Genomic DNA, 230,686 nt, shown 5'->3' with positions numbered 1-230,686 from the left:
TTGGATGCTTTCAGGTCGTAAAGATACATGTCAGCATGTTCCTCTTGACCCGGTGTGGTCTCCTTCGGCATGATAATAAAAACGGCTGATTTCTTGCAGCAAGGACAGCTGCATTCCGTGATCATACCATTTTTGCTGTTTTGGAAATTAGCAGTAATCGTAAATTCTGTTATTTCTTGGCATTCCGGGCATTCGCATTGGACACTCTTTGGTATTTTCAAATGGCCATACCTCATATAAGCATTAACGAAGCCTGGATGTATCTTTCTCATGACGTAATAGCCTCCCAATTTATCCCGTTTTTGAACATTTCCAATGGTAAATCCATTCAAAAAGATATGGAAACCTGAAACAGAGTGGTTCGTTATCTCGTCCGCAATTGTATTGAAACAAGGGGACGGTTCTCCTGTTTCAACTACTTGATTGAGTTCTATTATAGATATTTTACGATTTAATGGACAACCGTATCATTAATGAACTTTGTGTATTTAGCACATGGTGTAATTAACGTGAATATTTTAAAAAGTAATTTGGGTGTCTTGTGGTAAAATGAATGTAAAATGCCGTTTGAGGGGATTAGGATGAAGAAAAAAAGAGCCATTGTAACCGGGGCTTCTAGTGGGTTTGGTCTGTTGACAGTGATTGAATTAGCGAAAAATGGATTCCATGTGATTGCCACCATGAGGGATCTACATAAATCTGAGCTTTTAATTGAAAAAAGTAAACAAGAAAAGGTATGGGATTCCATTACTATACATGCTCTTGATGTCACATCCAAGGAATCCATTGACATTTTCAAGGAGTATTGTCATCAATTTCCATCGATTGATGTATTAGTCAATAATGCAGGAATCGCGATTGGTGGATTTCATGAGGAGATTACTGTTGAGGATTACCGCTCTCAATTTGAAACGAATTTTTTTGGCGTGATTGCCGTAACACAGGCTATTCTTCCAATGATGCGAGCCCAAAAAAGGGGAAGAATTATTAATATGAGCAGCATTAGTGGCAAAATGGGCTTTCCAGGGCTCTCCCCTTATGTTGCCTCCAAACATGCACTCGAAGGGTACAGCGAAAGTTTGTCTTTAGAGGTTCAACCCTTCGGAATTGATGTGATCTTAATCGAACCTGGCTCTTATCAGACCAATATTTGGAGTTCTGTGGATGAGATCGAAGTGAAGGAGGATTCGGTGTATCACAACTATATGACTTCTCTTTTAACCGTGATGGATGCTGGTAAAAGTAAATATGGAGATCCTATGGATGTCGCAAATTTAATTACTAAAATTGCCTCCCAAAAGAAAAAACCTCATTTTCGGTACCCGATAGGAACTGGAGTGAAGCGAAATCTGTTCTTAAAAAATATACTACCATGGAGAATAATTGAAAAAGTGATGTTACGGGTGATTTTAAAGCATGAATGAAACAGGGGGACGGTTAGTGTGCACCTCTTCTAAGACAAGTGCTACAAACATAATAAGTCTTTGAACAAAATCGGTTAAACTACCCGCTAATAATCCTGCAAATAGCGTATAAGCGACAACTACCCCACCTGTAATTAATACCCCTAATTTATAATCTAAACCAAAGGCCGATTCAAAAAGGACTCCACCCAAAACCATCCCTGCTGATGTGTAAAGGTGACGGAAATAAATATTAATTTGACTTGTACAGAATCATGATAGAATCGGTCACCGCTTATGGCTATCTAACCTACCAAAATATTAAAAAAGATTCACGGGCGTTTAAGGAACATCAATTTGAGAGGACAAGCTTAGAACCCTTTTGTATCAAGGGTTTATTAATTTGGACAAGCAAATATAGACGGTCACCAACTACTATTTGGTTAAAATAATCCTCCCCCTTTTTTAGGCAAAAACTGATAAACCCGATGTAACTTCGTATATTCCATCATTATTCACTTCTACAGATTTATTTTTTCAAGTGGAATGGTCGCTGTTCATGTGGATCCCTGACTGGAGTTCTTTGATGTTAGATCAACCATTTGTACTTGTCCGATTGATTTATGATATCCAATAACTATTCCTTTTAAAGAAAAGTTTCGTTATCTATATCTTTCAAAATGTCCTATTTAATCCGTTATCAGAGCTAACAGCCAATGATAAAAATAAGATGAAGATCCTTTTGTCCAATGTGGGGCTTCCACATTCTTTCTTTTATATATTTAATTGGTTAGAAACAGGTAATCAGATTGCTGCTTTTTGGGCAAATTATCCATGTCATTGTCATTATTTAAGTCCGAAGGGAGTAGGTCAAATGGACTTTTTTCACGGTCAAGAAACACTAACGGCTATCCAATGGGTATTAAGAGCGATAGTAGGCTATTTTTTTATGGTGATGATCGCAAAATTAATGGGACAGCGATCGATTTCACAGCTGAATTTGCTCGATTTTTCGATTGCTGTCGTCATAGGCAATATTATCGCCCACCCTCTGTCCGACGAAGCATTAGGGTTAAAAGGTTCTATGATCACGATGGGTGCACTCGTCCTATTATATGTATCCAGTATTTTCATCCTATTAAAATCAACATTTTTTAGAAAATTCGTTTTGCCTAACCCTTTCCCATTAATAAAAAACGGTCAATTTATTTATAAAAACTTAACGAAGGCTAGAATTTCAGTGGACTACGTATTATCAGAAGCCAGAAAAGAAAAGATTGAGGATCTTAAAAAAATTTCGTTAGCCTTATGGGAGCCTGATGGAACCATTTCATTTTTCATCAGTCCTAATTATCAGGCAGTTACTCGGAATGACTTAAATATTGTAACAGAGCCATTTGATTTTCCCCAAATTGTTGTAAGAGAAGGAAATATTGAAAAATCCGTCCTGCAGCAAGCCGGAAAAGAGGAAAGTTGGCTGCGATCAGCCTTAAAAACAAATCATCATATTGCCCTGGAGGATGTGTTATTAGCAACGATTGATAAGACCGAGCAATTAAAAATCTTCTTATATAAATAACAAGATTTTAGGTTAACAGCCAAAGGTCCCATTAAGGAAAAGAAGCCTATGTTACTCGTATAAGAAAATTGGCATATGGGATCGTTTACGATTGGTTATCAAAATTGGGCGGATTAAGTCTAATCGAATACCGAACTCAATCTAGCCAATAAGCTGTATAATAAAACTCTAAATTTTGGGGTAACCAACTGGGCAACTAATACTTGATGTGCCTTTTTCACGCAAAAATTCGGATCGCTCCTAAAAAAACTCACCATTTTTCAAACCTTTTTTAAAAATAAGAAAACTTTTTGATCTTTTCACAGGTATTCATAGTGAATAACAAAATTTAAACCTATGGGGGTCTATCGTCATGAAAAGTTTACACAAAAAAGGGCTGATTGCATTAGCTTTTACAGTTGGAATTAGTTTTTTGGGAGCAGGAAATGGATTAGCAGCAGGTGATTATGTGATTAAAAAGGGAGATACCCTTTATAGCATCGCAAAGAATCATCATATGAGTGTAGAAGAATTAAAACAGTTAAATAGTTTAAATGGAACTATCATTAAGCCAGGGCAAACCTTAATGGTAAACAAAACGATTACGGTCAAAAAAGGCGATACTCTTTATAGTCTAGCGAAAAAGCATCACACGACGGTTAAAAAGATTAAAGAATTAAATGGATTAACATCAAATTTGATTTATGTGGATCAAAAATTAGTGGTGATTGGAACAAAATCAGATAAAACCGTTACAACCCCAAGTAAACCTAATCAAGAATTTACGATTAAATTGGAGAAAAAATTTAAACTTGAAAAAGAAGAACCCGGAAAAAGCATCCTTCTGTATACACAAGATAAAGATTATTTCGCTCGAATTGAAAACCTTGGTACAACTGTTAGCATGAATGATGTTAAAAATAATGCCAAATTATATTTACAAGCCACTGGTAAAGTGGAAGAAATGAAATCAATCAATAACCCTACTTTCTACAAGGGCGCCAGTTTCCATCTTCATGCCTTTAATAACAAGATTCAACAAAAAATCGTCGTAAAAAAAGTAAATGGAAACTATGTGAAATTTACAATCCATTATCCAAACAAAGAAGAAGCAGAAGCAATTGTTTCGAAAATCTTGAATATGCTTAACACCCTAACATTTTAACAAGGGAGAAAGTAGCGAACCGACACAGGAGGACGGTTCGCTACTACCATCTAGAAATACGTTGTTTCAATGTCAAAAACCCAATAACTTTACAAAGTAAAGCCTATCTTTTTTAGTTTTAAGATATTAATCCAGATTATTTAATGCTTCAACTACCTTGGAAGGATCTTCCCTTTTTGTATAGTCTGGATCTACACTTGCAAGACGAATGCTTCCTGATTCGTCAATAATATAGGTTCCCGGAACCGGAAGCTCCCAAGAATCATTATTATTATAGTTTGGTAGATCAAAGCCAAATTGTTTATAGATTTTAATCAGATAATCCGGCAATTTAAATAGTAAGTTGTAGGATTGGGCAACGTTTCCGTTTGGATCACTTAACACATGAAAATCTAATTCGTTCTTTTCTTTCATTGTGAGTGAAGCGTCTGGTGTTTGTGGACTAACCGCTATTAATTGTGCGCCTGCAGCTTGAATTTCAGGAAGAGCTCGTTGATACGCTCTTAATTCTAGGTTGCAATAGGGACACCATTCACCTCGATAAAAGATTAAGATGACAGGTCCTTTTTTTAATTCTTCAAATAAGGTAATGTCAGCGCCAGTTGCATCTTTCAAAGTAAAGTCTGGTGCTTGTTCATTAACGGTTAACCCTTTCGCTAGTCCAGATTCCGCTAACTCCTTTGTTGCTTGGTCCATTTGTTTTAGAGCCTCAGCAGGCATTTCTTTTAATGCACTTTCTTGGAACTTATTAATCTCTTCTAGTAATGTTGACATACGTGTTGAACCTCCATCGTTTGTGTAATGTGCTAACCAAAAAAACTTGATCAATTCTTATCCATCGAATTGTACCTACCATTTGGTACAATTTATACAGGGGGTTTCCTTAAATCCTATAGGGATCAGACAAATTCGGGTTGTACCTACCATTCGGTACAACCCGAATTTAACATATTATAGGATGATTAACAAGAGAAAAGCTTTATTCTTTGATCTTCACTCCAATACCTCTTATAGTAAGTGATATTGTTTGCGAACGGCCTCGATAACATTTGTTAAAATACTGACATTTTGTTGACTCTTCATTAGTAAAATACCCCCTTCTATCATGGCTACAATTGCTTGAGCATTTTTTAATGAATCCACAGTTGAATCGAGTTGATTTTGTTTAACTATCTCTTCTAAACATTTTTCTACTTCTTGAATCCAACGATTAAAAAAATCCTGAATTTTTAATTGAAAGGTTTCATCATGTTCACTCATTTCAATAGCTAAATTACCTATAGGACACCCGGGTATATCTTCCCTGCCACCATGGTATGTGATGATCCAATCTAGCATTTTATTTAATTTTATTTTAGGACTTTCTGATAATTGAAGAATATTTAAAATGAGTTGATGATCCCATTCCTGAATGATATTCTCAATAACGGCCAGTCCAAGATCGTATTTGGAAGAAAAATAATGATAAAATTGTCCTTTTCCAATTGAAGCAGCCTGGAGGATATCACTGATCGATGTTGCTTGATACCCTTTAGAATGGATAATACCTGTTGCGATCGAGATAATTTCTTGCTTTTTAGACATTTATACACACCTTTAGATTTTTATTTTTACCTATATTATAGAGTATAATAGTAACCATTTAAATTAAATACACTTATTTTTTTAATGAAACAGGGGGACGGTTCTCACGTTGCAAATGGATGATAGGCAATGAAACAGCGAGAACCGTCCCCCTGTTTCAATTGATTCATAAGCCTTTTTAATTAATCTTATACACTTGTCCATACACCTTTTTTATTTTTTTAATAAGATAACATGAACAAAAAGAAAGGAGGAATTTATAATGAGTAGAGTTTGGAGAAATCAAGACATTTTTGGACGTAGTGGTAAAAATCGTTCAAACAATGAAAATGAGGTAGACGTCGATAATGAGTTAGAAGCTGAAGCTAGAGCAGATGCTGATGCAGAAAATGATACAGATGTAGATGTAAAAGATAAAAACGTAAATAGTGCACGCGCTCGTATTTCCAATAGCGGAAACTCTAAAGTCGATATAGACATTAAAGTTGACAGTGATTCACGTGCAAGAGTACGCGCTAGATCCGATGCTGATGCTGATCAGGATCAGGACCAAGATCAGGATCAAAGACAGAGACAAAGACAAGATTTCGATTTATAAGCTTTGGCTACAGGAAAATGATTTCAGGGATACTATTCTTATAGTATCCCATTTAAGTAAAGGAGGTAAAATATGGATCCTCGAGGAAGAAATAAACTGGAAACCATTATCGGACATAGCGGAAACTCGGATGTAGACCTAGTCGTTAATGTTGATATCGATACAAAGGCCATTGCCTATGGAATGTTATGTAGTTTATATGCAAAAGGTGAATTAACGGAGCAAGAATTGGAACGGGCAGTTCGAAAGCTTGATAAGTTAATAGAAAGAGATAACCATAAAAAGAGAACAGAGCCTGGAGATACAAAAGAGAGTAGAGTAAAGCTATTCCAATTTCCTAATCGATTGCGTTAATTTTCTCCCCCCTCTATTGTCATAAATACTTAGGTAGATGAAACAGGGGGACGGTTCTCACCGTTCCCTACTATTTTCCATCTATTAAACACAGGGAGCATTTCCTGTTGCTTTCCTATTTCCAATTGCTTCATTGCAAATAATTAGGAAACAGTAAGAACCGTCCCCGTGTTCCTACTTACGATCAGCTGGAAAAACGATCCCACTTTGTTGCCGTGCTTCTTCCATAATTTCTGCTGCTATTAAGGAATTCTGATGTGTATTAATGGTGGGCTCTAGCTGTCCTTTCTTGATGAGCTCGATAAATTCTTTTACTTCGTAATACATGGTTTCTTTCTTTTGTGGGAGAGTGATGTTTTCGGTTATCCCATTTCGATATCGAATGTCTACTCTCCCAGGTTGACTGATTTGATCAATGATGATATTCCCGTTTTCTCCTTGAATTTCTGAAGGCATCGTGGAATTGGTGATTTTTGAATACATGACCACCGCTTCCATATCTCCATAATTCATGACAATGCTTCCTTCCCCATCTACCCCTGTTTCCAATAAAACAGAGTTTGCCTTGATTTGAGATGGCTTACCAAATAAAACAACCAATGGATAAATACAATAAATGCCTAGATCCATTAAAGCCCCATTTGAAAACTTGGGATTAAAGGCATTTAGTACCTTTCCGTTCAAGTAAGCATCGTACCGAGATGAATATTGACAATAATTCGCTACATACCGACGAATCCTGCCTATTTTAGCCATATGTTCACTAATTGCTTGAAAGTTTGGCAGAAGGGTCGTTTTTAACGCCTCCATTAAAAGAACACGATTCTGTTTCGCCGCTTCCACCATTTTTCGGATTTCCTGAGAAGTGGAAGCCATCGGTTTTTCACATAAAACATGTTTACCATGGTTCATGCAAAGAATTGCTTGCTCTGCGTGAAACGAGTTGGGACTTGCAATATACACCGCATCCACATGATCACTTTTTGCCATACTTTCTAAATCTGTATATCGATAAGGAATTTGGAACTCTTCTGCAAATTCATTTGCCCGTTCCTCCGTTCGAGAATACACCGCCACTAAAGAAAAATCATCGATCTCTTTCGCAGATTTAATAAATTTCTCTGTAATCCAATTTGTACCAATTACTCCAAAACGTATCATCTCTACACTCCTTTCCGTACTAAAAAATAGTATAATACTTTTCTGATGAAACAGGGGGACGGTTCTCACTGTTTCAAAAGGATTGGGTACAATGAAACAGTGAGAACCGTCCCCCTGTTTCACGAACAAAATCATGACTTCCACATATTTTATAAATATCGTGGTTGGTTTTATTACGATAAAACCAGCCTTCCTTTTTATAATCAAGCTATGTAAAAAATTGGAGGTATTGATTTTGTTCAACAGCTTTTATCATCTGAATTATACGGTAGCACCCTACTGGCTCAATTCAGAAACAGCATTTCATCACTCATATAACACACTAGGCTATGGTAACATGAATCCTCATCGAGTTCACCATTCAAACTTGTCTAGGAACAATCAAATTCCCATCATTCCAGATTGGTTATTTCATACTATTCGCAGTAAATTTCGATACCCTGAGAAAGTGAAACGCGAGGACATCAACATGTTTAAATTGAACATGAAGCAGACTCCAAGTGAACAAATTGGGGCCTTTTATAACATGGATAACAACAACGGCATCCTCGTCCTTTTTGAAAAACAAGGCAATCACTATCAAAAAGTATATGAGAAGGATATGGTGGTGGAGGGAATTAAGATTATAGGAATTTTAGAATACAATCAAATATTGGTTGTAACTGGTGGAGGAGGAGGCACGGGAATTTGGGAAACGTATCATTATGTTGTCCGTTATACTCCAAAGGGATATATAGAGGTTTGGGAAGGAATTCACACCAAACGATTCCAAAACCCACTAACTAAAGAACGAATTGAACAGCACGGGATGTTGGACTTCGATAGTGGCGGCAAGGATCTGTATTATGCCTTGCTGCCAAGTGATCCGACTCTGGTCAGCACGTTTCAACATTTTAAATATAACGAACAAAAAATGAAGTATGAGTTGCACAAAACGTATTGATTCTGTGAAACATAAGGACCATTTTAATTAATGAAAACGAGTAGTATTTCCATGTTTTAACGTAAATACTACCCTTTTTCCATTGCTTTTTGTGGGACGTTTCCTGTTTCCTGTTAACCTATTAAATACAAGAGTGCTCATTAAACTTAAACTGACACCGTTCACGATCATAAAATATTAGAACCCCCTCGATATGGTTACTCTTGCCGACGACAATCCCTACGTGAAATTTTTTCTAATATGGTGCTAGTCATAGCGGCGATAAAGGCGCTGCCGATAATATCAGATGGATAATGATGCCCTACCCAAATACGGGAGAAACCCGTCAAAACCGATAATGCCGACATAATCAAACCGAGGACACGATCATATAGAAAAATAGTAGTTGAAATAGCAAATACGAGCATTGTATGTTTACTTGGAAAGGTTGAATCCGTTTTTGAAGGAATAAGGATGCCCACCCTTTTGTTTACAAATGGACGTGGTTTAAAATAGCACAACTTTATTAAAGTATAGATGAACCATGTTATTCCCATCGATTTTACCGCATGACAAGACACTTTTTTGTAAGAAGCGTTTTTAAACCACATGAAAATCAACACAAAAAGGAACACATAACGAACCTTATTTGTGATCCATATCATCAGAAAATCAATTGGAGAACAACGTCCAGAAAACCGATTTATTACCTTAAATAGTTTATTGTCCATAAAGAATCTCCTAACTCTATCGATAAAAAATAAAATTCTCTACATTGAAAAAAGTATGTTTTAAATCTCAAAGAGATTTTCATCTCCTTTTCTCCCCCTAAATGCCAAAATAAATTCGGATATCAAACTATTTAATTCTGTAGCAGACTTTGTAGGAATTTGATGCTTTTCATCAATAAACTTCAATTGATTATAGGGTAATTTTTCATGTAAGATCTTGGCGTATTTATGAAACGTTTTATCTTTTTTACCATAAATAAGTAATATAGGGTGATGAATCCTATCTAACTGATGGGTACACCTATAGCGCAGACTATAAGAATAATACTGCTTAATATTTCTTGAATCTCCTTTTAGTGACTCTCTATACATATGTCGAAAATTTTCTTTTGTATTTGAATTTCCCCATGAAATGGCTAATCCCAACAAACCGATCATTCTTGGTTTCGAGAGCAAACTGGCCATCGAAATTCTTTTCTCTAGATACCAATCACTAACCTCAGACATCCCGCTAATGACGATGCCTCCCAATGCCCGATCAGCATATGATTGTAAAAATTCAAATACAATGGAACCCCCGGTTGAATAACCGCAAAGAAAAGCTTTATCGATCTCTAGAGAATCCAACAGATTTTTGATATCTTCAACAATGATCGAATACGTAATAGGTTCAGTTGAATACGGGCTTCTTCCGTGACCTCGAATATCAAAGGTGATTACTCTAAAATGTCTAGATAATTCATCTACTTGATAGTCGAAATTGGCACTTGTGAGTAATGGAGGATGAATAAAAACAACCGTAGGTCCCTCTCCATTATCCTTATAAAAAAGCCTGATACTATCCAAATCCAAAAAAGGCATATGCTAACACCTCAATAGTCAAAATCGTTCTGAATACACGTTATCATTGATTTAATTATATCTTTAAAATTGGTGCTACTTTTTCAATCATTTCTTGTAACTTAAGACTATTTTTACTATACATTTGTTTCGCTTCATCTAAATCAGTACCAAGAGCAAACAATTCTAAGTCAGCTTGACATTTTTTCATTGTTGAAAGAATTAACGGTCTTTCCTTGGAAGATGCAACTTGCAACTGATCATCAAAGAGATCAACGGTTAACTCGCCATATGAATTAATTTGTCCAAGAAATACATTTTCAACCGTAACTCCTAATTTATCTAACTCCGTATGCAACCAACCACGACTAAATCCAATAGTGGAAAGTGGTTCATCCATGATTAATCCATCCATGATCACGGTCTGAGGCTCTTTAATGGAAGGTGACTTTATACGTAAATCCTTTGCTGTTAAAGGTTGATTTTCTTTTTTTAACATGACAGATAAATCTCCTGTTGCCTCTAATACAGCAAATTCTACATCTGATACTTGAAAAACATTCTTCTTTCGTAGTAATTCCAATAACTCGTCTGTCGTGTATCTTTCCTTTTTTAAATTATCCTCCATAATTTTTCCATCTTTTATAAATACGGTTGCTTTCCCTTCTATAAAATTACGAAAACCCTTGCTTTTTAAGGAAAACAAACCCGCTAAAAACGGGATCGTAGCAAAAATAATAATGGCAATGATTCCATGAAAAATGTTTCGTTCAAGTCCAATAGCTACTTCAGCACCAATGTTTCCAATGGATATACCGGTAACATATTCGAAGAAAGAAAGCTCAGAAATTTGCTTTTTCCCTAACCATTTGGTTATAAAAAATAAAACAACAACAAAGAGCACTGACCGTACAGCAATATCTACCCATCCGAGCACTTGTTGACACCCCCGATACATTTCATTGATCTAGAAACCTTTATACTGAGGTTCCTCTCTTTCGAGTTTTCCAACTCTTTCTTTTAAATCTTTTGTTATTTCGTGTACCACCATCATCGCCTCGTGCAAGGTACGCTTTGATTCATCATCAAGAGTCATTAACGCTAAATTTGATAGACTTGCTTCTACTCCTTTTAGACTTGCATAACATTGTTTGACTTCTGAACCAATCGTCATCCGATCATCTCCTTATCCTTTTGGTCTAAATATCAATGCACCTATCATTCCAAAAATAATCGCTGCTGAAATACCTGAACTAGTAACTTCAAACATCCCTGTGAGTACGCCAACTAATCCATGTTGTTCTGCTTCTTGCATCGCTCCATGTACGAGTGAATTTCCAAAGCTTGTAATTGGTACCGTTGCTCCAGCCCCAGCAAAGTCAATCAAGGGTTCATATAAACCAAATCCATCTAAAATAGCACCCATTACTACAAGAGCACTAAGTGTATGCGCTGGTGTAAGTTTAAACACATCAAACATGACTTGGCCAATGACACAAATCAAACCACCTACTGTAAAAGCCCAAAAATAAGTCATGATCTCTCACCCCCATATTCAATCGACACGGCATGTGCGATGCATGGGATGGTTTCATTTTGTTGAAAAGACAGCGGAGATAGTAAAGCCCCTGTAGCGACGACCAACATTCTGTTAAATTCTCCTTTTTTCATGCGGTTTAATAAATGACCATACACGACAGTTGCTGAACATCCTGCACCACTTGCCCCAGCAAGAACTGGTTGACCTTCCCGATAAATCATAAGACCACAATCTTGATACTGTCTTTCCCCTATAGAAGTACCGTGTTTTTGAAAAAGGTCCAAGGAAACTTCACGACCGATTTTTCCAAGATCTCCAGTTACGATTAGGTCGTAATACGAAGGGTCCACATTACGTTCTCTTAGGTGAGCTTCAATTGTATCTACAGCAGCTGGCGCCATAGCCCCTCCCATATTAAATGGATCGGTCAGACCCATATCAATCACACGACCTATTGTGGCAGAAGTGACACGAGGTCCATCCCCAACGTCACTTAGTAAGGCTGCACCTGCACCGGTGACAGTCCACTGTGCCGTAGGAGGTTTTTGTCCACCATATTCAGTTGGATAACGAAATTGCTTTTCAACAGCTGTATCATGACTGGAAGCTCCTGTTAGCAAATACTTAGCCCCCTTTGTGTTTACAATATAGGCACCTAGAGCCAACCCTTCCATAGAAGTTGAACAGGCACCAAATAAACCAAAATAAGGCGCTCCAATGGTTCGGCTCGCAAAACTTGTTGGTGTTATTTGGTTGATTAGATCCCCTGCAAGAATAAACTGAACTTGGTCTTTTTGAATTCCCCCTTTTTCCATCGCTTTTTGACAAGCTTCTTCAAAAAGAACTTTATGTGCTTTTTCATAAGACTCCTGTCCAAGCCATAAATCGGCATGAAGATGATCAAAATCTTCTGAGATAGCCCCATTCGCTTCGAATGGTCCTCCAATGGTTCCAGTGGAGATAATGACAGGATTTTGTTCAAAAATCCAAGTGCGATGCCCAGCAAGCATTATAAACCACCCCACTGGATTAAGATGGTTTTAATAAGAGCTATAACGAAAGCGGAAAATACACCAAATAAAATGACCGCCCCTGCCAATTTAAACATATTGCCGCCAACGCCTAGCACAAATCCTTCTGTACGGTGTTCCATGGCAGGAGATATAACCGCATTACCAAAGCCCGTTACGGGTACAGCAGTCCCAGCTCCTCCAAATTGGGCCATTCGGTCATATACGCCAAAGCCGGTAAGAAGTAACGTAATAAAGATCAAAGTACCCACCGTCGGATTTCCGGCTGTTTGCTCCGTAAAATCAAAATAATAAATATAAAAGTCTGAAATTAATTGACCAATTAGACAAATAAATCCTCCCGTTAGAAAGGCTTTTATACAATTTTGGAAAACGGGTCTCTTGATTTCTCGTTGATTTTGTAATTCTTGGTATTCCTGTTGAACAGGGGTTAGTTGTTTCTTTTGTTTGTTGGACATAGATTGATCCTTCCTTTTTAGGTTTGTTCCTTCATAAGATTTTTCAGTTTATCCAAATCCTTTTTTACGTTTTTCTTTTTCGGATTGTCTTTTTGTAACCTTTGTTCTATTTTTTCAAGTTCCCAGAACATTTTTTTATCAGCCGAAACAAAAACATGATGATCTGGATACTTTTTTTCTAAGTCAGATTTCACTGACTTCTCGATATTTTTTAATCGGAAACGGTTGAAGTTTTCTACTTTTATTGCTACTACAAGTTCCTTATCTACATTCACAGCCTTTACATTTGAAATTTCTTCCTTTGTGATGATTTTTTCTTTTGCGTGATTGGCAACGGATTGATCACTTGCCTTATTTGTATGTACTTTAGAAATGTTTGAATTTTGATTCTCCCCTATTTGTTTCTGGTTATCGGTACAACCAGTTCCTAAACTCATGATGATCAAAAACAAAAGAAAAGTTGGCCATTTGAGTATTTTGTTGTTCATGAAATCACCCCCATGTTTTACCACCTTATGAAGGCTTAAAAAAGGTTGGCCTCTTAACCAACCTTTTCACCAGCCCATTATTGTTGTTTGTACTGAGGTTCTTCTTCTTCAATTTGTTGAACACGTGGTTGAATACTGTCAATAACAGATTGAGTTTGTTTGGCAGCATCTTGATATAGTTGCTTAGCTTGTTGATTATCTGTACTAAGAGCAAATGTTTCAAAACTTGCTTGAGCACTTTTCAAACCTGCCAGAGTAGTTTTAACATCATTTATTACAGTCATGAATAACGCCTCCTTTTTTTTTTACCTCTATAGAATGCTAAATATACACCCTTTTATTCATGTTTTAGAAAATAAATATTTAAAAATTTAAATATGAAATATTTTAAAGTATTTGGTAAAAATATATTTTGAAGAAAAATGCTGTGAGAGAAAGAGTGGTGAAAATCTACTAGTTTTTTTACCGATAAGTAGGTTACTGGGAGTTTTGAGGGGCTAAAGGTTGTTATTCTATATATAGGGATTTATTCTCGTTTAGAAATATGTACTGATATGCTTTATATTTTGGAAATAGAAAATTGAGATGTTTATATTAAAAGGAGAAATTCGGATGTATAAAGATTATATCGAAATTGTTTTAGGGTCAAAACCACGAGCTAGACGAAAGAATATTTATGAGAGTTTAGAGAGGAGTTTTAAAAACCCTATAATACATAAGGAAATTCATGGTGATAAAATCTATGTCCCCTTAGATTTAAACAGAATCTGGAACAGAATAAGATAAAAATAAAAATTGAATACATTATTGTATCAATCTACATGCACAGCTTAAAGAGATACAACCAATTGAGCAGCTATTGCATGAGAAGTGGAAAATTTAACTATAATGACGAGAAATTAGATGCCATAAGATTTGAAAATAAATCAGGCAAAAATAGAGATGTCAATTAAATGGTCAGGAGGATACGATGAGTACATGTGAACTTTGTGAGCGCGAGGATGTTGATACGACGGTCCATCACCTATTGCCAAAGGAAATGGGTGGTACATTTGGTGCTACGGCTAACTTATGTATCCCCTGCCATAAACAAATCCATGCGCTTTACACAAATGAGGAAATTGCAGTGCGATTATCCGCTATCCCTAAATTAAAGGACGATCCCCAACTATCACGCTTTTTAAAATGGATACGAAAACAACCTGCTACTAAAATAATGAAAATAAAGAAGTCGAATGAGCGGAAACGACGGAGATAAATCTAGACTGTGTGAAACACGGGAAAACATGGGAACGGTTCTCTTGTAATCAAACGTGAGAACCGTCCCCCTGTTTCACTCTTTAGTATGAAGTAATACCAAAATTTTACCTTCCTGAACGTCATCTGCATAACGTTCAGCTTCATCCTCTGGCACCCCCATTTCCATTAGAGCAGGCTTCAAACCGCCAGCACCAGAACTGGCCCCTACGACTGCTCCTCCAATCGTTGTAATAATCGGACCAGCAGCCAACACAGCACCAAATCCAGGAATCAATAAAGTGGATAACCCAGCTATCACGCCCGCAATACCAATAGCTGCTCCAGTCGCAGCTCCAGCAACGGCTCCATCCATAGTGGAAGGCTCTACTTCCTCTGTGATAATTTCAGATCGTTCTTTAGTATTTTTAGCTATAACAGAAATTTCCTCCGTTGTATAGCCCTTCCCTTTCAAATCTTCAACCACTATAGCCGCTTGTTGTTCATTTTCGTAAACGCCAATCACCTGATTCATCATAAAACATTACCTCCTGTTTACTTCAACTATTTATTATGTACCCGTTTTTTAGTTTTCACTCCCTTTGAAACAGGGGGACGGTTCTCCGTGTTTCAAAAAATTTTGTGCATATGAAACAAAGAGAACCGTCCCCTGTTTCAAAAATAATTTTTCGACCCCCATAAACGTTTCACCCGATCCGTATTCGTATAATGAATGAGCAAGCGGCCGCTTTGAAAAACTTGATGAGGTGAATATTTGTGAAAAAATTATCTAGTAAACTAGCAAAAAAAAGTTTTGCAGCAGCATTAGCAGGAACGTTTATGTTCTCGGCTTCCGCTGTATATGCAAACGAAAGTGAAGCAGTAGAAGAACAACCTAATGTTGATTTAGCAAACTTCCCTTCTACAGAAGTTGAAGACACCATTACGGTTCCTGAAACAACGGACGATGTGACTACAACTACAGATAATGATGTACAAGCAACTGACGATCTTTCAGAAGAAATCGATGAATCAGCTAACCCAACAGAAGAAAATACTGAAACTGAGGAAACTACTGAAAACGAAGACGAGCAAGGCGAAGATCAAGAAGTTGAAGCTCCATCTTTATTGCCAGGAGATATATTTTATTTTCTAAAGACGGCATTTGAAAAAATACAATTAGCTTTTACTTTTGATGATGTGAAAGAGGCTGAACTACTAGCTACCTTTACGGCAGAACGTTTAGCAGAAGCTGAAGCTCTTTTTGCAGAAGGCAATGAATCAGAAGCCTTAAAAGCATTAGAAAAAGCCCTTCAACAGTTACAAGACTCTGAGGAGATCATTGGTGAAGATACAACTACGAACGAAGAAGAAACCACGAATGAAGAAACTGTAACAGAAGAAAATGGTGAAGAAGTAACTGAAGGTGATGCCGAAGGAACAAATGAAGAAGTAGAAAAAGTGAAAGAAATCAATGCACAGAATATCATTTCGCTTCAAAAAAATTATGATAAAATAACAAATAAAAAAGCAAAAGCAGCTCTACTCAAAAATATCGAAAAAAGTAAGCTAAAACTTGCTGAGAAGTTAGCAAAAAAAGAAGCGAAACAAGCAAATAAAGCAAACCCTGTTGAAGAAGAACCAACGAACGATGTAGAGACTGATGAAGAAGAAAATACAGATGTAACCACTCCGGTAGAAACTGAGGAAACTAACACAACTGTAGTACCTGCAGCAAACGTACAAAATACTGAAACACCGGAAGTCCAACAAGAAAAAGTAGTAAAAGAGCAAAAGGTCCAAGAAAAAGCAGAGGTAAAACAAGAACGCCAAGCTGTTAAGCGAGAGGTACAACAAGAACGTCAAGCACAAAAAGAAGAAGCAAAAGCACAGAAACAAGCAGAAAATCAAGCTGCTAAAGAACAAAGAAATGCTGAAAAAGGAAATGGTCAAGAAAAAGGAAAACCAAATAAAGGAAATGAGTAAGGACCATGTACTCGGAAATAGAAAAAGGCTCCAAAATGGGCCTTTTTCCCTTTAAAAAAATAGCCAAACTACCTAAATTATTATGCTATAATGTTTCCTGACTAGAGGTGAGGCTATGCTGGGATTAAAATTCAAATTAAACAGAAAGAAAAAGTTCTCTCTTGAAGAAAACGTCTATTTAATCCAACAAGGAAATGTAAAGCTTCAAAACGAACTGATTCATTCATACAAGCCTTTTATAGCAAAAACGGTTTCTTCGGTTTGCAAAAGATACATACATGAAACAGATGACGAATTTAGCATTGGTCTTATTGCATTTAATGAAGCGATTCAAAAATATAATGTTGAAAACGGAAGCTCTCTCCTTCGTTTTGCTGAAACATTAATCAAACGAAAAGTGATTGATTATATTCGAACGCAATCCAAAACAAAAAATGTCAGTTTTGATATCGAACACTCTTTTGAGGATGGAGAATTTGCCAGCACTTCGATTGATGACAAACTGTCGATTGAAGCATATAAGAAAAAAACAGACGACGAATTAAGGAAAGAAGAAATCCATAAATATACTGAAGAACTTAATCAATACGGTATTTCCTTTTCAGATTTACTTCAACAATCACCGAAGCATGCAGATGCTAGGAAAAACGCGATGACCGTGGCTGAAATAATCGCGAAACATGACGACCTGAAAGAGATATTTTTAACAAAGAGAAAATTACCGATTAAACAACTTGAAACCAAAGTAGACATCAGTCGAAAAACAATAGAAAGAAATCGAAAATATATTATGGCTATGACGATCATTTTTATCGGAGATTTTATATTTTTAAAGGATTATATAAAGGGGGTTTTAGATTCATGAGAAATGGGATTATCATGGAAATTAATAGAGATTTCTTAACCATTCTTACCCCAGAGGGCGAATTTCTAAAAGCTCAAAAGCGAAACCAATCCTACCAAATTGGTCAGGAAGTATCCTTTTGGCCTGTAGAAGAAAAGAAGAAGAAACGAATGATTTTCTCCTTACCCGGAAAGATCGCACTCTCGGCTTGCGCTTTTGCGTTAATTCTCTTATCTCTTCTTCCTATCTATCAATCGCATCAAGTGTATGCGTACATGTCGATCGATGTGAACCCTAGTATTGAACTTAGTTTAAACAAAGAATTAGAAGTAATTGAACTCACCCCCTACAATGATGACGGAGAAAAAATCATTCATGCGCTCTCTGATTGGAAGCGGAAAGACGTTGACGAAGTTACCCTTTCCATCTTGAATGAAATGAAAAAACAAGGATATACTGAAAATCATCATGAGGTTGTACTTTCGACTGTTATTATCAAAGAACAATCAAAAGAGCAAGATCAAAGTCTACAAAATGAAATGGCATTTATTGAAAAAAAGATAGCTAACGATGATTTGGATCTGATCGTGGTTGAGGCATCCGAACAAGACAGAAATGATGCGTTGCAAAAAGGAGTAACAACCGGTTCATTTAAAGCGAAATCTTCCAAAGAGGACAAGAAAAAAATAGAAAGAGTAAATCATTCCAACGTTGAATCACCAAAACCGGCCGAAAAAACTCAGATTGAGTATGAACAAAAAGAGGAATTGAAACCGAATAAGAAAAATGATTCAACCGCCCTCCCTGAACAAGCTAAACAAAAAGATAAGAATAGCCCGCAAGAAAAGCCAAAGCAAACTGAGAAAAGCACCCCTCCTTCCCCTTCTTTTAATGAGGAGCAAAAAGAAAGTAAACAGGAAGAAAAGGAGCAAAAACAAAAGGAAAAACAAGTACATCAAGAACAGAAACCAACTAACAATAGGAACAATCAAAAAAATATAGACAATCCCAATAGAGAAAAGAACAATAAAGACAACAAGGAAAATCCAAAAACAAACTAGCTCAAAGAACCGTTTATTCTGTTGAATAAGCGGTTCTTCTATATAATGTGGTTAGAACGGTCGAAAACGAAGGAGATAATTCTACTCTATTCTAATATGTTGTTCTTTTGCCCTTGAATTTAAGAGATCGTTTTTATCGATTTCCTACATTGACTTGAACAAACAGGAGTACTGCCCCCTATTTCAGTTGTTCTAGTTGTTTTCGATTTCACATTGAAGCTAAGCTGCTTGATTGTGAGTGATTCTGAATTTACCATAATTTAAAGGGGCAAACGTCTCATTAAATTTCGTTGTGAAATTAGCATATAGAGCAATTAGGTAAAATATAGGGACAGTTCTAGTACTTTTAAATGGATTGTGAGCAATGCAACGCTGAGAACCGTCCCCCTGTTTCAAGAAATTCCTTCATTTTTATCAAGGTATTCTTCACGAACATTTCGGGAAAATATCGATTTTAGTTTTAATAGTTTAGAATCTACGGCGAGTAAATGGCTTCCGTTTAACATGAGATGGATCGCAACGATCATTAAAACGACGTCCAATTCATATCCACCTATAAAGCCATTACTTAATTTAACAAAGAAAATCGCTCCAAGCATAATAACAGCCATTAAAGTAGAAAAAATTCTTGTTCCAAGACCTAAAATTAATGCGATCCCACCTACTAATTCAATGATTCCAACGACATATCCCAATAAGCTTGGTAATCCCATGGAAGGAAAACTAGCAGCAAAATTTTCAAGACCACCTTGGAATTTATCTAGCCCGTGCATAAAGAACGTAAAACCCAAGACGGCTCTTAATAACAGTGATCCAATTTCTAGTTTATTTTTCAATGTTATTTCCCTCCTATTATTTAAATATTTAGAAAGAGATTTCACCCTGCCCTCGCAAAATCTCATACTAACAGACCAGGCTCCTACTTTTATCATAAGATTGGAGCTCTCCCTCTTCCCCTTTTATTCAAAAAAGCAAAGACCATCTAACTAAATTAATGGTCTTGGCTTAAACTTTTCTATTAATTGTTATAAGTTAAGGTGATGTCAGCCATCACTGGGAAATGGTCACTTGGAAATTGACCATTCTTCTGATAGTCAATGATCTCAATTTCATTCGTTGTAAGGTTTCCTTTGCCGAGAACCCAGTCTATACGTCTGTCAGGTCCTCCACCAGTAGGATTATTGAAACCATTAAATGTGCCTAAGTCTTCATTGATTCTTGTTTGGGCAGTTTCCCATAAATCATCGAATGCTCCATCACTTGTTAAAATTTGATGTGGAAGACTATTTGGTCCAGCATTGAAATCGCCTGTTAAAATAATCGGTAACTCTGGATCAAATTTCTTTGTGACTTCAAGAATTAATTCTGCACTTTTTTCTCTTGCGTTAGCGGATTGATGATCAAAGTGTGTATTGACGAAATAGAATGGTTGATTGCTTTTTTTATCAAGAAACTTAGCCCAAGTCACCATTCTTGGAATATTGTTTCCCCATGTTTTTGAACCAATAACTTCTGGTGTATCCGATAACCAAAAATGATCATACTCAAGTACACGATAATCACTTTCTTTATAAAAAATAGCAGAATACTCTCCACGATTTCCGCCTTCACGACCTAATCCTACCCAGTTATATTGAGGTAAAACATTTTCTAAATCTTGTAGTTGGGTAAATAACACTTCTTGTGTCCCAATGATATCGGGTTTCTCCATGTTAATCAGTCTTCTAATGCTAGGAACTCTTTCGTCCCAAGTGTGTGGTGATGGATCATTGTTATTTTTGTATCGTAGATTAAAAGTCATTGCTTTTACATCCACCACCTGGTCCTTGCTTTCTGCCGCGAACCCAGTTGTCGCTCCCGGGAACAAACCACTTAGCAAAACTAGAAAACTTGCTACCACGAAAAATAAGGGTTTCAACACTTTGCTCAATTTCATTCCTCCTCTTTATTTCATTATAGATTACAGTTACAGAATACCTGTCCAATGTTAATAAAATGCCATTGATAGATTTAATATTGTAAAAATTAGTAGAATTCAGTGAAACCTAATGATATCAATAGATTGAGAGAATAAAGTAGGAAAAAAAGAAGAGGTAGTGTAAATAGATTCGAGCTATTTTTCCTATAAAAAATTAAAAAAATTATAGCATCTTTACAATTAGGATAAATACATGAAATAGTTTGAGTCTTCTTTAACAGGCTACTCTGTTCTATTTTTTAAACTAGAAATAAACGATGGAAAAATTCCGCTAACAACTGGGAAACTGTAACCTGTCCCTTTTTCCCTCTTTGTGTTATATTATATTTTGAATTTTCCTGCTTTTAATGTTTACCGTAACATAAATTTAATAGTTTCCTAATTGTGGAATAAAAGGAGGACAAGGGTTGGGTGATTTTAAGGATTATTGGTATGAAGGAAATAGTTATAAACTATTTGTTCCAAAAGGGGCGACGAAAGGAAGTAGTCTTCCTGTTATCGTGATGCTGCACGGATGTAAACAGGATCCGAATCAATTTGCAGAAGAAACGAAAATGAATTTGCTCGCGGAAAAAGAAAACGTTATTCTCCTCTATCCAGCCATGGATCGCTGGTATAATTATCCTTTCGATGATCCACATGAAGTCAATATCGATGGATGCTGGAACTGGTTTTTAGATTATAATCAACATAGAGGTAATGGGCTTCCGAAAATGATCGTGGATATGATGGATGATGCGGAAAAGGTTTTAAATAAGGATTATGGTGTTTATATCAATAGAGAAAAAGTCTATGCCGCTGGTTTGTCTGCTGGTGGAGCGATGGCTTGTATTCTTGGAGTTACTTATCCAGATAGATTTAGTGGAATTGCCATATGTTCAGGTTTACCTTACGATGCGGTTAATACTCATTTATGGACGGAACCATGGACCAGAAATGCTGACTATGTTTTGATAAATGGGGTAATCGATCCCTATGAATGCGGAGACATTGCCTTTAGTGAAATGGAAAAGTCAGGCATGTCTAAAAAAATGCCGGTCATTGTTTTCCACGGAATTAGTGATACAAGAGTACATCCCATTAATGGGGAACAGCTAATCATTCAATGGGCACAAACCCATTTCCGTATAGAAGGTGGACAAGGCAAGGTCAAGCTATCCCCCTCTTCTTTACATGTAGACGTCGTTAAAGGTGGAAGAAGCTATACGAGACATGTCTATAATGGAAAAGACAATACTCCCTTACTGGAATTATGGCAGGTACATGGAATGAAACATGCCTGGTCCGGAGGTAGTGAAAACGGAGAACATACAGACCCTCTAGGTCCGGACGCCGCATCGATTATTTGGGACTTTTTTAACAAAGATCAGTAATAAATGGGACAAGGGTTTTAATGCACCTCAAAATTAGGGCGTAAAATCTGCTATTGCGATGCACTAAAGTTAGCTGTCCCCTTGTCTCATTACAAAGGTTTACAGTATTTTTATTAAAAGATGGCAGAATATTAATAATCATACGATAATATCCTCGATAGGTTGGACAGTCTCCTACTGTTTAATCAAATAAAAGCAGATCGAGGAGGAGAAAGGTATGCAAAAAACGCTAAAGAATAGGGTGTTGTTTTCTCTCATACTTATTGTTTTTCTTTTACTTCAACCCTTACAAGCTTCTTTAACAAATGCAGCAACTGGGGATGGATCATGGTCATCACCCTATTCTGTTTCTCAAGCCATTAGCAATCAAACTTATTCGTTTAAAACCGTTCAAGGTTATGTGGTTGGACAACCCATCTCAACAAGTACAGTGATTAAAACCAATTTTCCCAATGATTATGCACTAGCATTAGCTGATAATCCAACAGAGACGAATACAGTGAATATGATTTATGTTCAAATCCCTTCTACCTTTCGCTCATCTTATGGGTTACATTCGAATCCTTCTTTAATGGGTGAAAAGCTAAAAGTGACTGGAACGCTAACGGCTTATTTTTCTCATGCTGGGTTAAAAAATAGTTCAGCATTTGAAATACTAAAAGAAGAAACAACAAATCCTGATCCAGAGCCACAGCCGGACCCTGCTCCATCAACGGATGGGTATTATGATGCAGCATATGGAAAAACAGGAGAAGCCTTAAAAACAGCTCTGCATACTATTATTGATGATCATACAGAACTATCTTATTCCAACGTATGGGATGCACTTCGGGTTACCGATGAAGATCCTAGTAATTCAAATAATGTCATCCTCCTTTATACGGGGCGGTCACAAGGAAAATATACGAATGGTTCTGGTGCAGATGATTGGAATCGCGAACATGTTTGGGCCAAATCACATGGAGATTTTGGGACAAGCATGGGTGCCGGAACAGACTTACAACACTTGCGTCCAACAGATGCTAGTGTCAATAGTTCAAGGAGCAATCTTGATTTTGATAACGGGGGTCGGGAACATACAGAAGCAGACGGAAACTATTATGACTCAGACTCTTGGGAGCCACGGGATAGCGTAAAAGGTGATGTAGCCCGTATGTTATTCTACATGGCGGTTCGTTATGAAGGCGACAGTGGAGAACCTGATTTAGAATTAAATAATCTTGTTAATAATGGTTCTAACCCATATCATGGAAAATTATCTGTATTACTTCAGTGGCATAAAGAAGACCCGGTTGATCATTTTGAAAGAGAAAGAAACGAAATCATATACAATCAATATCAACATAATCGTAATCCATTTATCGATCACCCAGAATGGGCTTCAGCCATTTGGGAGTAAAGTAGAAACACGGGTGCAACACGGGGACGGTTCTCATTGTTTCAAAAGATTTTATGAAACAGCGAGAACCGTCCCTTTGTTTCATTTTAACTCGATCAAGTAAAGGGGATTGCCTTCAGGATCACTGAAGTATGCAATTCGGGTTGCCTCTTCTTCCATAATCGCTTGGAAGTCAACACCACGTGATTGTAACAACTCGATGGCAGACTCTAAATCTTGTACTTCTAATCCAATATGTACACTCCCTGATTGCCCCGGAAAGGAATTTTGTCCTTCACGAGGATGCACCAAACCAATGGATAATCCGCGTGCCTCTACTTGTATCAAATGTCCTTCTACTTGAAATTGAACCTCAAATCCAAGCGTTTCTACATAAAATTGCTCTGCCTTTTTTAAATCATCTACGACAATCGTCACGCTAGCATTTTTGAACATTGTATTCCCTCCTTTCTTAATCTTCTATTATTATACCTAAAATATGAGACGAAGGATAAACACGGACCAGTTCTCGTATTTCATTTCAAACTACAATGAAACAGGGAGAACCGTCCCCCTGTTTCACTTTAATCTAACCAAAAAGGAAAATGCAGCGATTAATAAACCTACTAAGGTCATACCGAATGAGCCTAGTTTGTTTTTGTCTTTTAGTAAATAATAGGCGTACCAAAAACTATAACCGGATCCAACCAATACGACAGTCCAGAATATAATGGTCATCGTTAATCAAGCACCTTATCTATATTAGCCTCTTTTAATTGCTTACCGAAGCCTGTAAACTCTATATCCATCGTTACATGAATATCAGCTAAAGGATAATTTTTGTTCCAGTCCCATTCCTCATATTCTTTGACAGTTTGAAATAAAGGTCGTGCGTATAGCGACCAATAGAAAGGCTCCGTTTTAAATTCTTTTTGCGTTTTTTTAATCAAGTTTTCCGCATTCTCTTTCATTTTGCTTTCCAATGCTGTTTTTAACTTTTTTTGATTTTCCAAATCTGTTCCATAGTTAATCATACTAGAAACGGATATGACTTTAATCTCAACTGGATAGATCACGTCTATATTAGGAGGTCCATTTTTCATCTTGATGTTTACTTTCGTTTTTTCTGTTTTTTGAATCCTCACACCGATTTTATACCGTTTGTCCAATGGATCTGGAAAACTTGAGAACATATCTCTATTGTTTGTTGTATTATCAAGTAATCTCATAATTCTCGTTTCTTCACCTGTCAATGTCCCAATCATTTTCCCTTCCTTAAATACGGCTGAACCGATCAGCTGTACAGGATTCCCACCCTTTTTTGGTACTTGTCCCGCTACATATTTGTCTTCATCCTGAAAACCCTTCCTATTATTATTTTCATTTGAGGATCCGTACATTGCTAGAAATAGGTCCGCATCCCCGTCTGTAATCGCAAGAAAGCGATTTAGTGTCGACTCGGGGACTAAGCCGGTTTCAGTCGCACGGTCAATCAAAAATTGATAGTATCGATGAGGTCTTACCATCATTTCAGGCTTATTTTTTGAAATAAATTCTGAAGCTTTTCCTTCTGTCACAATCAGGTTCGTTTCTCTTCGTACTTCCCTGTCTTTAACAGCGGTACTAAGGAGTCGAAAAAAGATGTCTGTTTTTGCTAATTCCTCAGATATAATCAATACTTTGTTATGACTAAATGAAATTTCCCTTGTTACAAATGAATTAGCCATGTTTCTAGCTGTTACAAAGTCGGGTGCCGTTAACGTGATCACATCCTCTGTTTCTGACTCCGGAGAGGGGGATGCTCCTTTAATGTTTAGTTTAGGATTGGAAAATTGAAAGGTGACATCAACGGCTTGTTCTTTTTCGATATCCACCCCTTCTGGAAGATCCAAGCCGATCGCTACTACATAAGACCGTTCCTCTACCTCTTTTTTATCCCAACACCCTGTAAGGACAAAAATCAGTGAGAAAGTGAGAAAGGAAAACCATATCTTTTTCATCTTGCCCGCCCCTCCTTTATTTTCGTTACGATCCAAAGTATCGGAGGTAAAAATAATAAGATATATTTAAATTGGGTTAATGTGTACCTTCTAACAACAAACATATTGACCTCATTGTTTTCTGGTATCATCGCGATGACGAGTATAAGCACAGTAATAGGTAAAATAGTATGTTCAAACTCTTTAATTTGAAAAAGAAACCCAACTATTTTACATACAACATAAATGTAAATCGTAAACTTGACGAAAACGGCTACGAGCCAAAACGTAATAAAAAAAGTCTCTATATTGGTAATCGTTTTTCCTATAGCGACGAATCGAATCGCTTCATTAAAGGGATAGGTAATCTTTTCTATGCTTCTATAGTCAAATATCCACACGTACGAGAGATACAATACCACCATAATGGCAAGCGTAAATAACAAAGAAGCATATAAACCTCTTGTATAGGTTTGATGATTTTTCACAAATGGATACATCATAGCAAATATGAACGCATCACTAAATAAAGAGGTGTAATTAAAACTGGCTTTAACAATTTCCCACTTTCCAGTACCAAATAAGGGGAACATTCGATAAAAAACGGCATCCTTTAGCATTAAAAATAATAAGACACTTAATGCTAATAGTAGATAAGGAAGGACTGACCATGCAATCGCCCCCACCGATTCCCATCCCTTCTTCGCTCCCCACATACAAAGAATTAAAAAGCATAGGTACAAAATGAACAAGGGGGTATTCGGAAAGTTGATGGTGATCAATTGAGTCATATAACTTCTAGAGTCAGTTGCAGTATTGAGTAAAGTGAAACACAGTAGGACCAAAGCAACAACAAAAGCCAATGGTTTCCCGAGTGCTAGTCTAGTAACCTCCAGTAAATTTTTACATTGATATTTTTTTAAGACGTTATTTAATAAGAGAAGAGATGGTATGATCAGTAAAAAAGAGCCAAGCACTATCATCCATGCTGCGTTTAGGCCATCTTTAAAAAGTAGGACCGTACTCATATCCGTAGCCTTTGTACCGATTGTGATTACAAATATGGAAAAAAATTCTTTAAACCCCACTTGGTCTTTTTCGTGTGTACCCAATCATCATCACCCCTTTTCACTTCGTTCGAATGGTATCTTTCGATAAATCCTTTGTTTTTGTGAATTCAGGTCTTAATCGCTCATTTGTCAATATTTTTCGGAATATCGTATCCCCTGAAGACTTGTAATTTGGTGTAAGTGGGGCGAGATAAGGGACACCGAAACTTTTTAAGGTGGTCAGATAAATTAAACAAACCATAAAACACCCTATCATTCCGAATATACCAAATAAGCCTGCTGCTAAGAGAAAGCCAAACCGTACTGTTCTTACCATGTAATTAAAATGCACATCACTTATGGCAAAAGAAGATAGCCCAGTTAATGCAACAATAATGACGACAATGGGACTAACCACATTCGCTTCAACGGCCGCTTGACCTAAAATCAACGCTCCAACAATTCCAATTGTCGGACCAATAGGTGTTGGGACTCGTAAGCCAGCTTCTCGTATGAGTTCAAAGGCGAGTTCTAGCAATAATAGTTCTAAGATCGCCGGAAACGGGACCATTTCCCTCGCTCCTGCAATAGCCAATAATAGATCGGTTGGGAGCATCTCCATATGGTAATTGGTAATGGCAATGTAGATGGAAGGAGTGAATAAGGTGATAAACATGGCAATAATACGTAAAAATCGAGTAACGTTCCCATAGATAAATCGTAAATAATGATCATCCGCCGTATGATAAAACGACCAAAAAGTGGCGGGTGTAACCAAAGCAAACGGAGAGTTATTCATGATTACGATGACATGCCCATCCTCGATAAAAGATGCTGCACGGTCTGGTCGCTCCGTTTGTAGAATCGTTGGGACTAAACTAATTTTTCGATCCTCTATGTGTTGAATTAATAGGCTTAAATTTTGCACAGCATCTTTTTTTATCGACCTTATTCTTCCCTTTACTTCACCTAAGACTTTCTCACTTGCTAATTCTTTGTTGTAAATAATAAATACTTCATTGTTTGAGCGTCCCCCTATGGTCATCTTTTCTACAATAAAGTCTTCATTGCGAATTCTCTTTCGGATAAGCGAAATGTTGACCTCTGCTTTTTCATTAAAAGATTCCTTAGGTCCCAATAAAGTCGTTTCATTTTGAGGTTTTTCTACGCTTCTACCCGCTACCTTTGCGGTTTTTATGATATAAGCATGTGTTTGACCCTCAACCATTAACAGGGTATCCCCCGTGTTCAAATCCTTTATCGCTTTTTCTACTTCTTTCTCTTCTCTGACAGCCGTTACACTTATAGATGAAGGCACATCCAAAATGTCTTTATCTTTTGTGATTAATGGTTTGATAATTCCTCCATCAATCAGTTGTTCATCCGTCAATGATGGAATATAGAACAGAGCGGCCTTTTTCCCTATCGTTTGGATTGTAAATTCCCGTAAAACGAAATCAATATTTTCTGGGTATGAATACAGTTGGTTGATATGGGGTATATCGTTCTGTAAATCTCCCGAAAAAAAAGTCCCCTTTTCAGGATTTGCCCCTTCGTCGGGCATCTCGTTATTTATTTGTCGTTTATACGCTTTTCTTTTTTTGAAAAACGAAATTTCCATATTAGTTGAACTCCTAAAATGAAGATATATCTTTTATGTAGAGTATGAATATAAAATTTTACCCTAAGGATAAGGTTCCATCGTTTATCTTTTGTCAAAGTTCATTTTTTATGACCGAATTTGGTAAATAGATTTCCTATTAGAAAAATGTTGAAATAAGAGGACTGTTGGGGTCTACTTAATAAAGGTTCATGTTAAGTAATAAAATAGGCTTATTCAGAGAAGGTTCCTATCGATGGTCCAGTGTACGGTATTACATAAACCATGATAAAAAGTGTCCCAGGGGGACACTTTTAATTATATTGGATTCATTATTTTAGCTTTAAAATAAAAGTTTGCCATTTTTGCTGGTTTTGCTAAACAATTGCGCCCCAATATTGAATAAAGATAGGCTGTTGTAGCAGATCGATGTACGATGATGTCTTTAGAACCCAACCTTTATTGTAACTTTAGAAGCCTTGATACATTTCAAACATGGAGTGTCTTTTTTTATTCTTCCTGTTTCTTTTTCTCTTCTTTTTCTTTCTTCTCCTCCTCTTTTTGCTTTTTCTTCTCTTCTTTTTGTTTCTTTTTCTTCTCTTTTTCTCTTTCTTTCTCTTCTTTTTCTCGTTTTTTCTGCTCTTCTTTTTGCCCCTTCTTCTCCTCTTCTTTTTGTTTTGCCTTCTCCTCTTCCTCTTGTTTCCTCTGTTTTTCCTCTTCCATTCGCTGGTCCTTAAGCTGTTTTTCTATTAAAGATAAATCAAATTCTTTTTGGGAAAATTCCGTAATAGACTCTGAGAGAACCGCTTTAATAATTCTTGTAACCGTAGAGCCACCGGTTCCCAATAAATAATGATTTTCATCGGTTTGGTCATATCCCATCCAAACAGCCCCAACTAGTTGTGGAGTATATCCGACAAACCAATGATCCTTTGACCCTCCTACCCTCTCAAAAGGAAGCTCTGATGTACCCGTTTTCCCTGCTACTTCTAAGCCCTCCACTTGAGCTTTCATCGCTGTACCTTCTTCAACAACGCCTTTAAGCATATAGGTTATTTTCTGTGCCACTTGGGGAGTCGTAACTCTTGTAGCATTGCTATGCCACTTTGCAATAACCTCCCCCTCTACATCTTCAATTCTTTGAATCGAGTGTGCTTCTACCATTACGCCATCATTAGGGAATGTAGAAAACGCTTGAGCCATCAATAAAGGCGATACTCCTTCATTCATACCACCAAGTGCTAAACCTAGCGTATGATCCTCTTCCATTAACGGAATCCCAAAACGCTCCACTGCATTGATTCCGTATTTCAATCCCATTTTCTGCAATAACCATACTGGAGGGACATTATAGGAGTTTGTCACAGCTTCATACATGCTAACTTCTCCACGGAATTGCTTGTCAAAATTCATTGGTTGATATCCTTCAAAATTGATCGGTGAATCTTGTAACCGATCATATATGTCATACCCTTGTTCGAGAGCAGGTGTATATGCAGCCAGCGGTTTCATCGTAGACGCAGGTTGTCGTTTTAATTGAGTAGCACGATTAAATCCACGAAAAGTATGTTCCCCTCTTCCTCCAATCAGTGCGCTGATTCCGCCCGTTGAAGGGTTGATAAAGATTGCCCCACTTTGAATGGGTTGGTCCGGTTGCCCTTCAGGAAACATTTTGTCGTCCTTATACACCTGTTCAACGACATTTTGGATAGTAGGATTTAATTCTGTATAAATATGAAGTCCACCTGATAGAACCTCGTTTTCTGTAAGATCATATTTTTTTATCGCTTCCTCAATAATATGGTCTACATAATGAGGGAACTTCCCTTTATACTCATCAATCTTTTTACCTTCTAAGACAATAAGTTGTCCTTTTGCTTTTTCTACTTCATTTTGACTAATGTAGCCTTCCTTTTCCATTAAGGATAAAACAAGATTTCTCCGCTCAATGGATCGATCCATATTTTTAAAAGGTGACAGAACGGAAGGGGCTTTAATCAATCCAGCGAGCATAGCCGACTCACCTAACGTTAATTCACTAACATCCTTGCCGAAGTAAGTTTGAGCGGCACGCTGGATGCCCCAAGCTCCTTCACCAAAATAAATCTGATTTAAGTATCGTTCCATGATTTCATCTTTAGAATAGGTTTGTTCAATTTTTTTCGTCAGAAGAAGCTCTTTAAATTTCCGTGTATACGTACGTTCATGTGTTAAAAAGGCATTTTTTGCCAACTGCTGTGTAATTGTGCTTCCTCCTGCCACTATGTCACCGCTTAGTAGATTTTGAGTCAACGCCCGAACAATTCCGATCACATTAATTCCCTTGTGTTTATAAAACTGCTGGTCTTCTGTTGCAATAACAGCCTGAATTACATGCTCTGGAATCTGATTCATACGAACACCTTCAATATTTGAAACGGCAACCTTACTAGCTACTTCTCCATTTTGATCATAAATAATCGTTGGCTGTGGAGTCGGATCTTCTAGTTTACTAACATCCCTTGTCCAAATGAAAATATTGAGGATAAGAAAACCGCATAGGACGAGTCCTAAACCCACTGCTAAAATCTTCACTTTTCTATTTTTATCGTTGAAATGATTCCAAATCCTCTTGGTCCATTTACGATGTTGTCTTCGTTCCATTCTTCCCACGTTTTATACCCCTCTATCTTATTTCCGATGTTTTTAATAGGTTGTTGCATAAAGGTTATTGTTAAATAGGAACGGTAAGTAGTCAATAGGGAATAAGAATCAACCAATCTAGATTTGTTTATGCTAATGAACAAACATTTTACTTCAAAAAAATTTAATGGGCTCTTTTCACTTATCCATATCGAAACTCAAAAATAATGGGATGTTAACCGGCAGTCACTGTGGCGGAGATTTATATCTTGTATACATTAAGAAAGAAGGCTATTATTCTAATTGGATTACATCATAGAAAGGTGCAAAATATGGATAAACGTGTATATTTGTTAACGATTGTCTCGTTTGTTGTGGGGATGGTCGAATTAATTATTGGGGGTATTTTAGATTTAGTCGCGACGGATTTAGGCGTTAGTCTTGGACAAGCCGGGTTATTAATTACAATTTTCTCTATAACATTTGCCATTTCGGCACCAATTTTATCCGTTTTAACGGCGAAGATCGAACGGAAACGTTTAACGTTAGTCACTTTATTTGTATTTTTAATTGGAAACCTAATAGCTGTTTTTAGTCCTACCTATTCCGTTTTATTTATTTCGAGGATGATTTCGGCAGCAAGTAGTTCGTTGCTGATCGTTTTATGTGTCGTCATGGCAGCGAATATTGTAAATCCACAATATCGTGCCCGCGCGATTGGAATTGTGAACATGGGTGTTAGCGGCTCTCTTGTATTGGGAATCCCCTTTGGATTAATACTCGGGAATACATTTGGCTGGAGAGCGCCGTTTATTTTCATCTCTATCCTAAGCATTCTGTCAATAGCTGGCATCTTTTTTTTCATGGGAAGTGTAGCTCCGACCTCGCAGGTATCTCTCGGAAAGCAACTGGCATCTCTTAAAAATTATAGGCTGTTATTCGCTCAACTGACTTCCGTAATTCTCTTAGCAGGACATAGTACGTTATATGCCTATTTAACACCTTTTGTAAAGACAACTTTAGGATTAGGTGGAACCTGGATCAGTATCATCTATCTCATTTTCGGAATTTCTGCATTAAGTGGTGGAGCCTTAGGGGGGATATTAGCAGACCGATATGGTGAAAAGCCTACGATCCTAAGCATTATTGTCATTTTTGGTGTCGCGATTTTCACAATTCCATACAGTACCTTTGCCTTACCCGTGTTTTTAATCCTTCTGGTGATTTGGGGGATGATGAGCTGGGCGATTACACCTCCGATGCAAAGCTACCTCATGGGCGTTTCACCCGAAACATCCAATATTCAAATTAGTCTAAATAACTCAGCTGTTCATCTTGGAATTGCATTCGGTTCTTTATTAGGCGGTATTGTCATTGATCTGTCATCCGTTGAACAGACTGCTACTGTAGGTGGATTATTCACGATTGTCGCACTTTGTACATGTTTGATTTCAATGGGAAAATGGAGGAAACGAGCGTTGATTTAGACGTGTTTGTCCAACTATAGAATTGCAAAAAGGCTTCAAATAAAAGATCAAAGGATTCAGAGCTTATCAGCGCTGAATCCTTTCATATTCTAATTTATACTGTTTATCTTTAGGATCGCAATACACAGTAGCGAACTTAAAAACTCCAATAAATATAGTAATTACTTTCCTTTGAACATGTGATCACTACCACTAAAAGATTTCTTGTTTATTACCCTCTCTCGTGAAACCATTCTGTGAAACACGATTTTTCAGGGTGTCCCTGTGACGGCAAAATAACGGGGTACAAGTTTCTGATGTGAGAATAAAAGATGGTCACTATTAAAAGCAGAAAGATTAGGAACATCTTTACAACATTATAATCCACTCATTGATGAAGAACTAATACTCCTATTCCTAAAGCAATGGAGTTCTAATTTACTTTTACGTTTTTCCAATACTCTCCTTTGAAAAAAAGTATGAGCTTTTCGCATTACAACATAAAGGAAATATATATTTTCAATTAGACTTCTACAGCCAAAGAAACCAATCTTTCTATTAACGATTGTACCGGCTCGCATCTAAACCGAAATGAACATAAACCTATACACCCCTACTAAGGGTTGTTTTTTGTAGCCTTTGAATCTCTAAATCATGTAGCACTTTAAAAAGAGCTCAAAACTTTTCTTTTGACTTACCTCAACAACACTTGGGGCTAATCCTGTTAGAATAAATTGGTCCTCAGAACAAACTGCCACAGTGGATGTCCCAATATCAATCTCCCCACTCTTTTTCCATTATAATGGTTGTGTTTGATTTCTTCAGAATTGCATTTTTAAAATCTTGTGTGGCATGGGTTTCACATATTCATGAAGTGAATATTGGTTTACGCCAAATTCCTTATCTAACTTTGAGAACAACTTATTCTTTTCTTTGCCTTTTTCCATTTTGCAATTCACTTTGTATCGAGAAGATTGTTTTAAGGCATCGTATCTTTTACACACACCCAAACAAACATTATAAATTTTCCTAGCTATCTCAAATCTCTTATCTAGAAATGTGTTCTTGATATATCAGTTTTTAATCCAAGTATCAAGACATAACTGGGGGTTTTAGTTTTAGACAAATGAATCACCTATTTTCCTATATCCATAAGATAAAAATCGAACGTATAACTCTTACGGAATAGTCGAACAAGGCATATCTGAAAATATGCCTTGTTCGACCACACTCTCACCCCACACCTGAAGGAAAATGGGCTTTCTAGTTCGGGAGATTCTGTAAATAGTTTGATTTAACTATATGCATACTATCTGTATACGGAAAATTTTAAAATTGGGTGTACAACAAGGAGTTATCTATATGAATAAGACGAATTTAAAAATTGCTGTGTCTGGTGATGTTAGCACAAATGTATTAACATGGAGAACGTTCGAAAAAACGACGAAAGGATACAAATGGGAAAATTCCCCATATGTCCACAGCCTAACAAAAGAGGGTGGGGCCTTACTCTTATCTGAATTAGTAAGTTCAGCCTGTGAAGATACAGTGATTTCCCCAAAAATAGCTGACCCAACTTGCGAATTACCAAAAGATCTTCTGCAATCTACCTCTGAGCTAGGATTATTTTCTTTAACGGGAAAAGAAAGTGATCCAAAGGTGTATCGGATCAAAAATTTCCTTGGCTATTCAGTGCCAACTTCCGGTAAACCGATATTACTTCCCATTGTTCATGACGATGAACAAGCAGATATGGTCATTATCCATGATGAGGACAATGGTTTTCATTCAGATGAGGCATACTGGCCTTTAGCATTGGAATCTTCAAATGGTGCTCCTATTGTGATCTATAAAGTGAATCATCCTACTCGTGAAAGCAAACTATGGAACCATATCGAGAAACATCATATTGATAATACCATCGTCGTCATTGATGCAGATGATTTTCGAGCACAAGGGGTTAATATCAGTAAAAGTCTCTCATGGGAAAGAACGGCGATTGATTTTGCCTGGCAGATTAACAATAATCCAAATATCGCCTTCCTTGCTCATTGTCAACATTTGATCATTCATTTCGGACTTGAAGGTGCGATCTATTATCAGAAAAACGCTCAAGTTAAATCTAAATTATTCTTTCTTCCTTATGCATTTGAAGGTGATTTCATCAAAGAAAACCAGGGAAACATGTTTGGTCTATCCTCTTGTTTTGTGGCAGGACTTGCCGGTAGTATTGCATCCGGTCTTAAAAATCAGGAAGAATTAAGCAAGTCCATTAGCAAAGGGATTCGAAGTGGGATTGTTGCAGCACAAAAATATTTTATCAATGGTTTTGGTGAAAAGATTAAGGACCATTATTTTTGTAATGCTGAATTGTTTAGAGAAAGAGACAATGATTTTATTTATAAAGAACATGTTCAGGATGTGAATATACGTTCAACTACTCCAAATTGTCGCAGTTGCTGGTATATCATAAAAGACAAAGCATCGATTAATTTGGCAGAGATTTCTTACAATATTGTAAAGTACGGAGAAAAAAGTGCCTTGAAATATATTCCGATTGCCCAATTTGGCAAACTAAAGACGGTTGATCGGACGGAGATTGAAGCCTACAGAAGCATTAAAAACCTTATCACTGAGTATGTTTCGGCAAAAAGTGTTCCGAGACCCCTTTCTATAGCTGTTTTTGGTACTCCTGGATCTGGGAAGTCATTTGGGGTTACAGAAGTAGCATCAAGTATTGCACCGAACCTCATTGAAAAATTGGATTTTAATTTATCCCAGTTTCAAGACTTGTCTGATTTAACAAATGCCCTACATCGAGTCAGAGATGTTTCCTTAATGGGTAAAATCCCTCTTGTCTTTTTTGATGAATTTGATTCCGCTTTTAACGGGAAACTGGGCTGGTTAAAATATTTTCTAGCTCCGATGCAGGATGGAGTATTTAGAGTAGGAGGTTCCCTTCATCCGATTGGAAAAGCAATTTTTGTATTTGCTGGAGGTACAAGCAGTACATATCAGCAATTTGGTGGAGAGGAAATGGAAGACGCGACTGAATACAAACGATTTATTACTGAATTTAAAGACGCAAAGGGCCCCGATTTTATCAGTCGTTTGAGAGGATATGTTAATATCCTAGGACCTAATCAGACCGATGAAAAGTGGGATCTCTTATTTATTGTTCGTAGAGCCATGTTATTACGTTCTCTTCTTGAAAGGAAAACACCCGATTTGATCGATAGCACAGGTGAAGCGCAAATCGATAATGGCGTATTAAGAGCCTTATTAAAACTCCCTAGATATAAGCATGAAACAAGGTCAATGGAAGCCATACTCGAGATGAGCCGATTATCCAATGCGCCCAAATGGGAACAATCTCTTCTACCTTCTAAGGAACAGCTAAAGCTTCATGTAGATGAAGAACAATTTTATCGCCATTTAATGTATGATTCCTTTTTTAGTGAGAAAGTAGATCATATTGCAGCTGCTCTGTATCAAAAACGAGAATTATTATGTGAAAACGACCCTAACGCTAGTCGAGATAATGGAGAAACATGGGATAAGATCAAAGAGGAAGTAAAACAATATATTCGTAGTCAGATAAGACATCTTCCTGGGGCTCTTACGATAATTAATTATGAATTAATATCGGTTGATGAACGACCAGAAAATGTTAAATTTTTAGACCAAGAAGTAGAGCTGTTAGCTGAATATGAACATAAAAAGTTTACGCTGGAGAAGAAAGAAGCAGGATGGAGATATGGAAAAGAATATGATGTAGATAAAAAGACAGATCCTATGATTGTTTCCTGGGACTGTTTACATGAAATTTATCAGAATCATATCATCGATAGTATAAAAGCATGGCCGGAAATACTGGCAAAAGCCAATTTCAAAATCGAAAAACTACAATTCATGTGCTACTGTGACGCTCAGATGAGGAATAGAGTGGGAGGAAACCATACTGTCCCTCCCACCAAAAACACCGAGAAAGTTCGTGACCATTGAAAATTCAGCTTTATTGGAACATGAAGACGGTTCTTTTGAGGACACTTATACGAGAAACATCACGTCAAACAGCCTTAAGATAGCTACTTTTGCCGTTTCGTGTTTCTCGGTATTTTACCTAACATAAAAACGTTTCACACCTGTGAAACGTTTTTATGAAACCTGATTTTTCGAGGTATTTCAGCGCGTCACTGTGATTGGCTCCCCCACCTTATAAAAAGCTTTCCATCTTCTTTTGAAGATACGTCAAATTTGTCTACCCCATTTACCGTTAGGGAAATCTCTCCCCCTATTGGTTGTTCTGGTTGAGGATCTGGTTCGTCTGCTATCGGATCTGGGGATGGTACGGCAAGTAAATCTAACACGCCATTTCCTTGGAACCGTCGATCAAAATTTAGCGTTTTGGTATGTTTAATCAATTGCGCATACAGTTCAGGTTCTGTTAGCTCACGACCAAATTCTTTCTCTGCTTTATTCAAAATGAGGGCTGCTGCACCTGATACATGTGGGGCTGCCATTGACGTTCCTGACAATACCGCATAACGAGATTGAACATAGGTAGAAAGAATATCCACTCCGGGTGCCACAAGATCGACTTCTGGATTGGTATTAGAAAAATAAGCAGGTTGAAAATCATAGTCCACAGCTCCAACTGAAATCACTTCCGGATAGGAGGCAGGATAACTGAATTCATTACTACGATGGTCGCCATCCCCCTCATTCCCTGCTGCACAAATCACAAGGATATGATTGGCCACCGCTTTTTGAATCGCTTTATGTTCTTCCTCATTATGTGGACCACCTAAAGACATTGAAATCACACGGACTCTTTCATTATTAGGTCCTCTCCAGGAGATGGCATATTCAATGGCATTGATAATCCAGGATAAGTCCCCTGCTCCATTTTGATCTAAAGCTTTTAAGATTAATAAGTTAGCTTTTGGAGCTACACCCACCACACCTTGTTCGTTTTGTTGAGCTGCAATAACCCCAGCAACATGCGTACCATGACCATTATCGTCTCCATAGTTTGCTGTGTCCTTTGTCGTGAAGTTATACCCACCAATGACTGATTTTTGTAAGTCTACATGATTTCGATCAATCCCAGTATCAATCACGGCAATGACTACATTTTCTCCTTCATTGTTTTCCCAAACTTGTGGAGCATTAATTAACGAAACTCCTGGAGGTATTTCTGTTGCCTTTTGCATTACCGACTTTACTTTAAACGGGATTAATCCTACCTGTTTTTCAGAAATGGACATGCTCAGAACCTCCCCTATTTTTTTGCCCATAGAAAATGATGTTCCTCAAATCTATAACTATGCAAAACGTTGTTATTTTATATTAGAATATTTTTGTTGTTTTCTTAGGAGATTACTAATATGAACTATCATTTTAATAACAAAATGACAATGGGCGACCGTACTACGTTTGAGATGGCGGCAGCTGTTTCACAAATCGTTCCATGAAAGAAAATTTTTGGTGGTCACTGTGTCCTAAACGGTTATAATAAAGTTACTTAATGGATAAAGGAGGTTACGTGGATGAATGAATTGACCAATCAAATCATGGACTTTTTTGAAATAGATTGGGTTGAAGTGAAAGATTTTGTCCTATCCATTCTTTTTACGATCATTATTACCTACGCCATCATTTACCTGATCCGATATTTGATCTCGCAATTTTTTAGAAAAACAAATCTCATCAGTGAAAAGAAAGAGCAAACCATTGAATCAGTTGTAAAAAACACATCCCATTATTTGGCCTTTTTTATTATTTTATTAGCGGCATTGAAACCATTTGTCGACATTAAAGATATCTTGGTGGCTGGTGGAGTCATTGGGGTTGTCGTTGGGTTAGGTGCCCAGAAAATCATGACGGATATTTTAGCGGGATTTTTTATGATTTTTGAGAAACAGTTTGAAAGAGGAGATTTTGTCCATATTAATGGTGAACTCGATGGTGGAACGATCGAGGATTTAGGCTTCCGTGTCGTAAAAATCAGATTAATGAACGGAAAGCTCATGATCGTACCAAATGGAGAGATTCGAAAAGTAGAGAATGGAAATGTAGAAAAGCGTAGAATTTTTGAAAGTGTCTTGGTCAGTTTTAATGAAAATCCTTCAAGAATTGAACAGTTATTACAAGAAGTATGTGATGAATTAAATGAAACTGCGAAAGAATATTTGAAGGTTGATCCTCACACTGGGGAATATGTGGAAATATACCAAGTTCATGGTCTATCCTCATTGGATGTTAGTCCATTAGGGTATAAGTTTTCGGTCAAAGCAACTGTGAATGATGACCATTATTTAGAAGCTTCGCAAATGACCAAAAAACGGTTAGCCCAGAAAATTTACGAACAAAAGATTCTTATGCCAACCCAACAAATCGTGTTACAACAAAGAGAAAAGGAATTCGAACATTAATGAGACAACAGACAAAGCACAACTATTGATTTGATGCTTGGTCTGTTTTTTTATTTTATATATTAAGAACGGTTTTGGATATATTCCGCGTCATAAGAATTCTCTCCAGCATGGACGGATAAAAGGGTGTCTGCATATCCGACTAGTCGGTTGACGAGTTCATCGGCAATCCCATAGACAAGAGTATGTTTGTCCCGATGAAATAAAGCTGGATCATCAAAAATAATCGTAGTATTTATAAAGACATCTCTATTCCCATATAAGTCATAATGGATGATTGCTTTTCCAGCAGCTCCTTTCGTACGAATATCCTGGTAACCCGGCAAGAAAATATACCATTCTTCAGCACTAGCGGATCTGAAGTTTTTCGTAAAGGTCAACCCATTAATCACTTGTTCAATCTCATCTTTCATTTGGGGTTGAATGATATCACTCATGTTATCGTCCACCTTAGATACCTCCAATACAAGGCTTCTTTTTGCAAACAAAGGTTAATTATCAAACCTCTTTTGGACTACTTTAGATATTGAATCCAGCATAACAAAATCATCTGCATACCTCACAATATTAAGCTTTCCCTTTATTTTCATTTACATTTACTAGCGTTTTCGTATAGAAGCAACTATGAATGAAAACTTTGCATAAAATTTCAATCCGGGACTTGGTGCCTTCCTCTTTGAACCTTGTTAAATTCGGGTGAAACTGTAACCCGAATGTTTTTTTAAAAAAAGTATTGAATAAAAATACAATATGTTTTATAGTTATGCCTATCACATTTTAGCAGGAGGACATCTAGATGGAACACATAGGATGGTTGTCATTGGTTCCGCCAGTATTAGCGATTGTGGCGGCACTTGTGACAAAAAACGTTATTATCTCATTATTTTTAGGAACATTTTCAGGAGTGCTCATTTTAGCAGGGGGATTGCCTCTGACAGCAACCAAAACTATGATTGGTGATTATTTGTTTGTACAATTAACAGATAGCTATAATGCAGGAGTGCTCGTACTGCTTGTTTTTATCGGCGGGTTTGTGGCTCTTATGGAGAAATCTGGCGGGGCAGCTGCATTTGCAGACAAGGTAATCCATTTTCTAAATACAAAAGCGAAAACACAACTTGCTGCCTGGTTTGGCGGCATCATCATCTTTTTCTCGGATCTTGGTACCCCTCTTTTAGTAGGACCGATTTTCGAAAAAGTATTTGATAAAGCCAAAATATCAAGAGAAAAGCTAGCTTGGATTATTGATTCAACTTCTTCCCCTGTAGCCGTTCTCATCCCATTTATCGGTTGGGGTGTTTATATTATGGGACTTATTCAAAAGGAGTTTGACGGTTTAAAAATTACGGAGTCAGACTGGGATGCTTTCATGCAAGCCATTCCTTTTCAATTTTACCCAATCTTAGCAGTACTAATGGTACCTCTAGTTGCATTAACAAAGCTGGAATTTGGTGCAATGGCAAAAGCTGAAAAACGCGTACAGGAAACTGGCGAACTCTTTTGGCCAAACGCTAAGCCGATGAGAAAGCCTGACAAAATGGTGGAGCTACAGAATACAAAGAGTAAGGCTAGCTTAATCTTAGTTCCCCTCTTCGTATTGCTTGTAACCTTATTCGGGATGCTGATTCCACTTGGATTTCCATTCGAGAAAATCGATGGCAGTGCATTTCGTGTTGCATTAACGACTTCTTACTTATTTGCAGCGATCGTGCTGATTGCTATGATGGTTTTCCATAAAGTGAAAAAGTTTGGAGAAGTCTTCGATATCTATTTGTCAGGAATGCAGAGAATGATGACCGTCGCTGCGATTCTAGTATTAGCATGGTCACTTGGCACCGTGATGAAAAATTTAGGAACAGCTAACTATGTAGTAGAGATTATGGATGGAAACATTCCTCCCTACCTGATACCCCTTATTCTATTCATAGGTGGGGCATGTATGTCATTTGCAACTGGATCATCATGGGGTACATTTGCCATTATGATGCCACTTGCGATTCCGATGGCTTTCCATTTAGATGCTTCCCTATACGTTTGTATAGGAGCCGTGTTATCTGGAGGAGTATTTGGAGACCATTGTTCGCCAATCTCGGATACATCAATTCTAGCTTCGACTGGCGCCGGCACAGACCATTTAGATCACGTAAAAACACAGCTGCCCTATGCGCTATTAAACGGATCCGCTGCATCAGCCGCTTTCTTAATCGCTGGATTAACATCAAGCGTTTTATCCCTTGCAGCAGCGATTATCATCATGGTGGCAGCCGTAATCATCATTTCGAAAAGACAAAAAAACAGGAATATAGGAATTCAATAGAAATAGCGATAGAAACAGGGGGACGGTTCTCATTGTTGCAAAGGGTAAGGATGAAACAGGAGAACCGTCCCCCTGTTTCGCTATTCTCCCTTGATTTCTTTTAACTCATCGATAAGCTGCTTTGTCCGTTTTGCATTTCCCTGCGCAAAATTTTCGAGGCATTCTTTTAGCTCATCGTCATCTTGGACTCTTTCAGCACTAATCAAATAGGTGCGCATTAATTCCTCTTCTGTTTCAATGGAATCCTCAAGTACTTCTTCAAGCTTATCCTTTTCATCATTCATATCGATCCCTCCCTCGTGTCAGTCTTCTATATCGTTTGCAAATTTATTTCCGGATATCCCTTTAAAACAGGGGGGACGGTTCTCCGCGTTTCAAAAGGTAAGAATGAAACACAAGAACCGCCCCCCTGTTTCGGCTATTGATGAACGAGTGTCTTATTAGATTGCTGTTGAATAAAATGATGGCAGCTTTCTACTATTTTTTCTTTGTCATAGTCCATAGAGGCTACATGATATGAGTTTGGTAAAACGACCTTTTCCTTTTTGTCTGATCCGATATGGTCAATAATATAATCCGTATATCTGGGCGGGACAACATGATCCATGGCTGAATTAATCCCTAAAACTGGGCATTGAATACTCGACAATAAAGCTGGGGTGGTTTCCATTACCTTTTGGAGTTCTTGAATGGATTTTATGGGTGCATATTCATACGTAATTTCATCCACATTCTTCATATGAATATCTGGCTTACCTTCCATGACAAACCTTGGTTGAGTTGCATCCTTAAAGTTTTCATACATCGGAACATCTAAAGCTGGATTTATTAATGCGATCCCTTTGATTTCGGGGTACTTATGTGCAAGTTTAAGCGTTAAGGTTCCACCCATGGATTGACCGATCACAAAAATACGTTTGCATTGTTTTTTCAATTCATGGTACCCATTTTCAAGTGATTCAAACCATTCTTCATGGGTGCATGTTTCTAAATCCTGGTAGTGGGTTCCATGCCCCTTCAACCTTACTCCTAAAACCGTATAACCATATCGAGCAAGTTCTTCTCCTATGAATCGCATACTTTGTGGAGTGCCCATAAATCCATGCGAAATGAGAACACCCACTTCACTCCCTTTAAAATAGAACGGCTCTGCTCCCTCTAACACTTGATAACTCTTATTCATGATTAGGTCCCCCCTTGTTATGATCCTATAAGTTCGAAACTATTAAATTTAATGTTTGGTATTGCACCAATACAAAAGAATATTAGAATATGTACTCATTTTTTTATTAAAAAACCATTCCTGCGCTTTCCAGACTTCTGGTTAACTGAATGATTTGAATTTATTGACACGAAATTAAATGCGATTATAATCTAACTAGTTCATTAGCCTTGAATACTAAAAATGAACAAATAATATATTTATTACATTAAACATATTATTCCTACCTGTCAACTATAAATTAGATTTCCTTTCCTGAAAAAGTGAACCACGAGAAGGTACCGACCCCCTGTTCCATCCCAAAAAGCACACAATCATTATATAAAATGGATGTGTGCTCTTGTGTTTTTATGTGGTTTTATTTTTTAGAGATTAATAGTAAAACCTGTGTAACGATAGTCAAAACCGGCAATTCCAACAATGGTCCTATAACCAATGTTAAAGCGATTAAGGGTTGATCTGGAAATGCAGTCATCGCAATCGCCAAGGCAATGGGAGAATTTCTTGCTAAAGTGGTTAAGCTTAAACTGATTCTGTCAGAATTCGGGAACTTCATAAGCTGTCCAGCTTTTTGACCTACGAAGAAATTAATAGTGAAATACAAAAGAATAGGTATAGTGATTTGCCACAATAAATCTAAGTGATCAAGCAGTAATCTCCCTTGTGAAGCAAACATCGCAACGATAGCTAGACTTAGAAAAACCATCGGTAACACACTAAATTTGGATATAAGATTTTTTCTTAACTGTTGCTTGTTTCTCACGATCATTTTTGTGAACAAAGCTAAAACGAATGGGATGAATAATGCAATTAAGATGCTTTCCATTAGAAATGAAAACTCAATAACCCCTGTTTTTCCGCCAAAAATAAGAAGATAAATAGGCAGTAAAATGACTTGTAGGATTAAATTGAGAGGTAAGATTGCTGTTGATAACGCCACATTCCCTTTTGCTATTCCTGTAAAAATTAAATACCAATCCGTGCATGGGGTAACCATGAGCATAATAAATCCAATAAACAACCCTGGATGATCACCTAAAAATACCATAGCTAGCATCCATGCCAGGATAGGTGTCCAGACAAAGTTTATAAGGACAGAAGTGTATGTAAACTTGATATTTTTAAAAGCTTTCATAATCTCTTCAATCGGAATTTGCAAGAAAGTAATGTATAACATGGCTACTAATAAAGGCACAATAAAGCTTTCCGCATTTTCTCTTATTCGTTCTACTTGGCCTATGCCGATCCCAATAATGACTGCTAAGAAAATAATAAGGGGATATAGTTTTTCAAATAATTTCATGATGGCCACAACCTACTAAAATAATATATGCAAACAATAATTTTACCATAGCTCTGTCTATTTTGCTTTAGAAACGCGGGGATGGTTCTCCTGTTTCAAATGGATTTCTTCTATGGACCACGAGAATGGTTAAACCCCCCCCCTTTTAGTAGAGGTTGAAAATTTGTGATAAAAACAGTTTACGAAGCTATCCGAAAAGAAAAGGATGTGCAAGGTCTCATTCTCCATAGCGATTAGGGACGACAAAACACATCCAAACTTTTTCAAGACACAATTGAATCGTATGATTTTTATGACTAATATGTTATGTCATTTCTTCTTCAACTAACGGCCCCATGAGTTTAACTGCTCTTCTTCACTTAGTTCCCGAATCGCGAAATATATGTGTTTTAACTTTCCAAACATAATAAATAAGCTATACATTTAATTACTAAATTAAGGGGATATATAAAACAGTCTGAAAAGTAAAATCCATCTTGAAAGGAGTTAGAGTTTTGATTATAGATTTAGCTTTAAGGCTTGTTATTGCATTCTTTACCCTATTATTTTTAACCAGGATTATGGGCAGAAAAGAACTTTCACAAATGACTTTTTTTAACTTTGTTTCAGGTATTACAATTGGAGCAATTACAGGAGTTGTAGTAATAGACTCAAGTGTAAGTATTCAAAAAGGTGTTTTAGCGATAACGGGTTGGGCTGCTATTACAATCGTAATAGGGTTTATTGACATAAAATCAAAAAAAGCTCGTACTATTATTGAAAGCCAACCAAGAATACTTATAAAAAACGGTAAAATTATGGAACATGAGCTTCGAAAAGTACGTTTAGATATTGATGCTTTAACTGCTTTATTGAGACAAAAAGACGTATTTTCTGTATCTGAAGTTGAGTATGCAATTTTGGAAATAGATGGAAAGCTATCTGTTATGAAAAAGGAATCTAACCAACCTCTTTCAAAATCTGATTTAGGTATACAAAACCCTACACGTAATATATACCCAATTTCCACCGAAGTGATTAGTGATGGTAGAATTATTACTTCAAATTTAGAAAAATTAAATCTTGATACACGTTGGTTAGAGCAACAATTACAATTATTAGGAATCCATTCAATTTCTGATATTTTTTATGCTGAAGTTCAAAAAGACGGCACACTGTATATTGATAATAAAAATGATGTATTACATTAAATAACTTTTCTAGAGGGATCGCATCCCTCTTTTTTTCTATCCTACACATATGAGTCAAAAGCGGAATACTAAACTCCAATACCAATTACATTAAATTTCTTCTTTTTATTACGAAACACTTTACTTCTCCTTCCTTATCTTATTTATCTTTTGTTCAACTCTACTCCCTTGTTCAATAAGTTCAGCAAAAAGATCTATTAATCCTTTTTGGATCAACACTCGTTTAAGTACGTTTCATTACAATCTCTACATTTCCTTTAGGCTTAGCTTAATTAAGCCGGAGTATTTAGCATTTTCAGAAGGAATTTTTGTATGAAATCCTCTTCACAGTTTTTTGATTTTAATAAAAGCCATGTTTACCTTATAACATAATGGAAAAAATAAAACGAACCATAAAAGGAAAGAGGGAATCTTGAATGCCTTATATTTATAATTTATACAGCAGTGAAAATTTGGGTTTTTCTAATTCATACCATATTCAAACAGATTTGCCTCCACATAAGTTTCGAGCCATTATGATGGAATTTCGCCGAGGCGAGAAAGGGAGCACGGAAACCTTTATTAAATATATGAAGGAACAGTTTTCTGACAGCTTTCAACTGTTTGAGTATGACGATGTCGTACAGTGGGAGGCGGATCAGGAAAACTCTGCTATTCTTGCTCATTTATTAGATCAAAATGGCGCCAATTTAGATGACCTGACTTAGTTTTCTATTACCTGCTTTTTGTAGTATTAATTCGTCTTCAATACCGATTTGTTCAAACGAAATCTAACTACTAGCAGCCCAACCATTCATAAAAGAGAGCTTTTAGATAAATGAAGTTATTACATTTTCCATCGTTCACACAATAATAAACGTTGATGATTATTGTTAAAGCAGCACACACTAAGAGGTAAAGCGATTTGTCAAGCAGGAACGATATATACTTCAAGTATAAAAAAAAGGAGAGTATTTCTCTCCTTTTTACAGAGTTTCATGTCCGTTAATGGGCGAACCTGTTGAAGTATGTTCATTTACCCAATCAAGAGATACCTTCGAAACGGCTGACCAATTAGGAATCTGGTTGCTATGCTGCTCTACCCAACTCATACAATATTGTGGGTCTATGCTTTTTTCTAGGCATTGTGCTAAGAAAGATTGAATGTTTTCCTCCGTACAGTTTTCCCATGAACCACACGTTTCACCCCAAATTCGTTCCATTTCCTGTTTAATGTCGTTTACCATATTTGATTCCTCCTTGATTAAATCTGACAAGATAAGTTTGTCCAAGGAGAAAAAATATATTTACAGAAGATGTTCAACATAGACCAAAACAGTTCGATTATGAGACTAATTTCATAATTCGTTCATGAAACAGGGGGACGGTTCTCATCGTTTCAAAAGGTAAAGATGAAACACTAGAACCGTCCCCTTGTTTCAAACACCACGCCTTTGTTTCAATCTGAGATTGACGTTACGATACCATTTTCAAAGTATACGTACTTATAACCATTTTAGTCTTTGTAGACCCATTGTTCTGACGTCCCATATGCACTTACATTTGTGTTTATATCTGTTGGATTGCCTAAGAGTGATTGAACGTCTGTAGTCGTCATCCCGATTTGAATCGTTTTGGTGATATTATTTTTTCGATCTTGTCGTTCATGTGATTCTCGTACCATTTTAGCGTATTTGTATTTCTCTGTATCCCTATATTTTCCATAGAGTGCATCATATTTTTCCTGAAAAGGTTGAGGAAATTTCGAATAACCTTCAGGGATACTCACTAAATAGGTCGTCACCATACTTGGATCTTCCGTTTCGTGTTTGATCGCTTGTGCTAAATGGTAGATATTTTTTAATACCGTGCCCTCTTCATGATTCACCGTCTTAATCGTTATTTCTTCTAACTGATTATTCCTCAATAACCCAATCAATTCATACTCAAATAAAAATGCTTCTGCCCTTTTAACTGTTTCACCAGCTAGAAATTCATGATTCAAATAACCTGCCTCTGATAGACGATTAATCTCCTCGTAGTTTTCGGAAGATATATAGTCATCAATGATGGTGGAAAATCGTTCTTTAGCGTGTCGAGACAAGATCCCTTCAAGTCTGGGTTGTACTGATGCAAATTTGTCGATATATTTTTCCTTGTCTTCATGGAATAGTTTCTCTAAATCGATTGCTACAGGTAGACTTCTTTCAGTCCCTCTAAATCTTGATCCGAATATTTCTGCAGTTTTTCTAGATTATTTTCTTCCAGTAATTGGAGCGCATATGTATAATTCTGTTGTTCAATCGCATCTTCTATATTGGAACTAGTCTGTTCCATTTCTGTTATTTGTGCTTTAATCAGTAACGATATTCCACCCGCTATTGCAAATACAATGACTAATATGATGAAAAGAGTTGAATTTGACAACTTAGTCAACTTGTTTCCTCCTTTTAGAAGAAAATCTTTCCCCCTATTTTCATCATATTAAGATGATCCTATTCGAAAAATAGTGAAACATGAAGACCCTCATCTATTTAGTGAGGGAAATTGGAATTTAATTTAACCCATTTGTAAAATCGATTCATTATTCTTTAACGATGAACCTGGAGACAGTTCTGGCGTTTGATTAAATCGATTCATAACATCTATGAAACGCTGAGAACCGTCCCCCTGTTTCTTGAACCATCAAGGTTTTAAAGAAACCATTCTCCTTGAGCGATTTTTACTACTTTACCTCCTACGTAAACGTTGATTTTCCCATTATCATCATTTGCTTTTAAAAACAATCGAGAAGGTCTTTCAATTTCATATCCTTGTTCTACATGAATGTTAATTGTGCTTTTCTTAAAATATTGATACTTAACCAAGTAAGAAGCCAAACATCCATTAGCACTTCCAGTGGCTGCATCTTCAGGAATACCGTAATAATCTGCAAAGTCTCGAACATTTAAATCATTTTCCGAACGATATGTTTCGGGTGAAAAAACCATTATTGCTTTTGCATCCGTATGTTTAATTAATTCAAGGTATTTTTCTTTATTTATTCTTACATTTTTAACTGCTTCTAAAGAAGTTAAAGGGACAATTATTACTGGAAGTCCAGTTGAAACTTCTTGAATAGGAAATCGATTGTCTAGGTTTTCTTTATCAATGTTTAAAACATCTGAAACATGATTAGGATCTATTATTCCACCAAAAGTTGGTTCATTTTGTTTCATCCATAGAACTTCTTCTTGATGATTAAATGAAACTGGTATCTGTCCACCTTTAAAGTTTAAAATAAGGTTTTCTGATGGGCTTTTTAATATTTCGTTTTGAATAATATATGCCGTTCCTAAAGTTGGATGACCAGCAAAAGGAATCTCTTCATTCGGTGTAAAAATACGAACATCATAACCATCATCATTTGTTAAATCAGACAAGATAAAAGTAGTTTCGGAGTAATTAATTTCTTTGGCTATTTGTTGCATTTCACGATCGGAGATTTTTCCAGCGTTTTTAAAAACCGCGAGTGGATTTCCTGTATATTTTCCTTCTGAAAACACATCTACAATAGAATAATGAATTTTCCCCATAAGACGCTCCCTCAATTCCTTTTCTATTTTTACTAACCTACCAATTATTTCATTTTAAGTTAAAGAAATAAAGATTTCATAGACTAATTTGACAAAACTTCACAATCTCAGATTAATATATTTTAACAATCTGTTCCTTAAAATGAAAACAGACACATTTCTTAAAGAAACGCGCCCCTCTATTGAATAAAACAGGCTTTGCCACAATGAAACACGAAGAACCGTCCCCCTGTTTCACTATATTAACAATAATTTTGTTATGCAAACTATCTCTTCCCCTTTTTACTTTTAATAAATGTTTCTTCTAGACTACAATAATGATCTTGTAAGTCTAAATCATCTTGTAAGTTTAAATCGTGTACGATTTAATTAATTGTAGAGTCTAATACTAGGAGGAAAAATCATGACAACCGTTTATGATTTTAATATAAAGAAAACAAATGGTGAGGAGATATCTTTGAAGGACTTTGAAGGTAAGACACTCCTGATTGTGAATACGGCTAGTAAATGTGGGTTAACGGGGCAATTCAAGGAATTACAAGAATTGTACGATCAATATCAAGATCAAGGCTTGGAAATTTTAGGTTTTCCTTGCAGCCAGTTTCATAATCAAGAATTTGATAATATTGAAGAAACGACTGAATTTTGTCAACTGAATTATGGTGTCACGTTTCCCATGTTTGCCAAAATTGAAGTGAATGGAGAAAATGAAGATCCATTATACACCTTTCTGAAAGCTCAAAAACGTGGTCTCCTTTCAAAAAAGATCAAATGGAATTTTACAAAGTTCCTTGTTGATAAAAATGGAAAAGTGGTAGAACGGTATGCACCTACGACGACACCAAGGAAAATAGAAGATGATATTAAAAAGCAATTATCATTGTAAAGAAGGTAGAGCTTGTTGGAACAATCCTTTACACTCGAAAATCAAATTTTTCTGTGTTTCTCTACCCTCTATTTATTACAAGAGGATAACTTTTAAAAGGTAAGTCTTCATTTATATGTATATACTTATCTTCAACCAATCTTTTTAACTTATAGCAAATGAGTCAAGGAACCTGTCCCCTTGACTCATCCATTTTATCCATGATGGTTGAAAAGTAATTTCGAACTGTTCTGATTATTTTTCTTTGATGTTTAGTGGTTTTATGATGAATATGAGGATCGACCAACCGTTCTGTTCCCGATTCGTGAACCATTGAATCATCGTCCATTAAGTCGGCACAATAAATTTGCTCTCCATTCATAATTCTACGAATGCCGTCAACTAACTCTTTACTTGGGCTGTCTTTTAAGAAATAACCTCTTACTCCTGCTTGTTTCGCACGTTCAAAATATCCCGTCCTTGCAAAGGTTGTTACGATAATAACCTTGCATCCGGTTGACTTTAAAGACTGTGCGGCATCAAGTCCGTTCATTTCGGGCATTTCGATATCCATTAAACAAATATCAGGCTGAAATTCATGTACCAGTTTCAAGGCTTCTTCTCCATTTCTTGCTTGCCCTACTACTTTCATATCCTCTTCCAAATTAAGAAGAGAACCGATGACCCCTAAGAGCATCTCTTGATCTTCCGCAATGACAATGGTAATCACACACATTCTCTCCTTTTTGAAAGCTGTCTCCATATTGAAACTCCCCACATAACGGGGGAGTCTCACATAAATGGAATATTACACTTCGGGTTTTACCTTAACCGAAACTCTTTTTTTCGCTAATGCTTTAACTTCCCTAAAACTCACGAAATTCTTACTCTTCTCATCCCATAAACGGAAGCGAAGTGACTTTAAACTTGTCGCAAGCGTAATCGTTGGGACATTCTTTAAAGGTGGTGTCGTGTTGTGCGCTTCTTCTAATTTATAATTAGGAACTCTTGGACTTAAATGATGAACATGGTGAAATCCAATATTACCTGTAATAAATTGTAATACTTTTGGAAGCTTATAGAATGAACTTCCTTCTACAGCCGCTTTTACATACTCCCAATCTGGATCTTCTTCAAAATAAGAATCTTCAAACGTATGCTGAATATAAAATAACCAAATACCTGCTGAACCGGCAATCATGAAAATTGATCCGTGGATCAGAAGAAAGGTCTGCCAACCGACTGCAAGGCAAAGCAATCCGCCCAAAGCAACAATCAGAACATTGGTTAAATACGTATTCATACGTTCCTTCTTTTTAGCACCTTTACGGTTAAATCGATTGTTAAGTCCAAATTGATAAATCGGTCCTAACCCAAACATCACCAATGGATTACGGTAAAAACGGTAGGCTAAACGAAGCTTGAGTGGTGCTGCTTTATATTCATCAACTGTAAGCGTCCAAATATCACCTGTTCCACGCTTATCTAAATTCCCGCTGGTTGCGTGATGGATCGCATGCTCATTTCCCCAGCGATCAAAAGGAAACATTGTTAGTACACCCATAACGGTTCCAACAGCGCGATTGGCACGTCGACTTTTGAAAAAAGAATTGTGCGTACAATCATGAAAAATAATAAAAATTCGAACTAAGAATCCAGCAGCAATCACAATCGGTACTAACGCTAACCAATATGAAACCGAGAGGCTTATATAAGCCAAGAACCATAATGTTATAAAAGGCACAACGGTGTTGATGATCTGCCCTATGCTTTCTTTTGTCGTTGACTTCTCAAACGGAGCCACTTGTTTTTTCAAACTTTTTGTATTTTGTAAGGTCATATTTTAAATTCCCTTCCTGTTTTATCGTAATTCCAATACTATAGGAAAAGAATTTAACATGTTAGTAGCAAGCGTCATACTCGTGGTGTGACAAATGTCACATACAAGCTATTGAGGCTAAGAAGGACAAGGGTTTTCGACCCCTTGTCCCGTCGTATCTTTGTTAATAAGTATAATTTTTTTACGATTCATTTTTATTTGTAAGTAAGACCAATGTCTAAATTTCTTTGTCATTTGTTCAGCGGGCTCTGGTCTTCCATGAAATGGAGATGGGATGTTCTTGTACCATTTCACTTTCTAATTATCTACATTTTCTTGCACCACGAGTGTGTGGTATGTAATTACACTTGGATTGATGTCACATTGCCTTGGCGGTACCTCCGCAATAGTTGCCACATCTAAAAAGGCCATGATCCACATCCAGAAAACTGCACCAGAACCTCCTAATGTATTAAGTGAACCATGAGATCCATTTTAATGATGATACAAAATGATGGACAAGCGTATCATTATATTTAATTGTGTATTTAGCACATAGTGTTACTTAGGTCCAATTTCAAGGTTATGGCAATTTATAGCGGCCCATCTAGTGGGTGCCCTGCAAAAAATGTGGCATCTTCCCTCTGCTAGTCCAAAGGAGTAGACGTCCACCATAGTCCATGTTGAGAGATGGTTATTCCTACTGAGGCCGCCAGCCTCTTTTTTAAAAAAAGAAACCCATAATCGAAAAATATAGGTAGACCATCTAAAATTCCGAGACTCTTGGCACTTGATTTTTAATACAAAAATATGAAAATAATGATATGTGAGTGAGGGGGGACTCTGAAATTTGAGGAACCAATAAAAGGAGCTGTAAGGATTTAACATACGGAAAAAAGAAGAACCAAATTTAAGAAAGGTTCCGGCTTCATGCCTCTACGATATATTTTCTTGGTCCTTTTTCTTATAGGGCTTTATGTTTTAATAGAAGATGGATACGATCTTTTCGTTCACATGGGCTGGAATGTGGAAATGATTATTTTTTTGAGAAAAGGGAGTTATATTTTTCTCATCGTTTTCTTTTTATTCATCATTTACTTATTAATGAAAGTTTATTGGTGGGTTTTGAAAGATTGGCGCGATGGCTCTTCTTTTTCAAGCTTTCCCAAATTTATCGAGAAAGGGGTTATTAGCTTTATCTTAGTTGGACCTTGTATTTTTTCATTCGCTATGATTATCGGCGTTATCTACGTATTCGTTACAGCTGATGAATCCTTTTGGCATGGACCTTTTGAATTATTGGATAGAGGTTAAATGAAACAGGGGGATGTCCCATTAATTGTCCTCCCTTAAAAAGAGTCAGACACCTGCCGTTTTAAAACGTTTAAGAGGCCTCTTTATTAAAACTAAATAAAGAGGCCTCTTTTATTCAACTAACCTATCTATTATTTAAACCGGATAAACGGTTTGGTTATCCGCATGAATCGTCAACTGTTGATCATCCTTATTGAACACAATTTCACCATGTGATGAATGATACCATGTCTTTTGCTTTTCCTCTACGACAAATAAATTTAATTCCTGTTTAAAGTTCAGGATCTCTTTTACCTCTTCTTCTGAGATAGAAACCGAAATGATCCACTTTTCCTCTTTTGGCTCAATTGAATAATCATCTGTTTGATAAAAAAGACGACTTCCAATTGAATGACGAATCAATAACAAATTACACACCACCTTCTATTTAACATTTCTTCTTGCATTATCTTGACTTCAAGATAATTATAATATGAAAGTTAATAATCATCAATGAAATGAAACATGGGGATGGTTCTCCTGTTTCAAAAAGGAGAAATTAGATGAAACACGAGAACCGTCCCTCTGTTTCCTTGCTGTTTTTTGCTTTACCATTTTGCCACCTTTGCGAGCAACTTTGTTCATAATATAACTTGTACAGGAATGCTGTCATAATACATGATGTGAGACCAACCCCCTAGCGCCATAATCCAGTGAGAATCGACTCCACAATTTCAGTTGTATCGTAGAGTAAGAAACTGATTTCAAAGGGATAGCTTTTGCTATCTCTTTTACTTTCAGCTCCTCCTCATCAAACCGTACGTGAAGTTTTCCTTCATACGGCTTTCCGACGTTCTTCTTTCCCTGGCTTTACAGCGTCTAACTAGCTAATTTCACTAATATATGTTTCACTTCTTTTCTTACATCCTTTAAATTTCCATGTTTCTTACGATTATTTCTCTTTTTGTTATGAAATAAGGTAAGTCGTTCTAATACATACCAGTCGATTCTATTTAGCCATTTCTTTGCGTGAGCCGAGATAAGATAGTAATTCTTGAAACCTTGCAGTTTCCTATTTAGCCCTTTTACTAACTCTCTGATATCCAAGTATAATTTATTCCTTGGTTCTGTATAGGCTTTAATCTTAGAACGCATTTTCTTCATCGCATTCCTCTTAGGTATATGTGACATGACATATAACGTGTTTCCACCTTTTCGTCTGATTGGAAACTTCCGATTATGAAATCCTAGAAAATCGAAACCATCTATGTCATTCCACAGATTAACTAGTCTCGATTTATTTCTAGTAATAGTAAGGTCAAGTTTCCTCATTATTGATTGGATGACCTTTATACTTTCAAGTGCTTGTTGTTTGGTTTTACACATAATGACGAAGTCATCCGCATACCTTATGAGTTCACCCAAGTCTTTGAACTTCTTCTCCCAAAGCATATCCATTGTATTTAGGTAGATATTAGCTAAAAGAGGTGAAATTACACCACCTTGCGGTGTACCAGTAATTGGATTTCTTATTTTGCCTTCCTCCATTATGCCTGACTCTAGCCATTTTCGAACAAGCTTTAAAACCCGTCGATCACTAATCCTTTGTTCTAATATTTTCATCAACTTGTATTGATTAATATTATCGAAATATCCTTGGATATCGACGTCTACTACCCAAAAACATTTCTTACTGGCTTTTCTTATCTTTGCCATCGCTTGATGGGCATTTCGCTTTGGACGAAAACCAAACGAACAGTCATGAAAGTCAGCCTCGAATATTGGTTCAATAACCATTTTCGTTGCCATCTGTACGACCCGATCTTTAATAGTTGGAATTCCTAATGGACGTTTCTTTCCATCATCCTTTGGAATATAGGTTCTTAGGACTGGACTAGGGTGATAACGCTTCTCCTTTAGTTCCAAATAGAGCTCGTTCATAAATTTCTTTTCCCCGTACTCCAAGACGATTTGTTCAATCGTCTGTCCATCGACACCTCCACTTCCTTTCTTTCGCTTCACACGTTGCCATGCCTCCCATAGAATATCAGGACGATAGATTTTGTCATATAAAGCGTGAAATCTTCGAGTTGGACATTCCTTGGCACAAAGATATAACGTCTTCCAGAGTTCTTGAGCTTTTACTTTATTGGTGTAGTTAGTCATTTTCCTGACATTCACTGACTCTTACCTCCTTCTGACATATGAACGAAGTAGGGTAATGGCTTGCGCCGTCCTTCCCTAGACAATGTTGTGTTGTCATTGTCATTAATGGTACTATGACCCCCTCCGACTCCCTCTCATCCATCCACCACTTCGTTTGCACTTATAGGTTTCTGCTTTACTTTCGTTAGAAAGTGACAAGGAGGGTATCCCCAGTTCCGCTAACTACTTTACTAACATGTCGCTCCCCATACCCCGAGAGATTCATCGGTGCTGCTATTCCAAGATCTTCACACCTTCCATGGTCTTCGCCCATTATCCCAAGGCTCGACTTCTCTTTGGCTACCGTAGGTAGGTTCTTTTGACGAGACGGCAGGATTCACTTTATGTTACAACCTGTTAGTTTGCTCGCACTCCGCTAGGGAGTTACTTTGTCACATGGCTTCAACCTTAGAATTTCTTCACCAGTTGCCTGTCAGCTACTGAGCGTCTTGGTACTTACTCAGGTTGGACTTTCACCAACTAGCAATTAACGGCTTGCTGGGCACGCGGACAAAAAAATACCCTACAGGAAGACTTTTTCTACCTGTAGGGTCATGTTACTATTCCGATGGCTTTTAACTAAATTCTTCTCTTAATTAAGCTCATCCTTCAATGTTTCTTTCATTTCATCAAACTCTGTGTCAACCTCTGTTGAAGGTTTGGCAGTCAGTTTGCTTACAATGATGATGGCTGCGAATGACAAGATGAAGCCAGGAATCATTTCATACATAAATCCTTTGAGAGCTTCATTACTGATCCAAATAATAACCGTAACTGCACCCACAATGATTCCTGAAAGTGCACCCCAGACATTCATACGTTTCCAATACAAGCTTAATAGAATCGCTGGACCGAATGCTGAACCAAATCCTGCCCATGCATACCCAACTAAATTTAGTATGGTATTATTTGGCGTTAGGGATAAAAGAATCGCTACGATTGAAACAAGCAATACCGTTAAACGACTAATCGCAACAAGTTGTTTATCGGTGGCATCTCGCTTAAAGAATGTTTTATAAATATCCTCTGTTAATGCGCTAGATGTAACGAGAAGCTGAGAAGAAATCGTACTCATAATCGCTGCTAGAATCGCTGCTAGCAAAAAGCCAGTGATCAACGGGTGGAATAATACATTGGAGAACATGATAAAAACCGTTTCAGGATCCTCAAGCGTAACCCCTCTTTGATTGACATATGCAATTCCAGCAAGACCTACAAACATGGCACCGATGATCGAAATAATCATCCAGCTCATGCCAATTCGACGTGCAGGCTTTAACTCTTTTACTGATGTAATGGCCATAAAACGCACGATGATATGCGGCTGCCCAAAATATCCCAATCCCCATGCTAATAATGAGATAATCCCGATCACCGTTGTACCTTTAAAGAAATCGAGCAAAGTCGGATCAATGGCACGAATCACATCGAAGGTCGGCTTTACACCGCCTAAATCGGTAAAGGCTACAATGGGAACCAAGATAAGAGCTACAAACATAATAAGCCCTTGAACAAAATCCGTTAAACTCACTGCTAAAAATCCACCAAATAGTGTATACGCGACAACAACGCTGGCTGTAATCAATAATCCTAATGTAAAGTCTAACCCAAAGGCTGATTCAAAAAGTACACCACCTGAAACCATCCCTGCTGAAGTATAAAGGGTATAGAAGATGATAATCACAATGCCTGAAATTAATCGTAGGATTCTCGATTTATCTCTAAATCTATTTTCGAAGAAATCGGGGATTGTAATGGAATTGTTTGCTACTTCTGTATACGTTCTTAATCGAGGCGCAACAAAGATATAGTTTAAATACGCTCCTATACTTAAACCAATAGCAAGCCATAGACTGGACATACCTGATACATACATGGCTCCTGGTAAGCCCATCAGCATCCATCCACTCATATCTGATGCGCCTGCTGAAAGAGCGGTGACAGCAGGTCCTAAACCGCGTCCACCTAACATAAATCCTTCAATATTATCTGTTGATTTCTTATAGGCGTAATACCCAATCAACATCATTCCAATAAAATAGATTGCTAAAGAAATATAAGTTTCAAAACCCATCCTATCTCTCCTTTTAAATATTTTTTCGATCAGCGTTCAACTAGGATTCTTTAATCCTACACAGTAGAATTTCAAAATTGACTTCCGCAATGACGGGGTGACAGAAATGTGCACTGAAGTGACTTGTACAGGAACCATGACAGGAATCGTTCACCGCTTATGGTTATTTAACCTATCAAAATATCGAAAAGGATTCAAGGACATTTAAGAATAATAGAATCGTTGGAACAAGCTGAAAATCCCTTTATATCAGTGGTTAGAGCAATTTATAAAAAAAGTTAAATTAATAATATTCAGTATTTTCACACACAGGGGAATCCGAACGTTATGGTAAAAAATTAAGGACTTTTCCAGACACTAGTTTAGGCACCATCTGTTTTTACTATGCCCCACATAGAAAACAGCACGAGGTCCTTCTCATGGATTAGGTGAGCCATGAGATCCATTCGAATGATGAAACCATATGAAGGACAAGCGGATCATTAAATTATAATGTGTATTTAGCACATAGTGTAATAAGCTTTTATTATTCTAGGAGGGCTTAATATTAGAGTCTGTTAAAATAAATCTATAATTGATGGCTTAAGGGGCCAGAATAAAAAAACAACATTTGTACCAGGCTTCCGGCGTTTTTTACTTATTACGATATTTAAATTATTAAAGAGTGGATTCCATGCGAACGCCACCATGAGGGTATTTATTGAAAAAGATAACACACAAAAAAGCACCTCTAAAATAATTTAGCGGCACTTTACTTTCACTTTTTATGGTTCTTGAAATATCAGCAAAAATGATTCCGTAAATCAGACAGGTCTAATGTACACGAATCAAATAAGACCATCATTTTTCATTGACAAAAATAGTGGATTCTCATTTTCTAAGCCCTAATTTCCAAAAAAGAAATCAGTTAACATAATATTATTGTTGTCAATTAATATTTTTGTATATATAGTGTATTTACACATCACGTTTTTTAAAGCTCTTAATCGCAAAAAGTAAAACAAATACCACGTAACCACAAGCATACCAAATCAACAAATTACTAGGGCTAGAGATACTCGTGAACATCCCACCTTGTGCGAATGATAATGGATTGTCTGTCGAATCAAATAATAAAATGGTCATTTTCCGATAGATGGAGTCCACTGGAAAAATAAGACTCGTGATAATTCCAATATTCACCATGCTCGTCTTCTCTATGACCGTCCCAAATTGTTCAATAAAGCCACCAATAAAAGCAGCACCATACATGACAATGGCAACCACTCCAGCATTTAACGTGGTCATTTTTGTACTTAAGAATAATCCAAACGCAATCAATACAATGGGCATTAGAGCAAAAACGCTTACGGCTTTCATCAGTTGCATGCCTGTGAAGTCCAACGCCATCCATGCTGCACCAATCCCTTGATGAATTAGAATGATACTAAAAAATAATCCGATTACATAAGCAATCATGAGGAGCGCTAAACCTACAAACTTTCCCAAAACAAAATGAGTTCTAGAAATGGGTCGCATCAACCATGTATCAATTTGATGACTTGACACCTCACCTGAAATCGAGCTCACACTAGACAATATCGCAAGCAACGCTGTAATAAAAGACGAAAAATATAGTCCTACTCCTAAAAGTTGTGAAGATACAAACTGCTGTAATAAAATAGCTTGTGTTCCGATATTTCCCTCTTGTCCCGGCAAGTCCTTACCCGCAAAATAGATAGCCGTTCCATAAAGCGTTAAAAAAACAATCGTCATGATGATCGTTATTAAAAAGATCTTCTTTGATACGATTTCTTTAAAGGTTAATTTACTGATGGTCCACATACTTGCTCTCCTTTTTCTTATTCACCCAATGCATAAAAACATCCTCTAAATGAGGCGTGATTGGTTTAACCTCATAAATAGCAACTTGATTGGAAGTTAAATACTGGATGACCCTAGGAATATCGGATTCACTTTCAAGCTGGATCCCCCACCTTATACGTGACTCTTCTTCTCTCACTTTTTGGATGGAAGTCACAAATGAAGGGATCGGCACACTGATCGACTGTTCTGTTACCACTTCAACTTGTGCTTCCATGATCATTAATTCTCTCCAAGGTCCCTGTGCAATCATTTCTCCTTGATGAACAATCGACACATGATCACACACAGACTCTACCTCATATAACAAATGACTATTTAAAAAAACGGTTTTTCCCTGATCTCGAAGATAGAGCATGAGATCTCGTACATCTTTGCGTCCAATTGGATCTAGTGCAGATGTTGGCTCATCTAGAAAAACGACCTTCGGATCATTTAAAATCGCACATGCAAGACCAATTCGTTGGGACATCCCTTTTGAAAAACCACTGATCCGTCCTCTTTCTCTACCTGTCATTCCTACTAACTCGACAACTTCTTCAATTCGCTTTTTTCTTTGCCGAACAGGTATTTTACAAAGCTTAGCATGGCTTTCTAGTAATTCCTTTCCTGTTAACCAATCTGGGTACCTAAATAACTCTGGTAAATACCCTACTTGTTCCCGTGATTTTGTTGTACCAATCGGTTGTCCGAGAATATATCCTTCTCCACTTGTCGGTTGTAATAATCCAAGTAGGGTACGGACAAATGTACTTTTTCCAGAACCGTTAGGTCCTAAAAAACCATACACGATCCCCTCACCAATCGATAACGTTACATCTGAAATTCCACCTTTTCCTTCGTATGTCTTCGTTAAAGATTTCGTCTGAATAACGTTCATCCTCTTCCCCCTATTTATTAAAGGTTCAAAGCGGAAGTTGACCGCTTTGAACCATTCGTTTTACTGAACTTGTTTACTTAATTGAATCATTTCGTCAAGGTCCATGGCATCGTTCGAAACAATCGCATGAATACCGGCATTATCCTGCCAAACAATCATGGATTCTTGTTCACTCTCTACTACAAATCCTTGAGCATCTCCAACCATTACTTCACTCACCTTAGACCCTTCTGTTTCGACAACAGGAATCGGCAACGTGGTTTCAAAATCTTTAATACTAGCAAGCTGTGCCTTCACATTTTCAGGTAAAAATGGAAGTGAAAGCAACGTAGCTCGTAACTGCCCTACCGACACTCCTTCTGGAACATTGACTTCCGGAGATTTTGTGGAGATATAGGAAATCTGTTGATCTTCTAGTGTGTAGTCTGCTTTAATGGATTCAAATGTGGATACAGAAAATGGCTTTTCATCTAATGATGCCTCAAATTGATGGTTAGACCCTAATTGGGTCAATAATTGATTGGCTTTTTCTACATGTAAGGTAAACGTGATGGTTGATGCTGGAGTCACGCTTACTTCCTTCACATCAAATTCACCTATTTTAGGTACTGAGTAGCCCGCCTCTTCAGCCTTTTCTACATTTTCAAAGTACCGTGGCTCTCCTGTCGTCTCTGACTTTTCCAACTTCCCAATTCCCTTTAGGTCTAAAACGCCTTCTTGATTTTCATTCATCCAATTCTCCATTTCACTTATATCACTTTGTGTTAACTTCACCATTTCAAATTGATCCACGCGGAATAATGATAGAAATTGACTTGCTCCTACTTGAACTTGAGGGATTGCAAATGAGCTCAAAATCCCTGCTGCTGCAACTCCTGAAATAAGGTACCGTTTTGTTTTTGTTTTCAATGTACTCCATCCCTTTCCTATCACTCTATCTCTATTTTTTATTAATTTATAACCTCCAGCTTGTTGAAGGTTTTTTTCAAATTTCGCCCATGCCCGTTCAGTGTCAATGGCTACACCTTTAACATCTAAGGTTTTCTCACAAAAAGAATGAAGACGTTTCAGCTCATCGATGTGTTCACGACATGTTTGACAACTCTCTAAGTGCCTCATGATTTGTTTTTTCTCATCACGGCTGACTTCTCCATCTAAATAAGCCTGCAGTACACCCATATCATGACAAGTCACTCATCCTCTCCCCTTTCCTCCATGTAAAATTTCCGAAAGCGCTTCTTCGCTCGAACTAATAAAGCCCCAATGGATGTTTTACCCACACCTTTGCTTTTCGCAATTTCTTCGTAGCTGTATCCAGAAAATTTCATGATCAGCATATCACGATCTCGTTCAGATAATTTCATTAATGTATTCTGAACTTCATAAATATCTTCACTCTTCATGTACTTATCTTCAACGGATCCAATTGAATCATTTTCATAGTTTTCTAGTTTATTCTTTCGAGCATGATGGCGTTTTTCCGTTCGAATATGATTATAGGCAGTATTCACAGCAACCTTTGTTAACCAGCCTGGTAAATTGTCGATCGTATTTTGATCAGTATGATAGAGCTTCATAAATACTTCTTGAGCAATATCTTCTGCAACGGATTGTTCTTTTACAATGATCATCGCTGTTCGAACAACATGAGCATAATGTTGTTTAAATAGATTCTGAAACGTTTCTTCTTTTAACAGATGATTGATATTTTCCGACAACGTCCCCCACCCCTCCATTATCGGTACCTCCTTCCAAGAGCTCTCAATATAATGACACCGGAAAAATGACTTTTGTGACAGTATTATTTTTTTATTCGACACTTCGGATAATGATTAAATAGAATGAACATTTTCTATTAAACGGAGTAATAGAAGGGACATGGAATTCTCATAGTGTTTCGATCTATATAATCTTCTAATTTCCCTTCAAAAACGAATTGAAAATCTGCTAAGTCTATTATGTCACTTGGTTTAATTAAAGAGAGATCTTTTTGTTCAAATTGACTGATGTTACTCTCCTTTAAAACCGATGCTACAAATTGAGAACAAAAGAAAGCACTCTTTCTTTTTATTGGTTTTTTAAAAAGCACTCCGAATAATCCTATAAAATTGTAGTGATAATGGTCCTTTTTAGAGGCTATTTCCTGAATATATTGATGCATCTTCTTATATTCATCTATTGATATTGTTAAAGAATAAATGGCACAATCGGCCTGTAAAAATAGAGGAGAATCAATATTTTCTTTAACGAATCCCCCAATGAAAGAATTTTTCGGCTTTTTTCTCCCAAAACTATATACCTCCATTAATTCGGCATCGAAGGCAATGGAAGCATGATTATAGGGCTTTTTTGTATAAAATTTAATCATTCTTGTTAAAACCGTTCCGGTATCCGTTAAAAGAATATAAATCTTTCTTTTTCTACCCATGATGCTCACCTTTATTTGTAAATGATAAAAAACCTTCGGATCGACATAATCATCTCTCAACAATCTATGAACCCATTTTCACTTGTTTGTTTCATCAAAAGGACCTCAATTCCTTTTTTTTATTTTAAATATTAGCATGTAATTTATTGTTTTTCAATAAACTTTTATTCTTTTTTGTTATATTTTTATTGAATTGCTTCCTAATCACAAAAAGATGAGTCAAGGGGACAGGTTCCTTGACTCATTGTGTTAACGCAGCGGGGTCTGCCCCCTATTCAGAATTTGACATTTAGATTGATTCCTTCTTTGTATTTCTTTTTTTCGTTTTTCAAATCATTTATATTTGAAATGACTGAAACATATGATAGTTTGAGATTAGCAAAAGTTCAATGTTTACCGCTTCTTAATACAGTGTTTATAATGAATATGGAGGTGAATAAAATAATATCACGAAAAATTATTTCGGCATCTATATCTGGCTCTATGTTTGCTATTTTGTTAGGTCTATTCGTGCCAAATCCATTTGGTGAAACTATTTCATCCATACCCCATTATTTATTTGCTATGGTATTAAGCACACCTGTTTATTTGATGTATAGTTTCCCAGCGATATTAATTTATGGAGTGTTAACCTCTACCATTAGTGATAAAGTCAGTTCATTTATTGCAACAAAAATGAAAAATGAAAAATCTGAAATCATTTTATCTGGCATTTTACACGTAGTTTTTGGTCTTATCTTACTATTTTATAGTTTAGGTGCTTCTTTGTTGTTCTTTATTACCGATAGATTTCTACAAAAGAAAAATAAAGATTATAAACCGTTACAATCCATTAAGAGCTTGGCAATTCCATTAGCAGTCTGGCTAATTTTTATGGGAATTGTATATTTAGAGCATATATTAAATGGCGGTTAAAAGGCATTGGGAATCCTTTATAAAGGGTTTTCGAAATTTATATCCATTTTTCAACATTAAAGTTTAACAGAGCCTTAGCAAAAATAAAAAAACAAATAGTATTATAGAATTAGTTCTAATGACGTATTTTGTATAAAGTATTTGATAAACAATGTTTTTTCAAAAAATAGAATTCTATATTATAATGGTACTAGTAATTGAGATATACGATTGGGGGAGAAACAACTTTGAAACTACATAATATTGAAATAAATGATTTTAATATTGTTGATTTTTTAGAAACAGCTATTGAAAAAGGGCAAAACTTTCTTAATGTTCCTGTATTCCTTGTGGATGACTTAGATAGTATTGATTTTTATGAAACCTTTAATATCTATGGACATGCTGAGGTTCCAGAAATGCTTCACGATCTAGTCGAAGGAAAATACCTATTCGTTAACTTTAGTGATTGTGGGGTAAATCATCCTAATGTAGCCTGCATTGATGGAGCCGAATATCGTATGATTAAAAAAAGTGAAGAAGAGGAATATTTTGATGGAGAAGGAGCTCCTAAGGATTTTGTTTTTACAGAAAACCTTTTCTTAGGTGAATCCAGTTCCATTGGATATATCCTTACTTACGTTGACGATAAAATCTCCATTGAATCCGCTCAACTATACATTGACGGTATTGAACTGATAGAAGATGTCGAAGTGTTTGAAATGCCGATGAAGAATTATTTGAAATCATTTTTAAAATAACTAAAAAAAGAAACATTACTCTTACTCTGTAACATTAAATAAAGTAAAAGGCACAAAGCATTGATTTGCTTGTGCCTTTTTTAATGTCACACATTTTATATAAAGATTCTATTTTGTTGTTTTAGACCTCTACGAAGACCTCTTCCACAACAACCAAAAGGAACGTAACCACACGTTCCTTTGATGTCTGACATTAAACAGGTTTCATTATTTCGCAAGACTTCTAAGACTTTTTATGACTTTAAATAAAACAAGCGATGTTTCTTTTTTCATAAAGGAAGCGAAAATCGTTCGTTTATTAATGGCGATTTGTCAATTTCAAAAGTTCGGCAATCATATCAGAGCTACCTGGCATAAGTAAAACAATTGCTAAAATAATAAAAAGAATCCCGAAAACAAACAGAGAAATCACGATTTTAACTGATCTAGGTACACCTTTCCAAAATGCTCCCATAATAATAAAAATAACCCTATCAGAAGTAACAATAAATAATAAAATCCCATGTAATCACCTCATTATTTAAAATTTACACACCAGACCTAAACCAATATCCACAAAAGTACTTAGCTAAACTAGCTTAAAATTAAGTTTAATAAATTAATTATTGATTTACAATAAAAAAATATCATTTTACATCATTATATTATCGTTTTTATATAAAAAGAAGCATTCCTATTAAAGAGAATGCTTCTTATCATTAAATATATCTAATTCCCTTAATTGCTAAAAAAAGACTGCATAGTGACGACCTGATTGTTATGTTAAAGCACCGTTCGTAATTTATGATTTATTTCTCGGTCACAGCCATTCTATCATCTATTATTAGGATCTGATACTAAATTTGGTTTTAAAATGAACCTTTTGCGATTCATTAAGCGATATCTCTATTTAAATAATTATTTACTACTAAATGGTCTTTCCGTCCATGTAAGAATAGATAAAGAATAATGAGGACAAACATAAAAATACCTAACCCTACAAATAAATTTCCGTAACCAAGGAACGGGACTAAATACCCTAAGAAATAAGGTCCGAAACCAAGACCGATATCTAAACCAATAAAGTAGGTGGAAGTCGCTAGCCCCATTTTCTCTGGCGTCGTTACTTTTATCGCAAGAGCTTGAAACGCAGAAGAAATATTACCAAAACCAACACCAATGATCGCGCCTGAAAGTAATAAAAGGAAGGAATTATGTGAGATACTTAATAGAAGTAAGCCTCCTCCAAATAAAACGGCACATGGATAGATAATATAGTTAGCCCCTTTTCGATCCATCATACGACCTGTAAATGGACGTGTGAGAAGAACGGCTATTGCGTATGCTAAGAAGAAAAAGCTTGATGCACGAAGTAAACCACGCTCTTCTGCAAAGAAGTTAAGAAAAGCAATAAGGCTTGCATAGCCTAATGCAAATAATAACGTCAAAATCGAGATGGGAAGTGCTTTTCCATCAATAAATTGAGAAAGATGAAAGCCCTTTTCGTCTTGAACCGTACGGGCTTGGATTTTCGATATTCTGGTAAATAAGGCACTGACTAGCGCTAAAATGGCAAAAACCACACAAACCATGAAAATAACAGAATAAGTAGTATGTTGACTCAACAACAAACCGAAAAACGGTCCGATGGCTGTTCCAAGTGTTGCACTCATACTGAAGTAACCAATTCCTTCACCTTTACGCGAACTTGGTAAAGTTTGCGCTACGATTGTACTTATCGCTGTAGAAGCAATCCCAACGGCAAAACCATTTACAAGACGGCTTATGATCAATACGATAATCCCCGCTTGAATAAAATAGAAGGACATGGTTATCGGAAATAGAATGAGACCAATTAGTAATATTTTTTTCGTGCCAACATGGTTAATGATTCGACCTGTAACGATTCGACCTAATAAGGTTCCAACAATATAAATTCCGGCTACAAGACCCGCTTGTGAAATAGAAGCATGAAACTCCTCTACAGCGTATGAAGCCATTGTCACCATTAATAAATAAAAAATAATCATAATGACGAAGTTAATGATGGACATAATAATAAAGTCTTTAGTCCAAAGTTTTTCACTTGTATTACTCACTTAATATCCGCCTGCTCTCTTAATTAAATTCTAGTATTTTATTAAATCCATTTAAATCCATTGTAAATCATTTCACAGAAAAAAAACGGAACTTCCATATTGTAAAAGGGATCCATCATTTAATCCAATATATAATTCGATATAAATAGATTGGATACAATAAATGATTTTAAAGAGGAAGGTTAAAATGGAACTACTTCAATTAAAATACTTTCAAACGGTTGCATATATGGAGCATATGTCAAAAGCTGCTAAAAAACTCAATATTTCACAACCTTCATTAAGCTTAATGATTAAACGGCTCGAAGATGAAATGGGGACGCCTTTATTTGATCGAGTTGGTCGAAATATTCAATTAAACGAATCAGGGAAAATCCTCCTAAAACATGTTAATACCATATTTTCTGAAATTGAAAATGCGAAATTGAAGATCCAATACAGAGAAAAAGAAACACATAAAAAAATCACGATTTCGATTTCAAATCCGCGATTTCTATCAGGTGTACTAATTGAATATTTTAATAAAAATCCTGATGCTTCTATTCAACAATCGATTGGTTCTAAAGAATCGATTCGTGTACAACTCAATAAAGGAGAAATTGATTTAGGAATTGCAGGACCTCCCATAGAAGATGAGTCGATTGAAAGCTGCGTATTAATGGAAGAAGACATTGTTTTAGTTGTTCCTAAAAATCATCGTCTTGCCAATCGAACCATAATCGATCTAAAAGAAGTAGCTTCAGAATCGTTTATATCACTTGCTGGTTATGACGAATACAACAAAAAGGTCAATAACTTATGCCGATCCGTAGGTTTCACCCCAAAGGTGATTTTTGAAGTAGACTACGGCCTATTAAATGAAATGCTTCAACTCAATATATGTGTAGCATTAATTCCGATCGCGCTTTGTGAAAAACATCAACTGAATTATGTTAAAATTTCAGACCCTGAATCTAAATTTATTGTCGGTTTATCTTGGTTAAAAGACAGACACCTCTCCCCTTTTGCAGATGAATTCAGGAAATTTATCATTACTTACTACAATCATCATCATAATTATTAGATTCCACTAGACATCGCCGCATAAAGGAAAACTCATCAGTGGGGGTTTCTTGCCCCAATAATCATTAACTGAACGAATCGTGGTATTTGAAACGGTTTATCCCCCACTTCTTCTTTTTTATTATTCTTAATATGTTGAGGGGAGTATTACCACCTCTTAAACCGGGGTACATCTACCCCTATTCGTTATATAGAGTTCGTGCTCGTCCTATCTTCCGCAATAAGCCTTTTTGGCCCTTAAAAGTAAAAAAAAGAACCACCTTATTCCAGAAATGCGCCATTTTCTTAAAAGCATACTAAAAAAAATGAAGAAGACGATGAAAGTAGATTAAAAGTGGGACATTTTCTGATTTGAAATTGTATACCTATCTGTAAGAGAAAATTGACTATTATTTCATACATAATCATATTCCATATGGATATTTTAATAGAAAAGGGGGTGTTGTTAATGGCTAAAAATAAAGCATACCAACCAGAAGGTTATAAGCAATATGCCGGATTGGAAAAAGAAAACGATGTGAATGGTAAAGAAAATCCAGCAACTGCACAACGTGCAAATAAAGGAAAAAAATAGAAATGAATCTATCAATTTGACTTGGCACAAGAAGACGAAAATAAAATAGTAAATGGAAATGGCATTAGTAAGAAGAGTTTTCTCACTAATGCCTTATATTTGGATTACCATCCCATTGTCGAATGTATTATGTATGATTTTAACATATATTGACATAGATAATGGTTTACGAAAGGCAAAACTCGGTGCGCAAAAAAATAGATATTAGGAGGCTTCCCTAGGTGAAGACAAACGAAAAACAACAAAATAATGAAATAAACAGTAAGGAACAGGTTTTACAAAATAAAACGAAGAATTCGCAGGTAAAAGAGAGTGTTTCTGCCCAAAATGACGGATTTCGCTATGATTACAATGATGATTATTAATAAACTTAAAGTATTGGGTTTTGGAAAATAACATAAGATAATACATCCATCTTATAGTTTACGATTGATATTCATGTGAGTGATTTGTAGGCACTTATATTTATCTAAATGCTAGCTATATGCTTAAGTCAGCTTAAACCGCATAATAAATTGCGGTTTTTTTCATACTTTCTATAATCGATATGGATAAAGAAGAAACTTAATTAATCCCTCTTCCCCTATTATTAGCAAACAGTTTCAAATATGAATCTTCTCCTTTTTTACTATTTCTTATTACATAAACTTGCCTATTTAATAAAACCGATAAAAAATCAACAAACGGCAAGTAAATGTCCATTCGACTCAAGCCCTGCTCGGGGGTATCGATTAACCTCCTCCAAAAATGGTCCATACATTCTTAGTCAGACTTCTTAATATCGATCGTTTCTGAACGAATCATGAAAATAAGGTGTTGGAACGCGCCAAGCTATACTGTCATAAATTGAGAAGGGTAAAACAGTTACAGAACTTGGAGGAAACAAAATGGATCCTATGTATGCCTATCACGTAAATCCGCAAATAACACAAAACGGAACGATGCAAGTGATTGTCATAGAACCTTTCGTATATGAAGCACTACGCAGTCTAATTGGAAAAAGAGCAGTACTTGATACCACACGGGGTTCCGTTAGCGGTATGGTTGTTGACGCCAAGCTTGATCATGTTGTCATTCAAGAGCATGATTCTACATTCTTTGTTCGCCTATGCGAAATCGTTTGGATCATGCCTGAATCTTAAACCCACCCATGATTTCATTACCTATTGCAGCAGTATGCTAGGGGGTATGGAATCAGCGTAACGAAATGGTTGTAGATGGAGAGGCTTTAGTCATGAAGAAATCGATTAAGAAAAAAGCAGAAAGAAACGATAGAATAAACAAAGCGTCAAGCTCTTCTCGTTCAGCCTGACGCTTTGCTTGTGGGGTCTGACCCCGCTATTCGAAACTGGGTCAAAGAACCCTTTGACCCATGCTATTAAAATAAATCTTCAAAAAATGAAATAACTATTTCTTTTACAACATAGCTATTATTATCAATTTTATTATCGGGAGGCATTTATATTGAATCCTCAATATCCTTTCTTAAACCCATTTTTAACTACACGCAGTTTACATCCCGAAAATCAGGAAACACCCATTCAATTTATAGAAAATGACATTGTAAATAATCTATTTTATAGACGAAACCACTTTTCTTACCCTATATTTTCTTACTCTCATTACTGGCTCCCTTTAAGTGGTTCCCTCATAAAACCACAATTGATATCTATGCAAGAGATGCTTCGGTTACCTTCAAAGACAATCAAGGTGGTCCTTGAATGTTCAGGTAATAAACGTAGTTTATTTGAGCCTAGGGTATTTGGAGAACAATGGGAAAAAGGTGCTATAAGTCAAGGTTATTGGACAGGAGTGCCATTAAAAACTATCCTTAATATATCTGGAGTAAAGGAGGAAGAAATAAAAGAAGTGGTTGTTGAAGGATATGATTATGGAAAAAGAAGTGACCTTGATAAGGTTTATACATATGCCAGAAGTTTACCAATAGAAAAAGCCCTACATCCCGACACCATGATTGCTTACGCATATAATCATAAGCCTATCCCTTTTCAGCATGGTTTTCCTTTAAGGCTAATTGTTCCTCAGTGGTATGCCATGGCTTCTGTAAAATGGATTAAGCAAATTAAGGTAATTGATCATACTTTTAAAGGTCCCTTTCAAACGATTGATTACGTCTATTATCCAAACAAAGACGATAACAATCATTCTTTTCCTGTAACAACCATAAATGTTAACTCCACCATACAAAAGCCGTTAGATATGGAGGTTATTCAAACAGGTAAACATGTAATCAAAGGCATTGCGTGGACAGGAAAAGGCTATATAAAAAATGTAGAAATTAGCACTGATCAAGAAAAAACATGGTCACGTGCACGAATAGAAAACCCAAATCATAGTGGGTATGATTGGACTACTTGGTCATATGAGTGGACTGTACTGGAGAAAGGTGAATATAAGATTATGGCAAAAGCGACAGATTCTTATGATCGAACTCAACCAACCCTCCCTTTCTGGAACAGAAAAGGGTACGGATATAATGCAATTGATGAAATTAATGTTAAGGTTGAATAGTAAATTGAGTAAAGATTGGCTATTAGCTGTACGGTAACGATTCGAGGAATGAAGGACCACTAAGGAAAACAAAACCAAAAATCAAGATTTTGATGTTTAATGTCAATAGTGTTGTTCCAATAAATGGCCCTTTAATGAAAAATGTATACTTTATCCCTCTTCAAGGATAGCATCCGATTGCGGAATAGTAGTAAATGCAAAAATGACATTTAATTATTTTGTTAAATGAGGCTTTAGTTGAAAAAGCAAGTTTTAGTACATTTGCAAAAAAACTTTTATTTAGGTCTAACAACAAATGTAAGAAAATAAATTAATGCTTTACATTCTCCATTTTTCTTGTGATATGCTTCGTTCCCCACTCATGCATTGCTTCCAAAATAGGCTTCAATGTCATTCCATACTCAGTTATTGAATACTCAACTTTTGGTGGGATTTTGAGGATATACTTCCCGATAGAAATACGTCAGGCTTATCAGGATTATCGTGAGGGTAAATTCGAAACTTTAGAAGATTAAGGAGTTTACGGAAATAGTTATTCTGAATTTGATTAACTGATTGAGATTGTTGTAATTTGCTCGTATCATTATCCTTAAAGTCAGGAGTTATCTTTTTTTATTCTATTTTCTAAAACAAAAAGGTTGGAGCATAAAACAGAATTTCTTCTGCTATATGCTGCAACCTCTTTCTTTACCTTCAGCCAGAGAACACTTAATATTCTTTGCAAAAGAACTGATATGATCTCACACTTGATATTTCTTAATCAAATTAACAAACGTGTCGACGAATGATTGTAAGAATTGAATAGTTCCTTCATTCTTGACTTTCCCATTTTCATCCAATAAAGCTGCGGTATTACCAATATAGGCTTCTGGTTGCTGAACCACTGGCATATTTAAGCATGTAATAATCTGACGCAAATGGTGGTTTGCGCCAAATCCTCCCAAATTACCGGGAGATTGGCTGATAATGGCCGCTGGTTTGCCATTCCATACACTTGCTCCATAAGGACGGGAACCTATATCCAGTGCGTTACTTAATACAGCAGGTACAGAACGGTTATATTCAGGTGTTACAAATAAAACAGCGTCAATTTCCTTTATTCTGTTACGGAAAGTAGTATATTCTGCCCGAACATTGTTTTCATTATCATAATCTTGATTATAGAAAGGTAAATTTTCAATTTCGATAAATTCACTTTCATATCCTTCAGGGAATAAAGCCGCAACATTGGCAGCAATCTTTTTAGAAAAAGATTCTTTCCGCAGACTACCAACTAGAATACCAATTTTTGTCATTTTATATCAGCCTTTCTTACGTTCTGTTAACTATCGTTTTATTTTTAACTTACAATGTTATTATACTCATATATATCATTTTAAAAAGTACGCACTTTTAAGTGATATAGTATATAAAAGGATACTATGTATGGTGGTAGAAATGGAAAGTGTTCTTATTTTATGGTTATTCCTTTAATTGTTTTAAACCTCAATTTATGATGGTAGCAATAATCTGGCCCGATTGTGGAAGATTGAAAATGCGAAAAAGACGCAAAAATAACCTCTAAATAAGTTTTCTCTTGTGCAGATCTTTCATAGTTCTTGCTCTATTAGAAAATACTACTCAAGAGGTGATAATGTGGTGGATAAAAATAAATTAAAACTCACATCGTCTGAAATAGGCACACTCTGGGGTGAGTATGTAAACGGAACAGCCATTGACATTGTAAATAGGTATATGTTTACTATTATTGAGGACGAGTCCATAAAATCTATTTTTAAAGAGGCAATCGAGACGTTTGCAAAACAAAAGAACCAAATTGCAACTTTTATAGAGAGCGAAGGATTTCCAGTTCCAATTGGATTTACTGAATCTGATCTTAACAAAGGCAAAGAGAAACTGTTTAGCGATATATTTTGTCTAAATTATTTACATATCATGACTTTACATGGGATGCTAGCACATTCAACTTCATTAGGTACTTCTGTTAGAGAAGACTTAAGGCTTTTTTACGACTCGTGTGATAATGATGCGAAAAGGATGTACCATCGAACCATTGACTTATTACTTGAAAAAGGAAGCTTCCAGAGAGACCCTTTATTCTACCCTGCTGAAAATCCTGAGTTTATTTCTAGCCAAAACTTTATCGATGGATTTTTTGGAAAAAGTAGACCCTTATCTGCAATTGAGGTCATAAGTATTTCTTTCAACCTAAAAAAGAGTATTATGACAAAAACTCTCTCTATTGCATTTAGTCAAGTCGCTCAGACAAAGAAAGTAAGGGTATTTTTAGAGGATTCCGAGAAAGCTGCAAATGAACAAATACAGAACTTTTCAAACATCATGATGAAAGATAATTTACCAACTCCTAAGTCTTTGGAAACAGAAGTGACTACTTCAACAGACTCTCCTTTTTCAGATAAGTTAATGATGTATCATATCGGTTTCTTGTTTCAAACTGCACAGGCTTATCATGGGACAGGTCTAGCATCAGCCATGCGAACAGACCTTGTAGCCACTTACGAAAAAACAATTCTACAAAATCTTATGGTGATTAAAAAGTGGTTTAATCTTATGGTGGAATATAATTGGATAGAACAGCCACCTCTTGCTCCGAATAGAAAGGAAATTGCAAAAGAAAAATAAAAGAAGAAGGTATATAGAACGACTAACCCCCTAGTTTCATACCACAGGGGGCTTCTGTTCTTCCGTGGACTTCAACACGGCGAAGGGTTATTTTATTAAAATCAGATACTAGATATCAATTTTTTGTTGTTGTTAAAACGTCCATACATTAAGGAGAAAAACCCTTTATTCTTTGAAACACTACGAATTAGCGAGTGGTCATTAGTTTGTCTAATCGACTTTCCAACTTTTCCTTCCATTCGTTTGCCAAACCTTCAACAGCTAATACTTTCTTTATCCCTTCCATATCCTTTTGCCTATGAAAGTAAATCTGATTCCCATAAAGAATGGATACTTGTTTTGGATGTGGTTCCAAAAGTTTTATTTGGGAATCTTTATGTACCATTCCTTCTTCTAACACACGACATAGATAACCCGTAAAACCAGTTTGCACCATCCTTTTGATAAGAAAAGGATTGTTTGTTCTTTTTGTAATCGTACTACATGGAACTCTGCCTTGAGTAATTTGGATAACCGCTTTGTCAAGACTGAAAATATCTCCTATGTGTACATCTTTTTCAAGCATATTGGTTACCGTTATATTCTCACCAAAATTTGATGGTGGTAAAGGTTTCTCAAATTCCTTTTCCCATTGTGAATAGTGTTCAAAGGGATATACACACACTGCACGGTCATGCCCTCCGTGATACCGTCTGTCTGCAATTCCATCTCCTTGAAACCCATCTTTTGTTAAGAAGGCTTCATCAGTAGCTTGTTTACAAATTCCTGTAACCATTTCTTCATCTTTTCCATAATTCATGGATTTTGGTAAACCAATGGAAAAATGTATTAATTCGATGACTTTCTTACTATCCACTTGTCCTCACCTCTCCTCATGAATCATTTGTTAATTAGTAGATGATCACTTGTTGGCGATCTTTTACTAACTTGCTCCTTTAGGTAGTTAAAAAGATCTCCATATTGCCACTCCTACTGTTTGGCTCATGCACCCCTTACTTGAATAAGAGATGGCAACATTCTATTCAATAGGTTTAAAAGTATGACCTTCATTCTCTAAGACTAGCTTTGCTTTTTCTATAGAATGATTTTTAACCAGTAAGTAATCGGTATTATAGGTAGAGATTGCAAAAATACTGATTTTCTTTTCTGCTAAAGGATTCGCTAAAGATGCTAATATCCCTGTTAATCCAAAATCCAAAACACCCTCTACTTTTATACACTTCCAATCGTCTTCAACATCCTTTAATTCCTCATTAAGGGGTATACATTCTGAGGGACATACAATAGAGAGTTCCTCATTTGTACGAGAAATCGAAAATACATCACCCTTCGTTGCCCAATAAGGGATTGCTTCTGTTGGGGAAATTTTAACAACGCAAAAAGTTGAATCTAACATTTTTAATCTCATCTTTTAAGCACTCCTTTTAGAAGCTATTTTACCATATTTTATTCCCGCCCGTTTTGGCACGAAACTGCACAGCCTGCGGGAAAAATAAGATTGCTTTTTCATCAATGAGCTCAGCAACTAAGTTGAGAACCATTCATAATCTTTCACAATTAAAAGGAAAATCGTATCATTAAATTCAATTGTGTACTTAGCACATAGTGTAAAAATAAGAATATTTATGTGATTTACGTAAAATGTTTGGATAATAAATCTAAAAACAGAGTGTTTGAGGGAATTATATGAAGCAAAAAATAGCCATTGTTACCGAGGCTTCTAGTGCTTTTGCAAAAACTTTTTAGCTATCATTTTTTTATTGATTTAAGTAACTCTATTAAATTAAGATATTAAATAAAGAAGGTGTAATAATGTTTGGAATTCATAACTTTGAAGTGTTTTTAGTTCTAGCAATCTTGCTGAATTTAACTCCAGGTACAGATACTATGTACATCGTGAGCAGAAGTATATCTCAAGGTCGGACAGCTGGAATGTATTCAGCCCTTGGTATTTCTGCTGGAGTTGTGGCACATACATTTTTAGCTGCATTTGGACTATCTGTCATCTTAATGCAATCGGCTTTTTTATTTAATTTGATCAAAATTGCAGGGGCTATCTATCTAACTTACTTGGGGATAAAGATGATCATTACAAAAAGTGATGCACCCCAAGGGCAATCATTACCAATGCAAAGTAATAAAAAGATATTCCTACAAGGAATGATAACGAATGTTACCAATCCAAAGGTGGCTTTGTTTCTCTTAGCCTTTCTTCCGCAATTTATTCAAACTAGTTCAGCTATATCAACTCCGATCCCTTTTATCATTTTAGGTCTTACCTTTACTTTCACTGGTGGAGCATGGTGTTTAATGACTGCTTATTTCTCATCAATGGCAACCCAAAAATTAAGAGGGAATGCTAAAGTTTCAACTGGTTTAAATAAATTAACGGGAATCGTTTTTATAGCCATGAGTATTAAATTACTCCAAACGAAACCAACATCATAAAAAACGCAGAGCATTGGAATTCCAATGCTCTTTTTCATGATCTAATAACATTTATAAGCCCACTAGTATCTTCTGCAAGTTTAATGACTTCATATTAAAAGGCTGTTAATCCTTCATGGATCAACGTCTCGTTAGAAGCTGAAAAATCATAGCTGAAGCACTTCATAATCTGATTCAAGAACCACTTTAACAAAGTCATATTTAAAGCATTGAAATGTTTTTTTAATATACTTTTAGAGTACCAGAATCACCTATCTTAACTTGAAGATCACCGTTATAAATTATAAAAAACGATGTACCTATAAATTTTTTCTAGTCAATACGAAGTTTTAATAGTATAATTTTAAAGTCATGTTATGAATTCTAACAATAGAAATCATTCCATTCACTACATCTAAATGCAAATCTTGTACCTCGCCTTCAATCCTAGAGAGATGATTGGAGTATTGTATAGGGGTTCGCTTCCTATGCACCCTTCCGCCTCTTACCATTCGCTTGCACACTAGAATACTAGTTTAAGTTAACTTGAATGGTATATTCATTTGTTGTTTTATGCGTCGAGAATTTTCCATCGATGCAATTTTCAAAAAATATAAATAAAGGAGTTAGGTAAATGAAACGTACGAATAAATGGGTTGTTTCTATATTAGCTATCATTACAATTTTTTCAATACTTCTACCATTTACAAATGTGAATGCTGAAGAAAAAACATATGTGATTGCCACAGATGTTACCTTTGCTCCATTTGAATTCCAAGATGTAAGTGGAGAATTTGTTGGCATTGACATGGATCTAATTAAAGCCATTGCTGAAGATCAAGGCTTTAATTATGAAATAAGACCCCTTGGTTTTAATGCTGCGGTACAAGCACTAGAAGCAGAACAAGTTGATGCGGTTATTGCAGGGATGAGTATTACCGAGGAACGCAAACAAAAGTTTGATTTCTCAGATCCTTATTTTGATTCTGGAATTATCATGGCGATTGATGAAGATAATGATACGGTTACATCTTATGAAGATTTAAGAGGTGAACGTGTTGCCGTAAAAACAGGTACAGAAGGTGCAGCCTTTGCAAAAAGCATTCAAGATGAATATGGTTTTGAATTAGTTACCTTTGATGATTCTGCCAATTTATATGAAGATGTTAAAACTGGAAATTCCGTTGCTGTATTTGAAGATTATCCCGTATTAGCTTATGGTGTCAAACAAGGAAACGGATTAAAAATTGTTACTGAAAAAGAACCTGGAGCATCTTATGGGTTTGCCGTATCAAAAGGTGAAAATACTGAACTTCTCCATATGTTTAATACAGGCTTAGCAAATCTTCAGGCTTCTGGTGAATACCAAGATATTTTAGATCGATATTTAGATGCTGGTGCCGAAGTACGAGATAATAGCTTCTTTGGCTTATTAAAGGATAGTTTCCCAAGCTTAATGAATGGGTTAAAAATGACCTTAATTTTAACCGTTGTGTCTTTAATTATTGCCTTAATTCTTGGTGTGGTCTTTGGATTATTCCGAGTTTCTAAAAATAAAGTTTTACGTTGGATCGCAACAATATATGTAGATATCTTCCGTGGAACACCACTTTTAGTACAAGCATTCTTTATTTACTTTGGTATTCCAGCAGCGTTGGATATTCGAGTTACAGCTGTAGCTGCGGGTATTATTACGTTAAGCTTAAATGCTGGTGCGTACATGGCAGAAATTGTCCGCGGTGGTATTCAATCCGTTGATAAAGGACAAATGGAAGCAGCTCGCAGTTTAGGTCTACCATATGGGAAAGCCATGGCTAAAGTTGTCTTGCCTCAAGCCGTTCGGTTAATGATTCCATCGTTTATTAACCAATTTGTCATTACGTTAAAAGACACATCGATTCTTTCCATTATCGGAATTAATGAATTGACACAAAGCGGTAAAATCATAATCGCTAGAAACTTAGAATCCTTCCAAATGTGGTTAATTGTCGGTCTGATGTACTTTATTGTCATTATGATTTTAACAAAAGTTTCCAATGCGCTTGAAAGGAGGATAAAAAATGGCAAAAATTAATGTGAACAAGTTGAAAAAATCATTCGGTGATTTAGAAGTTTTAAAAGATATTAATCTAAGTATAGAAGAAGGCGAAGTCGTCACCATTATTGGTCCTTCTGGTTCTGGTAAAAGCACACTGCTTCGATGCTTAAATTTACTTGAAGAAGTAACGGCCGGTGCAGTCATTGTAAATGGAAAAAATTTAACAGATAAAAACGTCAATATTAATAAAGTGCGTGAAAATATCGGGATGGTGTTCCAGCATTTTAATTTATTTCCACACTTAACGATTATGGATAATATTACGTTAGCGCCTGTTCAATTAAATAAAATGACAAAAGAAGAAGCGGAAAAAACAGCTTTAGAATTGCTAGATCGCGTTGGTTTGAAAGATAAAGCCAAAGCAAAACCAGACCAATTATCAGGCGGACAAAAACAGCGTGTGGCGATTGCACGAGCACTTGCGATGAAGCCCGATGTGATGTTGTTTGACGAACCAACAAGTGCCCTGGACCCGGAAATGGTTGGAGAAGTGTTAACTGTTATGAAACAATTAGCTCAAGAAGGAATGACCATGGTCATTGTTACACACGAAATGGGCTTTGCACGAGAAGTGTCAGACCGAGTCATCTTCATGGATGGCGGGTATATTGTTGAACAAGGGAAACCAGAAGAAATTTTTGGAAATCCGCAAAATGAACGGACACAGGACTTTTTAAATAAAGTTTTATAAAAATGACACCCTAATGGTTAGCGTAAAGTTAATGATTAGGGTGTTTTTTATATTCGAGGAGAGTCTTTTTCATTCACCTGGTTGTTCAACATCGTAAACACTAATAAATTACCAAACTATTAGAATCCTTGACTTGTAAATTCATCAACCTTGAATCAATTTCCTTTGACGTAGTTGGCAAACTTGCTTGAACATTGACAACTAATTATTTCTTCAAAAATAAAATGATAATTATTTATTAATACCCAAAAAAGGCATCCTTTTTAATCTCCTTTTTTGAAACATTTTGGTTTTGCATATGAGTTGAAATAGAATCTACCATTGATTTCGATCCTGCGATAAAGTAGCGACCATTGTTCTTGTTTAAGTTGATAAAATGATCCATCTCCTGATAAAGATCATTCCTTGAATTAAGGTAAGATACACTTATTGAAGAATTGTTGGCAATCCTATCAAGTTCATCTTTAAATATAAACGACATTTTGCTATCCATATACAGGAGTTGTACTTGTTTTCCAACTTCGTTCCCTTCAGCTTCTATTTGTTTTAATATCGCTCGAAATGGTGTAATTCCAATTCCGCCTGCAACTAGAAGTGTAGGACTGTTATCTTTTAAATAAAAGTTCCCTACTGGTCCACTCATTCTAACCTTCATACCTTGTTTTAATTCCAACATCTCTTTTTTAAAATCACTTGGGTTATCCCCAATACGCATTGTTAGTCTAACCTCATTCTCTTTGGGAGTAGATGCAATAGTGAATGGTTTCGTAGAATTTTTTATTTTCTTATTAGTAATAGTAAACAAACCATATTGTCCAGCTTTCCAGGTTAAATCTTTCTCTTTTTGGAATAGAAAAGTATAAACTTCTTCTGATTCTTTATAGCTTTCCAAAAATAATAAATCTCTCTTTTTAAATATGGATATTCTATCTTGAAAAAAATTCATTTCCTATCTCCTTTATTAAAGCTTTTCTACTTACTTAAATTTTCCATTATTGACACTTATTTAACAAATAACGGAATTACCAACCAAGAACTTGTTAAATCATGCTCAAAGTATTTTCTCTACTATATCTATAAATGGTTATTTAAGATTTCAAGAGTACAAAACAGACCACTTATTGGCAATGGAGACCGTTCGTGATCTGTTTTTGATGTCTATTTTAAATTATATCTCTTTATTTTCTAACAACAGGGATCCACATTTCACCATATACTAATCCGTCTTTCTGCCCCATCAAAACCGCTGCATTTGGGCCTCCAACATAGGATACATCCGTAACTTCCATCAGGACTTCACCAAAAGCAATACCAGTTAACTTATTACTCAACTCTTCATCTGTATTTGCTTCTCCCCTCACAACGATGTATTCCCCTTTAGGGAATTGGATAAGTCTAGTTGCCTCTGGTAAGGTTTCCTGCGTCATCACACCTGCATAATGCATCATCTTGTTATTCACAGCTTCGTTTACAATAAAAATGTAGTCATTTGTAGCAACAGTTTTTAACTTATCAAGCCTTCCATCTTGATTGACCGCTTGCCAAAAGTCTGCCTTTTCCTTGTTAATACCAGCATAGTCTGTGTAATCACTCTTAAGCTCTGTTCCAAAACCTAAAACAGTAAAGCTATCCTTTTCTTCTAACATATAAATTGCCATTTCAAAATTCCTCCTTTTAATTTCAACAAAACATTTGTTTTATTACTCACAGGGTTTATAATAGCATTGAATCATGTCAAAAGATGACACTGTTTAGGAGGTCCCAATGAAAAAAGTTGAACGGATTAATACCATCATGCGGTATATCAACAACCGCTCCTACTTTACAATTACTGAAATTATGCGGGAATTTAACATCTCTCGTTCGACTGCTATTAGGGATATCAGAGAAATTGAAGCGATGGGGATGCCACTTGAAGCTGAAGTTGGAAGAGACGGGGGTTATTCTGTCATGAACAACTCTGTACTGCCATCTATTCACTTCACTAATAATGAAGTTAAAGCGCTTTTTATTGCCTTTATGGCTTCAAGAAATCAACAACTTCCCTATCTAAAAAGTCGACAATCTTTAGCGGAAAAATTACTTGGTCTAATCCCAGAAAACCAACAAGAGACCCTAGTTTTATTAAATGGAATCTTGCTTTTCGAAGGGACTAACCCCAATAATCCTGATTTACTTGACCTGTCAGACCTCCCTCACCCTATGTTAGAAAATCTCATCCAACTTCTTCTTTTGGATCGACATTTATTGATTACCATCAAAGAAGGGAAGGTAATAAAGTCTTTTCCTATTTATCTCTTGCACCTTTATCGAGAAAAAAACCTATGGCAAATTGATGGATTTGACTTAAAGGAAGAAAAGAGGAAAATTTTTCCTGTCGACAACCTCACTGATGTAAAACCATACCCCACGAAACAAAGAGTAACAAAGAAAAAGGTTTTAGAAAAACAAAGTAAGCAGGAAGAAGTATTCAACCTTGTCATTGAATTGGGACCAAAGGCAATTGCTCAGTTCAAAAAATACCATCCTTTAAAGTTTTCGATTTCCTATACGAATCCTTACCAAGCCACAGGCATTCTAAAGACTTTTATCAATATTAATATTCCCGAAGAATTGACCGATATAACAAATTGGCTCCTCTTCCTAGGTGAGGATATCAAGTTTAGGGAAGTACCAAAAGAAATCATAGAAAGTTTACAAGAGAGATTTTCCTTATACTGCCAATAAGCGGCGGTTAGTTAAATGCTCAGTCATTTTAAGTTTGTCAAGTTCCCCATTATCTTCGATTTTAGAGTACCTAAAGATAACTTTTTAATGCTGCCACTGCTCCTAAGTCCTCGATGTTACCAAAATACTTTTCAAATTGGTTATAAAAGTCAAATATATGGACATCATCATTCATCCGAGCAAGTGGCAGTAGTCTAATTCATTCCCCCTATACCATGTTGCAATAGTAAAGTTATTTTTTCTGAGTTCTTTCCTTTTTTATAAATATGTTTCATCATTGATCTCCTTCTAACACACAACCTTAATTCTTCTCGTTTTTACTCAAACCATGAAGGCAACATGAGATGCTGAACTAGTTCATTTATTGGCTCATCGACTATAAAAACCAGGTGGACAGTCGTAATTTCCAATAGAATTCCGCCTTCTTCAGGAAAATAAATCGCCTTAAAATAATGTCGATCCAGAATGTCTGTAGGCTGATAACCTTTATCTTGCAAAAGAGCTCTCCATCTTTGATGATCTTCCTCATCTTTTGCTATCCAAGCAATATGGTGGACGGTTCCAGCCCCCTTAAGCCCATGTACGGAAAAATCTTTGATTCAAGAGAATCTTACTAGTTTTTTCATATAGTCAATCCATTTGTTTTCTACTATTTTTTCATTTGATTCTAACAGTAAGAATGATTTCCCATTTAATGTTCAATATAAGATTATCATTGATTCTCATTTCATTAGGAGGAGTAAAATGCCTTACGTAACTGTATTAGGTAAAGGAACGTTTGAAGTAGAGACGGGTAAAAAACTTGTTTTAGCGTTAGAAGATAATGGAATTCATATTCTCCATCAATGTGGCGGCCACGCAAAGTGTACAACTTGCAGAGTAGAGATTTTAGGTGGAGATTATTGCGTGTTGACAGAAAAGGAACAAACAGCCTTTGACAATAAAGATATTGAATATGAATTGTTTGAAGATTATTTACGGCTATCATGCCAAATTTATGTAAAAGGTGATATAACGGTACGCCCAATCATGACCGTAGAAAATTCTGGACTTACTCCAGGACCAAGACCAGAAGACTAAGATCACAAATACTATTTATCGGAGGACAGGAAATGCTCAAAAAAATAACGTTCATATTATCAGTATTTTGCATCCTATCAATCATACCGATTAATGTAAAAGCTCAAGTGATCCACGAGGTAAAATCAAAAGATAATCTTTACAACATTTCCATTCAGTACAAAATGGATTTGGAGCATATCGCTCAATTAAATGATCTTACCCCACAATCAAAATTAGTTTTGGGACAATCCATTTTAGTTCCTGGTTCAACTTATATCGTCCAACCGGGTGATACCATATGGAAGATTGCCAGCCGTCACGCCATTCGCATGGAAACAATCATTGCGCAAAATCGTTTAAAAACGAATGTCATTTATCCAGGTCAAAAATTAACGATCCCCCATCCTCCTAAACAGAATATTTGGACAGGGACTTATTTTGTTCCAAGTAAGACAGAAACGAATACTTGGATGATCAATCATTATAAAAATACACTATCTGGTTTGTTCATTTTTGATTATCGTCCCGATGAACAAGGAAATATAAAAGAATTGAATGAAAATGAGTCAAATCTAATTGCCTGGAAAAATGATTTATTACCTTACGCTACATTGACTAATACTAGTGATAAGGGCTATGATCCTGATCTTGCCCATCATTTGCTTAGTCAAAAATCAGTTAGAAAAAATTTAATTCATAACATTTATACCTTATTAGACAGCCATGATTATAAAGGGATTGTTATCGACTTTGAACAGGTTCAACCAAAGGATCGAAATCATTTTAATCAATTTATGAAAGAATTGGCAGCTAGACTCCACCCTATTGGGATGGAAGTTTTGATTGCCGTACCTCCCAAAAAAGGAGATCATGCTCCTTCATACTATGACGGGTATGACTACCAAACTCTTGGTAAATATGTGGATAAAATGTTCTTAATGACTTATAACTGGCATTGGCCTGGTGGTCCATCTGGTCCCATTGCCCCTATTAATGAGGTTCGCAAAACTTTAGATTATGCGGTAACCGTTGTTCCAAAATCTAAACTATTACTTGGAATCCCTCAATACGCATATGACTGGAAAATTTCTGGCGAAAAAAAATCAGGAGTTGCATACTCTACCCAACATGCCATCGATTTATATATCAAAAATGAAAGCCAAGTTCATTATGATCCAGTAGCATCATCCCCTTGGTTCCGATATAAAGATCGAGATGGAATTTTACATGAAGTTTGGTTTGAGGACCCTCGAAGTCTGTTAGCTAAATTCAACCTTGTTAAAGAATATGGCTTAGTGGGAACAGGCTGTTGGCATTTAGGTCTAACAATGCCTCAAACAGAAGAAATGATATTGGAAGAATTTAATATTATTAGATAACACTTTAAAGAAAATTCTCGATAGGGGGATATCCCCCTGTTTTATAATTGATTTATAATAATAAAGTAGGTGTTTATACATGAATAATGCTAATTGTGATTTTTCACCAATGAAACAACAATTTTCAATAAAAATAAATGAAATTATAAACGGACTTCAACATAGTTTGGAGGTACTTGGCAATGAAAACTATTGTCTTTTAGGTAATCTAGAGTCGATAAAGGAAAAATTTATTAAAATGGAGTCAGTCGCTTCATCCTTTTATTTAAACTGTTATTTATCAGCTTATACAGATAAATTTGAAGATCTATCTACGTCAGTCCAATGGCTGTCTAAACGGCATTATGGTGCATTAATTGTAGTGGAACGATGTGACCCCCTTGATTCTTTAATACAAAAAGGAACACCTATTAAAGCAATTTTAACTCCATCCTTATTAGAGACCATCTTTTTTCTCGGAAATCCTCTTCACGATGGAGCTGTACTCATTCGTGGTAATCAAATCATTTCTGCTGCCAATGTCCTTCCTCTTACGACTAAAGTAATAAGTGAGCGGAAACTAGGCACTCGTCATCGTGCTGCATTAGGCTTAACAGAACAAAGTGATGCCCTGGTTCTTGTAGTGTCAGAGGAGACCGGTAAAATATCTTTCGCTATAAACGGAAAACTTTATCCGATTAACACTGCATAATACGAGATTAAAATTTTTTATCATCATTAAATGTCTTAAAAATAACAGTGAAAAGCTAAATATTTTAATTAGGCACAAAGATGCAGTTACGGCGAAAAATGTTCAATTGCATGATACAAAAGAAATGAAAAAAGAGGCTTTCCAAAAGTTCAAAGAACACATAGAAAGCCTCAGCTTTTGATTCTTTTTCATAACTATATTACTCTTATGTTACCGTTAAGTTAATTTTTAGAGTATACCATATCAGAAACCTATTTTTAAAGGTTTCAAGGAACATGAATTACATCATTCCGCCCATTTAACAAATTATAAACTAGAAGAAAATTACTTATAAACTACTGATATAATAGGTTTTTTCAACTTTAATTAAAATACTATAAAACAGTAAAAGAAAAAGACCATGAGCAAAATTATGACTTTAGGTAAGAGAAGCTCCTTATCCATCTTCAAACAAAATACAAATAAATCATATTTTTATATTTTATTTATATATTAATTATGAAGAAGCTAGGAATAAAATAATTTACGAATGCACCCGATTGTGGAAGAATAACATTAAGGGGGCACAGACTGGAAAAATGCGAATTTACAACGATATGAGTCATTATGAAGGCGTAATTTAACAGGGATTAAGTTATTTTACCAATAAGGTTTTACTCTATTACCAAATAAGCGTTTTAGACGTCTTATGAAGATGTGTCCAAATAGAAAATTTAATGATTGTTAAGAGATGATTGATTTATTATACCTTTCTTATGGTAAAAAACTTTGTCAAAAGCCAAGGTCCTGGCGTAAATCCTAGTGTTAACTGCCATGCGCCTATCCCATCTAAAGCATACTCTCGAATTAATATCATTTTTTCACTCATACTTCTGACGTCTTCGAACCAAACCTCACGTAATTGTCCTTCCTGATCTCTATACCGAAAGAATGGAGATTTATATTCTTCTGAATATTGTATAGGCGACTGGTACCTTATTGCTGTTTCAATAGCGCTCTGGTTTGATATAGCTGGTGCAGCTGTCCCTGGTCTATGTGGAATTATCCAATCATATCCGTATAAAGGCACACCAATAATAATTTTCCTACGAGGAACAAATCTTATGGCAAATTCAACTGTTCTTCGTACGTCTGTAATAGGAGCTACAGGTCCTGGTTCGCTCCCTGCATGGTGAAAGTCATAAGCCATGATAAACATAAAGTCCACTACTGATCCGATTCCTCCGTAATCATATCCCTTTAGCCAAGGAATTTCTTCGCTTGTTTTTGCGGGAACAGCAATGGTTAGCGTCCGTCCTAATGGTCGTAAACGATCGCTCAATTCGCGTAAAAAACCTGTAAACAGATCTCTATCCTCAGCCAAGACACGTTCAAAGTCTATATTAACCCCGCCATACCCCTTATTAGTTACTAAATAAGTGATATTATTAACCAGATTTGTCCTTGCTGTCGGATTATTTAATACTTGATGAACCAGTTCGGGACTAAATCCCTCAGGTGTCAAATTGGTAATCGTCGCAAGCGGTCTTACCCGAAAATTCCAAGTTGTTTGAATAGCAGTCAAGTCATTTAAGGTGTTAGCGATATCCCCATTACCAGCAATGTGGTATTCAAAAATCGATATAGATGTACTATAAGGGGCAAAATCTCTGATCAAACTCTGGTCCAATTCCGGAGTTCTAACAACGTAAAAACTCAGTGTAGATGCAAGGTAATTCGATATATTGGGAATCGTTAGTTTCATCCCTGCTTGTAATGAATCCGGGTTTATTAAGGGATTAGCTGCCCTTAATTGCTCTAAAGGAACAAACGCTTTACTTGCAATACTAATGAGCGTGTCGCCCGGCTGAACCGTATATATATAAAGTGGAATAAGAAGAGCCAGACCTGGAACCACATTCAACTCTGTTAAACCATTGGTACTACGTATCTGATCAATAGAAGAATCATACCTTCTACTTATTGAGAATAAAGATTCACCTGGCTGAACGATGTGAATAAACATTTTCAAGCCCCCCACTATTTCATTTATCAAATGCCCCGAAAAAACTCCAAATTTGTGATTACTAGGTAAATAATATTAATTTCCCTGCCAATATATGCTGTTATCATGTCGGTATTATAGATTGATAAAATGGATTGGGTGAGAAATTGAAGTTTATATTGGGGTTACGTGGCATTCTATTGGAATTCCTTCACTTTGGTATTTAAGCTCGGAATATCAAAAGGTGTTCCATTATTTGCGAATGTTGAACGATTTTTTCAAGTTGATGATGAATGGATTCAAGGTTGGACGGAAGCAATGTTTACAAGTGGTTATAAAAGTGGTATTGATAATGATCCAGTTGTGGGTGATTTTAATAAAGCGTTTTGTAATGCAGCAAAAGAAAATGAAAAGGTAAAAATACAAAATATACTATGGAGTGCTGAGCCAGAGTTAGAACCTAGTGGTCCTCGGAATCCCCCAAACTATAAACCGAAGACCCCTAATTGTGGTGGAAACGTTTGGGCTTGGCAATACAGTCGAAAGGTAACTCAGTGTCCAATCGATACAAATTTAGCAAACAATCGCTTAATAAATATTCTATTGTAATAATCTCAACTTTCGCAGAGTGAAATTGGCAAATAAGACTTGATCTATGTTAGATGGTAGCCCACCCAATGCTCAAGTTGACTTTGAATTAATTTTTTTATTGTCTTGTTTGAATCTTTTAATACATCTTAAAAAATCTCGATTAACTGATGTAGAGCGACAGCCAAAATACATTTAATTCGTCACATAATTCTAAAAACAGGTCACCTAGTGTACGTAGATATTCTGCCATGAGAGTGCGATAAAACGAGCAAACACAATAGTAGTATGGCGCAAATTAGTGCGTCATACGAACAGCTTTGAAACTCTTTTTCCTAGTTTTAAAAGAGATTCACAATTTCAGGATATTCCCTCAATAATTTGGTTCTTTAATGAAAACAGACGCATTTTTAAAGAAACGCGACCTTTAAAATTGAATAAAATGCTCTAATATATGCTTATTCACTAAAGCGCACGATTATTAAAGAACCTTATACCTAAAGCTAATGGTTCTATACTAAATCCCCTTTAACCTATTGAACACAACAATGTATTGAAAAAAATCAAGAAGTAAGATTAGAAGATAATTTTGCAAAAAAAGATTCCGTACAAGACTTTTAGTTACATGTCTTGTACGGAAAAAGTTTTTATTTCTATATATGTTCTCTGTTTTAAGATTAAATTTATCTTTTTATTATTAGATATTCCTAGTTATTAATGATTGTTATTCAAAAAATTAACAAACTGTGTTTTTTCGTTCTATTATCCCTATTACCTCTTTTATTCTTGTCCCAACGCCGTTTCTCTTCTCATTCGAATTTTTTGGGGTGTCACATCATTCCCTAGTGGGTCAACTACAGTAACATTTGAAATGGTTCTGAGGATTTGTCCACGAATTTCGTGCAAATAATCTTTACGTAACTCTTGCTGTTCAACCCGCTCACTTTTTGTTAGTCCTTCTTCACGCTGTTTTTTCGCTAATTGATTAATACGTTCTAAACTTTTAATCATCTTTTTCCCCCTCTTTTCTCTTTCAAACTAACTGTTGGAAAATACGATCTATCTCTTGAATTTCTTCATTCGTTAATTGGACATCTGATGAATACAGTTGCTCACGAAACAAATTGACTTAATATTTATGCATGTTAACTCGTTTGTGGAACGCTGTCCCTACATTCCAACATTAAAGTGAGTAAATTCCTGGACCTATTAAAGCTAATCCAATAGAAACAACAATAAGCATTAAATTGTATTCATAACCACCTGCTGTATTTGCAAAACCTTTCGCACCGTGTACTTTTACGATAGCTCCAAGCATAATCATCGTAATGAGCACTGCTCCAAGTGGTAATAAAATACCTAGAATGAATAGAATGCCAGCAACTAACTCAGCAATGCCACTAAAAGCTGCAACTAGATTCCCTGGTTTAATACCAATGGACTCAAACCAGCCACCAGTTCCTTTTATCCCATATCCTCCGAACCATCCGAATAATTTTTGTGTTCCATAAAAGATAAAAACAATTCCAATCATAATTCTTATAAGTAATATTCCTAAATCTACCATTGTTAAAAACCCCTTCTATTTTTTATTTTTTATATTAATTTTTCCTTTTATTCTTTAATAAATTCCCTTGGACTTCTCACTGTATCAATAGGGCGTACTAATTTTTCTATTTCTGCACGTTTGGGCTCTAGGAATGGAGGTAAAGATAATTTTTCCCCAAGTGTTTTGTATGGTCTGTGTTTTTCTCGATTGACTCAATTCCTTTCGTTACTATTACTTTATGAATCTAGTGAAAAAATCAATAAAATTATATTTATATTAATTTGCCATTACATCTTTATATTTCACACTGCTCTCTAGTACATTCTTAGCATAGGGGCATACAGGAATGATATATTTTTTCTCATTCCTTGCATATTCTGCAAGTCTATCTACTAATTTTTTTCCTAATCCCTTCCCATTGTGCCCCGGATAGACGACGGTATGATTCACAATAATTAAGTCTCTTCCAGAAACATCGGTACCACTAGGGATAAATTGTATTCTTGCAATTACTTCTCCCGATTCTTCAATATAAAATTCATTGTTCCCAAACTTAATTTCACTCATTTCCTTCTCTCCTTAGTTTTATTCTTATTTTCATAGGTAAGAGCTTTACTTGGACAGCGATTGATAACATCCATCATTTCTTGAGGCATTGCATTTTCTGGAGAAATCCAAGGTCTTTTGTTTACATCAAATACTTTTGGTAGCCCCTTCACACATTCTGCAGCATGTTCACAAACTTTAGGTTGCCAAAAAATTTTTATGGTGTCAGTTTCATAGATTTTAATGTTTTTATCCATAATTATTTCTCCTACTAAATCTAAATATCGGCTAAGTATCTTTCGCTTTAACCGAAAAATTTTTACTATAATTTTTAATCAATCAGTCATTGGTTAATTTTTTAATATGATAAAACCGTTCGGAGTTTACGAGGCAAAAAGCTGCGTATCTCCTCTTCGTTAAATCCAACGTTCATTCTTTTTTCATCTTTGATTATAGGTCTTCTTAACAAAGAAGGATTATCTTTAATAATCTTATAAAACTCCTCTAGTTGAAGTGATTCCAAGTCAACATTGAGTTTTTTAAATGCTTGAGACTTAAAAGAAATAATCTCATCTGTACCATCATCTGTCATACGAAGTATTTCTTTAACTTCTTCAACTGTAAGTGGTTGGGATAGCATCTCTCTTTCTACAAAATCGATTTGATTCTCCTTCAGCCACACCTTTGCTTTACGACAGGAAGTACAACTTGGAGTTGTATATAAAATAACCATGATTACATCACTCCTCTATTAAAAGAATAAGAATTACAAAATACCTCGATATAAGATATCTTTAATTAAGTATAAATTATATCCCATCTTAGTATTCGAGTCAATAAGGCTCCTAAAATATTGGGATCTTTCCGACTCGGCCTATTCCGTGCTATTAATATCCACTTCCGGTTCGATAATCGGAATAAGCCGCGCCGCTTCGATTTGGTTCACAATATCAAACTGTTGCTGAACAATTTTTTTGATACCAGTAGGATTGGCTTCCTTAATCAATAAGCGCATTTTCGCACCGAACGTGTTGCGTTCATTTGCCCGATTCAGAAGATCGTCCAAACGGTCAATAGACTTCATGATGAGATGAACTCCGTCCTCAAGTTCGGTAAGCCCCTTATCAACTTTCAGAAAAGGTACAATGCCTTTCTATTCCTATAGAAAATCAGCTGTGTATTGCCCATCAATAAGACGATCCTTATTACATCCATCGTTTTTTCCCTGCTAAGAAAAATTTAATTACAATATATTACATTACATAAAATGATTTTGCGAATTCTAATAATAGATATTAAGAGAAAAATATTCATTTCTATCTGATAAAAAATAAAAAAGGGCTGATGAGATCTCACCAAACCTTTTCAAATGTTTTTACCGTACTGCTATTATAGAATGATTTTCTAGCCTTTGGTATTAGTGCGATATAGCCTATATTTAAGTATTTCGCTTATTCTCCTCCAGTAACTCCAAAGTGCTTCGCCCGTGATCGCTGCTGCACCGTCCGAAGCTAAGAATAGAGCTGTAGCTGCAATTTCTGAAGGCTCAAGTAAACGTCCTAACCATTGGTTACCAATGATATGTGTTTTCAATGCTTCTTCTACTGAAGTTCCATGTAAATGTTCCTAAACCGATCTGAATAGGTATGACTACTAAGTTCCATGCAATATTTAATTGTTTAAATAATGGTTTAGTAAGAGAAATAAGGACAAATATCACTACAAATAAACTAACGCCTCCGTACGTTAAAATGGCTGTAATCATTAATAGTGCCACTAGGACTGGAAATGGTTTTTCCGTCCCCGTTTTTTCTAAGATTTTTTGAGCAATTGATTGGGCAGCTCCACTTTTATCTATATACTGCGCTAAAATTGCCCCTAACAGGAATACAGCCTAAGCGCTCAACCTGCTATAACGACTAATATATCGCTGAGCAAGATGCTAAAAAAAGACTAAGCTCCTGTAACAACACGGTTAGTTACACGGAGCTTAGCCAATGAACAAATGCATTCATAGGAAAGTGTATTTTTTAAAAAAATCCTAATGATTTGAAATCGTTAGGTCTGTGTCGATCTCGAGTTCATTCATTTCTTCAAGGATGCGCTGGGCCATTCGGTGGTAACCAGCTGTATTTGGATGAAACTGATCATCTGCTAGTAGTTCGGTATCGGAAGGAACAAAAAGGTCTGCTATTGGAATATAGCTGACATGTTCAAATTCTTCTGTAACTGCTTTTCCCGCTTCATTCCAATTGGTCGCAATCACACCTAAGTCCTCGATGTTACCAAAATACTGTTCAAACGGGTTATAAAACCCAATTAAATAAATATGGACATCCGGATTTAGTTCCTTCATTTTATGAAAAATAGCACTTAATCTCTCCTGATACCCGTCTATTTCACGATTAAATGGTTCCATGGTAAGATTCAAAAAGTTGTCTTTTACCACCTTCATGATATCGTTGGCGCCAATCGTTATTAAAACAATGTCCGCCTTCTTAATGGTGGAGGCAATTTCCTTTTGGTCCAGCCGTTTCAGTAACTGATCTGTACGATTTCCTTTTTTACCATAGTTTTCAATCCTTATATTTAATTGATTATCTTCAAACGTATGATTAAGGATACCAACATAACCGCCGCTTTCTGTTTCATCCCCTATCCCTTCTGTTAATGAATCACCGATAGAGACAATCCTGAGATCCTTTTTAAACAAGTTGATAGTTCCTTTAATAACGGCCCGAACCTTTTCTTTTATTCCTTCCGTAATCGTTTGTCCATTCTGTTCTTCTTCTTCTGCTGCTAGTTGTATCTCGTCTTCTGCTGTTGCAGGGACATTATCCTCTTCTTTTGATTGCTGTATCTCGGCTTCTGATTCAGGAATAGTTACTTCAGCTGTTGATTGCTTGACCTCTTCTTCAGTTGTAGGTTTTTTTTCCTCGGTCTGATCCTTAAGATCATGCTGATTTTCTGCCATCCCCGATACTTGCGCTTTCTCACTCACTTGCAACGTTTGCGTGAGATCTGAAAAATATAAAAAAGGCAGGAGGATCACAACCAGCAGACAAGTAAGGATCATGACCATTTTTCGTCGTTTCACGTTGATACCCCCTATCATTAAATGAAATTAGTATTCTATCAAACATTCATTAATAGTTCTTTCATTTTAGCACGGAACTCAATTACGGTATGTTACAAAAAAATAACAAGTGTACGTGAGAAAAAAACTTTTTTATTCATCGGAATACGTTTCTCTATTTAATAATAAAAATAATGCCAAAGTAGATTCACCTCTTTTTTGAATTTCCCCAAATAGAAAAGAGTTAAGCATGACGATCCTGACCGGTCTTGCCATATATAGCTTTGAAAATATGAATAATAGATTGAACACTAGGTTGTAGCTCTTTTTTACAAATATGGTTTGAACCTACATCATATTGAAATTTAATCTTGTATTTTTAGAAACGGCCATTGAAAAAGGACAAAACTTTCTTCATTTACCTGTATTCCTTGTTGATGACTTGGATATTAATAACTTTTATAACACCTTTACTATCTATGGACATGCTGAAATTCCTCTCTTTTTATAAATGGAAAAAGAGCCTAAATATACAAGAAATGGATAAAATCTTGCATATTTTAGGCTCTTTCATGGAGTCTTTGTTTTATAAAGCATCTGTTACGTAAGGCCAAGATCATATATTAGTTATAAATACTCGTTACTGCTTTTGCCGTAAATATCGTTTATCATTCATAAATAAACTCCAAAAGTAAATAAAGCCAGGAAAGAGAATGGCGAACCCGATTATATAAGTAATAAATACAGCTCTAAAGGAATTAGGATCTGTAAAAGCCGAATGAATGGTCACATCAGGGTAGATGATATAAGGCAGATGTGCTTTCCCATATACATAACTGGCAATTAAGTATTGGATCGTCACGGCAATAACCGAGAGTCTTGGCATCCCCTTCACCCCCTTCTGAAAAGGTGACGGGGCATATAATCCGATCCCTATAATCAAAAAGAAGCCAACAGAAAGAAGTAAAAGTGGAAGGTCGTCCATCATTCGATTGTATAACCACTGGGCCTCATTTGGTAATGTAAGCATAATAAGAAAGGCCATGAGTAATGTTATCGGTCCTAATATTTTCCCATCCCGAAGATATACTTGATAGGCCTTCATTTCATTAGATGCTTTTGAGTAATCCGCTAATAATAATGACGAGAGAAAAAGAGTACTACTGATGGCAAAGCCAATAAATGCATATACATTTGAGCTTGTAAAAAGCCGATATAAATTTAAATTTGCTGCACCATTCCCGTAATCAACAAATTCCCCATGTGTGATTGGCAATACACAAATTAAAAGACCAGGAATGAGGATTCCTGTAATTCCTGATATGTACGTCAATGGCTTTTTAAATTCAATTGCAATATTTGAAAATACTAAAAATGCACTTCGCAATGCAAGTAAAAGCAGGATGATACTACCTGGAATAATGAGTATCGTGCCTAGCGTATAGGCTGCCGTTGGGAAAAGACTATAGATCGCTACAACTAATGCCACAATGAATGTATTCGTTACTTCCCAAGTGGGGGATAAATAGCGATTCGCAATATTGGTTGCTTTCGTTTGTTCTCGATTCATGTAAATCATCGACCAAAAGCCAGCACCGAAATCCATTGTTGCCATGACAGCATAAATAAAGACAAACCCCCATAGTATGGTAATCGCAATAACAGCATCAGCCATTTACAAATCCTCCTATGAATTTGAACTGAATAAAGGGACATTCTTTTTTTCTGCACGCTCGATATCATCTAATTCTGTGTTTTTTCTAAAGTAGTATAACAATACAAACACAACAGCAAACGCCAAAATAATGTACACACAAATAAACAAGATGAATAATGTACCTAAGTTCGTCGCAGTTGTTGCGGACTCAGCGGTTGATAAGATCCTGTATATCACCCATGGCTGGCGACCGGTACAAGCGAAAATCCATCCAAATTCAATAGCAAGCACAGCCAAAGGACCTGTCGTAACGAGTGTCCAAAGCATGATTTTGGGGTAATGCATCTTTTTTAGTATTTTTCTCCAGGCATACACGAGGATCGGGATCAGGATAAGCAATGAACCAATGATAACCATTCCGTTAAAAAGTGTATGGATAAATAATGGAGGCCAAAGTTCCTCTGGAAAATCATTCAATCCCACAACAACTGTATCAAAGCTATTTCCAGCAAGAAAGCTGAGTGCCCATGGAATTTCAATGGCCCCTTTTATTTCTTGCGTTTCTCGATCTGTAACGCCACCGATAGCAAGGGGGGCATGTGATTGTGTTTCAAATAATCCCTCTGCAGCAGCTAGCTTCTCTGGTTGGTATTCATGTAAATATTGAGCAGAAGAATGTCCATTTAATGCTGTTAAAAATGCAAAAATACAACCTACTACTAAACTAAGCCTTAAAGCCTTTTGATGAAACAAATAAATTCTAGATCCAGATTCATGTTTCATCATTTTAAAAGCGGCAACCGAACACACCACAAAAGCCCCCACAACATAGGCAGACAACGCAACATGCCCAGCCGTTACAAAGAAACTGGGGTTAAAAAAAGCAGCCCAAGGATTAATGTCTACAAATTCCCCATTCTCATATCGGAAGCCTGCGGGGGTACCCTGAAAGGCATGGACATTGGTAATCAATACTGCTGAAGCCAATGCACCTATAGCGACTAGTACGAGGCTTGCGATTCTCATCCAAGGCGCAATTCTTTCTGCTGCATATACATAGATCGACATAAAAAGTGCCTCTACAAAAAAGGCATAGATTTCAATTTGAAAAGGAAGTGGCATGACCCGACCGATCACTTCCATAAAACCAGGCCAAAGCAACGATAATTGGGTTCCAGCAATCGTACCAGTCGGAATCCCCACTCCAAGTAAGACGGCAAATGCCTTTGTCCAACGCTTAGCCATTACAACATAATCTTGATCCTTCGTTTTTTGGTAAAGCAGCTCAGCGGTCAACATCATAAAGGGTAACCCTACTCCTATCGTTGCAAAAATAATATGAAATGCCATGGTCGTACCAAATAAAGAACGGGCTATTACTAAATCGTCCATAATGTATTCGTCCTCTCAAGGGGTATTTATCTTTAATAAACATTCCCAATTCATCCAATAATATGTAATTGAATGTGGAAGACGGTTTATACTTGAAGTTATTTTAGAATCTTCTTATGACATAACTCTACCGTTGGTACAATCTAGCATAATTTCGCATATAGTAACAAAAGTTTACGTTGAAGATAAGTTTTTAAGCTCTCTGCTTACAAATACGGGCTATTTTCAACAAAAATAGCTCATTTAAACATTAAACTCAAAAGCAACAAGGTCTAAGTAAAAAACCAAAGAAAAAAAGGTCGGCACTTCAAACGGTTTTAATAACCATTCGAAATGTCGACCTATAGTATGTAAAACGTACAACCTATGCTTATCAACAACTCAGCCTTATGATTTGGATTCCCCATCAACGACCTGGATGCTAAAAGTAAAATCATTTTTTCTCTATTTGCGAGTTTGTTCTAGCAGACGATCAATCTCAATTTGCTTATATACTAAATTATTATTTTCAAATGTTAGATCTGCAGTAGATTCTAGTAATTCATCGATATCAATTTTAACTAATTTCATTATCTAACCTCCAAATTAGTTTTCACTATACTATTCGATTTAAAAAGTATTTTTTTGGGGGTTGGAATAAAAAAAGAGTCGCTTTTATTTTTACTGGGTTGTACCAGACCTATATTTATTAGCAATTTTTGCAACAAAGCATCGCTCATTCAAAACGTTAATATCAGAACGTAACAAGGTTTTTAAAAATTACCCAAGCCAAAAAGGTCGGCATTTCGAATGGGTTTAATAAAAACCATTCGAAATGCCGACCTATTATATGTAAACCGTGCACCCTATTCTCGACAGGAACAACCAAGCGTTACGTACAAAAGAGAACTCGAACTAGGCTACCCCACGGCACATGGAAAAGTCTACTTATGGCTGCTTCCTTCCGGACCTGACCAATTTCATAGGTTCCCATTGCGCAGGACCCAATTGTCAACGTTCACTTCTATAAGGCAGACCTTACATGTTCAAGCCTCAAATAGGCACTCAACCCCGCTATAGCGGATTGCGGGTAACAGGGCACCGCTAACTCCCCATCTAGCACGGTATGTATATGAAATCCATACCTTATGTTATTATCAAATTCTACGAGAGAATTTGCGTCCGGATTTTCTCGAGCTCGCTCGAGAAATTACCCATAAAAAATCCGTGACATCCGCCGGAGGCTTAACTTCATTCAGTCAAGGTTTGAACCCTACTAAATTGATAAAAGCTGGCATTCATCTCATAACTTTTAAAATGGGAGACTTCTACTGAAGGAAGTTAAAAAATGTAGATGATTTGGCCCATGAAATGGCTGTAAGCCAGGTTCTGTTCCTGTGTGCTATAACGATGCCAATCTTGCACAAACAGGTGTAGTCATATAACTATCGATCGATTTGACCGATCCATCCTTTCGGTTCATTTCCCACGGGATGGTGCCCCTACCTAAGTTTGGGTTGCTCGCTTGAGGGGTTTACCTCGTTCCATTTCTTCCGTTTCCAGAAGAACTCCGTTACTGTGGCACTTTCAGGATACTCTCGGCCTATCCCTAAGGACTTAGCTAATTTCTCCGCCGTCAGAGATTCCTCTCTGCCCACCTTTACAGATGGCACGAACACTCCGGGCATCTCAGCACCGGGCGAGCCTGGACTTTCCTCAACTCATGTACACATGAGCCGCGACTACTCACCATTTCATGTTTGTTTCGTTCATCACTACATGAGTAACTATACCATACATTCACGTAAATGACACTAGTAGAAGGATTCCAGAGTTGGTAGGTTTTTACCGAACCGATAAAATTAATCGAGAAATATCATAAAGGAATGTTTTCTTAAAAATGGGATCCCTCTTTTCAAGAGTTAGAATATATGGATTAATGTCCTTTACCAAACGCTAGATCTATCCTCTTGCATTATAGAAATCACAGTGTCGTCAACAGACAAGTACTTCTCAAGAAATAACAAAAGAGGGACCATTAATAAATCAATCTCCCCGATAAATAAGTATTTAGTTGGTTACCTCATCTTTAAGCCTTTTCACATCATTCACAGAAAGCTCTGTCATCTCTACAATTAACTCGATGTCCATACCCTTTTTTAACATCTTTTTGGCTATTTCTTTTTTACCTTCTTTTTTACCTTCGCGTACTCCATCTCCATGAATGGAAGCTATATCTTTTAAGGCCTTCTCCCTTGCCTCATACTGAATTCTTGTTTGGGGATCTAAACTAGCCGTTTTCAAAATATCCACCGCCTTTTCAATGATTGGGTCCTGTTTCGCCATCTCCACCCACCTCGAATCATCTTCATTTGTTAAAAAGCGTAACCATTTAGCCATACGATCATTCATATCCACTGCATTATTCTTCTCTTGTAAAGAAAACTTAGGCATTTCGATAAAGTACAACTGGATTAAATCTGGAAACGCCTCATGTGTATATTCTTCCAATAACCGATAGCAGCTCAAATAAGAGTCAGAAGTAAAAAACAAAAAATTCAATAAATTAATCGTTACAACTCTTGTTAATTGATGATAATCATCACCCTTACCTAATTGTTCCTCATATAGCTTTGCCCCGTAATACAAAGACCGCTTATGAATATTTTTCTGGTTCGTTAATTGTATTTCGACATTCACAAAACCATATCCTACTGATTTTGCTTTAATATCTAAAATGGCATATTTATCGGTAACGTCGTGCTAATTAAAAATCGGATTTAATATTTCTATAGATACTAAACTCTGACCTTCGGGTACATTTAATACATCATTTAAAAAAGCTAATAATAGTTCTTTGGAGCGTTGATTATCACTGCCAAATATCAATTTGAAGATAAAATCATTTTTAGGCTTAAGCCAGCTTTCCGGAACTAGTTCTGCTATTAGCTTACATTCCTCTCGTTCTTTTCCGTACCTTAATTATACCATAAGAGCTGTTCCCGAATTGATAGACAATTAAAAAATTGCTTACAATCATGGATGGTTTTTCACGTTTCAAAAAATGAAAACACCTAAAAACTGAGTCAGTCCCACGCTACGTTAAATCTATATCAGTGTGTGGAACTGACCCCTAGCCACTCTAACCTTGAAACAAGTAGTCCATCCCTTCGTTGTCACTGAAACGATCTTTTTCAAACGGTATCTGTGAAGACACACTATATTTTTGATTTTCCTCCCCTCGTCTAGTAGAATTTCTTTATTGAACGGAAACCGGAGGAAAAATAGTGATAAACGTATACAGCGATGTCATTCAGTTTCGAGGAAATCATTATGATTTTGGCTATAAACAAGGTGAGCTGCTGAAGGATTCTCTTATTCTCGCAAATCGAGAAAAGCAATGGTCCAAGCCATCCATAAAATATAATTATTCGATAGATGAAAAAGAAGTTAAAAAAATGATTCTTTCCTTTTCTCCTGGAATTTGGGATGAGTTAATCGGTTTGTCAGATTCCTTAAAAATGAGGATGAACGACACTATCCTTCAATTTGGCGGCTATTATCATGAATATGGTAAAAGCGGTTGTTCGATTTTCACAGGTACCAATTTTCTCATGCGAAATTATGATAATGATCCCCTCTCTTATGAAGGTCGATATGTTCTCTATCAACCAGTTGACCAGGGTTATGCAACGATTGGCCCATCTATGCAAATCACAGGGCGTACAGATGGGATCAACGAAAAAGGATTAGCAATGGGATATAATTTGATCAATCGTGTGAGATCAGATACCGGATTTATATGTAATATGATCGGACGGATTGTGTTAGAAACATGTGCCAATGTTGAGGAAGCCATTTCACTTCTAAAAAAAATTCCCCATCGTCGTTCGTTCAGCTATGTGCTGCTTGATCAAACTGGGAAGTCCATCGTGGTCGAAGCCTCTCCGAGAGAAGTCATCATCCATCAATCTAATATTTGTACCAATCATTTTGAAATCTTAACTCATGAGAATCGTTACCGTATCGAGGATTCTCTTCAAAGATATCAAGCGATACAAAGGCAGGAAAATCATGTATTAAATGCCAACACGGCTTTTCAATTGATGAATGGTACGGGTAAAGGTGTATTCTCAAAAAAATACGGAGCATGGTCGGGAACCTTGCATACAGCTGGGTATTTCCCGAATAGTAGGAGTGCCTGGTTTGCCCTTGGAGGAGATAAACGACCCGTTATCTTTGATTTTGATAAATGGCTTAATGGAGAAAAGATCCATGTAAAACGAATCAGAGGGGAGCTAGATACCACTATTCCTTTTGTAAATATGTAAAAGTTGGAACGAGACCACCCAAAAATATCCACTAAAAAGCCTGAAATCGAATCATACGAATGTGGAATCGATTTATCCAAAAATAAAACGCATGAATTCGGTACCGCTCCCGAAAGTTAGATTTTTCACTCTAACTTTCGGGGGCGGTACCTTCACTGTCCATGCGCTTTTGTTTCCTATTTCCATTGCTTTTTTGCTATGATTTTAAATATTTTTTTACATTTTCTCCATATTATCAGAACTACTCTCTGTTAACGTGTACCAGATTTTTTATCCTTCTACCTCAATGGAGCTAATTCTATAGCTGTTCGACTTCCCTTTCCCTAAACAGACTTTTTCAGTGGTTTTGAATAGTCTCTTTGTTTTTCATAATCTTCTATTGTGATCATGTCAAGGTCGCTATTGGGTGTCATGCAGCATGCTAGTGCATATCGGTCCTGTAATTCATTGTCTGATAAGGCATCATGCGAACGGATTAATTCTTGTTCATATTCTCCATCGAGTACCTTGACTTTGCACATGCCACATCCTCCTTGTTGACACCCAGTTGGAATCGGAATAAATTGATCACGTGCTGCACGTAATGGCGTCACATTAGAGGCACAAGCATACTCAAACACCTGTCCTCTTGCCATCAATTTTACTTGATACATCATGATCCCCTCCTTATTTTTTGATCAAGTTAATGCTTTCATAAAGGATTCCGTTAACTCGCGGCGGTGATAGAAAATACCTTGACCTATTTTATCTTCTGTCCACGTAATCGTCGGCATATCTGGATAAGCCATATATCCACCGGCATATGCTTCATTCCGATTACCGGATGGATCAAAGAAATAAATCGTTTCCCCTCTTGTGATGCCATGGCGTGTTGGAGTAACATCAAACGGAACGTCATACATCGATAATAAATCTGCTGCTTTAAATACGTCATGGATCGAGTCTACATGGAAACCGGCATGGTGAAGTTTCGTATCAGGACCTTTCACAAAGGCGATATCATGGGAACTATTCGTTGTAAATAAAAAGCTCCCTAATAATTCTTCTCCATCGAGTGTAGTAATTTTTTCACTTTGTCTGAAATTCAGTACTTCCGTAAAGAATCTTGTTACCGTCTTTAAGTCGTCTCCTGTTAATAAACAGTGATCAAGACGATGTGGAGCAATCCCTTTTGTACCTAATGGCCATGGGTGCGGATTGAGTGTACCTACTTTTCTTCCCAGAACTTCAATCTCATGATATAACTCACAATGTTGGCCGGTTGGCAAAATGAAATGAACCGCTTCGCCTTCCGCCAATCTCGTTCCGTGAGAAATACGAGTTGTCGTACAGCCAAATTCTTCAATTTTTCTTTCATAGTACGCTAAGTCATCTAATGTTTCGACTTTAAAGGCAATATGAACCATGCCGGCAGAATCGGATTTTGTTAAAATCACACTGTGGTGGTCAAATTCATCCCATGCTTTTAAATAAACACTGTCTCCTACTCTGCCAGTTTCTTCTAAGCCGATCACATTTGTATAATAATCCACTGCTTTTTCTAAATCTAATACCTTTAACTCGATTCGCCCCATACGCATCACTCTTGCCATCTTGATTCCCCCCTACTTATTAATAGATTCATAGAATTCGCTTTAAAATTCATCGTAAGAAATGTTCGTTCCTTTCATTCCACCTTTATAAAGAGCATCACAAGCGGTTTCGATCATAATCGGTGGACCGCACAGGTAAGCGTCCATGTTCGACATATCTTCGAGCTTCCGTGAAATGACATCAGCAATAAAACCAGTTTCTCCGTCCCACTCATCTTCAGAATCTGGCTGGGATAAGGCTGGGATAAAGTGGAAGTTTGAATGTTTTCCATTAATTCCATCCATTCTTCTACCAAAAATAAATCCTTTTTTGCACGGGCACCATAGAAGAACCAAACATTATTTTCAAAATGTTCCGAAAATACTTCTTCTAATAAAGCTTTAATTGGAGCCATCCCTGAACCGCCGGCAATAAAAATGAGATCCTTGTTACGATCGCGGAGTTGCATGGTGCCATATGGACCTGACCCTGTCACAACATCCCCTACTTTTAAATCACACATATAATTCGAACCTTTTCCTTCTGGAACGCGTTTTATATGAAACTCTAGTAAACTACCTTCTTGAAATTTATTTGCTAACGAATAAGCACGGGTGTCTTCTAAACTAGGAATATCAAACTCGAAAAACTGTCCTGAGGCATACTCAATATGTGCAGGTTCGTTTAATTTCAACTGAATCCTATGGATATCATGAGTAAACGGTTTATTTTCCACGACCTCTGCTTCAAAATCGTGTACTGCATAGAATGGTAGATCGCTTTCTTCTTCCTCTACCTCTATCACGAGGTCACTTTCTACCAATGTACTACACATTAAGGTAACCCCTTCTTCTCGTTCAAAACTCATTAAGGAATATTCCGATACCCGATCCATAATCTCATAGTCCCCTTCAAGCACTTGACATTTACAAGCTGAGCAGCTCCCATGACGGCACCCGTAAGCGACTTGAATTCCATTGCGAATCACTGCATCCAACAATGTTTGTCCTTCCTTCACTTCAATGGTTTTACCACTTGGCTCAAGTGTTACTTCATAGGTTTCAAGAGTTTTTGTTTCGGTCACCTGCAATCATGCTCCTTTCTAATATAAGTTTTTCACCCAGCGACGATTTTTAGATAATCCCCATTACGCATCCCGGCTTCTTTAACCGTTACATTCAAAGGAATTTCCATATCCCCTGCTGCTCGCTTTATCATAAACCGATAGTTCTTGTTTTGATCTGCTTTATATAAGGCTAAGCATTCGTCTAACAGCTCACTTGCTAACATGTCATAACGAGCCCTCATCCCAATATGGCTTGTACATAATTCGTTTTCACTTTCTGGTGCTAAGACAGGCCAGACGATCAGATGGTTTTGATCTTTTAAGTAGTTCACCATTTCTACCCCCACATTCTGTTAGAAATATTTTTTATCTAAACCGAGCTCTCTTCGATGTTCTAACCAGCGAGCATGTTCATTTGAAGAATAATGCTCTCCTGCTTCATCCGGTAATAGACCGGAATATTGGAATAAACCGGCGACAGGATCTTCGCCAAACTCACCATTCAGGTATGCTTCAGCCGGATACCAGATTTGCATATATTTCATTGGTTCTTGTTCAAAAATATGTTTACATCCAGGTGAACAAGTTAAATAGGTTCGATTATTATATTCGCTGTATTGAGTCCATAGTTTCGTAGGATTATCTGGATCTGGAAACTCAGCAGGAACTTGACAAACTGAACAGATAGCTGGAATACCAGGACTTTGATGAGCAAAGATATTGTCATCATTTTTACGGAAGTATGGCGCATAATATTGATTAAATAATGGGTATTCGTTAGATAACCATTCATAGTCATCGGGCTGTAGCTGGAATCCTCTGAAAAAGTTGGCATGTTTATACTGATCCAATATGCGCATTACCGAATGAGAATAATGTTCTTTTTCTTTGATACTGTCTTCCGCAAACTTCGGCAGGCGAATTCCGTACTTTCGTAAATCCTTAAACAAGCCATTAAACACTTGTTCCTCTACATAGGTTTCAAATGCTCGCTTCCATGAAATCGGACGAATGCGAGGATAATAGTCTACAAGGGTCGCAATGACAGAAAACATCCGATAGGCGCGCCAATACCATTTATCAATCCAGCCTTGAATGAGTGGCACGTTTCGCTCATCTTCTTCTAACAGCATTTTTAATGCAGACATCCCAAGCGCCATATGGCGGGATTCATCCGACTGAACCGTTTTTCCAACAGCAGCGAAGTTTTCATCCCCTACCGCTCCAGCAGATGAAGCAAATGGTAAAAAGAGAATATTCGTAAACACATATTCAAATGAAAAAGAGATGGCGATTAAGGCTTCAAATGGACCTGCTGTCATCGCATCATCAAAGAAAGACTTCGGCACCGTGTTAAACCAGAGGTTTTGTGAAGTTTTTGAAAAACTATGCAATCCGTCAATTTGTTTACTCATATGAGCATAGTGCTTGATTTCAATTTGGGCATGACGCAGCTCATCAATCGCCTGATTGAATGTCGCAAAACGAATCGCTTCAATGGGGATATTGCGACCAACATAGGCCATTAATCGGTGTGCGGCATATTCAGCGGGTTGTACCGCCGTTGCAAAGACTTTTACCCCTTCATACCAGCGGGAATCCACGACCTTCGCATGACCATCATTGGCTTCAAACGCATTGCGGACCGCATGGTAAATGCCATCTTTTTCCGATTGAATTTTAACATATTGGTTATAAGCCATCCGAAAAGGGTCTTCCCATCGGCTTGGATCTTTTAGAATAATGCCTTCCTTTTCAATTAATGGATAGACCTTCTTCATATCAAAATCTTTTGGTTCCCACATTAAATCTCTTGTCATCGCATGGTATTTTTCTTTCAGACCCATTTTAGCCACTGCACATTCCTCCTTATTCTTCCCATTCGATCGTCAAATGCTCTTCATCCCAATCCGTAATAAAGCCGAAGCACGATGACATCACCATGTGGACTTGATCCATATCAAAATCTGCACCAAGATGTTCTTCAACGGTTTCACGATTTAAAATCATTTTCCCAGGGACTTTGACCTTTTTATACACCATGTAATCCTCTACAATGACCCCTTCATTATCTTCTTGAATCGCTTGGATCATCGCATGGACGAGACTTCCTCCGCTCGTATCTAAATCCATGCCAACATAGGCTTGTTTTTCTGTCATTTTCATTCATCCTTTCTATTAGTTATAGGCGATTTCATAGGGTTTAAAGGGAAGTTTATTCTTTTTATAAATCGGAATAATCGCTTCCTCTTCAATCTTTTTCAATGTTTCTGGTAGGTTCAGGTCAATTCCATGCTTGTCAAATAAAGGAGCTAAAGCAAGAACGGCTTCAAAGGCCCTCGGATACCATTTATCGACCCATTCCTGAATAATTTCTACATTTGAAAGAGTTACCTCCGGTGTTTCTCTTGGGTCACTTAACGTTCTGCCCCAACGGTAGTCCCCTTCCCACTCCTCATATCCTAAAGCTTTTAAATAATCCCAACGGCTTTCTGCTTGATCTTGCGCCAATAATTTGAAGAAAGAGAATGCCCAATCTCTGTGCCAATCTAATTGCTTTGTAATCACAAAATTTAACATCGATAGATGGGCGTCTCCTCGTTTGACTGCTTCCCCATTAAATTCACGATACATTAAATTTCCTAGTAAAAGATCAAGGGTTAAATTTTCAGCGACAAGTACTTCAGCCCAGTCCTCTGTTATGAGAATCTCTTCGACATAGCTTCGTAATAGCTGGAAGGCAGGTTCGTTTAATAAGACTTGTTTCCCGTGATCAAGAAAGTCACCGTGATGCTCCTGCATATTGATCGCCCATTGCGAGATCCATTGGGCTCTTCCTGTTTTGTCATACGCTTGATATGTCGCGCATTGCTCAATGGCCGAACCTAATGCATAACGGATCACATATTGCATTTGTACATTTTCGCCATATTCCAAATGACGCAGTGGGGTATAGAGATCCCTGATTGCATCAGCCCATTGTGGCGACAGGTTTTGAATGATGCCAAGCTGGTCCGCATAATTGAATCCGTTTTCAATTTCTTCAGCTAGTTTCTTTCGATTATTGACATAAGTCGTATACCAAAACTTCTTTGGATCTCGGAAAGCTTCCCAATCAGAGGATTTTAATCTTGTATAACGTGGATCATAAATATCAAAGTCTTTTCCATCATAAACATGCCGATATTGCATATGAACATATGGCTGTTGTCTGACTGTCACTTCTTCATACTCATTCTTCGTTTTCCAATCCCACGGCTGATCCCTTAAATTTTTCTTAAACGCAGGTTTGTTCTCCATTCATTTTCCTCCTTGTTTCTATAGAAGTTTTCCATCAGCAGGGAATGAGCCTTGAATTCCCTACTGATGGATCATCTTATTGTCCTTTCGATAACAATGTTTTGGCTATTTCTTGATCCAATTCCTCAAAATCGTAATAGGATATGGTCTCATACAATTCACTTCTTGTTTGCATATCGTCCAAGCCTTCTTTCTGGGATCCTTGTTCTTTAATGATCCGAAAAATTCGTTCATAGGCTTTGGCGGCAACTCGTAAGGATGTGACTGGGTAAATCACCATTTGATAGCCCATGTCTGCAAATTGAGTAGCCGAGTAATAAGGCGTTTTCCCAAACTCCGTCATATTTGCCAGTAATGGCACCGAAATTGACTTCGAAAACAAGCGGAACTCTTCTTCTGACTGAAGGGCCTCAGGGAAAATCGCATCCGCCCCTGCTTCTACATAGGCTTTGGCTCGTTGTATTGCTGATTCTAGACTTTCGACTGCCCGTGCATCGGTGCGTGCGACAATGACTAAGGATGGAGAGGCTTTTTTAATCGTTTTAATTTTTTGCACCATTTCTTCTGTTGTGACGAGTTTTTTCCCATTTAAATGACCGCATTTCTTCGGAAGCTGTTGGTCCTCGAGTTGAACAGCGGCAACATTCGCTTCCCACATTTCTCGAGCCGTACGGGCGACATTCAAAACGCCTCCAAACCCGGTATCAATATCCACTAACAGGGGTAAATTCGTCGCACGAATGATTTCTCTTGCTCTTTGTGCTACTTCCGCTGACGTCACAATTCCTAAATCCGGTAAGCCAGTGCTTGCCGTATATGCGGCACCTGATAGATAAAGCGTTGAAAACCCAGTTTGCTTGGCAACAAGGCCGGCCATTGCATCATGTGCACCTGGAATTTGCAAAATGTCAGGCGCAATCATCAATTCTCTAAATCTAGCAGCTAATTCTGCTTGTGTTGAAGGTTGATCAACAATCCATGCCATTTCCGTTCCCTCCCTTAGATGGTAAATAAATCCATAAATTCATTGACAGGCATATTCGGTAAACGATCTTTGTTGAGGCATACTTCTTCAATGTTCTTGATTTGTTTTTGTGAGAAATGAGTTTCCAGATTAGCTGAAAACTTTTTAATCACTTTTGGGATCGCTTCTTCGCGACGGAAACGATGTCCTAATGGATACTCACATTCCACCACTTCTGTTTGTGAACCATCTTTAAAATGAACTTGAACGGCATTAGCAATCGAGCGTTTCGTTGGATCTAAATAATCGATGCTATACTGTTTGTTTTCAACGACCACCATTTTATCTCTTAATTGATCGACACGAGGATCGGACGCGGTTTCATCTTCATAATGGTCGGCAACGATATCTCCAAATAACAGACCGATTGCAGTAATATATTGAATACAATGATCACGATCTGCTGGATTGTGTAACGGACCTTCTTTATCAATAATTCGAATAGCCGATTCATGCGTGGTAATCGTAATCCGATCGATTTCATCCAAACGGTTGATCACTTCCGGGTGAAGCTGGACCGCACATTCAGCTGCCGTTTGGGCATGGAATTCTGCTGGATACGATACTTTGAAGAGAACATTTTCCATCACATAGGAGTCAAGCGGACGTGCCAATTTCAATTCCTGTTTATTAAATAAGACATCTTGGAAGCCCCAGCCTGGTGCAGAAAGGGCTGTGGCATATCCCATTTCCCCTTTCAGGGTCGTTAACGCTAATTGAACGCCGCGGCTTGTAGCATCGCCTGCTGCCCATGATTTTCGCGACCCGGTATTGGGTGCATGACGATACGTACGCAGACTGCTATTATCAATCCATGCATGAGATAAGGCGTTGATAATTTCTTCTTTTGTTCCGCCTAATAACTTTGCAACAACCGCTGTTGTGGCAACTTTAACGAACAGAACATGATCAAGACCAACACGATTTAAGCTGTTTTCCAAGGCCAGAACCCCTTGAATTTCATGGGCTTTAACCATACTTTCTAAGACCGTCTTCATCGTTAATGGTTCTTTTCCCTCTGAAAGGCGGACGCGGCTTATGTAATCTGCCACAGCTAAAATCCCGCCCAGATTATCGGATGGGTGTCCCCATTCAGCTGCAAGCCATGTATCGTTAAAATCAAGCCAGCGAATCATCGTACCAATATTAAACGCTCCCCTTACCGGATCAAGGACATAGGAGGTGCCAGGTACTCTCGTGCCGTTTGGAACAACCGTCCCCGGTACAATTGGTCCTAATAGTTTTGTACATTCCGGATAATCAAGAGCCAAAATTCCACAGCCAATCGTATCAATTAGCACATGGTGTGCGGTATCATAGGCTTCTTGACTAGCAATCTCCTTGTTCATGACATACTCTGCGATCTCTTCTAGTAATTGGTCCGTTTTCTTCAGTTCATTTGTTTTAAGCATGATATCCTTCCCTTTCCTTATGAATTTGTTATGATAATAGTAACCTGAATATTGGTCAGAATATCCAGGTTACGGTGATCAGTCTTACTTGCTTACGGCATGGCGTTCACCCGTATAATGAACTCGTGGGCGGAACAGACGGTTATTGCCATGCTGTTCAATCACATGTGCACATAGCCCGACTGTTCTCGACCCGAAAAAGATTGGCGTATAAAGTGGAATCGGAATTCCCAGCATCCAGTAAACCGGTGCGGCATAATAATCTAAGTTGGGATATAGCCCCTTTTCCCTCTCCATTAACCTTTCACCCGCTTCACACATTCGCAGTAACAGATCGTCCCCTTTTATTTCACTTAACTTTTTTAATGCTTCTTTCATCATGAGTGCGCGTGGATCCATTTTTTTCATATAGACACGATGTCCAAAGCCCATTATTTTCTCTTTCTTTACTAGCTTCGTTGTTAAAAGGTTTTCAAACTCCTCCACTGTTTTTGCCTCTAGCAACATATGCATCACCGCTTCATTTGCACCGCCATGCAAATTCCCTTTTAACGAGGCAACAGCACCTGTTAGCGCTCCATACAGATCAGACTGCGTTGAAGCGATCACCCTTGATGTAAACGTAGAGTTTGGCATTTCATGTTCACTGTATAATACAAGTGATAGATCAAATATTTTCTCTTGAAGGGATGTTGGTTTTTGACCTGTAATCATATAGTAGAAATTAGCGCTGTAGGATAGGTCTTGATCTGGTTGAACAAGCACTTGATTGGTGAGAATACGGTAGCTATTGGCCACAATATTTGGGATCGTTCCTAACAACCGGTAGGCTCGTTCTTTATTCGTGTCTAACGCACGGTTGTCGAGATCGTCATCATATCCTGAAATAAAGGAGATTCCTGTTCGAAGGGCGTCCATCGGATGTGTTTGTTTCGGAAGAAGTTTAAAAACTTCATAGATTTCTTCTTGCACGTTATAGTAGCTTTTCAGTTTATTTTCTAATGTCTTTTTCTCCTCTTGATTCGGGAGTTTATCCTCTAGCAAAAGATGAACGATGTCGAGATAACGATATTGTTTCGACAATTGTATTAAGTCATATCCCTTCATCACGATTTGCCCTTGTACCGTATCAAGGAAAGAAATCTTTGTTTCTGCAGCAATCACACCATCTAATCCAGGGAAAAAGTTATCAACTTGAGTCATCTTGTTTCCTCCAATTCATATGAATTTATTAAAATTAATCAAATGCTTTTTCATAAGGTTATTGTTTGATTGATTGAGACCTTTTTTTCACGGATTCCCCTGCAATTCCCCAATGTTCTGGTGACATTTCTTGAATCATGACACGAACACTTTCAACCGGTGCCTCTAACACGTCTGCTACTAAATGGGACACTTCTGAAATCAATCTTTCCTTCTTCTCAGGCGAACGTCCTTCTAAAATATTGATTTGGATAAACGGCATGATCGAGACTCCTTTCCTTTTTACTAAAATTTAGAAAAAACGCTTTCATTTCTACATTGAAAGATGAGAAATATGGCTAAATGAGATCTATAACTCTTTGATTACATCATTTGAATTTATTTAATGTAGAAGATGAAACTCTTATATTTATGTTACAAATTTTTATAAATTCACACAATAACATGAATATTCTAAAAATTATTATTTTTTCGAAGGTATCTGCTAGTTTTTATTCAGAATTACAGCAGAATTAACAATTAAAAAACGGGAGCCGTCACTAAACTTCTATATTAAACTGGCACCCTTTTTATTAACGCAAAAAAGCCCTTGCGAAAGGGCTTTTTCAGAAGTCTATACATATGTTCAATTTTGATTCAAATCTAAATCACCGATTAAAATTAAGGACTGTAACGCTAAATAAACTTGGTAGTTATAGAACGGATCTCTAAGATTATGCCCTATAGAATCTTCTATTTTCGCAATTCGATACCGTAACCCGCTGAGTGATAAGGTATTTTCTTTTGCCGTTAGTTCCAGATTTCCTCCATTGGCAAGGAATAGATATAATGTTTTTAATAATTCTATTTTCTTTTGACTTAACGGATCAATGAGATCACCAAGTAGATTGGATGCTACCTGCCGAATTTCTTGTTTATTATTCTGATTAATTAAGGGACCAACCATTCCAAGTGAATCAAACTTCATGATAGGGTGATTCATTGTCGCCATTCGTAATGCAGTAAACGCTTCATTATAACTTTCATTTGCCCTGCCAATTTGGTTGGATTGCTTACTCACTCCGGCATAAAACACCACTTCTGGAAATTGGGTTGTGAGATACTTCAATACACCTTCAAGATACGGTTCAATCCCATCATGGGTCATGTAACTAGTAGGAATCAGCATGATCACACTCTTGGTTCGATGACCTACTAAGATGTTTTGCTTTTTACTTTTAAAATAATTCGTTATTTCTTTTAAAAGTTCTTCATGGAAAATAAACTCTTCTTTTAGATTCTGCTGTTGCAAACGATACTGTAGAACCACCATTCGAAAACTCCCCGAGAGGTCGATATGGATAAAGCTGGCACGTCTTAACACTTCTTCTTCATCCGGGTAATCTCCCCTTAGAATTTCATCAAAAAAGGTGCCCATCATCCGCTGCTCTGTCTCAAACTTCGTCACTTCATTGAGGAGGTAATGTGAGATGACTAAAGAGGTACGTTCTAAAATCATTTTATGGATTTTTGAATTTTCGAACTCATCATTCAAATAAATAAAGGAACAATACCCTTTTATTTTTCCTTGTAAATAGATCGGTGTGATCAAACGGATATGCTGTTCCATACGAATGCATGTTGTTTCATTTATATCTCTGAACTGTTCCCTTTTCGTTCTCATTAAATAGGATATAAATTCTTCATGAAGTCTACTTACTTGAAGACTAGACATGCCAATATAGGTGAGAGGATGATGTTTTTCATCTGTAATCATTCCAGGTGTATCTGTTTCTTTAAATACAACTTCTGCAATAGAAGTTAAATCATTCCCCTGCAACAATTCATCTGTCAGCTTCTTATGAATGATGGTACTTTTTTCTAAACATCTTTTTTCTTCAAGAAGTTTTTCGTATGTCATTTCTAATTCTTTCACAATGGGGGAATCTTGATATAACTTAAGCTCCTCATCCACTTCACCATTCCAATAATCCAATGATTTTCCAACCCATTTACACGCTTGCTCTCCTTCTGCTTGGCATGATAGCTCCTTAACGATCACCATTTGGTTGCATATTTTTGTTAAATAGCCGCTGGCGTAGCCGATGAGTGTATAACAGACGGACGAGTTAGCTTGTCCAAACCCCCTTATATATTCTTCAGCTTCATACGAATTTTTCCATATCCCTTCCATATGAATGGATATCTTATCATTCTCTTCCTTCATTTTTAGTCCTGTAACCTCGATATCGGCATTTCCTCTCAACCGATGGAGAATGGGACCATAATAAATGGCTTCTTTTATATCTTTCAAATTTTTCTTTAATACCTTTTTAGCATCTTCCTGTCCATTCTCCCAGCCATGACGGAATAAAAACCCTTTTATTCTTTCACTTCCAATGTTTTGAATTAAATTTTTTCGAAGGGTTTTAAAGGCGGAAACAGATATAAGAATAGAGCGATCGTCACCTAAGTAAAGAGAACCATTTTTTTCAACATGAAGATTTTCATTAAAATAAAGTTCCGTTAACATTTATCCACCACTTTCTTTTTGACATTTTCTTTTGTCTAAGAGGTAGAGTGATACTAGGTTGGAAGGTCTTTCAATTTACGTATAGGTCTGTTTGTTTTGAATCCATTTAGAAGTCGGTTGATTCATGTGGCAATGTATAAATGTTGGAGATGCGGCTAAGTCCGAGGCAAACGCAGTCGATTGAGTTTTTATATGTGAAACCGCTTTACTTTATGTCTATTTATTATTTTGCACCAATTAACTGAATTTTTCAATAACTTAATAGAAATAGTTAGAATATCCTCTGTTTATCATTGTATCTCCCCATCTCCAGTAGGTTTAAAGCAAAAAGGTCGGGACTTCGAATGGTTTCATTAATACCATTCGAAGTACCGACCTATACTATGTAAACCGTGCAGCCTATTCTCGACAGGAACAACCAAGCGTTACGTACAAAAGAGAACTCGAACTAGGCTACCCCACGGCACATGGAAAAGTCTACTTATGGCTGCTTCCTTCCGGACCTGACCAATTTCATAGGTTCCCATTGCGCAGGACCCAATTGTCAACGTTCACTTCTATAAGGCAGACCTTACATGTTCAAGCCTCAAATAGGCACTCAACCCCGCTATAGCGGATTGCGGGTAACAGGGCACCGCTAACTCCCCATCTAGCACGGTATGTATATGAAATCCATACCTTATGTTATTATCAAATTCTACGAGAGAATTTGCGTCCGGATTTTCTCGAGCTCGCTCGAGAAATTACCCATAAAAAATCCGTGACATCCGCCGGAGGCTTAACTTCATTCAGTCAAGGTTTGAACCCCACTAAATTGATAAAAGCTGGCATTCATCTCATAACTTTTAAAATGGGAGACTTCTACTGAAGGAAGTTAAAAAATGTAGATGATTTGGCCCATGAAATGGCTGTAAGCCAGGTTCTGTTCCTGTGTGCTATAACGATGCCAATCTTGCACAACAGGTGTAGTCATATAACTATCGATCAATTTGACCGATCCATCCTTTCGGTTCATTTCCCACAGGATGGTGCCCCTACCTAAGTTTGGGTTGCTCGCTCGAGGGGTTTACCTCGTTCCATTTCTTCCGTTTCCAGAAGAACTCCGTTACTATGGCACTTTCAGGATACTTTCAACCTATCCATCAGGACCTTAGCTAATTTCTCCGCCGTCAGAGATTCCTCTCTGCCCACCTTTGCAGATGGCACGAACACTCCGGGCATCTCAGCACCGGGCGAGCCTGGACTTTCCTCAACTCATGTACACATGAGCCGCGACTACTCACCATTTCATGTTTGTTTCGTTCATCACTACATGAGTAACTATAACATACATTCACGTAAAACAACACTAGTAGAAGGATTCCAGAGATGGAAGGTTTTTACCGAATCGTGTTACATTATTCTGAGGAATTGTTTCCTAACTGATTTTTATACAAAATGGTAAGGTTTTTTGGAACAAGTAATATACTATTTAAAAAAGGTATGAGGGTGGAAAATAATAATGGAATCAAGAGAAATACGTATTCTTTCACATGATGATTTACCCCATGCAGTTGAAGTAATGAGGAAAGCCTTTTTTTATGATCCACTTTGGGTATATTTATATAATAACGAGAAAAATAGGAGGAAGTATTTAGAAAAGTTTTTTCGAGGATTTCTTAGTGTTTTTATCAATAAAAAAAATGTATATGGTATTGGTTATCCCGTTAAAGCAGTTGCTGTATGGGGGATTCCTCATCATGTTAATTCTAAAACTAAATCTCCCTTTAGAGTTTTATTTCCTATGATTAAATTGTTCATTTCCCCGTTTGCTATTAAAATTTTTAAGGTTTCTTCTGTCTTTTCTTCTTTCGCGACATTGGAGAAAAAGTATGCTCCTAACATCCATTATAAATTAGAGTCAATTGGAGTTGACCCTGATTATCAAGGAAAAGGCTTATCTACAAAATTAATTACTCCCTTCATTTCAGAAGCACAAATGAAAAACATACCAGTCTACACCGAAACTACTACTCCATTAAATGTTGGATTTTATGAACATTTCGGCTTTAAAACGATGGAAGAACGTTTATTTTCCAACATGAAACTTACTGTGTATTCACTCTTAATGAAATAAGTTTTTACAATCGGGCACATTTCATAGTATGAATGGATCTGCCCTTTTTTCATATAAGGGACAAATTATTGAGAAAGAGTTGCCAATTTTCGAGAAGGTAAATTAGTTTAAGATTAATAGCGGTGTACCGTACCATAAGAATGAAGTTCTTGACTTAATTTTTTAATTGTAAAAATGTTACGAATATAAACCGTTATTTATTTTTAAAGGCAAAGGAAACGGTCATAAGCTATAATAAAGTAACTGGGTAAAACGATTGGAATGTTATGAAGTACATGCCAAAGAACTTTATCCTCATTACTCATGGAACAGGAAGATCAACTATGATTGATAAAGAATTAATACATCGTCGAAATTCAATATTATTCATATTAATAAGTGCTTTTTATTTAATACATGTAACGATAAATAGTTTCATTGAAGGACTAGCAAGTATTTTCCCTCCAGCTTTTCTATTTATCATATTTGGTATAATCCTGATACAACTGATTCACAAGAAAGTAAATCCAAAGATAACAATGTATGTAATGATCAGCTTCATATATATTTATTTTTATTTCCTACTTAACGATTCTCCATATTTAGTAAATTATCTATTTATGTGGATGGCTCTTCCTCTAAGTGCCATCTACGAAAATTCAAGGGTTATTGTGGTAGCAGGCGTTGCCTCAATCATTCTTACCTTTTATTCCTTTTTTTACCTTCACCATGAAATTTTCTCTAATGTTGGAAGGGAAGATTTTATTTATTTGGTTTTGTTTGGTGTATTTAATACATTTTATCTATTTGCATTTATTCACAAGGCAAGAGAGACAAACGCCAAGCTACAGGAATTAGCGTTTCATGATCCATTAACTGGGGCGGCGAATCGGTTATTACTAAAAGAAAAGTTTAATTTACTGAAACGTGCAAAGGTACATTCTATTGCAATATTATTCATTGACATGAACGGTTTTAAAAAAATAAATGATACATATGGACATGAAGTAGGAGATCAATTGTTGAAGGAAATGGTAGCAAGGGTAAGTGGCCTACTGAGAGATACAGATTTACTTTGCCGTTTAGGTGGAGATGAATTTGCCATTTTATCTTCCAATATCGATAATCCAATACTAGAAAAGATTTCGAGGCGAATTCAATTTGCCTTGGAAAAGCCAGTGGTTTTAAATCATCAAATAATAAATCTTTCTGCTAGTATTGGATGGTACTACACAACTGAAGTTTTAAATGTAGATTTAGAAGAGTTGATTAAAGAAGCTGATAGAGCTATGTACAGAGCAAAGCGGTGTGAATTGATAGCCGGTCACTCCTCGGATCTTCAAGGAAAGTATAATTAACAAATTTTTGACAAACAACGATCATTTAGTTACGGTGAACCGTACCATAAATAGAGGCAGTTTAATTAAGAATGTAATGTAATAAAAATAGGTAGATACAATTCAATTCAGACTGTACTGTATCTACCTATTTATAAAAAATACAATGCAATATTCGAGGGAAACTTTGCTTAGTGGTATGATGTTCTCCCTATGTGATGAAATCTGTTTTACAGCAATACCGAACCGTTATAACCAATTTCTCTTAAGATAGATAAGATGCTCCTTTAAACTCTCTAGCTGCCTTCGCAGATCCAGACTGTACTAGCTGCAGCCATCAAAAAGGATATGCCTGCATATAAGAAGTATGTTTTTTTCCGTTCTACACCAAACCAGTGATATTTTTCTACGTTATATCCGGGATTTGAAGCACAACCTGGACACCCATTCGCACCGCTAACTCCCCATCTAGCACGGTATGTATATGAAAACCATACCCTATGTTTTTGAAAACAGATTAAGATGATTTGCTCCATGATATGGCTGTAAGCCAGGTCTGTTCCTGTGTGCTATAACGATGCCACTCTTGCATAAACAGGTGTAGCCATATAACTATCGATCAAATTGACAGATCCATCCTTTCGGTTCATTTCCCACAAGATGGTGCCCCTACTAAGTTTGGATTGTTCACTCGAGGGGGTTCCTCTGTTCCATTTCTTTCGTTTCCAGAATAACTCCGTTACTGTGGCACTTTCAGGAAACTTTCAGCCTATCCATCAGGACTTAGCTAATTTTATGAACGGTCTTCAGTATTCGATCAGATCGCCATCGCCGTCTCCCTCATCCTTCTTGCACGAACCTATCCGTTCGTTTAAATAGAAGGAATAAACATTCTGCCGAAACACAAACACATTAATAGCCTGATACAGATACCTAGAAACATTGTAGCTCCATTTATAAGCCCGTGTTCCATTCCTATTTTACATAAAAAAAGTGCGTTCTTTTCCCTTTTTCAGGGGATGACTAAAAAGATAAGCCAACTAGAAAATGTTAGAGGTGTCATACATGAGTCAAAAAAAGAAGAAAAGTAACGTCATGTTAATCTTTTCTATTATGCTTGGATATGCTCTGACCTATATGGATAAAAATATGATTGCCACCGCCATTATTCCGATCGAAGCGGAATTGGGGTTAAATGCGAGCCAATCAGGATTATTAATGAGTATGTTCTTCATCGGGTATACCGTCATGCAATTTCCAAGTGGATGGCTGTCCGATAAAATTGGACCCAAAAAAGTATTATTACTTTCAATTGGTACAATTCTAATCGCAACGATTTTCTTTGGATTTGTTGCTTCATTAGGATTACTAATGGTGATCCGATTACTTTCAGGGCTTGGTCATGCCGGGGTACCAACCAGTTCAACAAAGGTTGTCGCCAATAACATTCATCCCAAACAAAAGATGTTTATCCAATCATTAATTTTATCCACTTCCGGTATCGGCGGGATCCTTGCTTTCACACTAGGTTCGTCATTAATTAGTATAAACTGGCGTTATGCTTATTTCGGACTCGCGATCTTATATGTGGTTTCCATCCTGATGATTATGATCTTTTTTCCAAAACAAGGAAAGGATCCTCATGCTAAACAGAAGAATAAAATTCCTATTAGTGTTGTGTTTAAAGACAAAAATGTGTTTATCTTATTTGCCTCACTGCTATTTTTAAATATCGTTCTATATGGCTATACTTCTTGGCTGCCATCTCTTTACGAGAATAAATTTGGATTTGGGATAAAAGAAATTAGCACAATTTTGAGTATAAATGCGATTACAATGAGTGTGGGTGCACTGAGTTCTAGCTTTCTGGTGGACAAAGCATTTAAAGGAAATAATAAACTGTTTGCTATAATTACCGTTATGATTTGTGCAATCTCATTTTTCGTTTTTGCCCTAGCGGGTAGCTTATGGTTGTCGATTATAATGATGTTTATTTTCACCCTTACCTCAAATGCAACATTTGTTACTTTGTTTAGTTGGCCACATAAATTGATTCAGCAAGAGGTGATTGGCTCATCGATTGCGATTATTAATATCGGTTCTACTTTTGGAGGTTTCCTATCACCTATTATTACCGGATATTTAATTACCGCATTCGATGGTAACTATAATATCGCCTTTATTGCGATGGGAATAAGTGCCATTATATGTGGAGTGATTATTTTATTAGTAAAAACAAAGCCAATCCATACTGAGGAACCTTCATTCAGTTAATGGATGGGGGTATTTGGATCCTTTCGTAGATATTTTCATCCATCTAAAGGAAAAAAGGAGCTAGACCATCTACATGATAGTAGTTGATCTAGCTCCTTTTCTCTTTAAATCAGTTTTTTCAGCACACGTGCTGGAAATAACCCCTACTGATGCAAATCTTTCTTCATTAAACTGACAATTTCTTTTACAAGGTTTAAGAACTGATCTTTAACCATTTCTGTGGTTTCCATAACTTCCTCGTGAGATAAAGGTTGATCAAGAATTCCAGCAGCCATATTTGATATACAGGATATACCTAATATTTTCATTCCGGCATGTCTTGCCACAATAACCTCGGGCACAGTAGACATCCCAACAGCATCTCCACCCAGTTTTTGCAGCATTCGTATTTCCGCAGGTGTTTCATAGCTTGGACCGCTATTCCACACATAGACACCTTTTTGTAAAGAAACGCCTACCTTATCTGCAGCTTGATTGGCGAGTTGTTGCAATTCGCGAGTATAAGCTGTGGACATATCAGGGAAACGAGCACCAAATTCAGGATTATTAGGACCTATTAACGGATTAGCTCCAACATTATTGATATGATCCGTAATAATCATTAAATCACCCGGAGTGAAGGATGAATTGACACCACCAGCAGCGTTCGTCACAATCAAGGTGTCAATTCCTAATTCTTTCATTACCCTTACAGGATAAGTTACCTTATCCAAGCTATATCCTTCGTAATAATGAAATCGCCCTTGCATTGCAAGTACAGGTAGTCCTTGTAAATCCCCAATCACCAACTGACCCGCATGTCCTTCAACAGTAGACTCTGGAAAATGAGGGATATCACTATATTTTATTTTTACGGGCCGTTCAATTTCGTCAGCTAAGATCCCTAGACCTGACCCTAAGATTAAACCTACCTTTGGTTGAACGGATATCTTCTCCGAAATATAGGCAGCAGTTTGTTTTAACAATTCACTATTCATAACAATTCCTCCACTATTTTATATCTTCTAAGAAACTTTAACCGAATTCCGGCTTTTTGACATGACGGTTCGGCAAAATGGCTTTAGCACATACTCTTCACCATATACATTGGATCTCTTTTCAGCTCGCGTACGGTTTTACACATTTCATAGAGTTCCTGTAAGGGAAACACTTCCCCACGTGCTGCAATTTGCAAAACAGAATCAGCTTATGTATAAACAATCAATGCACCTGTGTCCATGCGTTCTTAACCAAGTTCATCAAGAATGGATGTGCCAGAGGAAGATTTATTTCCAATCACCATCCTGCCTGTTTTCTCTTTTAACTGTTATATTAACTCGTCAGGAAAACCATTCTGGCTCCGGTAAGCTATGTGTATTTGTTCCTCAAACCATATTTTAATTGTTTAAAATCATTTCTTCAACTAGAGCCTTCTCTCTTTTCCCTTTTTATCAACAGCCCTATACCACAGGTTAAAAAAACGAATGAAACGTCCTACATATCCATCTCCCACCACTTTTGTTCTTCTTGCTTCATCTGTTGCTCCGATTGCTGAGGATAGGCGGTTCGGAATTTATGCTGGTCGGCTGGGATGATTTCTACCATTTTTGCAATTAAATCTTCCGGGTCAAACTGATTCTTTAACCCCTCTTCTGCCTTTTTGATATCCTCTTTTCTCGTGAAGTTTTTCACTTCATCATACCATTTCCATAGCTCTTCTGCTGCGCGATCGTTAAAGCCTGTCTTGAAGGCACCAGGATTAATCGTGGCAACTTTTACTCCAAACCCTTGAAGTTCCAACTTCATGGTGTGGGCAATGGCTTCAATCGCGTGCTTTGTAGCTGCATATGCACCGTTATAGGGAGATGCTACAATTCCAGAAATGGAACTCATGAAGATAATTTTCCCGCTCCCCTTTTCAACCATTTTTTGTGCAGCGATCTGTGCGGTTTCCAAGGTTGCGAAAACATTTACCTCAAAAAGCTTACGAAATCGGTCCATTGGCATTTCACCGAGCGGTCCTCGTTCATTAATGGCCGCATTAGCAACAAATACGTCAAAATCATATTTCTCAATCTGTTCCAGATCCAAAGGGTTCGTAATATCCACTTTAATCACTTCTATATCCAGTTTCTGGTCATTTGCTTCGTGTAGAAGTTCTGTTTTTTGAGAAGTCAGTTCTGTTGCCGCAATCACACGATGCCCTTTTTTGGCTAGACCAATGGCTGCCCCTCTGCCAAGTCCACTTCCCGCACCGGTAATGAAAATTGTTTTGGTCATGTTAAATTCCTCCATTTGAATTTATATGCCAAATTATTTTCCCCTATATCAGTAAGGGCATACTAAACATGGGTAACAAAACCAATACTTGCAGGATCAAAATCGTAGTTTACTATCTCATTAGTAGGAATAGCAGTGATCAAGTAAGGGATAATAGGTGTGAAAAGATTTTTAGGAGGCGCTTAAGTGAAGACAAACAAAAAACAACAACATAATAAAATAAAAAATAAAGATCAGGTTTTACAAAATAAACCGGACAATTCACAGCAAGAAGAGAATGTCTCTGCCCAAAAAGATGGATTTCGCTATGATTACAATGATGATTTTTAAGCATGCATAGTAACTTAAAGGTTATCGGAAAAGAACATAAATAATGATAGATCCACCAAGATCATGATTAGTGATGTGAAGTTGCCAATCCTGTGCCAACTTTAGGCGCATATTAAAGTGCGGTTTTTTTAATACTTTCTATCATCGCATACCTAAATTTCGAGGTCACAGTTCACTTTTAAAACGCTTTTTTCTAATTAATAAACGCATCTCGTCAAAATCGAACGGGGACAAAGAACCTGTCCCCCTCCATAAGGTATACCTGATTTTTCTTTAATTTTGTACATATAGTTGGGCATTTCTTACTTCTTTGGCAGCTTCAACCATTATTTTTAAAGCAGCGATGGTTTCAGGTTCTTGTCTTGTTTTTAATCCGCAGTCAGGGTTGATCCAGAACCGATTAGCTGGGATTGTTTTTAACGCTCGTTTAATGTTTTCCGTAACTTCTTTTTTGCCAGGAATTCGCGGGCTATGAATATCATAAACTCCGAGTCCAATTTCTTTGTCATACGTATTTTCTTCAAAAGTAGTAATAAGCTCTCCATGACTTCTCGATGTTTCAATTGAAATGACATCGGCATCTAAACCACTTATCGCATGAAAGATATCTCCAAAGCTCGAATAGCACATATGCGTATGAATTTGCGTACTATTTTCCACAGATGCCGTAGAAAGTTTAAATGCATGGACTGCTTCATTTAGGTATTCATCCCATTTATCGCGTTTTAGTGGTAACCCTTCTCGAAGTGCTGGTTCATCTACTTGAATAATTTTAATATCATTTCTCTCCAATTCTTCCACTTCTTTACGTAATGCAACGGCAATTTGATTTAACACATCGACTCTAGGAATATCATCTCTGACAAATGACCAATTTAACATTGTGATAGGACCTGTTAGCATTCCTTTCACTCTTTTGCTTGTTAGTGATTGTGCATACACACTTTCCTTTACTGTCATTGGTTTATCAAAAGATACTTCACCAAATATCAAAGGTGGTTTTACACAACGGGAACCATACGATTGGACCCAACCGAATTTCGTTACGAGAAATCCATTCAGTTTCTCTCCAAAGAATTCAACCATATCCGTACGTTCGAATTCACCGTGTACTAAGACATCAATACCGATTTCTTCTTGAATTCTAATCCATTTTTCTATTTCATTTTCGATATATTGTTCATATTCGCGGTCAGAAAGATCACCTTTGCGCCATTTCAACCTCTGTTTTCTTACTTCTGTCGTTTGTGGCAAACTGCCAATCGTTGTGGTTGGCAATAATGGAAGCCCTAAAATTTCTTTTTGAATGGAAATTCTTTTTGCAAACGGTAATTCACGGTCAGCATTTAGGGCATCTGCATTCATTTGTCCAGCCGTTTTTGTACGGTACTTTGAGTTGTTTAGAACTTCAATTGCTCGCTTACTTTCTTCAAGTTTATCTGCAATACTTTCTTTGCCGTTTTGAACTCCTTTCACAATCAATACAATTTCCTCGAGCTTTTCATCTGCAAACGATAATGCATCTTTAATAATAGGATCTAACGTCGTTTCAGTTTTTTTCGTTACTGGAGCATGGAGCAATGAACATGATGGTTGTATAATAAGGCGGTCTTTATCTACTAATTGCCCAATGGTCTCCACAAGTCCGAGCTTACTTTCTAAATCTTGACGCCATACATTTCGACCATCAATGACACCAGCAGCAAGAACCTTATCTTTTGGAAAGCCATATTCACACAAGTCGTTAAGCGAATCCCCATGAACAAAATCAATCCCCACTCCAGCTACCGGTAAATTAACGATGTACTCATAAGAACTAATAGATTCAAAATACGTTTGTAAAATAATTTTAATTTCTGGAACCGCCTTAGCGATAGCCTCATAGGCTTGCTTAATTTCTAGAAGATCCTTTTGAGACAGATCCGTTACGAAGATTGGCTCATCTATTTGAACCCAATTGACCCCTGCCTCTTGTAATTCCTGCAATACTTGAATATATAACGGTAGAAAAGCCTGTAATAATTGCGGAAATTCTGCTTGCTTATATCCCTTTCCTAGTTTCAAAAAGGTGATTGGACCTAATATGACGGGCTTCCCCTCAATCCCTAGCTCTTCTTTCGCTTCTTTATAGAAGGTTAGTAGACGGTTTTCTGCTAAAAAGGGTTTAGCATCGTCAAATTCAGGAACGATATAGTGATAGTTTGTATTAAACCATTTTGTCATCTCCGAAGCGACAGCATCCTTCGTTCCACGTGCAATCGAAAAATACGTTTCTAAAGATGTCTTTCCACCGTTATTCTGAAACCTCTTCGGTACAATCCCAAACATAACTGAAGTATCCAACACCTGGTCATATAGAGAAAAGTCCCCGACTGGAATGAGATCAATGCCTTTTTCCTGTTGTTTTCTTAAACCTTCTAAGCGAATTTTCTTTGTTTCCTTTAACAATTCTGCTTCTGTGCTTTCACCACTCCAAAACTTTTCTAATGCTTTTTTCCATTCACGTTTTTTACCGATTCTTGGATAGCCTAGGTTTGAACTTCGTATTTTTGCCATCATCATTTTCCTCTTTCTATTATTTATTTCTCAAATCGCCCAACATCTTTCGCAATATTAGGAATATTAGGATTAAATTTCATAGCCACATGAAAGTTCTTTTTTAACTTCAGCAAGTTTCCTGAAATTACTTCCCTTATGTCTGTTTTCTTGTTGTAAATTAAGTATATCATCGGAAAATGAATATAACGTAAGACCTAAAATCTATCGTTTGATATAGCCTTTTTCTATATCTAAAATGAAATTTTATTAACCATTTTAAAACTTTACATCACATTATAACATCCCATTAAATGGCCCTAAAATGAAAACAGACGCATTTCTAAATGAAATGCGCCCAATTGAAGAAGATTTTATTAATGATGTAAAATAATTAATCAATCCTTAAAACCATTTTTCCATTTCCAATCCCTTTTGCTAGCTGTTCAAAGGCCTCTGACGCTTTTGGCAATGGCAAAGTGGTGCCAATAATCGGACGAAGAGCGCCGCTTTTTAGCATAGCAATGATACCGTGAATGCTTTGCTCACGTTCTTCTTGGTTTGCGTTCCAAAGAGCCGTTCCTAAAATATCACATTCCTTTTGCATCGCAAGTCGTGGATTGATTTCGATTGAACCGCGATTTCCAATCACTACAATTTTACCAAATCGTGAAATCAGCTTTAAATCTGTTTCTAAATTAACATTTGCTAAAAACTCAATAATGACATGGGGTCCTTTGCCATCTGTTAAGGCTAGCACTTCTTGAATCGTTGCTTCTGTCACATGATCCATGACCACATCTGCGCCAGCTTGCTCAACTAGTTTTTTCCCCTCTGGCTTACTTGCTGTTCCAATCACTTTAGCACCATGGGCTTTTGCCATTTGAACAACCTGTAATCCAACCCCACCACTAGCTCCATGAACTAGAACGGTTTGACCAGGCTTCAAGTCTGCACGTTGAAATAAGGCACGATAGGCAGTCAATGCCGGGATTCCTAATGCCGCCCCTTGTTCAAATGATATATGGTCTGGTAATGGATAAACGTTAGCTTTATCACATACTACTTTTTGAGCAAATGTGCCCGTACAATAACTGCCATTTAGGGTCGCAATAAATACGCGATCCCCCACACGTACATTTGTAACATCTTCTCCAATCGCTTCCACGATCCCTGCACCGTCTACCCCTGGAGTATAAGGCAACGGAGGAATCGTCGCATATGTACCTGTTAATGTATAGGCATCAGCCGGATTCACACCCGCGGCGTATAAACGAACACATACCTCTCCCTTGCCTGCTACTACTTCCTCAACATCTGTATAAACTAATTTTTCAGGTCCACCGAACTCGGTAACTTGAATGGCTTTCACACTATCAACCTCCTGCCGTTATTATAACTTGAAATTCTTGCATCTACAGGAAAAATACCTCTCACACTCCCGAATAATCTTGTTCCACAGGTTGTTTCACAATGAATGCTAATTCATTCATCTCTTTATCCCCAAAGAGCAAAGGTTTGAGTAAAGAGACTTTATAAAACACGTCATCGACAATTCACTGGGGCTTGTCGAACTTTATACGAAATCGTTGTTATCAAATTGATAAATCAAACATAATAAAATGATTACATAATAAAGTGATATTCAGGAACTAATTCTTCATTCGAAATTATTTTAATTCCTTTTTAGAATTGTTTAGGTAATAAATAAAAAAGGTGTCAAGAAAACTCGACACCCTGAAGAGAGCTTAAGTGCTCCCCCTAAATATTAGAGTTTTTAGGGGATTAGACTTCAATTACTTAATTTCACTTGCAGCAGTTTGTCCTGCAATACGTCCGAATACGATGATATCTGCTACAGCGTTACCTCCAATACGATTACCACCATGTACACCGCCAGTTAGTTCACCAGCAGCATATAGTCCTGCAATTGGTTGTCCTTCTTTGTTTAACACATGTGTTTTCGTGTCAACCTTTAGTCCACCCATTGTGTGGTGAATGCTTGGAGTTACAGGAATTGCATAGAATGGTCCATTTTCAAGGGTTTGAGTTAAATGCACTCTTCCAAATTCCTCATCTTTTCCATTTTTAACAAAGCCAGTATATTTTGCCATTGTGTCTTCAAGTGTAGTTGCATCTAAGCCAACTTCTTTTGCAAGGCTGGCAATGTCCTCTCCTTTTGTTGCATAGCCGTTTTCAATATAACCAGCTAAAGAATTATTCTCATCAGCCATTTCTTGGTTTACAATCAGGTAAGCTATACCATCCTTTTGGTTTAAAATATTTTGTGATACAACGTCACGAGTTAATAATTCATCTGTGAAACGCTTTGCTTCTTTGTTTACCAGGATAGCACCGTCACCACGAAGTCCTTCAGTAAATAGATATCCTGTTTTAGGGTCTGTCGTTGGGTGAATTTGAATTTGATCTATTTGCATTAAATCAGCGCCAACTTCCTGTGCCATCACAATTCCATCACCAGTTGCCCCATCATGGTTTGTTGTGTAGAATCCTTTTAAATCAGGACGGTATTCTTCAACCATTTTACTGTTTGCACCAAATCCTCCTGTTGCTAAAACGACTGCTTTTGCATTTACTTTGAATGATTCACCGTTTTTATCAACAGCTTCGATACCAACAACAGCACCATCTTTTTCAATTAATTTCTCAGCTTTCGTATTTAGTAAAATTTTTACATCAAGCTCTTCTAATTTTTTTGACAATACGTCAACGATTACTGGACCTACAGGAGAACCATCTGCAGGAGTGTGAATACGTGCATTTGTTTGCCCACCTGAAAGGGTAACGCGTGTAAGATCAGCGCCCATATCATTCAGCCATTTTAGAGCATCCGGTGCATTGTCTACTAATGTTTGAAGCAATTCCGGATCATTTAGATTCTTTCCGCCCTTCATTGTGTCTGCGTACCAAACCTCTTTTGAATCCTCAATACCTTGTGCTTTTTGATACTCTGTTCCAGCTACGTTCATACCGCCTGTAGCACGGTTAGTGTTACCACCAATGATTGGCATTTTTTCAAGAATAACAACTGATTTTCCAGCTTCTTTTGCTTTTACTGCTGCAGACAAACCTGCTCCGCCCGATCCAACAACAGCCACATCTACGGTAATGTCTTCTTGTTTTTCATTCTTAACTACTAATTTATTAGCTGGATCTTTTAAAGCATCAATATCTGCACCAGCTTTTTCAAGCGCTAGTGTTACTGCTTCAATAATACCTGCACTTGATTCACTTGCACCTGAAACTACGTCTACAGCTAAACTCTGTGTAGCGATGATTTCTTCTGTTAACTGATCAGTTGCACCTCCGCCGATACTTCCTGTTTCACCTTCAGCAGAAATTTCAATACTTTCAATTTTATCTTTTGATACTGTTACTGTTGCTTTAATTTCGCCGCCATGGCCTGTTGAAACACCTTCGTATGTTCCGGGAGTATATTTCCCTTCTGCTTCTCCAGCAGTTTTTTTGCTGTCTCCATTTGAACTACAGCCCGCCATAACTAACATAAAAATACCAATTAAGATTAGTGTTAGCCATCCTTTTTTCTTCACGTGTGTCACTCCTATTATGTATAATGTATGCATATTATATATGCACTTGAATATTATCAATTTCGATTGTTTAATTCATCACAAACTTACAATTGTTAACAAATTAGCCATAACTTTATGTACATTTTATTAAAAAATTAGGAAATTTATATGAATGGCCTATTATCTATTATTTTCAAATTTTAAATGATTAAATGATTGATTTAATACATAACTTTTATGTTAATAGCATTCGTTAATTTTAGATAATAATATTGAGGAAATTGTATAAGTATTGGTGAAGATAGAAAGGTACAATCTTTCATAAACTAAATAATAGCATTTCCATAAGTATCCATTTATTCTTGAAATTCATCCTCTATTAAAATGGACTGATTGTGCAATAAGCGCATCGTAACAAAGTCTGCAAATATATTAATTACCTATACATTCTTCTTTGAAAAATTATTCATAAAGATTAATAATTATACTACCAAAACCTACATCATTTTAATTCCAGAAATAGATTACTTCCATCGATATAGAAACACGGGGCAGTACGAGGTTACTAAAAAAATTTCTATTTAAAAAGAAAAGAAGCTAGATCAGCTACAATATGTAGATGTTCTAGCTTCTCTACTCCCTTTCTATGTCTACAAACGAATCCAAATAAACACTTTTTCAGAAGTCTCGGACGGTACTCTTGATTCAAAAGGAAATTTTGCCATGCAAAATCCGTCACCGTATATGTTGTCTTTTTCATTTCTTCTTCCCCGTTATGTTCTTCCATTCTATTGCAAAATGATTGAGGTGTATAAGTTATTCAGGGCGTCGCTGCGACTACAAAATCATTTCACGTTTAGTTTTCATGAATATATATCTTTATATCATCAGATAAAATGGAGGTATCCCAAGGATGCCAAAAATAGGTGTATCCATCGAACTGCATGCTATATTTGTAGGCAATTGGTTCTTCCGTATAAAAAACCATTTCGTAAAAAATAGGATCTCCTCTTTCTGTGTTAGGCTGGAAATCAGGATTTGTTTCGCTGTTTACTAATAGTTGAATAAAGTTCTTTACTTCTTCGCTTTTTGTCAATGTAGAAATCAGTTTATTTCCTTCTGGTGTATAAGCCTGGTAAATCTCGATTCTCTTAACTTTTTCGATCGGCATATCTTTAAAATGCCATCTGTATTCAATATCATCTCTTGCAAAATATACATTGTATCCATTTATGGAATGAACAGACTTAACGGCTATTAAATTAGGTTGATCCTTAATTTTAAAAATCTCAGTACCTTTCTCGTGGAACGCAGCATCACCGTTTCTAATTTTATAACTTTGATTTGTTACGTTGTCCGCCATTTTAAATTTGATCGTACCCATCTTTTCTCCTACATAGCGATTATCAGCTAAAACTCCGGAATGGATTCCATCGTATTCTTTTCCGTCCCATTTAATAAAATCGACCCAATCAATTTCGCTTTGTGCATCAAATGGTGTCGATCGACAGCCCGTTAATAATAGCAAAATAAAAATAAACAGACTCAATTTTTTCATTAACATCGCTCCCTTTATCCATCAGACGAAACTTTAGTACAACCTTACCAATTTGTCTCTCTCATCCCAATAGGAATTCTACTAACTATCTAATAATTCCTTTTCCTCATTATGGATTTAAAATGGAAATAAGCGCTAATCCTTGCTACAGGAAAGCCATCTAATGGAAAAACATAATTCAAAAGGAGATTTGTAAATGTCTAAATCCCCCCTAGTTTAAGGTTGTTTAGAAAACGTCGGCCGACTTGTAAATGATACTTTTTATGTTAAACTAGGCTAGTTGTTATTTTGTTATAGAAAGGGAAAGAAAAATGTTAAAAGCATATACTTTGCTAACCATTTGTGTAGTGGTATGGGGAAGCAATTTTGTTTTTGGAAAGATTTTAGTCCAAGACTTTTCCCCAACTTTGCTAACCATGCTTAGACTTTTATTTATTGTACTATTTTTAATAGGTTTATCCTCCTTCAAAAAACATTTTAAACGTGTAAATAAATCTGATTTACTCGCGGTTTTGTTTCTAGGGGTTATTGGTGTATTTATAAACCAATGGTCTTTTTTTGTAGGATTAAAAACAGCGGATCCAACAACAGCTGCATTAATTTTAGCAACTACCCCTATTTTAACTGGCTTTTTAGCCACTATTTTTTTAAAAGAAAAATTAACCATTCGTATGTTGATGGGGTCTATTATGGCAATTATAGGAATTTACTATGTTGTAACGACAGGCAATCCATCTTCTTTACATTTTGATAAAGGTTTATTTTGGATTTTAATAACGATGATTACATTCGCCATTATGATTATTATGACGAAACTTCTCTCTCAAAGAATGGATCCACTTACCATTACTTTATATTCGAATATAGTAGGCTTTATTGTGTCGATCCCTTTTGCCTTTTTACTAGACACTCCCATACGTATAAGCACGAAGTTGTCTGATTGGGTTTTTCTAATCGGAACTGCCGTTGTTGTACACGGTATAGCGAACTTGATTTGGAACAACAACATTAGACATGTAGATGCTTCAAAGGCATCAATATTATCTAATTTAGAACCTTTTGTAGCAATGTTAATGGGATTGATCTTGCTATATAAACCAATAACTAGTACAGAGATTTTAGGTTCCCTATTTATAGTGGGAGGAGTCGTACTATCTACGTATCAACGAAAACAGTTAAAAAGCTAATGAAATAGGGTTATTTTTTGATGACACTTCTACCGCTATCGTACAAGTCCCATACTACTTTTTTAGTTTTGAACCAAATTTTATTTTCATAGGGGGTTAAGTACGATTATCACCCACCCATATTTACATAACTAACCAGTTTTGTTTAAAAATCTTCTTCCATTAAATGGTTCGCCGTTCGTACTTATCGAACCATTAGGATCTATTCATTGAAGAAGAAAATTGTCTAAATGTATGATTATGGTACTTTTATTAGATTGAAAAGACCACTAATGCAAAAAAATAGCAATAAAACGATCGGATCCAATTTTTCAATTCATTTAATTTCCATGAACATGTTGTTTTATAAATTTTTTCTTCTTTCCGTATACAAATAGGAAATAATTTGAGAAATTAAAAAAGAGCCAAACCAGTAATAAAGGTTTGCTCTCGTTTGCCCAATTCTGAATAGTCATTTTCCTTACGACTATCACCTTTGACGTTAACTAGTCTAGCTTATTTAGCATTAGGTCTTTTTCCTTCTGAAATAAGATGATTGATTCTTTCGATTAATTGTGGCAGTTCGCTCATTGATTTGATGGTAAAATCCGCTCCATTTTGTAAAAAGGATTCTTCTGTTTGAGAAATCACTTTCTCTTGATCCTCTTTTGATAGAGCATGAAATTCATCGAAACTTAATCCCATTTCAGAGCTGCCGATTACAACACCTACTGCCCAAACACCTGCATTGACCGCTTCTTTTATATCTGAGGTCGTATCTCCTACTTTTACGACCTTCCAAGATGCCGATAACTGTAAGGCTTCCATATTCCGATAAATCATATACGGATATGGTCTTCCAAACGAATCGGTTCCATCCGGTGTCATATAAAAGTCTGGACCATAGCCTTTTTTCAAGGCATTTGGAATCACAACATCCATCATGGTTTGTGTATATCCTGTAGTGGAACCGATTTTCAATCCTTGACTTCTTAATGCTTGTACCGTCTCCACCACCTCTGGAATGGGATCTGTATACTCGATTAAAGAAGACATGAGTACGGGTTCAAATTCAGCATATAGCTTCTTTACGTCTTGTTCATTAAAGGGTCTTTTGTATACTTCTTCCCATTTTGTCGAAATTCTAGGCATGGATAGCATCGCACGGATATGGTCAATTTTCAACATTCCCATTGGTTCTCTTGCCTCTTTCATTGACACCCCAATCCCTGCCTGTTTGAAAATATCAATAAACACCTTTACTGGTGCAAAGCAACCAAAGTCGACTGTCGTACCGGCCCAATCAAAAATAACTCCTTCAACTCTGTTCATTTTTTCACCACTCCCATGTAGGTTTCTATAATATCGCATAACTCTTCAATATCTTTTTCATCAATCTCCCCAATATTTCCGATGCGAAAGGTACTTTCATTTGTCAATTTCCCCGGATAAAGAACATAGCCTCTCTCCTTAACAAATGTATAAAAGTGCTCAAAGTTAAAGTCGTCATTCGGAAAACGGAAGGCTGTAATTATAGGAGATTGCTTTTCTTCTGATATATAGGCTTGAAATCCTATTTTATTTAGCCTCTCTCTTAAATTTTGATTATTCTTCTGATAGCGTAGAAATCTCGCTGGAATGCCTCCTTCTTCGTCTAATTCATCAAGAGCTTTAGAAAATGCAGCCACTACATGTGTTGGAGACGTGAAGCGCCATTTTCCATCTTTGTCCATTTCCTTCCATTGATCATATAAATCTAGTGACAAACTGCGAGAATTTCCCTCACAAGCTAGTAATTTCTCTATTCTAGCAATGACAAATCCAAACCCTGGAACTCCTTGAATGCATTTATTGGCGCTGCTGATTAAATAATCAATCCCTAGTCCAGGAACGTCAATCTCCATTCCACCAAAACTGCTCATGGCATCAATGATTAACGTTTTCTCAAATTTCTTTGATAGTTTCGAAACCATCTCAATTGGATTTAATATACCTGTTGTTGTTTCACAGTGAACCATGACCATATGCGAAATGTCCTGATCCTCTATTAAAATATTTCTAATTTCTTCTTCATTTGGACATTCATTGTAAGCTACACGATATTCCCTAAATGCTAGACCCATGTATTTGGCTATTTTAACAATTCTTTCTCCATATGCTCCGTTCGTGATAATTAAAGCCTTATCTTGGTTCGAAAGAGCAGAATTCATCACAGCTTCAACAGCAAACGTTCCACTTCCTTGCATGAGGACAGCTGTATATTCTACTTTGTCTGCTCCTGCCAATTCAAGAAGCTTAGCTCTTATTTTTTGCGTAATGATTTTATAGTCATTGTCCCACGTACAACGGTCCAACAGCATTTCCTCTTTCACACTGCTTGTCGTCGTCAACGGTCCAGGTGTTAAAAGTTTGTAGTGAATCATCGTTCCTATATTCTCCTTCGTCTATGATTTAGTCAGAAGTTGCTGGGAAGTAACGTTTTTTCAGACGGGTTGAAATGATCTCTAATAAAAAGGCAATGATAAAAATAGCGTAGGTAATAAAGCCAACCTCTCGCATATCAAAGTAGAAGCTAGAAGCCATAAAAAGCTCAAACCCAATTCCGCCTGCTCCTGCCGCCGCCCCCATTGCTACGGCTACACCGAAGTTGATTTCAAACCGTAAGAAAGTCCATGATAATAAATAGGTAAAAGTAGACGGTACGACACCACTTTTTACAATATGCCACCAGTTCGCACCAGTTGATTGCAGTGCCTCAAAGATTCCTTTATCGACTTCTTCAAATGCCTCTGAAAAAGCTTTTACTAAATAAGCAATCGAGTGAAATAACATACCAAGAACCGCCGCTTCACTTCCCAACCCAGCGGCAATCGCAAAGATTAACACCCATAACACCGTTGGAACAGCCCGAATAATCGCAACAAATACGCGAACCATTCTTGATACCCATAGGGGAGCTAAATTCGTTGCAGCCATCAAAGAAAGGAAAAAAGCAATAACTGCACCAATAATCGTAGCTAAGAACGCCAAACCAAGTGTAATTCCAACTTGATAGATGGCTTCTCCAAAATCAAAATGATTCAATGTCGGCTCCAAAAACATCACTTTCAAGTTATAAGCGGTTTCTGTAATCGCTGAGCCTAAATCCAGCCCCGCATAGTTAAAGAAAAGAAAGGAAACAACGGTCAAAAGTGTTAGAATCATTAATGTCCATCTTATGACTCCATCCCCTTTGTTACCCGATTTTATATGAATACGACCGTCTTTCTTTCTTTTCATGTAGGTTGCTTCCATTATAGAATCACCTTCCGTACATAATTTGAAATAAGATCTACAATAATTACGGTAATGACAATACATACTGTCACAAGGGCTACAACCTCATAATTTAGCATCTTGTAATACATATCAAAGGTATAACCAATTCCCGTTCCTGTTAAGATTCCTACCAATGTGGCATTTCGAATATTCGTTTCAACCATAAACAACACCCAACTGATCATCTGTGGCAAACATTGTGGAATTACAGCCTTCCCCACGATTTGGAAATAGGTTGCCCCTGTTGCCGTTAATGCTTCAACAGAGCTTTGGCTGGCTTCATCAATCGATTCGATAAATGCCCTTGTTAAAAACCCTACCGTCCCAACAAATAGAGCAAGAAATCCTGTTACGGAATTTTGTCCGAAAGAAATAAGCAAAACCAACGACCACGCGACAACGGGGATATTTCTAGATATGGAAGCTATAAAACGGGCAAATACACTTAAGAAGTTATTCACTTTTGTTGTTTTTGATCCCACTACTCCTAAAAAGAGAGAGACAACAGCCGCGATCGTTGTGGCCGCAATAGACATAAAGATGGTTTCAGCTAATTTTTCCAAGATCTTTGGCAATTTATCAAGCGATTCCTGTGTCACCATTAAGTTGGAAAAGATCCAACCAATGGCTTCAGGAATTGTCGCCATCCCCTCTACAAAGTTAAAGGTTGTAATAGCTGATGATAAATAGGTAAGAAGGATGATAATAAGAAGAAAGATTACTGTCTGCCATCTGCTTTTTCGCATCGTTTTTTCATTCACTGTCATTTCTCCTTACGCTGTTATTAAATCTTTCATTTTGGTTCCATAAATTTTGTGAATTTGTTCTTCAGAAAGCTCACTGCCCTTTCCATAAAAGACAATTTCTCCTTGATTCAACCCAATAATTCGATCTGAATAGTGTTGCGCCACTTCCACTTGGTGTAAATTCACTAAACAGGTAATGCCCATTTCCATACTAATTGATTTTAAATGGTCCATAATCACCTTAGAAGAATTCGGATCCAGCGAAGCAATCGGTTCATCACAAAGAATCAGTTTCGGTTCTTGAATAAGCGCTCTACATATCCCTACACGTTGCTGCTGACCACCGCTTAATTGGTCACAGCGCTTATAAGCATGTTCATGAATTCCCAGCTTCTCCAGCAGGTAAAAAGCACGTTCTTTTTCTTCCTCTGTATATCTACCTAACAGTCCTTGCAGGGTTGTTTTATAACCAAATCGGCCATGTAGTACATTCTCAATCACCGTCAAGCGAGGTACGAGATTATAGTGCTGAAACACCATCCCTATATTCGTTCGCAATTTACGTAATTCTTTTTTATTTAAACTTCCAACATTATAATTGTTAAAAATAATCTTTCCTTCATTAAACTCAACCATTCGATTAATACAACGCAGCAAGGTAGATTTTCCAGCACCAGACGGACCAATGATTGAGACAAATTCCCCTGCTTTTATATCAAAATGAATATTCTTTAATATTTTTTTGTCTGCTGTATATGATTTTCCAAGGCCTTCTACCTTTAACAAAGACATTTGAATTGACTCCTTTTTGGTTAAATAGCAAGTAAGAGTGTGTATAACAAATATCCGCATATACACACTCCACTTCTTATACATTATTTCCTATTGATGAAGTGGTCTATTATTTTGAAAGTTCTCGGATTGGATCATACCATTCATCTTCTACAGCAACTAGTCTTTCTTGACCTTCTTTAGAGAATAAAGCTGTCTGTTCTGAATCTTTTGGAGCAAAGATTTTTTCATTGTTTGCAAATTCATCTGAAGTGAATAGTTGTTGAATTTTATCAAAATCTTCTTGACCGATTGTATCCATGTTTACAACAAATGGTTCATTTAATACTGGTGTAGCACTCATTAATGTAAATTCTTTACCTGTAACAGTATTAAAAGGTTCTGCAGCATCATCTTTAACTCGATAAACCGCACCGACTGTATTCTCATCACCTTCAGCAATTTCCACATAGTTATCCACACAAGTATCACAGAATGCGGCAACATCGGCATTACCCGTTAATAAATTGACTGCGGAGCCTTGGTGAGAGTTTCCAAATAATACTTGAGAGAATAATGGTCCGCCTTCCATTAAATCCTCTGCTGTTAAATCTGCATACTCTTCTTTTTGTGTGAAATGACCAAGAATGCTTTGGGATGGCACCTTAAACCCTGATGTTGAGCTGTTAGATACGAATGAAAACTTTGTATTTGCTATTTTATCGAGTGAAAATTCCCCATTTTCTTTATACTTGTCTTGCTCATCGACATTAACAGCTAACCAGCTATAGTATTTAGCATCATCTAAAGTACCAGATTTTCCAGATTTCACAGCAATTGTTTGAACAGCGTCATTCCTATTTTTTGCTTCAACATACGCTTGTGCTCCCGTAAATGCAAGGTCAGCATTATTGTTCACCAACGTTTCAATCGCAATGGCATAGTCCGTTGTTAATTGATGCTCTACTTTTTTACCTGTTACCTCTGAAATAAGCCTACCAATTTCATCTCGAGATGACTTCATATCTTCACCGGACTCGTTCGGATACCACACCATTTTAATGACATCATCCACTTCTACAGCACCGTCGTTACCTCCACTACACGCCGTTAATAACACAGTGAATAGTAAGAATATTGTAAGCATAAATTTTGTCTTCATTTTTTTCTCTCCTTAATAGATTGATAGTAAAATTTGTGTGACATCTTCTTTTGTTAAAGCAACTGGGTTGTTGTCCATCCGACCCTTTGTAAAGGCATTTGCAGCAATCGTTTCAATGATTTCTTCGTTGGCTTCGTAGTCTTTAAGGCTGCTCGAGAAACCTGATAGCTGATGGAAGTGCTCAATAAGCTCTTGAATCTCGCTGCAGCTGCTTACTCCAAATGCCTGGAGCAATTTTTCGTTTTCAATAATAGAGTCAAAATTGATCTCCATCACTTTGGCCAACGTGATACTTGCTGCTATCCCATGGACCATTCCAAGTTCCAATGTCAGAGGATATGATATGGAATGGCACGCCGTTGTCCTCGTGTTGCTAAAGGCTAGACCTGCATACAAGCTTCCTAAAGCCATTTCATTTCTTAATGTAAGGTCATTCGGCTGATTAAAGACCTTTTCAAAGTTATTGACAATTTTTTTGATCGCTTCTAATGAATAGATTCTTGAAATTTCATTAGAGCTTTTTGACCAGTAAGCCTCTGTTGCATGACATAAAGCATCTAAAGCGGTTGAAGCCGTTAATCCCTTCGGTAAAGTTGCTGTCAGTGTTGGGTCAATGATGGCAGTATGTGCATATATTTTTTCCCAATCAACTGACATTTTAACTCCGTTAGCGCGATCCCAAATGGTTGCCCAGCAAGTAACCTCGGATCCCGTACCTGAAGTTGTCGGAATCCCTATCCATGGTACGAAGTTTTGATTTTCGATATAAAGCTTTTGTTTAATGATAGAGCGTAAAGTTGAGGAAGAATCTATTTCCATTCCCTTTAAAGCCGCTAAGGATTTTGAAAGATCCAGAACACTGCCTCCCCCAATTCCTACTATGCATTGATAATCAAAGTTTTCAATTTGTTTATAGTAATGAAACAAGTCTTCCACATCAGGATTAGATATGTTCACTTCTAACTGTTTGACTTCAACATCCTCAAGGCATTGATAAAGACTGCATCCAGCCTCGGATTGTGAAAAATCACCGCCTCGATGTAAAAGCACAATATTTCTAAGTTGAGGATTAATTGTATTTAATACATCCTCTATAACGTCTATCTTATTTATTTTAATTTTGACTGGATTGTAGTAGCTTCCCATTCTGTTAGATCCTTTCCTTTTCGTTTTTTTGCTTCGTAATGCAAGATTAATCGGTTTTTTGCTGTTTTACAATGTGTTTTACACTTTAATTACATAACCTTTACACTTTTTTCGTAGAATATATGTAACTTTTACTTTACAAAATGCTTTTTTTTGCTTTATTTTGCTTTTTTAAAATCTATGATATGCTTTTTATACTCGTTATTTAAAGGAATAGGAGAGAGCGATATGATGTTACAGGAGCAAAGACATCAAATGATTGAATCCTTTTTAAAACAGCAAAAAGCTGTAAAGGCTTCTGAGCTTGCTACTTTATTGGATGTCTCAATTGATACTGTTCGAAGGGATTTAGAGGTTTTAGAGAAAAATGGAGTGCTAAAAAGAGTTCACGGCGGGGCTGTTTTAATCCAAAATACGGATAATGTACTTAACAAGCTTTTTAATGAAAGAGAAGTTAAAAACCTAGAAAAAAAACAAGAAGTTGCTTCATTAGCGATTGAATTAATTGAAGAAGGGCAGGCAATCGCTCTAAACGGCGGGACAACAACGATTGAAGTTGCGAAGGTACTTGTTGAGAAGTTCAAGAGGTTAACCATTATTACCAATGATCTTCGGATTTTATCCATTCTTGGTGCGAACAAGGGGTTCAATGTCATCCTCACCGGCGGTTTTTTTAATCCAGAGGAATATACTTTATATGGGAAACAATGTGAAGAAATCCTTTCTCATTTTAATATTGATATTGCTTTTATCACAGTGAATGCATTATCACTTGAACATGGTTTAACTGATTTTAGAATGCATGAAGTAGGCGTTATTCAAACCATGCTTTCACGGACCAAATACAAAGTAGTAGTGGCGGATTCATCAAAGTTTGAAACATCATCTTACATCAATATTTGTCCACTAAAAGAAATTGATCTTATCGTTACTGATAACTCACTACCCTCTAGTGTGGTACAAGAATATAACAAACAGGGTATTCGAATTCTTTCTCCTCACTAATCCATAAGGATTGGAATACTAATAATGGAATGGCCACTGGCATTACGGTCTTATCTATAAAATAGATGATTAATTTGATTGTTATTACTTAATTATCTATTCTTCAGTAATCAGAGTGCAAAAAAGTTCTGTTATCAACCCTTCTAGAGTGAAAAACAGAACTTCACGCGTGCTCCTGATTATTGAACAAACAATAGTAACTTACATGTAAAACAATCACCAAATACAAAAATTTGTTCTATCTCGCAACCTCATTCTCCATCTATAGTAGCAATCCCTTTTCCTTAAAGATAAGACTTTTTATACGGTTTTTGCGTAATGAAGTACGGCTTCTTCCAGAAGGTCTATGCCTATTATTATATCATCCATATCGGTAAATTCATTTGGATGGTGACTAAGTCCATCTACTGATGGAACAAAGATCAGTCCAACTGGACATAACTTTGCCATGTTCATCGCATCATGCCCTGCCCCGCTTGGCATTAATTGATAAGAATAAGCTTTGTCTTCACATAAATCGGTTAACGTTTCATTCAGCTCAGAAGAAAGTTGTACAGGTTCTTCCTTACTAATCACCGTACTTTGAATGTCTAGCTGTCTTTTATTTGCTACGAAAGAAATGGTTTTGTTTAACTCGCTCAAAACGGCATTTCGTGATTCTACCGAAGTGGATCGAATATCTACCTTCATTTCTACTTCACCAGGTACGACGTTCATGGCACCACTTTGGATATCCATTACCCCTACCGTTGCGACCGTACCCTTTTTTTGTTCCTGTTTGGCCGCTCCTTCAAGAGCTAATGATATTTCTGCAGCACCTAGCAGAGCATCCTGCCTCATATCCATAGGGGTGGTTCCTGAATGCGATGCTTTTCCCATTATTTTTATGATCAGTCTCACGGGAGCAGCAATTCCTGTAACAATTCCAATCTTCTTATGATTGTTTATTAATATAGGACCTTGTTCGATATGTAATTCAAAAAAAGCCTTAAACTCTTCGTTCACTCTACTCGCTTCATCAATATTTTCAAAATCCAGGGCACATAAAGAAAACGCCCTTTCCATTGAGATCCCGTCACGATCTTTTAGGTTTCGATACTTGTCCTTATCTATAAGACCTGCCATTGCTTTACTTCCGACTGTTGATACACCAAAACGGGCAGATTCCTCGCAGGCAAAAGAAATGACTTCAATCGGGTGCTCTGTATCAATGCCTTTTTCATTTAAACGTTTCACGACTTCCAATGCCGCGGTAACCCCTACAACCCCATCATATTTACCGCCTTGATAAACAGTATCCAAATGAGATCCCATCACAACCGGTGGAAGAGAATTTTTCCTTCCTTCTCTTCTAGCAATCACATTTCCACAAGCGTCCATCCTGATATCTAGGTTCTCATCTTTACACATTCGCATAAAAGCATGCGTACACGTTTGTTCTTCATTCGTGTAGGCAATCCTCGTGATCCCTTTTCCCTCGGTAGTTGTATATTGATTAATTTTATTCAATAAGGTTTGATATCTTTCCTTGTTGCACATAAAGGTACCTCCGACCTGTTATCATAGATAATCATTACTATACAATATTATGTTCATTTATCAAAAAGAAACAACGGGCGGTTCTCATGTTTAAGTAACAGGGGGACGGTTCTCATGTTTCAATATAGTAAGAATGTGATGAAACGTGAGAACCCGTCCCCCTGTTGCAATTAGCTCTTTATATGCTTTTCGCCCCACTCTCCCATGCTTTCCATGATTGGGACGAAGCTTTGTCCTTTTGCGGTTAATGAGTATTCTACTTTTGGAGGGACTTCTTTATAGATCTCTCTGTGAACCATTTGGTCTTCTTCTAATTCCCTTAACTGGCGAGTCAAGATTCCCTTTGAAATCCCTGGTAACAACCTTTGAAGTTCATTAAATCTTCTTGTTTGCCTGCTTAGATGCCATAAAATGATAAGTTTCCATCTTCCTGCAATTATATTTTGAGTTAGCGTAATGGGACATACTTCTTTTTGTTCCTCAGGAGGTTCATCAAACCAGCTTCGTGCCATAATCAAACTCCCCTCTTTCTAAAGGTCATATTTTTGTGACTATGTTATATAAAAATAACTACTTACAATAAGCCTTTTATTATTATAACATTTTAATGAGTTAGAAAATTCAATAAAAATTAGAGGAGGTAACGGGAAATGAACCATCTTATTGTTTACGCCCATCCACACCCTGAAAGTTTAAACCAGGCAATCTTGGAAAGAACCGTCAGTGCTTTAAAGAACAATGGTCACAAAGTGACGGTTCGTGATCTATATGAACTTCATTTTCAGCCTGTGCTGCAACGTGAGGATACGGCAGCCATGAAAAGAGGGCAAATCCCAGAAGATATTCTAACAGAGCAAGAGTTTATCAATGAAGCAGATGTGATCACCTTTATTTACCCAATCTGGTGGACTGGTCTCCCAGCCATTCTGAAAGGCTATGTTGACCGAGTATTTGCATACGGGTATGCTTATGCTTCTAATGAGGATGGAATTATTAAACTGTTAAGAGGAAAAAAGGGACTGATCATTAATACACATGGCACACCTAAAGAAGAGTACGATGAGATGGGAATGACGGCAGGTCTAAAAATCACCTCCGATATGGGGATTTTTGATTTTACCGGAATCCAACCTGTAGACCATTTACTATTTGGGAGCATCGGTTATCTTCATAAAGATAAATACAACGCCATCTTACAAAAAGTAGAAAAAACCATTCATTATCATTTTTCATGAAACACGGGGACGGTTCTCTTGTTTCATAGGGAAAATAGCGATGAAACACCAGAACCGTCCCTCTGTTTCTTTTGAATTTTCCATGTATATGTTAATAAGAAGGATTGGTTTTAGCATGAGGAGAGTGTAATTCCTCTTTAAAATACCATTTATAAAACATAAAACTCCAATACCACTGCCAATTTACATATTTAATTAAGTTTGTATATTTTTCAAGTAATGCTTCTATTAAAGTTTTGATACCGGTATAAGAAGCAATATAAATAAATTTCAAGAACTTACTACGATTTTCTGGATAATATATGTTAAATAATACACATAAAGATGGGTAAAAAAATATTCAAATGAAAAGCTACCTTTATATGCTTTCTTAAATAATCTAACAGGATATTTAATTAATCCTTTTTCAGCTACAAGAGTACCAAATAACCACGTAATCAATTGTTTATATAGAAACATGACGATTGATTGTCTGGACTTATGTGCAGGAACTAATTTAAGGAGAAGAACAAAACTCAATAGCAAAAAAAAGAATAGTATGCCTTTATCTCTTGACATTTAATCCCTCCATTCCGTATTTTAAGGTGTCCAAAAATATTCCTTATAATACAAAATGGCCAGTCTTTTCCTTTGTGTATATCCTTATACATCCTTTTTCAATTAAGATATACTAATAAATTAGCTAGGCAACTGAAGTATAATTGGCAAAGGCTTCACTTGAGCTAGAGGGGTTAAAGTTTGCTTTATCCAGGATCTTAAAGAGATATATGTTACCTTTTTACGTATTTCAAAGACAAAAAATGATTGATTCCAATTTTCCTAGCCCTTATCTCTGGAAGAGGCTTTCTTTTGTACTCTTCAAATCCCAATTTGTTGTATAAATTCATTGCCGAAGTATTCGTATCCGCAACCTCTTCAATGACATAATCCTTGTACGGTGTGTTTTCAATGATATGTTTTATAATTTGAGAGGCTACACCCTGTCCTCTAAATTCTGAAGATGTTCCAACAAACTCAATCGACCCTGTATTGGGAGGGAATTCTTCAAAAGGCGCTTCAAATTCCTTCTTAAGAAAGATCCCTGCCAAGCTTCCCTTGAAAAACCCTAGATGTTTCCTTAATTCCTTTTTATCTAATCGAACCGATCGATGGACACCATTTGTGCATGCTGTCATTCCAGCAATTTTATTATTCGCTATCGCTACATAAAATTGATTCAAAACAAACATATGAGCAAAAGCTTTTGCAATATTATTTTGATCCTTTGAGAAAAAAACAAGCCATTGTGAGAATCCTTCCGAAAAAATCTCAGACATTTGTTTTCTTACATCAAAATCCACTTTATCTGCTCTCACAATCGTAAATTTATCATTTTCAGATTCCATATATTACTCCTTTTTAATGCATGAAATATGTTCATTATCATAACCGAAGACTACGGTGTCAATCCTATTTCACCATCTTGCCCTTTAATGATATCCTTGTTCAAGGATATCCCTAATCATTGAATCATTATATTTTCCATTAGAAATACTTTATACTGAAACCAAGGTAAATGAATACCGAAACAATGATAAAACCAGTAAAGAATAAACTTTTGTTAAAAGTGGACCAGTTTTTCATCCATCCCCACCTGGCTTGTATCGGGGAAAAAAATTGGACTTAGGGAAAGAATCCTTATAACCGTCGAAAAAAACAACTTGACTTTTTCCGGGATTATTCGGTTCATACGAAAGACCTTCATGTTCTTTGTCATGATTGAGTTATTGGGCGCTGTTGGATTGGGTACCTATTTTCTGAAGTATTTTCCAACATGGCAAAAGGCTTATTTGCAGGGTTTTTTCGCTTCTGTGGCGGCTTCAACAAATGCTGGTTTTGATATCACAGGAAAATCATTGATTCCATTCACAAACGATTATTTTGTCCTGACCCTAAGTTGTTCCTATATTTCTCATAAGTCATTCTTGTTTTCTTCAAATATTCAGGCTTCAATAACAGCCATTTCCCGTATTATTCGACTAGTGGCATCCCGCACTTGTTTCCGATCCAATACGTAGTCGTTATTCCTTGCACCGATCCAGAATATGCCGAAGCTAGAGCCGGCTAGAAGTTTGAGATCATTTTTGTAGGATAAATATCCGGTGTATGCAAGTGTCGAGTTTCCAGGAGATATCGGAAGGGCAATTAATTCCAAGGGCAGACCGAATACCAACACTAAATATCCATATTGAGCAAACAAACGTTCAACAATTTCCATAAACGCTCCTCATTACTACCTACTTTTTTAGTTTTTTGTATAGAGGATAGTCAGATACCGAGCTTATATTAATCCTATTACAGTATTGTTTGTTAACGATTAGACTTTATACAAAAATGGTGGCAGACATCACAGACAACAAATGTCCTTTTGTGGAGCCTACACCATAGCCATCTTGTATAATAAAATAGGGCTTGGAATAAATAATTTTAAACCATAAAAAATAGCAACCTTTTCGAATAAACGGGTTGCTGTTTTTATTTTCAAATCATTTATTTTAAGTTTAAAAGTAAAACTTCATTTTTAAACTTTATTTTAAGAGATCCAATATCCATTCTTTCAAATCAACAATACGCAAATGATCTATGCTTTTATTGGTTCCTGTTACAATAATAGGTGTAAGAGAATCATCTTTATGCATCGAGCCATGGGCTCCTCCGCCTGTATGTTCAGGAGAGCTTTCTCCAATAAATTCGTAACCAGGTTTAGCATCTACTATTAAAAATTCTCCCTTTTGTGAATGTAATGCGCCATACAATCTTGCTAATCCGTCTGGATAATCCCCATACTCAATTTGATTATTATTTTTTATAGTCAAATCAAGAATTGAGCTATTTCCTTTTATAGACCAAGTTTGTTTATAAATATCTTTAAAATCTCCTTCGGGTTTGAATTGAAAAGTCCCTTTTTGATCTCTTGATTTCACTTGAATCATGTCGTTTTCCTTCCGTGCAATCCATGCTATACGTTCATCTTCTAGCAACTTACTTGTAATATCTTGCAGGGAAAGATCCTCGCTGATCTTATATATATAGGCCATTCGTTCATTTGCTGTAATGACTAGTTCATCTTTATTACGAACAGGTTCATCAAGTCTTAAAATATTGTAGTTCGAAAGAGCTTCTCTTAAATCAATTAATGTTTCTTTTTTATTTTTTTTAACTGATGATTGCTTGCTGTCGCCAATGATTATCCAAATCACATTATCAAGTGCATTTTCCCAATTTGGAAAAACATTTAATATTTCCTGTAAATTCTTATCGATTTCCTCAATTCCTTCAGTCGTCTTAGGTCCCTTTCTATGAACAACATGATCATTTACCGGAAAGTACATAATCGTAAATTCAGGAAGTTTGTTTTTCTCTAAAAGATATTTTAATTCTTGGGCTGCAAATGCATCATTGAGTCCAAGCCGATTTACTAAATGTGAATTTTTATTATCCTGACGAATAAAAGCCCCTACAGACAATATCTTAGGTCCAGAAGTTTTGTAATGATCTGGCAAAGCAGTAGTTTTAGCTAAGACCTTTGGAACCTTAAGAACATGTTCATAATTTCCACGATAAATGAGAGAGTTAATAGATGCTGTTTGTTTCCCTTCTTTATCTAATACTTCGTGAATCGTTTCTACATTGGAGCTAAGATCAACATTATTGAATTGATTTAAGGCATCTTCCGCAAACTGAGAAACCCCAATTTTAACCATTTCGAAAAAGCCATTTCCGTAATTTATAATACGCTGTTCATCTTCGTCATACCATACAAGACCAGGGATTTTATGTTTATCAGGGTAAGTACCCGTTATTAAAGAACTGTCAATTGTAACGGACATGGTTGGATAGGAACTGACTAAGTTTTTATTATAACGACCATGATTCAAAAAAAATTCCAGGGCAGGCGCTTTATTCTCATCAATTGCTTTCTTTAAAGGTTCATCCATCAATGAATCGACAATAAGAAGAACAATTTTAGAGGAAGCTTGGTTATTTGTTTGTATAGCCATAGGACTATCTTGTTCTTCGTTATTTTTATGGGAAGAGCAACCAATTAATAGGATGGAAAGGAAAACAATAAAAGTCAAACGAAAACCCATGATTATTCCACCTTCGTGTTTTATAATATTCATTCGTGCTTTATTCTTAACGAGTCCTTCAATTTCTATGAATTTATTACGTTTGAAGAACAAAATATTAGACACAAACAACACTTTAGAGGAAATATGGAAATTGGAAGTCATGTATTTTTCATTTTCAAATAGCGCATTTTGTCATTGAATGAAATTAATGATTTTAAACTACAGTTAAAGATGGGGACACGCACTTGGAGCTGTTTAAGAAGAAATTTGAGATTAAGATCATTTATGGGGAAGTAACATTTTTTAGGAAGATATCGTTTAACTCCGGTAATAGCTCATAAAATAATGAATTCCCTCGGGATAACATTTTTATTAAAAAATAACATATCCTTTGTTTTCTTTCCGTTTAATCCCTAATTTACCATAAGTAAAATTTTATTTTTCGATAAAAAATAAAATAAAAAAATGGTAAAGAAAAAGGAGATCAGGAAACATGAGAGATTATCTTATCTCCATTTGGGGGTTACTAGATCCTTTGTATTATCATTGTACAAGACTTACATACCTTCCCACTAAAGAAGACAATATTTTCCGGGTAAGGCTGACAACATAAAAAGGCAGGAATATCGTCCTTTCAGATGGGACACAGATCAACAAAAACGATACATTAGTTAAAATTCATCTTCACAATGTTAGATTACTAAAAGAATTTAAAAACGTAAACAGTGAGATGAAAAAAGTAAAAATGATATATAGCTACGTTAAAAAGTCTTTACCTGCAATTGATCTTTAAATTCAAAATCATCCTCATTCAAGTGAGATTAAAGGGATTATAGGGATTACAACATTAAACAAAGACTGTGAACGGCTGGGTTTTGAGGTTTTTAACATTTCTCATCCTATTTATAAATGGTTTAAACAGATCGCTTTCTTACCCATTGAGATGATTTCTCCAATGAAAATTCTTTTTTTGCACATACTTAAACAACATAAACCGAGTTATTTACTAATGTCTAGGGATAGATTATCAAATATGTACAGACATTGATCGAATGTTACATCATGTCTTATATGGTTAGATTTTTTAATAAAAAAGAAAAAAGCCGTTATAAAATAACAGCTTTTTCCTTATATGGCTTTTACAGTTTGGACGAGACTAAATAATAGGCACGTTCTGGTGCGAAGAAACACAATACAGAAAAGCCTTTAGACGCCGCCTCTGAGTCCATGACAAAAGTTCCTTCTTCTAACAACGTTTTGTATGGGGGTACCTTTTATTTGCTTCTGGAATGTGGAGAAGTAGGAAATTGGAAGCTTTTTATGCCCTACAATTAGACCTCAAGACAAAACTGTCAGGTGTAATTCAGGGATCTCATGTTAGGCTTAAACGCTCTTCGAGAACCCCTATCACCAGCCGAAGTATGCATCCCACACATAGATCAGAGTAAGTTCCTTTATATTCATAATACTCCTTCAAAATTATTCGATTCCAAAAAACCTGCTTTTATGCCGTCACTACTTACTCTGCTTCACCAACGACAGTAAAACGTTCATTTATATGCTGTGGATTTTCAATTTCATCTAAAACTGCAATGGCGTAATCCGCATAACTGATATAGCTTTCACCTTTTGAATTTACAAGAAGATGATCTTTTCCTGACTTATAGGCTCCAGTTCTTTTTCCTTCCGCATCAAATACGGCAGAAGGACTGAGAAATGTCCATGTAATATCAGTTGTTGTCTGTAATTCTTGTAAATTTCGCCCTTGGCCTTTTGCAGTTGGTTTTACGAAATCTGGAAATTCAGGTGTATCAATTAACTGAACTGTTTTATTTTCATCGACATATAGGCTTCCAGCTCCTCCAACAACGATGATTCTTGTATCCGTTCCTTTAACTGCCTCAATGAGAGCATGTCCAGCATCCACATGTGCTTGCTCTTCACCAAGTGGAGCACCGAAAGCATTTACGACTACTTCAAACTGCTTAACATCATCTTGTGTAAGGTCTAATATATTTTTTTCGATCACCGTAACATTCGTGTCTTTTAGTTTTGATTTATCTCTTACGATAGCAGTAACTTGATGTCCCCGACTAACTGCTTCCTTCAAAATAAGGCTTCCTACTTTCCCACTTGCACCAATAATTCCAATTTTCATTTTATAGTCCTCCTGCATTGATAGATTTAGTTGTAATTAATTCGATTACCTGTAATCATTATAGTTACATGTTGGTTAGATGTCAACAAAATAATAAATCATATTTTATTATGATTAATCTTTTAAGTTATAATATACTTGTAATCGAATGAATTACATGATGAACATATTAATTTATTTTCTCGTAAAAAGTAAGGAAGGTGACTGAAGATGTCTATCAGCAGCAGATTTTCCGTTGGAATTCATATATTAACTCTAATTGAAGTAAATAAAGATGGAGTAAGTTCATCTGAATATTTAGGAAGAAGTGTTAACACGAACCCAGCCATGATCAGAAAAATTATGGGGATGCTAAAAAAAGCCGGATTAATAAAAGTACAACCTGGTATTGCAGGAGCAGAACTCGCAAAGGATTTATCGGATATTACATTGCTCGATGTTTATAAGGCCGTTAATGTTGTCAAGGACAACGAACTGTTTAGCATTCACGAAAATCCAAATCCTGATTGTACCGTTGGAAGGAATATTCAAAATACAATTGAACCACTCTTTTTCAGTGCCCAAAATGCAATGGAAAAGGTTCTCGAAAATGTAACCATCGAAGATGTAGTAAATGATGTTTTTGAAAAAGAGAAATTAAATGCTAAATGAATGTAATTGGTAATAGACATTCCTCTTTTCAGGAATGTCTTTTTTGTATTATCAAAACTTGAATAAACTAAGTCTTATTGAGTTAATCTGCCCTTTACTTTAAGGATTAAAATGGGGTCAGTCTCCCTACTTTACTTCATCGGGGGACTGACTCTAAGCTTCTCAAAAAGGGGCCTATCGGAATCAATAAAGCCTTAGGTAACTGGTAAATACCCATTATAAAAATCCAAAGGAAAATCGGTGGTTTCCTCTTCAATTCGCTTTATTATATTTCTTGCTTTCTCTTTAAATCTCGAACCTTCTTATCACGCATTTTATCTCCTACTTAGAATCCACTAAATTTTAACCTTTTTGTTTTCTGTATATACTTATTTCCTCCGTTTCCATTCTGAACTAAACTACAAGTTGCTTCAATAAAAAAAGCGATCCTCCGTTATTGAAGCATCGCACCACCGTTAAGAACAACAAGAAAATAATATACTGGAGTTTGACCTCTATGACATACCACTATAAAATAAAAACATACTGAATTGGAGGTTTTTGTTTGTTAAACTTATGTTTAGAACTGGGTATGTAACGCTTTCTTGATGACTTTGTGCATAAAGAAAGTGCCGTTTATAGGATAAAAATAAAGGATATAAAAAGAACAGGGGACTATAAATGGATATCACAATTCGACCAGAACTCAATACAGAATATAATTCAACGGAAGAAATGATAAAAGAAGCTTTTTTGAATGAAGAATTTAGCGATAAGCGAGAACATCTCCTTGTAAATAGGATTAGAAAATCAGATGCATTTATTCCTGAACTTTCATTAGTCGCATTAAATCAGGATAATAAAGTTATAAGTCATATTCTTCTATCGAAAATAAAAATTGTAGATGGTGATAACGCAGTCGATTCTTTGGCACTTGCTCCCGTTTCTGTAACTCCTGAATATCAGAAAAAAGGAATCGGAAGTCAGTTAATTCATGTTGCGTTAAAAAAAGCAAAAGATCTTGGTTATCGTTCAGTAATCGTTTTAGGACATAAAGATTATTATCCTAAGTTTGGTTTTAAACCAGCTAGCTTATGGAATATTCAAGCCCCATTTGAGGTGCCTGATGAGGTATTTATGGCTCTAGAATTAACACATCATTCTCTTGAAAAAGTGCAAGGTGTCGTTCATTATTCAAAAGCTTTTTTAGAGTAAAAGCTTTTAAATGATCAGATTTTAATAATAAGGGGTTGTCCGAAAAATGTTTTATAACATTTACTATGGGCTACCTCTTTTTTATGGATACATTAATTAATAACACTTCTTTTCTTCTTCAACTATTCTGTTCCTTCACAATTTGCATTTTACTTATTCAACAATCTGCCCCGTTTGCAGAAGACTGATGTGCCTGGATATCAATTAATTTTGGATGAAAAATGGGATCCGTCCCCCCTCCGCGGTAATACTCTTAATCGGGAGACTGCCCCTATGCTTCCTTGATATCCCATTTACATTCCCTGTTTGCACGATGATTTCGAACTAACTTGTTATAAACTGCCATGTAAAACCTTACGTGTTTATTGATTGATTTTATTTTAGCGAAAACAAAAACCTTCTTATCCATTATTCTGAAAGAAGGTTTTTAAAATAGTAATAAGCAGACGTGCTTCCATGATAATGATTAGACTATTAAATACTTATCTTATAGTGTGAGTACTGCGGATGGATTAAACAAATGTGCGGAGTTTTGAGCCACTATTGATTACAGTCAAAACCCCTTCTTATTTTTAGCAAAGAATTAGGCGTATCATCTACAACAATCGCGCACTTTAATGGAATAACTAAAAATATGGTCTCAATCCTAATTGAACAAACGCCACCCGTTAGTTTAAGTGCATTTTTTCACAAACTTATAACAGGGATGCTGCCCATTAGCAAAGGAGCGACTGCCATATTCCGCAAAAAGACCCACACCTTCTTTATCTTGGTTGCTCCCAAAATCATAACCATTACAAGTAATGCTAACGTACTAACCTGCAAAAAAGTACGGTATTACACTATTAATGCTTTTGACAAATTTCTATGTTAAACAACTGATTGATTAATAAGGTACTAAATCCACATAAATAGTACTTCCCATCATGTAATCACTGATAATACTGACGGATTTATCTTAAATTTATGTGCCTTTTGTTTTTTGCTGGGGAACTTATCCAATCAAAATGCTATGTCAATTCATTAACTGATAGTAGTGTTAATAGGAAGGTGGTGAAAGTATTGGATAAAGACAAAAAACATAGCTCTGGGGATCGCAGAAACACATGTTTGTCTGGATTAATACGCCAGTTTGTAGTAGGTATTAATGCGGATCCACTTCCATTATTACCTCCCCCCATAACTGATTTTATTACTATTTCAACATTGACGATTGCTATCGATAATCCTCTGGACACTGTAAGATTTTTAGCAACAATTGTAGCAAATAATGAAGGGTCTACAGTCGACTTTCCATCTGCACAGTTACTCTCCTACCGAATTAGACGTGTTGCACCAGAAGAGATTGTTATTTCTGTTTCAGATACGAATATTGATTTTGTAACAACTACTTTGACAGCGATAGATAGACCTGGTGTAGGGTTTTTCACTTATGTTTTAGAAGGAAGAGTGCCTAATTCAGCTCCAGGTAACGATAGTGATGAAGGGATAATTGAAGTGATCTTTACAGCTGAGGAAATCGAAAATAATATTCCTTGTTAAATATTCAATACAGAAAACTACTAACATTTTATTATCTCTTACTTTCGGTCTTTCCAAATAAGGAGAGACTGTTTTTGTATTTTAGTGAAAAACGGTATTCTTTTTACCTTCTTTTAGTATGAATAATTGCTTCTATGTAGACTAGCGATTCTACTACCATTTTCAACCTTTTTTCAATTTCATGGGGAGGAACATTCGCTAAGGAAAGAGGGAGGATAATATTTTCCTTTATATTTAATGTTTCTATTAAATTGTAATCCTGAAAAATAAAACCCAATTGGCCCCACCTAAAAATCACTCCCACTTTGTTCAACTAAACTACCATTTATTTATAATCTCAATAAAAAAAGCGCTTGGGCTTATACTTTTCCTAAGCGACTACATTCATTAAATTAGTTGCGTAATCCAACTAAATAGCAAAGCTTTCTTGCAAAAAAATTTTACAATGCTGAAAAATCCCCCTTGAAATTCTATTCCTAATAATCCTCTTGATCCCCTTCTTTTAGTGAAGCCAAAGCAGCAAGATCATCTTCTTCAACCTTTCGGAATCCTTTATCTAATCTTCCCGCATTCTCAATATCACCTGAAGCCTCGTAGCCGCTGACTTCAGCATTGGAAGTTGTCCCATAAAGACTCATTCCGCCCAATTTTACATTAATTTTTCTTTCTTTATTTTTATCCACTTTAATCACCTCTTTCTAGTAATGTAACCAAAGGAGATAAAAATTATAGACAATCGGCTTTTTCGCCTTTTTCACAACATAATTCAGATTATAATTTACATTGAAAAAGGCTTTGAGAAGTATCCTCTATGCCTTTCTTTTTATTATTTCTTCTTTCACTAAAGCACCCTATAGTTTAAGTAGAAATCTTCACAATCTTTTCTCTACCCTAACAAGAAATCTCTGATTACAAAAAGACGCCCTCTTATTAAAGAAAAGCGCCCTATAATGGAATAACTGGACCACTAACCTTAAAATCAATTGATTCTTCTGTCACTAAAACTGTTCTTTAGTTTAATATTTTGGATATTTCACTTCAAGAAATGTTTAAAATGTGGCAATTGCTACAAAAGAAGGCGCTACGTTGATTTAAAGTATTTTGCCTCTAACAGATTAAATCATTTAATTTGGTTCTTATTTTATTCTATAGACTTACTCTTTTCAAACGATTCCAATAGGATTTTAGCTTCCTTATTAGATATTCCTTGGGTAACTACTTCGTACATATAATCTCCTAAACTTCCAATATAGTGAACATCAGGAGTGTTTTTTATTTCAAATACATTCCATTGAATTCCATTTAAGGTGAAAGTGTCCAGTTTTTCCCCTTTTTCTTGATCAAAATCGCCGAATGATCTTACAACAGAATCTTTGTTATAGATTCTTACATATAACAAGCGAGAACCAGATCCACGTTCGTTTGCTGCTTTTTTATAGCTATATGTTAAATACGCTTGATTGAATTCTTTATATCTTTCCATACTTGCTGAGAAGATCTGTAATTCTGGATCTGAAAATTCGTAAAGGAAAGGTATTTTTGTGCGTAGTATATTCAATACAGTTTCAACCTCTTCCCTGATTGAATCTGCATGCTCAATAACCTCAATTTCCGTCTCCTTAGAGTCTTTAAATAAAGGATCCGGTATTTGCATTTCATGATAATTTTCCAAAAGAGGAATGAATTGTGTTGTATTAATTGGGACATTCACCGATAAACTTTCTGGGTGAAGGTAACTAATGATTTCACCATTAGCATTGTAAATTTCACGTTTTAATAATATACCCGTATCTCTATCAACCCAAAAACGGAAGCTATCTGCCTGTGGTTGCATAATATTAACAATGCTTTTATCTATGCTTCCGTATAAGACAATCGTATTATGACCTAGCAACTCTTCATTTTGCTTCTCTATATCCCAATGGTTTAAGAATCTCAAATATTTAGCTGTTATCTCGTAAGGAAATAATGATGAGTTTCCACCTACAGGTCTTTCCCTAAACTTATCATATGAATCATAAATTTTATTTATATTAATTGAAAATACTTCCTCAGGTTTAACAATTTCTCTACTAGGATCGGATTCATAATCAGTAGTATAATAGGTCTTTTCATCATTATCTAATTGCCAGATTCTCTGATCATTATAGAATATTTCGTCCGTTTCTATTTTCGATCCTACTATCTTTTCATCAGGGATGTTTATGGTCTTTTCATAACCACCAATTAAGTTTTTGTTACTAATTTTGTATTCGACTACAGCTTTACTTGTAGAATGATCATAGTACACATCATAAGTTTCGAAGTTTCCAATGGCAGTGTGGAAATAATCCACTGTATTTAATAGTTTTGTTAGGACTTCTTCTTTCGTTAGATCCTTGTAGGACTCCTCTTGTGCAGGGGGTGTATAGAGAGAATTATTTCCTGATTGTTTCTTCTGGTCCAGTGTTGTTACCTTATTTTTTATTTGTTCTTCCTGCATTTCATTTGACCCATCTGCACGTACGATTAGTAAGGATAGCGATGAAATAACGATCACAACAATAATTCCAAGAGCAGACCAACGATACGATTTCTTTTGGAATTTTTTAATCATAAAAATTCTCCTCTTTAAAGTTCTTTTATTTCTACTTAAATTTGCCAAGCTGGGTACTTGATAATAATTAGAATAATGTTCTAAAAGACTGATAATGGTTAGTCCGTAAGAGATTTTTTCTTCTTCCTCCATAAACGTAAGAGCATACGCATCACATGCAAGTTCCTGATCCTCTCGCATGCAAACGTAGGCATACCATAGAATCGGGTTAAACCAATTTAAGATCAGTAAACTATGCATTAGCCAATTAAAACCAACATCTCTTCGCTTAATGTGGGCTAATTCATGATAAAATATATGTCGTAATTGTTGCTCAGTAAGTCGATTGATATGAGCGCTTGAGAGTAATACTCTTGGGCGAAAGAATCCAAGAACTGTTGGACTTGATATTTTCCCAGCTAAAAGTAGTGGGATACATTGCTGGACAGACATGGATTTCTTACATTTCTCAAAAATATTTATAATCTTTTTATCCGTAATTTTAGGTTGTTGTTGTATGTAATAGTTTAATCGTAGATTTACAAGATAAGTGGCGAAACCTAATACAATAACGCCCGTTAGCCATATATATAAAGCAATGGTATATAAGGAAATTGGTTCTTTCTTTTGCTGTTCAATAAGAGTGGTTGTTTCTTTATCACTTTCCTTAGATGTTTGTAGTGTACCAGCATTGTAGCTTCTGTCATTTGTGACTGCCTTTGTACCAGATATACCTGTCGTTTCATGCATGCGTTCGTTTTCTGAAGAAACAACTGGCTGGCTTTGATAAGAAACGGTCGTTTTATCACCATTTGGTAGGATTGAATATATACTATACGAACTATCTGGTGACCAAGGGAGTAGTAGTCTCACAATTAAAACCAGCCAAAGTAGATAGTGCCACCTTGGGGTTAGCATGTGTCTGAGTACGGTTTTAACTAATAAAATGAGTCCCACTAGTATGCTTGCCATAATAGAAGTTTCTATCACCCAGTCGAAAAAGCGAGGTAGGTAAATGCTTAAAAAAGAATCTATCATTTTTCCCTATCCTTCCCCCCATTTTCTTCAGCCTTCTCATCTAGAATACGTTTGAGTTCATCGATGTCTTCTGAAGATAATTTTTCTTCTTTCAAAAAATTTACAAGTAGCGGTTTAAAGGCTGCACCATAAAAACGTTTGAGTAGGGATTTTGTTTCTATTTGTAAATAACTTTCTTGCGAGACCAAAGGATAATATGCATACATACGCCCTTTATCCTGATGATACGAAACAGCCTTTTTTTGGACTAATCTATTAATAAGTGTTCGAATGGTTTTCGGTTTCCAGTCCATTGTTGGCTCCAGCTTTTCAATTACTTCATTCGCTGTTTGAGGGGATTTCTCCCATAGAACTTTCATGATTTCCAATTCAGCTTCAGATATTTTAGGTAATTCTTTCATTAATTAGATTTACTCCTCTCCTAGATTACATTTGTAATTTCATGGTTAATATTACAATTGTAATCTATAATTGTCAACCTTATTTTAGGTTGTATCTTATGGAATAACATTGACTGACGTTATATGCTAGCAATACCGTAAGCGTTGAATTTTCTTGAAAAATTCTTCCTTCATTAAATGGCCCTATACATAAAGAAAGAGCACAATTTCTATTCTGGAATTGCGCCCGATTGTGGAATATTGAAAATACGAATTAATATGCGAATAATTAACAACTTCCCATTCTCTCATTTTCTCTATTTCAAGTCGTGGGTTTTCATTTTATCCAATTCCTTTTTTCTTTTCTCATGAATATACTTTCTACCTCCATTCCATTCTGCACACAGGAAAAGCATCCCTAATAATAGATAGAAGAAAAAGCCGATAGTACTTTCAATATGATTTGTTACAAACTGCCATGTCAAAAATATAATATATGCTACTGGTAAAATGGCTCCCCAATAGATATTGTTCCTTGTAGAAAAGAAGAATTGAACAGCTAAAATACCAGCACCAATAAAAACCCCATAAAAATCCAATGGCATTACTTCTCATCCCTTTCTTGTTTATATTTTTCAATAATTAATTTAGCATCTTCTACACTTATGCGATCATCAATCGACAGGCTCTTGATAAATTTAATAAATTCCTCGTTTTCTACGGCATCATTCATTTTTATCTTATCGATTAATCGATCAAGTTTAAGTCTTACCGTTGGGTATGATACATCATAAACCTTTGCGATCTCTTTTAAAGAACCTGAATGAAGTACTAAGTTTTTAACAAACTCTAAATCCTCATTTTCCAAGGCTAAAATCCAGTTTGGAATATTGTTAATAACCACAGCTCACCCCTCCATTTATTTTTATTAATTTTAGTTTAACATATATTTTAATATTATTAAATATGAAATAAATTTTATTAAAAATAATTTGTATGTTTTGTTTAATTATTTTTAAAATAAAAAGAATCCATTTTGAATTAATTTGCTCAAATGGACTCTTTCTTTATCAATTTAAATATACAGTTTAAGAACAACCTTTCACAATCTCTTCTAAAATTTAACCTATAAATCCAATTTTATTTAAAGGTATTTCTCCACAATCTGGCCCTAACATATAGAAAGAGCGTAATTCTTGCTGCAGAATTGCGCCCTTTAATGGAATAACTAAAATATGGTCTCGTTCCTAAAATTACTCTTCATTCTTATTAAACTAACGCACCCGTTTGTTTAAGTACAATTCTTCACAAACTCACAATTCCTTGAACAAGAGACTTATTTCAAGGACAACAGAGCGTTGTCCCTATTTTATTTACCTTTTTTTATAACTAACATCGAGTTCGCATTTGTCTGAAATTCATATGGTACTTTTACTTCTTCCACACTACATCCTTTATCGATTATATTACTAATAAATTTATCTAAATGCTCATATCGTTTTCCTTCTAAATCGACTAAAGGGAAAATTCGAATTTCTTCTTTAGTTACTCTTAATAACTCATCTACTGTTTCTAAATGAAATTGATAGTCTAATCTGTCAGCATACATAAATAAAAAATGTGCTGATAAAAGTAGATCAAATTCACCATCCTTAAATGGCAAAGAAGGCAAAGTCACAGGAATATACCTTTCGCTTGATTTCGCCATATCTTCAGTACAATCTTCAAAGGCTCTTAATCGATGCTTTCTAAGACCCTCTACATCATCGAAATAATCCCATTTATAATTACTTTTTGCCTTTTCCATATTGTGCATTGCGTGTTCAACATCCTGAAGACCTTTGTTTTTTAAGTCTTCACCAGAAAAATAATACGCAATATCACAAGCTGTTACATCCAAACCCAAATTGTTACTAACAGCAGTAAAAGAACAAGCTCCTGCTGGACAATCAAGTATTTTCTTCCCCTTCAGTGTTTCTACAGAAAGAGAAAACATATCCAAATACTCTTCAAATGTCCTTCCGATAAAAATAATTCTTTCTAAATCTAACTTTGTACTCTGCTCAGCTCTACTCAACTAACTCACCTCTAATGTATAGAATTAAATTAATATTACCATAATTTCCAAAAAACATAATCTATCTTTTCCTCTTTCACTAAAACTGCCATTTACTTCAATTAGAATAACCATACTTCCTTCTTGAAGTATGGCCCCCGTAGTGCAATAAGAAATTTCTCTTTTTACAGAATATAATCTTGTACTATCTGCGTTTGTCCTCGTTTATAACTATACTAAAAGAAATATTAAGTTTATCCCAAACCCAAGCCTGAAAAATTCTATCTATTTCTTTTTTTAGTGCTTCATCATCCAAATCTTCATCAATACCTAATTCTTTAAAATTAAATGTTTCTCTCGCCTCTGTACCTTCATATTTTGTACTACTAAATGAAAAAGTGACTGTCTTATCCAATTAGTTCATCCCCCTACCTAAACCTGCATAAATTCGCCTTTAATACAGTTTACAGTATTCCTTCTTCTTGCACTAACCTGCCAGTTAGTATAATAAGCACGCAATTACCAAATATGTATAAATCTTATATACACTTTATATTTGAATAAAATTTCGAAATGATTAATAAACATCCTGTCAAACCATAAATCATTTGATTGCCAGAAACATTAAACAATCGCCCCCTTTAATTGAATAGAGAAAATAACAGATAAAAAAACATTTGTACTTTTTCGATGCATCTTTTACTTTTTTAAATATTTCACGGGGCGATTTTTATAGCCTTAATCTCCCTATAAATTTAAAAGAAAATTAAGGCTAAACAATCTGCATAACTATTTAATTTATTTTCTTCTTTTCTTTACTGTAAACAATTATTTCGTATTCATCATCTTTAATAATTTTTTTTGCCTCTTCGGATTCCAAAAATTCGACGATTGTATTTTCAATCTTCTTTCCCAGCTGTTTACTATTCGGGTTTGAATACGACATAGTGGTTTCAATATATAAAGTCATCGGCTGAGATTGTGCGGAAAATGAATAATTCTTAAAGTAGTATTCCTTTTTACTATATAATCCATCAAACATTGGTATAAGAACCCTTAACCATCTATTCTCCTGCTCTCTTACCTTGAGATTAATTTTTTCAAACTCTAGTGTATACTTCTGATTTGTTTTTTCTTCGATAACACTCCGTGCTAATTTTTTTATTCCTACAGGATTTTCTTCAGTATTAGGTATTCCAATATGAATAAATAAATCGCCTGCATTATTCAATGATCCTACTTGAGTAGCAACATTTTGGTAGTTGTACTTTGTCAATTCTTGTTGTAAGGCCTTATCAACTTTTATAGCCTCATCAACTTGCTTTGATGTTTCTGGACTTGACTTTTCATAGGTGTGGTTACTTTTTATTACCTTAACTGTATAGGCATCATAGTTTCTAGACTTTAAAACCTCCAAAGCGATTTCTTCAACATCTTTACGTACATCTTGAAAATATTGCTCGGAACCATTTACTCGTATCTCAATTTTTTTGCCTGTAGTACCAATCCCATCAATTTTAAAATCTTCATTTCGAAGTTCTTCCATAATAGTTTGTTGAACAGGTTCTGTATGAAAGACTTGATTTAGATAAGGAATCTTTGCTATAACCTCTGCCATAGTAGGAGAGAAAAAAGCTGAGCCAATCAATAAACTAAATAATATTATCAATGCGATACCCGAGTATATTAACTTTGGTAACACCCTTCCTCTTTTTATGTTGGGTGATAAGATAGGGTTCTTATCTTTCTCTTGGCATTCCAATTTTTCAATATCAGATAAGATAATTTTTTTTAATTTTTGCTTTTGTTTATTATTCCAAAGTAAATCGGAATTTGCCTTTTTTAAGGAAGTATCGAAGTCAGTATCTTCGTATTGTTCTTTCATCTAAATATCCCTCCCTCTATAAATGTTAATATATCAACGGTTTGAGCCGTTGGTGGAGTGTCAAAAAAATATTTTTGGACACGAATCCTAATAAAATTTTCATATTATGTGAAACTATTCCAGTGTATGGGTACGCTACGCGGTCACTACTGGAAAATGATGGTAAAGTAGTGTTCGGAAATTATACGATGCACAATGGATCTCTGCGTAGCTTATGATGACGTACCCTCCCATGTCTCTGGGCATCTAAGTGCCTACATTCCTTCGTTCGGTCTAGTCATAAGGCAGAGGCTAGCGAAGCTCCTTTAGGGACTCAAGGTCGGATGGTGAAAATAGTGCCAGCTTCTCCGTGTCATCCTGTTGTCTAGTTTTGTTAAAGGGATGTAGATTTTTACATAGTCTCTGCGAGACTAGGAATATCCTTCATCATTCGCTGTGCGTCAAAAGCTTTGTGCTTTGTACTTATTCCATGTAAGACTTTTAATAGTTTTCCGCATAGAACCACAATAGATTGCTTCTTCCGTAACGGATTAACCTTACGGTTAGTGTAATATTCATGCAGCTTTCGAAAGGCTTCATTATGGCGAACCATTGGCATCATCACTCGGAAAAGGAGGGCACGTAGCTTTCTTCTTCCCCGTTTGGAGATATGTTTTTGCCCTTTGTGCTGGCCGGAAGAGTTTTCACGTAAAGTTAGTCCCGCAAGTTTAATGATTTGGCGTGGATCTTCATAGTGTGAAAAGCTACCGATTTCAGCCAATAAATCAACGATTGTGGTATCGCCCAGTCCTTGAACCGTTGAGAGCCATTCGTACTCTACAGACGTTTGTACAAGCGTGACTAATTGCTGTGTAAGACTTTTAATTTCTTGTTCCAACTGGTTGTAACGGCGAACGAGCGTGGCAATTTCAATACGGGCCATCTCACGTCCTTCTGTTACTCCGATGGAGCTAGAACTGACTTCAATGAGTTGTATTGCTTTTGGTCGTTGGGGAGATTTTAGCCCCTCAACCTGTCGGTAAAGTGATAAGACTTCATCGGGTTGCTTTTGAAAAAGATCACTTGGAAATGGAGTACATTCAAGTGCAGCCAAAGCCATTTTTCCGAATGACGGAAACACCTGAGTGAATTCCGGGAAATAGCGATCTAACCAGCGAATCATCATATTTTTGACAGCACCTAATTCCTCTGTCAACTTACCTCTAAATGTTGACCCAACACGAAGCTCCGCCTCAATGTCTTTCAAAATACGTGGATAACTAAAGCGCCCATCTTTTATGAGACGAGCGATCACCAGCGCATCTTTGCGATCATGTTTGGTTGGTAAATTGTCGTCCAACTCTTTTGAGCGCTTGACGTGCAAAGGATTAGCCATTGCGAGGGGAATGCCTCGTTCCTCAAGGAAATAGGCTAAATTAAGCCAGTAATGGCCAGTAGGTTCAATCCCTACGATGACTTCTGTTTTTTCGTGTTCTTTCATCGCAGTTAGAATACGATGATAAAAATGCTGGAATCCATCATAAGACTGTAATATAGAAAATGATTTTTGGAGCACTCGCCCACGATCATCTACAAAGCAGGCGAAATGTTTTCGCTTCGCAATGTCGATTCCGACAACGAGTGTGTTTTCAGTGACTTGATTTATTTTATGGTTTTGTTTAAAATCCATATGGAGTCCTCCTTGGTTAACAAATTAGGGGTCAATTTCTGCAGATTTTGACACCCCGTATCATACCAAGAGGGCTCTTTTTTGTTCAAGTCCCCGAAAATCCTTTTAACAGGAATGCTCCTTGTTTAAATATTAACTCTTCTTCAACAATACTGCCCGTTACTTGAATAAGAAAAAGGCTCTATAAAGTAAAGCTACCTTTAGTTGAACAATAGACGTTTTCTTATCAATTTCACTATTTAATTGCTTTCATTTCCTCTTAGCCTTCAAAACTTTTATTTTAGCAGGATGTGATTCCAATATTTCATCGTACCAAACTCTAATTTTTTGACCGTCTTTATATTGAGAAAAAGAAAATGGAACGCTATCTAAACTATAAATTCCTCCATAGCTTTTGATGAATTCTAGATTTGATAGTTCCTTAGCAGTCTTAACATCAAAATCCTCATCTGTAATCAAATACAATATTCCTTCTTTATTTAGGATGTACCCTTCTACTGTCATCTTATCATCTGCCCCAATTTTATTAACGAAATAACCGAGTATAATAATTGCAAATAGAATCAAGATAAATAGCACTATTCTTTTCATATTTAACTCTTTATTTCACTCCCTAAATTTCAACTTTTGTATATAATTCAACCCTTTATCCTTAACTTCCTTCTTGAACAAACCTGCCCCTTTAGTACAATAAGTTCAATAAAAAAGCGTTAATCCTTCTGGGATCAACGCACCCTTAAGTTAAAAAACTCATTAACTTTATTTTCATCTTTTAATTTTTCTTGAATGAAATTACTAAGTTCTTCTTCGTAATTAAATTGTCTTAAGTCTTTTCCATACAAGTTTTGTAATTCCTCTCTGGATACTATAAGTTCTTGTTCAACGAAATTAAATTTAACCCAATCAGCATTTTTAACTAAGGCAAGTATAAATGTGGCATTATATAGAGCATTCTCTCTGTAATTTGTTTCTATATCTTCACTTTTTTCTACATTGGTATAATTCAAAATAATTCCATAAGGTTCTTCTGTCGTTTTAAGTTCCAATCCACTAATATGTTCACCATTTGGATTTGGTAATCGCCTAGTAATATTTCCAACAGCACCAGAATCTCCAACATAAGAATCTTTAAATTTAAATATATCTTCATCTTCATTAACTTCAGATGGGATACAACCATTTAATAGAATCAAAATTATAAATGATAAAACCATTGGCATTTTCTTCACTTTCATTCCCCCTAAAACTACTAATTACCCTAATGATTTTACCATAAAAATACAGGTTTCCTTCATAAATTATCCTGCTTCATTAGTACAAAAAGCGACGGGTTGAACTCTTGCACCCTTTAATTGAAGTATAATTACATTTTTTATTTAAGTAGTTTCTGAACAACCTTTGTTTTCCAAATTCCAAATCCTATCAAAGCACCAAGCATATTAAGAATGAAATCATCTATATCAAAACTTCCTTTTCTTGTAAATACTTGCATTACTTCGATAATAAATAATAACAAAATCATTGAAATAGAAAACACACTTACTTTATTTATTTTTCTTATGTATAATGGCAGATAGATACCCATTGGCAAAAACAATATAAAATTACCAACAAGGTTTTTTATAGGTATATCTATATTCATACTTCCATTAAGTATGGCTTTAAAATATGTAGTAATAGTTTTAAATGGAACAAAATTAGAAGACCTTTTTATATATTCTAAAAGTGAAAGATCTGACCATATATACCCCCTTGTGCCCAAGAATAGAATAATCATCAATACGAATAAATAAAATATAAAACTGATACTAAAAACAACTTTTATTACTTTTTTCATTTTTTCTCCTCAATGTTCCCTCTTGATATTTTTATTAAAAGCATTTCTTCAACAAACCTGCGTCTGTTAGTCGAATAAGGAAAAGGCTGCCAAAGGTGCCTTTCACTTATTTAACTCAAGCCCCCGATAGTTTAAGTGTAATTTTTCACAAACTATTAGCCAGCTTAGTTCTATCTAATTTTAGTTAGAATATAGCTTTAATAGTTCTTGTAATGGTAAATGATTTCGTTCATTCACCTCAACAAAATATTCTAATTGCCATTTTTGAGTTTCGATAGCTTGGTTGCTAGTTGGTTTTTCCCATCTAGGGTAAACTCTAATTGCCATTTTTCCTTTTGTAGTGGCTGTTTTAAGGATATTTTGTTTTACAAGAACTTCTTTTGGAAAAACGAATTGTCCAAAATTATTTTCACTAGCAAAGGTATTGATAACCAATAAATCAGTAGCCTTTTCATATGAAAAGGCTTGGTTTTTATAATTTCCATCTTTTTCCCAAAAAACAACAAACTGTCCTGTCTTATTAGGTGTTTTCTTTGCAACTCTAAATCTAACCGATTTCGAGTTTAGCTGAAATTTACCCGCCCCATAATCTGAATTTTGAGCTTCTTCTTGGATATCTTTTATTATGAAGCGATTTGGCTCATAAAAATTTTTATTTACATATGTTAACGCCTTATAAAATTCATTCACTACTTTTACCCCTTATTTTTATACTACTAGAACTAATGCCTCTCAAATCAAAGTTATCCTAATTTTAACACAATGCCTAAATAAAGTAATTGAACTAACCTGCTTCGTTAGTCGTAGAGTAAGAAACTGATTTCAAAGGGATAGCTTTTGCTATCTCTTTTACTTTCAGCTCCTCCTCATCAAACCGTACGTGAAGTTTTCCTTCATACGGCTTTCCGACGTTCTTCTTTCCTTGGCTTTACAGCGTCTAACTAGCTAATTTTCACTAATATATGTTTCACTTCTTTTCTTACATCCTTTAAATTTCCATGTTTCTTACGATTATTTCTCTTTTTGTTATGAAATAAGGTAAGTCGTTCTAATACATACCAGTCGATTCTATTTAGCCATTTCTTTGCGTGAGCCGAGATAAGATAGTAATTCTTGAAACCTTGCAGTTTCCTATTTAGCCCTTTTACTAACTCTCTGATATCCAAGTATAATTTATTCCTTGGTTCTGTATAGGCTTTAATCTTAGAACGCATTTTCTTCATCGCATTCCTCTTAGGTATATGTGACATGACATATAACGTGTTTCCACCTTTTCGTCTGATTGGAAACTTCCGATTATGAAATCCTAGAAAATCGAAACCATCTATGTCATTCCACAGATTAACTAGTCTCGATTTATTTCTATTAATAGTAAGGTCAAGTTTCCTCATTATTGATTGGATGACCTTTATACTTTCAAGTGCTTGTTGTTTGGTTTTACACATAATGACGAAGTCATCCGCATACCTTATGAGTTCACCCAAGTCTTTGAACTTCTTCTCCCAAAGCATATCCATTGTATTTAGGTAGATATTAGCTAAAAGAGGTGAAATTACACCACCTTGCGGTGTACCAGTAATTGGATTTCTTATTTTGCCTTCCTCCATTATGCCTGACTCTAGCCATTTTCGAACAAGCTTTAAAACCCGTCGATCACTAATCCTTTGTTCTAATATTTTCATCAACTTGTATTGATTAATATTATCGAAATATCCTTGGATATCGACGTCTACTACCCAAAAACATTTCTTACTGGCTTTTCTTATCTTTGCCATCGCTTGATGGGCATTTCGCTTTGGACGAAAACCAAACGAACAGTCATGAAAGTCAGCCTCGAATATTGGTTCAATAACCATTTTCGTTGCCATCTGTACGACCCGATCTTTAATAGTTGGAATTCCTAATGGACGTTTCTTTCCATCATCCTTTGGAATATAGGTTCTTAGGACTGGACTAGGGTGATAACGCTTCTCCTTTAGTTCCAAATAGAGCTCGTTCATAAATTTCTTTTCCCCGTACTCCAAGACGATTTGTTCAATCGTCTGTCCATCGACACCTCCACTTCCTTTCTTTCGCTTCACACGTTGCCATGCCTCCCATAGAATATCAGGACGATAGATTTTGTCATATAAAGCGTGAAATCTTCGAGTTGGACATTCCTTGGCACAAAGATATAACGTCTTCCAGAGTTCTTGAGCTTTTACTTTATTGGTGTAGTTAGTCATTTTCCTGACATTCACTGACTCTTACCTCCTTCTGACATATGAACGAAGTAGGGTAATGGCTTGCGCCGTCCTTCCCTAGACAATGTTGTGTTGTCATTGTCATTAATGGTACTATGACCCCCTCCGACTCCCTCTCATCCATCCACCACTTCGTTTGCACTTATAGGTTTCTGCTTTACTTTCGTTAGAAAGTGACAAGGAGGGTATCCCCAGTTCCGCTAACTACTTTACTAACATGTCGCTCCCCATACCCCGAGAGATTCATCGGTGCTGCTATTCCAAGATCTTCACACCTTCCATGGTCTTCGCCCATTATCCCAAGGCTCGACTTCTCTTTGGCTACCGTAGGTAGGTTCTTTTGACGAGACGGCAGGATTCACTTTATGTTACAACCTGTTAGTTTGCTCGCACTCCGCTAGGGAGTTACTTTGTCACAGGGCTTCAACCTTAGAATTTCTTCACCAGTTGCCTGTCAGCTACTGAGCGTCTTGGTACTTACTCAGGTTGGACTTTCACCAACTAGCAATTAACGGCTTGCTGGGCACGCGAATAAGAAAAAGGATTGCCGCAGCAACCCTCCCTCTTTAACTCTTGCACTCGTCCGTTTTGTTTTATATATCTTCTTTTTTCCGTTTATTAAAGTAAAGTGTAAAAGTTGTGAATAAGTGTACCAACCATAAAACCATTAATGCTCCCGTTAACCCCTGCCTGATTGATGAGAAATCTTCCCAATTTTGCAAACCTTGACCTAAGATGATAAGAAAAATACTTATAGAAACCAGGAAATTAATACTTATCTGTTTTTTCATAAATGGCCCCTCCTATTTCTAAATAAAACTTGCTTATAAATAGTTCGCTAATACGCTTATTTCTTCTTGTATGAAACTACCCCTTTTAGTACAAGATCCTTATAACTCAATATTAACATAATATTCCAGCCTTTCCCCCAAAAAATAAAGACCATCATTTGATGATCCTTACTTTACTCTTGCACCCGTTAGTGCAATAAGGCATTTATTCGCAAGAATGTTAGTTCTTTATCTTCTTTATTGCGATTACACTATAAAAAACAATCCAAAATAAAAGAGGTGTAAAAGTAGAATAAAACCTTTTCTCTTCAGGTAATAAAAATAGAGATATCCCAAATATAAAAACAAAAGGAATTAGTAATGTCCAATATAACTTTCTCTTAGTCATTTTAAAATCATCTCGCTTTTAAGCGTTGTGCTAATACTTCTGACAATGAATTATATATATAATACCATATATACCTTTCTTTCCTAACTAAGCTGCCTTTTAATAAAACCGGAGGTGTTACCTCGACAACTCCCTGTTCAACTATTGCACCCGTTACTTGAATAAGCAAAAAAGCTGTCGTAACAGCACAACCTTGTTTTACTCTTGAACCCAGTTAATTACATAACAACTTTGCTTGTTGAACTTCCCCCCTTTAAATGACTCACATACAAAATAATGGATTAAATAGGAACGGATTGAGAAACATAAAGATATGTGCTTTTAAGAAAGGTGGCACTAATTATGAATTTAATTAGGAGGCTTACAATGGGAATTTTAAGTGGAAATCCAACGGAAGAACCAATGCATTACGGAGAAGTTTTTGGATCATGGACATTTCTTTTAACAGTTAAGGGTCTTGTTGCTGGTTATCAAACTCAGATAAATCACGCAGGTGATGAAGACCTAAAAAAATTACTTAAAGAAGCAATTGAAGGTGGACAGCAAGAAATTAAACAAATTGAAGCACTATTAAAAGAAAATGGAGTAGGTTTACCGCCAACACCTCCTGAAAGACCTGATGCTTGTTTAGATGATATACCAGTTGGAGCACGTATTACAGATCCGGAAATTGCTGCTATGCTCGCGGCTAATATTTCAGCTGGATTAGTAGCATGTAGTGGAATTATGGGACAATCCATAAGAGAAGATATTGCCATGATGTTTGGACAGTTCCATGTTCAAAAGGCAGTACTTGGAGCTAAAGTTCTACGATTAAATAAAGAAAAAGGATGGTTAGTTCCACCACCATTACATCATTATAAAGCTGAAGATTGTTAGTTAAGCTAAAACTGGTAAAGGGGAGCAGAACATACAATCTGCTCCCTTTTCGTACTTAAAGTAAACTGCCCGTTACTTTAACAAGAAAATGCGTCTCCCACTTATTGTAGAAACGCACCCGTTAATTAAACAGTTGTTCCTTGTTCATTCTAAAAATAAATTCATAACGAACGGGTATATGTATAGTAAAGTGAGAATAAAGAAAGCAATCAAGCCTAATACGGATATTAAAAACACCCAAACTTTTTTTATCCTTAACTGTACATAAGCAGATACCAACACAAGAATTATAAAAATTCCAATCATTGAACCCCAACCCCAATTTATAATTGGGTCTCGGCCTGGGTCTGGTGTAGCAATGCTAAACATTGGACCTATACCAATAAGAGCTACCAATATGAATATCAATCCGTGTACCAAATATACTGCTGCCTTAAACAATTAAACCACCTGCTCTCTCCATTCTCAATCGTTAGTTAAACTATCCTTACTCCCTTAAATGGTCCGTTTGTTGAACAAAACCTAAACAATTTTCTACCTGTATTTTACCATAAGAACACTTTATCCTTCTTGCACTAAACTGCTCCGTTAGTAAAAAAAACGTCTGCCCTTATTTCGCAATCGCACCCGTTACTTTAAGTACAATTCTTCACAATCTACTTTGTAAATTTAATCAAAAATAGACGATGCCTTATAAGATTGGTTCCCAGCATTTATTTATTTATTTATTTATTTATTTATTTATTTATTTATTTATTTATTGAGGGGCCTAACTCAGCTAAGGTTATGATAGAAATAAAGCGGAATCATATGCAGTAACCTCCACCATTCCTAAAAGAAACGGGCGTTTCTACTATTGTAGTAACACCCCTGTTACACAGAAATTTCTGTTCATTTTTATTTGGACTGCGAGTTTATCAGCAAATCTTCATAAGGCTAGTAGTGGTGGTAGTACGGGTAGTGATGATGATAGTACGGGTAGTGATGATGGTGGTACGGATAGTGGTGATGGTGGTACGGATAGTGGTGATGATAGTACGGGTAACCTGGGGCTCCAAAACCAAGTCCTGGTCCAAAACCAAATCCTGATCCTGGTCCACCTAAACCAATCCTCTCATTATAGGCATTATTCATACAAAATTCATCCTCCTAAAATTCATTTTACATTAGAGCATATGCCTTTTTGGGTAAAAGTTCTTGGGTATTTGTCTTGATATCTAAAATTTTAGATGACATATGCGGAATCCAACAGATAAAATGTATTTATCATTCAAAACTATTGGTCCTTGTTAGATTTAAATCAATAATAAGCTGCCCAGATGACAGCTTTTTTAACTCTTGCACACGTTACTTTAAGTGCATTTTTTTACAATCAACATTTAGAATCATAAATGTTTATAGTAATAACCTTTTGTGATTTCATATATAAGCAGGAGGCTCATCCATTCCAGATTTTTAATTAGGAAAGGGGTGGCTTTGCTATAGCCACCCCTTTCTTAAAAAATTTAATCCTATTGTAATTATTTTATGTCAGAATATCGGTTAGGCACTTGGATAATTACTTATAAATTCAGTTTGCTAGTTGATTGAAAATGCGAGGTTTCCCAAATTTCACAACATAATTCCCTTTATTATAGAAATGTTACCCATTTTATAGATGATGTGACCTAGTTGAACCTATTAAATTGCTTTTCTTTACTTCTCCTTGTATTAAATACTTTAACAGTGGAGGTGCAATTAGAGTCGTAACGATAATAACAATAATAACTGAAGTGAAATATTCTGGAAGCAACAAAGTTTCTTGTAATCCAGTTGCTGCGATAATTAAGGCTACTTCACCCCTTGATACCATCCCAGCCCCTATAATAAATGATGAACGTGAAGAAAAGCCTGTAATCTTTGCCCTAGCGCACCACCTAACAGTTTCGAGAGAACAGCAAGGATCGATAAAGCAATAATAAAGAGGATTTGATTTCCAATTCCATCAAAAGAAACATTTAACCCGATACTGACAAAAAATATTGGAACAAAAACAGCATAAGCAATGGGCTCTAACTTACTTTCAACTGTATGTTTAAACTCTGTCTGAGAAATAGCTAATCCTGCTGCGAAAGCTCCAATAATCCCTGCCATCCCTAACCAATCCGCAAAATAAACAAGAGCAAAACAAATCACTAATGCTATGAAAACAACGGGTTCTGTCACTTTTAGTTTAGAGAGTGACTTCATTAAAAGAGGAACTAGGAATATTCCAGCTAAGAATACACCGATAAAGAACAAGATTTTTTTTCCAACTAGTAGTCCAATCGAAATTTCCTCACCTGTTCCAAGAAAACTAATCATAATAGCTAATAACACCACTACAAGTACATCATCAACTACAGCCGCACCAAGTATCGTGCTTCCCTCTGGGGAATTTAGCTTCTTCATATCTTTTAACACTTGAACTGTAATACTGACAGAAGTTGCAGACAAAAGAACACCAATAAATAATGAATAAGTAGTGCCCAGTCCGAACAACTCTCCTATACCAAACCCACCAATAAATGGAAGGATAATTCCTAACACGGCCACAGCAAACGCTGATTTCCAATTCTTTTTTAACTGTTCTAAATCTGTCTCCAATCCAGCTAAGAACATTAACAAAAGAACACCAATCTCAGAAAAATAATAAATAAATTCGTTATGATTGATCCAACCTAGAACTGCTGGTCCAAGTATGATACCAATGATTAGTTTTCCTAATACAGACGGCTGCCCTAATCGGACAGATATGTCACCTGCTATTTTCGTTAGAAAAAGAATTAAAACCAAATACCTTCGCAATGATTAGCTGAAAACTTAGCATAAGTGGCTCAATGCATCCGCAATAATCAGTGCTGTTTGACTTTGAAGTGTTAAAATAAAACCTCTTTTATTCCGTCTAGTCGTTGAATGGTTTTTAGTAAATGGGTAAAAAATAGTAAATGAAAATATGGAATCATAGGAGGTACATCAGTGAATGAATTAGAACTAAAGGAGAAAGTGATTGATATCCTATCAGATCACAAAACCGGGATCCTTGCATCCGTTGAAGATAATAAGCCGCACTGTAGATATATGACTTTTTATAATGAGGAATTAACCTTATACACGCCTACAAAAAAAGATACAGAAAAAACAGCTGAAATTGAAAAGAATTCATCCGTATCCGTATTACTCGGGTATGAGGATAAAGGGCAAAGTGATGGGTATGTTGAACTCTTGGGTAATGCAACGATTAATGAAGATCAGTCATTGAAGGAACGGTTTTGGGAAGAATCATTTGCAAAATGGTTTGATGGTCCTCATGATCCCAATTATATATTTTTAGAAATAAAGCCTAAAACGATCCGTCTTCTAAACCTTGAGGACGAACCACCACAGGAACTTAATTTAGAGTAGTAAATCATTATTTTGCTCGTTCTTCTAGAAAAATGGGGACAGGTTTTCATGTTTCATAAGGAAATTTTGAAACAATGAGAACCGTCCCCATGTTGCACTATCGATTTAGTAATGTTAAAAATTCATTTCTAGCAGCTGATTGGTTCATGAATAGGCCTCTTGTTGCTGTTGTGGTTGTGGAGGAGTTTGACTTTTTTATTCCTCTTCCGCACATGCACATATGTTTCGCTTCTACAACAACCATGGTGCCTTTTGGACTTAATACGTCTTCAATCGCATCCGCAATCTGATTGGTTAACCTCTCTTGTACTTGGAATCGTTTCGCATACCCCTCGACCATCCGACCAATCTTTGATAATCCCGTTATTTTTTCATTTGGGATATATCCTACATGGGCAACGCCAAAGAAAGGCGCAAAATGATGTTCACACATGGAATAAAACTCGATATCCTTTACCATTATTAATTCTTTATGCTCAACTTCAAAAGTCTTTTCTAAATGAGTTTTTGGATCCTGATGATAACCTTCTGTATATTCTAAGAAAGCCTTCAAAACACGAAGGGGAGTTTCTTGTAAACCATCTCGCTCAGGATCATCCCCACATAATTGGATTAATACTTTAAGTGCATCCATAACATGTTGAGATTGATCCAATTTTCGTTGAAGATTAGTAGAATCATCTCCAACATCTTTAAAAAGTATCTTTGATGTTAACATTTTTTCTGAAATCGCCATTTTTTTCTCCCCTTTTAAACTCTAAAAGAATTTCACAAAAATAATTTAGAATCACGTAAAAAAAGCTGATCCTAGATGTATAAGTTTCTTAAACTATTTTGCAGATTTTAACTTTTTAAGAGAATATTAGGTAGGAGGTCCAGTAAAATAAAAGTATCTATGTTGGAACCGTCCATGATTAATTGTAGTATCTTATCATAAATTCAGATATGTTTAAACCCTTTTCTCAAATGTGATTTTTCACAACACCAAAAGAAAATCATTTATTACTGTTTTCTTTTAAAGGAAGACATCTTGCAAAATGGATATAAAAAACAAAACCAAGGATGTTATTAAACGCCTCTTTTATTCCCCCATACAAAAGTATGTAACTGAGGAAGTACTTTCACATCATTCATCTCTGAATCCATTGTCACTTTATCTATTAACCATTCATATTTATCAAGGAGTGCTTTTAATAGTTTCTCTCTATCTTCCGTTAAAATGTTTTCATTTCCAGTCTGGAGATATACAGGAACATGAGGATATCTATTATAGATACTTTTAGCAAACTCAAAATCCGTATCGTCAAAGATGACAATCTTTAAACTAAAATGATGTTCAAAATTGGATGAGCTTAGATTATGAATAATATGGTCTAATTCCTCAAAATTGGTTTGCATATTCGAACTTGGAGGTTTTGGGGAAAGAGTCAGTTCATCAATTTGATAAAACCAATCTTGCCATTTACTTCCTTGTGTTTCCAAACAAATTTTCACGTTATTACGTTTTAATATTTCGATTAAATCTATTAAATCTTTAAGAAGCGCAGGATTCCCACCAGAAATGGTAACAGCTGAAAATCGATCTCCACCTATTTCTTTTAGGTTATTCCAGATCTCTTCACCCGTCATCCTCTTCACTAAATGTTTTCCACTACCATCCCATGTAAAAGAGGAATCACACCACGAACAAGAATAATCACAACCGGCAGTCCGAATAAACATGGTTTTTTGCCCGATAACAGCCCCTTCTCCCTGAATAGTTGGGCCAAATATTTCAATAACGGGAATCTTATTCATGTTCGATCCATTCCCTTCTCGCCTCTGCATAACTTGTAGGAGTTTCATATAAACGTACAAATTCTACACGTGCACCGTCATACTGATTCTTTCTTTTCTGTAATGCATTTGACATCATCTCATAAATCCAAACCACGATATTTTCAGCCGTCGTATTCATTAAAGGCAATGTTTCATTTAAATAGCGATGATCAAGAAAAACTTCAATCTCTGATTTCCAAATCTCTTTAATATCACCAAAATCGATCATGATTCCACGATCATCAACAAAACCACTTAATCCAAATACAACTCGATACGTATGACCATGAAGATTTTTACACTTTCCATCATATTCATGTAGATGATGAGCAGCATCAAAGGTAAATTCTTTACTTACCAACACTCGTTTATGGTGATATTTTAACTGATCCTGCTTAATATCTTCACCCATTTTTTGAAGTTTATCGACAATACGAAATTCAGTCATGATTATCGCTCCTTCCTGGTTTTCAAGTATTCATCTAAACCTCTTTTTCTTAACTGACATGCTGGACATTCACCACATCCATCAGCGATTACCCCATTGTAACAAGTTAGCGTTTTTTCACGAACAAAATCAAAAGCTCCTAACTCATCGGCTAACTCCCACGTTTCCGCTTTTGTTAACCACATTAATGGAGTATGAATGACAAATGGCTGATCCATTGATAAGTTTAATGTCACGTTTAACGATTTAATAAAGATGTCCCGACAATCTGGGTACCCACTAAAATCTGTTTCACATACTCCTGTTATAATATGCTTTGCACCAATTTGACTTGCTAGAACTCCGGCAAATGACATAAATAGGAGATTTCTTCCTGGTACAAAAGTAGATGGTAATCCACCATTCTCCCCTTCTTTTACGTCTATATCATTTCGTGTCAATGCATTCGGTGCTAGTTGATTTAACAAACTCATATCAAGTATGTGATGCTCGATCCCTAATTCTTCTGTAATATTTTTGGCACATTCGATTTCAATGCTATGTCTTTGGTTATAATCAAACGTTACAGCCATTACTTCTGAGAATTGTTTCATCGCCCAAAACAAACACGTCGTACTATCTTGCCCACCACTAAAAACAACGATCGCTTTATCTTTCTTCAAAATCAAAACACTCCTTTAAAAAGCAAAAACAGTCCTACTAAAGAACATAGAACTGTTTTTCTTTAGTTTTTTTAAGAGGGTAGCTAAAAACCTCTATATTTATTTTTAATTAAATGATCTATTAAGTATTCTATCATATTTCTAAATGAAACACGGGGACGGTTCTCATGTTTCAAAAAAAATTGTTTTCAAAACACAAGGACCATTAATCTGCCCCTTATAGTAGAGTTAAAAAATCCGAACGGAGACTACAACTAATAGACGACTTTCCAGTTATGATTAACCGTTGCCTCTATAATCTCATGTTCTAGTATATAATTAGCAATTAATTCGGAGACATCAATTGGAATATCCTTCACAACAGGGCAGTCTTTATACATCATATAATTGCCGCCACCGCCGGCACGATAATTGTTCATGACCACCTCTAATTCCTGATGGGGTAATAGCTTTGCACCATTGTATTCTAATCGTGTTACCCGTTCACCAATCGGTTTTCGGATATCTAATTCGTATTGTATTCCTTCCCACATATCGTAGTTATAGTGCTGAGGCTTTGGAGTGGTAAATGTTTTACTTACCACTACAGTCGTACCATCATCACTCAGTTCGAAATAACTGGCGGATCTTTCTAGGGCATCTTTCACGATTTGCCCCGTTACTTTAAGCACAACCAATGTGTTTGGATAAATGTAGTTCGCAACTACATTACGCATGGTGACATCAACCGGAATACCCCGTGAATGATTATCAAATAATGCCGTATTCGAAACATGTACACCTGCTGCATGCATTTGTACTTTATTAATAAACTCCATTAAGGCACTGTCTTTTAGGCGAATTTCCAACGGATCGGTAACAGTCATATCTCCTTTAATTTTACCGATTAGTTGATCCAGCCATTTCTGAACTTCATCCTCATAGGATTGAATCGATGCAAGAACACTCGAATCCGGTTCAATCCCATCAACGGATAACAACTCAGAATCTTTTTTTACAACATGAAATCCGTTTTGGCTTTTTTGAAATTCCACCGTCACTTTCCCAAGGGTTAAACCATGGCACCCTGGCTGTACAACTAAGACACCATTGATCGTTTTCCCAGCAATTTGGCGATGTTGATGACCTGTTAAAAGGATATCAATCCCTTCTACTTCCATGCATAGTTCATATCCTTGATTTTCACCTGTCAATGTTTCTGTTGGTTCACTTGTGTCTAGATCTCGCTCAAAACCACCATGATAAGAAACGACAACAAGGTCTACATTTTCCTCCTCTTTCAGGAATCGAACCCATTTTTTTGCTGTCACAATGACATCTTCAAAACGTAGACCACGGATATGTTCTTCTTTTTCCCAGTGAGGGATGTACTTCGTTGTTAAACCAAGAATTCCAATTCGTGGTCCCCCAGGGAATGATTTTACAAGGTATGGTTTGCCAAAATAAGGTTCACCTGTCTTGCTATTCACGATATTCGCGGAGAGCCAAGGATATCTTGATTCCTTTACGGCTTGATTTAACATTTCCAGTCCATAGTTGAATTCATGATTCCCAAAAACCCCTGCATCATAGTGTAAATCATTCAAAATCGCAACCATGGGATTTGGTTGAGAACGTTGAAATCGCGCATAATGATAGGTAAGAGGAGTACCTTGAATAAGATCTCCATTATCAATGGTTATTGTATGTTCATTTCGTTTTCGTTCCTGTTTAATAAGTGTTGCCACTTTAGCAAGACCGAGTTCAGCTTTTTTATTTGTCCCATAGAGTAGCGGCAGGATATTCCCATGGATATCACTTGTCTCCAATAGGACTAATTTAAATGTACTCATTCTAAACCCCTTTCATTCATGCATATTTTTTTCTAAAAGAGCAACAATCCTCTGTGAAGTCATCTAAAGTGGGATGCCCCCTTTTCTTAAAATTCAATATCCACGTACTAATTTCCCACGTAAGGGATTTGATATGAATTCTACCATTAAAATGAAAGCAATTAATCCACTTAAGATCGAACCGACTTCATTCCAACGATAAGCGTTCATTGCAAATAGTAAGGGTGCACCAATATCACCTGCACCGACTAAACCAAGAATTAAGGCTTCCGTCATTTTAGTTATTGGTATGCTTTTGTTCAGCCAAGCGACAGCCAGTTGGATGTTGTTATGGCTTACTGCATTTATTAGACCTGGCTAATACAACCATTCTGGAGTTTCCTACTCATTATATTGCCCATAAATGAAACATGAGCCCTTATCCTTGTTAAAGGATAGCTCCCGATTGTGGAGTATCTAAAAGAAATATGATTCATTTTCAGCCATTCCCAATGGTAATAACTTGTTTATATTTTTATCCATACAAACACTGTCCAATAGGAATGTATTTTTTAAACTGGCTCTTTTGAAGGTTTTACGTAGGAAATTTGAAGAGCATTAACCTAGATCCCTATGCTTTTAAAACGAAGTCTCCCATGAAAATTCACAAAAACGAATTATTTTAAATAAACCCTAAAGTCATACTATGGTCTCAACTTATATACATTTAAGTAAAAACATTGTTTCATAGATAGGTGCCGTAACAATGGAAATGGGGAATGATGATGGGGTGGATTTTTAAAATTTTTACTAGCTTGATTATTATATCCGCGTTGCTTCTCGGCGTTGCTTCTGTTGCTAGATATTTTATTTTTGATCCCGTTATAGGGAATCAATTAATCATTGTACAAGGTCTTGATATGTATAAAATGGAGTATCAGCCTTGGAATTATATTTTATATATCCATATTATCACTGCCGCTGTTGCCTTAATAGTCGGACCCTTTCAATTTCTCCAAAACAAAAGGAAATCCCACCCTCTTGCTGTACATCGATTTCTAGGAACAGTTTATATAATCTCTATCATGATAAGTGGACTATCAGGTATTTATTTATCGTGGTTTGCGTTTGGCGGTCTCTTATCTAAAATGGGATTCCTGGTGCTATCGATTTCATGGCTATTGACTACCTACTTCGCTTATTCTTATATTAGAAAGAAAAAAATCAACCTTCACAGGGAATGGATGTATCGAAGCTATGGTATCACATTCGTTGCGGTAACCTTCCGAATCTGGTCAGCAGTGATCGGCTATTCACTTGATAACTTTACCATTGGGTATGTGGCGGCGATTTGGTTAGGTCTTATCGGAAATATTCTAGCGGTCGAGATTTGGATACGGAGAAACCGTTTATTGAATGATTTTCAATAAACGGTTTTGAAATGAAACACGGGGACGGTTCTGGCGTTCACTTTTTTGAAACGTCAGAACCGTTATGAGATGTCACTGATTGGTTTCCACGCACTTTTCTACTAATCTGGTCAATATCCCATTAACTTCTTGTGCCCAATGACGAAGTTCTTTCACTTCTTTGATATAATCCACAAACAGATGTTCCATATCACGGAAAATGACTTTGCTGCCTTCACCTGATTGGGACTTAATAATGGAAATCCTAAGTGGAATATCAATCGCAGCCAATGGAAGTTGTTTTAATAATTTGGATCCTATTCGAGGATTTCCGAACACAATCGTAAAAGCCGGATATGAGTATACTTGATGTGCCTCCATATCCCTTTCATGATCTACCACTGCATACAGCTTGATTCCTAGTTCTTCTAAACAACGACATAGCTTTTTAACTAGCTTCTCAGGTTCCTCGGATACAGAAGTCGTTATTAACGAATTAAATTCATGTTGAAAATTCATGAGTTTTGAACTCCTTCCCATTCATATCATTTGTTTTGCTATGGATTCCTCAAAATTGGGGTCAGTCCCCCGCGTCGGTAATATTTTACTTCACCAGGGGACTAACTTGATGCTTCCAGGATTTTTTATCTTGTTGATATTTCTTCCATACTTCTGTTAATAACACTATTCTCTCACTCTCCTACTGTTTTAATCAATTAATATAGATTCTATTTGTTCAAGGAGAGTCTTTTTCATACGCTTGTTATATTCCATTACAAAAAAGAGTTATTTTAAACACTGAAAGACATTTCACAAGGATATCTAGGGAAACTAGGACTAACGCCGTTCCATATTTCTTTTTTGTACATATGTTGCCATTACGAAAAGAAAAGGTGGCTCTATACTTGGCAGGTTCCTACGGAGCTAAATTTTTCTCAAATCATTGTATGTTTATCTCCTTATCATCGTAGGAGCAGCTTTGGTACTTGAAGACTCCAATAAAGGATGATGGTGTGCAAAACAACACACTCACTATTTTGAAAATACATAATTCATTTTAAAAAAAATGATTAAATGAAAAAAGAAGATAAATAAAAAGGAGTAGTACGTTCATGAACGTTTTATTTGTGTGCCTGGGGAATATTTGCCGTTCACCGATGGCTGAAGCCTTGTTTCGTTACTTAGTCAAAAAAGAAAACATGACAAACAAAATCGCAGTTGATTCCGCCGCAACCAGTCCATTGCAAATCGGCTTTCCTCCCCACGCAGGAACTCTTGATATTCTAAAGAAATACAATATCCCTTCCGATGGGCTTGTTGGCCGCCGACTAAAGAAAGAAGACTTTTGGAAGTTCGATTATATTATTGGTATGGACAAAAGCAACATAATGAATATTTACAGGATAACCGACAGGCCTAATCATCCAAAGATTATTAGGTTACTCGACCTGACTAAATATAAGAAAGATGTGCCCGATCCATTTTACACAGGTGATTTTGATCAAACCTATCGTCTTGTTTCAGCTGGCTGCCGGGCATTACTCAATAAAATACGCAGCGAACAAAACGTATAACACCAAGGATACTATCTTAATGCGACCGTCAAAACAGTTTATTTCACTGAACCTATTTTTAAAAATCACAATTCCGGTTACTATCCTTCACAGGTCATCATTTAAAGATGGCTCCAATACTCGGGACATACCGAGTGTTTTTGTAAGTATTAAGATTGTTAAACAATAAGTTGAGGAGGACTTGTATGCAACAGGATTAACAAAGTAAAGAAAATTTAGATTCTATTATGATGATGAAACTAGAATTTTTCGGAACTGATGTACGAAAAGAAAACAAGAAATTCAAAAAGATGTAAGCGAAGGACAAGGTGCAATGACTTTGATAGTGATACTACAAATTTAATGATTTAGCACGATCAGTTGGGGAAGACTACCTAAAGTAATTAACCGTGAATATCTAACTAAAGGAAATTGCAGAAGGTTAATTAATTGGTATTTTAATTAAGTTAAGGGATTGCGCCACAACTCCAATCCTCCCACTATAGTTTAAGTGAAATCATCACAATCTTTACTTTACCCTTACAAGATCTAATCTCTTAAACGTGTTGGGGTATTGAAAAAAACGCCATCTTATTAAAGGAAAGCGCCCGATTATTGAAGATCTATTGTTTTTCAATTTAACAAAAGTCGATTTATAATAAGATTGACCCACCGTCAATAACTAGTTCTTGCCCTGTTATGTGAGAAGCTAAGTCAGAAGCTAGGTACATCATAAGATTTGCAATTTCTTCTGGTTCTGCATAACGGCCATCTGGAGTCGTTGCTTCCATTTGTTTTCTTGCTGCCTCTGCAGCTTCCTGATCCTTTACCATAACCACTTTCGATTGACCTCATCATTTGAGTGTTAACAACGCCTGGACATACTGCGTTAACTCGAACTCCATAAGGTGCTGCTTCAACACCTGCAGTCTTTGTCATACCAAGAACAGCATGTTTGCTTGCACCGTAAGCCACCATGTTTGGTGTTGCTAATAATCCAGCACCTGATGATGTATTAACGATTGCACCGCTTTTTTGAGCCATCATGTGCGGTAAGACATATTTCATGCCTAAGAATACACCACGTACATTTATCGCAATCAAGTTGTCAAATACTTCTGTTGGGTAGTCAACAAGTGAAACAATCTTTCCTTCCCAACCTGCATTGTTTAGAAAAATATCAATTTTCTCATATGTGTCTATCGTTTTTTTAACATAGCTCTTGATGTCTTCCTCTTTCGTTACATAGATCGGCTTTAACAAATATTGCTTCGCCATTTTTTTCTTTGATTTTGTTTACCGTTACCATGCCAGCTTCCTCAGAGAGGTCAACTACTACCACTTTGGCACCGTTTTCACAAAGTGTCAAAGAAGCTGCACGACCAATTCCTCCTCCGCCTCCTGTAACAATAGCCACTTTATCTGTGAAATCAAATTTTTGCATGATTTTCACTCCCTTTATATATTTTATAATCTAAGAAACTTTTCTAAGATTCCTCTAATACAAAACTATGCCCTGTTTCACCTAGATTATTAAGATTATTAAGTGTTTAAAATCAAATTTAAAATTATAAGAATGACCACATTCCCTTCTTCAACAATCTGGTCCGATTAAAGAAAAGGCACACTATTTATTCAATAAATGCGCCCGATTGCGGAATACGTTACTGATTTAATGCTTCCCGTTAGCTTAATAATCACGCTTCCCAATATAATATTTCACGATGGTGTTATACCTCTATCTGTATATAAAGTACGGTGTTTCAAGTCATCTATCCAATCCTTTTTATTCAATTGAAAGCATCCAAGATCGTTTTCATATGTTAGATTACCTACATTTATTATTATACGTTTAGGATTATCAAGTATTTTTCGTACATATGCATATGCATAACGCTGGTCTGGTACTGTAATAATCTCCAATACACCCCCTATTTCCATGTGCTTTTCAATATAGACCCAAACGGTAAACATGGCTGTTCTAACAGAGCAGATCAAATTATAGTTTAAAGGATGAGATTTCTGTTTCTGCCCTATTTTTACATTCATTTAATAAATATAGATTTCTGCCCCTACGCTTATAGATAAAAAATCATACACTGTCCTTGAAGGTTTAATATTTCAAAAATAATAAAGAGGAATGATTTTATGGGAGGAAAAAGCTGGTCAAAGAGAAGAGCATTATCTATAGAAAGAAGGAAACCTAATTTTTTTAATCGAGAAGATGTTTGGAAGCCCAAATTTGAGGGTGATTCCCTTAATGATTTAACATCGGAATGTCACGTTGAGGAAAATCAAAAAAAGGAAAATGTCTATGATTATATAGTCATTGGTGCGGGAACTGCCGGCGGGGTTGTCGCGAAAGAACTATCAGATGATTTCGAGACTTCTGTGCTCACACTTGAGCCAGGAACTAACATGAGAGAAGAGTTAAGCAGTGCCTCCAACGCAGGCTCAGGTGTGTTAGCTACTGATAACAGACACTCCTTTAATGTCATGTCTACAATAGAACCTAATATTAATAGTCAGTTAAGGATTTCAAGTGGTCGAGCAATTGGCGGAAGCTCTGAACATAATGCCATGTATGCAGTTAGAGGAAGTCGTGAACTTTATGATCAATGGGGAGAGCTTGTTGGACCTCAATGGAATTATGATCATGTTCGTTCTTTGTTCAAAAAGAACGAAACGTATACAGGTGCAACACAAAATGAAAATCAACGAGGAAGAAAAGGACCCATTCACGTTAGACAACAAATTATCCCTGAACGCAATAATGGACTAACGAAAATATTGGCGCGGGCAACGTCGGAAGTATTGAATATCCCAATTGTTGAAGATTATAATACAGGCGTAAAAGATTGTACATTTTATAAATCACAGGCTATGAACAAAAAGGTGAACGGAAAATTTGTTCGTTCATCAACAGCAACTGGATATTTAGGTAATGATGTGGTTACACCTGGAAATGAGTACCAGTCGGATGAATTTGGGGTTGGTGGAAGACAGCTAACCATTTTCGCAAAAACAACGGTCAATAAAATTCTCTTTAAGCAAGATAGAGGCGTTCAGGTAGCCGTAGGTGTTGAATATGTCAAAAATGGAATCACGGAAAGAGCTTATGCAAACAAAGGAATTATCCTTTCTGCCGGAAATTTTTCCTCAGTCATCCTTCAACGTTCTGGTATTGGAAGATCTAGTGATCTAGACAGAATTGGTGTATCCACATTGATAGAGAGCCCTAACGTTGGACACAACTTCCAAGCCCAATTTACTGGTGGGGTGGGCGTTGAGGTAGAAACGAGGCGACTTCTAGAATTGATGCAGGCCGACCCTGATCTTCCATTTCCATTAGGTGCCCATAAAGGAGAAGGTAAAACGGGAGGTCGACGCCTTCAAATTTATAGCAGTGTAACTCCTTCTTTTCTTCCTCCATCAGTTGTCTTTAAGAACAACTGGGCATTTGATCGAAATAAAAGAACGAATATCATGAGTATTGGTCCTTTTGACAATAACCCGAGAAGCAGAGGAACGATTTTGGCTGCTCACAGTGATCCTGAAGCTTATCCATCCGTTAACCTCAATCCATTGCAAGATCAGAATGACCTAGAATTTATGATCGATCAGTATATTAATATTTACAACATTATGAAGAAAGCTCGAGAATTAGATCCTAATGGTATTTATAAGGTAGTATATCCTTCCGAAGATGTCTTCGAAATAAAAAATGAAGCGAGAAAAAGAGCAGAACTTGCTAAATATGTTAGAGCAACGTATCGCAATATTTTTCATTTTGGCGGACAATGTAGGATGGCTAGAAGGATTCAGGACGGAGTGGTTGATGGGTATCTAAACGTTTTTGGTACTAAAAATCTGAAAGTTGCAGACCTTTCTATTTCTCCTATTTTGCCAGATGGTAATACCTCTCTTCCATCGCAAATGATTGGTTTAAATTGCGCGCGGTTTATTAAAGAGGAAGCATAAATCTGAGTATAAAGAACAATACTGATAGCAAATAGAATCATTGACATTTCTTGAGATATAAACAAAACATTAAAAAATATTCAACATGACTTACTGATTACTAAGGGCTATTTACTCCTAATTGTTCGATCCTTACAAATTCTTCTAAACCTATTCATAATATGACCTCTACTGACTTTTGATGGTTCAACTACTTATCACTAAGTAAGTCATAAAGAGTACTTCATGTATCCATCAGAACTCCAGGGTAAGAGTAAAATCTTTCATTCCTTCATGGTTCAGGTCTGAAACCCTAGAGATTACACCCATGCATGACGTTACTTAGAAAAGCCTAAATCATAGTGGTTTAGGCTTCTACTTATAATTGAGTTAAGGGATTTCCGTACACCCCCATTCCTCCACTATAGCTACCCGATAGTTTAAGTACATTTTTTCACAATAAATATATATAAACAACACCATTTCCATATTTTTAACTTGAATTAATATTAAATGTGTATAAAATATAAGTTAATTGCATATCTAAAAATGTTTTCTAGGGTTCCGCAACAATTTGTTGGTCTTGCTTTATAAGCAAATATCTTCTTTTTCCTTTTTTTCACTAAACTGCCCGTTAGTCCAATTAGGAATCATTGATTCTTGTTTATTTTACTCCGCAAAAAACAGCAAGTTCCATCCACTTGAAATAACAATCCGAATGCTTAAAACCAATTTCTTTAAGCCAATTAACCTGAATATCTGCCCTTTCCAGTATATTATCTTCTTTATCAGGGCGGTTGTAATACTCCTTAGCTACTTCTTGCCTGTCTCTTTTATTATGAATAGAAAGATGGTCAATAAATAGCTCGTCATACAATCTTCAATTTTAGTGGTGGCAGAAGCTGTATGCTCAATATTTATAAATATCCCTCCATCTACATTTATTAGTAATTCAATTAAACTGTCCGTTAGTGAAAAAGCACTGCTCTAATTGAACAATCGCACCCGTTAACTGAATAAATTATATAATGCCAAACCAATTTTATAACCTAATAAAAATAAAATTGCTACTGCTGATACGTTAACACACGCAAATATAAATGGTCTTTTCTTTCTAAGAGTATTAAAAAATGAAAGTATTTTCTCTAAACTAACCAATATAAGAACTCCCTTTTTAACGAAAAACTAATTATAAACATTTTACCAAAAAACTCCCAAACATTGTTAAACTATTCTGCCCTTTACTTCAATAGTAATAGCCATACTTCCTTCTTGAATAATGGCACCCTTTAGTTTAAGTACAATATTTCACAATCTAATAGTTGGAATAAGAAAAAAGCGTCTCCATCTATTGTAGGAACACACCCGTTTGTTGAATAAGCAAATGTTTATAAAATAAAAAGATAAATAACGAAAATTGAGATAAATATTGTATCTATGACCGCAAGGTACAGTCTAACATTCGATTTTTTTGCCTTTGATAGGCTATAATTAAATAAGCTATCATATAAACCTATTACAAATAAAATAAATGAAATTACAATAACAAGTAGGTTACCTGTAAATAACACTGCAAGTAAATAAATCAACCATCTTCGAAAAAAATTAAATACCAAAACAATAAACATTATGGACATAGCATTGGGATTTACTTTTAATTCATCATCAGACGAAATATCGCTAAGTCCTCTTTTAATATTTTTAAAATCCTTTAAGTAGTCGATATTAACCCACAAAATAATTAAGCAGTATATGATAATATAAATTTCTTCATTATTTCTGATAAGCTCCCACAATTATAAACACCCCACTGTCATTGACTTATTGAACAAACCTGCAAGGTTAATACAAAAGCGTCACTGCTTATTACAGTAACCTGCCCTTTCCCCATATTGAAGCAAAGCTCTCCGTTAGCTTAATTAGCATTTTTGTATCTTTTTTTAATAAATCGCAACATCACTTGTTGGATTAAAATAATGATTGCACCTAACATTAAAACTAATATCGGTCTTTCATTACTTTCAGCAAAGAAGTAAATACTGATTATACCGATAATCAATATGATTAAACAAAAAATTTTTACTATTATTTTTGTTTTCTTCAAGATTAGCCCCCATTTTATTTATTTTTTAAGTTGAATTTATTTTCATATTTTCAGCTATTTAAAGTACAATATATAAATAATTTCGCCACGTTCTTCCTTTTTCCTTCTTCAACTAAACTGCCCTATAGTTGAATAACCTTACCGTTTCAATTTCGATTAATACGTCAATAATTCCTCTAAAACAATAATTTTAGGGAGAGATGGATTTTGCTATTATCAAAAGCTTGGGAAACATATGAATCTGATAAACGGATCGAGGGTTTCTCACCACAGACTTTGAAAGCTTATCGACTTCAATCAATACTACTCATTCGATATTTTGACGATGTAAAAATTGAATCGATCACCACTACTCATTTAAAGGAATATTTAGCTAAGTCTAGTGAAAACTTAAAACCTTCAAGTCTGGCTCATCGTATACGCTTTTTGAAATCACTTTTTCGATGGTCACACGAAGAAGGTCATATTCGAAAAAATCCGGCAGCAAAGATTAAATTTCTTAAAGGTGTTGGGGCATTGAAAAAAGACACTCTCTTATTAAAGATAAGCGCCCTTTTGTAGAAAAACTAATATGAATGAATCAATATTTCAGTACGATTAAAGTTTCTATCCTTTATCATAGGTTTACTTTTATGCAGTACATTTTTTATCCTATAATGATTCGCTCTTTTGGATAGTGATACACATGTTTATCTGGTTTTCCTCCCATAAAGAATAAGAAGGTAAACATCCCGATTTTCCCTATAAACATTAAAATCATGATTACGACCTTCCCACCCGTACTTAATTCCGGTGTAATACCAAGCGAAAGGCCTACAGTGCCAAAAGCCGAGGAAACTTCGAATATAATTTCCATTAAGGAAAAGTCAGATTCAATGCACGCAAGAATGATAACTGCCACACTGCACAGGATCATACCAGTTGTGAAAACGATGAATGACTTGATGATATCTTCCACATCAATCTCTCTTTTGAAGATTTTTATTGTTCTGTTCCCAATCGCATAGTTGTAAATGGTAAGCAGCATTACCGCAAACGTGGTGGTCCTTATCCCACCGCCAGCACTGCTAGGGGATGCACCTATAAACATAAAAATACTCAGTAACAAAATGGTAGGTACTGAAAATTCATCGATGTCGCTAATCGCCATTCCGCCAGTCCTCGAAGACGTCGAATAAAACAAAGAATGGACAAAAGATTGAAGCCAAGTCTTTTCTGAAAAGGAATGACTGTACTCAAACAGATAGATGAAAATAACTCCAATGACGATCAGTATGAAAAAAGTTAAGGTTGTAATTTTTGTAAACAAAGAAAACCGGTATGGCATCTTTCCCTTATGTCTGAGCCACTGACCTACCTCCATTAAAACAGGAAATCCAATGGATCCAATAATAAATAGTACGATATTTAAGGTCAGGACAAAATAATCGTTTGAGAACGGAATCAGTGATTTTCCAGTGATATCAAAACCAGCATTTGTTGCAGCAGCCACTGAGGCGAAAAAACCCTGCAAATAAGCCTCTTGCCAGGTTGGAAAATATTGCAGAAAATATGTACCGAATACAACAGCGCCCACTAACTCAATCATGACAAAGAAAAAGAGGAGCTTTCGTATGAACCGAATAATCCCGGAAAGATTCAAGCTATTTTGTTCTGTTGTTATAATTATTCTTTCCCTAAGTCCTATTTTTTTCCCTGATAGAAGCCATAGGATGGTACCGAAAGCCATGACCCCAATGCCACCTAGCTGGAGGATGATTGCAAAAATAAACGTACCAGGAACACTAAGCAGCTGGCTTACATCTACCGTAGATAATCCCGTTACAGTTACCGCACTAATAGAAATGAATACTGCATCGATCATTTCAAGCTCTGCATTCTGCTTTTGAGTAATAGGTAATAGCAATAGTATGGTTGAAACGATTACAGCTATTAGGTAATAAAATACAATTATTTGAGCAGCAGAAAGTCGTGTTAAGTTCTTTATATTATTATTCATTGCTCTCCAACTTCTATATGTTTTTTGACAGAATTATACCTTATTTTGTATGAACGTACCATTGCTCAATTTCAACTTACCATAATTTGTCCATTAAATTAAGAAAATAGATGGGCACTGTTGCTTAATATTTTAAATCAAACTTTTTTTAAACGTCGCAACTTTATTTCAAATCTACAGTCACAATCCCTTCTAGGGTACATCCAACATTTGGACCTTATCTACAGTTTCAACAACAAAAGATTGATAGAATGCACCTTTTATCTTTGTGTACATGTATGCCAAGTTAAGTGGTTAAGGACTTGGCGTGGAGCCTCTGTGGTTACGATTTGTTTTAAAAGGCTGAAGTAGTTTTTCAGTAAGCGATCAAGCCTATGATACCCACCTCTCCACGTAAAGTCCTATGTTTGTGTACGTTGTAATTATGACTATAGATAATGCTTCCTCGAAGGAAAAAATCAGTCATTTCTAGTATCTTAAATACGATGAATACGGTAGAAAAACATACTGTAGATAATGGCCCTTTACATGAAGAAAAGGCATATTTCTTATTCTTGAAATACGCCCGATTGTTGAAAAAGTAAAGAACCCTATTGGAATTTGTTTATAAAAAAGGATATATCTCTCCGGTAATTCCTCTTTAACTAAAACATCAAATAAACGTTTATTATTAGGATTTATTTGAAGAAATCCAATCCATAAATTGCCTATACGGGTAGTATTTCGTTCCATTTAACTCGATCATAGGAGCATTAGGATATTTTCTCAATAATTCTTCAATTTCAGTTTTATTTAAGCTAAGATGAAATTCCAACTCACTTTCTTTTATAAAGTAATGATAACTTTGACCTTTCTCTGGGTGACCCATATTCTGTAAACCTTTTCCGATAAAATAACCCATAAGAGCTATTCCAATAGCTAAAAAGATTAAACCAGAACCCAAACCAGATACTTCTATTTCCATTTGATCCCCTCCATTATTACCTGCGTATTCTTCCTGCTACCATAGTCCATAACTATATCTAAAAGGTAATTTCTATTCTACTTTCTCTTTCCCCCGACTTTATGATAAAGAGACATGACGACCCATATAGCCGTTGGAAGTGCAATCCCACCAATTATCATAGATGTTAAAAGACCTACTGAATTGTTCGTACCATAAAAGAATAACAACATGATAATCGCAATGATCAAGAGGAGAAACGGAATCAACTTCACTACTTTGACTATGCCTTTTCTTCCTTCTACCTCCCACTTGTTACGGTATGTTGCGATAATCGTCCAAGCTGTAGGAATCGCAAATATACTGAAAATAGCAGCTACTACAAGAAGTATGGATTTAAAAGTACCAGAGCTCATCACTGTCCCAAGCCATAATAGTGCTGTTATGAGAACAAATGGAATGGCCAATTTGTTCATAGAACTACTTGATTGTTTATACTTTTCAACCGTTGTCTCACGGTCCGTATAAATCGGTTTTGTACCAGAATGTGCTCGAAATAAATGAATATCTCCTTCTGAGTCAACATGCGTCCACCCGGAAGAGGAAAAAAACTCAACATATTCCTCCTTTTCGTCTTCTTTTAAGGAACAATAATCTATACTGTAGATATAATCTGAGCTTTCTCCTTTTTCAAGTGTGTACCCCATAAACTTAAAACCACTAACATGCCAACCTTTTAAAGAAAACCGGTGTAATTTTTCCATATCCTTCTCTTCAGAAAAAGCTAATCCACCTGAAGTAATATACTTCGTTTTGCTCATTCTCCAGCCTCCTTCAATCCAGTTTCGGCTAATTGAATCATCCGTTTTCTTATCTTCAAATCTTCTTCTAATACTTCCTTTCCCTTTTTAGTAAGCAGATAGGTTTTACGTCTTGAATCCGATTCATCATGCAAATAAACCCACTCTTGTTTTAATAACTTTTTAATAATGGTGTACATAGATGCGGGACCTATAGATATTGCCCCGTTTGTAGTTTCTTCAATTAAGTTCATAATACCGTAACCATGCCGTGGTTTCGTTAAAGCAGCCATAATATAAAACATTGAATCTGTTAATTGCTCAGTTTTCTTCAATCAATCACCTTCTATATCTTTTTGAGATATATCACAAAGTGTTATATATATCATAAAGTAATATATCAAAATCCGATATGCATGTCTACATTTAGATCTAAATTTTATCCATTAATTTGTAATATTTTTCCTTTAGAATCAAAAAAGAACCTTGATGACAGGCTCTTCGGTAAAATAAAGGAGGATCTTGTTCAATATCCTAGCACTTGCCATTCGCTTCAAGATGATGCCCTCTATCAGGAGCAGCTTCTTTCCTTCGAAGCTGAAGGGATTGAAGTTGGAGTGAATGGAACGATTAATCTATAAAAATATCAATCTTGATACTAGTATGAGCTATTCTTTTCTTTTGAAATTTCAACTTAAATTCTATCAATTTTAAAAAAATGGTATAAGTTCCTCTGATAATAGAGTATATTAAATTACGGATTAATATAAATCTAACTGAATAAATATACAGAAAAAGGAAGAGGATTTTTATGAATGCAAAAATGGTAAAAAGTTCAATCATTGCAGGGGTAGTTTCGTTTTCAGCTTTATTTGTAGCTGGAAGTGTATCTGCAGCACCAAAGAAATTTGCCGGAGAATTGGCTTATCAGCATGTTCAGTATTTGACAGAGGGAATCGGACCGAGAGTTGCGGGCAGTGAAAATGAGACGAAAGCGCGCGAGTACATCATCGATGAACTGGAAAAGTTGGACCTAAAGGTTGAAGAGCAGGAATTCAGTTATACAAGAAACAATATAATTAATGAGTCCGCCAATGTCATTGCTGTAAAAGATAACAAGCATACAGACAAACAAATCATTGTTGGTGCGCACTATGATTCGGTTAGTGCTGGAAAAGGCGCTGATGACAATGCTTCAAGTGTCGGGGTCATTCTCGAAACGGCAAAGGCACTGGAAAAGAGCAATCTCGCCTATGATATTAAATATGTCTTTTTGGGTGCAGAAGAGGTAGGGTTACGGGGATCGAACTATTACGCCAACAATATGTCTACAGAAGAAATCCATAACACCATCGGGATGATCAATCTTGATAGTTTACTAGCTGGCGACCATATCTATGTTTACGGTGGAGCTGGGGAAGATGGATGGATTCGTGACTTAGCACTTGATATCGCCAATAAAAAGAACATTCCTCTCGAAACGAATCCTGGAATAAATCCTGAATATCCTGAAGGAACCACAGGAGATTGGAGCGACCATGCCCCGTTCCAGACAAAAGGAATCACGATTGCTTATTTTGAAGCAACCAACTGGGGACTCGGCGATCAGGATGGCTATACACAAACCGAGAAACACGGCGCCATCTGGCATAAAGAGAATGATAATCTTGATTTTTTAGAAAGAGAATTCCCTGGACGCGTTCAAGAACATCTTAACCATTTCACGAATATGCTTACTTGGGTTTTAGCTGACATGAAAAAGGAACGATAAAAATGAAATGCACCATCCAGCTTCATCTGGATGGTGCATTCATGTATTCCAAAAATTCTCCACTACAACCTGTCGTTCTGTTTTGTCCGGTTTTATTTTAAAAGCGCGGGACTTTCGGTCATCATCTCCTGTTTATTCTCCCGATTATCCTCCTCAGAACCATTCGTATCTTTAAAATCGGAAATCAACCATTGCTCTTTGTCTTCATCAAAAAACAGCGAATACGTTCGAACCGCCTCGAAGGTCGTTTCTCCAAATTTGTCTTCTCCTTCAAATTTTAATTCTTCGTAATACGATACGAGGACCTGATTTCGGCCGTCCATTGATTATTAGAAGTTAATGTCTAGTCCTCTTCTGCTTTTTTGTTATTTCATGATTATTGAATATTCTATTCGTTTATACTTACTATCCTCGTTCCAAAAGACTTCACCCTAGGAAAAATGCGGTTAGTCCCCCGCTACGGTAATCCTTTACTTTATCGGCGGACTGCCCCAATGCTTCCAAGGTCTTCTATTATATTTCGTCCCCCCTATAACCACTCCAAATTTATATCCCCATTGCATTTGTATGAGATATAATACTAAAGTCCTTTTGCACTAAACTGCTATTTGACTTCAATACTGTTCACTCCTACTTGTATAAACATGTTTCAGGCTGGTTGGGACAAAGACATCCCGTTTAACAAGCGAACCTATAACATTACAAGAAGCTATAGGGGTTACCGACAAATGATGTATTTCTAGGAGGAGATATTGTAAGAATCCAGTCGTTGGTCTGGATGTATCAAAAGGTAAAAGTCAGATTCAAGCATTTTTAGTTAAGAGCAAACCTTACCGTAAGAGCTTTAGTATCAAACACAATATTGAAGGTTTAGGTAGTTTATTAGAGTTCCTTAAAGATGTTGAGAGTTCAGCTGGTGGTTATCAACCTTCGGTCGTTTTAGAATCAACTGGACACTACCATATTCCTGTCATTCAATTCAGACAGATGCAATTGATGCTTATCACCTTTGTGAGCTGTATTATAAAGAAGAATTAGACCCGTATAAAAAACGTGGTATTCAGCTCCTAAACCTTCGAAATCTTACTAGACAACAAGAAAGTATTGCGGAAATTATCAGCAAAAACAAAGTTACAGCTTCACTCCCTATTAGATCAGGTATTTACTAAGTATACAGGTGTATTTGGAAGTTTGTATTCGAAAGTATCATTGCTTACTCTACTAGCATTCCCAACTTCTGAGGCAGTTTTAAAAGCAAGTGAAAAAGAATTAGCTGAGAAAATTGCTTCACTATGTAAAAGTCGTTCAGATAAATGGGCAATCGAAAAGGCACAAAAACTAAGAGAAGCAGCTCTTCGTAACCCGTTTCAAAACAACCTATATCAGAGTCATATTTTTATTCTAGAGATGTTAGTCAATATTGTTCTTCAATACCAAGAGCATCTATCCAAGATTGCGGATGAAATAGATGCTCTCGCTAAAGAAATTGAAAATATCATATACTTCAGTCTATCCCTGGAATCGGAGAGAGATCGCCGCCACGATTATGTCCGAGATTGGAGAGAGATCGCCGCCACGATTATGTCCGAGATTGGAGAGATAGATCGGTTCAATGATGCCAAAAAGCTCGTTGCATTCACTGGAGTAGATTCAAGTGTATATTCTTCTGGTAAGTTTACTGCATCAGTAAATCGAAAATTACCAAACGAGGCTCTAGTAGGCTTCGTCATGCCCTGTATATGGCTGTTCAAAGTGGTATACGTGATTACCGTAAGAAGAAACAACAGATGAAATCATAGCACGCAATAAAAGACTAAGAGAGTTTTATGATAAGAAACGTGAAGAAGGAAAACCCTTCAGAGTCGCAGTCGTTGCATGTGTTAATAAGCTTTTACATTGGATTTACGCCTTACTAAAAAGCAGAACTACTTTCCAAGATAGCTTAAAAACTATATCCAACTAAATAAATATAACAAAATCTTCCAATTACAATATAGAGGAAGGTTATTTCACATGAGCATTTTTAGTATATCACGAGATTATCAATCTTTTTATTGAAAAATGTAAACTATTAACTGGTTTAGCTCAATAAGAAATTTAAATTTACTTTTTATGCATTTAAACTCTTATTCTTTATTTTCGGTTAATAAGTATGATCCGGATAATTTTGATTTGAGTATAGTTGAATTCTTGGAGGGAAATCCCGTAGGAGAGAAAATCGGAAGGGTTTATTTTGACGGGTCAAAGGAAAGGCAACTAGACATTGGGTGTTGCCTTTTAAAGTTCCTTGTAAAGAATAAAAAAGCTAAATAAATTATTTAGGGAGAAGATTTTTAGAGATTTTTTTTCTGATATAGTCTATAAATGATTGAATACTTCGTCTTCTCTTACTAACAGGTTTATACTCAGTCGGTAGATTTTGACTAGCATTGTCTAATTGATTAACTGATTGCTCTAAATAAGATTCCTGATTAATTTGTTCTATGTTGAGTTTTGTGTTGTCATTAATTCTGTTTAGTAAAGTATCATGATTTTTCTTTTTTACTATTGTTTTTTTTTTGAATTCAATTTTTTTTATTACCCCGAATTGATTTTTTTGATGCAACGATTTATTTCCACACCCGCAACCCTCAACCCGATTTTTTTGCACGGTAAAATACTCTCCTCACCTTCTGTTTTTTTATAATTATGTAGGAAAACTTCTAAAGGCTTGGACTTTCATTTTAATTTTTATAAAAATACCCGTATCTCACAGTACTAATCCTCCTATTTTGGATTAGTTATCAGTATGAATAGTGATTTCTCATTTCCTTTTAATGGTTTTTCGTGGAATTTACCGATTTTTAATCCTTTTATATACGTTTGTCCGTTCCAACTTGTCCTTTTTTGAATTAAATATTATTAAGTGACTGCCTAGTGGGAAAAAGTCTAAATCTTTTATCCATTATGCAGAAACTAATACTATTCAGGAGAGTGGATAATTTGAAAATTTCTCAAATTATTAGCCATTTAAAGAAAGGTAAACAAGAGATTCCTGCCGAATTTATGAAAATACTTGAGAAGAATGCAGAAAAGACAACATTGGAACTAATGAACATTCAACCAGGTGATGTTCAACAGCAACAGGTACCTCTAGGTCCTTGTGATTGTGACCGGCTAGTACCTTTCTGTGCAGATGTATTAGTTCCAAGCTATTTAGATGTTGTTAGTGGAGTTAATGGCATTGCTATTGATACATCCTGTCTTCTATGTTCCGTAGACGAGTGTACAGTAACAGTAGATGTTCCAAATCCATGTGGGCCAGGAACCATTACGGATGCAGATGTAACATTAGATGCAGTTCACTTTACTGGGTGCCTTTCTTACGATCTTTCAGTATTTGCCTTCGACGAATTTAGTCCTGGTTTCCCATTTAACTTTACTAATTTTTGTGGCCACGGTACTAGCTGTGTGGACAATGTAGTATGTGTGGGTCCAACTGGTACGTTGAGTTGTGACGATTTCGATCCTAGAGCTATTATTCCGAATGTCACCAATCAAACAATTACACAAACAGCGTGTGGAAATCGAGTAGTAAGTGTTAGTGGTAACTTTATCCTTCCTACTTGCTTAACAAATGCCTGTGACATTATCAACTTTACTGGAAATCCAACTATTTGTGAGGGAGAAACAGCCTTCATCTTTGGCCAAGTAGTAGATTGTAATGGTTTGCCTATAGGAAATGCTACTGTTGATTTTACTGTAGATGATCCTAGTTTAGGTGTCGTTAGTCCTGATCCAACAACTACTGATGGCTTTGGCTTTTTCTTCACACAATTCACATCAACAAATGGAATGGGAACAGTTACTGTTACAGCCACAGTGGTAGGTACAAGTGTAACAGAGGATTTTGTTATTAATATTGTTACTTGCCCTTGATTCTAATCATGGTAGCATCAACTTTTTGAACAGTTAATATTGTAATAAAAGAAGAATTTCCTTAGCATAAAAACAAAACCCCCTCAATGTAGTTAAAGGGGGGTTGCTTTCCTTATTAAACAAACCTGCATCTATAGTTTAAGTGCATACTTTCACAAATACCATACTAGCAATATCATAAGTATTCAACAATTCTTAGGATTCTAACTCCTTTAAATGACCCTTAAAATGAAAATAGACGCATTCCTTGAAGAAATGCGCCCGATTCTTGAAGAATTAAATGAAAATCAAGGACCTGTGTAAGTGTCATACTTAACCCGCTACATATCCTCATTGATTATTGATTTCAAGATTCCAATAGTAATCAAACCAATTTTTGAAGGATTCTAAGAAATATTCAAAGGTTTTCCCTGATTTTCCACTTTCATAATAGCCGTATCCACCGAATCCACCAGTGAGTTCTCCATCTTCAAATGAAGTTAAGCTAAAAAAGAGATATCTATTATTAATACTAAAGCCATGAATAATAGGGAGGTCATCATAGGTTTTGAATTCAATTTGAATGTTTCGGTCAACTAAATATTCTTTATTTTTTTTAATAGTAGTATTTAATTTTTTCATTACTTGACTAGCAGTCGAAGGTGAAATATAAACGTCGCAGTATTGATTGATTTTTTCTGAAAGAGGATTAATCAAAAGCCCCTTATAGGTAATATTATCCCATTCTCTATTATTAATAATATTAATCAGTAATCTAGGCCATACTGTTTCCAAATCTAAACCAAAATTTAAGATTTCAATTTTGGTCCCTTCATTTATAAATTTATTAATAATCTTTATCAATATAGGATACACATCATTAACTGACTCAATATTTTCATAAACAACATTATTTGTATCTTTTTTATTTTGGTATTCCGGACTATCCTTTTTAAGAGGGACTTCTTTATTAAAATCAATCATACCGATGACTGCTAGCAAGTTTTTTAGGTAATTATATACTAAATTGGCTTCTAGATTGCTGACGATTTCCCTATCATCCTCTATATCGGTGGCATGTACACACTTATTCCTAAGTGCTACAATCGAGGCCAGATCAAAGGAAGTAAGCAAACCGATATTTGTATTTGTATACTCAGACCAATTATTTAATAATTTTACTTGTCGTTCCAAGCCAACCATTTCACCCAGGGTAAATTTTTCGAAGCCTTTTTTGCCTTTTCCAATGGTATTTTCAACTTCTATAAATACCCTCCGCTTTTCAAACGGTAACCCGGTTAATAGTTCTCTAAACATCCTTTTAAGTACCTGTTCAAAAAGAGAGCCGCATTCCCGAACTACAACTGCATTTCTATTTGCCTTTAGAGATTCTTCAATAAAAGTTAGTTTGTCATTTATTTCCGCTGTCACTTATCTTCCCTCTTTTTTGAAGAAATCTTTTTTATAAAAATACTGCATATTATCTACATAGCAATGAGGTTGTCCAAGCTCTAATGATGGTCCATAAGGAATCTCTTCAACAGAACTTCTTTGAGTTAATATATCTTCTAGCAATTTGCAAATCTTAATGGATTCTTTTACAGATGTGCTGAACAATTCATTTAATGTAGAATCGTATTCTTCACCAGTTAATGGGTTTTGATAATTAATAGGACCTGAAACGTTATGAAGATGTTTTTTTAGGTCCGAAGAATAGAATAGGCCAAAAAGTTCTCTATATTTTTTGGATACGAGTTTATCTGCAAAGGGAAGGATATTCCTAATAAGTGGATGATTAAAGTATTTTTGTACATTACCAAATCTCTCATAAGCTTTTAGTATTGCCTCAGCTACATGTTCTGATTCTTCATTAATTGTAATCCCCTTTGATATTTTACCAAAAAAGTCACGATTATTAACTCCAGTGTCTAATAGTTTTTGAATTGAATACTGGTTAATTAATTGGTAGCCTTCACAAAAATAAACATCAAATAAACCTTCTATTTTTCTATGGTATGTAACTGCTTTTGATTTTTTTTCCGGATCTTTATCATAGTAATTTCCAGTATAATAATATACGACCGGATGAACTGTAGAATCAGCACAAATATGCGTAATCATCCCTATTATAAACGAGATTATATGTGAATCTTCTAAATTAATTACATTTTTCATCAATAATTCTTTAATTAATAAAAATGTATCTTCCCCATTGGCACCATGAAAAACATCGGGCAATTTTACTATTTCCTCACTGTAATCGTCCGGGAGATAATATAAGCTATCTTGAAATATAGAGCCAAGGAGAATCAAATTTTTATTTTTTAAATAAGGTTTCCAAAATGGACTTTTGTCAAGTTCTTCACAGACTTTTTCTGCAATCAGAAAATGAGTTACTTCTTTTGGCATTGGATTGCCTCCTTTAGATGTAAAAAAGTAGAATAAATATAGTATATAATATTTATAGATTTTATTGTATAAATTTTAGGTCTTTAGTATTATTCAAACTCATCAAGAAAAGGTAGAGAATGAAGTAAAAAATTGAGGTGTTATATTTTCTTGTGATTAGTAATTTTAAAAATTTCGTCATCAAGCACGGGATCTAAAATTACGAAAATCAGTTACAGATGATAACGGTTTTCGTTAAAAATAGTTTATTCGCCCGTTCAAGGATCTCCACTAAGTGTTGATTAGAAAGAAAAGAAAGCTTTTTTAATATTTCTTCTATTACATCGGTTCTTTTTTCATTTACCTTTACCTCTTTCAATCTATATTAGGTATGATGATTCCATAGTCGAATATTCCAATCATGCCAGTAATCATCTAAGTGTCCGAACAGTTGTAAATGCTAAACTTAAATCATCAACAGTTTAATCCATTATATTTATCCTCTAAAAAGTTTACGAGATATTATCCCTCTACATACGAGCACCCTTCAACTTTTTCACACAGTTCTTCAAACAGAACTTTTTCTTCCACCTTTTCAGTTTGCTTATAATCTTCTAATGCCAAAAATAAACAGATAATCAATATGATAGAGGACACAACTAATACCATTTTTGATGTGATCCACTCAATTTTATTGATTAACATGGACATTAAAGCTGTACATGCTATTACGGCGAATATGACTGGTAAGAATAGTATATTTTTCGATTGGGCAATAAACGGAATATTCATTCCTAATATACCTGTCGTTAATGTGGCAGGTAAAAGGATATAAGTAATCGTTTGGATGACTTTATTTTGTTTTTCTACTTGTTCTTTACGCTCTTCTCGATCCTTTTCTTCTAATCTTATTTGTTCTTGTTTTTGTTCAAATATTAATGCTGCCTCTGCTTCTTGTTTCTGTTTTTCATGAGTTAATTTCTCCGTGGCAATTGATTCAATGACCCGACTAAAGGTTTCTAATTTTTTTGTTAACTCGTTCCTTAGTTCTGGGATATGCAGTTTTTGAAACAATTGTGTATATAAAAGATTGTAATGTGTGAGCTGCGAGATTTGCTCATGATAGGCCTGAATTTGAAATTTTAAAATCGTTTGATAGAGCTTACGTGTTTCTAGTAATTCTAGTTCTATTTCCTCAATTTTATGTGTTCCATCCTTATATAAAATAGAGTTCTCTAATCGCTCATTTGTTTTTATCGTATAATAAATAAAGGAGAACTTTTGAATAAGTACTAATATGTACATATAAAAATAGTTAGTAGACCATTTTGAAGTATATTGACTCTCAAAAAAACTCATCGCCGCTTGATCATTCATTTCTAATACAAAACTTGACGCACCTTCATCTGAAAAATACCACCATACATTATCAAATGGTTGAATGACGTCCTCAAGGTCAGCATGTTTATAATATGTATGTTTATAGCCACGGCTAATTTTAAATAGATGATTCACTAACTCCTTTTTGTCATTTTCATCCTGTTGCGATATCATCGCACCGGTGTACATCAAAGCATATCGACCCGGTTTTTGGCTTTCAGCAAAACCGTATGGTTCTTTAAAAAATTTAGATATGATCGCATTTGTCAGTTCACACCAGTCAAATGGTTTAAAAATATAAGGAATCTTCTCTGGTTCCGGTAAATGAAAGTTTTTCGCTTTAAAATACGCAGCTCTTTGTTCTTTGTTTTCCTTATTTTCAACTTGCAGCTGTATAGCATTCTTTTTTACCTGGTGAATACTTCTTAATGCATAAACAGCCCATTCATAATTTTGCGGTGTTAATTCCATTTCAACCTCTTGAAAAGTTGACTCATCGTTCATTTTTTTCGACTCCGTCATACGTTCAATACTAAATTCATAGACAACCATCCCAACATGTGACATGGATGCAATGATTTGTATATTTTCAATTTTAAAATAGATGCAACGTTGTATTTTACCTGTATTATTTTCATCATAGTTTACATAGTAGCGATACTCACATTTTTTACCTGGAAAAGATGTCATTTCATTGTTGTCTAAACGATTCTTAAATGTAATTTTAGATACTTGATTCCAATCGGTAATATATGTTTTTGCAATGGTCTTCCCATTTTGATTTTCTACAAAGAAAAGCTGCTGAATATATTGATAATAAAATTGTTTATTAAAATGATATAACCGAAAACCATCCTGTAATTGAATTCCATTATAGTCATCATTAAAATAAAATGGTTCGATGCGATAAAGGACTTTACTATTGACTAGCATCTAGTCTACTCCTTTCCTACAAACATTGTATGATGTTCATAAATCAGTCCACTGTATAGTCAATCTCAATCAAATCCCAAGCCGTGACCATACCTAATGGGGTTTCATAACCATTACCATTTTCTGTTATAATGACTACCTCTAAATCTACTTTTTCTTTATGCTTTCTCTCATAGATCTCTTCAATCGAAAAAATGTCGATTGCTTTTGAGGAAAATTCAATGGGATGATGTTTCACATTGGCAATTACATCTCCAACTGTAATATCAGTCATATCAACGAGGGTATTGATGATGTTATCGGACATCCAATTTACGATATCCCCTGTTTTCAATAAACCAACACATTCTTTATTTTTATAAACCGGGTATTGAGAGTATCCATATTTTTTTATGGCTTGAAGTGCAGTGATGATACTATCCGCATAATCAAGGTAGATTACATCTTTTGTAGCAATGGAAAGAGCGTAATTTGGCTTGTTAAAGATGGTGGCAATTTTTTCTATATGTTTAACTACATCAATATGGGGTTCGGCAATATAGTAACCCATTTCTTTCTTATCATGAACAAGTGAATTTCGAAGCTTTGCATATTGTTTAAGATCGTTATAATACTTGTCTATCATTTTATGTTTTCTAGAACCTACATCCAATAACACCTTAAATCGGTCATCCTTTATCTTTACGATTGACTTTAATGATTCATGGATTTGATTAAATGCCACTTCAAAACGCTCGGATAATCTATAATCTTGTTTAATTGAACTCATATAACTCTGTATTCTCCTCGTTTACTATATGAATATTATTATGTTCTTCTTTTACTGTAGTGAATAAACTAGATTGAATTCGTTCATTCACTAGATTCTACTTTTATCAAAGTATCCTCCTTAACCCCTTCGGTAGACGTATTCTTCTTTACTTTTCCCCATGCTTGTAAGTAGTCAAAAAACATGGCGAATTCCCTAGAATATTCATCAAGTTCTGTGAATTCCAGAACAGGATACGTGTTCCAATTTCGATCAAATATCCCATCACTATATATATCATATTGACATAACACAAAAACTTCTTTACCGAGTGCATTAGCTAATCCAGCTTCCAAATGAAGCCAACCTGATGTATATTTTCTATGCGTTTCTACATTCTCTTTCTTGGACCCTTCCTTATCTTTAATATAATAGGCATTACTTCTCTCTAAACCGATTACAATCATGGCTTTGCATCTTGAAATCTCGTTCCTAACCTTTAACAATGGATCCTTTCCATCATAAAAATTAAACTCACAGGTGACTGGCTTAATTCCAATCTTTCTAAGCCGCTCCTTAAATCCACTTAGAAAGAAACGTTGTTTTTCATTATCAGGATTTAACGTACTAATGAAAACAGGCAGTAGCCCTTCTTCATCGATTATTTCTTCGTTCTGTACTTTATCTACAACGGAGATTGAACTCGCTTTTTTACAATACCATTCTAGAATTTCTCTTAAATTAATATAGATGGTACAAGCATCCTCTTCAATAGTTGTCTTTTTTAGTCCTTTATCATGGACAAGACGATTTCTCAGGGTTCTTATTGTATTACAACGATCCGTAATATCTCCAGGGGTGCCTGTATTATTTTCTATTCTCTGAATTCGATTGTATAAATCCGCATTCTTTGAGGTCATCTTAATATTAAAACGGTCCATCCATTCCGCTAAAAATGCCTCTAAGAAAACAGATCCCCACACAGAAGCAGAAAAATAATCTTCCTTTTGAAAAGCCGCTATTCCTTCCGAAAGATGTTGGAAAACCCCATTCGATATGTATTTTTGGTAATGTTCTGTCTGAAATTTTGAAAGTACTTCCATTTTGTAACCTTCCTTCTTCTATACCTTTTCTCATCTTTACAACAACTAATTGCTCATTTTTTAACATAAATGGTTGGGATGAGAGCCATTGTTTGGATTTGCTGAGTCTTTGGTCTCTCGTAATAAAAATCACACTCAACTTATTTCCTAATACTTTTATAATACATATTTTTTTACTATTATAATATTAATATAGAATTGTTTAAAGAGATGATTGTGACTTTTGACATCATACTGGAATACAATAGCTTCTATTTTTATAAAGTAGGATGACTTACTAGTTAAAAGGTCATTAGGACGCGATTATCTAAGTCATCTAATCGAACAGGACATTTATTAACAGAATGATTTCTAGTAGTACGATCAAATATAATAGAGTTAAATGAATGGAGATAAGGAGTTTTGGATAATGAATTGCGGGATCATCTTGAGTAACCTGTCCAATCAAAGGGATTAACACTCGGGGGACGTCCTCACTTTTCAAATATTTTGCATGAAAACACCAGAACGCCCCTCCTGCTTCAAAAAAACAGCCACCTCAATAATATGAGATGACTGTCAATATCTTTTATTCCGTCGCCCTCTTCGTAGCCCAACCATGCAACGTAATCCGTGGTCACAACAACACCTTCTGCGGTTCTTTCTCAAACATGACCCTTTTGAAAAGACAATTTACCAGAGTCATATTTTAAGTCTAGGTATGTATATAAATATTCTTCTTCAGTACAAAGAGCATCTATCAAAGTTAGAGACAGAGATAGACGCCCTCGCAAAAGAAATTGAAGAATATAATATCATCAAATCTATCCCTGGTATTGGAGAAAAGATCGCGACAACGATTATTTCTGAAATCGGTGAGATAGATCGATTTAACAATCCTAAAAAGCTCATAGCCTTCGCTGGAGTTGATCCTAGTGTCTTCGAATCAGGAAAGTTTACAGCCACTAAAAATCGCATTACAAAACGAGGACCTAGTAGGCTTCGTCATGCCTTATATATGGCAGTTCGTTGTTCCATTCGTGATTGTCGCAAGAAGAAAACGACTGATAAAATCATTCCTCGCAATAAAAGAATGCGTGAGTTCTATGACAAAAAACGTGGAGAAGGAAAGCCTTTTAAAGTAGCTATGATTGCTTGTGTAAATAAGCTCTTACATTGGATTTATGCCCTTTTAAAGAACAAAACAACTTTCCAGGATATAGCTTAAAACCTATATCTGACTAAATAACACAAAACCTTCCATTTGTTAGAAAACGGAAGGCTATTTGGTATACCCTTTTTTAGTATAGCATGGATGATTTTAAGTTTTTAATGAAAAATATTGACAAACTATTAGCTGGTTTAGTCGAATAAAAAAAAAGATCGCCGCAGCAATCCATTCTTGTACTTGTACTATTACACCCATTAGTGGAACAAGCAGGTTCATTATTTACCTCTCATTTAATTCCTCTAGCCACTGTACATACCACTCTTGAGGTAATTTTACCTTTTATAAGTCTATATTCTCCAAGTCTTTTAATGAATAGGAATTAACCAAAAATAAATCCCATTGACATTCTATATTCCGTGCGACAGTAACTGCAATTTCAACGATTGGTGATAATTTAGCTTCATCAAAGACCATTGTAAAATTATCGCACCACTTAGCAAAATCATAGTGGGAGAAATTATTTACATTTTTAGATATACGAGTTAATAACTCAACTAAACTTTCATATGAGTATGGTAAATTAATTGAGGTTTTATTCAAGTTCCAAGATACTGTCACATTCTCCCACCCCCCTTTTTTAAGAAATGCATCCTATAGTTGAATAAGAAATGTTTATTCTGTTCCTTGTTTTCCAAAACCATCACCAAATTTTATTGAATGTAACTGTCCATCAGTAGCCCAATTTTCCCGTTCATATTCATCAAATACTACAGTTATCCATTCCTTTTTAACGTTTAAAGTTTTTACTGCTTCTTTGGTAATAGCATCGACGAATTGCTGTTTTTGTTCAATTGTTCTACCTTTAGCCATTTTGACAGTAATAAAAGGCATTTTACCACTCCTGAAATTATATTTTATGTATAAAGTTCTCTTTTAAAGATGATTATTCCTTTACCTAACTATCGCTTTATTATTGAATTAACCTGCCCTTACTTCAATAAGAAGTGCCAAACTTCCTTTCTTGAAGTATGGCACCTGTTTGTTTAAGTATATTTTTTCACAATCATGTCGAGCGCATCGGACCAGCCGTCGTACACGTACTGGTCGCCGGGGTAACCAGCGAATCCACGCAGGTGGAAAATTATCTCGGTGCGGTCGCCGTGTGCGGTGAGGGTTAGGGTCACGACAGGGGATTTCTCAATGGGAGCATCAGGGTATCCCCAGGTGAAGACGAGCCGCTCGAAAGGTACGACCTCGAGAAACACACCTCCGGTGGGAAACTCCTCGCCTGTCTCGATGTTGACCATCGTGTAGCGGTAGCGTCCACCTTCGCGAACATCGAAGGAGATGGTCTCTAAAGGTGTCGAAGGCAACCAGTCGGCGAGTTCCTTCTACTCCGTCCAGTCGCGCCACACGAGCTTGCGGCACGCATTCAAGGTGCGGGTAATAGTAAACTCCGGTTCAGATGAGGGCATATTCATTGTTCCTCCTTTGTGGTCATTTCAAATATATATCACCATATTTTACCATATGGACGAATTTCTTGTTTAACTATTCTGCCCCGTTACTTCAATAAGAAATAGCGTTCCTGTTTAAGTGTAATATCTCACAATTTCTATCCAAAAAATAATTATGGCGATAAAATCCTATAACAGGGAGTATTATTACTTAACGTCATCATTGATTAAAATGAACAAATTTCCAATTTTATTTTAAGGGTCCCCTGCTATTCAATCAAGAACGTCTCCCCTTTTTCATCAAATGCATGCTTAAAATCAAATGCAAAAGGAGTAGATCCATGTTGAATATAATCTTTATATCTCTTGAAAGCCTCTTCCCAAGAAACATCCTTCACCTTCTCTGTCCACCACACTATATATGAAATGTGTTTCTCTTGATAAGGCTCCACCCATCTGCTCCTATTTCGCAACGCTTGGATATGCTTGCCTGAATAAGTAAATCTATATAAGGATTGAAGGCTTTTCCATACTGTTAGGGTCATAACTGGGTAACCTTCCCCTTTAGCTTCTTCGGGGAAAGGCACTCCATCTGATGAAAACTCCTTAATAAGGTGTCCTGAAACATGTGCCTGACGCATTACCTTATATCCCATTTCATAAAATTCACGAGAGGTGGGGTGATCATAGGGATACTTTAGCCTACCAACAGTATAGATCGAAACGAAAGCCATAAACGCCCTCCATCTAAATTCTTTTCCTAAAATATATTCAAGTAAAGATTTGAAAATTCCCTCTTTCACTAACCCGCTCCTTTAGTTTAAGTGTATTATTTAAAATTTCACGCTACTTTTAAATATCCAGTTTTGTTTGGGAGTCTTATTCAATTAAAGCGCCCGAGTGCTGAATAGTGAAAAATGCGATAGAGATACAAAAATGTCCCTTGAATTTTTTACTAAAGCATGCGTTAGTTGCATAAGTAAGAGGTTTGAAAAAATAGCCTGTATATATTTGAACGATGAATAACTTACCTATTTTCTTGTGTTTGTTTGCACCATATACAGAAAATCGGGAAAAATGTAATCAAAAACGTAACTTAGTTTATAAATTCATCAAAAAACAAGTTATAAACATTGATATATCAACAATTTAATCGATTGCAGTTTATTTAATCGAGGTGTATTTTTCCAATTTAATTAAATGATTCTATATTAGTTCTTACGATGAATATGAATACAATGTTTCTTAACTATCGCAATTGAAAAAAGAACCTCGAATAAGAAAAACATAGGGAGATTTTAGTCTTCCTATGTTTTCGTTCATCTTATTTGTCTGTTTGTTTTTGCTTCTTTTTCAAATACTCCGCACGCATTTTTTCAAGTTGCTGCTTTTTATCAAATTTGGCAGGCGTCTGTTTTTCATGAAACTTCGTCACAGCTACCTGACCTTTGGAATCCAATTGATATTTTCCCACTTTGTTCACCCACTTTTCTTGTCTATAAAGAAAATCTTTTCAAATATAATATACCTTATTTTACCGAAGTAAACCTTATTTCTTTATTAGTGTACTACTAACTTTTAAATATCATTAAAAACATTAAAAACTTAGTCAAATAATTCATCGCCAAATGGTGATTCATTTCATTGCTATAATCAAAATAAAATGCTTTGACACACTTCATAAGCCTCAATAATTCTATTTCTTGTTGGTTCAGCTCTCTTCTAAAGGTCTAATTGTTCAAAAATGGGGTCAGTCCCCCGCTACGGTAATCCTTTACTTTATCGGGGGACTGACCCCATGCTTCCCTTAAGTTAAAGAAGAAAATTTAGTATATATGCAAAAGGTCTAACCACAACTTCAAATAGAACCATTAATGTTTTACACTCTCCGATTTTCTCAATATATGCTTCGTGCCCCACTCATGCATTGCTTCCAAAATGGGCTTCAATGTCATTCCATATTCAGTTATTGAATACTCAACTTTTGGCGGAACTTCCGGGTAAACTACACGGTTTATAAGTCCCTCCTCTTCTAATTCTCTTAATTGATTCGTTAGCATTTTGGGCGTAATATCCACCAGTGCTTTTTTTAATTCACCGTATCGCATGGTCCCCTCTGACATTAGGTATAGTAAGATGATAGGTTTCCATTTCCCTACTAAAATTGAAAGTGCTCCGTGTACTTTACAGTATTCAGGTTGTATTTTCATCATAACCTCCATTAGTATCCTTTTGTATACTATATCACTTTGAAGTGCATACTTACAAAATTGATTATAATGATTTATTATGAATCTAAGTTTAACAAAGGAGATGAAAAAATGGAAAAAGAAAATATGAAACTTCGTGAAATAAAAAAAATATGGACTGTAAACGAACAAAAAATCAGCCCTATTCATACTGCAGGTCCAGTTCTTCCACCAGGACCTTGGAAAGACTATGATCCGTTTTTATTATTAATGGAAGATAAATTTGAAAAGGGAGCCTTCGACGTACACCCTCATCGTGGAATGGAGACGATTACATTTATTATTGATGGAAATATAAATCATTACGATAGTGCGACTGGAGCAGGTGGAAGGCTAGAAAAAGGAGATTTACAATTTATGACTGCGGGGTCTGGGGTTGTCCATAATGAATCTCCAGCCGATGGAGAGAAAGTCCATCTTCTTCAACTTTGGGTGAACCTTCCTCGCAAATATAAAATGGTCAAACCTCGTTACCAAAATATGCACGCCAAAGACATGCCTGTTCGTCAAGAGGATGGTGCATTAATTCGAGTATATTCAGGTTCGTCAGGTGATGTTGTATCTAATACCTTGAATTATGCACCTGTCACCTTTGTAGAAATGGTTTTGGAGAGTGGATCTTCCATTATTCAAGATCTCCCAGGAAGCTATAACGGCTTTATCTATGTATTAGAAGGTAGTGGAACATTCGGAGAGAATAAAGTAGAAGCTAAAAAGGGTCAAGCAATTTGGTTAGGTTCAGCAGACGAGTTAAAAATGAGTGGTATTCGTGTTTCTGCAAATGAAAAATTACGCCTTATTCTTTTTGCAGGTGAGCCTCTTAAAGAGCCAGTGGTAGCTCAAGGACCTTTTGTAATGAATACAGAAGAAGAAATAAGACAGGCTTATCGTGATTACCATGAAGGGGCATTTTTAAATCCAGAAAGATAAAGTTTTTTAAAAATTGATAAATAGGTATAGGTAAGTTGTGTTTTTCACCTTTAATAAGATCAACTGGGGAGAGGAAAAATGTTAGATTTAGCTTTATTATTAATACGTTTAGTCATTGGTTTGTCATTTATGGCTCACGGTGCCCAAAAGTTATTTGGTTCATTCGGTGGCGGTGGATTAAAGGGAACCGGAGGATATTTTGAATCTATTGGAATTAAGCCAGGTGTAACAATGGCATTAATGGCTGGATTTTCAGAATTCGTAGGTGGGACATTGCTTACGCTTGGATTGCTCACTCCACTTGCAAGCATTCTAATTGCCGGGGCCATGATAGTAGCCATTTTGAAAGTCCACGGACCAAATGGTTACTGGCTTACTCAAAATGGATATGAATATTGTCTAACAATATTAGTCGTAGTGATTGCTCTAGCTCTTTCTGGTGCAGGACAATATTCACTGGATGCTATCTTATTTTAAATTACATCAATTCATAAGGTTAATATTTAAATTTTACTAGACGCTCAGAAGCTAATTCTGGGCGTTTGTTGTTCTACTCTTGCTACCCTATAATATAAGTGGAAATCTTCACAATCTTTTCTCTACCGTAACAAGATAAATAACTTAATGTGTTGGAGCATTACAAAAGGACTTTTTCTTATTAAAGAAAAGTCCGATCGTGGAACAAGAAATCATACGTAATACATATGAAAAAAATTAATTACTTATCCTCTTCATTCTGCTCGTTTTCTTGTTGCTGCTGTTCAGAAGGTTCTTCTGTTGGATCTGGTTCGTTATCGTTAGCATCCTCTTGGCGTTGTTGCTCGTGCTGTTCAGAAGGCTCTTCTGATGGGTCTGGCTCATTTTCATCAGCACTGTTACAGGCTGAGAGTATTCCTACTGACAAAATAACTGACAAAAAAGTCAATAAGTATTTATACAAAAGATTCTCCTCCTTTAAAATAGTTATTTGTAATTACTATCATTTGCATTAAAATAAAAATTATTCTTTTAAAAAAAAACAAATTGAGGATTTTACAACGCAACACCATATAGGGATAGCATCAGGAAAAAAACATTGTTTACAATGTCTACAATAAATAAAACATTGATAAACAAAGCTTTTCTATGTAAGAGTTAAGATAAATACGAATTTACAACGTTAAGTAAAAAATCGGAGGTTTTATTAGAAAAATCATAAATAACGTTTATTAAAGCCCATACTCTATTTATAGAAAGAGGATGGCTTTTAATGCTGAATAGGCAGTTGAGTTTATTCAATAAAATGGCCCGATTGTTGAATAAGAGCTATAGTGCTTCTTTAACTAAACTGCCCTATAGTTGAATAACCTTATCATTTCAATTTCCATTAATGCTTCAATAATTCCTTTAAAATAATAATTTAAGGGAGAGATGTATGTTGCTATTATCAAGAGCTTGGGAAAAATATGAATCTGCTAAACGGATCTAGGGTTTCTTTCCACAGACTTGAAAGCTTATCGACTTCAATCTATACTACTCAATCTATATTTTGATGATGTAAAAATTGAATTAATCCCCACAACTCACTTAGAGGAATATTTAGCAAAGTCTAGTGAAAACTTAAAACCTTCAAGTCTGGCTCATCGTATACGCTTGATGAAATCACTTTTTCGATGGTCTTGAACACTTACGCGAAGCTTGCTACACGCCAATGGAAAAAGCCTTATTTGTATTTATGTTTTCAACTGGATGTCGGTTACCTTTTATTGGCAGCATTGCGACGTTGAATAAGAAAAGAAATTGAATAAGAAATGATTAAAATCACCCCTATTAGGAAAGCGATCAGGAAGCCAAGCATGCCCTGTAAACCGACCCATCCAATCGTGAATGTAAGAAAAAATAATACATAACAAAAACCAACCAGAATGATAGAAATAGGAACGTTAAACGGGAATAAACGTTTCCAACCAATTGCTAAAAAAACGGATATGATGAGTATGGCGATCGAGATCATAATATGGAGTGTCCCCCATCGGAATCCCGCACGAGACTGTGCATCTTCACCAAAGGCAGGTGTATTGTATAGGTCATATAGGGTGATAATTGCAGTAATAACCGCCGTTAATACAACTATTATTAAAATACTCCAGTTTATAGTTTTCAGATTAGTTTTATTCTTCATTTAATCCCCCTAACTCCCTCCCGTATTGTCCTAATCACTAAAAAGTATTGATTCGCTTACTATAACTTCAACAAAAAGGGAACTTCTCCTTCTTCAAGAAAACTGCCCGATAGTTGAAGAGGACAATTAATATTAATTTGATATAAACGGTGCTTTATGTACATAATTTAGATTTTCAATTTGGTTAATGATAAAAATCGCTATATCTCTATTAGTTATTTTTGTCCCCGGCATATCTGTAAGATTCTCTTTTATGAATCATTTTTTCTGAGCCATCGACTATAAATGGAAGCCTAATTAGAGTCCATTTAATTAGTTTATTTCGGTTAAGAATATGCCATTCTTTTTTCTTATCTATTATCATATTAGAGTAGATGATTTCAAACATCTTCTCCCCAACTCTATTAATTATCCCCAGTAATAGTTAGAGAACCACCCGTAACACCAATATAACGATTAATTTGTAAATCAGTCATTACCTCAAGTATTTTTTCAGTTATTCTGCTATAAATCAGTTTCTCTTTGATTGATTGACCAAAAGTATTTATAACTATTTGACAATCTTTTAGTAGTTTTTGAATATCCTCCACATTTTCTACATTCCCTTGTACTACCTCAATTCTATCGTCTCTGAAAGTTAACTTTGCTGATTTCTTACAAGCATACGAACTTGATACTCCTTCTCTAACGCTCTTGAAGCAATATGACGTCCAACCTTTCCCGTCCCTCCGATAATAGCTATCTTATTAGAATTATCCATAATACACCTCAAAATAAACAAAATATTATGTATACGGTCAAATCCCCCTTTTAGATTCAAATTTTCAGTTATTCAACTAACTGTCCAATCATTTAAGTGTAATTTTTCGCAATATTTTCACCAGTAATCAAAAGTGGAAAAATTAGGTATACGCAAATTCCTTTCTCTTTTATTTGCATAAATTAATATTAATCATAACTAATATAAAATCCTTTATTATTTAAAACGTAGAAATTTAGGACAACCTTTATTTTAAACTTTATCGTTTAATATTATTAATATTTCTAATAACTAATTTATAAATTAATTCATTATTCAAAGCTCTACCCAATTCAACTTCATCTTCTGAAATAACATATTTGTATCGGTTCCTCCTTACTTTTTAAATTACAACTAATGAAAGTCTAATAAGCATTCGTAATTACTTGAGAAAAAATAAAAGCAGTTAGTGGTATATAAGCCTTCTCCTTTTCTCTTTTTTACTGAGTCACTCTAAATGTAATGAATTTAAAATCAATAAATATGTAGGAGGTAATATGATGGACGAACAATGCAATCAACCTTGTGAAGACATCATTTTTTGTATACACTGTGGTCTTCCAATTGACCAAGAAGTACCTTATTTCATTTATGTAGAAAAGGATATAAAAGGTCATAAAGTTTATTGCTGTGATGAATGCTCTTAATATAAAGGCTGCAAATTACAGCCTTTTTTTATTATCTTGTTTTTATACTACTTTATATAAATACAGTGGAATGTGTCCTGTTACTCCACTATCTCTAGTAAAAAAAGCTGTCATTGACAGTTAAATCTTAAGGTAATGCACCCGTTAGTATAAGTGCATTTTTTCACAATTTACTCGTACTGTTCGTTAATCACGAAAAGGATTTTCTATGAACTCTCTAATTTGAGTATCGATAGATATCTATCGAAATAATCTTTTGAAATCATTAGAAGCTATTGATAAAATAGATTTTGTTATTTTACTAATTTTTCCAAAAGAGGTGGACTATATGGATAGAGAACCGCTTATTCTAGGCCCATTTAAGCTTCGAGTGTACATAGAATACTTAAGGAACGAACTTATCGAAATAGCACAGAAAATGGGTTTAAATCATCAATTAACTATTCAAGCTAGTGAGGAATTAGATTTTTTTATTAATGAATACGAAAGGATTAATAGGTAAAATGAGCAGGTTATCGGTTTATTAATATCTATCCATATTACCTTTTCCATATTTACCGTTCCTCCTAAGAAAAAGGATTGCCGCAGCAACCCCATATTGCAATCTTGAGTGATTATAATTCGTTAATAACAAAATCAATCAAATCCATATCATCCTCTGACAACCTAAACTTCCTTCGTGCTTCTTCCTCCGTGCTTCCTTTTTTAATTAACTCAATTGCTTTATCTAAGATTTCATCATCGCTGTATTCATATTCTTGTGCTTCATTACTCATATATGCGTCACCTCAATCCAACTATCTAAAAATCAACAATTTTGTTTAACGCTAAGCAATTAAAATCTTAATATATAGTTTCATTTTATCATTTAAAGTTCATATAATCTTTTCCAATTTTATTATAAACCTACCCTTTAGTTGAAAAAGAAAACTTTTTAACTTATTAGAACAGAAGTAATCATATTATTATCACTATTAACTGTGACGGTCATTTCATTACAAACACTTGCAAAAGACTGAATTGCTACCCTTTCTTTAAAGGATTCATCAAATAACCATCCACTTGGTAATATAGCCATACCTCCGTATGCTTGCACGAAAGTATGTTCAAAAAAATCCCACATTGATAAAATATCGTGATTAGTTGTTTTTCTTACAAAATCGAGATTAACTCTATATTCTTTTGATGTGAATATTTCTCCCCAGTTTGAGGTTCCTTCTGAATAATCGTCCACAATGACATTAACCTAGCGATCTTCTCTCAGATTCAAAAAATGCATTTTTGAACTCTCTCTAACATTTTGCAACCTAATTAATACTTGTTTTTCATCGATTGTGCTTTTTACAACTTTTTTAAAGTGAGGGGCTATTTCTTTGATGGTTATATCGAGAGTTCTGTCATCCTTTATCGGAATCTCCAACATTCCATTTGAACTGACTAAAATAAAGGGAGCTAATAAATATTGAGCAATTGATGAAATTTCCTGTCCAGAAAGTTCATCAATGTCTAACTTCTCATATACCACCTTGGGATGTTCATTATTTTCTCTAATTTTAATTATTGGATCTTGTTCAATGTCATTTATAATAATCTCTTCAAATAAATCCAAAACATATAGCCCCTTTCAAAATCCCCTAAATACTCTATGTTTATCATCATTTTAACTCAATTAATAAAGAATTTCCTTTTACACTAACCTGCTCCTTTAATTGAACAATTCGATACTTACTTTTTAGGCATAGTGTATGCCACAGAAATACCACTGTTTTCTTCAATCTTCGTAAAAATTTCGTCAAGGATTTCTAATGCTCTTTCATTTGATTCGTACTTCCCCAAAACTTTACTCCAGTGATTCATAGAATCACTGCCGATAACACCTTCTATCTTTTTCCCGTCTACAGTAACCTCTTTTACATTCATCAAACTTTTATTATCTTGTGTAGCAATCCATAACATAAAAAATCCATCCCTTTCGTTCATATTTTCATTCTTCCTTGTACCACAATCTGGCCCAATTGTTTAGCAATGATAAACACCACTCTTCAATCTACTGCCCTTTTAATAAATTCAAAAAGATAGAGTGCATATCCTTCTTTAAGATAAGCACCCGTTAATTAAACAGTTGTTCCTTGTTCATTCTAAAAATAAATTCAAAACGAAAGGGTATATGTATTGTAAAGTAAGAATAAAGAAAGCAATCAAGCCTATTACGGATATTAAAAACACCCAAACTTTTTTTATCCTTAACTGTACAAAAGCAGATACCAACACAAGAATTATAAAAATTCCAATCATTGAACCCCAACCCCAATTATAAATTGGGTCTCGGTCTGGGTCTGGTGCAGCAATGCTAAACATTGGACCTATACCAATAAGAGCTACCAATATGAATATCAATCCGTGTACCAAATATACAGTTGCCTTAAACAATTAAACCACCTGCTCTCTCCATTCTCAATCGTTAGTTAAACTATTCTTACTCCCTTAAATGGTCCGTTTGTTGAACAAAACCTAAACAATTTTCTACCTGTATTTTACCATAAGAACACTTTATCCTTCTTGCACTAAACTGCCCGTTAGATTAAGTACATTTTTTCACAATCCTTTCGGTATAATTATTCAAGATTATGGTCCTAAAATGAAAATGAGCACTTATCCTTGTTTGAGGATAGCGCCCTTTTTTTAATAAAATGTGATTAATGCCGTCTATACTTCTCTACTTTCAATTATCATTGTGCCACTGGTGAAGGTTGCTTTTCCCAATCAGTTGGTCCTTGGTTTGGTTCAATATACTTTCTCCAATATTCACCAGTTTTCTTATCAAATATAATTACATTTTGTTCATTAGCTGAAATAAAATCATATCTATATTGTTCTCCCGATTTTGTACCACCATCATTTGTCGAATATCTAATAGCACTCGAAATAGTAAACGCAGAAAATAATATGCATACACCTAAAAGAACTATTGCACCCGTCAATGCTAATTTTGGTTTTTTCTCCCTCAACACAATTCCCCCTAATGAATAGACTAATTCTAATATATTTTAATTGTAACATTCCGACCTCTTGTTATTAAACAATCTGGGAGCCCAATAAAATAGAGTGCTACTCCTTCTTAAAGGACAGGCATGCAGTTAGCGCAAAAATTATTTTAAATAATTTTTTCTCGTTCCGTATCTTCTACGGTAAACGAATTTTCTTAAATCAATGTCTTTTAAATTCCCGTCATAACACAAGAAGAGTAAAGATTGTAACTCTTTATAGTTCTCCATGACAAAAAGAGCGAACTCCTTTCGTTCGCTCTTCATTTTCATTTTCATTTCTTCCATTGATAGGATGTTGTTAAGCTTGTCTTGGTAATAGCCTTTCGTATCTTCCCATTTTTCTTTGCGATTCACCAAAATATCCTGACCATACTTCGGTAATTTTTCAATAACAACGTCGATATATCCCTCTGACCACATTAACATTTTATCCTTTTCTGGAAGCTCAAGCACCATTTTTAACAATTCCGTTTCATCCATATCTTTTTCACTTGCATATTTTCCAACACGATTCATGTTATCACCCCAAATATGAATCTCTTTTGGTCTTAGTTTGTAACAAAATAACCCATTTAAGTCTGGATGTATTATTAAGGCTTATATGAAATGATTTGATGGATGAAGAATATTAAAAAATAAAAGCAACGAAAAAAATACTCACAACCGTGACATGCAACAATCTGAAAAACTTGGTTAGAGCGGTTTGAGCTTTTGATTTTGAAAAAATCCCGTCCTCGGCCAAGATCCAAGTAAAATAGGCTGGAAAGATACGGTTAGGGTTGAAGCGGGTTAATTACTCCCATGCTTTATATAAAAAGTCGATAGTCATCAAGATGGACTACCGACTCTTTATTTTAAGCTACCAATGTATTTTGTTTTCTTAAGGAAGCCTTTTTTCCGTGTAAAAAATAATACAAAGCCAACGATAAGAAAACAAGTACGGCTAAGGTTAGATACATTCCCCGGAACCCAACATACGGAACAATCACACCAATGATAAAGGGACCCAATCCCATTCCCCCATCCATAAAAATGAAGAAGGTCGAGGTTGCTAATCCCACTCGATGTCTGGGCGCCTCTTTTACCGCAATCGCTTGAGCAGCGGATACGATCGTTCCATAGCCAGCCGCTAGCAGAATCCCGGCTAGAAGAAGAATAAAGCCGTTCTGTGTGACCCCAATCAATAGTAAGCATATTGAAAAGAGAAGGATGGCTGGATACATAATAAAATTATCTCCCCTGGTGTCCTGTAGCCTTCCAGCAATCGGTCGTGAAATAAAAAGAAATACTGCATATACAAGGAAGAAGAGACTAGCAGCTTCTTCGAGTTGGATTTCAATTGCATATAAATTCATAAAAGATATGATGCTTGAATAGCTAATCCCCATTACAATTAAAAGAACCGAAATGGGTACAGCTTTTTTTTCAAAGAAATCTTGTAATCTCACCCCTTTTTTCATGGATTCTAGTTGTTCTTCTGTAATGTCAGCCTTAGGGATCTTTGCGAACAGTACAATCAGTAAACTTAATACAGAAAAAGCTGTACAAGCAGTAAATATCATGTCATAGTCCGCATTTTGAATAATAAAAAGACCTAAAAATGGACCCACTGCGGTTGCAATGGTCGTGCTTAAAGCAAAATAACCAGTGCCTTCCCCCCGCCGAGAATCTGGAATCATGTCCATTACTGCAGTAGTCATCGCCGTAGTAGCGGCTCCAAAGGCAACTCCGTGAATAAAGCGAACGAAAAGCAAGAGACTTAAACCTTGAATAGGAAAATAGAGAAAAGCAGCTATTAAAAACAAAGCCAAGCTGACATAAATGACTTTTTTACGTCCAATTACCTCAAGATATTTTCCCGTTACTAATCGTGCAAATAGAGCACCAATGATAAAAATACTAGAAGCAAGACCCGCTATGCTTTCGGATGCGCGGAACTGCTCAATCGCATAGGCGGCCAATGTTGTCATTAATAAATAAAAGGTTAAAGATACAAAACAATTGGCTAAAAAAACCAGAATAAAATCTTTTGTAAACAATTTAGAGTTTGTCAATTTTATTTCCACCTCAGAAGTTATTAAGTGTACCTCTATAATCATAGGGTAATGAAAATATAGATTTTTAGATTTGTTGATTGTGCACTAATTCTCCATAAACCCTTTACCCGTATAATTGTGAAATGGATAAACAATTATACGGGTATGTAAAAGTTTACTATTTAAAATTCCAAGATCATTATTTATGAATTACTTCTTTTAAATAGCCTTGGAATCTCGTTGTTTTATATCCACCAACTTCTAATTGTGCCGAGAATAGACAGCCTGCTGTTGGTTGTTGGCTTCTTTCACTTTCAGATAAAGGTTCAGCTGAGGTTGTAATAAATAAAGTTCGTAAGTCTTCCCCACCAAATGCACAAGAGGTCACATTCTTAGTTGGTAACGTTAGGCTATCCACCCATTCTTTTTGGAACGGATCAATTTTTGCCACGACTCCCCCTTTGAAAAGGGCAACCCATAGCATCCCTTCTTGGTCAATTGTCATTCCGTCTGGTAAACCATCGGATTCTTTAAATCGATAAACGATCTGCTCGTTCGAGATTTCACCCGTTTTCGGATCATAATCAAATTGAGCGACTTCTTGATTAGCGGAATCAATATAATACATGATATTTCGAACGGGATCCCAGTCAAGCCCGTTGGAGAGGGTGACTTTATCTTTTGCTATTTTAATATCCAGGTTCTTCTCTAAACGGTAAAGACTTGCGATTTGTCCGTGGAATTCAGTATGAAGGGAATCTTGACTTTCTTTATAAACTCTAAAATCATCATTAACGGAACCAGCCCAAAGCCTTCCTTGAGGGTCGCATTTAGCATCGTTTAAAAGTAGTTTTTCATTTAAATCGTTGGGCTTTAGAAGTTCTTTCAATGTTCTTTGTTTTAAATGATAAAGGTAAAACCCATCTTTCATGATAACAATGAGTTCGTCTTTTGAGTATTTAGCGAGAGACATCGGGGATTTTTGTAATTGATAGAATGTAGCTTGATTGGTTTTAGGATGAAATTCTCTTATTTTATTTTCTGCATTATCAACCCAGAATAAACATTGGTTTTCATCATCCCACAAAGGACCTTCACCAAAAGTTGCCCGTACATGTTCAAATGGTAATACAGCTTTCATCGAACTCCTCCTCATTTTAAGGTTTTTACAAATTGTCCCCATAGGAAAAACAGCCCGTGATAATGGACAGTATGTTAATAAATGAACAATTTGTATAATTAATATGTTAAGCGTGTACACGGAATAATTTCAATAATCAGTTTTTTAAATTTGACCATTATTCAACACATTGCTCAAAATTGTTTAATAAAAACAAATGATAAAAATGAATCTTGGAGGTTTGTACATGGAAAAAAAAGAGGATCGACGTATTCAAAAAACAAGGAAAACCATTAAAAAAGCCTTTATTGAATTACTAAATGAGAAAAACTTTTGGGATATTAATGTCATTGATATTACAGAGAGAGCGGATATTAATAGAGGGACATTCTATTTACACTACCAGGACAAATTTGACCTTTTTGAAAAATACGTGGAAGAGCTTTTACATGAATTAACTTCTAAGATTAAGCGATCAAGTCTAGAAAAAGACCTGATAAAAAAGGAAACGGAGGATTTTGAGAGTAATACCTATGTTTTAATTTTCAAACATTTCCAAGAGCATTCTTCATTCTATAAACCGATACTCAGTTTTAAAGGTGGGCCCTATTTCTATACAAAATTTATAGAAGTGATCAAAGATTACTATTTACAAGAATATAATAAGCTGCCGAAACAGAATAAAAAGCAAAAGCCAGATAAAGAAATTCTAATCGATTTTGCCGCCCATGCACACCTAGGAGTCATTCATAATTGGTTACAAAAAGATATGACAAAAACACCAGAATATATGGGAGAGCAACTATCAGCACTGTTATCTTCATTGTTAATGGATTGAAACAGGGGGACGGTTCTCCTGTTCGCCTAAAATTTACCAATTCGTTATAAACTGTAAATCATTAGGAAAACACAAGTCCATTTGGCGTTTCGATTAGGAAGAAATGAGCTCTACCTATAAATAGCAACTAAAGAAAATGTGGCAGCACCAATGGGAACTACGCCAGTTACCTACACGACAAAATGAATAATCTATTACGTTTGGGAACTTTTTAACCCTCTTTATATCAATTAACCTATTTTTCTAGTCTTGATTGAGCAATACGTAATCAAAGATTTCCTGTATCAATGGATCGGTCAACCATCAGAAGGATTGGATGAGATTCTACCACTTGATTACACAGAAAAATGGAGACAGTCCCCCGCTACGGTAATACTTTATCTTATCGGGGGACTGACCCATTGACGAATATTTCTTATTTTATTTGGGGCTAGAAGCAGAAACGTTACAGTCAATCACGATCCAAACTACTGGGATTCAAATCTAATAATTCGAATATGGTTTAATAGGCGATGGATATTTTGGAGTGCTTACAAACGTATGGACGATGCGTATCAAAACATGAAAGGTTATTATTTCGATAAAGAAAAGAAAGAGGTTATCTATCAATGAACAGACCTAAACGTCATGGAATAGATAAGCATATTGTGGCTGTTTTTGCCCATCCCCCCGAAAAGGAATAAGAGCTCTTCCGAAAAGTTCATCCTCTTTAAATAAAGAATGGGCACTTCCTCAAAAAAAGCGCCCGATTATTGAATAAGTTGATACTTATTTTTGAGGCATAGTGAATGCCGCAGAATAACCTTTGCTTTCTTCAATTTTCATTAGTATTTCATTAAGGATTTCTAATGTACTTCCCAAAAACTGGAGCAAATGCTTATTTAGGTGCTTAAGTTAAGACACTAGCTATCCAGTCTATTTATTGTAACCCCTTCATTACTTCTTGTCTCGTCGCCCACAGAGCGGGAGATAAAACTGCTCCGGCACCAATCAGTGGAGAAGCAATGACTAAGCTAATCAGAAGAATAGGCATAGTATTGAATGTAGTAGCATTTAAACCTTCAAGTAAACAGTAAGCGGAAATTGTTGATAATCCTACCGCAAACATCCCAACTGTTCCCGTTAAAAGAGCTCCTTCCAGCAATAACAACGAAAATAACCTTTTCTTTGTGCTACCAAGTACTCGTAACATACTGAGCTCCTCTAATCTTTCTTTTATACTACTTGCCGAGCTGTTCATTAAACCAATCATCGTAATTACAATCATTAAACCTACTGCTAAATATAAAATGAAAATTCTCTGAAAAAACTGTTCTTCTAGTTTTTCTAATTCTTCGGCACGGTCGTAAAGCATCGTATGGTAATAGCTAGGATCTTCAAGCAGAGATTTAATTGATTCCACCGTTTCCACTTCTTTGTCATTATGGATATTCATTTCAACTCTGTATAGTGTGTCTATACCAAACATTGCTTTCATATTTTCCCTTGTTGTAAACAATCGGTATCCATCATTGATATGATCTGAGTTCGTGATGATTCCCTCTACAACAAACTCTCTTTCGTCTAAAACAGTTAAATCGTCTGACACATTTACATTAATCGTGTCTCCAAGAGTATAACCAAGCATATTGGCCGTTTCTTCTGTAAGCATCACACCATTGTCACTCATCTCAATTGCAGAAGACAAGTCTGTCCTAACATCCCCAGAATCAAAACTATATTGAATATCTGTCCCAGTAATACCTAATATGACATCTGACAATTCACTCTGATTACGGGGAAGATTTAATATTAGAAAAACAACTTCATTTGTATAATAATAGGCTTCTATACTAGGATCAGCTTCGACTACTTCATAGAAAGAGTAAGAAAATCCTTCCTCTTCAGATGAAAAGATAGAGGTCACACTTAAATCATTGGGATAAGTTTCTTTAATGATGTCAGTTGTTTCATTTTTCACAGTAGTTAGTATGACAATTCCTATAATAGAAATGGCGATACCAAGGGTAAAAATAGCTGAAAGCTGCACATTTCGGTTTAATTGTCTTAATAAGTTCCGGGCAGCTAACACACACTCTACAGGTATCTTCATAAATCTAGAGAATAAATCTAATAGCCAGACACAAAGTGCAAACATAAGCGGGATACTGATAAATGCACAGTTTAAGAACAAAATGGCATTTACGGTGTACAGCCATCTTGCTTCCAGAAAATAATTATTGATAAAAAACAAAACAAATGTAATTAAGATAACTATGATACTAATCCATATATATTTTTTTGATAGAAATTGCACTTTTGCTGAGCCTCGATATGCAACGATCGGAGGAGCTAGACTTGCTTGATAAGCAGGAACAAGAGAAGAAACTAAGATTACAATACTAAAAATCCCTATGCTCAATAACAAGTTTAACCATGGAAATACAAGCTCAACATAATCAATTTTCATTTGGTCCATAAAAAAGTCAAGCGTTCCGATAGGTAATAACATCCCAAGGATTAATCCTGCTACTAAAGATAGTAATCCCAATATTAAAGATTCCATCAGAACAAGAACTAGAATATGCCTTTTTTCAAACCCTAAAAGTCTCAACGTTGCTAATTCCTTTTGCTTCTCTTGAACAGACATGCGCATCGTACTAATGATAATCAAAGCACTAACAAGGTAAATAGCAATATTGAGACCTTGTATAATTGGTCCTAGTCCTCCAATATTCTCACGCTCATTATCAATCTCTTTTCTTTGATCAATAAAAAAATCTGGATTCAAATCACGTATTTGATCGATCACCATAGATTTATTCTCATGTCTGTCGGTTTGTATAATAACCGCGGTTGTACGTCCGTCATTTGATGTTGCTTGTTGAAGCCATCCGTACTCAAAAATAGCCATGTTAGAAAGTGCTTCATTGTCTTCTATAAAACCGGAGATAACAACCTCCTTCACTCCATTTGGTGGAAACCTCATTTCAATAGAAGAACCTATTTTAAGGTTATGTTGTTTTGCATATATTGAAGAAACCAGCACTTCGCCTTCCTTCGGGAAATCCCCTTGCGCTAATGAAACAAATGGATATTCAAATGCTAATTCATCATTCTCAAATCCTACATATATAGGTTCTCCCCACATATCCATTTCTGTTTCTTTATCTAAATAAGGATATAGAAAACGTGTTGTATTCTTAACTGCCTCTAAACCCTTTATTACTTCCATTTCATTTGGTTTAACGGAATTTTTTGCTGTCTGATACCCTACTACTAAATCAAAGTCTCCATATTGCTCTTTAATTGCCAACTCATTTGATGCTTCTAAACTGGCTATCAATACTTGGACAACAACAATTAGTGCAACCCCTAACGCAACGCCAGTCATTAAAAAAAGATTTCTACTTTTATGGGCTAACAAAAATTTTCCAGCAGTTTTAATTAATATTCTCATAGGCCTAATCCCTCAACTTTTGAAGAGATTATCCTTACCTTGTCCTGATGTTCTAATGCAGAATTGGACAAATGAAGCGTATCAGCGATTTTTCCATCAGACATAAAAACTACTCGATTTGCATAGGCCGCCACATTTGCATCATGTGTAACTAGAACTAACGTGTGATTAAATTGACTACAAAATTGTTTTAGTATATTCATCATTTCTTTTGACGTTTTGGAATCAAGGCTCCCTGTCGGTTCATCTGCCAAGATTAATTCGGGTTCATTGATCAGTGCCCTTGCGATCGCCACTCTTTGCTGTTGCCCTCCTGATAAGAGAGTAGGTTTGGATTGAATAAAGGAACCTAAACCAACTAATTTCAATAAATCAATTGCTTTTTTCTCCAAAACTCTGTTGTTTTTCTTGTTTAGCATTGCTGGGAGTGTCACATTCTCGATCACAGATAATACGGGGATTAAATTAAAAAACTGAAAAATAAACCCGATTTTTTCTCTACGTAAACGAGTCAATTCGAAGTCCGAATAACCTTTTATATTTTCATCACTTATTAACACTTCTCCTTCATCATAAGTGTCAAGCCCAGATATCATATTTAATAGCGTTGACTTTCCGGAACCACTTGTCCCCATTATGGCCACAAATTCTCCCTTCTCAACTTTTAAGTCAACTTGATTCAAAGCCATTACTTGGTTTTGACCTTGTCCATATACTTTCGAAAGTCCTTTAACTTGAAGAACTGGCATTTTTATCTCCTCCTTATATTTCTTCCAATATTATAACTAGGAGACATCATTTTTTTATCCAGCTTATATCAAGACTTTATAAAGAAACATCATCATTTTATAAAGAAATTACTAGACCTAATAAATATAGTGCAATTTGACGATATCCCTAACAATTCTCCTTCACTTTTCTTCGAAGAATGTAGAACTCCATAATAAAAACCGAAGGAACCCATTCCCTTCGGCATTTTTAATAATTCTGTTATTTCGAAGTGTTTTTCGGTAGTTTCACGACGATTTTAGCACCTTTTTCATCATCATTAGAGGCTTGGATTGTACCATTATGCTTCTGAATAATTACTTGTGCAATTGTTAAACCTAAACCCATTCTTTGACTTGTACTGAACTTTTCTTCTTCTCCTTTATAAAATGGTTTGAATAGATGCTCTAAATCCTCTTCGGCAAACCCTTTTCCATTGTCTCGAATCATAGTTTCGATAAATCCTTCACTATCTCTAATGAACACTTCAATTTTATCTTTTAGCGTGCTATGACGTATACAATTGACAAGCACATTTTCGAATGCTCTTTTTAGCAAAACATAATCACCAGCGATAGATTGGCTTGTTAGATTATTAACTTGCAGCGTAAGTTCTTTCTCTGAGATGTTAAAAAATAACATCTGTTTTAAATCGACCATCACATCGTTAACTTGAAATACTGTTATTTCTTCGAGTTTAATTTGACCTTCAATATTTGCATAATTAGCTAAAGACGTAACCAATTCATTCAGATGATTTGCTTGTTTCATACTCATTTCTAAATATAGCATTTTCTTTGATTCATTTTTAACTATTCCCTTTGTTAAGCCTTCCAAAAAACCTCGTAATGAAAAAATCGGTGTCCTTAAATCATGAACGATGGAAGACACAAAAAGCTTTCTTTCATCTTCTAAACGTTCATTATTTTCTTTTGATAGTTTAAGTTTTTTTGCCATTTCAATAAAGGCATTAGTGGTATAGTTCATTTCTTTAATATGGGAACTTGGTAAGTTTACATTATATGTCCCATTCGATATAAGCTGTGAAGATTCATTTATAGAGCGTAATGGCTTCATTAAATTTACTTGCAGAAATAATATAAAGAGTATCGCAATTATAGAAAATGTACTAATGTATATGATGAAGTCATAGTTCGTGCTTTTAAGTTGTTCTTCTGCAGGTCTAGGAAAGCTCAAATACACTGATGCAATTAACGAACTGTCTGAATAAATATTATAATGATCTAGACCAAAATAATAATGTTTAAAAAGATTTCCTGAAAGGGCTCGGTCACTTTCAATTAGTAAAGACGTATTTTTAGGCTCTCTTATACCCTTGGTATAGAGCGATTCTCCATCTTCGAAAATAATTAGCAATTCAAATTTATCTTTTTCTGCTTTTGCTTTTAATTGATCCCTCCATTCGTCATTGTAGAACTCTATCTTCTCTACATCTAATATATTTTCCTGTATCCACAAGTCTGAATCGTATGTTTGATTCTCTTTAGATGACAATACGCCTATTAGACTCGAAGCTGCCCTCGTTAGAAAGATTGGTACAGAAATTATAATAACTAGACTCAATAAGATAAATACCCTAAAACTTAACTTTGTCATCTTTTATCCTCTCGCTCTTTTAAGCAATTGGTATCCAACTGATCTAACTGTTTTTATCTCAGGAACAGATGAAAAAGGAGCTAACTTTTCTCTTAAGTTTGCAACATGGACGCGTACACTATGGAAGCCCGTTACCTCGTCATTCCATATTCTTTCGATGATTTGCTCGTATGTTAGCACATTCCCTTCATTTTCCATGAAGTATTGTAGCAAATCAAACTCGATTGTCGTTAGTTCAACTTCTTTATTCGCTGCTTTCACTGACCTTGAATCTTGATTTAATTCAAGTTGATCGACAGATAAAACTCTCTGTGATTCTTTGGCTTTCCGTAAATACATACCAATTCGTCTTTCAAGTGCCTTGACCCTTGCCACTATTTCGCTTGGACTAGCAGTTTTGACAATGTAATCATCAGCTCCAAGCGTAAGACCTCTTATTTTATCTGCATCGGTTTGATATGCACTTAAAAATATAATAGGAACTTCTGATTCTTTTCGGATCCTCTTACAAAGTGCAAAACCGTCTATCCCGGGCATCATAATGTCTAAAATAACACAATCTAATTTCACTTGACTTAAAAGGGATTCTGCCTCTTTAGCATTTTTAGCACTATAAACATTGTAGTTTTCCATTTCTAGAAAATCAGTCATCAATTGTATAATTTCTATATGATCATCAACAATTAGGATATTCCTAAAAGACAATTTAACCACCTCTAATAGCTTATTTTTAATCACCTAAAGTCTTCAGTATTTGATTTTGTTCTACTTTATAGACTAACACTTCCTGCATTGGTTATCCCTATCAAATTTAACGGTTCCACTTTGAAATCTTTAAATAATTTGAACAGATCCCATCCGCAATCCCACGAATATCTGATTTAGCGTTATTCGAATATTAAGTAATAAATTTATTTAACGAAAAATGCGTGTTAGCGGGATAGTTTTGATCAAACTTTATTCCAAACCTAAATTAACCTTTTGGAAAATTTCTTGAACCAACTAAAACCTCCTTAAATGAACTGTATATGCAGATATTACGAAATTTATCTTCAGTCATTGGTGTACTGTTTTTCTCGGTTACCCGATTAATCATTCTTGTACCTTTGACATATAGGCAAAAGCGTTTTTTAGAAAAGTTGTTTCTTCTTCCGTGAAGCGGTTGAGTATATTGGGTTCGTCATGGTGTTCAGTTGACTTTATTTCTTCTGTTTCTATCTTTAATAACGTTAGATTAGAAAGACCTACCAACTGTTTGATTAATTTGAATGCTTCATCAAGTTTTTTTAAATTCATAAATAATGAAAAATATTCTTTATCCAAATTTACCCTTTCTTCACTTGTGAAATTCGAAGCAAATATGCCTCATTTAGGTCAAGATTTGTTCAATGCCTATGCTAAATTAGAAACAGGTGAGGAACTAACTTCAATCGAAAGTGCATTGCTTGAAGCGGTAACGAAATCACGTGAAGCGTTAACACCAGTAGACGTAGTCGTATTTGCGTTCCCTTTATGGAACTTAACGATTCCAACAGCGTAAACAATCATTTATTGATTACGATACTGGTTATTCATTTAAGTTTAATGAAAAAGGTCAGGAAATTGGATTAATGACGGATAAGAAGTATATCTTATTATCAGCACGTGGCGGTTTTTATTCAAGCCCAGAAAGAGCACCACTAGAAATGGCATCTTCTTATACGGAATAATATCATCGGTGGCGTTTATTGGATGGAAAAAGTAGATGAAGTTATTATTGAGGGGCATGGTGCAGATCCTGCGAACAGAGAGGTGATTATTAATGAAGATTCGCATTTTCTATTTAGTTACCAAGCTCTATGATGAAATTACGAGCTTCTAACATAAATATCCATTCCCTTAAAGGTTATTCCACAATCTGGCCCTATAATGGAATAACTAAAACATAATCCCAATCTTAAAATCAATTAATTCTTTATTCACTAAAGCTACCCGTTAATGGAAGAAGGGGCATCATCCATCTTAAATAACTTTGAGCCACTTTGTTATTATTTCTCTAAGCTTTTCTTCTTTAGCTTTAACGTCATTTTTATCAGTAAATTTCATCATAGCTCTGTCTACTGCTTTCCATTCTAATATACCACTAGGATCTACAATCAGAGGTTCATTGGTCTTTCTGTCTTTTACCTTAGCACCACAATGAAATACAAGTCGAATAAATCCTTTTCCATGAAGATTAAATGTAATTCGGTCTTCACCTTCATAACAGAAACTAGGGGCATTCCATTTAATATGTTCAGTAATTTTATCATCAGTGCTTAAAATGATACTTCGAACCTCTTCTATTTCTTCTTTAAATGGATGTTCAAGGTTGTTCATAAATTCTGCTACTTGTTCAGGACCAGACAACTTCTTACTTTCACCTAATTTTTTATTTGTTGTCATTATTATTTAGCCACCTCTTAATAAATTTCTTTTTTACATTTTTATTCCCTATATATTACCAAATAAGGTGATTTTATTAAACTAATCTTCCCTTTCGTTTAAGTGAAAGTTATCACGATCTCTTAATCCATAACAATTTTTCTTTAAATAAGTTATTCAATTATCTGGCCCGATTGTTGAAGAGCATTTATGCTTCTTACAGAAGAAAAAGTTACCCGTTAGTACAGACAAAAAAAGAGCGTTAATAATAAAAGATCCCATTAACGCTCCCAAACGATTTCTATATGATTTATAGCCCATTCATCATTAAACTGTTTAATATTGGGAATCGAAACATTTTACTTCCAACGTTGTCCGTGATCATTTTGTTCCAAACTTTAATCAATATATTAAGGCTCTAGTGCACTGTTATTACATTTTTAAATCAAAAAAAGACAGTCACACATTATTGTTTACTTCTTAGAATTTCAGCCACTGTCTTGTTCATGGTATAAATCACGGTTTTTTTGTAAAATGCCGCTATACGCAGCACCCTTATTTGTTCAGATCGGGATAGTTTTTGAAAACGAGGCTCTTGTTTCAAAAAGGATCGAACGATTAACCAACTGGTTGGCGCTAAAGGAAAGTCATCTAAGGGTTGTTTGTGCCGTAATCTCAAACGATATAACCACGATATCATTCTGGTGGAATCACTTTTATCTACAATACATGGAGCATAAATATTTTTGGTGTGTTTTTTAAGGGTTTCGAATCGTTCTTCACCGCTAACAATGATATAGCTACCATCCTTGTAATTTTTTTTCACAACCAAAACATACATCATGCAGTCCCACATTAACCTCTGAAGTTTCTTCATGTGCTTTGTGATTTTCAGGGATAAGTCAGGTTTGATTTTGTTCAGTGGTATATACTCTATTGTAAATTTCATACGCAGCCCTCCTGTTTTATAAATGTATATCGCCTAAATTTCTTTGCAGCAGGTGCGTGGTATTGGTAAAGGGTAACTTTAATTCTTCTTTTTTAACGTTGGAATTTATTATGGCTATGAAGTCAAAATGTTAACCTAAACGTAAGTCTCTTTTAGAAGATATGTATGAATGGATCGCATGTCACATTCGAAGTAAGATCAAGAACTACCTTTTAAATTTATGACAACCACAATATTATTCTGTGGGTTCCGATGCAAATACCTAGACCGCAACAATTCGGTATCCGTTACAGAGTATAATTCACCATAAACGTGGGAGGATGCGGATTGTTTCATTGCTGGATAACCATATCCCGAGTCGAACAATTTCCCGTTGGTCCAGCATTGTTCTGCAAAGATATCTAAATTCCTTTTAAATATTAAACCCTTAAAGTTAATTTAAACCCCTACAATTGGTTTGTAGGGGTTTTGTCTTTTACAAAACTTATGAAAATACGTTAATTGATTTTGCTTTGGCAGTATGTTCAATAGTAACCTCAAATCATTACCATGACTTTGTACCAAAATTTATCTCGATAATGCTTTATATCCCTTGTATCTCGTGTCTTTATATGTCCTCTTTTTCTTTCATATATGTTTTAGATAAAGTTTTTAATATATCGGCATTAAGTTCAATATTATTTTCATAAGCATACTTAATTGCATATCCCAATCCAAAGGTCATACTCCCTGCAATACTTGCACCAACTATAGACCCAGCACCAGGAATAAACTTAATAGCTTGTCTGAATAAACTTTTTCCTATATTGCCAGTAAACGTTGCTATTGCTAACTCCCTTGCTCTATCCTTAGTTAAAGGCTTTTCATATAATGTTGCTAATTTTACCATTAGACCAACCTGAATACCTGTTATTGGAACTACATCTGAACCAGGAATTGGTGAGGCTCCTATTCCAGCGGCAGTTGTTGCTGCAGCTACTATCCATTTGTTAGCTATTGATGATTTTTCCTTAATATGTTTAGCGAAAAGAATATCTTTTTTTACATCCTTTAGGATGTCCACTATTGCATTTCTCAGCATTTCAATATTTTCGCCTGTCTTCGAAGATATTGGTACAACTTTATAGTCGTAATTCGTTTTATCTTGTACATATTTAACAAGATTTGGTATATTTTCAGCAGCATCAATTTTGTTCATAACAATTATAACCTTTTTATTAATTTTACTGATGTTTTGAAAGTGCTTTTTCTCACCTTCTGAGAATACAGTACCTGCAGCGTTTAGGAAAAATAATATTATGTCTGCCTCTTTGAAAAATCTGATAGTTTCTTCTGAATTTTTATTATTAATATCATCTAACCCTGGTGTATCTGCGAAAATTATCTTGTCTTTGTATTTATATTTATTAACTATTATTGTTTCTCCTGGTTCCGATCCAACAGATGCTACTTCATCGCCAATTATTCGGTTTATTGTAGAGGATTTTCCTGCATTAACGTCACCAATCATTGCAAAGATAATTTCTTTGTCCAACTGTTGATTTACGTTATTCATTTCTTGTTCAAACGATTCTTCAAAACTTTCTTCATCGAATTTATTCAAAGTATCTTGTCCCCTTTGTCTAAATTTCGGCTAGGTGTTTAAAAACAATTAAGTTTTTCTAGGTGTTATAGTTCTCTGATATACTCCTACATATGCCCAGATTTTTAAATTACAAAAAATAGAAGATTGAAACATCCTTGCGAAAAGGTACTGGGGAATTTTTTTGGCACAGCAAAATCTACCATATTAAACTGCGTTCGCGATGATTACTCAATTCTTTTTAAGCTAATAAAGCAGTTTCATCGATCGGTAAAGTCTGCCCAAAATAAAAAGGAATTCATACATTGACTGTTCAAAATAAACATAAAGAGCTTGCTTATCTTAAAGTGGACCTACAACCTTATTCTATTTGTTTCTGTATTTGAACCCGAACCAATAATTAATGAGAAATTGCACTCAAACTATCGAAGCAGATTAGTTAGCTGTATATGTACATCGATCTCAGTGAAAGGAGCTTTTTACAAAAGCAAGTGAAGTAGTCATCTTAGGATGGTTTTTTTGGTGGCGCATAATGCAATTTGTATAAAACCATAATAACGTTGAAAGGAGGTTTTATATTTGGCTAAAGAAAGAAAACCGATTTGGAAGCGTTGGTGGTTTTGGATACTAATAATTATAATCATTGGAATCGCATCTTGTGGTGGTGGTGATGAAGATACGGGTACAGAGCAACAGGTAGAAGAACAAGGTGATACCTCCGCAAAGGAAGAAGAAACAAAAGAAGAACTTTTAAGTGTCGGTCAGCCAGTTAAGACTGGAGATTTTGAATATGTAGTCAAGGGCTCAAGTGAGACAAATGAAATTAAAAGCGATAATCAATTTATAGACAGTAAAACAACAACAGGAAAATTTATTGTCGTTGATTATTCTGTAAAAAATCTTGATTCAGAGGCTCGAATGGTCGATGCGGGACTATTTAGAATTAAATCGGGAGGAAACGAATTTAAACCAATGCAGGATGGAGATATTATGATGTTACTAGGAGATGCTAATTTGTTCCTAGAAGAGGTTAATCCTCAAATGTCCAGAGAAGGAAAAATTGTATTTGAGGTACCTGCCGATCTAGCCACTTACGATTTGCAACTCTCATCAGGATTAGGATGGTCCGGTGGAGAATATAAGACAGTTAAATTGAAATAGTTTCAGAAGCCATTTATTGATGGCTTCTGGTAAGTCGGATTTTTATCCACACATGTAAAGACCGCAAAGATTTCCAGAAGTGATTCAAGCCAAGATGATTTGAATGGTGTTCCATGGATATCATGAAAATCACCAGTCTTTCCCTTTTTTGAAACTGCAGATGGTTTCTCAACATCTTTGGTACTCTTTTCCCTAAGATTCATTGTAGTTTATTGACCACCGAACTCATCCCAAAACCATCTAGTATGACAACATCATGTTGATCTGTATACACATGTTCCTTAATCATTTTTTTGATTGTTTGTAAAGCCCATTTATCATTAAACTGGTTACATTTTGTCGTTACTCTTTAAACAATGATTTAGAACCACAATTCTAAATCAATACATTTGATAACGAAGTAGGGGATTTAGAAAACTTCCTTACAGTATTTAAAGGTATTTTTGATAACCTTCAAACTCTATCAACACACTATTTAGATTTGCTTGAAGGGAAGCAAGAATATGAATATGACGCACGCCAAAAACGAGTAGAATGAAATGTGAATTTTATGGTGATTATTAAATATCCAAAATAATAATAAATAAGATAAAGTAGTAGTCTCTTGTCATTTTTTACGAAAGCTGATAATCCGATTGATTCCGAAATAAAAGACCTTCTGAATTTGATTTAAATTCAAATTCAGAAGGTCAATAACTTAGTGTTTTACTACATCGGTAATATCTGCTGATAGTGTAGCAGACGCTTTGCATGTGCAGTTGCAAAAAACATTTATTATAGTTCTCTTTCCTCAAAATCATAATCGACTTCTTTTGGTGCAACTTTTGCCTTCTCTAATGCCGGAGTATCTGGGCGAGCCACTTGATAAACAGCAGCTCCAACAATATTCGATACTTCCTTTAGTTTTTCTTTACTAATTTTGTCGATCGTATCTTCTGGTGAATGATACCATGGTTCAACTGGCGCATGGATAAATAACGCTGAAGGAAGTCCAATTTCTGAAAATGGAACGTGGTCACTTCGCCCTTGCATTCCATAAGCTGTTGCTTCTCCCGTCTTGGATAAGCGTGCACCAGCCGCTGCCCCTAAATCCGTGACAGTATTTTTATCACCATCAGTCGTGTACATAATTAAGTCGCCGGCATCCTTACTTCCAACCATATCCATTTGGAACATACCAACTGTTCGATCATAGTCTTCCTGTGTCATTCTTTCTACAAATTCATAGGATCCTAATAATCCATTTTCCTCAGCGCCAAAAGTGACAAAACGAATATCCGTATCGGTTGGCGCATTCGCAAATACTCGTGCCAACTCAAGTACAGTCGCTGTACCGGATGCATCATCATTAGCCCCTGGCGCCCCATCTACAGAATCATGATGTGCCCCCACAAGAATCAATTGATTTGTAGATTTATGGGTTGCTTCTTTCGTAGCAACTACGTTATGAGAAATGGCCTTGTCTGTTTCAGCTCCTTCTATTTTTAAAGTGGCCGTTACGGTTTCACCATTTTCCAAACGTTCTTTTAATTCGGTTCCTTGTTCTTGTGTGATCGCTACAGCCGGAACATATTTATCATTAGGTTCACCAAGAGTTCCATTAAGGACACCATCCGTGTTGTTATAAATAATGACACCTGCTGCTCCTGCTTTAGAGGCGTTTAAGATTTTCTCTGCAAAGCTAAACCCACCACGCTCAATTAATGCAATCTTTCCTTCAACATCTTTTTCCGCAAAATCACTTGTCGCTCCTAACCCAGCGTCAACAAGGTCCGCTGTAACCTCCCCATTTACACCATAGCTAAAGTCGAGTGGTGCCTGTTCAAAGTTCATCCCATCAACCTTTAATTCTATTAAACTAGGAGCTGTGTAACTATAAATCTCGAATGGTTGCACTTCCGTGTCATATCCATAAGACTCAAATTGACTTTTTATGTATTCAACTGCGGCGTCTTCACCTGGTGTTCCGGCAACACGTGGATTCTCTGAAAGCTTAACAATATGGTTATAAATGTTGTCTACTTTAATCCGTTTCACAATTCTATTGTCAAATGCTTGATCGGATTGTAGATTTTCTTTTGGTGCCGCCCATGCTGGAGTGGCCCCTACAGAAAGACTAGCTGCAAGCAAAATCGATAATGTTGTTTTTTTAAACAATGAACATCCTCCTCTTTTTCAATTTTTGAAATACTATGACTTATAGAAATCTTAAATGGATTTCTATAGATTGTCCACTGTCGAAATTCCTAAAACTCAGACACTTATTTCATTAAATTGTTCAAACTTCAATACTTTTTACTCACCCCACTTTGTACGCGTTCAAGATCTACTATAAGCAAAACGCTAGGTCGGTTCCGGTGTTTCAAATCTGATACAAATCTTAGGTTATATGGTTTAAATGAGAAAAAATTGAAACTTTTGCCCTTTATTTAACTGTCGATTTTATGGGGATTCCTTCCCATCCCTTGTTCCAAAATGAAACACAAGAACCGTCCCCATGTTTCAAATAAAAAAACAAAACCCTTGTTGAAGTATTTGACAGTTATTTAAGTACAATATTTCACAATTATCCTTTGTTTGAGCAAAAGTCAATATTAAGTGTTTTTGGTATAAAGGGAAAATAAGGGAAGCTGTATACTTCAATACCAATTCCATAAAATAATCTTAAAATACCCAATGAAAAAAATTGGAGGTATTTCCTATGGGAATTTTCAAAAAAAACAGGAGCAACACTAGCAACTCTTTAACCGCTGCGGAAGTATCAGCCCTTTGGCTTCAGTATCTGGGCGATAGTATGGCAATATGTGTATACAAATATTTTCTTAACATCGTTGAAAACAAAGAGATAAAACTCATTTTAGAATTCGCATTACAGTTAGCTGAGAGCCATGTTACGAAAATCACCGAATTCTTAAAAAGCGCTAATTTTCAAATCCCAATAGGATTTACTGAGAATGACGTGAATGTTAATTCCCCTCGACTGTTTTCTGACCAATTTTTACTTTTTTACACGTATATAATGACCATACATGGTTTAACCGCTTATAGCTTAGCGATTACAAACATGGAGCGACAAGACATTCAAAATTATTTTTTTGATTGTACGGTTTCATCTAAGGAATTGTTCCAAAAAATAGCCGAATTAGCAAAAAAACAGCCAAAATTTACAAGTGTCCCCTCTATTCCTTCACCTCATGGGGCGGAGTTTATAGAATCACCAGGATTTATTTCTAATTTAATTGGTGACAAAAGACCACTAAATAGTTCGGAAATCAGCACTCTTTTTTTTAATTCTACGAAAACTGGTTTTATCAGTTCGTTAAGTTTAGCTTTTAGTCAGGTGGCAGTTCGTGAAGACGTTCGTAATTTTATGTTAAAGAACGTTAAATTAGCAGGGAAAGATGCTGAAAGCTTTGACGCTATCTTACAACAGGATCATTTGCCAATCCCTGAGAAATGGGATGCTGAGATTACCGATTCTACTGTAAGCCCATTTTCTGACAAATTGCTCATGTTTCACGCAGGGTTTTTAGTTAATGCAGCTCTTACTTACTATGGTGGATCAATAGGTTCCAGCTTCAGATCGGATATAATCGTAAACTATTCTAAAGTATTTACCCACGCAATGGAGGCTGGTGCTTTTTCTTATAATATTATGGTTAAACATGAATGGTTAGAAAAACAACCTGAGTCCGATTGAAAAAAATCTCATGTACCAGGATCAAACACAACGCCTTTAATTTTTTACCTAAAATAGCAAATGATAACCATATTTACTCTTAAATTAAAGGGAATTGTTAGTCGCTCCTTTCTTCCACTAAACTACCCTTTACTTCAATAAGAAAAAGCTATTCTCCTACTTGAAGGTTGAAAAACAAAGTTTCACGTAATTTGATTACTGATGTTGCAATTTACTCCTCTATCTACTTTATTCGGTTAATCAGAAAATGTTGTTTATGGCAGTGTGTTTTCTAAAGGGGAAGAAGAGCAAGAATATATAAGAACAGGCTCAATATTTCAATTCCTTATTATGCTAAAGTACCCGTTTTTTGTAGTCCTTAGTAGTCTGAGCCCTTTCCAGAATTAACCCGGAAGGTTATAAAAGATTTAATATGTATGAAGAAGACGGTATCCTATACCGTTCTTCTACTGGAGAGTGAAATATATGAGACTGCTACACTGGTGGCGGCTTACAATAATGTATGCCTCAAGGCTTAAATTGCCCTGTACTTTTTAATTAAAATTTAAACAAGAAAACCCTGAATTTCTTTAACTCTCTAGAAAAAGGATATGTTCTTAATGTAACCCCGAATTATAATTCCACCTAGATTTCATCCAGAGGCTTTAAAATACTATAGGTTGATGGTCTTAATTAAGCAAACAGATAGGAATAGCGTCTCTACCTGTTAAGGGAACGTTCGAAGTTGTAATTTATTTTTTACAATCAAATATCTTGTTTTTTTAAATTTAATAATACACTCACTATATCCACCTGTTTATCCTTTGGATAGAATGTGTACAAGCCATTTGCTTTTCGAATAGGATCGCCAAAGAAGTACCTTTCATACTGAGTTTGTCTTGTGCCAAATGGACTCATTGTTAAATCCCATGCTAAGCGGAATAGTTGCACTCGTTCTTCTGCATTCCTGCTGTTTGCTTGAAGGTATTGATCGATGTCCGGTCTAATCTCAGAAAATCTATACCTCCTCTCGAATTGTTATTATAAATTATGTATCAAGAGAAATATCGTATGTACTAAAAACCCCTGAAATATATTCAGAGGTTCTTAGGATTTGAAGGTTGGATAAAACAAAAGTAAACGCAAAAATTATTTGCATATCCACCACTAAAGCTATTAGTTATAGAAAGAAGCTCCAACAATAATCAAAAGAATGAACAATACTACGATTAAAACAAAAGTACTGCCGTATCCTCCGCCATAACCGTAGCCACCACAGCTATATCCATAGCCCATCTTCTTCACCACCTTAAATTTGATACTTTATTTTACGTATCTGAATATAATTTGTTTGGATAAACAACATGAACGAAGTGAAATTGTACATTTTTCCCAAAAAGACAAAGACTTA

The 230,686-nt window shown here is 35.8% G+C and carries 226 protein-coding genes, 4 other RNA genes and 19 pseudogenes (1 of these 249 only partly in view); 68 read left to right on the top strand and 181 right to left on the bottom strand.

Annotated features, from left to right (window positions below; translation table 11 throughout):
* A protein-coding gene (locus tag Q5760_RS11640) for a hypothetical protein (protein ID WP_428912322.1) crosses the window boundary here: on the bottom strand, window positions 1-272 show its start. The gene continues 424 nt to the left of window position 1, outside the view; the window shows 272 of its 696 coding nt (coding positions 1-272); the start codon lies at window positions 270-272; its stop codon lies off the left edge, out of view.
* A gap of 309 nt (window positions 273-581) precedes the next feature.
* Between Q5760_RS11640 and Q5760_RS11635 the strand changes: the two genes are divergently transcribed.
* Window positions 582-1,424: an SDR family oxidoreductase gene (locus Q5760_RS11635; RefSeq protein ID WP_428912321.1), complete on the top strand. Its 843-nt coding sequence runs from the start codon at window positions 582-584 to the stop codon at window positions 1,422-1,424.
* A gap of 30 nt (window positions 1,425-1,454) precedes the next feature.
* Here the strand turns inward: Q5760_RS11635 and Q5760_RS11630 are convergent.
* Window positions 1,455-1,661: pseudogene (locus Q5760_RS11630) on the bottom strand (sodium:solute symporter family transporter); the annotation flags it as partial.
* A gap of 616 nt (window positions 1,662-2,277) precedes the next feature.
* Between Q5760_RS11630 and Q5760_RS11625 the strand changes: the two are divergent.
* Together Q5760_RS11625 and Q5760_RS11620 are read left to right on the top strand one after the other, a co-directional pair.
* Window positions 2,278-2,982 carry a DUF421 domain-containing protein gene (locus Q5760_RS11625; protein ID WP_428912554.1) on the top strand — a complete coding sequence of 235 codons (705 nt, stop codon included), beginning with the start codon at window positions 2,278-2,280 and terminating at the stop codon, window positions 2,980-2,982.
* Between the two features lie 352 nt (window positions 2,983-3,334).
* Window positions 3,335-4,126 (top strand): LysM peptidoglycan-binding domain-containing protein, encoded by a 792-nt coding sequence (locus Q5760_RS11620; RefSeq protein WP_428912320.1) that lies wholly within the window; start codon window positions 3,335-3,337, stop codon window positions 4,124-4,126.
* 126 nt (window positions 4,127-4,252) lie between these two features.
* On the opposite strand, the gene Q5760_RS11615 is transcribed toward Q5760_RS11620, so the two are convergent.
* Both Q5760_RS11615 and Q5760_RS11610 read right to left on the bottom strand, forming a co-directional pair.
* Window positions 4,253-4,900: a peroxiredoxin-like family protein gene (locus Q5760_RS11615; RefSeq protein ID WP_428912319.1), complete on the bottom strand. Its 648-nt coding sequence runs from the start codon at window positions 4,898-4,900 to the stop codon at window positions 4,253-4,255.
* A gap of 234 nt (window positions 4,901-5,134) precedes the next feature.
* A complete protein-coding gene (locus tag Q5760_RS11610; RefSeq protein ID WP_428912318.1) occupies window positions 5,135-5,710 on the bottom strand; it encodes a TetR/AcrR family transcriptional regulator in 576 nt (191 codons plus the stop codon).
* A 262-nt stretch (window positions 5,711-5,972) separates the two neighbouring features.
* Here Q5760_RS11610 and Q5760_RS11605 point away from each other — a divergent pair, with 262 nt between their 5' ends.
* On the top strand, window positions 5,973-6,308 hold the full coding sequence (locus Q5760_RS11605) for a hypothetical protein (RefSeq protein ID WP_428912317.1): 336 nt from the start codon (window positions 5,973-5,975) through the stop codon (window positions 6,306-6,308).
* 72 nt (window positions 6,309-6,380) lie between these two features.
* On the top strand, window positions 6,381-6,662 hold the full coding sequence (locus tag Q5760_RS11600; RefSeq protein ID WP_428912316.1) for a hypothetical protein: 282 nt from the start codon (window positions 6,381-6,383) through the stop codon (window positions 6,660-6,662).
* A gap of 174 nt (window positions 6,663-6,836) precedes the next feature.
* Here the strand turns inward: Q5760_RS11600 and Q5760_RS11595 are convergent, their stop codons facing one another.
* On the bottom strand, window positions 6,837-7,823 hold the full coding sequence (locus Q5760_RS11595; protein ID WP_428912315.1) for a Gfo/Idh/MocA family protein: 987 nt from the start codon (window positions 7,821-7,823) through the stop codon (window positions 6,837-6,839).
* 469 nt (window positions 7,824-8,292) lie between these two features.
* On the opposite strand from Q5760_RS11595, the gene Q5760_RS11590 reads away from it, so the two are divergent.
* Entirely contained in the window at window positions 8,293-8,766 is a 474-nt protein-coding gene (locus Q5760_RS11590; RefSeq protein WP_428912314.1) for a hypothetical protein, read from the top strand.
* Between the two features lie 197 nt (window positions 8,767-8,963).
* On the opposite strand, the gene Q5760_RS11585 is transcribed toward Q5760_RS11590, so the two are convergent.
* From Q5760_RS11585 to Q5760_RS11545, 9 genes are all read right to left on the bottom strand, one after another.
* A complete protein-coding gene (locus Q5760_RS11585) occupies window positions 8,964-9,476 on the bottom strand; it encodes an undecaprenyl-diphosphatase (protein ID WP_428912313.1) in 513 nt (170 codons plus the stop codon).
* 60 nt (window positions 9,477-9,536) lie between these two features.
* Window positions 9,537-10,337, bottom strand: coding sequence for an alpha/beta fold hydrolase (locus Q5760_RS11580; RefSeq protein WP_428912312.1), 801 nt, complete (start codon window positions 10,335-10,337; stop codon window positions 9,537-9,539).
* Between the two features lie 55 nt (window positions 10,338-10,392).
* Window positions 10,393-11,253 carry a DUF421 domain-containing protein gene (locus tag Q5760_RS11575; RefSeq protein ID WP_428912311.1) on the bottom strand — a complete coding sequence of 287 codons (861 nt, stop codon included), beginning with the start codon at window positions 11,251-11,253 and terminating at the stop codon, window positions 10,393-10,395.
* Window positions 11,254-11,283: 30 nt separating this feature from the next.
* Window positions 11,284-11,490 carry a DUF1657 domain-containing protein gene (locus Q5760_RS11570; RefSeq protein WP_428912310.1) on the bottom strand — a complete coding sequence of 69 codons (207 nt, stop codon included), beginning with the start codon at window positions 11,488-11,490 and terminating at the stop codon, window positions 11,284-11,286.
* Between the two features lie 12 nt (window positions 11,491-11,502).
* On the bottom strand, window positions 11,503-11,853 hold the full coding sequence (gene spoVAE / locus Q5760_RS11565; protein WP_428912309.1) for a stage V sporulation protein AE: 351 nt from the start codon (window positions 11,851-11,853) through the stop codon (window positions 11,503-11,505).
* Window positions 11,850-12,866 (bottom strand): stage V sporulation protein AD, encoded by a 1,017-nt coding sequence (spoVAD, locus tag Q5760_RS11560; RefSeq protein ID WP_428912308.1) that lies wholly within the window; start codon window positions 12,864-12,866, stop codon window positions 11,850-11,852. Before spoVAD ends, spoVAE begins: the two co-directional genes overlap by 4 nt.
* A complete protein-coding gene (gene spoVAC, locus Q5760_RS11555) occupies window positions 12,866-13,345 on the bottom strand; it encodes a stage V sporulation protein AC (RefSeq protein ID WP_428912307.1) in 480 nt (159 codons plus the stop codon). Before spoVAC ends, spoVAD begins: the two co-directional genes overlap by 1 nt.
* 17 nt (window positions 13,346-13,362) lie before the next feature.
* A complete protein-coding gene (locus Q5760_RS11550) occupies window positions 13,363-13,833 on the bottom strand; it encodes a YhcN/YlaJ family sporulation lipoprotein (RefSeq protein ID WP_428912306.1) in 471 nt (156 codons plus the stop codon).
* A 77-nt stretch (window positions 13,834-13,910) separates the two neighbouring features.
* On the bottom strand, window positions 13,911-14,117 hold the full coding sequence (locus Q5760_RS11545) for a DUF1657 domain-containing protein (RefSeq protein ID WP_428912305.1): 207 nt from the start codon (window positions 14,115-14,117) through the stop codon (window positions 13,911-13,913).
* A gap of 686 nt (window positions 14,118-14,803) precedes the next feature.
* Between Q5760_RS11545 and Q5760_RS11540 the strand changes: the two genes are divergently transcribed.
* Entirely contained in the window at window positions 14,804-15,091 is a 288-nt protein-coding gene (locus Q5760_RS11540) for an HNH endonuclease (protein WP_428912304.1), read from the top strand.
* Between the two features lie 75 nt (window positions 15,092-15,166).
* Here Q5760_RS11540 and Q5760_RS11535 read toward each other — a convergent pair whose 3' ends face one another.
* On the bottom strand, window positions 15,167-15,607 hold the full coding sequence (locus Q5760_RS11535; RefSeq protein WP_428912303.1) for a general stress protein: 441 nt from the start codon (window positions 15,605-15,607) through the stop codon (window positions 15,167-15,169).
* A gap of 239 nt (window positions 15,608-15,846) precedes the next feature.
* Here Q5760_RS11535 and Q5760_RS11530 point away from each other — a divergent pair, with 239 nt between their 5' ends.
* The 3 genes from Q5760_RS11530 (at window position 15,847) to Q5760_RS11520 (ending at window position 18,960) form a co-directional block, all read left to right on the top strand.
* Window positions 15,847-17,055, top strand: coding sequence for a DUF5667 domain-containing protein (locus tag Q5760_RS11530; protein ID WP_428912302.1), 1,209 nt, complete (start codon window positions 15,847-15,849; stop codon window positions 17,053-17,055).
* Window positions 17,056-17,170: 115 nt separating this feature from the next.
* Complete coding sequence (sigI, locus tag Q5760_RS11525) at window positions 17,171-17,920, top strand: RNA polymerase sigma factor SigI (protein ID WP_428912301.1); 750 nt, start codon at window positions 17,171-17,173, stop codon at window positions 17,918-17,920.
* On the top strand, window positions 17,917-18,960 hold the full coding sequence (locus Q5760_RS11520; protein WP_428912300.1) for an anti-sigma factor domain-containing protein: 1,044 nt from the start codon (window positions 17,917-17,919) through the stop codon (window positions 18,958-18,960). The genes sigI and Q5760_RS11520 overlap by 4 nt, the downstream gene beginning before the upstream one ends.
* 392 nt (window positions 18,961-19,352) lie before the next feature.
* Here the strand turns inward: Q5760_RS11520 and Q5760_RS11515 are convergent, their stop codons facing one another.
* Window positions 19,353-19,796, bottom strand: coding sequence for a DoxX family protein (locus Q5760_RS11515; RefSeq protein ID WP_428912299.1), 444 nt, complete (start codon window positions 19,794-19,796; stop codon window positions 19,353-19,355).
* A 182-nt stretch (window positions 19,797-19,978) separates the two neighbouring features.
* Window positions 19,979-20,896: an endonuclease/exonuclease/phosphatase family protein gene (locus Q5760_RS11510; protein WP_428912298.1), complete on the bottom strand. Its 918-nt coding sequence runs from the start codon at window positions 20,894-20,896 to the stop codon at window positions 19,979-19,981.
* A gap of 449 nt (window positions 20,897-21,345) precedes the next feature.
* On the opposite strand from Q5760_RS11510, the gene Q5760_RS11505 reads away from it, so the two are divergent.
* A complete protein-coding gene (locus tag Q5760_RS11505) occupies window positions 21,346-22,311 on the top strand; it encodes an extracellular catalytic domain type 1 short-chain-length polyhydroxyalkanoate depolymerase (RefSeq protein WP_428912297.1) in 966 nt (321 codons plus the stop codon).
* Window positions 22,312-22,528: 217 nt separating this feature from the next.
* A complete protein-coding gene (locus tag Q5760_RS11500; RefSeq protein WP_428912296.1) occupies window positions 22,529-23,710 on the top strand; it encodes an endonuclease in 1,182 nt (393 codons plus the stop codon).
* Window positions 23,711-23,791: 81 nt separating this feature from the next.
* Here the strand turns inward: Q5760_RS11500 and Q5760_RS11495 are convergent, their stop codons facing one another.
* The 5 genes from Q5760_RS11495 to Q5760_RS11475 form a co-directional block, all read right to left on the bottom strand.
* Window positions 23,792-24,145: a VOC family protein gene (locus Q5760_RS11495; protein WP_428912295.1), complete on the bottom strand. Its 354-nt coding sequence runs from the start codon at window positions 24,143-24,145 to the stop codon at window positions 23,792-23,794.
* A 284-nt stretch (window positions 24,146-24,429) separates the two neighbouring features.
* Complete coding sequence (locus Q5760_RS11490) at window positions 24,430-25,689, bottom strand: Ger(x)C family spore germination protein (RefSeq protein ID WP_428912294.1); 1,260 nt, start codon at window positions 25,687-25,689, stop codon at window positions 24,430-24,432.
* Complete coding sequence (locus tag Q5760_RS11485; protein ID WP_428912293.1) at window positions 25,686-26,780, bottom strand: GerAB/ArcD/ProY family transporter; 1,095 nt, start codon at window positions 26,778-26,780, stop codon at window positions 25,686-25,688. Before Q5760_RS11485 ends, Q5760_RS11490 begins: the two co-directional genes overlap by 4 nt.
* A 16-nt stretch (window positions 26,781-26,796) precedes the next feature.
* Complete coding sequence (locus Q5760_RS11480; protein ID WP_428912292.1) at window positions 26,797-28,338, bottom strand: spore germination protein; 1,542 nt, start codon at window positions 28,336-28,338, stop codon at window positions 26,797-26,799.
* Window positions 28,339-28,827: 489 nt separating this feature from the next.
* Complete coding sequence (locus Q5760_RS11475) at window positions 28,828-30,960, bottom strand: transglycosylase domain-containing protein (RefSeq protein WP_428912291.1); 2,133 nt, start codon at window positions 30,958-30,960, stop codon at window positions 28,828-28,830.
* A 311-nt stretch (window positions 30,961-31,271) separates the two neighbouring features.
* Between Q5760_RS11475 and Q5760_RS11470 the strand changes: the two genes are divergently transcribed.
* Window positions 31,272-32,426, top strand: coding sequence for an MFS transporter (locus Q5760_RS11470; RefSeq protein WP_428912553.1), 1,155 nt, complete (start codon window positions 31,272-31,274; stop codon window positions 32,424-32,426).
* A 1,341-nt stretch (window positions 32,427-33,767) separates the two neighbouring features.
* Entirely contained in the window at window positions 33,768-36,410 is a 2,643-nt protein-coding gene (locus tag Q5760_RS11465) for a RyR domain-containing protein (RefSeq protein WP_428912290.1), read from the top strand.
* 344 nt (window positions 36,411-36,754) lie between these two features.
* Here the strand turns inward: Q5760_RS11465 and Q5760_RS11460 are convergent.
* Window positions 36,755-37,681 (bottom strand): annotated as a pseudogene (locus Q5760_RS11460) (S8 family peptidase); the annotation flags it as partial.
* A gap of 276 nt (window positions 37,682-37,957) precedes the next feature.
* On the opposite strand from Q5760_RS11460, the gene Q5760_RS11455 reads away from it, so the two are divergent.
* Window positions 37,958-38,842 carry a mechanosensitive ion channel family protein gene (locus tag Q5760_RS11455; protein ID WP_428912289.1) on the top strand — a complete coding sequence of 295 codons (885 nt, stop codon included), beginning with the start codon at window positions 37,958-37,960 and terminating at the stop codon, window positions 38,840-38,842.
* 62 nt (window positions 38,843-38,904) lie between these two features.
* Here Q5760_RS11455 and Q5760_RS11450 read toward each other — a convergent pair whose 3' ends face one another.
* Window positions 38,905-39,279 (bottom strand): hypothetical protein, encoded by a 375-nt coding sequence (locus Q5760_RS11450; protein ID WP_428912288.1) that lies wholly within the window; start codon window positions 39,277-39,279, stop codon window positions 38,905-38,907.
* A 359-nt stretch (window positions 39,280-39,638) separates the two neighbouring features.
* Between Q5760_RS11450 and Q5760_RS11445 the strand changes: the two genes are divergently transcribed.
* Window positions 39,639-41,159: a Na+/H+ antiporter NhaC family protein gene (locus tag Q5760_RS11445; RefSeq protein WP_428912287.1), complete on the top strand. Its 1,521-nt coding sequence runs from the start codon at window positions 39,639-39,641 to the stop codon at window positions 41,157-41,159.
* 80 nt (window positions 41,160-41,239) lie between these two features.
* On the opposite strand, the gene Q5760_RS11440 is transcribed toward Q5760_RS11445, so the two are convergent.
* From Q5760_RS11440 to Q5760_RS11430, 3 genes are all read right to left on the bottom strand, one after another.
* Window positions 41,240-41,443 (bottom strand): hypothetical protein, encoded by a 204-nt coding sequence (locus tag Q5760_RS11440; RefSeq protein WP_428912286.1) that lies wholly within the window; start codon window positions 41,441-41,443, stop codon window positions 41,240-41,242.
* A 134-nt stretch (window positions 41,444-41,577) separates the two neighbouring features.
* On the bottom strand, window positions 41,578-42,342 hold the full coding sequence (locus Q5760_RS11435) for an alpha/beta hydrolase (protein WP_428912285.1): 765 nt from the start codon (window positions 42,340-42,342) through the stop codon (window positions 41,578-41,580).
* Window positions 42,343-42,739: 397 nt separating this feature from the next.
* Complete coding sequence (locus Q5760_RS11430) at window positions 42,740-43,684, bottom strand: arsenic resistance protein (RefSeq protein ID WP_428912284.1); 945 nt, start codon at window positions 43,682-43,684, stop codon at window positions 42,740-42,742.
* A 494-nt stretch (window positions 43,685-44,178) separates the two neighbouring features.
* On the opposite strand from Q5760_RS11430, the gene Q5760_RS11425 reads away from it, so the two are divergent.
* Both Q5760_RS11425 and Q5760_RS11420 read left to right on the top strand, forming a co-directional pair.
* Window positions 44,179-44,874 carry a YetF domain-containing protein gene (locus Q5760_RS11425; RefSeq protein ID WP_428912283.1) on the top strand — a complete coding sequence of 232 codons (696 nt, stop codon included), beginning with the start codon at window positions 44,179-44,181 and terminating at the stop codon, window positions 44,872-44,874.
* Window positions 44,875-45,290: 416 nt separating this feature from the next.
* Window positions 45,291-45,581, top strand: a complete 291-nt coding sequence (locus Q5760_RS11420) for a hypothetical protein (RefSeq protein WP_428912282.1) — start codon at window positions 45,291-45,293, stop codon at window positions 45,579-45,581.
* Between the two features lie 258 nt (window positions 45,582-45,839).
* On the opposite strand, the gene Q5760_RS11415 is transcribed toward Q5760_RS11420, so the two are convergent.
* The 4 genes from Q5760_RS11415 to Q5760_RS11400 all read right to left on the bottom strand — a co-directional run bounded on the left by Q5760_RS11415 (window position 45,840) and on the right by Q5760_RS11400 (window position 48,428).
* On the bottom strand, window positions 45,840-46,100 hold the full coding sequence (locus Q5760_RS11415) for a hypothetical protein (RefSeq protein ID WP_428912281.1): 261 nt from the start codon (window positions 46,098-46,100) through the stop codon (window positions 45,840-45,842).
* Window positions 46,101-46,369: 269 nt separating this feature from the next.
* Window positions 46,370-46,957 carry a hypothetical protein gene (locus Q5760_RS11410; RefSeq protein ID WP_428912280.1) on the bottom strand — a complete coding sequence of 196 codons (588 nt, stop codon included), beginning with the start codon at window positions 46,955-46,957 and terminating at the stop codon, window positions 46,370-46,372.
* 86 nt (window positions 46,958-47,043) lie between these two features.
* A complete protein-coding gene (locus tag Q5760_RS11405) occupies window positions 47,044-47,289 on the bottom strand; it encodes a hypothetical protein (protein WP_428912279.1) in 246 nt (81 codons plus the stop codon).
* 257 nt (window positions 47,290-47,546) lie between these two features.
* Window positions 47,547-48,428 carry a PhzF family phenazine biosynthesis protein gene (locus Q5760_RS11400; RefSeq protein WP_428912278.1) on the bottom strand — a complete coding sequence of 294 codons (882 nt, stop codon included), beginning with the start codon at window positions 48,426-48,428 and terminating at the stop codon, window positions 47,547-47,549.
* A 403-nt stretch (window positions 48,429-48,831) separates the two neighbouring features.
* Here Q5760_RS11400 and Q5760_RS11395 point away from each other — a divergent pair, with 403 nt between their 5' ends.
* A complete protein-coding gene (locus Q5760_RS11395; RefSeq protein WP_428912277.1) occupies window positions 48,832-49,314 on the top strand; it encodes a glutathione peroxidase in 483 nt (160 codons plus the stop codon).
* A gap of 163 nt (window positions 49,315-49,477) precedes the next feature.
* Here Q5760_RS11395 and Q5760_RS11390 read toward each other — a convergent pair whose 3' ends face one another.
* The 3 genes and pseudogenes from Q5760_RS11390 to Q5760_RS11380 all read right to left on the bottom strand — a co-directional run.
* A complete protein-coding gene (locus Q5760_RS11390) occupies window positions 49,478-50,023 on the bottom strand; it encodes a response regulator (protein ID WP_428912552.1) in 546 nt (181 codons plus the stop codon).
* Between the two features lie 78 nt (window positions 50,024-50,101).
* Window positions 50,102-51,133, bottom strand: a complete 1,032-nt coding sequence (locus Q5760_RS11385) for a fatty acid desaturase (RefSeq protein ID WP_428912276.1) — start codon at window positions 51,131-51,133, stop codon at window positions 50,102-50,104.
* A 297-nt stretch (window positions 51,134-51,430) separates the two neighbouring features.
* A pseudogene (locus tag Q5760_RS11380) lies at window positions 51,431-51,580 on the bottom strand (hypothetical protein); the annotation flags it as partial.
* Between the two features lie 546 nt (window positions 51,581-52,126).
* Here Q5760_RS11380 and Q5760_RS11375 point away from each other — a divergent pair.
* Entirely contained in the window at window positions 52,127-52,426 is a 300-nt protein-coding gene (locus Q5760_RS11375; protein WP_428912275.1) for a hypothetical protein, read from the top strand.
* A gap of 135 nt (window positions 52,427-52,561) precedes the next feature.
* On the opposite strand, the gene Q5760_RS11370 is transcribed toward Q5760_RS11375, so the two are convergent.
* The 8 genes from Q5760_RS11370 to Q5760_RS11335 form a co-directional block, all read right to left on the bottom strand.
* A complete protein-coding gene (locus tag Q5760_RS11370) occupies window positions 52,562-52,834 on the bottom strand; it encodes a hypothetical protein (protein WP_428912274.1) in 273 nt (90 codons plus the stop codon).
* Between the two features lie 450 nt (window positions 52,835-53,284).
* A complete protein-coding gene (gene ltrA, locus Q5760_RS11365) occupies window positions 53,285-54,586 on the bottom strand; it encodes a group II intron reverse transcriptase/maturase (protein WP_428912273.1) in 1,302 nt (433 codons plus the stop codon).
* Between the two features lie 616 nt (window positions 54,587-55,202).
* Window positions 55,203-56,684, bottom strand: coding sequence for a sodium/proline symporter PutP (gene putP, locus Q5760_RS11360; protein WP_428912272.1), 1,482 nt, complete (start codon window positions 56,682-56,684; stop codon window positions 55,203-55,205).
* A 957-nt stretch (window positions 56,685-57,641) separates the two neighbouring features.
* Entirely contained in the window at window positions 57,642-58,508 is an 867-nt protein-coding gene (locus tag Q5760_RS11355) for an ABC transporter permease subunit (RefSeq protein ID WP_428912271.1), read from the bottom strand.
* Complete coding sequence (locus tag Q5760_RS11350) at window positions 58,492-59,427, bottom strand: ATP-binding cassette domain-containing protein (protein ID WP_428912270.1); 936 nt, start codon at window positions 59,425-59,427, stop codon at window positions 58,492-58,494. Before Q5760_RS11350 ends, Q5760_RS11355 begins: the two co-directional genes overlap by 17 nt.
* Before the next feature lie 60 nt (window positions 59,428-59,487).
* The gene (locus tag Q5760_RS11345; protein WP_428912269.1) at window positions 59,488-60,621 is read right to left on the bottom strand and encodes an anti-sigma factor family protein; all 1,134 of its coding nucleotides are present in this window, start codon (window positions 60,619-60,621) and stop codon (window positions 59,488-59,490) included.
* Entirely contained in the window at window positions 60,618-61,163 is a 546-nt protein-coding gene (locus tag Q5760_RS11340) for an RNA polymerase sigma factor SigX (protein WP_428912268.1), read from the bottom strand. Before Q5760_RS11340 ends, Q5760_RS11345 begins: the two co-directional genes overlap by 4 nt.
* Before the next feature lie 119 nt (window positions 61,164-61,282).
* Window positions 61,283-61,855, bottom strand: coding sequence for a hypothetical protein (locus Q5760_RS11335; RefSeq protein WP_428912267.1), 573 nt, complete (start codon window positions 61,853-61,855; stop codon window positions 61,283-61,285).
* 420 nt (window positions 61,856-62,275) lie between these two features.
* Between Q5760_RS11335 and Q5760_RS11330 the strand changes: the two genes are divergently transcribed.
* Entirely contained in the window at window positions 62,276-62,770 is a 495-nt protein-coding gene (locus Q5760_RS11330; protein WP_428912551.1) for a hypothetical protein, read from the top strand.
* Window positions 62,771-62,997: 227 nt separating this feature from the next.
* Window positions 62,998-63,510 carry a hypothetical protein gene (locus tag Q5760_RS11325; protein WP_428912266.1) on the top strand — a complete coding sequence of 171 codons (513 nt, stop codon included), beginning with the start codon at window positions 62,998-63,000 and terminating at the stop codon, window positions 63,508-63,510.
* Window positions 63,511-63,808: 298 nt separating this feature from the next.
* Here the strand turns inward: Q5760_RS11325 and Q5760_RS11320 are convergent, their stop codons facing one another.
* Both Q5760_RS11320 and Q5760_RS11315 read right to left on the bottom strand, forming a co-directional pair.
* The gene (locus tag Q5760_RS11320; protein ID WP_428912265.1) at window positions 63,809-63,964 is read right to left on the bottom strand and encodes a hypothetical protein; all 156 of its coding nucleotides are present in this window, start codon (window positions 63,962-63,964) and stop codon (window positions 63,809-63,811) included.
* A 418-nt stretch (window positions 63,965-64,382) separates the two neighbouring features.
* Window positions 64,383-65,588, bottom strand: coding sequence for an MFS transporter (locus Q5760_RS11315; RefSeq protein WP_428912264.1), 1,206 nt, complete (start codon window positions 65,586-65,588; stop codon window positions 64,383-64,385).
* A gap of 187 nt (window positions 65,589-65,775) precedes the next feature.
* Here Q5760_RS11315 and Q5760_RS11310 point away from each other — a divergent pair, with 187 nt between their 5' ends.
* The 5 genes from Q5760_RS11310 to Q5760_RS11290 all read left to right on the top strand — a co-directional run bounded on the left by Q5760_RS11310 (window position 65,776) and on the right by Q5760_RS11290 (window position 69,756).
* Window positions 65,776-66,651, top strand: a complete 876-nt coding sequence (locus tag Q5760_RS11310) for a LysR family transcriptional regulator (RefSeq protein WP_428912263.1) — start codon at window positions 65,776-65,778, stop codon at window positions 66,649-66,651.
* Between the two features lie 447 nt (window positions 66,652-67,098).
* Window positions 67,099-67,224: a hypothetical protein gene (locus Q5760_RS11305; protein WP_428912262.1), complete on the top strand. Its 126-nt coding sequence runs from the start codon at window positions 67,099-67,101 to the stop codon at window positions 67,222-67,224.
* A gap of 221 nt (window positions 67,225-67,445) precedes the next feature.
* Complete coding sequence (locus Q5760_RS11300; protein WP_428912261.1) at window positions 67,446-67,589, top strand: hypothetical protein; 144 nt, start codon at window positions 67,446-67,448, stop codon at window positions 67,587-67,589.
* A gap of 522 nt (window positions 67,590-68,111) precedes the next feature.
* Window positions 68,112-68,366 (top strand): YuzF family protein, encoded by a 255-nt coding sequence (locus tag Q5760_RS11295; protein ID WP_428912260.1) that lies wholly within the window; start codon window positions 68,112-68,114, stop codon window positions 68,364-68,366.
* Window positions 68,367-68,688: 322 nt separating this feature from the next.
* Window positions 68,689-69,756 (top strand): sulfite oxidase, encoded by a 1,068-nt coding sequence (locus Q5760_RS11290; protein ID WP_428912259.1) that lies wholly within the window; start codon window positions 68,689-68,691, stop codon window positions 69,754-69,756.
* 310 nt (window positions 69,757-70,066) lie between these two features.
* Here the strand turns inward: Q5760_RS11290 and Q5760_RS11285 are convergent.
* Together Q5760_RS11285 and Q5760_RS11280 are read right to left on the bottom strand one after the other, a co-directional pair.
* Window positions 70,067-70,208: pseudogene (locus tag Q5760_RS11285) on the bottom strand (winged helix-turn-helix transcriptional regulator); the annotation flags it as partial.
* A gap of 288 nt (window positions 70,209-70,496) precedes the next feature.
* Window positions 70,497-71,051 (bottom strand): NADPH-dependent FMN reductase, encoded by a 555-nt coding sequence (locus tag Q5760_RS11280; protein ID WP_428912258.1) that lies wholly within the window; start codon window positions 71,049-71,051, stop codon window positions 70,497-70,499.
* Window positions 71,052-71,394: 343 nt separating this feature from the next.
* On the opposite strand from Q5760_RS11280, the gene Q5760_RS11275 reads away from it, so the two are divergent.
* Entirely contained in the window at window positions 71,395-72,399 is a 1,005-nt protein-coding gene (locus Q5760_RS11275; protein ID WP_428912257.1) for a DUF3231 family protein, read from the top strand.
* 187 nt (window positions 72,400-72,586) lie between these two features.
* Here Q5760_RS11275 and Q5760_RS11270 read toward each other — a convergent pair whose 3' ends face one another.
* Both Q5760_RS11270 and Q5760_RS11265 read right to left on the bottom strand, forming a co-directional pair.
* Window positions 72,587-73,198: an MOSC domain-containing protein gene (locus tag Q5760_RS11270; RefSeq protein WP_428912550.1), complete on the bottom strand. Its 612-nt coding sequence runs from the start codon at window positions 73,196-73,198 to the stop codon at window positions 72,587-72,589.
* A gap of 219 nt (window positions 73,199-73,417) precedes the next feature.
* Complete coding sequence (locus tag Q5760_RS11265; protein ID WP_428912256.1) at window positions 73,418-73,807, bottom strand: ACT domain-containing protein; 390 nt, start codon at window positions 73,805-73,807, stop codon at window positions 73,418-73,420.
* Window positions 73,808-74,211: 404 nt separating this feature from the next.
* On the opposite strand from Q5760_RS11265, the gene Q5760_RS11260 reads away from it, so the two are divergent.
* From Q5760_RS11260 to Q5760_RS11250, 3 genes are all read left to right on the top strand, one after another.
* Window positions 74,212-74,847, top strand: coding sequence for a LysE family translocator (locus tag Q5760_RS11260; protein WP_428912255.1), 636 nt, complete (start codon window positions 74,212-74,214; stop codon window positions 74,845-74,847).
* Window positions 74,848-75,460: 613 nt separating this feature from the next.
* Window positions 75,461-76,900, top strand: a complete 1,440-nt coding sequence (locus tag Q5760_RS11255) for an amino acid ABC transporter substrate-binding protein/permease (protein ID WP_428912254.1) — start codon at window positions 75,461-75,463, stop codon at window positions 76,898-76,900.
* Window positions 76,887-77,615, top strand: coding sequence for an amino acid ABC transporter ATP-binding protein (locus Q5760_RS11250; RefSeq protein WP_428912253.1), 729 nt, complete (start codon window positions 76,887-76,889; stop codon window positions 77,613-77,615). Before Q5760_RS11255 ends, Q5760_RS11250 begins: the two co-directional genes overlap by 14 nt.
* Window positions 77,616-77,853: 238 nt before the next feature.
* Here the strand turns inward: Q5760_RS11250 and Q5760_RS11245 are convergent, their stop codons facing one another.
* Window positions 77,854-78,561: an FAD-dependent oxidoreductase gene (locus Q5760_RS11245; protein WP_428912252.1), complete on the bottom strand. Its 708-nt coding sequence runs from the start codon at window positions 78,559-78,561 to the stop codon at window positions 77,854-77,856.
* A 232-nt stretch (window positions 78,562-78,793) separates the two neighbouring features.
* Window positions 78,794-79,273 carry a GyrI-like domain-containing protein gene (locus tag Q5760_RS11240; RefSeq protein WP_428912251.1) on the bottom strand — a complete coding sequence of 160 codons (480 nt, stop codon included), beginning with the start codon at window positions 79,271-79,273 and terminating at the stop codon, window positions 78,794-78,796.
* Window positions 79,274-79,379: 106 nt separating this feature from the next.
* Here Q5760_RS11240 and Q5760_RS11235 point away from each other — a divergent pair, with 106 nt between their 5' ends.
* On the top strand, window positions 79,380-80,342 hold the full coding sequence (locus Q5760_RS11235) for a helix-turn-helix transcriptional regulator (RefSeq protein ID WP_428912250.1): 963 nt from the start codon (window positions 79,380-79,382) through the stop codon (window positions 80,340-80,342).
* Between the two features lie 320 nt (window positions 80,343-80,662).
* On the opposite strand, the pseudogene Q5760_RS11230 reads toward Q5760_RS11235, so the two are convergent.
* A pseudogene (locus Q5760_RS11230) lies at window positions 80,663-80,920 on the bottom strand (VOC family protein); the annotation flags it as partial.
* A gap of 166 nt (window positions 80,921-81,086) precedes the next feature.
* Here Q5760_RS11230 and Q5760_RS11225 point away from each other — a divergent pair.
* From Q5760_RS11225 to cdaS, 3 genes are all read left to right on the top strand, one after another.
* Window positions 81,087-81,422 (top strand): 2Fe-2S iron-sulfur cluster-binding protein, encoded by a 336-nt coding sequence (locus Q5760_RS11225; protein ID WP_428912249.1) that lies wholly within the window; start codon window positions 81,087-81,089, stop codon window positions 81,420-81,422.
* A gap of 32 nt (window positions 81,423-81,454) precedes the next feature.
* A complete protein-coding gene (locus Q5760_RS11220) occupies window positions 81,455-82,783 on the top strand; it encodes a glycosyl hydrolase family 18 protein (protein WP_428912248.1) in 1,329 nt (442 codons plus the stop codon).
* A gap of 79 nt (window positions 82,784-82,862) precedes the next feature.
* Window positions 82,863-83,474: a sporulation-specific diadenylate cyclase CdaS gene (gene cdaS, locus Q5760_RS11215; protein ID WP_428912247.1), complete on the top strand. Its 612-nt coding sequence runs from the start codon at window positions 82,863-82,865 to the stop codon at window positions 83,472-83,474.
* 742 nt (window positions 83,475-84,216) lie between these two features.
* Here the strand turns inward: cdaS and Q5760_RS11210 are convergent.
* Window positions 84,217-85,479 carry a glycosyl hydrolase family 18 protein gene (locus tag Q5760_RS11210; protein WP_428912246.1) on the bottom strand — a complete coding sequence of 421 codons (1,263 nt, stop codon included), beginning with the start codon at window positions 85,477-85,479 and terminating at the stop codon, window positions 84,217-84,219.
* Window positions 85,480-85,647: 168 nt separating this feature from the next.
* Between Q5760_RS11210 and Q5760_RS11205 the strand changes: the two genes are divergently transcribed.
* Window positions 85,648-86,067, top strand: coding sequence for a hypothetical protein (locus tag Q5760_RS11205; RefSeq protein WP_428912245.1), 420 nt, complete (start codon window positions 85,648-85,650; stop codon window positions 86,065-86,067).
* 44 nt (window positions 86,068-86,111) lie between these two features.
* On the opposite strand, the pseudogene Q5760_RS11200 reads toward Q5760_RS11205, so the two are convergent.
* From Q5760_RS11200 to Q5760_RS11120, 17 genes and pseudogenes are all read right to left on the bottom strand, one after another.
* A pseudogene (locus tag Q5760_RS11200) lies at window positions 86,112-86,381 on the bottom strand (IS4 family transposase); the annotation flags it as partial.
* Window positions 86,382-86,826: 445 nt separating this feature from the next.
* Window positions 86,827-87,057, bottom strand: a complete 231-nt coding sequence (locus Q5760_RS11195) for a DUF896 domain-containing protein (RefSeq protein ID WP_428912244.1) — start codon at window positions 87,055-87,057, stop codon at window positions 86,827-86,829.
* A gap of 172 nt (window positions 87,058-87,229) precedes the next feature.
* Window positions 87,230-87,613, bottom strand: a complete 384-nt coding sequence (locus tag Q5760_RS11190) for a DoxX family protein (RefSeq protein ID WP_428912243.1) — start codon at window positions 87,611-87,613, stop codon at window positions 87,230-87,232.
* A gap of 47 nt (window positions 87,614-87,660) precedes the next feature.
* Window positions 87,661-87,783 (bottom strand): annotated as a pseudogene (locus tag Q5760_RS11185) (ring-cleaving dioxygenase); the annotation flags it as partial.
* A gap of 88 nt (window positions 87,784-87,871) precedes the next feature.
* A complete protein-coding gene (locus tag Q5760_RS11180) occupies window positions 87,872-88,162 on the bottom strand; it encodes a GNAT family N-acetyltransferase (RefSeq protein WP_428912242.1) in 291 nt (96 codons plus the stop codon).
* Window positions 88,159-88,398, bottom strand: coding sequence for a (4Fe-4S)-binding protein (locus tag Q5760_RS11175; protein ID WP_428912241.1), 240 nt, complete (start codon window positions 88,396-88,398; stop codon window positions 88,159-88,161). Before Q5760_RS11175 ends, Q5760_RS11180 begins: the two co-directional genes overlap by 4 nt.
* Window positions 88,399-88,499: 101 nt before the next feature.
* The gene (gene spxA / locus Q5760_RS11170; RefSeq protein ID WP_428912240.1) at window positions 88,500-88,874 is read right to left on the bottom strand and encodes a transcriptional regulator SpxA; all 375 of its coding nucleotides are present in this window, start codon (window positions 88,872-88,874) and stop codon (window positions 88,500-88,502) included.
* A gap of 144 nt (window positions 88,875-89,018) precedes the next feature.
* Window positions 89,019-89,342, bottom strand: a pseudogene (locus Q5760_RS11165) (fructose bisphosphate aldolase); the annotation flags it as partial.
* Window positions 89,343-89,545: 203 nt separating this feature from the next.
* Window positions 89,546-89,734 (bottom strand): SDR family oxidoreductase, encoded by a 189-nt coding sequence (locus Q5760_RS11160; RefSeq protein WP_428912239.1) that lies wholly within the window; start codon window positions 89,732-89,734, stop codon window positions 89,546-89,548.
* Window positions 89,712-90,026: a hypothetical protein gene (locus Q5760_RS11155; RefSeq protein WP_428912549.1), complete on the bottom strand. Its 315-nt coding sequence runs from the start codon at window positions 90,024-90,026 to the stop codon at window positions 89,712-89,714. Before Q5760_RS11155 ends, Q5760_RS11160 begins: the two co-directional genes overlap by 23 nt.
* Window positions 90,027-90,182: 156 nt before the next feature.
* Window positions 90,183-91,238 (bottom strand): SGNH/GDSL hydrolase family protein, encoded by a 1,056-nt coding sequence (locus Q5760_RS11150; protein WP_428912238.1) that lies wholly within the window; start codon window positions 91,236-91,238, stop codon window positions 90,183-90,185.
* A gap of 619 nt (window positions 91,239-91,857) precedes the next feature.
* Window positions 91,858-92,892, bottom strand: a complete 1,035-nt coding sequence (locus tag Q5760_RS11145) for a cytochrome d ubiquinol oxidase subunit II (protein WP_428912237.1) — start codon at window positions 92,890-92,892, stop codon at window positions 91,858-91,860.
* Window positions 92,893-92,904: 12 nt separating this feature from the next.
* Entirely contained in the window at window positions 92,905-94,266 is a 1,362-nt protein-coding gene (locus tag Q5760_RS11140; protein ID WP_428912236.1) for a cytochrome ubiquinol oxidase subunit I, read from the bottom strand.
* Between the two features lie 444 nt (window positions 94,267-94,710).
* Window positions 94,711-94,836 carry a hypothetical protein gene (locus tag Q5760_RS11135; RefSeq protein WP_428912235.1) on the bottom strand — a complete coding sequence of 42 codons (126 nt, stop codon included), beginning with the start codon at window positions 94,834-94,836 and terminating at the stop codon, window positions 94,711-94,713.
* A 266-nt stretch (window positions 94,837-95,102) separates the two neighbouring features.
* An RNA gene (gene ffs, locus Q5760_RS11130) (signal recognition particle sRNA large type) lies at window positions 95,103-95,370 on the bottom strand.
* Between the two features lie 248 nt (window positions 95,371-95,618).
* An RNA gene (rnpB, locus tag Q5760_RS11125) (RNase P RNA component class B) lies at window positions 95,619-95,999 on the bottom strand.
* A 316-nt stretch (window positions 96,000-96,315) separates the two neighbouring features.
* Window positions 96,316-97,191: pseudogene (locus Q5760_RS11120) on the bottom strand (Rpn family recombination-promoting nuclease/putative transposase).
* A gap of 341 nt (window positions 97,192-97,532) precedes the next feature.
* On the opposite strand from Q5760_RS11120, the gene Q5760_RS11115 reads away from it, so the two are divergent.
* Window positions 97,533-98,576, top strand: coding sequence for a C45 family autoproteolytic acyltransferase/hydolase (locus Q5760_RS11115; protein ID WP_428912234.1), 1,044 nt, complete (start codon window positions 97,533-97,535; stop codon window positions 98,574-98,576).
* 323 nt (window positions 98,577-98,899) lie between these two features.
* Here the strand turns inward: Q5760_RS11115 and Q5760_RS11110 are convergent, their stop codons facing one another.
* From Q5760_RS11110 to rnpB (Q5760_RS11045), 14 genes and pseudogenes are all read right to left on the bottom strand, one after another.
* The gene (locus Q5760_RS11110; RefSeq protein ID WP_428912233.1) at window positions 98,900-99,229 is read right to left on the bottom strand and encodes a 2Fe-2S iron-sulfur cluster-binding protein; all 330 of its coding nucleotides are present in this window, start codon (window positions 99,227-99,229) and stop codon (window positions 98,900-98,902) included.
* 24 nt (window positions 99,230-99,253) lie between these two features.
* The gene (locus Q5760_RS11105) at window positions 99,254-100,168 is read right to left on the bottom strand and encodes a catechol 2,3-dioxygenase (RefSeq protein WP_428912232.1); all 915 of its coding nucleotides are present in this window, start codon (window positions 100,166-100,168) and stop codon (window positions 99,254-99,256) included.
* Between the two features lie 42 nt (window positions 100,169-100,210).
* Window positions 100,211-101,166 (bottom strand): annotated as a pseudogene (locus Q5760_RS11100) (NADH:ubiquinone reductase (Na(+)-transporting) subunit F).
* Window positions 101,167-101,264: 98 nt separating this feature from the next.
* Entirely contained in the window at window positions 101,265-101,546 is a 282-nt protein-coding gene (locus Q5760_RS11095; protein ID WP_428912231.1) for a hypothetical protein, read from the bottom strand.
* A 21-nt stretch (window positions 101,547-101,567) separates the two neighbouring features.
* On the bottom strand, window positions 101,568-103,061 hold the full coding sequence (locus tag Q5760_RS11090) for a YHS domain-containing protein (RefSeq protein ID WP_428912548.1): 1,494 nt from the start codon (window positions 103,059-103,061) through the stop codon (window positions 101,568-101,570).
* A 22-nt stretch (window positions 103,062-103,083) separates the two neighbouring features.
* On the bottom strand, window positions 103,084-103,374 hold the full coding sequence (locus Q5760_RS11085; protein ID WP_428912230.1) for an MmoB/DmpM family protein: 291 nt from the start codon (window positions 103,372-103,374) through the stop codon (window positions 103,084-103,086).
* Between the two features lie 18 nt (window positions 103,375-103,392).
* Window positions 103,393-104,514, bottom strand: a complete 1,122-nt coding sequence (locus Q5760_RS11080; protein WP_428912229.1) for a toluene hydroxylase — start codon at window positions 104,512-104,514, stop codon at window positions 103,393-103,395.
* 76 nt (window positions 104,515-104,590) lie between these two features.
* The gene (prpB, locus tag Q5760_RS11075) at window positions 104,591-105,499 is read right to left on the bottom strand and encodes a methylisocitrate lyase (protein ID WP_428912228.1); all 909 of its coding nucleotides are present in this window, start codon (window positions 105,497-105,499) and stop codon (window positions 104,591-104,593) included.
* A 14-nt stretch (window positions 105,500-105,513) separates the two neighbouring features.
* Window positions 105,514-106,950, bottom strand: coding sequence for a 2-methylcitrate dehydratase (gene prpD / locus Q5760_RS11070; protein WP_428912227.1), 1,437 nt, complete (start codon window positions 106,948-106,950; stop codon window positions 105,514-105,516).
* An 84-nt stretch (window positions 106,951-107,034) separates the two neighbouring features.
* Entirely contained in the window at window positions 107,035-108,153 is a 1,119-nt protein-coding gene (gene mmgD / locus Q5760_RS11065; RefSeq protein ID WP_428912226.1) for a citrate synthase, read from the bottom strand.
* A gap of 58 nt (window positions 108,154-108,211) precedes the next feature.
* Entirely contained in the window at window positions 108,212-108,415 is a 204-nt protein-coding gene (locus Q5760_RS11060) for a 2-hydroxymuconate tautomerase (protein ID WP_428912225.1), read from the bottom strand.
* A gap of 363 nt (window positions 108,416-108,778) precedes the next feature.
* On the bottom strand, window positions 108,779-110,665 hold the full coding sequence (locus Q5760_RS11055) for a XylR N-terminal domain-containing protein (RefSeq protein ID WP_428912224.1): 1,887 nt from the start codon (window positions 110,663-110,665) through the stop codon (window positions 108,779-108,781).
* A gap of 390 nt (window positions 110,666-111,055) precedes the next feature.
* An RNA gene (ffs, locus tag Q5760_RS11050) (signal recognition particle sRNA large type) lies at window positions 111,056-111,323 on the bottom strand.
* Between the two features lie 248 nt (window positions 111,324-111,571).
* Window positions 111,572-111,952: RNase P RNA component class B (rnpB, locus tag Q5760_RS11045), an RNA gene on the bottom strand.
* A gap of 214 nt (window positions 111,953-112,166) precedes the next feature.
* Between rnpB (Q5760_RS11045) and Q5760_RS11040 the strand changes: the two genes are divergently transcribed.
* The gene (locus Q5760_RS11040) at window positions 112,167-112,781 is read left to right on the top strand and encodes a GNAT family N-acetyltransferase (protein ID WP_428912223.1); all 615 of its coding nucleotides are present in this window, start codon (window positions 112,167-112,169) and stop codon (window positions 112,779-112,781) included.
* A 323-nt stretch (window positions 112,782-113,104) separates the two neighbouring features.
* On the top strand, window positions 113,105-114,118 hold the full coding sequence (locus Q5760_RS11035) for a diguanylate cyclase domain-containing protein (protein WP_428912222.1): 1,014 nt from the start codon (window positions 113,105-113,107) through the stop codon (window positions 114,116-114,118).
* A gap of 275 nt (window positions 114,119-114,393) precedes the next feature.
* On the opposite strand, the gene Q5760_RS11030 is transcribed toward Q5760_RS11035, so the two are convergent.
* Entirely contained in the window at window positions 114,394-114,633 is a 240-nt protein-coding gene (locus tag Q5760_RS11030; RefSeq protein WP_428912221.1) for a hypothetical protein, read from the bottom strand.
* A gap of 529 nt (window positions 114,634-115,162) precedes the next feature.
* On the opposite strand from Q5760_RS11030, the gene Q5760_RS11025 reads away from it, so the two are divergent.
* Window positions 115,163-116,371 (top strand): MFS transporter, encoded by a 1,209-nt coding sequence (locus tag Q5760_RS11025; RefSeq protein WP_428912220.1) that lies wholly within the window; start codon window positions 115,163-115,165, stop codon window positions 116,369-116,371.
* A gap of 143 nt (window positions 116,372-116,514) precedes the next feature.
* Here Q5760_RS11025 and Q5760_RS11020 read toward each other — a convergent pair whose 3' ends face one another.
* From Q5760_RS11020 to Q5760_RS11010, 3 genes and pseudogenes are all read right to left on the bottom strand, one after another.
* Window positions 116,515-117,348, bottom strand: coding sequence for a purine-nucleoside phosphorylase (locus tag Q5760_RS11020; protein WP_428912219.1), 834 nt, complete (start codon window positions 117,346-117,348; stop codon window positions 116,515-116,517).
* Window positions 117,349-117,446: 98 nt separating this feature from the next.
* Window positions 117,447-117,701: pseudogene (locus tag Q5760_RS11015) on the bottom strand (phosphopentomutase); the annotation flags it as partial.
* Window positions 117,702-117,844: 143 nt separating this feature from the next.
* Complete coding sequence (locus Q5760_RS11010; protein ID WP_428912218.1) at window positions 117,845-118,630, bottom strand: SDR family oxidoreductase; 786 nt, start codon at window positions 118,628-118,630, stop codon at window positions 117,845-117,847.
* A 186-nt stretch (window positions 118,631-118,816) separates the two neighbouring features.
* Between Q5760_RS11010 and Q5760_RS11005 the strand changes: the two genes are divergently transcribed.
* Window positions 118,817-118,960, top strand: a complete 144-nt coding sequence (locus tag Q5760_RS11005) for a hypothetical protein (protein ID WP_428912217.1) — start codon at window positions 118,817-118,819, stop codon at window positions 118,958-118,960.
* 273 nt (window positions 118,961-119,233) lie between these two features.
* Here the strand turns inward: Q5760_RS11005 and metE are convergent, their stop codons facing one another.
* From metE to Q5760_RS10980, 5 genes are all read right to left on the bottom strand, one after another.
* Window positions 119,234-121,516: a 5-methyltetrahydropteroyltriglutamate--homocysteine S-methyltransferase gene (gene metE, locus Q5760_RS11000; protein WP_428912216.1), complete on the bottom strand. Its 2,283-nt coding sequence runs from the start codon at window positions 121,514-121,516 to the stop codon at window positions 119,234-119,236.
* 373 nt (window positions 121,517-121,889) lie between these two features.
* Window positions 121,890-122,867 (bottom strand): NADPH:quinone reductase, encoded by a 978-nt coding sequence (locus Q5760_RS10995; protein ID WP_428912215.1) that lies wholly within the window; start codon window positions 122,865-122,867, stop codon window positions 121,890-121,892.
* Window positions 122,868-123,291: 424 nt separating this feature from the next.
* Complete coding sequence (locus tag Q5760_RS10990; protein ID WP_428912214.1) at window positions 123,292-125,067, bottom strand: flavocytochrome c; 1,776 nt, start codon at window positions 125,065-125,067, stop codon at window positions 123,292-123,294.
* 559 nt (window positions 125,068-125,626) lie between these two features.
* A complete protein-coding gene (locus tag Q5760_RS10985) occupies window positions 125,627-125,809 on the bottom strand; it encodes a hypothetical protein (RefSeq protein ID WP_428912213.1) in 183 nt (60 codons plus the stop codon).
* Between the two features lie 96 nt (window positions 125,810-125,905).
* Window positions 125,906-126,607, bottom strand: coding sequence for a hypothetical protein (locus Q5760_RS10980; RefSeq protein ID WP_428912212.1), 702 nt, complete (start codon window positions 126,605-126,607; stop codon window positions 125,906-125,908).
* 311 nt (window positions 126,608-126,918) lie between these two features.
* Between Q5760_RS10980 and Q5760_RS10975 the strand changes: the two genes are divergently transcribed.
* A complete protein-coding gene (locus Q5760_RS10975; protein ID WP_428912211.1) occupies window positions 126,919-127,794 on the top strand; it encodes a DMT family transporter in 876 nt (291 codons plus the stop codon).
* A gap of 495 nt (window positions 127,795-128,289) precedes the next feature.
* Here the strand turns inward: Q5760_RS10975 and phnX are convergent, their stop codons facing one another.
* From phnX to Q5760_RS10940, 7 genes are all read right to left on the bottom strand, one after another.
* A complete protein-coding gene (gene phnX, locus Q5760_RS10970) occupies window positions 128,290-129,105 on the bottom strand; it encodes a phosphonoacetaldehyde hydrolase (protein WP_428912210.1) in 816 nt (271 codons plus the stop codon).
* Window positions 129,102-130,196 (bottom strand): 2-aminoethylphosphonate--pyruvate transaminase, encoded by a 1,095-nt coding sequence (phnW, locus tag Q5760_RS10965; protein ID WP_428912209.1) that lies wholly within the window; start codon window positions 130,194-130,196, stop codon window positions 129,102-129,104. Before phnW ends, phnX begins: the two co-directional genes overlap by 4 nt.
* Before the next feature lie 28 nt (window positions 130,197-130,224).
* Window positions 130,225-131,067 carry an ABC transporter permease subunit gene (locus tag Q5760_RS10960; protein ID WP_428912208.1) on the bottom strand — a complete coding sequence of 281 codons (843 nt, stop codon included), beginning with the start codon at window positions 131,065-131,067 and terminating at the stop codon, window positions 130,225-130,227.
* Entirely contained in the window at window positions 131,067-131,852 is a 786-nt protein-coding gene (gene phnE, locus Q5760_RS10955) for a phosphonate ABC transporter, permease protein PhnE (protein ID WP_428912207.1), read from the bottom strand. The genes Q5760_RS10960 and phnE overlap by 1 nt, the downstream gene beginning before the upstream one ends.
* Window positions 131,853-131,864: 12 nt before the next feature.
* A complete protein-coding gene (gene phnC, locus Q5760_RS10950; RefSeq protein WP_428912206.1) occupies window positions 131,865-132,629 on the bottom strand; it encodes a phosphonate ABC transporter ATP-binding protein in 765 nt (254 codons plus the stop codon).
* A 109-nt stretch (window positions 132,630-132,738) separates the two neighbouring features.
* Window positions 132,739-133,770, bottom strand: a complete 1,032-nt coding sequence (locus Q5760_RS10945) for a PhnD/SsuA/transferrin family substrate-binding protein (protein WP_428912205.1) — start codon at window positions 133,768-133,770, stop codon at window positions 132,739-132,741.
* A 12-nt stretch (window positions 133,771-133,782) separates the two neighbouring features.
* Entirely contained in the window at window positions 133,783-134,916 is a 1,134-nt protein-coding gene (locus Q5760_RS10940) for a phosphonoacetaldehyde reductase (RefSeq protein ID WP_428912204.1), read from the bottom strand.
* Window positions 134,917-135,144: 228 nt separating this feature from the next.
* Between Q5760_RS10940 and Q5760_RS10935 the strand changes: the two genes are divergently transcribed.
* On the top strand, window positions 135,145-135,921 hold the full coding sequence (locus tag Q5760_RS10935; protein WP_428912203.1) for a DeoR/GlpR family DNA-binding transcription regulator: 777 nt from the start codon (window positions 135,145-135,147) through the stop codon (window positions 135,919-135,921).
* Between the two features lie 300 nt (window positions 135,922-136,221).
* Here Q5760_RS10935 and Q5760_RS10930 read toward each other — a convergent pair whose 3' ends face one another.
* Both Q5760_RS10930 and Q5760_RS10925 read right to left on the bottom strand, forming a co-directional pair.
* Window positions 136,222-137,460 (bottom strand): Zn-dependent hydrolase, encoded by a 1,239-nt coding sequence (locus tag Q5760_RS10930; protein WP_428912202.1) that lies wholly within the window; start codon window positions 137,458-137,460, stop codon window positions 136,222-136,224.
* 170 nt (window positions 137,461-137,630) lie between these two features.
* Window positions 137,631-137,972 carry a winged helix-turn-helix transcriptional regulator gene (locus Q5760_RS10925; RefSeq protein WP_428912201.1) on the bottom strand — a complete coding sequence of 114 codons (342 nt, stop codon included), beginning with the start codon at window positions 137,970-137,972 and terminating at the stop codon, window positions 137,631-137,633.
* A 138-nt stretch (window positions 137,973-138,110) separates the two neighbouring features.
* Between Q5760_RS10925 and Q5760_RS10920 the strand changes: the two genes are divergently transcribed.
* Complete coding sequence (locus Q5760_RS10920) at window positions 138,111-138,695, top strand: NAD(P)H-dependent oxidoreductase (protein ID WP_428912200.1); 585 nt, start codon at window positions 138,111-138,113, stop codon at window positions 138,693-138,695.
* 91 nt (window positions 138,696-138,786) lie between these two features.
* Here the strand turns inward: Q5760_RS10920 and Q5760_RS10915 are convergent, their stop codons facing one another.
* The 3 genes from Q5760_RS10915 to Q5760_RS10905 form a co-directional block, all read right to left on the bottom strand.
* Window positions 138,787-138,999, bottom strand: coding sequence for a CBO0543 family protein (locus tag Q5760_RS10915; RefSeq protein ID WP_428912547.1), 213 nt, complete (start codon window positions 138,997-138,999; stop codon window positions 138,787-138,789).
* On the bottom strand, window positions 138,966-139,253 hold the full coding sequence (locus Q5760_RS10910) for a CBO0543 family protein (RefSeq protein WP_428912199.1): 288 nt from the start codon (window positions 139,251-139,253) through the stop codon (window positions 138,966-138,968). Before Q5760_RS10910 ends, Q5760_RS10915 begins: the two co-directional genes overlap by 34 nt.
* A gap of 212 nt (window positions 139,254-139,465) precedes the next feature.
* Complete coding sequence (locus Q5760_RS10905; RefSeq protein ID WP_428912198.1) at window positions 139,466-140,080, bottom strand: GNAT family N-acetyltransferase; 615 nt, start codon at window positions 140,078-140,080, stop codon at window positions 139,466-139,468.
* Between the two features lie 372 nt (window positions 140,081-140,452).
* On the opposite strand from Q5760_RS10905, the pseudogene Q5760_RS10900 reads away from it, so the two are divergent.
* Window positions 140,453-140,620 (top strand): annotated as a pseudogene (locus Q5760_RS10900) (TrkH family potassium uptake protein); the annotation flags it as partial.
* A gap of 56 nt (window positions 140,621-140,676) precedes the next feature.
* On the opposite strand, the gene Q5760_RS10895 reads toward Q5760_RS10900, so the two are convergent.
* Together Q5760_RS10895 and Q5760_RS10890 are read right to left on the bottom strand one after the other, a co-directional pair.
* The gene (locus tag Q5760_RS10895; protein WP_428912697.1) at window positions 140,677-140,952 is read right to left on the bottom strand and encodes a hypothetical protein; all 276 of its coding nucleotides are present in this window, start codon (window positions 140,950-140,952) and stop codon (window positions 140,677-140,679) included.
* Window positions 140,953-141,262: 310 nt separating this feature from the next.
* Entirely contained in the window at window positions 141,263-142,825 is a 1,563-nt protein-coding gene (locus tag Q5760_RS10890) for an alkaline phosphatase family protein (RefSeq protein ID WP_428912197.1), read from the bottom strand.
* A gap of 475 nt (window positions 142,826-143,300) precedes the next feature.
* On the opposite strand from Q5760_RS10890, the pseudogene Q5760_RS10885 reads away from it, so the two are divergent.
* Window positions 143,301-143,855 (top strand): annotated as a pseudogene (locus tag Q5760_RS10885) (YkoP family protein).
* A gap of 471 nt (window positions 143,856-144,326) precedes the next feature.
* On the opposite strand, the gene Q5760_RS10880 reads toward Q5760_RS10885, so the two are convergent.
* On the bottom strand, window positions 144,327-144,965 hold the full coding sequence (locus tag Q5760_RS10880; RefSeq protein ID WP_428912196.1) for an NAD(P)-dependent oxidoreductase: 639 nt from the start codon (window positions 144,963-144,965) through the stop codon (window positions 144,327-144,329).
* A gap of 210 nt (window positions 144,966-145,175) precedes the next feature.
* Here Q5760_RS10880 and Q5760_RS10875 point away from each other — a divergent pair, with 210 nt between their 5' ends.
* From Q5760_RS10875 to Q5760_RS10865, 3 genes are all read left to right on the top strand, one after another.
* Window positions 145,176-145,616 (top strand): Rrf2 family transcriptional regulator, encoded by a 441-nt coding sequence (locus tag Q5760_RS10875; protein WP_428912195.1) that lies wholly within the window; start codon window positions 145,176-145,178, stop codon window positions 145,614-145,616.
* 660 nt (window positions 145,617-146,276) lie between these two features.
* Window positions 146,277-146,810 carry a GNAT family N-acetyltransferase gene (locus Q5760_RS10870; RefSeq protein WP_428912194.1) on the top strand — a complete coding sequence of 178 codons (534 nt, stop codon included), beginning with the start codon at window positions 146,277-146,279 and terminating at the stop codon, window positions 146,808-146,810.
* A gap of 1,062 nt (window positions 146,811-147,872) precedes the next feature.
* Window positions 147,873-148,352 (top strand): hypothetical protein, encoded by a 480-nt coding sequence (locus Q5760_RS10865; RefSeq protein ID WP_428912193.1) that lies wholly within the window; start codon window positions 147,873-147,875, stop codon window positions 148,350-148,352.
* Window positions 148,353-148,455: 103 nt separating this feature from the next.
* Here the strand turns inward: Q5760_RS10865 and Q5760_RS10860 are convergent, their stop codons facing one another.
* The 16 genes and pseudogenes from Q5760_RS10860 to Q5760_RS10785 form a co-directional block, all read right to left on the bottom strand.
* Window positions 148,456-148,629, bottom strand: a complete 174-nt coding sequence (locus Q5760_RS10860; protein WP_428912192.1) for a hypothetical protein — start codon at window positions 148,627-148,629, stop codon at window positions 148,456-148,458.
* Window positions 148,630-148,828: 199 nt separating this feature from the next.
* Entirely contained in the window at window positions 148,829-149,035 is a 207-nt protein-coding gene (locus Q5760_RS10855) for a hypothetical protein (protein WP_428912191.1), read from the bottom strand.
* A gap of 1,742 nt (window positions 149,036-150,777) precedes the next feature.
* A pseudogene (locus Q5760_RS10850) lies at window positions 150,778-151,965 on the bottom strand (M56 family metallopeptidase); the annotation flags it as partial.
* Window positions 151,962-152,366: a BlaI/MecI/CopY family transcriptional regulator gene (locus Q5760_RS10845; protein ID WP_428912190.1), complete on the bottom strand. Its 405-nt coding sequence runs from the start codon at window positions 152,364-152,366 to the stop codon at window positions 151,962-151,964. The pseudogene Q5760_RS10850 and the gene Q5760_RS10845, both read right to left, overlap by 4 nt.
* Window positions 152,367-152,662: 296 nt before the next feature.
* On the bottom strand, window positions 152,663-152,950 hold the full coding sequence (locus tag Q5760_RS10840) for a hypothetical protein (protein ID WP_428912189.1): 288 nt from the start codon (window positions 152,948-152,950) through the stop codon (window positions 152,663-152,665).
* Complete coding sequence (locus Q5760_RS10835; protein ID WP_428912188.1) at window positions 152,950-153,249, bottom strand: DUF2089 family protein; 300 nt, start codon at window positions 153,247-153,249, stop codon at window positions 152,950-152,952. Before Q5760_RS10835 ends, Q5760_RS10840 begins: the two co-directional genes overlap by 1 nt.
* Window positions 153,250-153,714: 465 nt before the next feature.
* Window positions 153,715-154,422 carry an SAM-dependent methyltransferase gene (locus Q5760_RS10830; protein WP_428912187.1) on the bottom strand — a complete coding sequence of 236 codons (708 nt, stop codon included), beginning with the start codon at window positions 154,420-154,422 and terminating at the stop codon, window positions 153,715-153,717.
* A gap of 184 nt (window positions 154,423-154,606) precedes the next feature.
* Window positions 154,607-154,816, bottom strand: coding sequence for a hypothetical protein (locus Q5760_RS10825; RefSeq protein ID WP_428912186.1), 210 nt, complete (start codon window positions 154,814-154,816; stop codon window positions 154,607-154,609).
* Between the two features lie 378 nt (window positions 154,817-155,194).
* Window positions 155,195-156,286 carry a DUF4030 domain-containing protein gene (locus Q5760_RS10820; protein WP_428912185.1) on the bottom strand — a complete coding sequence of 364 codons (1,092 nt, stop codon included), beginning with the start codon at window positions 156,284-156,286 and terminating at the stop codon, window positions 155,195-155,197.
* A 391-nt stretch (window positions 156,287-156,677) separates the two neighbouring features.
* Window positions 156,678-157,955 (bottom strand): IS110 family transposase, encoded by a 1,278-nt coding sequence (locus tag Q5760_RS10815; protein WP_428909710.1) that lies wholly within the window; start codon window positions 157,953-157,955, stop codon window positions 156,678-156,680.
* 249 nt (window positions 157,956-158,204) lie between these two features.
* Window positions 158,205-158,546, bottom strand: coding sequence for a DUF3221 domain-containing protein (locus tag Q5760_RS10810; protein ID WP_428912184.1), 342 nt, complete (start codon window positions 158,544-158,546; stop codon window positions 158,205-158,207).
* 134 nt (window positions 158,547-158,680) lie between these two features.
* Window positions 158,681-159,175 carry a DUF4825 domain-containing protein gene (locus Q5760_RS10805; RefSeq protein ID WP_428912546.1) on the bottom strand — a complete coding sequence of 165 codons (495 nt, stop codon included), beginning with the start codon at window positions 159,173-159,175 and terminating at the stop codon, window positions 158,681-158,683.
* A 152-nt stretch (window positions 159,176-159,327) separates the two neighbouring features.
* Window positions 159,328-159,792, bottom strand: coding sequence for a VanZ family protein (locus Q5760_RS10800; protein ID WP_428912183.1), 465 nt, complete (start codon window positions 159,790-159,792; stop codon window positions 159,328-159,330).
* 180 nt (window positions 159,793-159,972) lie between these two features.
* Window positions 159,973-160,482, bottom strand: a complete 510-nt coding sequence (locus Q5760_RS10795) for a MepB family protein (RefSeq protein WP_428912182.1) — start codon at window positions 160,480-160,482, stop codon at window positions 159,973-159,975.
* Window positions 160,483-160,733: 251 nt separating this feature from the next.
* On the bottom strand, window positions 160,734-162,032 hold the full coding sequence (gene ltrA, locus Q5760_RS10790) for a group II intron reverse transcriptase/maturase (protein ID WP_428908596.1): 1,299 nt from the start codon (window positions 162,030-162,032) through the stop codon (window positions 160,734-160,736).
* A gap of 596 nt (window positions 162,033-162,628) precedes the next feature.
* Complete coding sequence (locus Q5760_RS10785; RefSeq protein WP_428912181.1) at window positions 162,629-162,826, bottom strand: hypothetical protein; 198 nt, start codon at window positions 162,824-162,826, stop codon at window positions 162,629-162,631.
* 754 nt (window positions 162,827-163,580) lie between these two features.
* Here Q5760_RS10785 and Q5760_RS10780 point away from each other — a divergent pair.
* Window positions 163,581-164,093 carry a DUF3231 family protein gene (locus Q5760_RS10780; protein ID WP_428912180.1) on the top strand — a complete coding sequence of 171 codons (513 nt, stop codon included), beginning with the start codon at window positions 163,581-163,583 and terminating at the stop codon, window positions 164,091-164,093.
* A gap of 1,651 nt (window positions 164,094-165,744) precedes the next feature.
* Here the strand turns inward: Q5760_RS10780 and Q5760_RS10775 are convergent.
* Window positions 165,745-166,919: pseudogene (locus Q5760_RS10775) on the bottom strand (cation:proton antiporter).
* Between the two features lie 171 nt (window positions 166,920-167,090).
* Here Q5760_RS10775 and Q5760_RS10770 point away from each other — a divergent pair.
* Window positions 167,091-167,516, top strand: coding sequence for a pyridoxamine 5'-phosphate oxidase family protein (locus Q5760_RS10770; RefSeq protein ID WP_428912179.1), 426 nt, complete (start codon window positions 167,091-167,093; stop codon window positions 167,514-167,516).
* 97 nt (window positions 167,517-167,613) lie between these two features.
* On the opposite strand, the gene folE is transcribed toward Q5760_RS10770, so the two are convergent.
* The 6 genes from folE to Q5760_RS10740 all read right to left on the bottom strand — a co-directional run bounded on the left by folE (window position 167,614) and on the right by Q5760_RS10740 (window position 172,552).
* Complete coding sequence (gene folE, locus Q5760_RS10765) at window positions 167,614-168,252, bottom strand: GTP cyclohydrolase I FolE (RefSeq protein ID WP_428912178.1); 639 nt, start codon at window positions 168,250-168,252, stop codon at window positions 167,614-167,616.
* Window positions 168,253-168,584: 332 nt separating this feature from the next.
* Window positions 168,585-169,313, bottom strand: coding sequence for a 7-carboxy-7-deazaguanine synthase QueE (queE, locus tag Q5760_RS10760; protein ID WP_428912177.1), 729 nt, complete (start codon window positions 169,311-169,313; stop codon window positions 168,585-168,587).
* Complete coding sequence (gene queD / locus Q5760_RS10755; RefSeq protein ID WP_428912176.1) at window positions 169,306-169,782, bottom strand: 6-carboxytetrahydropterin synthase QueD; 477 nt, start codon at window positions 169,780-169,782, stop codon at window positions 169,306-169,308. The genes queE and queD overlap by 8 nt, the downstream gene beginning before the upstream one ends.
* 2 nt (window positions 169,783-169,784) lie before the next feature.
* Window positions 169,785-170,444 carry a 7-cyano-7-deazaguanine synthase QueC gene (queC, locus tag Q5760_RS10750; protein WP_428912175.1) on the bottom strand — a complete coding sequence of 220 codons (660 nt, stop codon included), beginning with the start codon at window positions 170,442-170,444 and terminating at the stop codon, window positions 169,785-169,787.
* Between the two features lie 254 nt (window positions 170,445-170,698).
* Window positions 170,699-172,276, bottom strand: a complete 1,578-nt coding sequence (locus tag Q5760_RS10745) for a bifunctional metallophosphatase/5'-nucleotidase (RefSeq protein ID WP_428912174.1) — start codon at window positions 172,274-172,276, stop codon at window positions 170,699-170,701.
* Window positions 172,277-172,369: 93 nt separating this feature from the next.
* Window positions 172,370-172,552 carry a hypothetical protein gene (locus Q5760_RS10740; protein WP_428912173.1) on the bottom strand — a complete coding sequence of 61 codons (183 nt, stop codon included), beginning with the start codon at window positions 172,550-172,552 and terminating at the stop codon, window positions 172,370-172,372.
* Window positions 172,553-173,070: 518 nt separating this feature from the next.
* On the opposite strand from Q5760_RS10740, the gene Q5760_RS10735 reads away from it, so the two are divergent.
* Entirely contained in the window at window positions 173,071-173,685 is a 615-nt protein-coding gene (locus tag Q5760_RS10735) for a DUF2306 domain-containing protein (RefSeq protein ID WP_428912172.1), read from the top strand.
* Window positions 173,686-173,757: 72 nt separating this feature from the next.
* Here Q5760_RS10735 and Q5760_RS10730 read toward each other — a convergent pair whose 3' ends face one another.
* Window positions 173,758-174,183, bottom strand: coding sequence for a DUF302 domain-containing protein (locus tag Q5760_RS10730; RefSeq protein ID WP_428912171.1), 426 nt, complete (start codon window positions 174,181-174,183; stop codon window positions 173,758-173,760).
* Window positions 174,184-174,776: 593 nt separating this feature from the next.
* Between Q5760_RS10730 and Q5760_RS10725 the strand changes: the two genes are divergently transcribed.
* Complete coding sequence (locus Q5760_RS10725; protein WP_428912170.1) at window positions 174,777-175,238, top strand: low molecular weight protein-tyrosine-phosphatase; 462 nt, start codon at window positions 174,777-174,779, stop codon at window positions 175,236-175,238.
* Window positions 175,239-175,870: 632 nt separating this feature from the next.
* Here Q5760_RS10725 and Q5760_RS10720 read toward each other — a convergent pair.
* From Q5760_RS10720 to Q5760_RS10705, 4 genes and pseudogenes are all read right to left on the bottom strand, one after another.
* Window positions 175,871-176,008 (bottom strand): SDR family oxidoreductase, encoded by a 138-nt coding sequence (locus Q5760_RS10720; RefSeq protein WP_428912169.1) that lies wholly within the window; start codon window positions 176,006-176,008, stop codon window positions 175,871-175,873.
* Window positions 176,009-176,114: 106 nt separating this feature from the next.
* Window positions 176,115-176,495: pseudogene (locus tag Q5760_RS10715) on the bottom strand (SDR family NAD(P)-dependent oxidoreductase); the annotation flags it as partial.
* Window positions 176,428-176,661 (bottom strand): SDR family NAD(P)-dependent oxidoreductase, encoded by a 234-nt coding sequence (locus tag Q5760_RS10710; RefSeq protein ID WP_428912168.1) that lies wholly within the window; start codon window positions 176,659-176,661, stop codon window positions 176,428-176,430. The pseudogene Q5760_RS10715 and the gene Q5760_RS10710, both read right to left, overlap by 68 nt.
* A 275-nt stretch (window positions 176,662-176,936) precedes the next feature.
* Window positions 176,937-177,266 carry a hypothetical protein gene (locus tag Q5760_RS10705; RefSeq protein ID WP_428912167.1) on the bottom strand — a complete coding sequence of 110 codons (330 nt, stop codon included), beginning with the start codon at window positions 177,264-177,266 and terminating at the stop codon, window positions 176,937-176,939.
* 99 nt (window positions 177,267-177,365) lie between these two features.
* Here Q5760_RS10705 and Q5760_RS10700 point away from each other — a divergent pair, with 99 nt between their 5' ends.
* The gene (locus Q5760_RS10700) at window positions 177,366-179,198 is read left to right on the top strand and encodes a GMC family oxidoreductase (RefSeq protein ID WP_428912166.1); all 1,833 of its coding nucleotides are present in this window, start codon (window positions 177,366-177,368) and stop codon (window positions 179,196-179,198) included.
* Window positions 179,199-179,841: 643 nt separating this feature from the next.
* Here Q5760_RS10700 and Q5760_RS10695 read toward each other — a convergent pair.
* Window positions 179,842-180,054, bottom strand: a complete 213-nt coding sequence (locus Q5760_RS10695; RefSeq protein ID WP_428912165.1) for a hypothetical protein — start codon at window positions 180,052-180,054, stop codon at window positions 179,842-179,844.
* Between the two features lie 1,038 nt (window positions 180,055-181,092).
* On the bottom strand, window positions 181,093-181,281 hold the full coding sequence (locus Q5760_RS10690; RefSeq protein WP_428912164.1) for a hypothetical protein: 189 nt from the start codon (window positions 181,279-181,281) through the stop codon (window positions 181,093-181,095).
* A 207-nt stretch (window positions 181,282-181,488) separates the two neighbouring features.
* Here Q5760_RS10690 and Q5760_RS10685 point away from each other — a divergent pair, with 207 nt between their 5' ends.
* A complete protein-coding gene (locus Q5760_RS10685; RefSeq protein WP_428912163.1) occupies window positions 181,489-181,842 on the top strand; it encodes a site-specific integrase in 354 nt (117 codons plus the stop codon).
* An 85-nt stretch (window positions 181,843-181,927) separates the two neighbouring features.
* On the opposite strand, the gene Q5760_RS10680 is transcribed toward Q5760_RS10685, so the two are convergent.
* From Q5760_RS10680 to Q5760_RS10665, 4 genes are all read right to left on the bottom strand, one after another.
* A complete protein-coding gene (locus Q5760_RS10680; protein WP_428912162.1) occupies window positions 181,928-183,280 on the bottom strand; it encodes a TrkH family potassium uptake protein in 1,353 nt (450 codons plus the stop codon).
* 670 nt (window positions 183,281-183,950) lie between these two features.
* Window positions 183,951-184,244 (bottom strand): DNA-binding protein, encoded by a 294-nt coding sequence (locus Q5760_RS10675; protein ID WP_428912161.1) that lies wholly within the window; start codon window positions 184,242-184,244, stop codon window positions 183,951-183,953.
* A gap of 77 nt (window positions 184,245-184,321) precedes the next feature.
* On the bottom strand, window positions 184,322-185,044 hold the full coding sequence (locus Q5760_RS10670; protein WP_428912160.1) for a DUF2812 domain-containing protein: 723 nt from the start codon (window positions 185,042-185,044) through the stop codon (window positions 184,322-184,324).
* Window positions 185,041-185,358: a PadR family transcriptional regulator gene (locus tag Q5760_RS10665; protein ID WP_428912159.1), complete on the bottom strand. Its 318-nt coding sequence runs from the start codon at window positions 185,356-185,358 to the stop codon at window positions 185,041-185,043. The genes Q5760_RS10670 and Q5760_RS10665 overlap by 4 nt, the downstream gene beginning before the upstream one ends.
* Window positions 185,359-185,439: 81 nt before the next feature.
* Between Q5760_RS10665 and Q5760_RS10660 the strand changes: the two genes are divergently transcribed.
* Window positions 185,440-185,664, top strand: a complete 225-nt coding sequence (locus Q5760_RS10660; protein WP_428912158.1) for a hypothetical protein — start codon at window positions 185,440-185,442, stop codon at window positions 185,662-185,664.
* A gap of 170 nt (window positions 185,665-185,834) precedes the next feature.
* A complete protein-coding gene (locus Q5760_RS10655; protein ID WP_428912157.1) occupies window positions 185,835-186,794 on the top strand; it encodes a M20/M25/M40 family metallo-hydrolase in 960 nt (319 codons plus the stop codon).
* 92 nt (window positions 186,795-186,886) lie between these two features.
* Here the strand turns inward: Q5760_RS10655 and Q5760_RS10650 are convergent, their stop codons facing one another.
* Entirely contained in the window at window positions 186,887-187,117 is a 231-nt protein-coding gene (locus tag Q5760_RS10650) for a hypothetical protein (protein WP_428912156.1), read from the bottom strand.
* Between the two features lie 412 nt (window positions 187,118-187,529).
* Between Q5760_RS10650 and Q5760_RS10645 the strand changes: the two are divergent.
* A pseudogene (locus Q5760_RS10645) lies at window positions 187,530-188,757 on the top strand (IS110 family transposase).
* Between the two features lie 351 nt (window positions 188,758-189,108).
* On the opposite strand, the gene Q5760_RS10640 reads toward Q5760_RS10645, so the two are convergent.
* Window positions 189,109-189,444: a hypothetical protein gene (locus Q5760_RS10640; RefSeq protein WP_428912155.1), complete on the bottom strand. Its 336-nt coding sequence runs from the start codon at window positions 189,442-189,444 to the stop codon at window positions 189,109-189,111.
* 332 nt (window positions 189,445-189,776) lie between these two features.
* Between Q5760_RS10640 and Q5760_RS10635 the strand changes: the two genes are divergently transcribed.
* Window positions 189,777-190,712, top strand: a complete 936-nt coding sequence (locus Q5760_RS10635) for a hypothetical protein (protein ID WP_428912154.1) — start codon at window positions 189,777-189,779, stop codon at window positions 190,710-190,712.
* 330 nt (window positions 190,713-191,042) lie between these two features.
* Here Q5760_RS10635 and Q5760_RS10630 read toward each other — a convergent pair whose 3' ends face one another.
* The 6 genes from Q5760_RS10630 to Q5760_RS10605 all read right to left on the bottom strand — a co-directional run bounded on the left by Q5760_RS10630 (window position 191,043) and on the right by Q5760_RS10605 (window position 197,243).
* The gene (locus Q5760_RS10630) at window positions 191,043-192,122 is read right to left on the bottom strand and encodes a hypothetical protein (RefSeq protein ID WP_428912153.1); all 1,080 of its coding nucleotides are present in this window, start codon (window positions 192,120-192,122) and stop codon (window positions 191,043-191,045) included.
* Window positions 192,123-193,100: a zinc dependent phospholipase C family protein gene (locus tag Q5760_RS10625; protein ID WP_428912152.1), complete on the bottom strand. Its 978-nt coding sequence runs from the start codon at window positions 193,098-193,100 to the stop codon at window positions 192,123-192,125.
* Between the two features lie 208 nt (window positions 193,101-193,308).
* Window positions 193,309-193,458 (bottom strand): hypothetical protein, encoded by a 150-nt coding sequence (locus Q5760_RS10620; protein ID WP_428912151.1) that lies wholly within the window; start codon window positions 193,456-193,458, stop codon window positions 193,309-193,311.
* Window positions 193,459-193,601: 143 nt separating this feature from the next.
* Window positions 193,602-195,392 (bottom strand): hypothetical protein, encoded by a 1,791-nt coding sequence (locus tag Q5760_RS10615; protein ID WP_428912150.1) that lies wholly within the window; start codon window positions 195,390-195,392, stop codon window positions 193,602-193,604.
* A gap of 43 nt (window positions 195,393-195,435) precedes the next feature.
* A complete protein-coding gene (locus Q5760_RS10610; protein ID WP_428912149.1) occupies window positions 195,436-196,161 on the bottom strand; it encodes a CBS domain-containing protein in 726 nt (241 codons plus the stop codon).
* Window positions 196,162-196,244: 83 nt separating this feature from the next.
* The gene (locus Q5760_RS10605; RefSeq protein WP_428912148.1) at window positions 196,245-197,243 is read right to left on the bottom strand and encodes a hypothetical protein; all 999 of its coding nucleotides are present in this window, start codon (window positions 197,241-197,243) and stop codon (window positions 196,245-196,247) included.
* Between the two features lie 652 nt (window positions 197,244-197,895).
* Here Q5760_RS10605 and Q5760_RS10600 point away from each other — a divergent pair.
* Window positions 197,896-198,450, top strand: a pseudogene (locus tag Q5760_RS10600) (IS110 family transposase); the annotation flags it as partial.
* Between the two features lie 282 nt (window positions 198,451-198,732).
* On the opposite strand, the gene Q5760_RS10595 reads toward Q5760_RS10600, so the two are convergent.
* From Q5760_RS10595 to Q5760_RS10570, 6 genes are all read right to left on the bottom strand, one after another.
* Complete coding sequence (locus Q5760_RS10595; protein ID WP_428912147.1) at window positions 198,733-199,011, bottom strand: hypothetical protein; 279 nt, start codon at window positions 199,009-199,011, stop codon at window positions 198,733-198,735.
* 54 nt (window positions 199,012-199,065) lie between these two features.
* Entirely contained in the window at window positions 199,066-199,284 is a 219-nt protein-coding gene (locus Q5760_RS10590; RefSeq protein WP_428912146.1) for a tautomerase family protein, read from the bottom strand.
* 152 nt (window positions 199,285-199,436) lie between these two features.
* Window positions 199,437-199,766, bottom strand: a complete 330-nt coding sequence (locus Q5760_RS10585) for an SRPBCC family protein (protein WP_428912145.1) — start codon at window positions 199,764-199,766, stop codon at window positions 199,437-199,439.
* A gap of 353 nt (window positions 199,767-200,119) precedes the next feature.
* Window positions 200,120-200,584: a DUF3291 domain-containing protein gene (locus Q5760_RS10580; protein ID WP_428912144.1), complete on the bottom strand. Its 465-nt coding sequence runs from the start codon at window positions 200,582-200,584 to the stop codon at window positions 200,120-200,122.
* A gap of 590 nt (window positions 200,585-201,174) precedes the next feature.
* Window positions 201,175-201,324: a hypothetical protein gene (locus Q5760_RS10575; protein ID WP_173068464.1), complete on the bottom strand. Its 150-nt coding sequence runs from the start codon at window positions 201,322-201,324 to the stop codon at window positions 201,175-201,177.
* Window positions 201,325-201,721: 397 nt separating this feature from the next.
* Entirely contained in the window at window positions 201,722-202,060 is a 339-nt protein-coding gene (locus Q5760_RS10570; protein WP_428912143.1) for a winged helix-turn-helix transcriptional regulator, read from the bottom strand.
* A gap of 111 nt (window positions 202,061-202,171) precedes the next feature.
* Between Q5760_RS10570 and Q5760_RS10565 the strand changes: the two genes are divergently transcribed.
* Complete coding sequence (locus tag Q5760_RS10565) at window positions 202,172-203,029, top strand: pirin family protein (protein ID WP_428912142.1); 858 nt, start codon at window positions 202,172-202,174, stop codon at window positions 203,027-203,029.
* A gap of 78 nt (window positions 203,030-203,107) precedes the next feature.
* Entirely contained in the window at window positions 203,108-203,506 is a 399-nt protein-coding gene (locus tag Q5760_RS10560; protein WP_428912141.1) for a DoxX family protein, read from the top strand.
* Between the two features lie 241 nt (window positions 203,507-203,747).
* On the opposite strand, the gene Q5760_RS10555 is transcribed toward Q5760_RS10560, so the two are convergent.
* The 4 genes from Q5760_RS10555 to Q5760_RS10540 all read right to left on the bottom strand — a co-directional run bounded on the left by Q5760_RS10555 (window position 203,748) and on the right by Q5760_RS10540 (window position 205,950).
* Window positions 203,748-203,969: a hypothetical protein gene (locus Q5760_RS10555; RefSeq protein WP_428912140.1), complete on the bottom strand. Its 222-nt coding sequence runs from the start codon at window positions 203,967-203,969 to the stop codon at window positions 203,748-203,750.
* Between the two features lie 795 nt (window positions 203,970-204,764).
* Entirely contained in the window at window positions 204,765-205,190 is a 426-nt protein-coding gene (locus Q5760_RS10550; RefSeq protein WP_428912139.1) for an RND transporter, read from the bottom strand.
* 404 nt (window positions 205,191-205,594) lie between these two features.
* Window positions 205,595-205,810: an NAD(P)H-binding protein gene (locus Q5760_RS10545; RefSeq protein WP_428912545.1), complete on the bottom strand. Its 216-nt coding sequence runs from the start codon at window positions 205,808-205,810 to the stop codon at window positions 205,595-205,597.
* A 17-nt stretch (window positions 205,811-205,827) separates the two neighbouring features.
* The gene (locus Q5760_RS10540) at window positions 205,828-205,950 is read right to left on the bottom strand and encodes an NmrA family NAD(P)-binding protein (RefSeq protein WP_428912138.1); all 123 of its coding nucleotides are present in this window, start codon (window positions 205,948-205,950) and stop codon (window positions 205,828-205,830) included.
* Between the two features lie 539 nt (window positions 205,951-206,489).
* Here Q5760_RS10540 and Q5760_RS10535 point away from each other — a divergent pair.
* Together Q5760_RS10535 and Q5760_RS10530 are read left to right on the top strand one after the other, a co-directional pair.
* On the top strand, window positions 206,490-206,636 hold the full coding sequence (locus Q5760_RS10535) for a hypothetical protein (protein WP_428912137.1): 147 nt from the start codon (window positions 206,490-206,492) through the stop codon (window positions 206,634-206,636).
* A 328-nt stretch (window positions 206,637-206,964) separates the two neighbouring features.
* Window positions 206,965-207,138 (top strand): Spo0E family sporulation regulatory protein-aspartic acid phosphatase, encoded by a 174-nt coding sequence (locus Q5760_RS10530; RefSeq protein ID WP_428912136.1) that lies wholly within the window; start codon window positions 206,965-206,967, stop codon window positions 207,136-207,138.
* A gap of 112 nt (window positions 207,139-207,250) precedes the next feature.
* Here Q5760_RS10530 and Q5760_RS10525 read toward each other — a convergent pair whose 3' ends face one another.
* From Q5760_RS10525 to Q5760_RS10485, 9 genes are all read right to left on the bottom strand, one after another.
* Complete coding sequence (locus Q5760_RS10525; RefSeq protein WP_428912135.1) at window positions 207,251-207,412, bottom strand: hypothetical protein; 162 nt, start codon at window positions 207,410-207,412, stop codon at window positions 207,251-207,253.
* A gap of 158 nt (window positions 207,413-207,570) precedes the next feature.
* The gene (locus Q5760_RS10520; protein WP_428912134.1) at window positions 207,571-207,870 is read right to left on the bottom strand and encodes a hypothetical protein; all 300 of its coding nucleotides are present in this window, start codon (window positions 207,868-207,870) and stop codon (window positions 207,571-207,573) included.
* A 12-nt stretch (window positions 207,871-207,882) separates the two neighbouring features.
* Window positions 207,883-208,245 carry a hypothetical protein gene (locus Q5760_RS10515; RefSeq protein WP_428912133.1) on the bottom strand — a complete coding sequence of 121 codons (363 nt, stop codon included), beginning with the start codon at window positions 208,243-208,245 and terminating at the stop codon, window positions 207,883-207,885.
* A 116-nt stretch (window positions 208,246-208,361) separates the two neighbouring features.
* Window positions 208,362-208,616: a hypothetical protein gene (locus Q5760_RS10510; RefSeq protein WP_428912132.1), complete on the bottom strand. Its 255-nt coding sequence runs from the start codon at window positions 208,614-208,616 to the stop codon at window positions 208,362-208,364.
* A 153-nt stretch (window positions 208,617-208,769) separates the two neighbouring features.
* Window positions 208,770-209,066: a hypothetical protein gene (locus Q5760_RS10505; protein ID WP_428912131.1), complete on the bottom strand. Its 297-nt coding sequence runs from the start codon at window positions 209,064-209,066 to the stop codon at window positions 208,770-208,772.
* Between the two features lie 299 nt (window positions 209,067-209,365).
* A complete protein-coding gene (locus Q5760_RS10500; RefSeq protein WP_428912130.1) occupies window positions 209,366-209,647 on the bottom strand; it encodes a hypothetical protein in 282 nt (93 codons plus the stop codon).
* Window positions 209,648-209,785: 138 nt separating this feature from the next.
* Window positions 209,786-210,199 (bottom strand): hypothetical protein, encoded by a 414-nt coding sequence (locus Q5760_RS10495; RefSeq protein WP_428912129.1) that lies wholly within the window; start codon window positions 210,197-210,199, stop codon window positions 209,786-209,788.
* A gap of 338 nt (window positions 210,200-210,537) precedes the next feature.
* Window positions 210,538-211,737 carry an MFS transporter gene (locus Q5760_RS10490; RefSeq protein ID WP_428912128.1) on the bottom strand — a complete coding sequence of 400 codons (1,200 nt, stop codon included), beginning with the start codon at window positions 211,735-211,737 and terminating at the stop codon, window positions 210,538-210,540.
* Between the two features lie 181 nt (window positions 211,738-211,918).
* On the bottom strand, window positions 211,919-212,860 hold the full coding sequence (locus Q5760_RS10485) for an SMP-30/gluconolactonase/LRE family protein (RefSeq protein WP_428912127.1): 942 nt from the start codon (window positions 212,858-212,860) through the stop codon (window positions 211,919-211,921).
* A 226-nt stretch (window positions 212,861-213,086) separates the two neighbouring features.
* On the opposite strand from Q5760_RS10485, the gene Q5760_RS10480 reads away from it, so the two are divergent.
* Window positions 213,087-213,677: a TetR/AcrR family transcriptional regulator C-terminal domain-containing protein gene (locus Q5760_RS10480; RefSeq protein WP_428912126.1), complete on the top strand. Its 591-nt coding sequence runs from the start codon at window positions 213,087-213,089 to the stop codon at window positions 213,675-213,677.
* A 919-nt stretch (window positions 213,678-214,596) separates the two neighbouring features.
* Here the strand turns inward: Q5760_RS10480 and Q5760_RS10475 are convergent.
* From Q5760_RS10475 to Q5760_RS10455, 5 genes are all read right to left on the bottom strand, one after another.
* Window positions 214,597-217,116, bottom strand: coding sequence for an ABC transporter permease (locus tag Q5760_RS10475; protein WP_428912125.1), 2,520 nt, complete (start codon window positions 217,114-217,116; stop codon window positions 214,597-214,599).
* Entirely contained in the window at window positions 217,113-217,865 is a 753-nt protein-coding gene (locus tag Q5760_RS10470) for an ABC transporter ATP-binding protein (RefSeq protein ID WP_428912124.1), read from the bottom strand. Before Q5760_RS10470 ends, Q5760_RS10475 begins: the two co-directional genes overlap by 4 nt.
* Before the next feature lie 241 nt (window positions 217,866-218,106).
* Window positions 218,107-219,501 carry a sensor histidine kinase gene (locus tag Q5760_RS10465; RefSeq protein ID WP_428912123.1) on the bottom strand — a complete coding sequence of 465 codons (1,395 nt, stop codon included), beginning with the start codon at window positions 219,499-219,501 and terminating at the stop codon, window positions 218,107-218,109.
* A 3-nt stretch (window positions 219,502-219,504) separates the two neighbouring features.
* On the bottom strand, window positions 219,505-220,206 hold the full coding sequence (locus Q5760_RS10460) for a response regulator transcription factor (RefSeq protein ID WP_428912122.1): 702 nt from the start codon (window positions 220,204-220,206) through the stop codon (window positions 219,505-219,507).
* 387 nt (window positions 220,207-220,593) lie between these two features.
* Window positions 220,594-220,797, bottom strand: coding sequence for a hypothetical protein (locus Q5760_RS10455; RefSeq protein ID WP_428912121.1), 204 nt, complete (start codon window positions 220,795-220,797; stop codon window positions 220,594-220,596).
* Between the two features lie 46 nt (window positions 220,798-220,843).
* Here Q5760_RS10455 and Q5760_RS10450 point away from each other — a divergent pair, with 46 nt between their 5' ends.
* On the top strand, window positions 220,844-221,041 hold the full coding sequence (locus Q5760_RS10450; protein WP_428912120.1) for a hypothetical protein: 198 nt from the start codon (window positions 220,844-220,846) through the stop codon (window positions 221,039-221,041).
* Between the two features lie 461 nt (window positions 221,042-221,502).
* On the opposite strand, the gene Q5760_RS10445 is transcribed toward Q5760_RS10450, so the two are convergent.
* The 4 genes from Q5760_RS10445 to Q5760_RS10430 all read right to left on the bottom strand — a co-directional run bounded on the left by Q5760_RS10445 (window position 221,503) and on the right by Q5760_RS10430 (window position 224,456).
* Window positions 221,503-221,925 carry a DUF1801 domain-containing protein gene (locus tag Q5760_RS10445; protein WP_428912119.1) on the bottom strand — a complete coding sequence of 141 codons (423 nt, stop codon included), beginning with the start codon at window positions 221,923-221,925 and terminating at the stop codon, window positions 221,503-221,505.
* 445 nt (window positions 221,926-222,370) lie between these two features.
* Window positions 222,371-222,853, bottom strand: coding sequence for a hypothetical protein (locus Q5760_RS10440; protein ID WP_428912118.1), 483 nt, complete (start codon window positions 222,851-222,853; stop codon window positions 222,371-222,373).
* 198 nt (window positions 222,854-223,051) lie between these two features.
* Window positions 223,052-223,252, bottom strand: a complete 201-nt coding sequence (locus Q5760_RS10435; RefSeq protein ID WP_428912544.1) for a gamma-glutamylcyclotransferase — start codon at window positions 223,250-223,252, stop codon at window positions 223,052-223,054.
* Between the two features lie 208 nt (window positions 223,253-223,460).
* Window positions 223,461-224,456: a GTPase gene (locus Q5760_RS10430; RefSeq protein WP_428912117.1), complete on the bottom strand. Its 996-nt coding sequence runs from the start codon at window positions 224,454-224,456 to the stop codon at window positions 223,461-223,463.
* Window positions 224,457-225,014: 558 nt separating this feature from the next.
* Here Q5760_RS10430 and Q5760_RS10425 point away from each other — a divergent pair.
* Complete coding sequence (locus Q5760_RS10425; protein WP_428912116.1) at window positions 225,015-225,596, top strand: DUF4352 domain-containing protein; 582 nt, start codon at window positions 225,015-225,017, stop codon at window positions 225,594-225,596.
* A gap of 2 nt (window positions 225,597-225,598) precedes the next feature.
* Here the strand turns inward: Q5760_RS10425 and Q5760_RS10420 are convergent, their stop codons facing one another.
* Together Q5760_RS10420 and Q5760_RS10415 are read right to left on the bottom strand one after the other, a co-directional pair.
* Window positions 225,599-225,799 carry a hypothetical protein gene (locus tag Q5760_RS10420; RefSeq protein ID WP_428912115.1) on the bottom strand — a complete coding sequence of 67 codons (201 nt, stop codon included), beginning with the start codon at window positions 225,797-225,799 and terminating at the stop codon, window positions 225,599-225,601.
* A gap of 571 nt (window positions 225,800-226,370) precedes the next feature.
* Window positions 226,371-227,753 (bottom strand): M28 family peptidase, encoded by a 1,383-nt coding sequence (locus Q5760_RS10415; RefSeq protein ID WP_428912114.1) that lies wholly within the window; start codon window positions 227,751-227,753, stop codon window positions 226,371-226,373.
* 544 nt (window positions 227,754-228,297) lie between these two features.
* On the opposite strand from Q5760_RS10415, the gene Q5760_RS10410 reads away from it, so the two are divergent.
* Window positions 228,298-229,296 (top strand): DUF3231 family protein, encoded by a 999-nt coding sequence (locus Q5760_RS10410; protein WP_428912113.1) that lies wholly within the window; start codon window positions 228,298-228,300, stop codon window positions 229,294-229,296.
* 744 nt (window positions 229,297-230,040) lie between these two features.
* Here the strand turns inward: Q5760_RS10410 and Q5760_RS10405 are convergent.
* Together Q5760_RS10405 and Q5760_RS10400 are read right to left on the bottom strand one after the other, a co-directional pair.
* Window positions 230,041-230,289 (bottom strand): annotated as a pseudogene (locus Q5760_RS10405) (4-hydroxyphenylacetate 3-hydroxylase C-terminal domain-containing protein); the annotation flags it as partial.
* Window positions 230,290-230,451: 162 nt separating this feature from the next.
* On the bottom strand, window positions 230,452-230,571 hold the full coding sequence (locus Q5760_RS10400; protein ID WP_428912112.1) for a YjcZ family sporulation protein: 120 nt from the start codon (window positions 230,569-230,571) through the stop codon (window positions 230,452-230,454).
* Between the last annotated feature and the right edge of the window lie 115 nt (window positions 230,572-230,686).

It is taken from the genome of Niallia sp. Kr1 (assembly GCF_050389805.1).
In the GTDB taxonomy this organism is placed as follows: Bacteria; Bacillota; Bacilli; order Bacillales; family Cytobacillaceae; genus Bacillus_BD.
Note: the sequence above shows the minus strand (reverse complement) of the source record. Positions and strands in the feature narration are given on the sequence as shown.

Bases quoted from the DNA above. Each gene is read 5' to 3' on its own strand.
- Q5760_RS11635 (WP_428912321.1), top strand. From the start codon at position 582: ATGAAGAAAAAAAGAGCCATTGTAACCGGGGCTTCTAGTGGGTTTGGT.
- Q5760_RS11625 (WP_428912554.1), top strand. From the start codon at position 2,278: ATGGACTTTTTTCACGGTCAAGAAACACTAACGGCTATCCAATGGGTA.
- Q5760_RS11620 (WP_428912320.1), top strand. From the start codon at position 3,335: ATGAAAAGTTTACACAAAAAAGGGCTGATTGCATTAGCTTTTACAGTT.
- Q5760_RS11615 (WP_428912319.1), bottom strand. From the start codon at position 4,900: ATGTCAACATTACTAGAAGAGATTAATAAGTTCCAAGAAAGTGCATTA.
- Q5760_RS11610 (WP_428912318.1), bottom strand. From the start codon at position 5,710: ATGTCTAAAAAGCAAGAAATTATCTCGATCGCAACAGGTATTATCCAT.
- Q5760_RS11605 (WP_428912317.1), top strand. From the start codon at position 5,973: ATGAGTAGAGTTTGGAGAAATCAAGACATTTTTGGACGTAGTGGTAAA.
- Q5760_RS11600 (WP_428912316.1), top strand. From the start codon at position 6,381: ATGGATCCTCGAGGAAGAAATAAACTGGAAACCATTATCGGACATAGC.
- Q5760_RS11595 (WP_428912315.1), bottom strand. From the start codon at position 7,823: ATGATACGTTTTGGAGTAATTGGTACAAATTGGATTACAGAGAAATTT.
- Q5760_RS11590 (WP_428912314.1), top strand. From the start codon at position 8,293: ATGTTTAAATTGAACATGAAGCAGACTCCAAGTGAACAAATTGGGGCC.
- Q5760_RS11585 (WP_428912313.1), bottom strand. From the start codon at position 9,476: ATGGACAATAAACTATTTAAGGTAATAAATCGGTTTTCTGGACGTTGT.
- Q5760_RS11580 (WP_428912312.1), bottom strand. From the start codon at position 10,337: ATGCCTTTTTTGGATTTGGATAGTATCAGGCTTTTTTATAAGGATAAT.
- Q5760_RS11570 (WP_428912310.1), bottom strand. From the start codon at position 11,490: ATGACGATTGGTTCAGAAGTCAAACAATGTTATGCAAGTCTAAAAGGA.
- spoVAE (WP_428912309.1), bottom strand. From the start codon at position 11,853: ATGACTTATTTTTGGGCTTTTACAGTAGGTGGTTTGATTTGTGTCATT.
- spoVAD (WP_428912308.1), bottom strand. From the start codon at position 12,866: ATGCTTGCTGGGCATCGCACTTGGATTTTTGAACAAAATCCTGTCATT.
- spoVAC (WP_428912307.1), bottom strand. From the start codon at position 13,345: ATGTCCAACAAACAAAAGAAACAACTAACCCCTGTTCAACAGGAATAC.
- Q5760_RS11550 (WP_428912306.1), bottom strand. From the start codon at position 13,833: ATGAACAACAAAATACTCAAATGGCCAACTTTTCTTTTGTTTTTGATC.
- Q5760_RS11545 (WP_428912305.1), bottom strand. From the start codon at position 14,117: ATGACTGTAATAAATGATGTTAAAACTACTCTGGCAGGTTTGAAAAGT.
- Q5760_RS11540 (WP_428912304.1), top strand. From the start codon at position 14,804: ATGAGTACATGTGAACTTTGTGAGCGCGAGGATGTTGATACGACGGTC.
- Q5760_RS11535 (WP_428912303.1), bottom strand. From the start codon at position 15,607: ATGATGAATCAGGTGATTGGCGTTTACGAAAATGAACAACAAGCGGCT.
- sigI (WP_428912301.1), top strand. From the start codon at position 17,171: ATGCTGGGATTAAAATTCAAATTAAACAGAAAGAAAAAGTTCTCTCTT.
- Q5760_RS11520 (WP_428912300.1), top strand. From the start codon at position 17,917: ATGAGAAATGGGATTATCATGGAAATTAATAGAGATTTCTTAACCATT.
- Q5760_RS11510 (WP_428912298.1), bottom strand. From the start codon at position 20,896: ATGAAATTGAGCAAAGTGTTGAAACCCTTATTTTTCGTGGTAGCAAGT.
- Q5760_RS11500 (WP_428912296.1), top strand. From the start codon at position 22,529: ATGCAAAAAACGCTAAAGAATAGGGTGTTGTTTTCTCTCATACTTATT.
- Q5760_RS11495 (WP_428912295.1), bottom strand. From the start codon at position 24,145: ATGTTCAAAAATGCTAGCGTGACGATTGTCGTAGATGATTTAAAAAAG.
- Q5760_RS11490 (WP_428912294.1), bottom strand. From the start codon at position 25,689: ATGAAAAAGATATGGTTTTCCTTTCTCACTTTCTCACTGATTTTTGTC.
- Q5760_RS11480 (WP_428912292.1), bottom strand. From the start codon at position 28,338: ATGGAAATTTCGTTTTTCAAAAAAAGAAAAGCGTATAAACGACAAATA.
- Q5760_RS11475 (WP_428912291.1), bottom strand. From the start codon at position 30,960: ATGGAACGAAGACAACATCGTAAATGGACCAAGAGGATTTGGAATCAT.
- Q5760_RS11470 (WP_428912553.1), top strand. From the start codon at position 31,272: ATGGATAAACGTGTATATTTGTTAACGATTGTCTCGTTTGTTGTGGGG.
- Q5760_RS11465 (WP_428912290.1), top strand. From the start codon at position 33,768: ATGAATAAGACGAATTTAAAAATTGCTGTGTCTGGTGATGTTAGCACA.
- Q5760_RS11455 (WP_428912289.1), top strand. From the start codon at position 37,958: ATGAATGAATTGACCAATCAAATCATGGACTTTTTTGAAATAGATTGG.
- Q5760_RS11450 (WP_428912288.1), bottom strand. From the start codon at position 39,279: ATGAGTGATATCATTCAACCCCAAATGAAAGATGAGATTGAACAAGTG.
- Q5760_RS11445 (WP_428912287.1), top strand. From the start codon at position 39,639: ATGGAACACATAGGATGGTTGTCATTGGTTCCGCCAGTATTAGCGATT.
- Q5760_RS11440 (WP_428912286.1), bottom strand. From the start codon at position 41,443: ATGAATGATGAAAAGGATAAGCTTGAAGAAGTACTTGAGGATTCCATT.
- Q5760_RS11435 (WP_428912285.1), bottom strand. From the start codon at position 42,342: ATGAATAAGAGTTATCAAGTGTTAGAGGGAGCAGAGCCGTTCTATTTT.
- Q5760_RS11430 (WP_428912284.1), bottom strand. From the start codon at position 43,684: ATGAAATTATTTGAAAAACTATATCCCCTTATTATTTTCTTAGCAGTC.
- Q5760_RS11420 (WP_428912282.1), top strand. From the start codon at position 45,291: ATGCCTTATATTTATAATTTATACAGCAGTGAAAATTTGGGTTTTTCT.
- Q5760_RS11415 (WP_428912281.1), bottom strand. From the start codon at position 46,100: ATGGTAAACGACATTAAACAGGAAATGGAACGAATTTGGGGTGAAACG.
- Q5760_RS11400 (WP_428912278.1), bottom strand. From the start codon at position 48,428: ATGGGGAAAATTCATTATTCTATTGTAGATGTGTTTTCAGAAGGAAAA.
- Q5760_RS11395 (WP_428912277.1), top strand. From the start codon at position 48,832: ATGACAACCGTTTATGATTTTAATATAAAGAAAACAAATGGTGAGGAG.
- Q5760_RS11385 (WP_428912276.1), bottom strand. From the start codon at position 51,133: ATGACCTTACAAAATACAAAAAGTTTGAAAAAACAAGTGGCTCCGTTT.
- Q5760_RS11375 (WP_428912275.1), top strand. From the start codon at position 52,127: ATGGGCTGGAATGTGGAAATGATTATTTTTTTGAGAAAAGGGAGTTAT.
- putP (WP_428912272.1), bottom strand. From the start codon at position 56,684: ATGGGTTTTGAAACTTATATTTCTTTAGCAATCTATTTTATTGGAATG.
- Q5760_RS11355 (WP_428912271.1), bottom strand. From the start codon at position 58,508: ATGTGGACCATCAGTAAATTAACCTTTAAAGAAATCGTATCAAAGAAG.
- Q5760_RS11350 (WP_428912270.1), bottom strand. From the start codon at position 59,427: ATGAACGTTATTCAGACGAAATCTTTAACGAAGACATACGAAGGAAAA.
- Q5760_RS11340 (WP_428912268.1), bottom strand. From the start codon at position 61,163: ATGGAGGGGTGGGGGACGTTGTCGGAAAATATCAATCATCTGTTAAAA.
- Q5760_RS11335 (WP_428912267.1), bottom strand. From the start codon at position 61,855: ATGGGTAGAAAAAGAAAGATTTATATTCTTTTAACGGATACCGGAACG.
- Q5760_RS11330 (WP_428912551.1), top strand. From the start codon at position 62,276: ATGAATATGGAGGTGAATAAAATAATATCACGAAAAATTATTTCGGCA.
- Q5760_RS11320 (WP_428912265.1), bottom strand. From the start codon at position 63,964: ATGGGAGCATTTTGGAAAGGTGTACCTAGATCAGTTAAAATCGTGATT.
- Q5760_RS11310 (WP_428912263.1), top strand. From the start codon at position 65,776: ATGGAACTACTTCAATTAAAATACTTTCAAACGGTTGCATATATGGAG.
- Q5760_RS11305 (WP_428912262.1), top strand. From the start codon at position 67,099: ATGGCTAAAAATAAAGCATACCAACCAGAAGGTTATAAGCAATATGCC.
- Q5760_RS11295 (WP_428912260.1), top strand. From the start codon at position 68,112: ATGGATCCTATGTATGCCTATCACGTAAATCCGCAAATAACACAAAAC.
- Q5760_RS11280 (WP_428912258.1), bottom strand. From the start codon at position 71,051: ATGACAAAAATTGGTATTCTAGTTGGTAGTCTGCGGAAAGAATCTTTT.
- Q5760_RS11270 (WP_428912550.1), bottom strand. From the start codon at position 73,198: ATGAATTATGGAAAAGATGAAGAAATGGTTACAGGAATTTGTAAACAA.
- Q5760_RS11265 (WP_428912256.1), bottom strand. From the start codon at position 73,807: ATGAGATTAAAAATGTTAGATTCAACTTTTTGCGTTGTTAAAATTTCC.
- Q5760_RS11260 (WP_428912255.1), top strand. From the start codon at position 74,212: ATGTTTGGAATTCATAACTTTGAAGTGTTTTTAGTTCTAGCAATCTTG.
- Q5760_RS11255 (WP_428912254.1), top strand. From the start codon at position 75,461: ATGAAACGTACGAATAAATGGGTTGTTTCTATATTAGCTATCATTACA.
- Q5760_RS11250 (WP_428912253.1), top strand. From the start codon at position 76,887: ATGGCAAAAATTAATGTGAACAAGTTGAAAAAATCATTCGGTGATTTA.
- Q5760_RS11245 (WP_428912252.1), bottom strand. From the start codon at position 78,561: ATGAATTTTTTTCAAGATAGAATATCCATATTTAAAAAGAGAGATTTA.
- Q5760_RS11240 (WP_428912251.1), bottom strand. From the start codon at position 79,273: ATGGCAATTTATATGTTAGAAGAAAAGGATAGCTTTACTGTTTTAGGT.
- Q5760_RS11235 (WP_428912250.1), top strand. From the start codon at position 79,380: ATGAAAAAAGTTGAACGGATTAATACCATCATGCGGTATATCAACAAC.
- Q5760_RS11225 (WP_428912249.1), top strand. From the start codon at position 81,087: ATGCCTTACGTAACTGTATTAGGTAAAGGAACGTTTGAAGTAGAGACG.
- Q5760_RS11220 (WP_428912248.1), top strand. From the start codon at position 81,455: ATGCTCAAAAAAATAACGTTCATATTATCAGTATTTTGCATCCTATCA.
- cdaS (WP_428912247.1), top strand. From the start codon at position 82,863: ATGAATAATGCTAATTGTGATTTTTCACCAATGAAACAACAATTTTCA.
- Q5760_RS11210 (WP_428912246.1), bottom strand. From the start codon at position 85,479: ATGTTTATTCACATCGTTCAGCCAGGTGAATCTTTATTCTCAATAAGT.
- Q5760_RS11195 (WP_428912244.1), bottom strand. From the start codon at position 87,057: ATGATTAAAAGTTTAGAACGTATTAATCAATTAGCGAAAAAACAGCGT.
- Q5760_RS11190 (WP_428912243.1), bottom strand. From the start codon at position 87,613: ATGGTAGATTTAGGAATATTACTTATAAGAATTATGATTGGAATTGTT.
- Q5760_RS11180 (WP_428912242.1), bottom strand. From the start codon at position 88,162: ATGAGTGAAATTAAGTTTGGGAACAATGAATTTTATATTGAAGAATCG.
- Q5760_RS11175 (WP_428912241.1), bottom strand. From the start codon at position 88,398: ATGGATAAAAACATTAAAATCTATGAAACTGACACCATAAAAATTTTT.
- spxA (WP_428912240.1), bottom strand. From the start codon at position 88,874: ATGGTTATTTTATATACAACTCCAAGTTGTACTTCCTGTCGTAAAGCA.
- Q5760_RS11145 (WP_428912237.1), bottom strand. From the start codon at position 92,892: ATGGCTGATGCTGTTATTGCGATTACCATACTATGGGGGTTTGTCTTT.
- Q5760_RS11140 (WP_428912236.1), bottom strand. From the start codon at position 94,266: ATGGACGATTTAGTAATAGCCCGTTCTTTATTTGGTACGACCATGGCA.
- Q5760_RS11135 (WP_428912235.1), bottom strand. From the start codon at position 94,836: ATGAAATTAGTTAAAATTGATATCGATGAATTACTAGAATCTACTGCA.
- Q5760_RS11110 (WP_428912233.1), bottom strand. From the start codon at position 99,229: ATGTATCAAGTAAAATTGATGGCAAGAGGACAGGTGTTTGAGTATGCT.
- Q5760_RS11105 (WP_428912232.1), bottom strand. From the start codon at position 100,168: ATGGCAAGAGTGATGCGTATGGGGCGAATCGAGTTAAAGGTATTAGAT.
- Q5760_RS11090 (WP_428912548.1), bottom strand. From the start codon at position 103,061: ATGGGTCTGAAAGAAAAATACCATGCGATGACAAGAGATTTAATGTGG.
- Q5760_RS11085 (WP_428912230.1), bottom strand. From the start codon at position 103,374: ATGACAGAAAAACAAGCCTATGTTGGCATGGATTTAGATACGAGCGGA.
- Q5760_RS11080 (WP_428912229.1), bottom strand. From the start codon at position 104,514: ATGGAGAACAAACCTGCGTTTAAGAAAAATTTAAGGGATCAGCCGTGG.
- prpB (WP_428912228.1), bottom strand. From the start codon at position 105,499: ATGGCATGGATTGTTGATCAACCTTCAACACAAGCAGAATTAGCTGCT.
- prpD (WP_428912227.1), bottom strand. From the start codon at position 106,950: ATGCTTAAAACAAATGAACTGAAGAAAACGGACCAATTACTAGAAGAG.
- mmgD (WP_428912226.1), bottom strand. From the start codon at position 108,153: ATGACTCAAGTTGATAACTTTTTCCCTGGATTAGATGGTGTGATTGCT.
- Q5760_RS11060 (WP_428912225.1), bottom strand. From the start codon at position 108,415: ATGCCGTTTATCCAAATCAATATTTTAGAAGGACGTTCGCCTGAGAAG.
- Q5760_RS11055 (WP_428912224.1), bottom strand. From the start codon at position 110,665: ATGTTAACGGAACTTTATTTTAATGAAAATCTTCATGTTGAAAAAAAT.
- Q5760_RS11040 (WP_428912223.1), top strand. From the start codon at position 112,167: ATGGAATCAAGAGAAATACGTATTCTTTCACATGATGATTTACCCCAT.
- Q5760_RS11035 (WP_428912222.1), top strand. From the start codon at position 113,105: ATGATTGATAAAGAATTAATACATCGTCGAAATTCAATATTATTCATA.
- Q5760_RS11030 (WP_428912221.1), bottom strand. From the start codon at position 114,633: ATGGAGCAAATCATCTTAATCTGTTTTCAAAAACATAGGGTATGGTTT.
- Q5760_RS11025 (WP_428912220.1), top strand. From the start codon at position 115,163: ATGAGTCAAAAAAAGAAGAAAAGTAACGTCATGTTAATCTTTTCTATT.
- Q5760_RS11020 (WP_428912219.1), bottom strand. From the start codon at position 117,348: ATGAATAGTGAATTGTTAAAACAAACTGCTGCCTATATTTCGGAGAAG.
- Q5760_RS11010 (WP_428912218.1), bottom strand. From the start codon at position 118,630: ATGACCAAAACAATTTTCATTACCGGTGCGGGAAGTGGACTTGGCAGA.
- metE (WP_428912216.1), bottom strand. From the start codon at position 121,516: ATGGCAAAAATACGAAGTTCAAACCTAGGCTATCCAAGAATCGGTAAA.
- Q5760_RS10985 (WP_428912213.1), bottom strand. From the start codon at position 125,809: ATGAAAAAGACAACATATACGGTGACGGATTTTGCATGGCAAAATTTC.
- Q5760_RS10980 (WP_428912212.1), bottom strand. From the start codon at position 126,607: ATGAAAAAATTGAGTCTGTTTATTTTTATTTTGCTATTATTAACGGGC.
- Q5760_RS10975 (WP_428912211.1), top strand. From the start codon at position 126,919: ATGTTAAAAGCATATACTTTGCTAACCATTTGTGTAGTGGTATGGGGA.
- phnX (WP_428912210.1), bottom strand. From the start codon at position 129,105: ATGAACAGAGTTGAAGGAGTTATTTTTGATTGGGCCGGTACGACAGTC.
- phnW (WP_428912209.1), bottom strand. From the start codon at position 130,196: ATGATTCACTACAAACTTTTAACACCTGGACCGTTGACGACGACAAGC.
- Q5760_RS10960 (WP_428912208.1), bottom strand. From the start codon at position 131,067: ATGGAAGCAACCTACATGAAAAGAAAGAAAGACGGTCGTATTCATATA.
- phnC (WP_428912206.1), bottom strand. From the start codon at position 132,629: ATGTCTTTGTTAAAGGTAGAAGGCCTTGGAAAATCATATACAGCAGAC.
- Q5760_RS10945 (WP_428912205.1), bottom strand. From the start codon at position 133,770: ATGAAGACAAAATTTATGCTTACAATATTCTTACTATTCACTGTGTTA.
- Q5760_RS10940 (WP_428912204.1), bottom strand. From the start codon at position 134,916: ATGGGAAGCTACTACAATCCAGTCAAAATTAAAATAAATAAGATAGAC.
- Q5760_RS10935 (WP_428912203.1), top strand. From the start codon at position 135,145: ATGATGTTACAGGAGCAAAGACATCAAATGATTGAATCCTTTTTAAAA.
- Q5760_RS10930 (WP_428912202.1), bottom strand. From the start codon at position 137,460: ATGTGCAACAAGGAAAGATATCAAACCTTATTGAATAAAATTAATCAA.
- Q5760_RS10925 (WP_428912201.1), bottom strand. From the start codon at position 137,972: ATGGCACGAAGCTGGTTTGATGAACCTCCTGAGGAACAAAAAGAAGTA.
- Q5760_RS10920 (WP_428912200.1), top strand. From the start codon at position 138,111: ATGAACCATCTTATTGTTTACGCCCATCCACACCCTGAAAGTTTAAAC.
- Q5760_RS10910 (WP_428912199.1), bottom strand. From the start codon at position 139,253: ATGTCAAGAGATAAAGGCATACTATTCTTTTTTTTGCTATTGAGTTTT.
- Q5760_RS10905 (WP_428912198.1), bottom strand. From the start codon at position 140,080: ATGGAATCTGAAAATGATAAATTTACGATTGTGAGAGCAGATAAAGTG.
- Q5760_RS10895 (WP_428912697.1), bottom strand. From the start codon at position 140,952: ATGGAAATTGTTGAACGTTTGTTTGCTCAATATGGATATTTAGTGTTG.
- Q5760_RS10890 (WP_428912197.1), bottom strand. From the start codon at position 142,825: ATGGGTTTTCGTTTGACTTTTATTGTTTTCCTTTCCATCCTATTAATT.
- Q5760_RS10880 (WP_428912196.1), bottom strand. From the start codon at position 144,965: ATGAAAATTGGAATTATTGGTGCAAGTGGGAAAGTAGGAAGCCTTATT.
- Q5760_RS10875 (WP_428912195.1), top strand. From the start codon at position 145,176: ATGTCTATCAGCAGCAGATTTTCCGTTGGAATTCATATATTAACTCTA.
- Q5760_RS10870 (WP_428912194.1), top strand. From the start codon at position 146,277: ATGGATATCACAATTCGACCAGAACTCAATACAGAATATAATTCAACG.
- Q5760_RS10845 (WP_428912190.1), bottom strand. From the start codon at position 152,366: ATGAAAGAATTACCTAAAATATCTGAAGCTGAATTGGAAATCATGAAA.
- Q5760_RS10840 (WP_428912189.1), bottom strand. From the start codon at position 152,950: ATGCCATTGGATTTTTATGGGGTTTTTATTGGTGCTGGTATTTTAGCT.
- Q5760_RS10820 (WP_428912185.1), bottom strand. From the start codon at position 156,286: ATGAAAGAACAATACGAAGATACTGACTTCGATACTTCCTTAAAAAAG.
- Q5760_RS10815 (WP_428909710.1), bottom strand. From the start codon at position 157,955: ATGGATTTTAAACAAAACCATAAAATAAATCAAGTCACTGAAAACACA.
- Q5760_RS10810 (WP_428912184.1), bottom strand. From the start codon at position 158,546: ATGAAAAGAATAGTGCTATTTATCTTGATTCTATTTGCAATTATTATA.
- Q5760_RS10805 (WP_428912546.1), bottom strand. From the start codon at position 159,175: ATGCCAATGGTTTTATCATTTATAATTTTGATTCTATTAAATGGTTGT.
- Q5760_RS10800 (WP_428912183.1), bottom strand. From the start codon at position 159,792: ATGAAAAAAGTAATAAAAGTTGTTTTTAGTATCAGTTTTATATTTTAT.
- Q5760_RS10785 (WP_428912181.1), bottom strand. From the start codon at position 162,826: ATGAAAAAACAGATAAGTATTAATTTCCTGGTTTCTATAAGTATTTTT.
- Q5760_RS10780 (WP_428912180.1), top strand. From the start codon at position 163,581: ATGGGAATTTTAAGTGGAAATCCAACGGAAGAACCAATGCATTACGGA.
- folE (WP_428912178.1), bottom strand. From the start codon at position 168,252: ATGGCGATTTCAGAAAAAATGTTAACATCAAAGATACTTTTTAAAGAT.
- queE (WP_428912177.1), bottom strand. From the start codon at position 169,313: ATGAATAAGATTCCCGTTATTGAAATATTTGGCCCAACTATTCAGGGA.
- queD (WP_428912176.1), bottom strand. From the start codon at position 169,782: ATGACTGAATTTCGTATTGTCGATAAACTTCAAAAAATGGGTGAAGAT.
- Q5760_RS10745 (WP_428912174.1), bottom strand. From the start codon at position 172,276: ATGAGTACATTTAAATTAGTCCTATTGGAGACAAGTGATATCCATGGG.
- Q5760_RS10740 (WP_428912173.1), bottom strand. From the start codon at position 172,552: ATGACGGAAGCCTTAATTCTTGGTTTAGTCGGTGCAGGTGATATTGGT.
- Q5760_RS10730 (WP_428912171.1), bottom strand. From the start codon at position 174,183: ATGAATTTTCAACATGAATTTAATTCGTTAATAACGACTTCTGTATCC.
- Q5760_RS10725 (WP_428912170.1), top strand. From the start codon at position 174,777: ATGAACGTTTTATTTGTGTGCCTGGGGAATATTTGCCGTTCACCGATG.
- Q5760_RS10720 (WP_428912169.1), bottom strand. From the start codon at position 176,008: ATGGAAGCAACGACTCCAGATGGCCGTTATGCAGAACCAGAAGAAATT.
- Q5760_RS10710 (WP_428912168.1), bottom strand. From the start codon at position 176,661: ATGCAAAAATTTGATTTCACAGATAAAGTGGCTATTGTTACAGGAGGC.
- Q5760_RS10705 (WP_428912167.1), bottom strand. From the start codon at position 177,266: ATGAATGTAAAAATAGGGCAGAAACAGAAATCTCATCCTTTAAACTAT.
- Q5760_RS10700 (WP_428912166.1), top strand. From the start codon at position 177,366: ATGGGAGGAAAAAGCTGGTCAAAGAGAAGAGCATTATCTATAGAAAGA.
- Q5760_RS10680 (WP_428912162.1), bottom strand. From the start codon at position 183,280: ATGAATAATAATATAAAGAACTTAACACGACTTTCTGCTGCTCAAATA.
- Q5760_RS10675 (WP_428912161.1), bottom strand. From the start codon at position 184,244: ATGGAAATAGAAGTATCTGGTTTGGGTTCTGGTTTAATCTTTTTAGCT.
- Q5760_RS10670 (WP_428912160.1), bottom strand. From the start codon at position 185,044: ATGAGCAAAACGAAGTATATTACTTCAGGTGGATTAGCTTTTTCTGAA.
- Q5760_RS10660 (WP_428912158.1), top strand. From the start codon at position 185,440: ATGTCTACATTTAGATCTAAATTTTATCCATTAATTTGTAATATTTTT.
- Q5760_RS10655 (WP_428912157.1), top strand. From the start codon at position 185,835: ATGAATGCAAAAATGGTAAAAAGTTCAATCATTGCAGGGGTAGTTTCG.
- Q5760_RS10650 (WP_428912156.1), bottom strand. From the start codon at position 187,117: ATGGACGGCCGAAATCAGGTCCTCGTATCGTATTACGAAGAATTAAAA.
- Q5760_RS10625 (WP_428912152.1), bottom strand. From the start codon at position 193,100: ATGCCAAAAGAAGTAACTCATTTTCTGATTGCAGAAAAAGTCTGTGAA.
- Q5760_RS10615 (WP_428912150.1), bottom strand. From the start codon at position 195,392: ATGCTAGTCAATAGTAAAGTCCTTTATCGCATCGAACCATTTTATTTT.
- Q5760_RS10610 (WP_428912149.1), bottom strand. From the start codon at position 196,161: ATGAGTTCAATTAAACAAGATTATAGATTATCCGAGCGTTTTGAAGTG.
- Q5760_RS10605 (WP_428912148.1), bottom strand. From the start codon at position 197,243: ATGGAAGTACTTTCAAAATTTCAGACAGAACATTACCAAAAATACATA.
- Q5760_RS10590 (WP_428912146.1), bottom strand. From the start codon at position 199,284: ATGCCTTTTATTACTGTCAAAATGGCTAAAGGTAGAACAATTGAACAA.
- Q5760_RS10580 (WP_428912144.1), bottom strand. From the start codon at position 200,584: ATGGCTTTCGTTTCGATCTATACTGTTGGTAGGCTAAAGTATCCCTAT.
- Q5760_RS10570 (WP_428912143.1), bottom strand. From the start codon at position 202,060: ATGAAAATACAACCTGAATACTGTAAAGTACACGGAGCACTTTCAATT.
- Q5760_RS10565 (WP_428912142.1), top strand. From the start codon at position 202,172: ATGGAAAAAGAAAATATGAAACTTCGTGAAATAAAAAAAATATGGACT.
- Q5760_RS10560 (WP_428912141.1), top strand. From the start codon at position 203,108: ATGTTAGATTTAGCTTTATTATTAATACGTTTAGTCATTGGTTTGTCA.
- Q5760_RS10550 (WP_428912139.1), bottom strand. From the start codon at position 205,190: ATGAAGAATAAAACTAATCTGAAAACTATAAACTGGAGTATTTTAATA.
- Q5760_RS10540 (WP_428912138.1), bottom strand. From the start codon at position 205,950: ATGGATAATTCTAATAAGATAGCTATTATCGGAGGGACGGGAAAGGTT.
- Q5760_RS10535 (WP_428912137.1), top strand. From the start codon at position 206,490: ATGGACGAACAATGCAATCAACCTTGTGAAGACATCATTTTTTGTATA.
- Q5760_RS10530 (WP_428912136.1), top strand. From the start codon at position 206,965: ATGGATAGAGAACCGCTTATTCTAGGCCCATTTAAGCTTCGAGTGTAC.
- Q5760_RS10525 (WP_428912135.1), bottom strand. From the start codon at position 207,412: ATGAGTAATGAAGCACAAGAATATGAATACAGCGATGATGAAATCTTA.
- Q5760_RS10510 (WP_428912132.1), bottom strand. From the start codon at position 208,616: ATGAACGAAAGGGATGGATTTTTTATGTTATGGATTGCTACACAAGAT.
- Q5760_RS10495 (WP_428912129.1), bottom strand. From the start codon at position 210,199: ATGAATCGTGTTGGAAAATATGCAAGTGAAAAAGATATGGATGAAACG.
- Q5760_RS10485 (WP_428912127.1), bottom strand. From the start codon at position 212,860: ATGAAAGCTGTATTACCATTTGAACATGTACGGGCAACTTTTGGTGAA.
- Q5760_RS10480 (WP_428912126.1), top strand. From the start codon at position 213,087: ATGGAAAAAAAAGAGGATCGACGTATTCAAAAAACAAGGAAAACCATT.
- Q5760_RS10475 (WP_428912125.1), bottom strand. From the start codon at position 217,116: ATGAGAATATTAATTAAAACTGCTGGAAAATTTTTGTTAGCCCATAAA.
- Q5760_RS10470 (WP_428912124.1), bottom strand. From the start codon at position 217,865: ATGCCAGTTCTTCAAGTTAAAGGACTTTCGAAAGTATATGGACAAGGT.
- Q5760_RS10465 (WP_428912123.1), bottom strand. From the start codon at position 219,501: ATGACAAAGTTAAGTTTTAGGGTATTTATCTTATTGAGTCTAGTTATT.
- Q5760_RS10455 (WP_428912121.1), bottom strand. From the start codon at position 220,797: ATGAATTTAAAAAAACTTGATGAAGCATTCAAATTAATCAAACAGTTG.
- Q5760_RS10445 (WP_428912119.1), bottom strand. From the start codon at position 221,925: ATGACAACAAATAAAAAATTAGGTGAAAGTAAGAAGTTGTCTGGTCCT.
- Q5760_RS10440 (WP_428912118.1), bottom strand. From the start codon at position 222,853: ATGAAATTTACAATAGAGTATATACCACTGAACAAAATCAAACCTGAC.
- Q5760_RS10420 (WP_428912115.1), bottom strand. From the start codon at position 225,799: ATGAATCTTAGGGAAAAGAGTACCAAAGATGTTGAGAAACCATCTGCA.
- Q5760_RS10410 (WP_428912113.1), top strand. From the start codon at position 228,298: ATGGGAATTTTCAAAAAAAACAGGAGCAACACTAGCAACTCTTTAACC.
- Q5760_RS10400 (WP_428912112.1), bottom strand. From the start codon at position 230,571: ATGGGCTATGGATATAGCTGTGGTGGCTACGGTTATGGCGGAGGATAC.